The organism is Bradyrhizobium sp. USDA 4472, assembly GCF_054058595.1.
On the sequence record NZ_JBSSAM010000001.1, the window covers coordinates 1,075,485 to 1,306,170 of the forward strand.

Consider the following 230,686-nt stretch of genomic DNA (forward strand, 5'->3'; position numbering starts at 1 on the left):
GTCACAAGAATTGGTAACGAAAGTTTGTCATGCGCGCAATGCGTTGGCCGGCTCCCGGGGCTTCCTCCCAGGTCAATGGCTAGATCGGCATTGTGATCGCGCTTCATCCGGGCGATGCGTTCATCTGACGGCTTTTGCTCCGCTTGATCTCGCATATCTGTACGAACTGCGGTCATCCATATATGCGTATGAGCCTCAAATACTCGTTTTTCGATGGATGGCGATGGGCGCGCCTTCGTCCTCGGCCGCCGCCGCCCATCGCGCGAGTGTCGATGTGTCCCGTCCGCTGACAAACGCGGGATCGTCGCGGCGCAGGAGTTCGAGCGTTGCAAGCTGATCGATGGCATCGCCGCCAGCGTCCATCTGGCGCACACGCGCGGCGACCGCCTCTAATTCGGCCGCGAGAGCTGACGCGCTGTTAGTCATCGCGCCGTTTCGGTCGAAGCTCTTTCAACGCTTCGTTGATCGCGCGCGCAATCAGAACGCGCACCTCGACCTGTGCGCATTTCGATCTCGCCAAGCGGCCCGACACGGAAACCAGGGGCTCGTGTCCGGCCGCAATTCGGACCTTGCGCGCATATTCGAGCTTGGTCGCATCGGAGTAGCTGATGTTCAGATCGCCCGCATCGATCAGGGCTGCCGCGTCACGCGACCATCAGGCATCCGCATCAACGCAGCCTGCAATTTCTTGCCGATGCTCATGCGCTCACCATGTTGGCCCGCATGGCCTACGCACGCTGGCGAGCGAGCCGCGCAACGGCTGTGCTGCATAAGATGTCGATTGGGTCGGCGACTGCAACGACGTTGCAGGCCTCATTCGCATCCTCGGTGGCCGGTCGAAAAGCGTCCGATAGGCGATGAGCGGTAGTCATCTCGCCAGCTCGGCGACGCCTGATTGCACGATAGAAGATGGAGCCCACGCCGATGCCAGTCGGCGGGCGTTTTTTCAGAGCTTCCCATTTGGTTTGGTGTCGTCGGCATCATAGTCGGGATATTTCTGCGACCACCTGCCGAACATCGCGAACCCAGCAGCAGAGCCGCTGGTCGCGGCATAGAGGGACGCTGGCGTCGTTCGGGATCACCATCAACGCCGCCTAGACCTAATCGAGGTCCAGATCGGCGCTGGCACACGCCACGGCCTGCTCGCTGTATGCTGCGAATGGATCGTTCGCTTCTGTATGCGCCTGCTCACCAGACGGCGCGCTCGATGACGAATTCCTTGTCCGTATTTCTGCGACGCCTTGTCGTGGTGGCGGTTTCGATCAGCCGAGCCGGCGCATTTGCGATGGGCTTATCTTCAGCTAGCGATACTCACCAACGCCGGCTTGACGCTGGGCGGCGCGGTCACCATGCCGCCGTCGCGCTTGATATCCACATCCGGCGCGAGCTTGCCGCTACGGCTCCAGACCTTGAAGTCGGCGCCGGGGCGGGCGAAGTAACGATGGATCGAACCGCTGGGGCTGACCGCTATCAATGTCTCGGGCCACGGTCCATGCTGGGCTTCGAGCGCAGCCATCGAGGCGAGACCATCAACGCCGTGACCTTGGACGGCGTCGGCTTCAACGACGAAGATGCCGGACACTGTGCCAGTGACGACAGCGACATCGGCCTCGGGCCATCTGCGGAAATCGCGGCCGATTTCCTCGGGGTCGGATGTCTTGCTCCATTGCCTACCGTTGCTGTGCTCAGCCGATTTGTAAGACTGTTTCGTCCCAGGTGGTGCGGGAAAAACCTCGAAGCCCATCGCGCATATTTGAGAGCAGCGGTCGCGCACGCGCTCATTGGTAGTCGCCTAACGTGCTGGGCGAGCCATTCGGCGAGATATTGGCGACGAGCGTTGCGATCAGTCGCGACTTCGCCTAGAGAAGACTTAGCAATCATTGCTTTCTAAAGGGCCTGTGGTTGTTTACGCGCAACATTTCGCCCCGCATTAGTGCCAGCCGCTGCGGGGGTTTTGTCTGGGCTGATGCAGTGAGTTAGAGGCACAGTCGATCCTGGCCGCTGCATTTCGAATGCTTAAGCTGCCGCCGGCCGCGCCTCACGGCCAACAGCACCCCGCCCGACTGCGAGAGCCCGCACCTGGGCGCCGATGTGCTGCGCGGCGCGGTCGCGCCTCATCATCACTTCCTGCGTCACGATGCCACCCTCCAACGTCGCATAGGGCTGCATCATCTCGGCGAACTCGATGCTGTCTGGCGCCGGCAGAAAGAGATCGATCCTATTCCGCGCGGCCTTGATGCGGACGGTGCGGATCAAATGCGAGACGTTCACGATATTGATCTCGTCCGCAACGTAACCCTGGTTTGCTCGCGACCGCGCAGCAGTTGCTGCGATCGCTTCCGGTGTCGCTTCGCGGGCGCCCCATGCGAGGTGAGCACGCGTGTCATCAGTCTCGCGAATGAGGTGAACGATCGCGAACAGCGCGTCGGTCGAGAGCTCCCCTTCGGCCGCGCCTACCACCGTGAGCAGAGTGTCGCTGAACACGCGCTCGCCAGCGTGGTGCTGAGCGTCATAGCGAGGGCATCGACCGGCAGATACCAAGAGGACGCAAATGCGTCACGGCGGCCGAAGGCAAGTGCGATCCGGCCGGGACGCGCATCGATTTGAGGGCCTCCTCGCCGATGTCGGTGACGAGCTGAATTTGGGCTAGCGTCAGGCGCTACATTGAGTTGTGTCCTACGTGCCAAAACGGTGTCGCGACCCGCCGCTAACAGCGGCGAGTTCGTGGTGGCCGGATTAGGTGGTGGGGGGGGGCCCAGCGGGCGATGCCGATGCCGCACGGCTACGTGACTGCCAAACAAAAAGCCGCCCGCTAAGGGCGGCTTTTTGCGGACACAATGTCCCCTGCGTTAGGCGCGATTAAAGATCCTGGAAATCCATCAAGTCAATCCTGTTATCCACAGATTTCTGCAAGCCGATGTCACTTGGCCACCCAAAAGTGGTCTAGTCGCCCCTCGCCAGGGGCAGCCACGCGGCAGATTGCACGCCCTACCCGGCCTCCTCCCTGTTCGGTCGCATTCGCGAATCACCTAAAGTCGGTTTCGTGGGTGCCGGAGGCGTAGCAGGTGAACGCGCAGCATAGAAAGATCTCGGGAGCATACTACACTCCCGAGGCAGTCGTCGCGACTTTGCTCAATTGGGCCGTTCGCGACCAGTCGGATCGGCTTCTTGACCCCTCTTGTGGTGACGGCCGATTTATTGCGGGTCACCGCAACTCAGTGGGCATCGAGCAGGACCCTGCTGCCATTGGCACCGCGATCTCGCGCGCGCCGTGGGCGCTGGTGCACGAGGGTGACCTATTCGCCTGGGCTGCTAACACCAGTGAGCGATTTGAGTGCGCGGCCGGTAATCCGCCTTTCATTCGGTACCAGACGTTTAAAGGCGCCGCTCGCGAACGAGCGCTTGAACTCTGCAAGCGTCTAGGCGCCAACTTCTCGGGGCTCACCTCCTCCTGGGCGCCCTTCTTAGTCGCAACGGCGAGCCTTCTCAAAGAGAATGGGAAAATGGCTTTCGTCGTCCCCGCCGAGATCGGACATGCTCCATACGCCGCGCCCTTGCTGGAATATCTAATCGGCAACTTCCGTCACGTTCACGTGGTCGCGGTAAAGGGCAAGCTCTTTCCGGATTTGTCGGAGGATTGTTGGCTGCTCTATGCAGACGGCTTCGGTGGGAGCACAGCCTCAATTCTGTTCTCGGCAGTCGAGCAGTTCAGGCCAAACAGCAGACCGCCTCGAAATGCGATCCGTGTATCTGTTTCCGAATGGCGCACCAAGTGGAACCGGCGGTTGCGGCCGTTCCTTGCCCACGCTGACGCAAGATCACTTTATGAGGAAATTGCGTTTGATCCTCGCTCGCGCCGTATGGGTGATGTCGCTTCGGTTGGTATTGGCTATGTGAGCGGTGCAAACGATTTCTTTCACCTGAGACCATCAGAGGCTGAGCGGCATCAAATTCCATCTGACCTCCTACATCCGTCGGTGCGGAACGGCCGCGCTTTGCCTGAAGGCACTTTGACGCGAGCCGTTGTGCGAAAGTGGGAGCAGCAAGATGAGCCGATGCTGCTGCTCCGGCTTTCAAAGGACCAGAAGCTCCCGACATCGGTTCGGCGCTACTTGGACACAGATGCGGGCCACGAAGCGCGGGAAGCATACAAATGCCGTGTCCGCGACCCGTGGTTCGCGGTACCGGATGTCCAGATCCCAGATTTCTTTCTCAGCTACATGTCGGGTCGTGCGGCCAGCCTCGTTCGCAATGCCGCCGGCTGCACCTGCACCAATTCTCTGCACGCCGTCCGGGTTCGAGACAAAGCGGCCATGGCCACCATTGTCGAAACTTGGAATACGCCGTTTACCCAGTTGAGTTGCGAATTCGAAGGTCACCCTCTCGGCGGAGGAATGCTAAAGTTGGAGCCGCGTGAAGCAGCCCAGATTGTGGTGTCAGCTCCCAATCAGGCAAAGTTATTATCCTCCGCAGTAATTGCCGAAGCGGTTGAGAGGATGCAGCGCTGGAGGCACTATGACGCCGTCCAGTGAGATGACTGATGCTGATGTTCGAGTGTGTCAGTGGAAGAACGAAGCCGAGGCGCTGACCCACTTCGCGACGTATTCTGGACCAACACAAAGCCAACAGCACATAAAGCCGCTGCATTGGTACGTGGCATGCCGCCTTGTACTTGAAGGAGGCTTCCGTCCAGAGGAAATAACCCCACGTCCTCCGTTCGTTGTACGTAAAAAACGTGACGAATTCCTTTTGGAGTACGATGCGAGCGCAGCTCAAGGCGGCGAAGCGACAATCCTGGGCGGCTTGAAAACCAAAAATGTCGATGTGGTCGTTGAAAAGAGTGGGATCGGGCCAGTGCTGGCCGTCTCCTGCAAGGGCATGACCGGCGCCTTTCGCAATCTCACGAACCGCATGGAGGAAACCATTGGTGAATGCACCAACCTCCACATCACTTACCCAGCCCTTGTCTTTGGCTATCTTTTCGTAATCCGCGCGAACAGATTGGAAGAGGAAGCAATTGCGAAGACCCTTCTGGAAGGTCTTCCGGCCGCGCGTCAACTTGCTGCGAATGACATCGCAATTCGGGTAGGTGGAGAACCAGTTGAGGGCATAATCCGCTTTCACGCCGCTCTGCGCGAACTGACCGGCCGTCGCGGCATTCGTGACGATGTAAGCCGATACGAAGCTGTTTCACTCGCGATGATTGACATGCTGCATGGAAACGTCGGCGGTCTTCTGCCGGAGTTTCCGCCAACAGGCAGCTCCCTCCGGATTGAAGAGTTCTTTAAGACCTTGTATCTGCGGTATGACGAGCGCTTTGTTTACAGCGCGCCAGCCCTTAAGGACATAACAAGCCGATTGGAGTGGTCCGCTTCGTCGCCCGCGCTGCAATCCCGTGGTGAGGCCGAGATCGGCTTTGAGACCCGTGTTGCAGGTGATACATGAAAGCTCTCATGATCTGCCAATGCGAGTGCAGGACTCAGCGGCAGTAACGTCACTGAGCAGCACAATGCAAACTGAATACTCGGTGCCATACAGGATGGCTATCATGGTCCGCTTCGGAACTAGCTAAGTATTTTGTTTAGGGTCTACTCGGAGAGCGTGGAGCCCAGAGTAGCATCGGAATGATGGCAGCGACCCAGGGAATGATCTTCCCCCGAAAAAGTGGACGGGATTAAGCAGCTTTAGCTCCATCTGGATCGGAGGGATATATCCGATGGCGGAATGGAGCCTGGTTCGATTGTAGAAACCCTCGATGAAGGCGAGGATATCATGCTGGGCCTCTGTGCGGGTCTGGTACTGGCGATGATGGACGCGCTCGGTCCTGAGAGTGTGGAAGAAGCTCTCCATCGGGGCATTGTCGGCATGCGCTACGATGATGAGCTTGATGTCGATTGGTCCGACTGTTCCTGAGGATGCGGGCATGGCTCTGTCTGTCACCTCGCCAGGCGATATTCTGTCAGCCTGTTGTCTCCCGGCTTAGCGACCTCACCCGCTTCGACCAGCTTAGCTAACAGCCGCGCGGCGACCGTGAGGTCTTTAATCACGCCTGCACCCGACGCTTGCGATCTACATTCAGCGTGTCGAGCACCATCGTTTTTTTAACAAACTGATCTCCCCGGCCTTCTCGCCCGTATCAGACGCAATGGCTTCAGCACGCTCCGTGAATACCGCGCAACGTCGCCTGTCAAACGCCTTCCGGAACTGCCCCCTTTGCGTCACGAAGAACTGCCCCCACCATCGGATTATGATCTCGGTTGAAGGTTGTTTCCGCCGGTGACGGGCCGGAGGGAGGCGGAGCCGACCGGAGGGCCGTCACCGGCGGTCGGCGTCTTGATGAGGCCGCTTTTGCGCTTGGCGCGAAGTCGGTAGCTGTCGCCGCGGATCGTCAGCACGTGGCTGTGATGCAGGAGCCGGTCAAGGATCGCGGTGGCGACCACGGGATCGGCGAACACCGTACCCCATTCGGCAACGCTGCGGTTCGACGTGATCAGCATCGCGCCAGTTTCGTATCGCCGGCTGACCAGTTGGAAGAACAGATGGGCCGCGTCAGGTTCAAGAGGCAAGTAGCCGAGTTCGTCGACGATGAGCAGCTTTGGCTTCGACAGCGCGAGAAGTTTCTCGTCCAGGCGTCGCTCGCCGTGCGCCTTGGCAAGGCCAGCGACCAGCGTCGTCGCCGTGGTGAACTGCACCGTGTATCCGGCCAGGATCGCCTCTCGCCCGAGCGCGATCGACAAGTGCGTCTTACCTACGCCTGGCGGCCCGAGCAGCAGCACGTTTTCTCCGTTGGCTATCCAACGTGATGCGGCAAGATCACGGATCTGCTTTGGATCGATTGACGGCTGCGCCTCGAAGTCGAAGCCAGCAAGCTCCTTCACCGCCGGGAAGTGTGCGAGCTTCAGCGCCATCTCTATGCGGCGATGGTCCTTGCGTGCGATCTCGCGCTCGCACAGCAGGATCAGCGTCTCACGCGCCGACAGGTTCGCGCGCGCCGCCTCGTCGAGCAGGGTGTCGAGCTGATCGCGGATACCGGAGAGCTGCAGTCGCGCCAGCATGGCATCGAGCGGATCGGCCGTTGCTTCCATTATCTTCTTTGCCCGTGCCATCAGAAGCTTCCTCCGACCACGGCTTCGTATTCGGCAAGAGGGCGCAACAACGAGGGGGGTGAGGACGGCGCCAGCACCGCCGCCGCGATCTCAGCCCGGCGGACCGCGCCATTGCGACCAGCAACACCATCGAGATGAGCGGTGTCGATGATCCGCAGCCGGCGTCCATCCGATTGCTTGTGGATCGCAACTTGGTGCAATCCATGGCGGATCCGCACTTCCCCGGCCGCGATCGTTACCGCCACGGGCTCGCCAATCAGGCGCCACGGCACTGAGTAGCTGTTCGTGTCGATCTCGACGGCGCAATCGTGCCCGACGACGCGGGTCAGTTCACGCAACGATCCGAACGACGGTTGCCCGCTAAGCGGCTTCAACCGATGTGCCTCGTCACGCGCAAAGCGAGCAATCGGCGCCTCCCCGGTCGTGCCGTGGATACGCACGTTCGCCACCTCACGCTCCCATCCGGCCAGATGCGCCTCGAATGCCTCCCAGCTCGCGAAGGAATGCCCCGCGATCGCGTTCTTCTTCACGTAACCGACGCCATTCTCCGTCTTGCCCTTCGTCCGCGCCCGATACGGCGCGCAGGCGCGAGGACGGAAGCCCCAATGCTTCGCGAACGCGATGAGCTTGTCGTTAAATTGGACCGACCGGCTCACGGCGTCGTGGCGCACGACAAGCGCCCGGGGATTATCCATCAGCACTTCCTCCGGCACACCGCTGAAGGTCGTGAATGTGCTCTCGAGCCGGCGAACCAATGCTCTTGCCTCTCGGCCCGGAACGCACGCACATGCAGCCGCCGCGAATGCCCAAGCGTTGCCACGAACACGAATGCCTTGACTCTCGCCCCTCCGATCTCGACCAGACGCTCGCCGAAGTCGATCTGCAGCTGCCGGCCTGGCGGCGTCTCGAACCGCGTCGTCGCCAACGCCTCCGCCTTCAGCGCCTGACGATAGGGCTGCACGGCGCGTTGCAGCGTCCGCCGGCTGACTGCCACGCCTTGCTCGGCCAACAAGTCCTGGCGCACCACGTCGGCATTGCCGCGATGCCGAATGAGCCTCTCGCGCAGCCAACCCTCAAGGCCGTCGAGACGCTTCGGCCGCTCAGGCGACTTGAACGGCTTCACCCCGCCCGCCGCCACGTAGTCCTTCACCGTGTGATGACTGCAGCCCAGCTGCCGCGCAATCCGCTTCAGACCCCACCCGCACGCCCTCAGGCGCAACATCTCCGCCACGTCATCCGGCGTCTTCATCACCTGCCCCCGTGGATCAATCCACGACGAGCTTTCCGCGATTCGTTCCTCTTTCATTCACTCTCTCCTCGGCTATCCAAGGAGGGGGCAATTCCTCATGACGCCGAGGGGCGCATTGCCTCACTAAAAATGTTACCGGACAACTTTCCTGTCGTGTCTGGGGCGGAGCTGCCGAATCAGTTCGGTGGCGGGTATGGCAGGGAAGATCAGCATGCGCGCAAAGCGCGAGATCACATCAGCGCTGGTGGAGCGTTATCGGGCGAGCGGACGGCTCGAGAAGGCACGGATCCTGGACGAGCTGTGTGCCCTTACGGGATGGCATCGTAAGCACGCGATCCGAGCACTGTCGGTGGACGGGGCATCGGGATCGGCCGTGCCGCGGCGACGGGGCCGCAGTTACGGAGCTTCCATTCGCGTTGCACTGATTGTGCTCTGGGACGCCTCTGACCGGCTCTGCAGTAAGCGGCTCGTCGCGATGATCCCGTTTTTGCTTCCGGCACTTGAACGGCACGGCAGATTGAAGCTTTCTGCCGATGAGAGGTCGAAGGTTTTGAAGGTGAGCGCGGCGACGATCGATCGCCTGCTGAGCGACGTAAAGATCGCAGCAGCCGGAGGGCGCCGACGGCGGGCGGGCTTTTCTAGTGCCGTACGGCGGCAAGTCCCGGTGCGTACATTCAATGACTGGGGATCACCTCCGCCGGGGTACTGCGAAGCGGATCTGGTTGCGCACGGCGGCATGTCCGTATCTGGCGCGTTCATTCAGACGCTAACAATGGTGGATATCGCAACGGGGTGGACCGAATGCTTTCCGCTCGTCGTGCGTGAAGCAGCTCTTGTGATCGAAGCTCTCGAGCGGGCGCAGAACCTATTTCCCTGGCCCATTCGGGGGCTAGATTTTGATAACGACAGCGCCTTCATGAACGACACGGTCGTGTCGTGGTGCCGTTCTCACGATGTCGAAGTCACTCGTTCCAGGGCCTACAAGAAGAACGATCAGGCATTCGTTGAACAAAAGAACGGAGCTATCGTTCGCCGCCTGGTGGGCTACGGGCGGTTTGAAGGCATTGATGCCGCTCGCTCATTAGCTCGCCTGTTTGCTGCGGCACGGCTGCACATCAATTTCTTCCAGCCCTCGTTTAAGCTGAAGGAGAAGCACCGCGAAGGTGCCAAGATGATCAAGCGCTATCTTCCTCCCGCTACGCCGTACGAAAGAGCATTGGTCCACCCGAGGCTCAATGAGGCATTCAAAGGTCGGCTGCGGGAGATTTACCGGACGCTTGATCCGGTGGCATTGCTGGCACAAATGCGGGACGCTCAGAATGAGCTGGGTAAGCGCGTCGATCAACGGGCTGGAAAGCCAGCGATGACTGTCGCGCAGGGGCATAGCGACTTAGCGGCCTTTGCCCGAGAGCTCGGCGACGGTTGGAAACAGGGTGAGCAGCGGGGCATTCATCGTCGTCGCTATGTGCGGCGCAAGCCTGTGCCACGTCGGCCATCGATGCTCGACCCCTACATTCCCATCATCGAGGAATGGCTCGCCGCGGCTCCGCACTTGTCCGCGGTCGATCTTCTCTCCCGGCTGGAAGCGCATGCGCCCGGTCGGTTCAGCGGCCATCAGCGGCGCACGGTGCAGCGATTGGTCAAGAATTGGCGATCAAAGGCCGCTCGACAGCTCATCAGCAGCACAGAGATCACACTATCGGGCCAAGCTTCGTGCCTTAGTATTTAAATCCTGACAGGTTCTTTCGCCGAAGCACCGCAAGCCGCTCGCTCGCTACGGCGCTCTGTAGGGCGCGCTTCGCGAGCAGCTTGCTCCGACTCGCGGCAGCCGATCCAGAAAAACACCAGGGTGCGCTTCGGTAACATTGTCATCTGAGGCAATATGAGGGGGCAGTTTTCCATGGCGCGCGACATCGCCGGGAGCTTGTCGGCCGGAACATCGGTCGACGGCGGCACTTCGGCCTCTTCCGTATCATCTACAGCCAGGTCTACGGCGGGCAAATCGTCAGCCAGAACGCTCTCGTCCCCATCCTCATCACCCCCGACCGCGTGAGACTGAAGCCTGTACCTGAAGTTGACCTTGGCGGGGTTGCCAATTCGATATTTCGAACCCGCCTTAATCGTACCGAGCCCTCGGCTGTCTTTTGCAATCCTCCGAGTTCAGGGGCAGCAGCACTGAGAGAGCAGCCGATGAACCCACCCGTTTCGTAATGCCGAAGGAGGAGATCGCGTTACGGCAGCATTTGCTTGTTAGGGACAAATTCAAATTCGAACGACGCTGCATGCGCTTTTTTCAACCGGCCGGGCTCGAAGGGTGGGCCACACCGAAATCGAATGATTTTGGCGTGGACGGTTTTGCCGTCCACTCGACGGACTGGGTATCGTGCAGTGCAAGCGAAACTCGACGGAAAACAAAGTGGATCGGATCGTCCAACAGTTCAACGGGCGTCGCTGAAGAACAAAGCGCGCACCGTCGCCTCACGACATCCGCTTTCAAGGAGAACGCCATACAGTCAGCCGCTCTGACAGACCGGATCGTGCAATTGCGATGGATGATCTGGTGGGCTGGCACGTGGAACAACCGTCATTCGATTTCGGGCTGCCTGAGGAAGAAACTTCAGCTTAGTCAGGACTGCCTCGGACTGAGATGGACGGGCGACAGACATATGCGGCGAGCCGGCACAGCGAGGACAAATTGGAGCAGCATCCTTACAACTGTCTTGAGGCAATACCGGATAACGCCTTGACGATTATCGTTAGTACAGCACCGCCACCCGTGTTTTTCCCGACCCGATATGAGCCTGCTCGCGAATGATACCTGCTTCTACCATGGATCGAAGAGTAACAGCATGTCGCGACTTCTCAGCGGTATTGCTGGTACTTGGTTGCTGGAGGACTCCGACGACGCGCAAAGGCTAACGAACTGGCATCATTTCCTTACGGTCACCGACTTCTGGATGTAGAACTTATTGCAACAATACAGACGAACAACGGGAACAGAAACGAGCGCAAGGGACGCCGACATAGAGGAATTCGACCTCACAGACTTTCGGGTCTATTTGAGGCTAAGCTGCGCATAAACAAAATCGCCTTCGTCCAGTTCCTGTATTTGTCCCAGAGCTCATTGAAAGTGCTATCGAGCTCGACAACGTACTGACTCAGCGAGGTCCTCTTTGAATCCAGAAATTTTGAACTTCGGTGCGGCATCGATTTTCCACCCAGGACGCTCATGTGCCCAAGCGGGTAAGATGCGAACCTCATGATCCGCTCGTATTCCTACTAAGGCATCTTATACCGTCGTAGTCCTCGGCGAAAACGCCTCCACGACAGCTACCGTTCGGCCGTCAATCCAATCCGGTTGTCGATCAGAGCCAGTATACACCCGTTCCAACAGAGCGAATGGTTTTCGGCTTTGATGAGTAGGCTGGTGAATAGAGGGGATTGGTCGGCTGCCCGCCGCCGCTGTGACTTCCGTTGATCCGTGAACGAGCAGTTTGCGAATGCCCCTCGCGAACAGTGCGCTTTCTGTTTCGCTGCGCAAGACGGAATCTTTTTCGAGCTTTTTAACAAGATTGAGAAGACGCCGCTCGCATTCGTCGTTGCGACGGATTACTGCACATTACCTTTGGGAGTATTTCCCCGGTCCCGTTCAAGACGTCCGTGTGCAGAATCCGACAGCAAATTGCGATTAGCTGAGCTGAATTCGCAAAGAGATGATGGTCCGAACCAAGCTCGCGAGGCCTGGCATATCGATTGCTAGGACGTGCCTGCTACACCAGGCGACTGACCAGACGCAAAGGCCGAGCCAGACCCAACTTGCCGTCCAAGTCAAGTCTCTAGCATAGAAGCGGCGCTGTTTAACTGCCGCTCCGCCAACGGAGCAAGGTTATGCTGATCGACACATCCGAAATCTTCGCCTCCATTCGCATCAACAAGCAGGGAGCGCAGGAACCGCAGACCGCGGCGCGATGCGAATGGCCTGGTTGCCAGAACAAGGCTACCCACCCCGCGCCTAAGGGCCGCGGCAATGCGCGCGACTATTGGCACTTCTGCATCGGGCATGTTCGCAAATACAATCAGTCCTATAATTTTTTCTCGGGGATGGACGCCGAAGCGGTCGAGCGCTACCGGAAGGATGCGCTGACTGGCCATCGTCCGACCTGGAAGATAGGCGAGAACATCAGCGCTCGCAGAACGACTGGCAGCACTGCCGCTTTCGAGGACGACTGGCATGCCCTCTGCACGCTCGCCGAGCTGAACGGACGTGCCGGGGCCCGCCCGCGCGCGAAGCCCAAGCCCGAGGCGCGCAAGATTTTGAATGCCGAGGGCAAAGCGTTGCAGGTGATGGGCCTTAATGCCAATGCGACGCTCGGCGATATCAAGGCGAAGTACAAGGTGCTGGTTAAGCAGCACCATCCCGATGTCAATGGCGGCGATCACTCCAGGGAAACTCGCCTGGTCGAGATAATCAAGGCCTACCAGTACCTGAAGACCGTGGTGCGCGAGAGTTAGCTCGAACATCTCTCTTTGCTTCACGGCGCTTCGGAAGTGAAGGCCGGAACCACCAGAGCGTTGCTCTGGCTAGGCTGGTAGTTTGACTTTCTTGGCCGACGCGCTTTCCGCCATACATGGTGACCATCAACATGATGGACGGTTCGTGTCGTTCCGGCAGCGATTGGGAAGATTGAGTCGCGACCACCGGCGGCGGTCCATCTTTGAAGCTTCAAGAGGACTTGCGCAGGATCGATCCCTCCGTTCTTCTAGGGGGAACACGAAAGTACAAACCTTTCCCCGATACCCGTTGGCTGTATGGAAAGGGTTAGCGCGCTGCGGCGACCCGTCCGGACCTATTCGCACCGTGCTGACGGGTCAACGATCAATCATGAGAGCCCATGCATCGCAGCGTCGAGGACCGGCTTCTGACGTAGTCCCCCGGACTGCGCCACTCACCTATCTCCTGCAGATCGCTGCGAGACAGGCAAGGCAGGTGAACTTGAGCGCTTCAACGTGCATGGCGTCGATCAAGCACTCGGCTATCGCAGGCTGCTAGAGGGGCTTCCCCTTTCGTGAGTAGGTGTCTGAACGGCTCCGATTTCCTAAAAACTGTCTTCCGACACGGCGCCTAGCGATGCCGGTGAGGCGTGAGCCCGCGGCAGCGCCTATCTGCCCTCCCCGCCCCGCTGTTTATCCAAGGAGCATCGTCATTTCCTCACCGTCAGTGCTGCTTTGTGTTCCCTCCACGTCGTTCCGTTGGCAGCCAATCTGTGGCACCTCCGAAGAACACTCCCAGCGACCATCTCGCGGCTTCGCTATCGGTCAGTTGATGGGAGTGAGGTTCGCGGCCTGAGGGGTTAGCCCCGACCCCGAAAGATCTATATTCGGCATAATAGCTCGTGCTCAAAGAGTTGGTCTTGCCGGGAGCCCATTCCCGCCAGCCTTCCGCAACGACCTGCGCATCTATCTTGGTCGACAGGAGAACCACTGTAGCGTAGGCCCGCCAAGGGCGACCAAGCGCGATATTGCGCGCGCCAGGATCGGCACTTAGGCTGCAATGATCAAAAACATAGCCGCTGTCCTCATCGGGAGCTGCCTTGCTCTGGGCCGTAAAGACGACCGCTTGATTGGCGATGCCGCGCAACTCACATTGCCGGAACCAAGCCTTGGCGTTGCCAAACACGAAATCAACATGCCCTTCGATGTAGCAGTTCGAGAAGTATTGGCGTGACATTCTGCCGTTTGGACCCTTGCCAGCAAACAGCGTGTCCTGGGCGCCGAGCAGGCGGACGCGCGTAACGACGTCCTTGTCTCCGGTAAGGGATAGTGCAACCGCTTGCGAAGGTGGATTGGCCGGATTGAGGGCGTAGTCGTTCTGGATGGACAGATTGTCGAGCCGGAAGTCATCGCCAGTGGCACTCAACGTCGCCGAGAGGAGGGTTCCTCCTACATTGATGGCACCGTCCCCATACACAATGACGGTATCCCCCGGATTGCTACCAGTCCCTGAGAGATGAACGCCGGATTTGGAGATTTTGACCTTCTCACGATAGATGCCCGGCCTGATCAGGACATCTCCGCCTTCCGCCGGCAAAGCATCGATGGCTTGCTGTACGGAATGATAATCTGCATTTTCGGCATGCGACACCAACAGTGGCTGAGCGTACGCCGGAGGGATGCACAAACATCCCGCCAGAACTACAGCGCGGCGAACGAAAATTCCCATGTGATCTTACACTTCGTTCAATCAGCGGCACCTTGGGCGCAGTTGGTAGAGCGTGTCTCAGCGGGACAGCCGCCGCGCCAAGCCCCACACATTTTCGCGCGAAATCAGCCCCGCCAACGTCAGCTTCGCATTCCGAGGTTGGCAAGCCGCCGGACGATCGTAACGAAGTCAGGACAACGGGCTCACTTGCGTCAACACCGGCCGCTTTGGACCATGCGTAACTCACCACCCGAGATCGCCGGCGGATGTCGTGCTTACCGTTTGCCATCGCGGAATGCCCCGGAACAAACCTCCGACCCGCGCAGCAGTGGTCCTGCGGCTCGCCCCGGCAGCGGCGGCGATACGTCGGAATGATCTGCGGTGACTTTCGCGTGCTCGATTTGCCAAGTCGCGGTCCTGGAAAATCGGACATCTTCGAGTGTCACGTCAAATGCGTGCGCCTCGTCTAGGCCGCGCATCAGCAACACACCAGAGTCACCATGCACATGACGGAGAACGATTTGCCGATAGACCGGAATCTTAGTGCCTTGAGCGCGCGGATCATATTTTGCGTCGAAAGACAAGGGCCACCGGTTGCCCCGCAGGCACACGTACTCATACGTCACACCTTCGACCAGACCGCCTCGACTAACATCGCTCTTGATGCGCAGACCCGACGTCGTGCCATCCAACGTCAGATTACGCACCAATATGTCTCTGGCACCGGAATTCACCTCACTGCCAATCGACATGCCGTGCCCCGAGCCGAAATAATTATCGATTATCGAGATATGGCTGCTTGAACCACTGTCGCCGGCCTTGATTGCGACGTTGTCGTCTCCCGTGCGGATCAAGCTGTGGGTGATGGTCACATCCTGACTCGCGCCAACGTCGATGCCGTCGGTGTTGCGGGCATCCGCGGGCGTATCGATCGTGAGGCCCCAAAATGTGGCACCTTCGCCCCGGTTCATCGCGATATGAAAATTGGGAGCGTTGCGCAAGGTGACACCAGAGAACGTGATGTTCTGCGCATGATCGATCTGGATCAAGCGCGGGGCGTTCTGGTTGCCGCCTTCGGCTTGGGCGCGCCGGGCAAGCTGCCACCATGTTTCCGCGCTGCCAGCAATCAATGCGCCGCCCTGACCATCGATGATGCCCTCTCCGTAGATGCCGCCGCCTCGCGTCTTAGAAAAGCTGATGAATGGCCGGCAGCCATCGCCCTTCTCCGCAATGCGCCCACATTGTCCGAAACCCTTGTCGTAAGCAGCAGGCTCTGCGATGGCGATCAGCCTCGCACCACGTCCGACCCATAAGGTCACGCCCGACTTCATCTCGAGTGGGCCCGAGCGGAATTCGCCACGCGCTAAATACACGGCGGCTCCGGAGGGGCATTGATCGATAGCATCTTGCAACATGGCCGTATCTTGCTTGCCAGACGGCACGGGGCGGTCGCACACCGTAAGAGGTGCAACAGGTTCACTGATAATCCGCCGGTCTTGCGCTTTCGCGGCTGGGAAGCCAAGTAACGAGGTGAGTACGGACAATAGGGCCAAATTGCAAAAACGCTTCGTCATCAATCTCCTCGTGTTTTGTCACGCGCATCTCTGCCCGTTGCTGTCAATTGCCGAGCGCTAGCTTGATCGAGCCGCGCCGCGCGCTACTGGCCCGTGCAAGATGACGTTTATAAGACGCAGCATTGGCCGGGCGGCGAATGCCAAACGGTATCACTCTGCATTGACGCAATAACGTGGTTTTGTGAGATGCCTCGTGCTCTCAACCGCTTCGTTAAACAGTCAGCAGAACCTGGATGCCGGGGACAAGCCCGGGCATGACGCTTCAACTCAAACCGCATCGGCCCGCAGCAGCGTATCCACCGTGATCGTGCCCCTCGCCCGCGAGACGCAGGTGCAGATCTTCGCGTTGCTTTGCTTCTGGTGATCGCTGAAAAAGACGTCGCGATGGTCGATCTCGCCGTCGAAGGCGACGACGTCGATGCGCATAGGCCGCATTCGCCGCGCTTGCAGTCGGATATCACCTCAAAGCCGCTGGCGTTGAGAACGTCGAGCATCGAACGCTCGCGCGGAATCTCGAGCTCTACATCGGTGTCCTTCAGGCGCACGCGAAAGGCCTCGGTCGGCAGCGAGCCGCTGGAGCCGAAGGTCTCGTAGCGCAGATCTGACAGCGGATGGCCGGCGCCGATCCAGGCGTGGCGGGCGGCATCGAGCATGCGCATCGGGCCGCAGAACAGCGCAAGCGTGCCCTTCGGCAGCGAGGCGAACAGCGCCTCGAGATCGAGCCGCTTGCCTTCGTCGCTGGCATGGACGACCAGCCGATCACCCAGCAGGCTTGCGAGGTCATCGAGATAGGCGCCATCCGCACGCCCGCGCACGGCATAGTGCAGCGCGACCTTCGATCCACGGCGCGCCAGCGCCTGCGCAGCGCCGAGGATCGGGGTGATGCCGATGCCGCCGGCGATCAGGCAATAGTTTTCGCGCTCCCAGTCGACCGCGACGAGCGACGCCGGCCGCGTGATGTCGAGCCGCGCGCCCGGCGCTAGCTGCCACATGTAGCGCGAGCCGCCACGGGAATCCTCGGCGCGGCGCACCGCGATCCTGTAGCCTTGCGGGCTCGCTTCACCGACCAGTGAATAGGACCGCGTCTCCGGCTGGCCGTGGATGGTGACGCTGACACTGATGTGGCTGCCGACCGGATAGGCGGCGCCATCAAACTGGTCGGGCCTGATCAGGAATTCGCGGATGCCGGGCGACAGATCGCGCGTCGAGACCAGCGTTGCGGGAATCCAGGTTTCGATGAAGCGCATGGTGCCCTCAATCGGTTGTGGTCTTGATCAGCGCGAGCGCCGGCAAGAGGTCGAGATGGGTGCGATTGCGCAGTGCGAGGCGGAGATTGCGCACCGCAAGCCGGGCGTGCTCGCGCATGATCGCTTCGGCCCGCGCACCCTCACGGTTCTCAGAGCGATCCGGACAACATCTGGTCGCGCAGCGCGAGCTGCGCCTTCACGGTCTGCGAGACGGAGCGGTCGACCTCGGCCATGCCCTACTCCGCGGCCTGCAGATGCTGCGGTCCGTTTTCCTTCGCCACCATCTTGTCGATCAGCTTGCGCATCCACATCGCGCCGGCATCGATGTTGAGATTGTAGAAGATGCGATCCGGGTTCTCGTCCATGGCGCGCTGCTGCGCCTCGAGGATCAGCTCGTCCTCGCGGAAGATGCTGGAGACGCCTTCGCGGAGCTCGGTGGTGAGGCGCTGTTCGCCGAGCCGGTAATTGCGGACGAAGGCCCAGAAATAATGGCAGGTCTTCTCTGTCTCGGGCGTGATGGTGTTCAGCACGAAGCCGTTGACGCCCTGCGAGCGGTCGCCCTCGGGCGCGCCGGTACCTGCCGGCGCGACGCCGACGTCGATGGCGATGGTACAGGGCGCCTCGAAACGGATGATCTGCCAGCGGTCGACCAGACCAGGCTTGCCGAGCTGCTTGGCCCAGAACGGCGGCGCCTCGATGCCGCGCATCCAGCGCGTCACGGTGACCGTCTTCTCGCCATGGGTGACGTCGAACGGCGCTTCGGCCACGGCGTCGTTTCCAATCGAGGAGCCGTGCACGAAGGTCTCGTGGGTGAGGTCCATGAGATTGTCGAGCACGAGACGGTAGTCGCAGTTCACGCGGATGGTCTTGCCGTCGCCGGCCCAGGCTGGATCGTGATTCCAGTGCATGTCGGGCACCAGCGCGGGATCAGCCAGCGCAGGATCGCCCATCCAGAGCCAGATGTAGCGGTGACGCTCGACCACGGGATAGGCGCGGACGCAGGCCGACGGGTTGATGGTCTCCTGCGATGGCATGAAGGTGCAGCGCCCCTGCGCATTGTATTTCAGGCCGTGATAGCCGCAGACGACGGTGTCGCCTTCGAGCCGGCCCTTCGACAACGGCACCAGGCGATGCCAGCAGGCATCCTCCAGCGCAGTCACCGAGCCATCGGCCTTCCGATACATCACGACATGCTTGCCACAGATCGTCCGGGGCAACAGCGCCGGCTTCACCTCGGCATCCCACGCGGCGGCGTACCAGGCGTTCATGGGGAAGGGTTTCGTCATGGGCGATCTCCCAAGGCTTAGGGACACCTTATGTTCAGCCAGGTTCGGCTGCTGATCGACTAAGAAGCGCCCTGTACCAATGGCGGAGCCGCTGCATTTGGATACGTCGAAATTGTGCGAGTCCACGGCAACCTCTCGTCCGGGGGGCAGTTGATTATTCGGTATTCGGTCCAGCTTTCGAGAAGCTGACGAGGTTACAGCCGGGGCCTACCGTAAGGCATCAGGCAGAGCATTGCCCGGGGCGAATGTAGCGTAAGTGACTGCCGTTTTCCGGCTTCTTCCGAACCACATTTTGCGGGACATAGTCAGCCAGTTCGCGTTATCGTCGATGCGAATTTCCGGATCTGGCCCTTTATCCGCAGTCACAAGTACCAGAGCCGTCGCAGGCCTAGCGCCGAGGCTATTGTGGAGTGTCACGATGTTGACGCGCGCCCAGAAAGGTCTGCCAGGCAGTTTTGACGCGTAGATGACGTACTAAACAACCGAGCTGGCCCTGAGCCAAACCTAAAGAGTTGTTGACATTCATTCAGGACATCTGCGCCAACAGCCGCCAGACGGGAAGCTAGGCTCAAAACTGCAGTGTGGGCTCCCTGATGTGATGTTACTCCGCACCCATCCGCAGGCCAACGCACCACAATCGCCAAAACGCCCATAATGTTGGGAGGCCGCCATTGCGAGCGCCCGGATCGAAAGCGATGCGTCTCAGTTTGTCGGTGGCGAAACCTGCTGCCGTAAACGTGTGTCCCGCTTTTAACGGTCCCATAATCGACTGGAAAACGCCACGGGACCCTCCTCGTCGATGGGATTATCGACGGTTCGCGATTCGGGCGATCGCGCTCTACGTGTTGGATCGGTTGCCGCAGGGTCCCGGCGGCGTTCATCAAGCGACGATGGGATTGCTCGACGCTCAAGCCTCCGTTCCAACTCCTCCAATCCTGCCTTACATTCGGCGACAACCGATTGGGCACGAAGCAGCTCGACCTTGAGCTCGTCCATTTGCCTGGTTATTTTCTCAGGATCCCAGTCGTCCTGCATCAGCTCATCACCATCTGCAAACACCGATGCTAGCCCGGTGGCCTAGCTGCAAGACCCCGCTCGGCATCTCACCGCTTCCAGCGCCTGAGGCGCAGCTTAAAAGTGACACAAACGATTGTTCCAAAGCATAACGTCATATTATCTGGACCGACATTCGCCGCGACTCTGTTAGAGGCCCGGAATTTTGGCCGCCAAAGCAACGCGCGATCTCAAGATGATTGAGTTCGCGCTGAGTTGCATCAAGAGACCGGCGCCTGATGAAGTCGTAACAGTTCATTTCAAGACTCGGGTCGCGTGCTGGATGAGCATCATGAACACAAGTGGTGTCGTCACCGATTCAAGCAACCGGCATGCCATGCATTCGAGCATTTTCATACGGTACAAAGCTCAGCATTCCCGCACCATCTCGTCACCGGCGCCCCATTTGTTGCGCCTGAAACAACTAATGTCTTGAGCAAGACAGTGACGGTGCCAACCGCGACAACCTAACAGCACTCCCTACGACGGCCCCCAATCAAAAGGACGAACACTTTGCCGATTTAGGCCAGCATCATCTCACCATTTTGCGCAGCGCGTCACGGTACGAGATCTAGTGAACGCGGCTGCGACGACAAGATCGCATCGGAGTGGATAGCTGAAGCGCGTGTAATCTGAGCAGCTTGTTAAATGAGCTGGATAGCAGATAACGCACGGCATCGCAGCCTTCGTGGACCGGTGAGAAAGGGTAGTTGGCCATCAAGGTACCGACGAACCGGACGCATTTGCACAGACCGCAACTCCGATCGCACTCACGTCGCTTGGACAGATCGCCATGAGGGACACGCCTGGACGACGAGGCGCTGGGTTCATGTGTCCTGGGGGTCGCGGATCATAGTCTTATCGCTGCCGCGCGAGCGTGTTTTGCTTGCGCTCTGCCACGGGCACACGCGTCCGTCTGGCGTAAAAAACTGTCCTGAACATTTTTGCGTGCCGCTCTCGTCAGCTTAACCGGTGAATGCGCGCTCCATCCGAGCGTGATCTCCTCATTGAGGAACACGAAAACACCCCGCCTTGTCGTAACGATCATAGGCCAGCGTTTTGCTTCCAGCCAATCGATTCCGGCGTCAGCCGAACCGCGCATTTCCTCGTCAACAATATGGTTGACCGCCTGTTGCACTTGCCTCGCCGATGGAGCCGCGCCTGCCCGGCTATCTGTCCCGCCGATTGGTCAGCTTCCAGAAAGCTGGGCCTGCCAACCTGATCGTGAAGATATCTCGGCCGATCCGCGCAGCGTCAAGCGGAAACATCGTCAAACGGAGATACGAAATGGTTCGAATCCATGACGCGCTCGACACCGGAACTTCAGGCGCTTCGCAGCAAGATGAAGCTGGAGGCGAGACTGCCTTCGACATGCACCTGGACAGCGTGCCGCTGGAGCAAGGGAAACACGTAGAAGCTGGACCTTCCACTGCCGTTGCCTCAAGCGACCCGAAGGACGGCCTCGCCCCGGTAGACCAGCGGCGCGATATGAAGCTCGTCGTCATCTCGAACCGGGTTGCCCCCTTCGACCCCAATAAGCCTCAGACCGGCGGGCTTGCGGCCGGCCTGGAACCGGTCGTTGAACGTTCCGGTGCACTCTGGGTGGGCTCCTCGGATACCCGCGGAGATGGGACCGACCAGCCCTTGCCGCTGGTGAAGACCGGTGCAGGCGACGTGGCGAGGCTAAACCTGCCAGAGGCAGACTATCCCGGCTATTATCGAGGTTTTTCCAATTCGACACTGTGGCCTGCAATGCATTCCCTGTCCGAACGGATGTCGGGCTCCGAAGGCGATTATGACAGCTATCGAAACGTTAACGCCTTCATAGCGCGAGCCGCCTTTGACGTCCGGGATCGAGACGTATTCTGGGTACATGACTATCATTTGCTTCCGCTCGCGGCTGAGCTGCATAGGCTCGGCATTGATCGGCCGACCGGCTTTTTCCTGCACACGCCTTGGCCGGCGCCCGACTTGATCGAGCACGTACCTCACCATCGCGAGCTTATGAAGTCGATGCTCGAGTACGATCTGCTCGGCTTTCAGACAAACCGGGATCTCAACAATTTCCTCGCCTGCCTTCGGGTCTATTTCGGGCTGGAGAGCAAGGGTGGCACCGTGACAACGGACCGTGGCCAGACCCGGTTGCAAAAATTCCCGATCGGCATCGATCCCAACCAGTTCGCAAAGTATCTTGCGGCAGAGCTTTCGGCCTCAGAGGAAGAAAAACTCTCGTCATTATTGCAGAAATTCGAGGCCGCAAAGTTTGCGATCGGCGTCGACCGGCTCGACTACACGAAGGGTATCGATAAGAGGGTCGAAGCGTTCAACCACCTTTTAGCCGCGGAGCCTGGCAGCATCTCGTTGCTGCAGATCGCGCCGTCCTCTCGTGCGGACGTTGGCGAATATCAGAAGTACAAGGAGGACGTGGAGAATGCGATCAGCCAAGTCAATGCTGAGCATGGCACGGACGAGTGGAAGGCGATCCACTACACGAGCGACTCGTTCAGCCAGGCTGCACTCGCCCGTCTTTACCGCGCCGCAAATATAGGTCTCGTCACGCCGCTGCGCGACGGCATGAATCTCGTGGCGAAAGAATATGTCGCGGCCCAAGACCCAAATGATCCCGGTGTTCTGGTCTTATCGAAGTTTGCCGGGGCGGCTGAAGATTTGAACGAAGACGAGGCGCTGCTGATCGATCCAAATAATCCCGAAGAGATTGCAGACGCTATTTCGAAAGCGACCAACATGCCGCTGGAGGAGCGTGTCAGGCGCTGGCGGTCGATGATGGATAAGATTGAATCCTATACCATCCACGACTGGTCGGCGGACTACCTCCGGGAGCTGGACAAAAGCCGCATCACTGTTCCGGCTGATCAGTTCCACCATCTCGGTCTCGGCTGGACCAACGAGGCCCAAATGCCGCTCTATCAAACTTATGCAGCGGCGCTGGCCGTCTATAATGAGGTCGAGCCCACGGCTACCGCCTTGAAGGAGGCCGCCTATGCAGACGTGAAATCGGCCTTTGAGGCTTTAGCGGTCCCGCTGACGCACACACAGGACAGCCTCTGGGATTTGCCGGCGCAGACAGCTCCACGCGACGGTGCTCGTGAGAAACGGCTCGACCTCATGAGGATTGACCGGGCAAACCGCATGACATGGCGGGTGACCGGTCCTTAGCAACAAAAGAGCAATCTGCGGCTTTCTCGTTGAGGCATGCGGGCGTGTCGCGTCCGCATGGTGAACGGATGTGCGGGGCCATATAAATGGGTCAAAGGACACATAAGTCTGTCGGGCTCTTCAGCCCCAAATCTTACAAAATCGCGCCTCAACAGAAGAGGTTCGACATGAAAATCGAAGATCTGCACCCGTCCGCTGGCCTGCCGAGCACAACAAGCGTCCAGCGATCCTCGCGCTCGCGCACTTTGCGCGAGCCGACATGGCGCTGGGTCACGCCGGAGCCGGGCACGAGTTCAAAGACGTTCACAAAGAGCTGGTGAGAGGATTCAGCCGGAACAAAGCTGCTCCCAGATCCGCTCTTCTTCATGTCTGTATGAAGCCCGAGTGCGTTTCCGCCTTGAAGGTGACCAGTTCATGGCTAAGGGCGCGAATGTCGTGGTGGTGTCCCATCAGATGGCGCAGGCGCTGGTCGGTGCTCCGTCGGAGCTAAAAGTTTGGACCTCTCCTGCCCGATGCCCTGGCTCTACATGGCGCTCCGGGACAGCCCCTTCGGATGAACATCGAGCCTGCGATCGTCGAGGGCTGCTCGGTCTCTTTCATCGTGCAGAGCGCCGGTGAGGGCCTGAAAAGAAGTCGCCCGGACCCCGGGGCGCGGCCGCCGCAAAAACGGCTGCTATCCGGCTGCAAGAGGAGAGAGTGGATCGAGAGCCTCCTGCTCCAGGTGATGCACGTCAGGTCCGGAACACAGCCACTCAGCGAGACCACGGATCTTACTGTCTGATGACGCGATGGACGCCAGGCTCGGATCGACAGTGGTCGAGTGGCCGCATTGCTCGGCCAATTCCCTCGTCATTAGATGCGGCAGTGGTCCCCGGGGGAGACTTTCCTCCAGATACCTAAAAATGCGCACGCCTCCGGCGTCCACGTCCCCCCAATGAAGAAACGGCACATCGGCCGGAAGGGCATTCAGGACGTTGGTCAGAAGTTCGATGACCCCTGCCGCGGGAAAGCCGCCGATGTAAACGACTAGACCGCCATCCTCGATCTCACGAACCTGACGATTGAAGCTTGCGTAGTTCTCGATCGTCAGCACCGCCGTCGGTCTTTCCAGGATCGACAATTGCGGAAGCATTTCCGGATGAATGGATACGAAAGGCTTTGCCCGGCCATCGATCAGGCGGCCACAAGCCCCTTCCACGGCAAGAGGTCCTTTCAGGTAGACAGGGTGACCGAAGCGCTCCAGCCCGATCTTCGCCCAAACCACATCCGGCGCTGCGCCCGGCTGCCCGATCCGGACGGCGAGAACGCCGGCAATCCGCGAAGCGTGCCGATCGAAGGCCTTTGTGTCTTTCGTCGCCTTTTGGGAGAAGGTTCGCGCGTCCAGTCCTCTGGCCTCCTGCCGCGAGATGGACGCCAACAGCGTGAAGAACTCCTTGGCGGCGTCGGGCTGGCTGGCCGTGAGGCGGTACGCTGCCTCGCTGCGGGCCCACTTAGCTGTCATCTCTTCCAACAAGCCGACGACCCACGGCTCGCCGTTCGCGGCGATCGGGAGCAACTCGTCCCTGAGGCGCTGCGCTGTAGCCGGCGCTGTCGGACGACCGAGATGCCTGGCGAGCAGCTCAGGGTCGCGGACGCGGACTCGCTCGATCAGGTGACTCCGGTCTCTTCTGCCCCATTGCACCTCGACAGCGCCGAACCTTGTCGCTGATGCCATTTGGTCGTGGAAACGGATGACTTGCTGTGCCGTCGGCAGCCTGTCGTATTCCAGAGCCGCGGAAGCCGGGCGAGACCGATCGGGGTTCCGTTCGCTTCTCTCGAGCAGGCGTTCGAGGAATTCGATGCCGACGTCGGCTGTCCTAACGTTGGTCATTCCGCAGCCTGGTCTTGCGGGGCAGCCTGAGTCTGCTCGGTCGCGATCAGCTCCGACTTGAACACGTCGAAGCCCTTCCGGTAGGGATCGATCGCAACGATAGCGTCGCGCATTTTCTCCGTCAGGAATTCGGTGTCGATCACCACCAGGTTGCCGAGTCGGTTCACGTTCACGACCGTGTCGACCACCTCCATAAACACATGGCGCTTTTCGTCCGGGGTGGCTAGCATGACCTGGAGCCCGAGATCCCGCATGAACTGAGAGCACTGACCGATGGCCTTCGTGTCCAGCCGGTTAAAGGCCTCGTCGAAAATCGCGAGCGACAGCCCGCTTTCTCCGGTGCGACGGTTCTGGTACGTGGCGGCTAGAGAAGCGCCGATGGCGATGTAGAACGGCAGTTGCCCCTCGCCGCCGGACCCCGTGCCGGCGCGGCTGGTCAACGAGGAGCGGATCTTGCCCTCGGCATCCTGGATGTAGAGCTCGAAGTTAAAATACTTGCGCGGGTCCTCGATGTCCTCCGTCCGTTCCTCCGGATTGGCCAATATTTCCTCAATCTGGCGCACCGCCCGGATCAGGGGAGAGGCTGCGTCGCCGCTTCGATCCCCGAAAAGAGGCAGGTTGAACTCCGGCTTCCTAGATTCTTCGACGAGCTCGATCATCTCGACGTGGGTCGGGGCCTCAAGCGCCTTGAAGGAGTAGTAGTCCCGTCCGTGAAACTGACGGTCCTTGAGGTGCCGATTGAGCTCACTCAAAGTCGACTTGATGCCGGTGAAGGCGTCGTCGAGGCGATGTAGGAGATCATCGCGGAATGCCGAGGTCATCTCGATCGCGGCGTTGCGGCACTGCTCCTCATATTGAACCAGTTCATGGGCGTCGAGGCGCTTCTTTTCAGCCGCGGCCCATTGCTCGACGGCCGCCGGTGTCGCCTCCTCAGCGGTGAAGGACGGCACGACATGGAATTCTTGACCATGCTTGTTCACCGCATTGGTCATTTCGCGCATGAGGCTGGAGCGCCGTGTCGTAGAACGTGTCTCCCTGTCCGCGATCATCCCCACGATATGGTTCGCAATGGTCTCCGTCGCCAGCGCGGCAACTTCCTGTCGATAGCCACGCATAGTTGTCGATTGCGGAAAGTCCTGCCGCAACTGACGCGCGCGGTCGCGTCGAGCTACACGGGCGGAGTCGCGGTTCTTTTGCATGTAGTCATCGTAGGCACCTTCGGCCTTATCGCGAGCACTCTTTGCATAATCAAAGGCCTTCTGTGTCTCTGACTTTCTACGGCCCGCCGTCTCGACTCCCGTCGCGAGGCGCTTCAGGTCGGCGACGAGCTTGGGATCGCGATTACGCTTCGCGTCCTCGATGTTCTTCTCGATCTCCGCGATCTTGCGGTCGAAAGCGGCCAGGTCTGCGCCGCAGTCGAAGCATGTCAGGCCAGCTTCGAGCATCTTCTGGAAGCGGGCGAACATGTCCTCGAAAAGCCGTGCCTCTTCTTCTAGGCGGCCAACCTCGCGCGCCCGCTCGGCAAGCTGCAGCGCGAGCTCCTGCCGCTCGGCTTGAAGCTGTTGACGCATCTGGGCCTGCGTAGACCGTCCGAGCTTAAGGTGCTCGGGTTTAGGAAGTCGCCGGACCGTCCTACCGCCCTGCATCATGCGGTCCGGCGTGATGGCGTTCTCGGCGGCGGCCATCTTGTCCATGGTCTCCACCATCATGAGCCGGCCAAGGCGATAGTTCAGGAAGGCCCGCGCATGCCGGGTTTTCCGTGCTGATGATCTGTGCCAGCGACCCTTTTTCTGACGGTCTGGTGCTTTCGGTCTTGGTCGTGTTGATGACCTCGGCGTGCTGGAATGAAAATTCTCCGCCCTCCCGGTAGATCTCGAGGGCCCGGACGGCTCGACTGGGTTCGACGATGAGCGCCTCCCGCGACCGTCCCAAGACGGCTTCGGCGGGCCATCCGCCACTTGTCTTCGCGGATTTCCACTACATCGCACAAAGGTTCGGCTTCGATCCCGTGCGAACGAAGCTGGTCAATCAGATCCCGGGTGCCTCGCTCGATCGGGCTCAGTCCCTGGTCCATGCGCTTTAGATTACTGTCGATCTGATCGATACGATCCTGCAGATCTCTTGTCGCCACGCGGGCGTTGAAATGGACGTCCGAGAACGTCTTGCGGACCGCCGCCAGACGCTCCTGGTCGACTGCGGCAAGGGCCGCATCAAGATGTGAGGTGCTGTCCTTCCAATCGTCCGGGAGCGTCTTGTCCCACTCGGAAAGGGGTGCCCTACTCCGGGCGATGACAACTGCGCTCAGCAGCGCATGCAGCAGGTCGTCGCGACGAACCAACAGATTGAGCTCGACGGCCTTCTTGATCGAAGCGATGAGGCTCTCGAGATCCTTCAGTGGTGCCATGGCGTTGGCGCGCTTGCTCAGAGCCGCGGTCTTGTCTGACTCGTACATCTGGGCAAGCTGCTCGGCGTCGCTGGTCCTAATCGAAAGCTCAATGCTCTTGTGCTCGGCTTCGAGCGTGCCGTGCCGGGCCGCGGCGGTGGTCGCTTCGACTTCCGCGTTGCGCGCGGCGGTCCGCAGCTGCGCGAGTGCCTCTTCCTGCCGCCTGGCCTCGCGGCGGAATTTCTCCCATTCCAGGCGGGCAATCTGCCAGCTGGTGGTTGCGATGACCCGTTCGTTTTCGATAGCCCGACTGACGATGCGGAGAACTACAGCGAGGCTCGCGCTTTGGGCCTTCAACTCCTCGATACGGTGGGTCAGCGAGCGCCAATGCTCGATCCCCCGGCGCAGTCTGTCGACCTCGATTGGCTGGACATCGAGAACGTAATTCCGGACGAACTCCGTCGGATTGTCCACCGGCTTCAGCAGCAGGGCGTTCCTGAACGCCCTCTGGAAACGCCGCGGGTCGAGCGGGAAGCCCGCCGGTGACAAGGCCCTGAGCGATTCCGCCACGAAGTCGGTTGCGCTCGAAAATGCATCGTCGACGTCGATTTTCCGGGCACGCATCGCGGTGCGCACGGCGTGCCACTGTAGCGTCTCGACCTCGTCGTCGTCGAGCGCGGCGAGGACGTCATCCTTGGTCACGGCCCCCTTTATGATGAAACGCGCTTCGCAGGTTTCGTCGCTCCTCGATGCCGATGCCGCGAAGGCTACGCCCAAGCTCACGGCCGGTCCGCCGGTCACGTCCTGAAAGACAAGGATGACGTAAGTGTAGGCATGCTGTCGCGTCGGCTCCGACCTCTCGCCCTTTTCGTCGAGCGAGACAACGCCGAGACAGTAGTCGCGCAGCGTCCGCTTGCTCCTGACGTTGCTCTGGGCACTCGGATTGAATCGGATGCTGGCCATACTCGCGCCGGACAGAACGGTCTGCACGGCGTCGATGATCGCCGATTTTCCCGCGCCGTTCGGTCCGATGATGGCGGTCATGCCGCGCATATCGACCTGCTGAGCGCGGAACAGGTACCAGTCGACCAGAATGATGCGACGGAGTTCGATCACGCCTGCCCCTCGCTCGTGACGTCGGGCTTTTCCGCCGCCGCGGTGGAACGCGACACGAACTCCTCCAGCGAGCCAAGTGTGTCCCTGGAGACAACGATCGGCAATGCAGGCCGCAGGAACAAGGTGAAGTTCCTGTCGTCCCGATCCTCGATCCTGACGAGTCCCCTCTGCCGGAAGCCGGCGAGGATTTCCTTCACCCGCCCGAAGTTGGGCCGCTCCCGATGGGTCCGATCTTCGTAGATCTGCAGGATGTGCTCGCTCTCGACCTCCACCTCGCCGAATTCCTTCGCTTCGTACCGGGTGAACGCTTCCTCATAGTGGAGTCGCAGCACCAGCAGCAGCAGGCTCTCGTCGAGCTTCATGCTCTGGCGCGGAGGCAGTTCGTTCGCGACCAGGCCGAGGTATCCGTCGTTCGGCCTGCCGACGACCCGATATCCGAGCGCGTCAAACAGGTTCTCGAAATAGCTCGCGTAGTGGCGCAGCACTTCGTACGAGGTCTTTATGCCCCAATCGTTCTCATAGATGAACTGCGCACGCCAAAGCACCTGGGCGGCCTGACGCAACTCTTTCTGGAGATGGTCGCCGTCATGGCCTTCGGAGTCCGCGTCGTCGATGATTTTGGAAAGATCACGCAGCATCGGCCGAGGTCCTCGTTCTCGCGATGCGGAAGGCGGTCACGTCGATCCAGTCGTTGGAGGTGCGCCCCTCTTCCAGCGTGACCGTAAATTCGCCTAGTCGCACGGAGCGACCGACGGCAGCCAGGTTCGGGAACGCCCGGTAGGCGAACAGATCGGCAATGCTTTCGATCTCGACCTCCGCAGACGAGACGACGTCGCGATCTTGCATCTTCCGACGAGCGAACTCGAGCAGCCTCTGATCGGTCACCCGCACCATCCGATCAAACTCGGTTGTGGCTTGTACATAGGCGCGAAGATAGGGGTCCTGCTTCGGAACCTTGAACCGCGTCCGCTCGGGCGGAGCTTTAGGTGGCGGGGGGGTGTACAACGCGAGCGACGTGACCGGCAGACCGACATCCGGCGACCTCAGCCGGATCTCGACCTCGTCGTTGCCTATCTTCGAGAGCTGCTCGATTAACCGGACGATGCGCTCCGCGGATCCCTCTCCGATGACATCCATGTAGTGTACGGCGGTGCGGATGCGGCGTTCGAGCCGATCCCGGAAGTCCTCGATCTTATCCATGAACGGCCCGACATCCTCGAACACGCTCTTGATCTTCTCGAGCTCCGCGATGACGCGTGCCTCGGCCGTGGCAATAGTGGCGCCTGCGGCCATAACACCTTGCTCGATGTAGGCGCGTGCGATCTTGCCGAGGCGCTCGGCGTCCGCGAGCATGTCGCCCGCGAGAGATGCGATCATGCGACGATGACGGTAGGGGTTGTTGGACGTCTTGAGCTGCTTGTAGTCGGCGATCAGCAGCCCGTCGACGAAATCCTGGAAGAACGTGCGAAGGATGGCGGCCGCGTTCGGATTGCCGAGAATGCGGTCCTCAATCTCACGCATGCCGGCGAGGATGCGGCGCATGCTGCGCGCGAAACGCAGAGCCGTGTCGTGTGCGTTGGCCAGGCCTTGGGCCATCGTCTCCGGCTCACGAAATGCGGCCTCCAGGTTGTTCTTGACGTCGACCACGGCGCCGGCAACGCGTATGCGACTGTTGCCGAAATCGGTAATCGCCCCCAGGACCATGAAGGCGTCCGGATTCATGTCGACGTAGGTCCGCCACTTTTCGGTGTCTTCGGTGAGCCAACCGGAATCGCGTAAACGGTAGTAGGCGAGATAGTGGGCCTGGCTCGTCGTCTGGTCTTCGTCCGGATCCCCCTCGGAAAGATCACCCATTGTGTCGATGCTGAACTCCGAAAGTCCGATCTCGATCTGCTTGACGACCTCTTCTCGCAGCGGGGTCTCGAGGATGCGGGCAGAGTACACGCGCTCGTAGAGCCGCATGAGGAGACGAGCGTAGACGTGCTTTTTCGGGCCCGAGAGAGGGCGGAAGAGGGTCTCTGGGAGATAGCCAAACAGCTTCATAGCGGGTCCTCAGCCTACCGATTGAACCGTCATATTGACTCAACCGCAAGAAAAAACTGAGAAGTTTCAGGGCGTTCTAACGTCGCCCCCCCCGCTCAGCGTTATGTATCGAGCGTCGTGGTGAGCTAGGTGTGGTCTCTCAAGAGGTTGTCCATCTGGTCTGAACCGAGGAAGCTGAGGTTGCGAAGCTTCAGTGTTCCAAGGAGAGACCAGATGAACGTCCACAAGAATGCGCCTTTGACGCCCAAAGGTCGAGAGGCGATGGTGCGAAGCGTAGTCGAGGGTGGGCTGAGCCAGGCTGACGCGGCCTTCCAGTTCAACACGACGCCCAAGACCGTTGCCAAATGGGTCCAGCGGTTCCGTGAGGACGGTGTGGAGGGGTTGCGTGACCGCCCCTCAAGGCCGCACTCATCGCCGAGCCAAACTCCTGCGGCCACATGCACGGCTATCGAGGCCTTGCGCCGGCAGCGCCACACCGGCCAGCAAATCGCAATCGAGGTCAAGGTGTCGCCAGCCACGGTCAGCCGAGTGCTTCGTCGTTTGGGCTTGAACCGGATCCGCGATCTTGAACCGGCCGAGCCGGAGCGCCGTTATGAGCGTGAGTCTCCAGGCGAGATCATTCACATCGACATCAAAAAGCTCGGGCGTTTCGAGCGGGTTGGTCATCGCATCACCGGCGATTCAAGTGGTCCAAACAGGAGCCGAGGCGTCGGCTGGGAGTTCGTCCACGTCTGCATTGACGACCATTCCCGCGTCGCTTTCTCGGAGATCAAACCGGACGAGACGGTGGACAGCGCGGTGTCTTTTCTCAAGGCGGCTGTGGCTTATTATGGAGGCCTTGGGGTCACCGTCACGCGCGTCATGACCGACAATGGCGGTTGCTACCGATCTCACGCCTTCGGCGAGGCGTGCCGCGACCTGGGCATCAAGCACATCCGCACCAAACCCTACACGCCGAGAACGAATGGCAAGGCAGAGCGCTTCATCCAAACCGCACTACGGGAATGGGCTTATGCCAAAGCCTATCCAACCTCCAATCGCCGCGCCCAAGAGCTGCCGATCTGGCTGCATCGATACAACTGGCACCGGCCTCATGGTGGTATAAAGTCACAAACCCCGATCAGCCGCCTCGGTCTGACTGAGGTCAACCTCTTGAGGCTCCACAGCTAGGCCGGGGCGCCCTCACGCCGAGGGGGCTGCCGTCGGCAGAAAGGTCGCTGCGAGACGCCGATGACGCTATTGCTTCCCCGCTTTCCTTGCGTCACTTGAGGTACTCCCGAGCGGCATCCTCCATAACCGACCAGGCGGCCCGCTTCTCTTCGAGGGCCGCCGCATGCCGGCGGCGATCTGGGGATCGATCATTATTAGGACCGTGACACGCTTTCCGATCGGCGTGCGCATGCCCGCTTCGATGCCTTTTTCTTCCCCACCCTGGCCTTTCCGCGCCGTGCGAAGCAGTTGGTTAACCATACGGGATGCTGACGGTGTCTGGCTGAAAAAGTCCAAGGCCGGCGCACCCGCTTTAGGGGGCAGCGTCGCAGGGCTAGCTGACCAAACGCAACCAGAGTGGGTTGATGGGCTCCATCCGATACACTCTTTTATGTCCCAAAACCTCTTTCAACACGCGTTTTAGGCCCAAATGACAATCTTGTACGTGCGAAGCGGACCGAAGTCATAGGGCCGTCGCCCACGGCCAGAATGGCCGCACATCGTTATGTTGCTGCGTCTGACCGACGCTGATGCGATGGGCGCTAGCGCAGTTGGCGTGCTTCTGTCCGCACTGGAAAAGAGCTTACCACAATAGGCCCCGAAAGTCCCGTTGAAGAACAGGTCGCAGTGGGGGCGCTAGTCGCGAGCCGGCCCGGGTGGTCCGCAGCAACGAGCCGCTCGAAAGAAATCTCACCTTTGATTTTAGTCCGGCTGTTACGGATTTGGTCTATGAGGGATGGCGGGCTCGCGCCATAAATCGGTTCACCGGCTCAACGAGTATCTGAACTTCGAGGCCCCCTATTGATCGCTTCGATGATAGCCTTGGTGAACAGGTTGTCGCGAGCACGGTCGTGACAAAAAGGCGACCGAGTGTCTCATCCTTCATCGAAAAGGCGGACGGCGCCGCCCTGACGAGCGCCTTACCAAACACCGGGCGAAGCTAAAGCATCCGCCGAATCGACGTAGATTGTCGAGCCGACCTGCACGCGACGCAGCTCCTGCCGGTATCCACCGGCTCCCGCTTTATGAAGCGTCTCGATGGCTGGAGGATCGTATGCACCGAAAATAAGGGCCTCCGCGAGCACGCGACCTGTCATCATGGACGGCCGCGAAATGCCAAGCAGGCTGAGCACGGTCGGCGCATAGTCGCAGATACCGGAAGGCACGTGCGATTCCACGCCGCTTCTGATCAATGGGCCCGCTAGGATGCCGAGCGACGACATTTCCCTGGCGTGCAGCCCGCCGTGCACACCGAGCCCAACCGGCGAATCCGGGCCCCAGCAGCGGCCGGGAAGGCCAAAGGAATCGAGAGCATCATCCCCCCGAAAACAAAACGAAATGTCAGCCGACCGGGGATGATCGGCGAAGACCAGATGACGGGCGAGGCTACCTGGGGCGATCCCATCGTCCCCGCTCTTAGCGGCCGTAAAAACCGGACCGCACCAAGGCCGTTCCATCACTGCCGCAACCGCGCGGCGGATGGCTCGGTCGGATGGCTCCGACAGGTATATGGCGCCAACCTGACCTGACATGACGACCGCCTCGATCCCCGGTCCTGGTACTTGGGCACAACGCATCCCAGTCGCGTTCAACGTCTCCAAGAGATCAGCCTGCGCGTGCACTGTTACATGGCCATGATCGGATGCTACGATAAGATGCACGCCTTTCGGCGCCCCTTCAGATTCCCACCATTCAAGCACGCGGCCAAACTGGCGGTCGAGAAAGCCGATCACCTCCAGAGTCCGCGTCGCGCCGATTCCACAATAATGCGACGAGGTGTGAGGCTCGCCGAAGGAGAGAATTGTGACATCGGGCTGAATTTGGGGCCAGACCTCATCAAGCAATGCCGACGTTAGAAAGGCTTGAGCGGCAAGATCCGGGGTACCGTGAGGCGTCGGCGCCGGTGTCGGCCCAAGCCGCGCCTCCACCCTTTCGAGCATTGCCGCTGGCGTGGCGTGGCGAGCGAAATGACCCGAGAGCGTTACTTGGCTCAGCGGTCGCGCCTTGTGGTTTAGGATGCGAGTTGCTCCAGCTGGATTCGAGGCGAGAACCGCAAACGTCTTGCCGTTCGCCGCGAGAATTTCGCCTAGCGACGGCGCGCCGACCAAATGCCCGCCGCTCGAGGCATCGAGGTCCTCAATCAGGCGGTCGTCGCCCGTATCGATCAAGCGCGGCGCTGCTGCCACGCGATCAAGAAACCTGTTACCGATAATGCCATGACGATCCGGGGTCGCGCCTGTGATCAGGCTCGTCAGTGAAACCCGGGTCTCGCTGGGATAGACGGTGCGCTGCCGCGCTAGCATGGTACCGCGGAGCCTTAGTCTATCCAAGTTCGGCGTCCGCGATGGACTAATAAGATCGGGTCGGAGCCCGCCAAACAGCACCATGACCACGCGGTTTGGACCTGATCGATCTAACATAATGGCACGCTCACTCAGTTATGTGTTTCTAGGATCCCCTACGGCTGCTCTCTTGAAGCGCCGCGACGGAGGTCGATGAGAGATCGGCATGGGCTGGGTTAGAACATGCCATCGATACTCTTTGCGCTGTCCATGTGAACCCTCTCGTGATCCCGTCACGCCTTTCGCTTAGGGCGCGAGATTGCGGCGGGATCATCACATACAACAGCCGCATTCCGACCCAGTACCTGGCCGGTAATCCTGAAGACCGATCCTTTGCCTTTAACGCCCCTTGCAGAGTATTTCCGTCTCGATGACGCCTTCTCTCGCTAACTCAGCAACATCGCTATCGGAGAGCTTAGAGAAGCTCGCTCACGATCTCGTTGTTGTGTCGCCCCAACGTAGGCGCCGCCGCACGAATCGTAGGGTTTGTCCCCTTCGCAAATCGGCATTGATGGCTGTAGATGCGCGCCTATGAAGGGGCGCTCGACTTTTTGCAGAAATCCACGCGACGTTAGGCGGGGATCCTGGAGCAGATCGATTGGATGCCGAGTTACGCCGGACGCAACCCTTACCGTCTGCAATTCGAACATCGTCTGATCTGCGTCACGGGTACGCGTCCAGGCCTCGATAGCGTTCTCGATGTCGTCCTCAATGCTACGGCGTGCTTCCGCAGAATTAAGCGATGCGTCCATCGCCCAGTCCAGTCGACCAATAAGAATTGCAAGTCTCTGCCACATGTCGTTGTCGGTGGCGGCTACTATGAGCCAGTTATCCTCGCCCGCGGACCGAAAGCAGCCATGAGGCACGAACTGCGGATGTCGGTTGCGGTACCTTTTCGGCGGCTTACGGTCGATCGAGTGGATAGTGAGCCATGGCGCAGCAAATGACCGCATGCATTCGGTCTGCGAAAGGTCAATATGCTGGCCTTGTCCGGAATCACGAGCATAAATCAACGCAATCAGAACCGCGGCGTAGCCGTTCAAGCCCCGGATAGCATCTCCCAAAGCAACATGGCGCATCACGGGCGGCATATCGCACTCTCCGACGAGACCCGGCAGGCCTGACCCTTGTTCGAGAGTCGAGCCGTAAGCCCGACAATCGCGTTGATTGCTATTCACGCCAAAAGCGGACATCGACAGCTTAACCAGTCGAGCGTTGAGCGCTAGCAGCACATCCAGGCCTAGTCCGAGCTTCGGCAGGACATCCACTGAATAATTATCGACGACAATATCCGTTTCCGCCAAAAGCCGCTTAACAAGAGCAAGACCTCGTGGCCGCGTGAGGTCGAGTGTCATGCAGCGCTTGTTCCGGTTCACGATGCAGAAGCATGGCGCCCGCTCGTACATTTTGTCTTCGATGAAAGCTGGGCGTCTGTCTACGCCACGCCACCAATCCCGATATTGGATCGCCTCGATTTTGATGACGTCCGCACCAAGATCCGCCAGGATGCGCGTGCACAAGGGTCCTGACCAGCCCATCGATAAGTCAATCACGCGGACCCCATCCAACGGCGGCCGTCCGGCATCAGCGCAGGCCCCTGAAGGTAGAGGCAGATGCCTTTGGACGTTGGCAGTAGGTTGCTGCTCGCCGGGAAGCGGAAACCCTGCCACCTCGCCGTGGCGGAGTTTGCGTGAAGCGTTGCATCGAGCCGGCGGTTAGTCCTTCCTCGTTGCCAAGGAGAACAGGCAAGATCGCGCCGCGCTCTTTCCTCTCAGTGTCTTGGATAAGATCAGACATTTCGGGGACTGGCACGACAGGACTCTTACGTTTACGCCCCTCGGAGAACCACTGCTCCGCTGTACGCGCGTTCAATCTCGGTACAAACTCTTGTTCAACCTGTTCGACGTTCTGCAGACGATCGCTGCCGAGGAGGCGATCCGGATTATCTCCAAGTTCGGAAAGGTCGAGCATATCGCAAAACGCTGTCCACTGAGCGGGTGTGAAGGTCGTAACGCCTAGCCATCCTTCTTTTGTTTCGTAGATACCCGCTGGAAAGATCGGCCAGAATCGATTGATGCCAATACGGCGTACGACTTCGCCGCGCGCCGATGCCTCAAAGATGTGGCTTTCGCTGACAGCGAGGCTCGATTCGAAGATACTGAGTGACCACCTGCGGCCCTGCTCGTCCCGCATTCGAGCAATCACCGAAGAAGCTGCCGCAATAAATCCCCAAGGGCCGGCAAGAATACCGGTCTGGCAATCGGGAGCGTGCGAAGGCGGTCCCTCTACCGGCCCAACCAGCTTGATGAGGCCAGCAAGCGCACGGACAGTCGAATCCGTCGCCGCGAAGTCTGCACAGGGCCCTTCACGCCCGAACCAGCTCGCCTCAATGTGCATCAGGACGCAGTGGCGGTCACGGACCGCAGCGACATCAATGGGCGGGCAATTCGCGGAATCAACATCCCGACCATCGATCAAGACATCGCCATCCTCGATGAGTGCAGTTAGTCGGGCAATCGCACCAGCCCCGGCAGGATCGATAACAGTGCTTGATTTGTTGAAATTGAGAAATGCGAACCACGCCCTGTGGCCCTTGGGAGCGGGTGGTGCAGTACAGCGCATTCGATCTCCCCCCGGCGGCTCAATTTTCTGAACGTCTGCACCGAAGCCTGCGAACAATCGAGCGCAATAGCTGCTGGCGTCCGAGCTGCCGATGTCGACGACCCTCAGATGTGATAATACCCTCCGGGATTGTTTCCTTTTGCTATCCATATCGGTGCGCCAAATATCACGTGCCGAATTCGCATCTCGACGAGCGAGCGAGCCGCTGCCTAGCAGGCCGTGGGTACTCCATCGGCCACGGTATAGCGATCAAGGGTCCGTTCTGTAGCCGGTACTCGGAATCGAGCCTGAGCAAGGCGGAAATCCCGTGGACCTGAGCGACAATGACTAGGACACGCAACATCTGGCTCGAAGAGGCAAAATGCCATTAAGTGGCCGGCGCTTGCCTGTCCACGGCGGGGTGAACTGGCGATTTTGAGCACGATGTAGGAACAGCTAGATGAAGACAAGGTCGTATGCGCTCTTTCGCTCTCGTAGAGGAACTGAGCTCAGCGCAGCAACAATCGTACCAATCGCGTCCGGCGAGAAATTCATAACGCGAGACAAGGACCAGATAGACTTTGCGTCTCGTTCGACGCATTAAGCGCATTGAAGCACCGACCAGAAAATGTGCGGAATGAGACAAAGCGTCCGCTTGCCCGCTCGGCTACCTGCCGAACAAGATTCAACTAGGCGAATGCGGCTAGACTCTGCGATGGAGGCAACGCGTCGCTCTGTTCTGCCTAGTCAACTACCAACGCTCGCAATTGATCCAGTGGAAAGACGTGTGTTACTGCAGATCGCGGCGAGCGCTTGCGTGCCGTCAGCTGTCGGATGCAACAGGAGCTCTCTACCTCATGGAAGCGTATAATGACTAGGACGCGCATTCGCCCAGCACGCCGCCTCAGACGTGACTGAAGATATCTCCGGGACTCGGGCTGCCGATCGGCCCGCTCCACCTCCCCGCCTCTTCAGCCTCTTTCAGTGCTGCCCCACTTCCTCAAGGCGTGAGGTTTGCCGGCCTGACGCGCGACATCGTCTGCCCTGAATGCAATTTATTCTGAGAGGGACATTCGACCATGCAACCTCCTGTACTATCATCTAGCGCCCTGTCATCTTTTCGAGGCCGGCCCGATGGCCCTGTTTTCGCCCCCGACATTGCGCAGATAATCAAGTGGCGCGACAGCTCCTACGCGGCGAATCTCTATATTGCGGCTGTGTCGTGGCTTTATCTTTTCACTTATCTCGATGGTCACGCGGTGAGAGGATGAGCTTCGGGTCCATTTCTCCCTTCGGGAGCGTCCGACGCGGACCATGCTTCGCCTCTTTCAATCATGGGGTCTCATCACAAGCGAAGCCGGCCGGGTACACGCAACCCCGGCGTCCGTTCGCTATCTAAGCGACAAATCCCCGGATAGCGTCGCATCGTATATTGCAACGATGAAGTACAAGCCTTCTGTTCGGGAGCTTTACGAAATGTTGCGAGATGGAGGCGCCGACACCTGGCACGTTGAGCGCGGGGTGACAAAGAGCTGAGACGCCCTGATGCAGACCGACGATTTCGCCAATCTGAATACACGCGGGATGGAGGAGCGAGGGCGGATTTTTGCTCCACACCTCGCAACTCTTCTTGATTGCACGGATGACACTTCCGTCCTCGATGTGGGCGGCGGATCGGGCGTGTATTCTTCTTATTTGCTGATGCGCTGTCCCCCACTCACAGCAACGGCTTTGGGACGGCCGCCCGTTGATCAGCTTGGGCGGACATGTTTCACGGATCGGACTCTTTACCCAGATCGCGCTCAAGTCAAAGCTCGAGATATGTTCGTTTACCCGCTGCCAAGGGACGCGCCCCTTCATCTTTATTCGCACGTTCTTCACAATTGGGATCAGACAAGGTCCGCCTTCTCTTGAACAAGTCTCACGAGGCTCCTCGTGCCAGCAGGCGCGTGGCGATTTTCAGCTGCCACCCCGACGACCGTGGAGGCTATCCGTCTCCGGCTGCTGAAGCAGAATATTCGGTGCTGCTCAGGACAGGATATGAGGGCTGCTGTTACAGCTTCGAAGACATGCGCACGATGCTTGAGGACACGGGCTTCCAGCATTTTGAGTACCACAAATCCATCTGCAACCGCAGCTTGGTTGTCGCCCGAAAGGCCGCCTGAGATTCAAGTGGGCTTTAAAGCGGCATTGATCCTGCCGCTGCTCTTCCTTAATTGCTGAGTGCGATATGCCGATTGAGACGACCGTTCTATTATCCAAGCTCCGGACGGCTGGGTACAGTCTCTTCTCCGGCGTCCCCTGCTCAAACTTTGCGGACCTGTTTGAGGAAGCGGCTCGTGAGCCTGGACTCTTGGCAATTCCTGCAGCCAATGAAGGCAGTGCGATTGCCTTGGCGGCCGGCGCGGTGCTGACAGGTCGACGAGCAGTCGTGGCGCTTCAGAACTCCGGTTTCGGAAATATCATTAATCCGCTGACGTCATTATTGATGGTCAGCGAAATACCGGTCCTGCTCCTATTATCCGTCCGCGGTCACCCCGATGAGCCCGTGGATGAGCCACAACACACGATTATGGGGGCCAAAACAACAGCCCTCCTAGACTTGCTCTCTATCGAGTGGTGCGACTTCGATGGGACTGATGTAGGCGTGGATCGCGCCCTCGCGCGTAGCGGCGCATTATTTCGCAAAGGCGCGCCGTTTGCGCTGCTATTTCGAAGTGGCCAGCTATCCAGCTGCAGCACAGCAAAACGTTCGCCTGACACGATCGACTGTAGCCTCAGTGTCGGGCAAGTCGTCGAGTCGATTTGCAAGCAGATCGACTCAGATACCCTCATTGTTTCTACGTCCGGATTTATCTCTCGTGAGCTGTTCCGGGTCCGGGATCGTGCGCTGAATTTATATGTCCAGGGCTCGATGGGACATTGTGGCGCGATAGCGGCAGGACTCGCGCTTACTTCGCCTGCCAGAACGGTCCTGGCACTGGATGGAGATGGCAGCGTACTGATGCACATGGGGGCTCTGTCCACCATTGGCTATGCAAGCCCACACAATCTGATCCACGTGGTGCTGGACAACGAAGGCTATGTTTCAACTGGCGGCCAGCTCTCGACTTCACGAACATCTTCACTCGAGGCCGTCGCCTCCGCTTGCGGGTATCGCACCTCCACCCTTTGTAAGGGATCAGATAATCTCATAGGTGTCACGCAGCAATGCCTAAGGACGACCGGCCCTCACTTCATAGTTTGTAAGGTCAATCGGCAGCATCCGTCGCGGCTCCCGCGCGTTACCTCCCGATATTCGCCTCTTCAGAACAAAACCACATTCCAGCGAGCGCTTCACAACCGGGGCAGCGAGCCAGCACCAGCATGGTAAAAGAAAGTGTTGATGCACCGGAAGCCTCCATGTTCGAATCTGGCCATCCCGCGCCTGGCTTACACGGCAACCCCTTCAAAAGCGACCTGCCCTCAAACAATCGCTCCGGCGACGCCGCTCGCCGCCAGGGCATTTATTCCCCACAAAGACGCGTCACATTCCGATAATCTCAGAGTCACATCCTGGTTAAGCTATCGCACGCCTGAATTCGATGAAGACTATCAGCCGATGATCATAGCAGGTTCGCCTTCCCATTCGGACCTGACGATCGAAGCCAGGAATCCTTTCACGGGAATGCTTGTAGGCAAAGTGCCACAGGCACGACCGGAACATGTACGGAAAGCGTTTCAGGTGGGCGGCGCGAACTCGTCCTAAGCTGACCCGACGCGAACGGACGGATATTCTCCTTGGAACCGAAAGCGCGGTCAGACGAGATCAGGATCAGTTTGCTCGGCTAATTACGTCGGAGACCGGTCTCTGCCTGAAAGACGACCTGCATGAGACCAAACGCGCCTGCGACGTCTGGTCATTTGCCGCCCATGCCATGATCCAGAGCGAACGCGAGATCTATCCATGTGACATCACAACTCCTCACGAACGACGCATCTTTGCCATGCGCCGCAGGCCTCTTGTCGGCGTGATCTCCGCAATCAACCCATTCAATCATCGTCTCAATCTTGTCAGCCCATAAACTTGCTCCCGCCATAGCGACAAACAATCGCGTCGTCCTAAAGCCATCCGAGCGAGCTCCACTGACCGCCCTGGCACTTGGCAGGATACTGTTTGAGCAGGGACTGCCAGAGGAAATGCTTTCAATCCTCACGGGAACCCCAAGTCGTTGGAAGGTGCTATGTTCACCGACCCAGATGCGGAGCTGGTGACATTTACGGTCCGTTTGCGCGGAGCGATACATCGCCACGTCGCCGAGCGGGCCGGAAGCTCATACTTGAGCTCGGAGGGAACGACCCAATCATCGTTCTTGAGGATGCTGATCCCGAACGCGCAGCGTATTTAGCAGTCCAAGGTGCAATCAAGAATTAGGGTCAACGATGCACAGCCGTCAAGCGGGCGCTGGTGACCGGAACTATCGCTATGGATTTTGCAGATCGCGCGCTCCATTACATGCGGCAGCTTATGACCGGCGACCCCAGCGATCTATTTGTGGACGTCGGGACCGTGATCAGCCAAGAGGCCGCTCGACTTATCGCTCGACGTCTCGCCGGCGCGATTGATGATGGTGCGGTCCGGCTACTGGGCAGTCGGCCTCACGGCGCATTTCATCCACCTACGCTCCTGAATCATGTTCGGGAAACCTCCGAACTTGTTGTTGAAGAGACATTCGGGCCCGTGCTGCCAATCATCCGTTGCCCAAACGATATCGATCAAATTATATCAATTGCGAACGCGACCAAGTTTGGACTTTCCGCGGGTGTTTGCTCTAACCGGGGCATGTCACGAGATTGATCAATGGTCTCGACGTAGGAAGCGTGAACGTATGGGAAGTCTCCGGTTATCGGACGGAAATGACGCCCTTCGGCGGGATCAAGCAATCTGGGCTCGGCTATAAGGAGGGTGTTCCCGAGGCGATGCGCGGCTTCACGCAGCTGAAGACGTACTCGCTCCCTTGGCCGGTCTTGCCTTCCAATGGGCTAAGGCATTCTCAAATTTGATTCGTGGGAAAGGCAACACCCTGTTTGCCCATTGGCACTCGCGGGCGAGCTGAGGACCCTCACAGAGCGGTGACTTCTGGTTCCTCATAGCCATTTAGAGCACGATTAAGCGGAAGTCAGGCCAGGTAAAGCACCGGTGGACCCAGTGCTAAAAAGACATTCAGAATCAGACGCGCCGGCAGTGCTCGTAGAAGCGAAAATCGCGTTTTGCTGGAACGACGCAAGCATTCGCAGCGGCTTTCAATTACTCTAGAGTCCTACGGCATAGCTGCCGTCCTCCAACCCGCTTGCACAGAAGTCCAACCTCGCCTCTGCTTTTGCGCGACATCAAAGCGCGTCGATCAGCTCCTGACTAGATGAAGGAACCTCGGCTAAGTTCAGTATTGGTTCTTGCTCCATGGCGCTTGCGCAGAGAATAGAGTACCGGCATTCGCAATCATTGGTCATGTCGCCGCAGTTGATGCAGGCCATCAAACTGCTGCAATTGTCCAACCTCGATCTCACGGCCTTCGTGGAGGAGGAGCTCGAGCGCAACCCTCTGCTCGAGCGCACCAGTGGCGAGGGAGCTGGCGTCGAATCCCCAAGTGGGGTGGGTGAGGTCAGCGCCGAACAGACGGCCGAGGCGGGCCCACGCGACGCTCAGGATGCCGCGCCGACCACTTATACCGAATGGGGCGGCGGCTCCTACGGTGACGAAGACTACAATCTTGAAGCTTTTGTTGCTGCCGAGACAACATTGTTGGGCTCTCTCGCCGAGCAGCTCTCGGTCGCCCTCACTTCGCCCACGCAGCGGATGATTGGGCAGTATTTGATTGACCTCGTGGACGAGGCCGGCTACCTGCCGTCCGATCTCGGCCGGGCAGCCGAGCGGCTTGGCGCAACGCAAGAGGACGTCGAGGGCGTTCTTGCCGTGCTGCAGAAATTCGATCCGCCCGGCGTCTGTGCGCGGTCTCTCAGCGAGTGCCTGGCGATCCAGCTCCGCGAGCTCGACCGCTACGATCCCGCGATGCAGGCCCTCGTCGAGCATCTCGATCTCCTCGCCGAGCGCAACATGGAGAGCCTGCGCACACTTTGTGGCGTCGATGACGAAGACATTGCCGACATGATCGGCGAGATCAGGCGCCTCAATCCCAAGCCGGGTCTGAAGTTCGGCTCGGCGCGGCTTCAGACCATAATGCCTGATGTCTATGTCCGACCGGGACCTGATGACGGGTGGCATGTGGAGCTCAACAGCGACACTTTGCCCCGTGTCCTGGTGAACCAGACATATTATTCCGAGCTGTCGAAGAAAATCGGCAAGGAAGGCGACAAGTCGTATTTCACCGAGGCGCTGCAGAACGCCACCTGGCTGGTGCGCGCGCTCGACCAGCGCGCCCGCACCATCCTGAAAGTCGCGACCGAGATCGTGCGCCAGCAGGACGGCTTCTTCACCCATGGTGTGGCGCACTTAAGGCCGCTAAATCTGAAGGACATCGCGGAGGCCATCCAGATGCATGAATCCACGGTGTCGCGCGTCACCGCGAACAAATACATCGCGACAACTCGCGGCACATTCGCGTTAAAATATTTCTTCACGGCATCGATCGCCTCGGCCGACGGCGGCGAGGCGCATTCGGCCGAGGCCGTGCGTCACCACATCAAGCAGCTAATCGATTCGGAAGAACCGTCTGCGCCCCTGTCAGATGATACCATCATGGAACGCTTGCGCGCGTCTGGAATTGATATTGCCCGCCGCACGGTCGCGAAGTACCGGGAGGCCATGCGAATTCCCTCCTCAGTGCAACGCCGCCGCGAAAAGCAGTGGGTAACAATCAGTAACCGAGCATCGGACGGAGCTCGCAGTCCGTGAAGAACTCACAAGCCGTTATCCGGGAAGCCCGAAAGCGACGTTTTGTCGTAACTGGATCTAACGAAAAGAAGCCTTGGACTTCGTCGGGCGTTATTACTCACCTCGGACTGCTTGGCGAGGAGCGAGAAGCGACGACTGAGAACAACACGTTGCCGCTCGACTCGATCACATCACCGACTCAAGTCGTTGGTGGCGCAGGGCCGAGGGGTAGAGGATTCCCTGGAGTCGTGAATTAACAAGGGTTACATCATGATCTCGGCCGGCCGTCCTATCGACGCGCGGCTTCGGATTCGATCTGAGTGACGTTGCTCGAGGTAACACCGCCGATCGGGATCAGACACGGCTTCTTCGCCTCAGGAACTTTGCGCCGCAGCTCGATAACAAGCAAAGCAGAACGCATTGCTTTGTGCTCTTACGCGTCCCGCCCCCCCGCCAGAAGATTGGCAAAGCTGCCGGTGTAGGTCTGAACACCTCGTTAGTATGATCGTAGCCCGTGACGGAAAGGCCGAATGCAGCAACTGGAGCGCCGCTTTTTTGCGGCCAGCGGCGAAGCCCATCAGCTTCTCGCAAGTTTGCCATTGTAGCGATGCCGTCCTTGTTTACGGAGCATGGTGATGCGGAACAATCGTTCCTACTTAGCAAGGCGGCTTTGATGAATGTCCAGGCCCCCGTGAGATGATCGTGACTCGCTAGAAGTCTCAAGAGCCCCTTGATCAGCAATTCGCGAATGCTTGCGAAACTCACGCGACGTCTCGTCTCAGGTGGTGCTTACCAACACACAGACTGACGCAGACTCTTCAGCACGCAATTCAGCCCGAGAAAACGCGCCGGACCCACAGCCAGAGCACCGCGCGGAGCTATACTGACGCGTTCATCTTACTCAGATCTCGTGGTGAAAAGATCCCCGCACCGGCGCCAGGATGGCCTGCTGGGCGGCGGAGAGAGACCCTTTTTGTCGCACGACAAGCTGATGGCTCCTGGGTGACCAGCGCTTCACCTCCATCACAATTTCATGCTCCGCGGGTAAGCCGAATCTATCTTGCGTAAAAGGGGGCACGTCAGCGAGACATCCCCCCAGACAAATACCCTCATCAGCTCGAGACAAGCCGTACTCTCATTTTGGACGCATCGGCTGGGTCAATTCAGCCAACGCGGAGATCTTCGGCCGACATCTTGCCCGTACGCCCCGTCTTGAGCTCATAACTTACGCGGGCTCCCTCTTCGAGGGTGGTGAAACCAGCTTTTTCAACGGCACTGAGGTGCACGAACACATCGGGACTTCCATCCTCGGGTCTGATGAACCCATAACCCTTGCTCGGATTGAACCACTTCACAATACCCATTGCCACGGCGGCACCTCCTTACTGAACGCTGGTGATCTAGCGAAGAGTCTTCCGATCATCAAGAGTGATGACAACTAAGGCCGCGAGCTCGATGCGAAGGGCTTGCGCTTTTTTTGTCGAATTGCCTAGCTATGCTCAATACGCGAACGTTAGAAACGTATCTGGCGCGAATTCCAGGCCGCAGGATCCTGATGACGCTTTAGCCTCCGCTTCGGTTGCTTCGGCTAACGGTTCACAGGAGGATTGTGCGTGCAGCACACGCCGCTCTAATCACCCAAAAGACCAGCTGGTGATTGGTGCCCCGAAGATCGTTCACCAAACCGGCAAAGCTCCGTGAGCATCACCCGATTGGTGAGGCTTGTACACCCCTAGAGTTCGAGCAACGTCTACCAGAAGCACGTTTTGGAAATGCGTCTTCCGACTTCCACTGCCACCCCAAAGTCCCGCCGACGCCGTCCAAGCCGTCTGGCTAGCCACCGGACTTCAACCTGTGACAGGCATATGGCCAAGGGGCTCGCACAGGGAGATAGACGATTCGGGTCGGGCTCACCGTCTCGATCTTTCAAGAGCATGACGGGCCGGCGGCACTACGTCGGCTCGCTCGTCCGCGTTGCGCTTCACCATTAAAGGCTAGGACATGGAGGCACGCCATGTTTATGGTATCAGCGCCTCTTCGATCCCCAGTTTAGTTCGCGGGGCGCAATTTGCCTCGCTTTTCGCCCCATCAATCTACGGGCTCATTAGCCCCACCGCGAACCGTGGTCTAAAAGACCCAGACGCCGCGCTTTGACGACACACTGGGTCCGGGTGCTCGTCTCGAGCTTTCGCATCGCATTCTTGATATGAAAGTTAACGGTGTTATCGCTGACGTTCAGGATGACCCCGATCGCCCAGGATGACTTCCCTTTCTCGACCCACCGCAAACATTGTTTTTCGCGTTCCGATAGTACAACCAGTTTCTCTTGGACATCGGCCATGACTTTTTCCTGGGCTTAAGAGAACAGGAATGCATCAGCAAATGCCGTACCATTCATCCGCGCAGGCAAACTATCGCCGAATCAGAGCAAGTTCTTCGGAGATAGCGGCTCCGCTCTCGCGCGGCGGCGGTCTCAAGCCGGCCATATCGAGAAGCTCTCACCATATGTCATAAACGCTACAAACTGCATTGCGACAATCGCACCGATCGATATCAAACTCTGTGAACCGGATATCACCCGTCACTAAGGCGTTGCGCCAGAGAGCGGGATCAACGCCCATGAACTCATAACGACGACTTTACGTATCACGTCAATTCTTTGCATCATGAAAGCTCTTTACGTCAAAATAAACTACCAAAGCTAGTCATTGATCGCTGTCAATCCAAAAGGATATGATCAACGACTTTGCGCCGATCGAAGCTCGGCTTCCAGGATTTGTGCATGCAATGTCAACCACAAGCCATCCAGCCAACCGCAGATGATGAATACACGCGGCGACCGGCTGTCGAAGGGCGTCGGGCAGAGATCTGTTCCACTGGTAAGCTCTCGTTTCTGATGGAGGCGCATGATGGCCTTTCGGCTAAAATCGCCAAGCGCTTGGGCTTCAAGGGGCTCTGGGCGTCTGGTTTGTCGATCGCCAGCTCGTTGGGCTTTCGCGATGCCAACGAAGCTTCATGAAGCCAGCTCGTCGAGAGCGTCGAACGCATCGTGGATACGACCGAGATACCGGTGCTCGTGGACGGGGATGGAGCTTCGGCAATTTCAATAATGCGCGCCTTCTCGCACGCAAACTGCGTCAGGCTGGCGCGGCGGGGCTCTCGCTTGAGGACAGCTGCTTGCCGAAGCTCAACTCCCTCATTGGAGAGCGGCATCCACTCGCCGATGTCGATGAGTTCTCTGGTCGTCTGCGGGCTGTAAAGGATGCAGTCGGCGAAACTCTTATTCTCGTCGCCAGGATTGAAGCGCTGATCGCCGAGCACGGACTGAACGAAGCCATCGTACGTTCCCACGCTTATGCCGACGCGGGAGCGGATGCTATCCTGATTCACTCGCGAAAGAGTGTCGCGGACGAGGTGCTTTCGTTCGCCAACAAGTGGGAGAACCGGCTTCCTGTCGTGATCGTTCCGACGACATACTACCGAACGCCAGTCTCCGCCTATCGCGATGCGCGCATCTCCACGGTCGTTTAGGCCAATCACTCCATGCGGGCTGCGGCAGCTGCAATGCGACGCGTCTGCGATAGTATCGCAGCTGAGGAGAGCGTTGCCAGAATTGAACCTCACATTGCACCGCTCAGCGAGATTTTCGAACTCCTGAGGTATGACGAACTCGCAAAGGCCGAAAGGCGATATTTGCAGTCCGAAAAACCCACGAGGGCAGGTTGGCCATGGGTCTTCTTCCTCAAAATGTTCCCGTGCGCCCGGCCCCTGTTAAGACCGTACCAGGAGCGCCTATTCGCTCTGGTGGGCGCGTGACGCACTCCTTTCCGGAGACCTTCTTGAGGGCGGCGCCTTGTTAGAGGAGTCTCCGTGAAGCGCCCGATACGGCTGCTGTCGCTCCCCTTCCATGAGCTGACGCATGGATCAGCGGTCCTGCTGTCGGATCTTGTCTCCATTTTCACAATTTGGTTTGAACCAACCAGGGGAAATCTCATTGCTAATGGCCCTGCCGACGATGAACCTGTTACGGCTGTCCGCTTCTATTCGGCGAACGAAAGCCATTCCGGCGCTACGTGGTATGATCAGGGCCGGAGCTACCCAGGCCGGCACTGACATGCTTCTCTCCTAACTCGCGAAACACAGGGCCCACAGCTTGCTGCCGCAAGGTGCGGTAATCTCAGGCTGCACCAAAACTATCTGCGGAACATCTTCGTACCGCCGAGCGCATCTTCGCGAAAGCCCAGACACGTGATCCAACAGGCCGGGGCTGAGGTTCATGATGGTCACGGAAGTTTGCCGCACCACGTGTTTTATCACTTTCGCGGCTGCGTTTTTTATCGGCGCGTAAAAACGCTTAAGCCTCGCATATAGCGCGACCATCTGGATGGAAGAGCGCATTGCCTCGCCCTAATTGTTACCGGATGCTGAGCCGTTGCCTCACGTAAATTGCTCCCTTGGATCGGGAGCGAGCGGGGGCGAAGATGGGGTGGCTAAGCATGGCAACGCGGAAGGAACTGACGGCGGCAGCAGGCGCGCGCTATCGGCGTTCGGATCGCGCGAAGAAGACGCGGATATTGGACGAGTTCGTCGACATCACCGGATTCCATCGCAAGCATGCGATGCGACTACTTCGAGGTCAGGAAGACGCGCGCCCAAGCCGAAGGGCGCGACGTCGAATGTATAATGAGGTAGAACACAACGCGCTCGTGCTCCTTTGGGAGGCGTCAGACCGGATCTGCGGGAAGCGGCTGAAGGCGTTAATGCCTGCGTTGATTGAGGCGATGGAACGGCATGGCCACCTCGACCTTGCCCCCGAGATCCGCGACAAACTTTTGGCAATGAGCGCTGCGACGATCGACCGCGCATTGGTGCGGGTCCGAGAAGGATTAGGTCGCAAGCGTCGGCGGCACGCGACGCACTCGTTGCGTCGCAGTGTTCCAATAAGGACGTCGGCAGATTGGAATGATCCGGCGCCCGGATTCGTCGAGGCCGACCTTGTCGCGCATAGCGGTCCATCTGCGCGCGGCAGCTTCATCCAGGCCCTCGTGCTCACCGACATTGCTACCGGCTGGACGGAGTGCGCTCCTCTGATCGTGCGCGAACGGACGCTGTTGAGCACGGTGCTGACGGAATTGCGCAAACAATCGCCTTTTGCGCTGCTCGGCTTCGATACTGACAATGATACGGTGTTTATAAACGAGACGCTGAAAGCCTACTCGAGGCGGCCAACATCGTCTTCACGCGTTGCCGGCCCTACCGAAAAAATGACCAGGCGTTCGTCGAGCAGAAGAACGGCGCCGTCGTGCGCAGGATAGTCGGCTATCGTCGGTTCGAGGGCCTGGAAGCGGCCAAGCTGCTGGCTGAACTCTATCGATCGGCGCGGCTGTTCGTGAACTTCTTCCAACCCTCGTTCAAATTGATAGCCAAGCAGCGCGAAGGTGCCCGTGTACCGAAGACATACAGCGCGCCGGCTACACCACACCAGCGCCTGGCGGCGGACGCCCGCACGCCTGACGCTGTCCGCCATCACCTCCAAGAAATCTATGCCGCTCTCGATCCAGTCGCGTTGTTGCGCGACATCCGCGACGTGCAGGAGCGCCTCGCGGCCCTCGCTGATACCCAACCAATCGGCCATCCTGCTGTGGCATCGCAACCGATCGATCGCTTCCTGGCAAGCTTGCGCACGGCCTGGAAGGACGGAGCCATGCGACCGACGGATCGGCCACTCGTGAAGGCGAAAAGAGGCCGACGTCGTCCCGCCCCGCTCATCCGAGCAACGCCAGATTTGCGAAAATGGTTTGAAGCTGAGCCTTGGCGGACTGGTAGCGAACTGCTCTCGCGCTTGCAGATGGAATATCCTGGAGCCTATCCGAACAAGCTTCTTCGAACCCTTCAACGTCGGCTGCAATCCTGGCGCAGCGAGCAAGCGAATGCGCTGCTGTTCGCTCGTAGCGAGAAAATGCCGCCGGGGTACGAGGTCACAACACCCCAATGACGTGCGAGGTACCAGCGGAGGAGGCCGGGCGCTCCGAAACCCCGGCCATCTCCGCACCCGGCCTCCTCCTCAACTCAAGCCAGGAGCAAATTAAATGAGGCAACCGATCGCACCCGGAAGCATCAGTACATGAGGCAATACGACTTCCTACCCAGATTGCCGCGCCGCACTCGCAAGCTTGACGGGGCCGTAACCAACGCCGGTTGTTGTATCAGCGGAACGTGACCGGTTCGTCCCGGCACGGAGTGTGAAACACACATCTCAGGCCCAGTTTTTAGGCCGGCGGCTGCTTTGGCCACGGAATGCCGATATCTACACTTTGAAGGAGGTAGATGACTTCGATTTGCTCGCTTGCGCTCTTACGGTCGAGCTCTCCTGCAAGCGACTGCTCCGCTGAACAAAGGTCTCGCAGTCGACTCTGAACCTGATTGGTGCGCCACCTCGCCAAATTCACGATCGGCATCCAATTACGGTAGCGGACACCACGGAATCAACCGCCCGCTGTCTCGAACCACGAACCATTTGATGGCGCGGCAAAAAGATCCTTAGAGCACTGGTAAACTTCACTTTTTAGCTCGTCGCCTGTTACCCACACTAGCGAATTATCCTCAGCAATATCCTCTTCAGCAAGCCGCAAGATCGACCCGCCGGATTCATGATGAGGGTAGTGCGGAAGTCCTTTATCCACTCGCCAGCGAGCCACAAGCGCGCATAAGAAATCGGGGGCCCAAATAGCATACGATAACCGGTGTGTAACTCGGGCTATCATCCTCGCGACACCCTGCTCCCTGAAATCCCCGCGCACCCAAAGATCTCCATTATAGGCTATTCTTCCAGTCATTTCCTCTGCGGTAGGGGCCATGCAAGCACAATAGTCATTAATATGGGCCTGGACGATCGGGTCACTGTAAAATGCTTTCAGCGACCGAAGATGCTCCGCAAAGTTACTGTGAGAAAGGTCATACAGCCGTGTAGCATTTGTAAGTACGACCTCGCTGTTCTTGTCGAGGCCAACCACCCAATATCCCTCGCCGGGGCGAATAGTCGATCGATCAGGCCGAAAGTTTGGAAATGTTCGCCCTTTCGTCGGAATTGCTTGGGTAACTGAGACATATTCATGAAAATCGAACCCCATGAACAGGTTGATATCTTTCTGGGCGGCCATGGTGTCGTATATTGGAATGGACCGTGAGACATGCACCGGAATGCGTGCGCACACTGCTGCCGCAGGTTCGTCGACCGTCATGAGTTACCTCGCACGTTATAACAATCAAACAAGCTACGCTCTGGAAACTGAATGCCGTACTACCTTTTCCTGTGGGCGCTCTACAGGCTAAGTGGTGGGATGCCGCTCGTACGCATGTGCGCGCGAGATGAAACGAGACTGATGTCATTCACATTGACCTGATCGAAATCAAAACTCGCAACTCTTGTTTGGCAAACCACAAGCCGAACGCGAACTTATTTCACTTCAGCTTGCAGTTCTCGAGGAACGCAGGAGTCGTTCACCAAACGTTTCCCGAGCCGCCGCACGCAGCACAATTATTTTAATCGTCCTGCGCCTCTACAACGGCTCACGACGTTTCGATACTTTGACTTCCCATTGAGTTTGCCTCCAGTAGCGGCTGGGGTCTCATGTATTTTTCGGCCAAACTGCTCTTCACTCGAAAGAGTTCTGCCCTTATGCCACATGTGCGCAACCTTTCGCCTGCTTGCAGACCCCTTTTCAGCACCACCACTCTACTTCCGGTGGTGCCCATCTCACCGCAAAGGCATTGGCTTCGTGATCTGGTCGTCCATTGCTTACCCCTACTGGCCGGACAAAATGCCGACACGCAGTTTAGTGCCAGGTCAAGTCACATCATCTTTGTCTCTACCCCGCCGGGATTTACATCTCGAAGTCCCTCTTTGATCCAGGGCCTCTGCCAAGGCCTCTTCGAATATTTCAAGGCCGCTATTGAGAGTCTCGGTGTCAATCGTGAGTGCCGGCAAGAATTGTATGACCTGACCAGCCGAGGCGCATCGTTCAATAAATAGACCTCTCGCGAAGGCCTTGCGTCTGGTCGCTTCTGCAATTTCCGATGACTGGCAATCAAATCCCAACGCCAGCCCCCTCCCCCGAACAGAAAAGCTGGTCCCGTGGTGGCACGCAATGGCGTTGAGCCGGCTTCGCGCAAGCTCTCCCAAGCGCTGAACCTCCTCCGAGAGGAGGCAATCGCGCCAATAGATGTCGATGGCAGCGGCCGCAGCCGCAAACGCAATGTCAGTCTTTTCCGTACCGGCGTGCTGCACAGGCCAAGTATGGTCGACCTCATCTTTAATCAGCAGCATTGACAACGGCAAACCACAGCCGCTCAGAGACCTCGACATCACAATGATGTCCGGCGATAAGCCTGCGAACTCGAAACTAAAAAATTGGCCTGTCCGGCCACAGCCCATTTCCGTTTCGTCTAGTATCAAAACGGCGTCAGTCTCTTTCGCAATTGCCTGGACCGCCCTTAACCACTCTTTGCCAGCTACGTTCATGCCTATATTTCGCTGTACAGCTTCAACCAGAATGGCAGCTGGACTATTAATGCCGCTGTACTGGTCACGCAACAACGTTCGCAAATGGTCGGTTGTGCCAACGACGGGCCCTACATAGCCGTCGAACGGGACAAGACCTAGTCCGCGTGGAGATACGTCAAAGCCAGTACGTCGAAGCCCGCAACCGGGCAGAGCGATGGATCCAGGACTCACGCCGCTCTCTCCACTGGTGAACAAGACGATATTCTGACGTCCCGTGACTTGGCGCGCGAGCTCCAGAGCTGCGTCGATAGCGATGGCGTCACTTGGTCCAGTGAATTTGAAATGATATGGCAGCAAACGCCGTTCGCGAAGCACGGCAGATCCGAACGTATCTACAAACTTAAGTTCAGCAGAAGTCGCCATGTCAAACCCGCTGACCACCGCATCTGACGTTAGATACTCGAGAACGGCCTGCCTGATCTGATGATTGTTGTGGCCGTAGTTTAGCGACCCGGCTCCTGAGTAAAAGTCGATGATCCTCCGGCCATCCGCCGTCAAAGCAATGGAACCGCGTGCTCGACTTAAACTGACCGCAGATGTCTTCATATCAAGATGGCGGTTCAATTTAGCGCCCTCATGTGTGCGTTTTGTCAGGCTCCTACCCAGCCTTCGTGCACTGCGATCCTCCACACGATCAGCCCGGGAACCTGCTCGGCACGACAACATGTGTTCCCGAATTAGTACCGGAGCCCTCTTTATCGTAGCCCCGCTGCGACCGTTCTTGGACGACTGGGTACATTGTTGCCGCGGAGCAGATGAGGCCGCAGTCTAGGAGCCGCCGCCCTTGGCTTGGTCGTCTTCTGCACCTTTCCGCCCAAGGAAGTTCATCACGTCGCCCCGCGGCGGCCTAGTTCTTCAATCGATCATCCTCCGGCAAATCATCTAACCAGCAAGCGGACTCGACGTATTGCCTGGAAAAGATCCTTCCGATTTTTTCCGGAATCTTGTTTTGATGATATCGCATATAGATGCGTCCATCATCGCCCAGACCAAGAATCTCGATCTTCCCGGTGTAATGCGACATGATATATTTGAAGGTCTTTTCGATGCCCGCCAAACGTTGATTGACGCCGTTGGCAATCTCTATTCCGCGACGAAGCGGCACCTGAAAATGGGACGCACCCTTTACCGGCCTTGCTTGAAAGAGATAGTAAGGGCGGACGCCCATTTTGTGGAACTTAGAGAAAGTCGCTGCCAGAAGCTCCGAGTTGTCATTTACGTCTGCAAGCAATACAGATTGATTGAGGAACTGAACTCCTTGTGCACGCAAGGACCGGATATTTCGCTCAGCATCTACCGAGATCTCACCAATGTGATCGAAGTGCGTGACAAGCACTGCGGTCTTGCCCGCATCACGTATTCGTTGGAAGAGAGCAGGTAGAGCGGGATCCTCGAAGCGCTTTGGTTCAAAGGCGAACAGTTTGGTGCCGATTCGAATAGAAGCTAGATGCGGAATCGAGAGGAGATGAGCAAGAATCTCGTCGAGCTTCGCCGTACTAAGAACAAAGGGGTCGCCTCCCGACAGCAGCACGTTTGTCATCTCAGGATGGCAGCTAATGTACTGACCAACTTCCGCGACATCCGGGACGATCTCATCTGATTCTCGGCCGACTAGTCGCTTGCGGAAGCAAAAACGACAATATGAGGCACAACGGTTAGTCACCAGCAGCAAGCCGGTCTGTGCGTACTTGTGCTGAAGTCCACACACCACGGTATTGTCGTGCTCACCACTCGTGTCCAAAACGCCCGGACTGTCGAGCTCCTTAACCGAGGGCTCAACAATCCGTCTTAGCTGCTCGTAGTAACCGCTGTTCGCCATCTGCTCGCGGTAGAATTTGGTGACATGATGCTGACGCGTAATGCTACGCGCTTGCAGCTCTGTCTCCTCAATCTTGCGATCGCCTTCTATAAATCTCATGACCACGGTGCCGGGGGATTCTTCTGATTGGCCCGATGGCAACCGAGGTGAGAAAACTCCAGTGGCCGTCAATTCGACTGGCGCACTGCCCGCGTCAGCTATTTGAGTCAACGGAGATGGTTTCATCTTAACTCCTTCGGAACGGGGGCGATCGTTCCGCAGTGACGCGATTCGTCAACTTCCAGCAATCCGCGTGCCAACAAGATCTGGCGCTCCATCAGCGCAACACATCAGAGCCGAACCGATCTCCCGGCTGTCGAGTAAACAATGGTCGTCCCGTTTGTCGGGCTTCAAACAGGATGTCCTCGATTGGACAAAAGCTCCAATGCCAAGAAGGCTCATCTGCTTCAACCATTCGCCGCTTGACAAGTTTGGACGGTCCGACCGAACCAGACACAACCGCCGCAATGTTTCGGAGACCACAAGAATGAGGTCTTCCTGCTACGACGGACTCAGACTGTAGGTGTACTCGTCCCATGAGACCGGCGACCGAGAACGGATAGCTTGCTCCGATAGAACTAGACGCAGCTTAGACGTGCACTTCTCCGCGGCGACCAAGTCAGAAAAGTGATCTGAGATTCCTGAACTCAGGCCAAAGGAGGATTCGAAACGGGCATTCGGTCTACACGCATTGGAATGAGAGCACTACTTCCAACGCGTCTGAAGCAATATGAAAAGATCCGCGCTGGCTCACGAACTCCGCTCTTTGAAGATCTGCGTAGTTTAGCTTTCTCGCCACTACTGTATGGCTGCAGATACGAACATGTCCGGCCAACACTGGCGTCGCCTATCGAACGTCGAGCAGCTCCCATGGCCGCTGAACGCGATTTTGACGCGCGAACTCCCTCTCTTGGTAGGTGCGCGCATCTGTACGCCTCGCTAAATGTGCGGCTGCTAATCCAGTAACAGAGTCAGGCATGCGAAGACGCGACGCATGCCGTCATCAAATGGCCCGACGCTGTCACGACCACAAACTACGGAGCATGATGAATTGAGGTCTCTAGTAATGAGCCGGCAGTGATGCAGATGAAGCTCCAGGTTGGTTCCCATGACACTCTTCGTAAACAGCCATCCCGGGATGAACGCCGTTTTCATCGGGTTCTATGGCATCTTCAACGCAAGTCCCTTGCTCTTCAGCCGCGCGGCCGCGGTAGAGGAATGATATGATGGAGATGCTGACGAGAACTCCAGATGAGGGCAAGATTGCTAGCTCCCACTCACCCGCGAAGCTATGCGGGGTGGCCACCTGCCACCCTCACTTCGGCGAGCTGCTCCAGGGAGCTTTCGCTGTTGAGAAAGGGGCGGACCGCCGCACGGTGCGCGCGCTCGTTTCAGTTCACATGCCCCACGCCGATGGGTCGGAAGCCCGTGCGACGTTGGAGCCGAGCCGCATCGGAAAGTTTGTGCCGCATGCCGGCCGCACCGGCATCCAAGTCACACCAAGTCATTTCTACAAATGTGAGCTCGCCGCTCGACTTGCCCTCGATGCCTTTGGATTGAGGAATATGGCAGCCACTCTTGAAGTCAGGACTTTTGTTCCAGAAGGCGCCGGCATGGGCTCGTCGACGAGCGGTGTAGTGGCCTCCATCCGTGCGATCGCTAAGTGCGTCGCAGCCTATCGTGGATCACGCGTGCTTCTGGCGCCCCATCTTCAGGCGGAACTTGCGGTGGCGGCTGAGCATGCGTGCGATTCGCTGATGTTTGACTCCACAAGCAGCACCATTCTTTTCGCTCAACGAATGGGCAAAGGTGTCCAGCTATTCAATGGGCCTCTCCCACAAATGTACGTTTTGGGGTTCGACACCGGCGCGGCCAAGGGAGGCATTGGAACGGACTGCCTGCCGCGAGCGCGCTACTCACGTGATCAGATCGCCGCCTTCGGCTGCGCATTGGCCGTTCTGGAGCGTGCAATAGCTGAGCAGAGCGTCGCACTCGCCGGCCGGGTCGCGACTTTCTCCGCGATACAGAGCGAGACCGCCCTGCAGAACCCGCTCAAGAAGCCGAAGTTCGACGAACTCCTCCGCATCAAGGACGACACGGGATCGGCCGGTATTGTTGTTGCCCATAGCGGCACGGTCGCCGGCCTGATCTTCGACCCGCACTTAGCCGACCTTCGCAACCGACTGGATGAGGCTAAATCCGCGGTCAGTTGCCTTGGCTTCGATATCCTCCGCGGTTTCTCGACTCCTTATTGAGGATCGACGATGGCGCAGACGCTTTCCGACACCATCGACGCCCATGCGCCTCTGAAAATAGTTTCTCTGCGGCCTGAAAACCTGGCAGCGATCGATTTCAGGGTCATGAAGGTATTTCCTGCCTTCAACATCATTGAATCAGGCCTTCGCGATGGCTCAATCGGCCCTAACACCACGATTGTCGAAACCTCGAGCGGAACAATGGCTCTCGGTCTCGCCATCGTTTGCATGCAGTTCTCGCTCAAGTTACACATCTTCGGCGACCGCGCCATCGAGCCCCCCCTTAAACGCACGATCGAGGAGTTAGGCGCTGAAGTTCACCTCGTCGAGGCGACAGCGTCCGACGCGAACGTCCAGCAGCTCCGAAAAAAGGCGCTCCTCGACTTTATGGATCAAACCGGAGCCACCTGGTCTCGACAGTACGACAACGTCGGCAACTATCTTTCGTATGCGCGCCCAGCCAAGCAAGCCATAAGGCACTTTGGGAAGATCGACATTCTAGTCGCAACGGTAGGCTCAGGGGGGTCATCCTGTGGCCTTGCCCACTATTGTCGAGCATTCTTTCCCGAAATGAAACTCATCGGAATCGACACCTTCGGTAGCGTCTTGTTCGGGCAGCCGCCGGGCCAGCGTGATTTGCGGGGGCTCGGCAACAGTATTCTACCAGGCAACTTGTTCCACGAAGCCTTTGATGAAATCCATTGGCTCGGCGCTAACGAAGCATATCAAGCTGCGCACCGACTCCACCGCGAGACAACGCTAAGGCGTGGGCCGACGAGCGGGGCGGCCTATCTAGTGGCTAAGTGGTACGCCGAGCGCTTCACCAAAAGCAAGGTTCTCGCCGTCTTCCCCGACGACAGCAATCGCTACGAGCACAACGTTTACGATCCCGCGTGGATGTACGCCAACGGCTATCAGACCGCACTCGCCGCGACCGAGCCTGTCCTTGTCCATCATCCGCTTCATGCCGATAGCGGGTGGTGCCGTTTCAATTGGGATCGTCGCTCGTTGACCGAGGTAATGGGTGATCACCCTTGCTACAATTGAAGTATACACATATGACCAACTCAGCTGCGATCTTCATCGAGTCCAACACCACTGGCTCGGGCGGCGACTTTATTCGGCGGGCACAAGAGCTTGGGCTTGTTCCGATCTTTGTTACAGCGTCACCCGAACGGTATTCCTTTCTGAGTCGCATGTCGGGCCTCGAGCTACGCACTTGCGACACGTCCTCAGAGGCCGATGTTAGAGCTGTAATCGAAAGCGTGGCAACGAACATGCCGATTGCGCTGCTCACGTCTTCCAGCGATTTCTACCTTTATGCAGCAGCGCTGGAAGCCAGGCGGCTAGGGCTTAGTGGTCCGGATCCGAACGCAATCGCGCTTTGTCAAGATAAGGATCGCCAGGCCGCCGCCCTGCGGATGGCAGGTATCGGCGTGCCCGATAGCGCGACAGTGCGAGCGGAGTGCGATATCGGCAACGCGATCAAAACAATCGGGTTACCTGCGGTAGCCAAGCCGATCAGCGGGAGCGGCAGTATCGGGGTCACCCTCGTCGACACCGAAACAGTTGCAAGTGATGCTTTGCGCAACCTACTGCAAACGACGAATGACGTGCGTGGCCGACCTATCGAGCCTGGTGCTCTTCTTATGTCGTATGTCGCCGGCGAGGAGTATTCAGTCGAGGTTCTCGATAGCAAGATCATCGGCGTAACGCGGAAACACCTTGGACCTTTGCCGCATTTCGTTGAAATCGGACATGATATACCAGCGCCGATCTCATCCAGCTTGCGCATGAAAATCGAAAATGAGGCGCTGCACGCCATCCAAGTTCTCGGGCACGTGAAAGGACCAGCTCATGTCGAACTCCGGCTCGGCGAGGATCGTGTCACGATAATTGAGGTCAATCCACGTCTTGCTGGCGGTTCGATCCCCACCCTTTTTCGTTACACAACGGGTTTTGACCCGGTCCTCGCGGTCCTCCGTAGCCTGCTCGGATTGTCCTCGCCCGCCTTGGCCGGAGACGCACACGGCTCGATACGATTCATTGTTCCGGAGCGTGACGGCTTCTTCGACCTACCTCCGAATTGCGAGCAGCTCGTCGACCGCTTCGGAGTGACGGAGTTCGTACTGTACCAAACTCTGCCAATCCAGTTCAGGCGTCAAAACGATTTCCGCGACCGGGTCGGTCACGTCATTGCAGTTGGCGACGACCCTGCTGCTGTTGCACGGCGCGCCGAAGCCGCCGCCGCTTTCATCGTTGGCGCATGAGGAGATATTCTTGCAGAGCACAGGCCGGATCAAATCGACTCTTCATCCTGAAGCCAGCGCCATCGTTTTCGACAGTGATCTACAGCGCGCGGCGAAGGACGAGCTACCCTTCTACGCCGATATCGATCGCGCCCAGGCCATCATGCTTGAGCGAGTAGGATTGATTGACCGCGTTCTCGCCGTAAACGTGCTGAGCGAGCTTGACAAACTCCAAGATGAATCCTTTCAGAGCATTGCAAGTCGCGCCGCCCCCCGTGGCTCCTATCTCGCTTATGAGGATCATCTCCGTTCAGTAATTGGCAACGAAGCCAGCAATCTACATCTTGGCCGGAGCCGAAACGATATCAACGCGACCCTGTTGAAACTAAAGCTGAGAACGCCGTATCAGGCACTGTCAGACGAACTACTAAGGCTATTGCGACTGCTGTCCAGTCTGGCTCGCAAACACCTTGAGACCGTCTTCCCGCTGCACACCCACCGTCAACCAGCATTGCCATCCAGTTTGGCGCACCATCTGACTGCCTTCGCCAGCGCGCTCGCGCGCGATCTAGATGCGCTTCTGGCCGTGCATCCAATTCTCAACCTTTCATGCCTCGGGGCGGGCGCCGGCGGCGGCACAACCTTGCCCATCCTCCCGGAGTTGACGGCCAGGCTGCTTGGCTTCTCGAGCCCGCCGCTTAACTCGATTGACAGCGTGGCCTCTCGGGACCTGGTTCTTCGTGTCCTGGCTGCTTGTGCGATTCTAGGATCATCTCTAGGCCGCATCGCCGAGACGTTGCTGCTGTGGGTCGGCAATCATGGATTGGCCACTCTACCTGACGAACTAGTCGGATCTAGCTCCGCGATGCCTCATAAGCGCAACCCTTTCCTTCTCGAGCAAGCCCAAGGAAAAGCAGGCGCGATCCTTGGAAGTTTCGTGGCCGCAATCACCGCGATGCATAGCACGCCGTTCACGAACTGTGTGGCGGTCGGAACGGAAGCTACGCGCAATGTCTGGCCTGGGCTCGACCATTCCATTGGGGCGGCGCGCCTCATCCGCCTGTGTCTCTCGGGCTTGATTATCGCGGAAGACACAGCATCCGCAATGCTCCAAGCGTCGTTCGTGAATGCCATGGAGACGGCGACGCGCCTCACGCTCGGTGGCGATCTGGATTTCCGCTCCGCTCACAATCAGATCGGCCAGGTAGTTACCAAACTTATTGAACGAGGCTCACCAAATCTGTTTGGGATTATACAAGATGGTGGGGTGCTCAATCCCGAACTCTGGCCAGCTCCGGCTGCCATCATGCGAGAGGCTCGGAACGGCGGAGGGCCCGCTCCGGAGGCGGTTAAAGAGGCGCTTGATGCGCTCGATATGGCCGTCGACCAACGATCCGCAGTTTTGCGCGATCTCGATGCTGGTTGGAGCCGTGCTCGAGGAGAACTCCGCTCCGCCATAGCTAATCTCGGACGGACCAACACGCCGACCGGATGATGGAGAAGGAAGTCGATCGATACACCAACCATGGAGAGCTTCTTCTCGTCGCTCAAGGCCGAACGAACGGAGAGCAAAAGTTACAAGAGCAGAGACGAGGCGGTGCATTGTGCCTTACGTTGCCGCAATGGTTCATGCTGCACCAGATGATGCCGTGATCGGCCATCAAACGCTGGAACTGCTCGCTCGTGTACTGGGCGGATTCAAACGGTCGTCGAAACATTCGGAGGTTGGCAGTTGCGATGAACGTTGCAAGGCACCGATCGGCGCGGTCAGAACGAGCCCCATTGCCATCGTCAGCACGGCCGTCTGTTGCAGGACGCAATGAACAGAATAAATTTTGACGGGCGATTGCCGCGGGGCTTAGCAGGGAAGATGCTGCGTTCGGAGCTGCGGGCAAAATGACAACTACGGATTCGCGCTCTCGGCGGCGCAACTGGGCGAGTCGCAGAGGCGGCCAGCTACTAACTCGAGCTCTCGGCTCATCGGGCATCAGCCCGCCCCTGGCCCGATGGTCGCACCATACGCCACGATGTAGAAAACCGCAGCGGAACGTAGGGACCGAGAAATCTCATACTGGTTACCAACCCGATCGAGCGCCTCAACGGCGAGATCAAACGGCGCACCGAGGTGGTCGGCATCTTCCCCAATGAAGACGCCATCGTCCGCCTCATCGGAGCGATCCTGCTTGAGCAGAACGATGAATGGGCCGCCCAGCGTGCCCGTTACATGACGCTGGAAACCATCGCACCAATGAGCGATGATCCAACCGTCAGCCTTCCGGCTATCGCCAGCTGGTCTGCCCGGCCCTGGCCGGCGAACGCGGTGACCCGGCGCAAGCTACACCACGCCACCGGTCATGATCCCCGCCGCCAGACTGTCAACAGAAGTGCGTCTGTGACGAGCTGTGTCGTCATGGAGGCGCTCATCGGTCAGCCACTACGGCGTGAGAACAAATCAAACACCGCTGCGACATATAGCCAGCCCTCGGCGGTCCAGAGATTGATAAAGTCGGCTATCCACTTCTAGTTTGGCCGCTCGGCAGCGAACTGCCGGTCCAACAGGTTCGCGGCTTGGGGATCTCCTTGTCGGCGAGGACAGCACCTTCTCGCCGGAGATCTTCTTGCGGGGTGCTAGCCAGGAAGTGAAGTTTTTAGTGCTTGGGCATGCCCTTAGATCCGTACGCACTCGCCGATGAGCTTCAATGAGAGTGAGCGACCGGCCCAAGGATCTCAGTCAAATCGAGGCCGAGCACGCATTACAGTGCGGTCCTCACCTGGGCGGGTTGACCCGCGTGGTCTTACGCACGGCTTGGCTAACTTTCCCACAGATCTTGCCCCTTGCTGTTCAATGCACTGATCAGGACTTCGAGCTTGCGATCACAGTCGAGCATCTTTGCCAGATAAAAGTCGTAGATCTCCAGTGACGCGTCAACGCGAAGACGTGTTCGTGATGTCATTGCGTACGATTGCTGCGCGGATCGTCTCGATCGATGGATGGAATCGCACGTCCGATAGGCTGCCAAGACGTCGGGATTGCGTTCGCCTGCAACGACGGCTCGGATAATCCGCATGCCGGTCGCGCCGGTGATATCCGACACAACATGATGGAGCTGCCGGTTCATCTCCATCAGGGCCTTCTGCATACACGAGCCGCTCGCGCTAGCCTAGATAGGCTCTCAAGGCCGCGATCTCGACATCAGGTCGGAAGCCGTAACAGGCCATAGAAATGAAGCTGACGTAGCCATGCGGCGTTGCTGACATCCGTTTTGCGCCGAGGTACATTCTTGGCGTACCGCGCGTTGACCAGAATGACCTCAGACCCGCGCTGCTCCAGGATCTCGTAGATAGACCGCGGTGGATTCTATCCGACAATGGTCACGCCGCATGCCTTGAACCAGTCCGCAATTTCATGCAGGTCTTGCCTGAATGTGCCGAATGCACGCACTGGCGTGTCGGTGCAGGCCAAGTTCACGGCGGCCAAGTGCATCAGTATCTTTGATCCGATATCGATAGCGACCGCGTATGGACGCTCCACAGCGACACTCATAGCATTGACACTACTCGAATAAGTCTAATTCGGGAACGTGGCAGCTTTCAAGTCTCGCTTCAAAGCGCGCCGCTGCCCATTTCCCGCGGATTATCGCCGATAGAGTACTTTAGTCCCTTAAGCCGCCAACGCGTCGTAAACAAGTAAGTAGCACGTTGCGGAGAGAAGTTGCCCTTACAGCCATCGCTTTTCGTTAGCGTCGTAAGCTCCCTTAAAAGGATCGGTCTCCGCGATCAAATGGCGTTTGAGAACCTTGTTGCTGGAGGTGGTCCTAGGCAGCGTTGATACGAACCCAATGTACCGCGGCACCTTGAACACGGCAAGATGGGTACGAGCATGCTTGAGAATGCGGTCGACAAGCAGATCGTTGGGCGCAATACCCTTCTGTAGCTCGACGTAAATCTTCACCTCCTCACCACGTTTCACATCGCGAACTGGCACTGCTGCAACGTCGGCAATCTCAGGAATCTCCCGGATGACAGCCTCCACCTCTCGCGCAGCGATATTCTCACTCGAACGACGGATCATATCTTTCGTGCGGCCCACCAGCCAATGGAACCCGAGTTCGTCGCAGCGCATCAGATCGCCCGTCTTGAACCATTCGCCTTCAAATGAAGCAGCATTTGCGTCCGGCTTTTCCCAGTATCCGTCAAAAAGTCCGCGCCCGCTCACCCACAGCTCACCGACCTCCCCTAACGGCGTTGGGCTACCATCCTCACTAATCAGTTTCAGTGACCGGAACGGCGCAGAAATACCGATAGACCCCGATTCGGCCAGTTCGTCAAAGTCATTCGCCATTCGCGTACCGAAGCCGATTTCAGTCATTCCATAGGCTTCCTGTGTGCGCACTCCGAACCGCTTCCGAAACTGTCGTACCGTGGCAGGTCCCCAGCCCCAATTCAGTATCTGCTTTAGGCACGTCACCCCTTCTTCGTTGATGGCCTCGGCGTGACGTGCAATCAACTCAGGAAATTGGCACCACTCGATGCGGTGGTGCTTGAGCCACCCGATGAAGCGAGACGAGCTGATCTGCGGAGCCAGGTAGTGAGTGCCACCATGTCGATAGGACTGTAGAAGATGCCATGGTCCATCCACATAAAAGAATGGCTGGGCAGAGAGAAATCGGTCATACGACTGCTCGTCCCAATTTGCGGCTTGGTATGAGAACACCCCCCAGTAATCGTGGGTCAACATACAGCCCTTCGGAAACCCCGTGGTCCCGGAGGTATACTGAATGTTTAACAGGTCATCGGGCCGGATATCCGCCTGCAACAAGCTTTTTGGCGCACCTTTGAGCAATTTTTCGAGGGTAGTTGGGCCTCCACTGATAGGCTGCCCTACTACGATTGCTTGTTCGATCGCGAGATCTTTCGGCCACGCCTTCATCGCCGCGCAGTTTGACCATGCAGATTCATCGACCACGACAAACTTCGCCCGTGCATCGCTCAGAACATATTCAATCTCTCTTGGCGTATAGCGCATGTTGATCGGGACCATCACCGCCCCGAGCTTCGCAATTGCGAACCAGAGGATCGGGAACTCGATGCGATTGGGCAGCATCACTCCGATGCGCTCGCCCTTGCGTACACCAAATGCACGCAACGAATGTGCATATTGGTTAGATATTTCGTCCATCTCACCGTAGGTCGCGCGTTGGTTGAGGTGAAAAACGTCAAGAGCGATGATTGAGCCATGTGTTCTTGCCCTCCTTGAAATTAGCTGACCAATAGTGGTCGTCTCGTATGCAGCTTCCAGCTTCTCGATCCTGCGCATCACATCCGTGACGCGCTTTTGCAGCTCGGGTGGGCTTACTCTTGGGGAAGTCATGTGCCTGTACTTCATAGGGAGGTATACGAACCAGATCATCCGTTTGGCAGCTTGCTGGAAATTTTGATCAGACTTCTATAGTCGCTGCCTTCGCGCGGATATCCGAGGCTGGTCACCGCTTCAGCATACGCCTGAGCCAGATGACTACTGGTTACCGGCACCTTAAGTTCAGCCAGCAAATCCACACTCCTCACCTCTTCGCTGCCGCGAGAACGCTCGATTGCGCCTCTCTTTACACTGCAAATGCTGGATCCGATCCAAGAACAAAGGGTAACACTGCTCGTCGCGTCTTTTATGAACCAACTTCGATAAGCCACTTACCTTGTCGACCAGGATGGCGACACTACCAGTTCCGGTGGCAACTAGTATTGGCTATTAAGATAGGTAGGCTCTCAAGTTCTGAAAGTGATGTGGAGATGCATGCTCGTGCGCTTTGTGTTCGCCTCGACTCCATCCGCCGTGGCGCGCCTCTAAACGTGTGAGGGTGATAGTAGGAGATCGCATCTTCACTAACAGGTTTGCTCCAAACATCTCTCCGGTTCTCCGCAGGAGTCCTCACGCAGGGTGACCCTGTGCTGTCGGAGCAGCTAAGCATTCCCCTACATGACCCGAGACTCTCCTCAGATCGACTTGCTTGTGCCGAACAAAGAGCCCGCCTAGTACCGAGGATTCGGCATCGGTCACAGCCAAGATGCCCCACGATGTCCCACCGTTGCTCGAGGCCTGCGGCTTGGTCGATTGTTTCCACGAAACCAACAAAGGCTGCCTACCTTGATCCGTGGATTGCCAGCGCGGTCAACAGTCCTCTAACTTCGTTTGCCTAGGCATCATCGCAGATCGCGGTGCCATTCAAGCCGTGATCATCAAACATGGTCCAACGGTAGATAGAAGGCAAATCACAAAGCTCAAGCTAGAGCAGATTCCGATCAAGTTGAACTGTATCCTGCGGCCGTGAAGTAGTTGGCGCATTCGGTAGGGGTAAATGCTCTCTGTAGGCATCGGCGATTGCGGCTTCGAGGGTATCGACGGTCCTGGCTGCGGCTTTGCGCAGGCTCGATTTGAATTTGGCAAAGGCGTTCTCTATCGGATTGAAATCGGGCGAATAGGGCGGCAGCAGCAGAAGGCTGGCACCGCGGATCTCGATTGCAGCCCGGACGGCAGCACCTTTATGTGCCGGCAGGTTGTCCATCACGACGACGTCGTCGGGATTGAGGGTAGGTGCCAACACCTGTTCGACATAGGCGAGGAAAGCGACGGCGTTCATTGGTCCGTCGAGCGTCATAGGCGCAGTCAGGGCGGTGCAGCGTAAGGCGGCGGTAAAGGTCGTGGTCAGCCAATGACCATGCGGGACCGCGGCGCGGCAACGTTGGCCGCGTTTTGAGCGGCCGTAAAGCCGGGCCATTTTGGTCGAGGGTAAGCCTCCGACGAGAGACGCCTTGCGGCGGGCTGGCCTGATGGTTGAGAACTGTACGTATGGACAGCCATACGATCAGTACGCTGAATCGACTTGAAGTGGTCGATACAGGCCGGCGGCGGCGTTGGTCTGAGGAGGAGAAGGCGCGGATTGTTTTGGAGAGCCTATCCGAGCCTCGCCTGGTAGCGGCGACAGCGCGGCGATACGGCTTGTCGCGTTCTCTATTGGTGACTTGGCGAAGAGCCTTCGCGAAGAACCGGACCAAATCCGAGGCTGGCTTTGTCAGGGCAGTTGTGGCCGAGGGTGGGCCCGTGGCGTCGGTGGCGGCCTCGTCGGAGAGCGCGACAGCACATTCAACAGAGCGTCGGATTGAGATCGAGCTGGCTGGCGGACGGCGCGTCATTGTCGATACGGGTGTCGACGTTGAGGCGCTTCGCCGGATCATCGAGGCTCTGGATCCGCGATGATTCCGGTTCCTACAGGAGTTCGGGTGTGGTTGGCGACGGGCCACACCGACATGCGCAAAGGCTTCGCCTCATTGTCGTTGCAGGTGCAAGAGGTGTTGCGCCGCGATCCCCTCAGCGGTCATTTGTTCTGCTTCCGCGGGCGCCGAGGCGATTTGTTGAAGGTGATCTGGCATGACGGCCAGGGAGCATGCCTGTTTACGAAGAAACTCGAGAGAGGTCGTTTTGTCTGGCCGTCGCTGGCCGATGGCATGGTGTCGATATCGCAGGCGCAGATGAGCTATCTATTGTCCGGCATCGACTGGCGCAATCCCCAAGAGTCCTGGCGTCCGACGAGCGTGGGCTGAGAGTTTGTTTGAGTTTGGCAGCGAATGTGATTCCATCTGGTTATGGACTCCAGCGCCGACGAGCTGCCGCCTAATCTTGCCGCCGCGCATGCAATGATCCTGGCTGAGCGCGCAGCCAGGCTTGCGGCGGAGGCCAAGCTTGCTGAAGCGGCCAATGCCCAGGCGAAGCAATCGAGTACCGAAGCTCTGATCGCCCACCTCAAGCTCGAGATCGAGAAGCTGCGGCGGACGCTTTATGGCACGCGCTCGGAACGGGCGGCACGATTGCTCGATCAGCTGGAGCTTGAGCTTGAGGAGCTCGAGGCGGCCGCAACTGAGGATGAACTTGCCGCCGAGAAGGCGGCGGGGAAGACGCAGACGGTGCGTTCGTTTGAGCCCAAGCGGCCTCTGCGCCAGCCCTTTCCCGATGACATCGAGCGAGAACGCGTGGTCCTGCCGGCCCCGACGCAATGTCCCTGCTGCGGATCGGCCCGGCTATCGAAGCTCGGCGAAAGAGTGACCTCGACGCTGGAGGAGATCCCACGCCGGTTCAAGGTGATCGATACGGTGCGGGAGAAGTTTAGTTGCCGGGACTGCGAGGCGATCACGCAGCCGCCGGCGCCGTTCCATGCCACGCCGCGGGGCTATATCGGACTCCAGCTCCTGGCGACGATCCTGTTCGACAAATTTGGTCTGCATCAGCCGCTGAACCGACAGAGCCAGCGCTTCAAATGCGAGGGGATCGACCTGTCGGTCTCGACGCTGGCGGACCAGGTGGGCGCCGGAGCCTTTGCGGTCAGGCCGATCTTTGAACTGATCGAAGCCTATGTGCTCTCCGCCGACAGGCTCCATGGTGATGACACCAAGATCCCAATCCTGGCGAAAGGGAAAGCAGATACCGGCCGGATTTGGACCTATGTCCGCGACGATCGGCCATTTGGCGGGCGAGATCCGCCGGCGGCGTTGTTTTACGCCTCACGCGATCGGCGCGGCGAGCATCCCGCGCGGCACCTTCGAAACTTCGCTGGGATCCTGCAGGCCGACGCCTACAGCGGGTTCAACGCTCTGTTCGATCCCGGACGCAAGGCGTCGCCGGCCACGCCCGCCTTCTGCTGGGCACACGGTCGGAGGGCGTTCTTCGAACTGGCCGATATCGCCCAGAACGCGCGCCGCGGACGATCGGCGACGGCGATCTCGCCCGTTGCGCTGGAAGCGGTTCGTCGGATTGACCAGCTGTTCGAGATCGAGCGCGACATCTATAGGCTGAGCGCTGAGGAGCGGCTGCAGATCCGCCGGGAAAGAAGCGTGCCACTGTTGACCGACCTTGAGTCTTGGCTGCGGGCGGAATCTGCCCGGCTCTCGCGTTCGTCCAACGTGATTAAGCCGATCAACTATCTGCTCAATCGTTGGGAAGGCTTTGCCCGCCTTGTCCACGACGGAAGGATCTGCATGACCACCGATGGTGTTGAGAAGCCCTATCGTCAGTTCAAGGCCACTTTTTTGGCTTCTCCTTCCAGGCCGCCACCATCCGCTCGTACGCCTGCTCGACGCGTGCGACATAGCCAGCTTCCCGCTCACGCAGTTCCTTGATCCAGTAGTCCCGACCCGGGCCAGCCTTGCCATAGGCACGAGGCGCTCCAGCCTTGAGTGCCACCTTCCGGAGTTTCATCGCTGTGAACGCCGGTCGTGCGTAAGCATAATCTTTCCCGGTCCTCAGGACGTGCCAGATCATCACTGCGAGCTTACGTGCCGTGGCGACGGCCGCGACTCCAGCCCCATGCTTCTTTTGCATGCGATTGAAGAAGGCCCGCAGCGGCCCGGGCGCCGTCTTGGCCGACCAGGCCGCTTCAACCAGCATCTTGCGGGCGTCACGATTGCCCTGTTTCGAGATACGACCATGCCTTGGCGGATGCTCTCCCGATTGCCGAACTCGAGGGGTCAAACCGAAGTAGCTGCTGAGCTTATCCGGTGATTGGAAGCGTGCGATGTCGCCGATGGAGGCCAGTACACTCGATGCGACGACCGAACTCACGCCGGGGATCGTCATCAGCTTGAGAGCCCGTGGATCGTCCAAAGCCTGTTGGGCCACGACTTTGTCGATTTCCGATAGTTGCTTCGTCACGCGTTCGAGTTCCGTGATAAGACGCTGGAGCATCGCACGCTTCTCCGATGGAAGAGGCAGACTGTCCAGCCAATGCTGTCCGTGCTTGCCGAAGAGATAGCCTTTGTAGGGCGGGATGAGGTTGGCATGCAGGATAGCCTTCATTCGTCCTTTAATCCGGATGATCTGCGCCAAGACGCCAGCGCGCTCGGCCATCTGCGCCGGCGGCTGTAGGTGTCCTCGTCAGCCACCCAGACCTCCGGCAAGAAGCCAGCAGCATGCAACTTTGCCAGGGTCCCAGCATCGACCTTGTCCGTTTTGACTCGCGCATAGGCGATCGCCCGAACGAGCCTCGGATTGGCGACCGCGACGCGCTTAACGTGCGGGCGCAGAATACGTTCGACCGCCGCGCTGTTGCCCGTTACCTCGATGACCACCTCATCCTCGAGGCTGAGTGTCTTGGCAAAGGCGACAAGCCGATCGTGGACGAGATCAACGCGGAGCTGTCGGATTATTGTTCCGTCCTCCAGGATCGCCACTTCGGCGAAGGATCGGTGGATGTCCATGCCGACGATTTGCATGCTTGCTTCTCCTTTGTCTCAGGAGCCAGTGGCTTGCACGACATCTACGGATCCGCGCTCGCAGCGCAGCCGGGCAAGTCGTAGGGGCGGCCAAGTAACAAAGCGAGCTCACAGCTCATGGTCATGGCGGCCTGCCACCGTTTCGTGCTCCAGCGCCCCTATCCCGGCTTGGACAGACTAATCCGGACGACCGGTCCTCTCCACCGGGTTTGAGCGTTGAAAACATCATGCCCTTTAACAATGCTGCGGAGCGAGCGTTGCGCGGTTTTGCTCTGGGAAGAAAGGCATGGTTGTTCGCCGGTTCTGATCGTGGCGCGGAGCGAGCTGCCGTGATGGCCACGCTTATCATGACGGCGCGTCTCAACAACATCGACCCGAAAGCCTGGCTTGCCGACGTCTTCGCGCGCATCGCCGATATCCCGCAGAACCGCCTGCATGAGTTGTTGCCCTGGAACTGGACGCCTCCCGCTCTGACACCCTCCACCGAGGCGGCGTAGCCATGCACGTCAACAAGGTTTATGCCGTCTTCACCATCAGTCGCGTCGCCAAGGACCTTGGAGAAGACGAGGAGTGGCTCTGGGACGTGGCCAACGGAATGGACACAGAGGATGGCGTCATCTGGGTTTACGGCATAGGTGACGACCAGGTAATGGCGTTCACCGACTTCGGCATCGAGAACCTGACCGAGCTCATCATGATGCACAAGGAAGACCCTGAACTCCTCAAGCGCTTGAATCGGTGAGCTTCTGTCCGCGGCCTAGCTCGGATGGATACGGTCGAGGCGCCGGTCTCGTCGATGAAGACCAGCTTGTCAGGATCGAGCTGCGGCGCGAGTTCGCGCCAGGCCTGGCGCGCCGCCGCAACATCGGGCCTATCCTGTTCTTTTGAAGGTTATGCCGTGACGGTCAAGGAAGCGCCAAATCGAACTCGGCGCAAACGAGGCTCCAAACTCCGATTTGAGCATCTCGGAATCTCAACCAGAGTCATATCGGGCTTGGCTTCGATCGCACTCATGATCGCATTATGGTACTCTTCGATGCGCTGCGAGCGCTGGTCGCCGCCCTGTCGTTTGGCTTTTGTCGCCCCGTTCTCGCGCCATTCTCGGACAAACCGCACCGCACTCGCAACCGAGATGCCGAACCGGTCTGCCGCCGCGCGGCGCGACATCCCGCCCTCAACCGCCCGAACTGTCCGGATCCGCAAATCCTCCGACAAAGGTTTGGCCATGTGTGCCGGCCTCCTTGTCCAGCACACAGGGTGAATCAGAATTTGACCCCCATGGGAATCCCTCCCGATTCAAGTCGGTCAGATTTTGCTCTACTAAAGCGTCAGATGTATGGACGTGCAGAAATCGATCTGCTCGAGGCGAGTGTAATGGGCGCCGCTTCAACAACTTCACCAAAAATGAGCGAGAGTCCCAAATTGTTCCCATATTGCCTCACCCGGAATGTTACCGCTCACCTTTCGCCGATGACTCTGGACTAAAAAGACCCCCGGCGGGCATGCCGGAGGCCTTCTTGGAGGTAAAACTAGATAGTTAGAGCTGTTCCCTCTTCTCCTTCCGCTAGTTGGATAGAAAGCTCACCAGTTACGATGAACGCGCAACATCATCTGAAGGCTTTGCTGGTCCTTCAGTTCGTACACCCCGCTCGGCTTGGCCACCCCCGACTGCAACGGCAAGGTTACCGTGCTTCCGCTCGCGTACTTCTGATCGAGCATCGCGTAAACAACCTCGGTCGAAAAGGTCAGGTTTTTGACGGGCGTCCACCGCGTGGCCACACCAACCACGGCATAGTTGAAGTCCGGGTTACAGCCAGCCACGCCACTCGACAGTGCAAGAGTCGCGACGAACGCGCCACAGATGTAGCCCTTCGCCGTGTTGTTGTACCGTACAGCACCCCACCCGCCGAAAATTGACGAGTTCCAATACGGATTCCAGTTGTGGGTATAGCCGCCGTTAAAGCCGTAGCTCGTGGTCAGCTGCTGGCTCGCGCCTGTAACGAAGACCGAGTCCGAGAGGCCAGCAATGCCGACGCTCTGGTAAGCACCAGTTAGCCCCGTACCGCTGTACATCGCGAAGGTATACGGACCATACGGTTGGAAATTGTAACCGGTTGCGCCGTTTGTATACACTCCTTGGATGTTGATCGTGTCACCCGCACCGGTCGGGATATTCTTTATCGACAATGCAAGCTGGCCAGCCCAGCCCCACTTGTCGCTTGGATGGCCCGTTGTCTCATCGGCACCGTAATAGCCAGTGTGATTATCATGAGCGGCCACTGACGCTTGGAAAAGACCCCATGCCTGGTCCACGCGCAGCATGGCGACGAGATCGGGAGACCGCGAACCACCGATGTCGCCGGCACCATAGGAACCAGCCGCAAGGCCGGTGGCCGTCGCTCCGCTCACGTTCCAGATATTTGTAGTATTTCGAACGACCTGATCCTCAGCCGAGAAGCTGGCTGTGATGCCTTGGCCAAAGTCCGCCGTATAGGCAAACTGATTGACAGCCTCCCACCCGCCGCCGCCAGGCAAGCCGTCGAAGCCGTTTGCAGGATAGTTCGTCCAAGGTGAAGAAAATTGCGACTGCGCTCGACCAAAGGTGAAGCCTGCGAATTGGATGAACGCGTAGTACACAGAGAGCGAACCACCGGAGATCGAACCGCTACCACTTCCTGCCGGGTTGCTTCCGTTATAGGCCGTTGAGCCATTGTTAGCTGTTGTGCCAGCACCGCTATAGCCACCGGCCGTCCAGGTGAATGCGAGCTCAGCGTACGTACGAAGGAGACCATACTCCGTCGCGGTACGAGTATCGATGCCGAGGTCAGCTCGGGATTGACTTGTGTAGTAGTTGCTCAGACGATTGTGCGCCCCAGCGACGCCGCTGGTCGCGGCTCCCCAGATGCCGTTTGAGCCCAGGACCGTTGTGGCACGTACGTAGCCACCGAGCTTGATACAAGTGTCACTGCCTGGAATGTAGTAGAACCCAGCACCATACAGAGAACAGATCTTCACGTATTCGATCGCCTTGGCCTTGATGGGAAGGTCGGCAGCCTGCGCTCCGCCTAGAGCGATCAGACCTGCCGCCGAACCTAGAAAGAGGCTCTTCGCCATCTTCATAAAAAACCTCCAGTTGTTTAACTCCAGACGAGCTAGTCTCGCTTAGGAGATTAGCCGCCTCCGCCCCCAATCATTCTCGACCTACAGGGCGTTCCTCGAACATCACTGGTGACTACTTGAACCAGCGACGTCGCGGCGCGGACCATTCCGCCGCTCGCGTTATTAAGTTGACAGATTGCGTTAGCAAACGGCGTGGAAATTTTGTACGAAACGAACGAACGCATGCGCACTCCAGGACAGCGTGTCCTAAGCGCTGCACAAGCGTACGATTAGTACCGTTACGACAAGTAAGCGTACGCTTCGTGTATCTTCGACTATCGAGCGAAACAAATTGCGCATCGTGCTTAGGCGCGGTGTCCAATGGTCGCGTCTATTGACGCGCATGCGGATGCGAAGGTTGCAAGATCGCCAAGAGCGACTCTTGCCCTAGGAGCGTATCGCTCCGGCGAGGCGAGGACCGCCTTGCGCCGTTTGATGGAGAGTGAAGACATCGGCGTATGAGTGACATGCCAATGCCGAAGGTCTCCTGTCTTGAAGTCGTCTCGACGGGCGCGCGCCGTTGGACATCGGAAGACAGCGGGTCTTGCCCAGAGTTATAGCGGGCCACCTCTAGTGTCGGTGACACACGACGTAACGGACTATCGACGAGCCAATTGTTCACTTGGCGCCGGTTGGCGCGCGCAGGCAAGTGCCGCGCAAGTACTTGTTCCGGTTGAGATCACGCCTGCGGCCTGCGGCGGCTCCCATCTCGAGTAGCGCGCCAGAATCGGTATCTTCACCGCCTGCACAACGTGCGGGGGCCGGCATTATCGACATCGAGCTTGGCGGCGCCGCGGCGCCTGTCGCATGCGTGTTTGACCGGAACGTGGACACGGAGGCGCTTCGCCGGGTTCTTGAGCTTCTGAGACGGCGACGATCCCTATTGCGAGCGGCGTCAGCGTCTAGATCGCGACCGGCTGCGCATTCCAGGGATGGTGATCAGGTGTTCCATGCGATGGTGATCACGGATTCCAGTGATCGTGATCAGGACGGAGGCGAACACGGCTGACGGATTTATGTGTGCTGGAAATGTCCTCCTCGTCAAGGCTGGCGGGTTGGTTCGAAGATCGTTCCGGCGGTCCATGGGAGGGCCCCGTGCGCGGCGCGGAGTGCCCCCACGAGCGACGTAGCGACGCGCGCGGGAGGGGCCTGTGGGCCGGCGGGGCGATCGTGCGCGAGGTGCTCACGGTTTTTTCTTTTCGCCAGCCTGACGCCGTAGACTGTCGCCTTTGAGCTCGAGGCGGTGCGCATTGTGAATGATGCGGTCCAATATCGCATCGCCAAGGGTGGGATCGGCAATGACGTCATGCCATTGCGACACGGGGACCTGACTTGTGATCACAAGGACCCCTTGTCGTAGCGATCATCGACGATCTCGAGCAGATCGCGGCGCTGGTCGGCGGTGAGCGGTTCGGGTCCCCAGTCGTCAAGGATGAGGAGATTGACGCGTTCCAGAGCGGCGATCAGGCGCGCCAGATGGCCTTCGCCGCGCGCCTGGGCGAGATCGGCGAACAGGCGGGATGTTCGCTTGTAGAGGACGGAGAAGCCGTCGCGGCAGGCCTTGTTGCCGAGCGCGCAGGCAAGCCAGGACTTGCCGGTGCCGGTTGGGCCGACGATGACCAGGTGATTGGCCTCACGGATCCATTGGCTGGTGGCGAGGTTCTGGAAGAGCGAACGGTCGAGGCCGCGAGCGGTGCGATAGTCGACGTTCTCGATGGCGGCAGCTTGACGGAGTTTGGCACTGCTCAAGCGGCGCGTGAGGCGGCGGTTGTCGCGGGCGGTGACCTCGCGATCGACGAGGAGGCCGAGCCAATCGGCGTGCGGCATCTCGGCCGCCTCGGGATTGTTCTGCAGTTCGACGAGGGTATCGGCCATGGCGGCGAGACCGAGGGCGCGCAAGCGATCGACAGTGGGGTGAATGAGCACGATGATCTCTCCTGATCAATTGTAGTAACTGCGGCCGCGGATGTTGGCGTGGAAGAGGATGGATGGGCGCCTCCTCGGTGGGAGGCGCGGTTCTGTCGGTGCCGTTCTTGAGGATGGCGGCGACCGATTTGTACGAACGGGCGTTGAGCAGGAGGGCCCGGGCGCAGGCGGCATCGACGCGTTCCTGGCCCTAGCGCTTGACCACCGATGGTGTTGAGAAGCCCTATCGTCAGTTCAAGGCCACTTTTTTTGGCTTCTCCTTCCAGGCCGCCACCATCCGCTCGTACGCCTGCTCGACGCGTGCGACATAGCCAGCTTCCCGCTCACGCAGTTCCTTGATCCAGTAGTCCCGACCCGGGCCAGCCTTGCCATAGGCACGAGGCGCTCCAGCCTTGAGTGCCACCTTCCGGAGTTTCATCGCTGTGAACGCCGGTCGTGCGTAAGCATAATCTTTCCCGGTCCTCAGGACGTGCCAGATCATCACTGCGAGCTTACGTGCCGTGGCGACGGCCGCGACTCCAGCCCCATGCTTCTTTTGCATGCGATTGAAGAAGGCCCGCAGCGGCCCGGGCGCCGTCTTGGCCGACCAGGCCGCTTCAACCAGCATCTTGCGGGCGTCACGATTGCCCTGTTTCGAGATACGACCATGCCTTGGCGGATGCTCTCCCGATTGCCGAACTCGAGGGGTCAAACCGAAGTAGCTGCTGAGCTTATCCGGTGATTGGAAGCGTGCGATGTCGCCGATGGAGGCCAGTACACTCGATGCGGCGACCGAACTCACGCCGGGGATCGTCATCAGCTTGAGAGCCCGTGGATCGTCCAAAGCCTGTTGGGCCACGACTTTGTCGATTTCCGATAGTTGCTTCGTCACGCGTTCGAGTTCCGTGATAAGACGCTGGAGCATCGCACGCTCCTCCGATGGAAGAGGCAGACTGTCCAGCCAATGCTGTCCGTGCTTGCCGAAGAGATAGCCTTTGTAGGGCGGGATGAGGTTGGCATGCAGGATAGCTTTCATGCGTCCTTTAATCCGGATGATCTGCGCCAAGACGCCAGCGCGCTCGGCCATCTGGCGCCGGCGGCTGTAGGTGTCCTCGTCAGCCACCCAGACCTCCGGCAAGAAGCCAGCAGCATGCAACTTTGCCAGGGTCCCAGCATCGACCTTGTCCGTTTTGACTCGCGCATAGGCGATCGCCCGAACGAGCCTCGGATTGGCGACCGCGACGCGCTTAACGTGCGGGCGCAGAATACGTTCGACCGCCGCGCTGTTGCCCGTTACCTCGATGACCACCTCATCCTCGAGGCTGAGTGTCTTGGCAAAGGCGACAAGCCGATCGTGGACGAGATCAACGCGGAGCTGTCGGATTATTGTTCCGTCCTCCAGGATCGCCACTTCGGCGAAGGATCGGTGGATGTCCATGCCGACGATTTGCATGCTTGCTTCTCCTTTGTCTCAGGAGCCAGTGGCTTGCACGACATCTACGGATCCGCGCTCGCAGCGCAGCCGGGCAAGTCGTAGGGGCGGCCAAGTAACAAAGCGAGCTCACAGCTCATGGTCATGGCGGCCTGCCACCGTTTCGTGCTCCAGCGCCCCTATCCCGGCTTGGACAGACTAATCCGGACGACCGGTCCTCTCCACCGGGTTTGAGCGCTGAAAACATCATGCCCTTTAACAATTGTACGCATCCGGCTAAGGCCCCGGCTAGGACCGTTCTTGGATGGAAGGCTGATGGTGCTTAAGCGGCGTGGGCGACGCTTTGAGGCTGCCAGTTCCAAGGCAGCAGTGTATTGATGTACTTGGCAGGGTGATCTGGTAAGCGCGCCAGCACGTCGGCAAGCCAAGCCTGCGGGTCGATATCATTGAGCTTGGCGGTGGCGATAAGGCTGTAGATGGCAGCCGCACGCCGGCCGCCCTCATCGGAGCCGGCGAAGGTCCAATTCTTTCGTCCCACGGCGACCGCCCGCAGTTCGCGTTCGGCGGCGTTGTTGGACATGCACAGGCGGCCATCATCGAGGAAGCGGGTAAATGCATCCCAGCGGCTGAGACAGTAATTGATCGCCTTGGTCGTGTCGTTGCTCCTGGAGAGCTTGACGCGCTGCTCGCGCATCCACGACTCCAGCTCGACGATCAGAGGGCGGCTACGCTCCTGGCGCACACGCAAACGCTCCTGCGGCGCAAGACCCTTGATCTCGCGTTCAATGGCGAACAGAACATCAATGCGCTTGACCGCCTCGGCCGCGATCGGCGCCTTGGTAAGCCGCGCGAGGTCAAAGAACTTGCGCCTGCCGTGCGCCCAGCACGCGGCCTCGATAATCGGGCCGCCCTTGCGATTGGTCTCGTAGAGCCTGCCAAAGCCGGCGTAGGCGTCAGCCTGCATCAGTCCGGCATAGCCCGCCAGATGCTGCTCCGGATGTGCACCGCCACGATCGGGCGAGTAGAAGAACACGGCCGCCGGCGGATCTGGGCCGGCAAACGGACGGTCGTCGCGAACGTAGGTCCATAGCCGGCCGGTCCGGGTCTTGCCCTTGGCCAGGACCGGCACCGTGGTGTCATCCGCATGGATGCGCTCGGCTGCGAAGACGTGGCTCCGGATCGCATCGACCAGAGGCATCAGGGTTGCCGCGGAGGCACCTACCCAGTCCGCGAGCGTCGATAAGTCAAGGTCGATGCCTTCACGCTTGTAGACGTCGCTCTGACGATGAAGCGGTAGGTGCAGGCCGTACTTGGCGAACAGGACATGGGCCAGCAGCTTTGGCCCTGCACGCCCGCGCGCAATCGGATGCGAAGGAGCCGGCGGCTGGGTGATCGCTTCGCAGGCCCGGCAGACGAGCTTCTCGCGCACGTGCTGGATCACCTTCCACTGTCGCGGAACGAGCTCCAGCGTCTCGGTCACGTCCTCGCCAATCTTGCGCAATCGGCTGTCGCCGCAGCATGGGCAGGTGGTCGGCACGGGATAGACAATGCGCTCCCGCGGCAAATGCTCCGGCAGCGGCCGGCGGGCTGGCTTGCGGCGCTCGAACGATGGCACCGCAATCTTCTCGGCTGCCATCTGCGCCGCGGTCTCAGCTTGAGCCGCGTTCTCCTCCAGGTCGGCGAGTTGTAGCTCGAGCTGGTCCAGCAATGCGCCTCGCTCGGAGGACTGTCCGAACTGCTCGTGCCGCAGCTTCTTGATCGTGAGCTTGAGCTTCTCGATCAGCAATGTTCCCGCCTGGGCTTCGGCTTGCGCGGCCAACCGGGCCGCTCGCTCGGCGCGCAGCATCGCCTGCAGCGTGGTCACATCGTCGGGAAGAGAATCATCGGCACTCATCGACGACCAGAGAATCACAAGACGCGATCTCTGTCCGAACCGCTGATCCTGTCACCGATTCAAATCCCAGCGATCAACCAGCCGCCTGTGGTCGCCAGGTCTGTTGCGGCATCCGCCCAGTCGATGCCCTCCAGCAGGTAGCCAAGCTGGGCTGGGGTGATTGTCACCACGCCATCAGCCGACGACGGCCACAGGAAGCGGCCGCGCTCCAGCCGCTTGGCGTAGAGCGACATGCCCAGTCCATCGTGCCAAAGGATCTTGATTAGCTTGCCGCTCCTGCCACGGAACACATAGAGGTCGCCGCCGTGCGGGTCTCGCTTGAAGGCTTCCTGCACCAGCAAGCCCAGCGAGTTCATGCCGCGGCGCATATCGGTGTGGCCGGTCGCAATCCACACCCGCACGCTCGACGCAATCGGGATCACCGCGGCCGTCCATCTGCCAGTGCCGCCACGGCGGCCTTCAGCGTCGCCGCGTCGACCGCGCCCGTGATCCGCATCCGAGCCCCGGCCGCAAACTCGATCTCGATCGACCCGCCGCTGCTGGCCGGCGCGACTGGACAGGGCGTCGGTCCTGCTTCCGCGACCACCATCGCAGGTACGAAGCCAGGTGGATCGGCGGCATCCTTCGGCTCAGGCCGAAACGAGCGTCGCCATCGCAGCAGCAATGAGCGCGAAACGCCATACCGCCGCGCTGTTGCCGCGACCTGACGCGGCGACTGTAAGCTCTCAAGGACGATCTTGAGCTTCTCATCCTCGGACCAGCGCCGTCGCCGGCCCGTGTCCACCACCTCAAGCCGTTCGACTTGGGCACTGCGCCTATCACTGTCCATAAGGACAGTACTCAACAACACGCCTCATTCGGCAAGGCGGCCTTCACCGGACGGATACTAACAATTGTGCCGAGCGCGCATTGAGAGGCATCGCCTTGGGAAGGCGCAACTGGACCTTCGCCGGCATCACGACCTGTCGCCTCAACGACGTCGATCCCAAGGCCTGGCTTGCCGACGTCCCCGCCCGTATCGCCGATCTTCCCGCTTCGCGTCTGCACGAACTGCTGCCCTGGGGATGGAAGCTCCTGCGCCAGGCCGCCGGTCAGCAGGCCGCCTGACCTTCACGCAACGCCATCATAGAGCCCGCCGCGCCCGCGCGCATGCGTCAATCAGGCGGTCTTCGTCGTATGCGTACGGCAAAGATAAGCGGCATCGATCCGCAGGCGTGGCTTGCGGACGTCCTTGTCCGGATGGCCACCCTTGCGGCTCATCGGCTGGACTAAGTTCTGGAATTGGACGCCAGCGTCAGCGATCTCCGCTCGAGCGGCATGACCGCCCACGTAGATAAAGCCACACACCACCATCACAAGGTCGCGAGAGACCTCGGCGAAGACGAAGATTGGGTGCGAGACGTAGGTTACGAATCGAGGAGGGAGCCGTCTGGGTCTTTGGCGTCGGCGAAGACGGCGTTCAGGCGATCACTGACTTCGGCATCGAACGCCTCATCGAGCTCACCCAAGTCTACAAAGACAATCCGAAGTTGCTCAAACGCTGGTCGACCGAATAATCTGCTCAGCCCGCGGCCGACGCCTGATGCTTACCTTGGCCGATAGGGAGGCCGCTCCGAAAGGGGTACAGTAGAATGCAGTAGCAACGCACTTCTTAACAAAAGTGAGGAGGGGAACGACAAATCGGACGCTGACGTGCTCAATGCCCGAATTAACGCTTTCTTAAAGTAACTATAGCTGCCCCCGCCGGGGGAAGTGGTGCCGCTTTTTCCAATCTCTTCAGCGCGAAGTGCAATGGCTACCCGCCGAAAGATCCGACAATGGGACGCTGCGCGTCGCTAGACGGACTAGTCCAAAGCGGGGGTACAGGACCTCGGAGTGGGTTCCCCGGGTGCGTTTCGGTGCGACCCGCGCCGTTCGATGACGATGCCACTATCAGCGTGCGTGTCTCGTACAACCCTTCGCTGCGGCCGTCATCACGGACCCTGCTTGTCCAATTCTCCGAACCTCACTCCAGATGATGATGCTTACCCGAGCCGTGGTGTGCGTCTACTCTAGTGCCGTCACCCTCGCCCGGCCGCGCCTCGCCTGGTCCGTAGAACAGCCGACACTAAAGTTAGCTGAAGTAAAAGTCGACGCTACCGTGCGCGACATCGATGACTGAATCAACGGTTTCGGTCGCGAAATAAGCGCTTGCAATGAGCTTGTAACAACTGCAAGCCTTCTGCTCAAGGCAGCGTCGATCCCGAACTTGCAATACGCCACGCGTTTTTTGTATCAATCCTTGCTGTTCGAAGCGGATCAGTGTTTCCGTCACGCCGGGCCGGCGTAATCCCAACATCGAAGAGAGATAGTCATGTGTAATTGGCAGCACATCAGAATCGAGCGCGTCGCGCGCCAAGCAAAGCCAGCAAGCAAGGCGCTTCTCCCGATCATGCCGAACACCGCACAATCCGCTCTGAGCGCAATGCAAGTTTAGCACTTGGGCATGCCGTGCGATATGCGCTCGGACTTCGGCGCATTTGGACAGGACGCGTCGCAAATCCTCGACAAGAATTCTGTGGGCACTCCCAGGAACAAGTACAACAGATTGACGCGTGACAAGATGTCCTCCGGCCAATAGCGAAGCGCCCACCGCACCCTGATATCCGATCACCGCTGTTTCCAGCACGCTTTCCGCCGCCACGATCCTAAGCGAGACGAGACCAGACTCTATGAAATAGACGTGTTCAAGCTGCTTCTTAGGTTCTTGCAGCACCATGCGGTCTTTTAGAACGACTGGCTCAAGGTACTTCCCTATTGCCGCGAGCTCTTGGAGAGAAATCCTCGCAAGTATTCCATTTTTTACAAAAGTCCGCGTGCCGGAACGCGCCGCCTCGGGGCGTTGAAGTATTCGTGTTATATGCGATGACTGATTTACCCGTGTCGCTTCGGAGCTATCTCGCCCTCCGACAGCGGAAAGAAGATGATCGTTCATACTGCGATCCATCTATTTAGTGGGTTAAATTTTTGCTGGTCAACCCTTTGCCAAACCACAATTGGAAATCTAGCAGGCGATCGCATGAAATTCGTGCAATCAGTCGCCGAGTGGCGATCAATTTCTGCGATAAGCTTGGCTGAAATGACGTATTTCAGCGCACGATGTCTTTCCGCATATCTGAGTTGTAGGTTTGCTGCCTCCGGCCAACTCGGTGGCCGGCAGCCCGCACGTGTTCGAGCGATACGCGACTTCAAGATCGAAAGCCCAGTCAACTCTGCGCACCAGCTCTGAATTTGCCGTCTATAACTGAGCAGCGCGAAGTCCTCGGGGCACATGCCTGCACGTCAAGTCGGGGAGAGAAACCAGGTGGCTCCATCTGAAAGCGCTGTAAGTGCCTCTCCTCGGTACGTCGCACAAACATAACCGTCATAGGCGTGCATGCTAAGAGCTCTGCCAGAGCGGACGAGCAGGAGTCAGGTCGCGACTTAGCAAAAGCTACAACGACGGAGAAAGCCTTTGGCGGCCGGCAATCGTCGCCCTGCTTCGGAGGACAACGGGCCTTTACTGAATGCAACGCGTGGCCGAGAGACAGCAGCATCGCTCGATGCTGGAAAATAGACAGCAGTTGCACCACTCTCCGGGAGGACACTCCTTGTCAACCGGCGCTTCAAATATCTTCGAGCAATTGGACATGCAGGCGCGAGGGAAGGGCGCCGCCTACGGCGGCCAGCTTGCGTGAAGCTCCGCATGAGATCCTGACGGAACGCTGTCTCTGATTTTAGGCGCTTTCATGTTGAAGCGTACCTTCGCCGGAAATTGGCGATACTTCCTGATCTCGTCACACCGTTTCAACATTGCAAATGGTCTAACCATTTTCGCAAAACGGTACCCCGAAGAAGTGGAATGCACTAGCGTCCTTTCATGGGCAAAGTTCCAAGATGGCTGCCAGCATCAACGAGCAAGAACTCGCCGGTGATGTGGGAGGCGCTCACGAGAAAGAACAGCGCGGCTTCGGCCATCTGCTCGGGCGTGCCAGCTTGGCGCAAGGGCGTGGTTTGCTCCATCACCTCTTTCATCTTTTCGTACTCGGGCTCGCCCAGCCCCTCCAAAAGCCAGCGCGTCTGCATGAAGCCGGGGCATATTGTGTTCACCCTGACCGCCGGACCAAACCAACGCGCCAACGACAACGTGAGCGTGTTTAGTGCTCCCTTGGAGGCGACGTAAGGAAGCGAACTGCCCAAGCCCGTCGCGCCGGCATTCGAAGAAACGTTGACGATCGAAGCGCGTTCGCGACTCTCCTCCCACTGCCTCTTCATCGTCGGCCACACCGCACGACTCATCATGTAGGGACCGGTGACATTGACCCGCAGAATACGGTCGAAGTCCTCGACCGTGACCCCCTCGAGGTCACCCTCCCTTTGGAACTTGGTCGTAGCGGCATTGTTGATCAGGCCGTCGATGCGCCCCCACTTCTTCAAAGTCTCGGCGACTAACTTCCGACAATCGGCATCCTGTCCCATGTCGGCCTGCACCATGATGGCATCGACGCCCCGCGCCTTGACCTTGGCGAAGGTCTCTGCGGCCTCCTTCTTGCTCCTACTGTAGTTGATCGCAACGTTCCAGCCCTGGCTTGCTAGATCGACCGCACACGCTGCACCAAGCCCCGTAGCCGATCCGGTCACGATTGCCACCTTGGCCATGCTCTCCTCCTCTTTCAACGCAGATAGAGTCAGCGGCACGCGCTCCGCAGACTGTGCCGAATGCCACTGCTCGACCTTGTCGCGAAGTCGACGGCCAGAGTCATTGAAGACTGCACGTGCGGGTACCACCTCGGCGCTCCCGCTCACGTTTAATATGATTCGATCGTGAAGATTTCTCTTGGTCGCAAGTCGCCGCTTGGCCAGCGCGGTTAACGAGAAGAGATTGCGGTTGGTGTTGCATGGCGAACTCCTGGCAGAGGTGCTAATCAAAAACAAGTTTCAGATTTGGATCAATCACTAAGGCTGGTAGTTGAGACCCAGGGGCGCTTACTTTCGTATCCCGTAGCCAGCTTGTCAAAGAACTCAGCAGCTTTCGCGAACGAGGCTTTGCCGGATTGGCATTAATCGTGCTTCGGTCCCGTAGTCCAACCGGCATTTATGAGGCTCAGAGACGGCCAGGCACGTTCTGCGAAATGCTCGTCTTATCTGAATTACCTGACAATCCGCCTCTACTCCTTAACGAAGATCGCCTGCCACATAGAACGTCAACTTAACGACGAGGCTTACGGCACGTACAGCGCGGTGTAGTTTGCGGAGGGATTGAAATGAAAAATCCCGATTGTCCAAGTACCCATGATATGCGATCTGCTCGACGATGCCGGGAAAGCCCTCGCAGCGTGATCGTGCCTGATCTTCTTACCGGTGAGGAGCGCGAAGAAGTGCTCGACCTGGTTGAGCCATGACGAACTGGTCGGGGTCAGGTGCACGTGCCAGCGCGGTCTTTTGGCCACGCATCTCACGATCATTGGGTCTTCGTGGCTTAATTGTCATGACGAGATGGGCCTCGCGTTCGCGCGGCAGGGCAGCCTCGAAGTCTCAAGGAACTTGCTGAACTCCGCGGTGGGCGGCGACTTACCGATAACCGGCCGGATCGCCGTCGAGGGCGGCGAACAGCGATGTGGTGCCGTGTCTTTTATAATCGTGGCTCCTTCGGGCGACCTGGCCGAGACGCATCGGCAACATCGGTTGACTGCAGTCCAGCGGTTGTATTTGAGACTTTTCCTCAACACACATCGGTGGCGAGTGCCGGCAACGACACGTAATAACGCCGCGCACTTTGGCCACAAAGTTCGGATCGGTCGAGAGCTTTGGTGTCTGCAGCCGGGGGCGGCGTGAGCCCAAGGCCGGCGAGATACGTTGCACCGTCGATGCTGACAAGCCGCTGGCTTTTGCAATACCGCGAGAACTCTATGAGTGGTGTTTCGGGGCAGCTTGCCATCGTCCTTACGATTGGCTTCGATGCGAGCAACGTCACTGGTGCGCGGTGCCCCCGAGCGCGGCTCATCGTGCAGCCGACCACCCGCTGCTCTACAAAGCGCCGCCGCCATTTACCTACGTCCCCCGCTCCAGCCAGCTTGGCCGCTACTTGTTGCGACCGACTTCCGCACCGGCCAGCACGACTCGGGCTCTACAATGCGTGTGACCTGGGACACAGGCACCAACCCGTCCTCAAAGTAGATCGTCGCCGTTTCGACCGAATGGAGCCGGCGAGCAGCTTGGGATATTACATGGTCGGCGCGAGCTCTGACTTGTGCATTACACCTAGATTCTTCCGGAACATCCCAGGCTTACACAGCGTGATCTTGCGGCGCGGTGCATCGACTTCTCTGCCAAAGAGTGCGCCAACTGTTTCAAAAGCTCAGGCCACGTTTCCATCTAAAACAGCTTGCTTTAGACTTCTAGACAAAAAAACCCATCATATGGCTAGGGATCAAGTAACTACGCGGCGGCGCGTGAACCAACTATGTCGGAGAACGATCCGACAATGATTCTCGTCCCCTGAAAAAGGCTTCAGCTTGGTACGACGACCATGTTCGGAATTGACGGTCGATTTCGAAGCCTGACTTACGAAGCAATTGTTAGACCTCCGTCGACGGGAACGGTTACGCCTGTTACCATGTTGGCACCGAAACCGAGATAGACAATGAGGTCGGCGATATCTTGTGGTTCGGCCATGCGTCTCAGCAGAGGCTTTTCAACTCCCGCACGCAGTGTCTCTGCCGGCCAAGGCATCCAGGGGCTGTTAATGTACCCGGGCGCGACCGCATTGACACGTACCTCAGGGGAAAGTGCCCGGGCGAGATTTTTGGTGAGACTTACTACTCCCGCCTTTGCAGCAGCATAGCCCATGCTGCTGCCCTTCAGATCAAAAGCAGCGACTGTTGCAACGTTCACGATTGCCCCCTTTGACGCTTTCAATGCTGAAGCTGCGGTCTTTGAGCATCGAAATACGCTTAGCAGGTTGACCTCAAGGAGAAGCTTCCAAAGCTCTTCCGTCATGAGGTCTAGACGTGCAGGCGGTATAGATTCCCGTACTCCAGGAGCGCCCGCATTATTAACGAGCAAATCTATCCTCTCTAGCGCAGTCAAAGCGTTCGAGACCATCCGTTCGGCGGATGCCGGATCGCCGACGTCCCCCGGAGCGGCGATCACTTTGCCTACCTCCCGCAGTTCAGCAATGGCTTGTGGGCCCCGGGCATCATCGGGAAGAAAGTTGAGGGCGACGACTGCACCGCTCTCGAGAAGCATTCTCGCAGTAGCAAATCCAACTCCACTTGCCGCGCCTGTCACAAGTGCTGCCTTTCCCCTCAAGTCATAGGAAATCATCGACTCCTCCCTTTTCAAGCAACCGCGAGGCTATCTCGGTTTCGGGTGGAATCGCTGCGAAGGCGCGCCCTGCACAGCAGAAATTCGGCGAAAAGCCGGGGGACGTGAGGATTTCAATCGTCGCTCATATCCACATCGATCCAGGTCGGGGCCCGGCCGCGTTGATATGACGCGAACTGCGCCGGAGCGATTTGGCATGACCCTGCTGGCCCGCGATGAGGTTGTGTTAGAAGGTACCGGCACAGCATGGTCAGTGTCACGAATGCCGGCGCCATTCGTGGCGCGGGTGATCATCGGCAATTTGTTGCGGGTGAAGGCAAACCCCAGGCTCACGTCAAGACCGACGAGATCGATGCCGGCACGCTCGCCAGTCTGCAGAGGGAGGATACCTCCCGCAGATCTGGACACCTGACGCGGAGACCGAACGCAAGCGCAGACTGGTGGCGCGGCGGTACCAAATCGTGCGGCTGCGCCAAAACGCGAGCAACAGCGGAGTCTAGCAGACCAAACAATAATACTGACGAGCTCGCCCGCATGAGGCGCCTGCGGTCACCAAGAAGCTCATTGTTTCAGTGCCTGAACGTGATGGCATTAAGTTCGATAGCCTGGATTTTTGATAGTTAGTGCATTCCTCAGGAGTGAAGGCATAGAGTGCATGGCCGATTGCGGCGCAGATCGCGTCGACGGTTCGCGCAGCAGCTTTGCGGAGCAGATGCTTGAGCTTGGCAGCGACCTGTTCGGTCGGGTTCAGGTCGGGCGAGTAGAAGAGTTTGGCGGAGACGGAGCGGGTGAGCTAGGTGTGGAGCCTCAAGAGGTTGTCCTCAGTCAGACCGAGGCGGCTGATCGGGGTTTGTGACTTTATACCACCATGAGGCCGGTGCCAGTTGTATCGATGCAGCCAGATCGGCAGCTCTTGGGCGCGGCGATTGGAGGTTGGATAGGCTTTGGCATAAGCCCATTCCCGTAGTGTGGTTTGGATGAAGCGCTCTGCCTTGCCATTCGTTCTCGGCGTGTAGGGTTTGGTGCGGATGTGCTTGATGCCCAGGTCGCGGCACGCCTCGCCGAAGGCGTGAGATCGGTAGCAACCGCCATTGTCGGTTATGACGCGCGTGACGGTGACCCCAAGGCCTCCATAATAAGCCACAGCCGCCTTGAGAAAAGACACCGCGCTGTCCACCGTCTCGTCCGGTTTGATCTCCGAGAAAGCGACGCGGGAATGGTCGTCAATGCAGACGTGGACGAACTCCCAGCCGACGCCTCGGCTCCTGTTTGGACCACTTGAATCGCCGGTGATGCGATGACCAACCCGCTCGAAACGCCCGAGCTTTTTGATGTCGATGTGAATGATCTCGCCTGGAGACTCACGCTCATAACGGCGCTCCGGCTCGGCCGGTTCAAGATCGCGGATCCGGTTCAAGCCCAAACGACGAAGCACTCGGCTGACCGTGGCTGGCGACACCTTGACCTCGATTGCGATTTGCTGGCCGGTGTGGCGCTGCCGGCGCAAGGCCTCGATAGCCGTGCATGTGGCCGCAGGAGTTTGGCTCGGCGATGAGTGCGGCCTTGAGGGGCGGTCACGCAACCCCTCCACACCGTCCTCACGGAACCGCTGGACCCATTTGGCAACGGTCTTGGGCGTCGTGTTGAACTGGAAGGCCGCGTCAGCCTGGCTCAGCCCACCCTCGACTACGCTTCGCACCATCGCCTCTCGACCTTTGGGCGTCAAAGGCGCATTCTTGTGGACGTTCATCTGGTCTCTCCTTGGAACACTGAAGCTTCGCAACCTCAGCTTCCTCGGTTCAGACCAGATGGACAACCTCTTGAGAGACCACAGCTAGGGAACTGTTTTACTCCTATGGCTGCCGAGGTTGTCCAAGACGACGACGTCGCCGAGTCGAAGGGCGGGCAGAAGGACTTTCTCAACAGAGGTGCGAAAGCTCACGCCATCGATCGCCCCTCGATGAAACATGTCGCATCGATCCGGCAGGGCAGCTAGGAAAGTCATGGTCTTCCAGCCGCCGTTCGGAACCTTGGCGTGAAGACTGCTCCCGCGCGGCGCCCATCATCGCAAGTCCGCCATATAGGTCCTGGTCGAGGTCTCGTCGAACGCTCAGCTTTGGCGTGATCTTGGTACTTTGTCCACTGCGCTCGCCGCCTCGCGACCTCGGGTCGATCGCGTTCGCCAGCCACCACCGCTGAGGCTGAGCTTCTCGGCATGCACGAAGTCCCACACCGAGTGGTCGCGACGGGCGAGCTCGGCAAAGAGACCACGAATGAAGAAATCGCCGTGCTTGATCCGCTGCGATAGCCAAACGGCGTGGTCTCCCGAAACCGCCTTCGGCTGGGTGACCGCCCCTGCCCAGGGTCAACGCTGCCGGTCTCATCGACACGATGCATCCAGCCGACGGCGGTGCTGATCGCCCCCCAAACTGCTTGGCGACTCGATTGCAGGACATCCGCCCTCGATCGCGGCTACGACACGTTGACGTAGATCCAGAGAATAAGGCTTGCCCATCCATGCTGGCCTCCTATCGAGCCAGGAACGCTCCTGAATTCAATATTGTGCAGCGACGGGTCGCTTACCGCGCACTCAGATTGACGAGTTCCTCTTCTGTACGCTGACAGCGAATGTCGGCGCCTTTCGATAGATGGCGCAGGGGGGGGGCCTCAACGTCGCAGCGACCGGGAATGCGCACCGAGCAGCGCTCGAAGAAGCTGCAGGCCTCTCCCCGCCCGGAACGCGCAACTCCGGCCGCGGCTTCCTTGAGATATTTGTCACCAATGCGCTCCAGCCAACCTTGCCGCAGCTCGGGCACGGACGAAATGAGGAGATCGGAATACGGATGGAGAGGACGCTGGTGCAGCGCTCCGCGGCTACCATACTCCATCATTTGCCCGGCGTAGAGGATCATCACCTCATCGCACACGGCTTTCACCGTCGACAGGTCATGGCTGATGAACAGGTAGGCAACCCCGAGTTCGCGCTGCAGCTCAGCAAGAAGACCGAGGATCGCGGCGCCGACCACCGTGTCGAGCGCAGACGTCACCTCGTCGCACAGGATCAACGAGGGCTCGGCTGCGAGCGCCCTTGCGAGGTTGACGCGCTGCTTCTGACCGCCCGATATCTCACTCGGGTAGCGCTCGGCTATCCCTGCAGGTAGGCGTACCATATCGAGGAGTTGAGCGACTCGCCGCCGTTGCTTGTCGCCAAAAAGGCCATAATAGAACTCCAGCGGCCGGCCGAGGATGCGGCCGATCGGGTGCGCCGGGTTGAGCGCAGTATCCGCCATCTGGAAGACGATCTGGATGCGCCGCAGCTGTTCGCGCGTGCGCTCGGCCGCGCTGCGCGGAAGCGGTATGCCATGCAGCTCCACCTCGCCTCGCGCAGCGGGCAAAAGGCCGGCAATGACACGGGCGAGCGTACTCTTGCCGCAGCCGGACTCGCCGATGACGCCAAGCGTGCTCCCTGCTTTAATCGAGAGGCTAACGTCCCGCAGCACCGGCGCCGCGGGGATGCCGTCGCGGTCGGCTATGCCATAGCCGGCAATGACGCTCCTCACCTTAATGACGGGCGGAGCCGTCGGCAGCGCGGCAGTGGAGGCCGCGGCCCGAACCTGAGGTTCGGCAGCGGCGAGGAGGCTCTTGGTGTAATCGTCATTCGGAGACGAAAGGATGAGCCCAGTCGCATCGACCTCGCGGATAGTGCCCTCGCGCAGCACAATAATGCGATCGGCTATTTGCGCAACTACTGCGAGGTCGTGGGAGACGTAGACTGCGGTCGTACCGCGCTCCTTGATCGTCTTCTTGAAGACGCGCAGCACCTCGATCTGCGTCGTGACATCAAGGGCCGTGGTCGGTTCGTCGAATATGACGAGCTTCGGCTCGGTGACAAGCGCCATCGCTGCCAGCAATCGCTGTAGCTGCCCACCCGAGACCTGGTGCGGATAGCGCTCGCCGACCTGCTCCGGATTGGACAGGACGAGCTCGCGAAACAACGCGAGCGCCTTCGCCTCGGCAGCGGCCACCGGCATCACGCGGTGTATTTGCGAGCTCTCAATGACCTGCTTGAGGAGCGGGCGCGCCGGGTTGAAGGAGGCCGCCGCGCTCTGTGGCACATAGGCGATATCCCGGCCGCGTAGGGACGCTAGCTCGCTTTGGCTCATGGCAAGCACTTCGCGCCCGTTGAAAGTGATGTTCCCGCCGACGATGCGCGACCCCGGGCGGGTATAGCCCATCAGCGAGAGTGCGATGGTCGTCTTGCCGGAGCCGGATTCGCCAATGAAGGCGACGACCTCGCCCGGCTCAACCGCGAAACTGACATCCTCGACGATAGCGAGATTACGCCCATAGTCGTCACGCGCCATCACCCGCAGGTTCTCGACTTTTAAGAGCGGCGCCATCTCAGTTCTCGCCGCTCAAGGACCAGCGGCTCGGCAAATTGTCGATCAGCAGATTAACACCGATCGTCAAGGTCGCGATGGCAACCGCCGGCACGACTACCGCGAGCGCGCCATCGGCCAGTCCGGTGATGTTCTCGCGGACAAGCGAGCCCCAATCGGCATTCGGCGGCTGCACGCCGAGACCGAGAAAGGAAAGACTAGAAAGAATTAGCACCGTGAAGACGAACCTCAGGCCAAAATCAGTCAGTACCGGACCGGCGATGTTCGGCAGGATCTCTTGGCGGATAAGGTAGCCCGTTCCCTCTCCCCGGGCGCGCGCCACCTCGACGAAATCGAGCGTGTTCACGTTGATGGCGAGCGCGCGCCAGATGCGGAAGGCGCCGGGCGTATAGATCATGGCGGCCGTCCCAATTAGCACCGGGATCGACGAGCCGAGTGCGGCGATAATCACGAGGGCAGCCATCTTGCTCGGGATCGAAATCAGCGCATCGAAGAAGCGGCTGAGGGCCGTATCGACGGGCCCGCGCGAAACAGCGGCCAGCATGCCGAGCGTGCCGCCTAAGAGAACGGCGAGAATAGTCGCCGTCGCGGAGACACCGACCGTGTAGGGCGCGCCAACCAGGACGCGGCTCATCACGTCCCGCCCAAGAAAGTCGCTGCCGAGCGGGACCGCCCAGCGCATGTGACCGAACACGTCGTCATCGACTAGCGCGCCGGCATCATGGGGCGCGACATAGGGTCCGATGATAGTCATGATGACCCAGAAGACGACGAAGCCCCCGCCAACGATACCGGCGAGTGGCAATCGGGGGCGGCGTCGAAGCTGGCTTCGTGATTCGACGGCTATGATTGTTTGATCAGCGCTCATCGGTAACGAAGCCTCGGGTTGGATAAGATGCCGGCGATATCGGCGAGCATCACGAGGAAAAGATAGGCGGAGCAAAATATCATTACGCAGGCCTGAACGAGCGGCATGTCCCGAGTCGAGACAGCATCGACGAGAAGGCGCGCGAGACCCGGATAATTAAAGATTATTTCGACGATGATGGTACCGCCGAGAAGATAGGAAAGACTAAGCGCGACTGCATTCGCGATCGGACCGATGGTGTTCGGTAGAGCGTGCATCAGCACGACCCGCATTGGCCGCGCCCCCTTGAGCACCGCCATCTCGATATAGGGCGAGCGCAGTGTGTCGACGACAGCCGCGCGCGTCAGGCGCATCATCTGCGCAATCATCACGCAACTTAGTGTGAACACCGGTAGCGCGAACAGGCGAAAGAACTGGCCGAAGGAGACGATCCCGTCCGCGTAGGACAACGCCGGAAACCAGCGCAGATGCACGGCGAATACGATGACGCTCAGTGTTGCGATCAAGAATTCGGGCACCGCTACGATGGACATTGTGAGCAAATTTGCGACGCGGTCCAAAGCGCTGCCGCGCCAGATTGCCGAGGCAATGCCGAGGGCGAGCGCGATGGGCACGCACACGATCGCCGTCACACCGGCGAGCATCAGCGAGTTCGGAAGACGGCTTGCGATCAATCCAGCCACCGGCAGCTTGTTTGCCAGCGATCGGCCGGGGTCGCCCGAGAGCAGCCCGCCAAGCCAAAGGAAATAGCGCACATAGGCGGGCTGATCGAGGTGCAGAGCGTGGCGTAGGCCTGCCACGGCTTCCGGTGTCGCGTTTTGCCCGAGCACCGCCTCTGCTACGTCGCCCGGCAGGATCTCCGTACCAGCGAATACGGCAACGGAGACGAAACCGAGCGTCAGGATCGCGATCACGATCCTGCTTGCCAAGAGGCCAACCAACGTATTCTTCATATTTGCCGTCGTCCCAGTGCCAAGCTCTGAGTGCTCGGCGCCCGCTCAGAACATGCCGTAACCAAGGTCATTGGTCGAGCCAAATATTGTCGGCGAAATTGTATCCCATCATGCCGCCGGTCGGAATTGGCCGCAGTCCCTTCAGGTTGCTGACATGGGCGTCGAGATAGCTCGCAAACACTGGAATGCAAACACCGGAACCTTCGTGCACGAGACGCTGCATCTCGGAATATTTCTCGCGACGCCTTTCGTTGTCGGTCTCCGCACGAGCCTCGAGCAGAAGCGCGTCGAAACGCTCATTGCGCCAAGCGCTTTCGTTAAATGGCCCTTGCGAATAGAAGTACTGAGTGAATGTAAGATCCACGCTCGCTTTCGGCGGGATGCTACTGAAGAAGATTGGGTGCTTCGCCCAGTGGATCGACCAATACCCATCGGCCGGTACGCGCTGCAATTGGAACTTAATTCCAATCTGCTGGCCGACCTGCTGCAAGACCTGCCCCAGCTCCTCTGAGTTTGGCGCCGCGGGGGATACCACTATTGGGAAGGCTTGGTTGGCGAAGCCGGAGCGCTGCAGATGGAAGCGCGCCTTGTCGAGGTCGAAGGCGCGCTGGGGCAGCCTCGCATCGTAGAAGCGGTTGGTTGGGTCAATCGGCTGGTCGTTGGCGATCACCGCGTACCCCCGGTAGACTGTTCGGCGAATTTGCTCGCGGTTGAACATGCGCTTTAAGGCCAGCACGAAGTCAGGATTTGATCCGGGCTCTTCGGCGAGGCGGAGGACGAGATCATGGTATGCTCCGCCCTTAGTCTCGAAGAGTGCAAGGTTAGAGGCTGAGATTACGCGCGGCACCAGGCGCGGACTAATTGTGCCGACGAACTGCATGTCTCCCGCGAGTAGCGCGTTGACACGCGCCTGGTCGTCCGGAAGGCCGAAAAGCTCGATCTCGTCGAGATAGGGCTTGCCGGGCTTGAAGTACTCCGCGTTTCGCACCGCGAGCGAGCGCACGCCCGGCTGAAATTCCTGGCACTTGTACGGGCCGGTGCCATTCGCCGTTCGGAAATCAGTGGCGCCGTCCTTGACGATCACGCATTGCCAGTTGCCGAAGATGGTCGGCAAGTCGGCGTTGGGACCGCTCAGTCGGATGCGTACCTCATTCGGCCCGGTAGCCACAATCTCCTCCATAGGCGCAACGAGGGTACGCATCGCGGAGCCGACTGCTGGATCCTTGTGGCGTCGCAAGGAATAGACCACGTCGGCGGAGGTCAATGGAGACCCATCATGGAAGCGCACATCGCGACGCAGCTTGATATTCCACACCGTGGCTCGTTCGCTGGGCGCTATTTCCTCGGCGAGGTCGAGTTGCGGGGTCAGAGTCTCATCCAGCGTAGTGAGCCCGTTGTAGAACATGAAAGCGCGCGAAAAGTCAGTTTGAGTCAACGCCTTAGCCGGGTCCAGCGTCTCCGTGGCCGAGCTCCCATTGGTGCCGACCTTAATCCTACCTCCACGCCGCGGGGCTTCCGCATGCGCCGTCTGGGCGAACATCGCGAACGTGCCAGCGGCGGCGACTGACATACCGGCCGAAACGAGGAGGTTCACCACGTCCCGCCGCGACGCTCCGCGCCGAACCGCCTCGCCTAGGCGCAGCACATCGCCGGTGACCATTTCGTCTTTCCTCAGTTCTTGTAGATCGGACATCGATCACTCCTCCTGGCGATTGCAAGGCAGGCTCGTTCAGCTCGCCGAATTCTGGGTTGCGGCCTATTCTGACTCCGCGACCTAGGTCGACAGAAGGCTTTTTGTTTCCAAAATATTATCAGCCCGTAGAGCTGAATTTCATCAATAGGACATGGTGGGGCGACGAAATAATGCGCTAAGTCCGAAGAACCGTTAATTGCGACGCTCCTCCCGCTACAGGATTGTCCAATCCCTCGGCTGGAATAGAGGACCGCGGCGGCCCGATCGCGCTGCTGATATTCTCACTCCGCCAAGTAGGCCATTAGCTCCGGGTACCCGGGCTAGGTTTAGACGCGGAGGCGCGCGTCATCGCCGAGCGGATCGGTGAAGATCGGCAACTCAAGAGAGCACGGGGCAAACCAAAGGCGCGATACGTACCGATCACACCGGCATGCAGTTGAAGCCGCCGCTCTGAGCTTCATGCCAAGCTAGTTAGTTGACCTGCTCCGGAAATCAGCTCGGGTCGTCTGTGATTCGTCACATCGCTTATTCTCCGCCGAGAAAAAGACCACATCGAACGGATAATCGAAGGCCTATCGCTCCTTGCCGCAATTCCTCATGCACACAGGCTCGAGGTTGCTTTCAACCGTAAGAGCGACGAACCCGGCAACCACATCGTCGTAGTCGAATACGGTGAGTTCAAGGGCGAGACAGAACTCGCAGCGAACAAGCGCATGAACTATAGCAGAAAATCAATCAGTCGAGTACGCCCGCTTCGTGAGTTGCGGTTTTCCGCCGACCACGGGTCTGACTGGCGCGCAGCCTCCCTTGGTCGGCAAAAATACGCGATTCAATTGACCTCGTACTCGTTGCTGCTGTGAACTTGACATCTCCAAGCTTACGGGTAGCCCTCGAGGATCGTTATCGTTGGAAAAGACCAAACTGGAAAGTGTCTCGTACTATCTCGCTCATCGGTGACTGGTAGCTCGATGTATGTTCGCGAGCTGCAGTGATTGAGTCTCAAAGCAATGAATTGCCTTTGCGCATCTAAACAGTTTACGTTTTTGGACGGCGCAGCAAGACATGAGCTTTTCTGCAACACTTCTGGGCCAGACATCTAGATCAAGTGCTCTCGGTTCTCTCCGGCAAGCACGCGCTTCACCGTCCCTGAGAATTGCTCGATGATCGCGCGCAAGCCGGCACGCCTTAGCCCCTCTCTGGTGCGATAGTCGACGGCCTTGATCGTCCTTTGGCGCATGAGCCGCAGTGCGAACAAAGCAGCGGGAGCTGCAGCTTTTCTGTGATGGTTGGTATGCATTTGCTCGATCTCCTCTACTGAGACCGGTGAAATCTCGAGATAGCCAGCGCTAACCGCTCCATTGAGCAACTCTTCGCCGACCAGCGTGCGAACAATAGAGACGTTTATTCCCGGCGCTTCAGCGTAAACAGGCTTCCCGTTCTGAAGGATCCAACCATCGGGAACGGAAATGTCCGCGACTTCACCCACTCCATCCGGGCAGATTTTGCAGCGAAACGGGAGTTCGTAGCCGAATTTACCCATGTGCCAAGCGTCTGGATACGGCAAGTCGTAAGCGGTTCCATCGCGGGTCTGCACACGCAGCGGCCCAGGCCATCCTTCCCCACGATATCGAAATACGGCGACTTCCGACTCGTCGAGGCCGTGGTGGCGAATTACGGCCTTCGCGATGTGGACGGAGTGGACACCCCCACAGAAGTTGCTCAACTTGTAGGGGATCAGCCGCTCGATCCGAGGGTCGATCCGCGCGAGAGCACGAACGGCCGAGATGTCGCAGGGTTTGCCAATCACGGCGAACCGCTTACCTTCCTCAAGCAGCCGGTGCACATTGACGAGAGGCGACGATGGGCCATAACGAGACTGAGCACCGCGCAGGACTTCATCCGGCGTCCTGGAGATCGTAGATGTCGTCAGCCACGGCTTTCGACTGTCGGCCCGTACATGCAGAACCGCTTGTACGTCGCCGCTAGTAAGTAGATATCGGCCCAGAGCCGTCAGTGTGCCGCCCGCGGCACCTTTGTGACGGACGATCGGCTCGCTCGACCAGGACCTGTATATCTCGCGAACGGGTCCCCAAATGGGATGAGTGGTGATGCCTTTTGGTGTGCCAGGTCCATAGACTGATACTCCCGGACAGACAGCCATAATCTCCTGCTTTTTATGGGCCGCAAGGTCACCTCGGACAAGCGGCCGCATATTGCCTTCCACGTTGATGCCCATTGATATCGCACCGCCAGCGATACTCGCGCACAGACCACAGCCTGCGCACAGGCCAGCGCCCACCACATCCTCAACATCTCGGGCTGGTGCGACGAAGGTTTTCCTGCCGAGCAAGTGTTTGCGGGTCATTGGGTCCTCTGAAGTGTTGCGAAGGCTGCCTGAGCCCGAGCGGGATTGGTACAATCGCATGCCGCCGGTGAGTTCACACTCAGCCCAGGCTGATGCCTGAACCGGCGCGCTCCGGACGGGGTAACTGCGCGTGTAGCCCAGCCAAATCCAGAACGCGCTCTCGCATGCTTCCCTTTACGGGTGTGGGTTTGCTGCCCCCGCTGTTAACACCGACGTGAATCAGCATCTGCTCGCCTGTGGCCGCCGGTCTCTGATCGGCCTCACGAGTGATCACGTGGAAGACATGAAGGCTCTTGTCATCAGCGCCAAGTACCTGTGTGACCACTTGGATGCGGTCGCCGGCGTGCAGTTTCAAGATGCGAGACAAGTGCGTGTCAAGCGTGTGATAGCTGCCGGTGTTTGAGAGGTACTCGTCGTCGACCCCGATGTAACGGAGCAATTCATCCGTGGCGTTGCCGATGAGCTGCAGGAACCGGCTCTCATTGACGCGGCCGTTGTAATCAAGCCAGTCAGACGGTATTTGCTGCGACGGCATTCGCAACGGACCGGGCCCGTGAATGGGTTGTGGAACGTAGTCGCGCAGCTCGTGTTCCCAGCGCATGAGCGTCTCGCCAGCACCACAGCCCTGAGCACGCAGGGCCTGCATCACGGCCACGAGGCAGTCGTCGCGCTTGTGTTCGAGATCAGAGACGGTCATGTTCCCAGCCTCGGCATCCAACTGCTCGGCCAATTTGTCCAGGAGCGCGTCGGTGAGCTCGGGCACCTCGGTGAGCTTGGACACACGCGATTTCAGCGAGGGTCCCATTGCTTCCATGGCGCGGCGTCCCCCCATCTTAGGGATCGCCAAACGGTACGTCTCGATGGGGCCCAAGATTGGCCGACGCAGTCCGAAAGAGTAGCGGACCGCCTCATCGACCTCTTGCACCGTCGCTACATCGTCGTGCACCAGCCATAGGGCCTCGCGCCAGACTGCCTCCTGCAGACGGTTTGCGATGAACCCGTCAACCTCTTTGCGTACTATAAGGGGGTGCATCCCCACGGACCGGTACATCTCCGTGGCCCGCAGCAGCATCTCGGGTGCGGTGCACTGTCCAGCGCACAGTTCTACCAATGGCAGCAGGTGCACTGGGTGGAATGGATGCGCGACCAGCAGGCGCTCGGGATGATCCATCTCCGCCTGCAGCAACGACGGTCGAAGCGTCGAGGTCGAGGAGCAAATCAGGGTCTCAGGAGCTGCCGCCCGGCTGGCCGCCGCAAGCAATTGTTGTTTGAGTTCTAGATTTTCCGGTGCCGACTCCTGCACGAGCTCAACCCCGTGAACCGCGTCCACTACCGATTCCACTACCGTCAAGGTTCCCTCAGTCGGGAGCGGGACTTCCGTCAGGCGCCCATATGCCCGCCGCGCATTAACCAGCATCTCCTCGACTCGCTTGACCGCACCAATCGACGGGCCATACAGCCGCACATCTACCCCGTTGAGGATAAACCGCGCAGCCCACCCGCCGCCGATGACCCCTCCTCCCAGCAGTCCGACCGCTCGTGGCCGCCTCTTCGATGTGAACTTTGAACTCTCAGCCATGTACTTTGGACTCCTCGGTATGACTCTTCAGCGGGCGCTTCTGGCCCTTCATCCGGCTCATCACCCAATCGCATGCGTGGAGTCCCTTGCGCGAGTTCTGCATCAGTCGCTCGCCTGCCCAATGAGAAATACCTTGTCTTTCAACCGAACGCACACGTTCGCACTCACCGGAGCGCAGCGATAACGTTTGGAATTGCATCTGTCCGGCCGAGACGGCCGGACTGGACAGCGCGCCAGGGATGCCGGTGAACCAAAAGGTCGTCAAATCGTCGGGCACTCCGTCAGCCGACGAGCCCCGCTCGGGTTCGGGATCACACACGTTGATGGGCCAACCCCTGCGGGCCGCCCGCGCCGCCGAGCGCACGAGTTGCTCCCGAGGCACCGGCAGATGAGAGTTATGCTCCGTATTCGGACCAGCTCTTGTTACCGCACAGGTGTTAAAAACTTCGGGAATCATTCTCTTGCTCCTGTGATTACTCTCTTTTGCCGAACCCTCTAAATCCGACATGCTCTTCTTTGCGTTGGCTCAAACCGCAAGCAGAGTTAGCAAATTGATGACGAGCACCGAGCGGATATCATCGGGCGCGCGCCTTGCAACAGGTCGCCGCGAACCCGTGCCGCAGTCCTCATCTAGCAATCTGCGTACCACCCGCGAACTTCGTGCGGCGGCCTATTTGAGACCAGGAAGGACGTCGACCTGCCGGGCTACTCTCTCATCGACGTTGATGGTAGTTGGACTTCCCACATTGCCGTAGTCAACTGGACAAGCTGTCATGACAAACCGCGTTCCTCGGGCTTCATGAAACACCTAATCTCGGTGTCCATCAAACCGGCAACAGCTCTTCGCCTTCATCGAAGGCTTGTTTGCGGCGCGGCAATCAGGATGGAAGAGCGCATTGCCTCGCCCTAATTGTTACCGGATGCTGAGCCGTTGCCTCACGTAAATTGCTCCCTTGGATCGGGAGCGAGCGGGGGCGAAGATGGGGTGGCTAAGCATGGCAACGCGGAAGGAACTGACGGCGGCAGCAGGCGCGCGCTATCGGCGTTCGGATCGCGCGAAGAAGACGCGGATATTGGACGAGTTCGTCGACATCACCGGATTCCATCGCAAGCATGCGATGCGACTACTTCGAGGTCAGGAAGACGCGCGCCCAAGCCGAAGGGCGCGACGTCGAATGTATAATGAGGTAGAACACAACGCGCTCGTGCTCCTTTGGGAGGCGTCAGACCGGATCTGCGGGAAGCGGCTGAAGGCGTTAATGCCTGCGTTGATTGAGGCGATGGAACGGCATGGCCACCTCGACCTTGCCCCCGAGATCCGCGACAAACTTTTGGCAATGAGCGCTGCGACGATCGACCGCGCATTGGTGCGGGTCCGAGAAGGATTAGGTCGCAAGCGTCGGCGGCACGCGACGCACTCGTTGCGTCGCAGTGTTCCAATAAGGACGTCGGCAGATTGGAATGATCCGGCGCCTGGATTCGTCGAGGCCGACCTTGTCGCGCATAGCGGTCCATCTGCGCGCGGCAGCTTCATCCAGACCCTCGTGCTCACCGACATTGCTACCGGCTGGACGGAGTGCGCTCCTCTGATCGTGCGCGAACAGACGCTGTTGAGCACGGTCCTGACGGAATTGCGCAAACAATTGCCTTTTGCGCTGCTCGGCTTCGATACTGACAATGATACGGTGTTCATAAACGAGACGCTGAAAGCCTACTGCGAGGCGGCCAACATCGTCTTCACGCGCTGCCGGCCCTACCGAAAAAATGACCAGGCGTTCGTCGAGCAGAAGAACGGCGCCGTCGTGCGCAGGATAGTCGGCTATCGTCGGTTCGAGGGCCTGGAAGCGGCCAAGCTGCTGGCTGAACTCTATCGATCGGCGCGGCTGTTCGTGAACTTCTTCCAACCCTCGTTCAAATTGATAGCCAAGCAGCGCGAAGGTGCCCGTGTACGCAAGACATACAGCGCGCCGGCTACACCACACCAGCGCCTGGCAGCGGACGCCCGCACGCCTGACGCTGTCCGCCATCATCTCCAAGAAATCTATGCCGCTCTCGATCCAGTCGCGTTGTTGCGCGACATCCGCGACGTGCAGGAGCGCCTCGCGGCCCTCGCTGATACCCAACCAATCGGCCATCCTGCTGTGGCATCGCAACCGATCGATCGCTTCCTGGCAAGCTTGCGCACGGCCTGGAAGGACGGAGCCATGCGACCGACGGATCGGCCACTCGTGAAGACGAAAAGAGGCCGACGTCGTCCCGACCCGCTGATCCGGGCAACGCCAGATTTGCGAAAATGGTTTGACGCTGAGCCTTGGCGGACTGGCAGCGAACTGCTCTCGCGCTTGCAGATGGAATATCCTGGAGCCTATCCGAAGAAGCTTCTTCGAACCCTTCAACGTCGGCTGAAATCCTGGCGCAGCGAGCAAGCGAATGCGCTGCTGTTCGCTCCTAGCGAGAAAACGCCGCCAGGGTACGAGGTCACAACACCCCAATGACGTGCGAGGTACCAGCGGAGGAGGCCGGGCGCTCCGAAACCCCGGCCATCTCCGCACCCGGCCTCCTCCTCAACTCAGGCCAGGAGCAAAATAAATGAGGCAACCGATCGCACCCGGGAGCATCAGTACATGAGGCAATACGGCTTCCCATCCAGATTGTCGCGCTATACTTGTTCAATCGAACCCGGCTTCACTCCGCCATCGGATATACCGCCCCGATCGAGATCGAGCTAAAGACTGCGAACCCTATCCGCTCATTTGGGGGAAGATCAGTCTTCGCGAATCGGTGCTGCGACGCTGGGTGGATAAGCTCCGGCAGGAGCCGGCATCGGCGGCGTGGCGCCCCCCCACGCAGGCGACGCCGATGGCGGCGGACCAGGCTTCGGAGATCGCACGGCTGGGCCAGGAGAACGAACGGGTCCGCATGGAGCGCGACATTTTAAAAAACCGTCTAGCACAGCGGCGCGCCTGTGCGGCTTAGAAACAGCCTTGTATACCCTCCCGGCTGGGAGGGTAGCGGCCGGTTGATTATTGGAGGCTCACCCCCCCCGTTAAAAAGATGGTCCATGGGTGCATGCGGACTTGAGAGTGGTGACGCTGCTTCGACAGCGATCCCGATTAGGAAGATGACGATTGGCATAGCCCAGACGCTCCTACTCACTCATTGATTGGAGGATTGCCATGCCCAAGAGGACGACCGAAGCCCGACCGGAACTGAAGCTGATCGACGTCGGGGCCGCGGCCATCGACATCGGATCAAGGCTGCATAGGGCTGCGGTTAACCCCACCGATTCTAACGACGCAGCTGTGCGCTCTTTTGGCACATTCACCCAAAACCTGCATGATCTGGCAGATTGGTTCAAAGCCTGCGGCGTGACGAGTGTCGCGATGGACTCTACCGGATCAATTGGGATCCCCGTCTACGAGATTCTGGAGCAGCGCGGGTTTGATGTGATTTTTGGTCAATGCGCGCTACGCCAAGAACGTTCCTGGACGCAAGACCGACGTCAGCGACGCTGCGTGGCTGCGCGAGCTTCATTCCTCTGGCCTCTTACGTGGCAGCTTCCGATCCTTCGATGAAGCGGAAGCTCATGTCCGGGTTCCGGCGAAGATCGCGATCGACTTCCTAAGAAACAGCCAGTTTCGCGTCTCAACCTCCGAACTGCACTCTACGGAGTGCCGGCGTCGATCTGACCGGGATCCATGGATTTCTACCACAGCTGGCATTGAACTTTGTAAGCTTGTCGGCGAGTGTGGCACCGATCTGAGGGCCTGGCCGAGTGCTAAGCACTTCACTTCCTGCCTCTGCCTTGCACCCGGCAACAAAATCTCCGCGGCAAGGTTCCCGGAATGGTCTGGAATTCAAAACCTAGCGACTTGGCACCGCGTCGAAGGTTCGCAAAAATGCGGCTGCGGTATTGTTGCTCATAGCCGGTTGGCACCTGGATCCCTGTAGCTCATGCCGTGCCGAAGAGTGTTTAAAAATAGAACTGTGATCGTCCCAGCGGTCGCTGTCACCGCTTTTGACTTACCCCCATGTGACGATAGTCGGCGATAGAATGCGTCGCTACGTCCGACGGTCGTTGCTGCCAACCGCAACAGTGCGGCTGCCCCACTAGGATCTCCGTGTCCGCGACGAAAGCAATCTTCGCTTAGTAGACGTCGTAAAGTTCCAGCGATTGGGTCACGCGAGGACATGTTCGTGTCGATTGTTGCCTACCAGTGCCGCGCGGATCGTCTCGATGGATGAACTCAGCCTTGGCCGATCGAGCAGATGGTGCGTCCGAACTGAAGGTGGGCGTGTTGACTTGCTTAGCCTTGTGCGTAGCTTGGGTCGCTTCCCGGCCAGCTTTTGCGCCCTTACTGTTCAGTGTAGCGATCAGGACTCGAGCTTGCGAGCGCAGTCGAGTTAATCTGCAGCTCCATCATGGGTATCCGCGCCATCATGGCGGCGCCGCGCAGTGTGCGCACTACCGACCGCCGTCATGACCTGCCGACCGCCTGGAAGCATCGCGCGTGGACGCGATGTCAAAGCGAATGGCTTCGGCAGCTTGACAGATGCCGCACTAGCTGCAGATCATCCGGAAGCGTCTCGAAGGCCACTCGCAACTGCCCCCCCGTTTCGAACCGGACACCGGCGTTAGCCGGAGGAGCTAGGTGTGGAGCCTCAAGAGGTTGACCTCAGTCAGACCGAGGCGGCTGATCGGGGTTTGTGACTTTATACCACCATGAGGCCGGTGCCAGTTGTATCGATGCAGCCAGATCGGCAGCTCTTGGGCGCGGCGATTGGAGGTTGGATAGGCTTTGGCATAAGCCCATTCCCGTAGTGCGGTTTGGATGAAGCGCTCTGCCTTGCCATTCGTTCTCGGCGTGTAGGGTTTGGTGCGGATGTGCTTGATGCCCAGGTCGCGGCACGCCTCGCCGAAGGCGTGAGATCGGTAGCAACCGCCATTGTCGGTCATGACGCGCGTGACGGTGACCCCAAGGCCTCCATAATAAGCCACAGCCGCCTTGAGAAAAGACACCGCGCTGTCCACCGTCTCGTCCGGTTTGATCTCCGAGAAAGCGACGCGGGAATGGTCGTCAATGCAGACGTGGACGAACTCCCAGCCGACGCCTCGGCTCCTGTTTGGACCACTTGAATCGCCGGTGATGCGATGACCAACCCGCTCGAAACGCCCGAGCTTTTTGATGTCGATGTGAATGATCTCGCCTGGAGACTCACGCTCATAACGGCGCTCCGGCTCGGCCGGTTCAAGATCGCGGATCCGGTTCAAGCCCAAACGACGAAGCACTCGGCTGACCGTGGCTGGCGACACCTTGACCTCGATTGCGATTTGCTGGCCGGTGTGGCGCTGCCGGCGCAAGGCCTCGATGGCGGTGCACGTGGCCGGCAGGGTTTGGCTCGGCGATGAATGAGGTCGAGACGAGCGGTCGAGCAAGCCAGCCACACCGTTCTCGCGGAAGCGCTTGACCCATTTGGCGACCGTCTTCGGCGTCGTGTTGAAAAGGTCAGCCGCGCCGGCCTGGCTCAACCCACCCTCGACTACGCTTCGCACCATCGCCTCTCGACCTTTGGGCGTCAAAGGCGCATTCTTGTGGACGTTCATCTGGTCTTTCCTTGGAACACTGAAGCTTCGCAACCTCAGCTTCCTCGGTTCAGACCAGATGGACAACCTCTTGAGAGACCACAGCTAGGCCTAGTCCTAGGAGCCTGTCTGAGTATTTCGTTGCCGTATCGATCTGATCGCGATTCAATTTTTGAATGAAGACATTTCGCCCTAGGGATGTTGACCAAGACTGGCTGCTCCCACCCTCGCTAGGCGAGTTTGTGCCGGCCGATCATATCGCTCATTTCGTCCGCGATCTGGTTCGGCACCAACTTGACCTAACCCCCTTTCGAGTTACGACGACGATCGTGGATACGCGCCGTACCACCCGGGTGTGATGGTCGCTCTGCTCCTATATGCCTATACACAGAGCGTTTATTCGTCGCGACGGATCTCCCGGTGCTGTGAGGAGCGTCTGGATTTCATGGCGTTAACCGCTATGAACAGACCGGACTTCCGTACCATTAGTGATTTTCGGAAGCGTCATCTCTCCACTTGCGGATCTGTTTCTGCAAGTTCTCCGACTGTGCCGCGCAGCGGGCTTGGTGAGCCTCGGCCACGTCGCTGTCGATGGCACGAAGTTGAAGGCGAATGCCTCCCGTCACAAAGGCGATGAGCTATGCCCGCATGCGGCAAAGTGAGAGCGAGCTGGCATCCCAGATCGCCAGCTGGTTCGAAACGGCAGAGCGCCATGATGGCGTAGACGACGCCGAACATGGATCATGTCGAGGCGATGAGATGCCTGCGTGGATCAAAACAAAACAAGAGCGTCTTGATCGCATTCGAATGGCGAAGACGGTACTCGAAGAGGAGGCGAGGCGCGACGCAGGGATGGTCGACCCTAACGGGCCTGGACCATCTTCTGGAATGCGGACTTATGGGCGACCCAATCGCTCGCTTGACTGAAAACCACCCGAGAGAGCGCAGCGCAACTTCACCGATCCAGACAGTCGTATATTGCCCACGAGAGATGGATTTATTGCGGGGTACAATGGTCAACTCGAGGTTGATGCGGAAAGACAAATCATTGTCTCGCACCGCTGATAACGAACAGCGGCGAAGTTGATGGACTGATCCCACTGATTGACGCTACGAGGGCAGCATTCGGACGGAAGCCAATCGAGATTTCGGCGGACAATGGGTTTGCGAGCGAAGCTAAGGCTCTGGCTGAGCGAGGTATCAGCGCCTATTTGGCCTGCCGACGAGGTCGGCGCCGGGATGTGCCGAAAACAACATGGAGGCGGCTCAAGAAGCAGTCGCGGATGATGGCAATGGCAGCCAAGCTTAAACGCGGTGGCTATCGGAGTCGATATCGGCTGAGAAAGCAAGTGGTCGAGCCAGTGTTTGGACAAATCAAACAGGCGAGAGGTTTTCGTCAATTCTTGCTGCGAGGGCTCGACAAAGTGCGGTGTGAGTGGGCGTTGGTTTGCACTGCCCACAATCTTCTTAAACTGGCTGGCGCCCGCTAATCTCAAACGGGCGCGATGCAAAAAATACGACCTCTCTCCTCCGCGTACGCTAAGGCATTACTCAGACGGGCTCCTATAGGCATCCTATGTCCGACACGTTTTCGAAGGTGGAAGTCATCACCGGCGTTGCCCGGCGGCGGCGGTTTACGGCGGAGCAGAAGCTTTTGGTCGTCAACGAGACGCTGCAACCGGGCATGTCGATCAGCTATGTTGATCGTCGCCATGGGCTCTCTCCGAGCCTGGTCTTCCGATGGAGACGGCTGATGAGTGAAGGGGGCGAGGAAGCGGTGCGGACCGACGAGAATGTGGTCGCCGCGTCCGAGGTCCGGCGGCTGGAGGAACGGGTTCGAGACCTCGAACGCCTGCTGGGCCGCAAGACCATGAGATCGAGATCCTCAAGGAGGCTCTTGATCTTGCACCGGTAAAAAAACCGACCTTGCTGTCGCGATCGCAGGCACGGGAGGATACCCGTGAAACGGATCACAAAGACCCTCGGGGTGGCCCGTTCCAACCTGATTGAGCGAGCGGGTGGCAAGCGCCCGAAGCGTGGTCCCCAGACGCGCGCCGGGGATGCGGAGCTCACGTCTGATATCCGTCGCCTGGTGGATAGCCGCCCAAGCTATGGATACCGGCGGATCGCCGCGCTCCTCAAGCGCGAGCGGCGATCCGCCGGTAACGATCCTGTCAACGCCAAGCGCGGCTACCGACTGATGAAGAAGAGCGGCTTGTTGCTGGCCCGGCATACAGGGCGCCGCACCCGCGGGCCCATGACGGAACGATCATGACAAGCCGCTCCAACGAGCGTTGGTGTTCGGAGGCCTGGAGTTCACCCGCTGGAATGGGGAGATCGTGCGGGTTGCCTTTGCCCTGGACAGCCACGACCGCGAGGTCATGAGCTGGGTGGCCACAACGGCTGGGATCTCCGGCGAGATCATCCAGGACATGATGGTCCACTGTGTCGAACAGCGGTTCGCCGACATCCGGGCTCCGCGCAAGGTGCAATGGCTGACCGACATGGATCCATCTTCGCCGCCTATCCTACCCTTGAGATTGCCGCCGCCCTGAACCTCGAGCCCTGCTGCGTGTTCCAGCCGATCGTGATCACCGTTTCCAGCCGATCGTGATCGCTATTTCCAGCGATCATGATGGGGGACAACCAGGAGGCGTCCACCGCTGACAGTCTGTAACCGGGGTAGCTCGGTCTTTTGCCCAACCGCAGAGGATCGAGATGCCTACAGAGAGACTGTCCATGCGCCACGTTCGCGAAGTTCTACGCCTGCACTACAGCGTCGGCATGTCGCAGCGCGCCGTTGCCCGCAGCCTCGGTCTGGCCCAGGGCACGGTCAGCAAGTACCTCAATCGAACCCGCCGCGCCGGCCTGACCTGGCCGTTGCCGCCCGAGCTGGATGACGACGTCCAGCTCGAGAACCGCTTGTATCCGCCACCCTCCGATCGGCCCAGCGACGAGCGACCGCAGTCGGATTGGACGCTCGTGCATCGCGAGTTGCGGCGTCCGAACGTCACGCTGATGCTGTTGTGGGAGGAGTATTGCGACGCAAACTCCGACAGCTTCAGCTATTCGTGGTTCTGCGAACGCTACAAGGAATGGGCCGGCCGCCTCAAGCCGACCCTGCGCCAGGTTCATGTCGCCGGCGAGAAGCTGCGTCGACTATTCCGGCCACACCATGGAGGTAGTTGACGGGCTCAGCGGTGAGGTGCGCAGCGCGCAGATCTTCGTCGCTGTGCTCGGCGCCTCGAACTACACCTACGCTGAGGCCAGCCTCAGCCAGAGCCTGCCGGACTGGATCGGCTCCCATAGGGCTTTTTGCTTTTTCGGCGGTGTGGCCCGGCAGACGGTGAGCGACAATCTGAAGGCCGGCATCACCCGGGCCTGCTTTCACGAGCCGATGGTCAACCGGACCTATGCCGATCTCGCCCGCCATTACCGTACCGCCATCATGCCGGCACGGCCGTATCGGCCGCGCGACAAAGCCAAGGTCGAAGTCGGGGTCCAAATCGTCGGGCGATGGATTCTGGCGCGCCTGCGCAACCGCCGTTTCTTCTCGCTCGCCGCCCTCAACGAGGCGATCCACGCGCTGCTCGTCGATCTCAACAATCGACCGTTGCGGAGCTGGGGGCGAAGTCGGCGCGAACTGTTCGAGGAGCTCGATCGTCCGGCGCTCACGCCCTTGCCAGATGAACCGTACGAGTATGCCGAGTGGAAGCGCTGCCGGGTCAAGCTCGATTATCACGTCGAGATCGCCAAGCATTACTACAGCGTCCCTCACAACCTCGTGCATCAGGAGGTTGAGGCTCGCGTCACCCAAAAGACCGTCGAGATCTTCCTCCGCGGCAAGCGGGTGGCCTCGCATCTGCGCAGCACCTTGCCGCATCGCCCGACCACGGTTCCCGAGCATATGCCGAGCTCGCATCGCCGCTATCGCGACTGGACCCATGAGCGCATTCGTTCCGAAGCCGCCAAGGTCGGCCCCGACGCCGACACGCTGATCGACGTCATCCTGCGGTCGCGGCCGCATCCGGAACAGGGCTTCCGTTCGGCCATCGGCATTCTTAAAGGGCATGATGTTTTCAGCGCTCAAACCCGGTGGAGAGGACCGGTCGTCCGGATTAGTCTGTCCAAGCCGGGATAGGGGCGCTGGAGCACGAAACGGTGGCAGGCCGCCATGACCATGAGCTGTGAGCTCGCTTTGTTACTTGGCCGCCCCTACGACTTGCCCGGCTGCGCTGCGAGCGCGGATCCGTAGATGTCGTGCAAGCCACTGGCTCCTGAGACAAAGGAGAAGCAAGCATGCAAATCGTCGGCATGGACATCCACCGATCCTTCGCCGAAGTGGCGATCCTGGAGGACGGAACAATAATCCGACAGCTCCGCGTTGATCTCGTCCACGATCGGCTTGTCGCCTTTGCCAAGACACTCAGCCTCGAGGATGAGGTGGTCATCGAGGTAACGGGCAACAGCGCGGCGGTCGAACGTATTCTGCGCCCGCACGTTAAGCGCGTCGCGGTCGCCAATCCGAGGCTCGTTCGGGCGATCGCCTATGCGCGAGTCAAAACGGACAAGGTCGATGCTGGGACCCTGGCAAAGTTGCATGCTGCTGGCTTCTTGCCGGAGGTCTGGGTGGCTGACGAGGACACCTACAGCCGCCGGCGCCAGATGGCCGAGCGCGCTGGCGTCTTGGCGCAGATCATCCGGATTAAAGGACGAATGAAGGCTATCCTGCATGCCAACCTCATCCCGCCCTACAAAGGCTATCTCTTCGGCAAGCACGGACAGCATTGGCTGGACAGTCTGCCTCTTCCATCGGAGAAGCGTGCGATGCTCCAGCGTCTTATCACGGAACTCGAACGCGTGACGAAGCAACTATCGGAAATCGACAAAGTCGTGGCCCAACAGGCTTTGGACGATCCACGGGCTCTCAAGCTGATGACGATCCCCGGCGTGAGTTCGGTCGCCGCATCGAGTGTACTGGCCTCCATCGGCGACATCGCACGCTTCCAATCACCGGATAAGCTCAGCAGCTACTTCGGTTTGACCCCTCGAGTTCGGCAATCGGGAGAGCATCCGCCAAGGCATGGTCGTATCTCGAAACAGGGCAATCGTGACGCCCGCAAGATGCTGGTTGAAGCGGCCTGGTCGGCCAAGACGGCGCCCGGGCCGCTGCGGGCCTTCTTCAATCGCATGCAAAAGAAGCATGGGGCTGGAGTCGCGGCCGTCGCCACGGCACGTAAGCTCGCAGTGATGATCTGGCACGTCCTGAGGACCGGGAAAGATTATGCTTACGCACGACCGGCGTTCACAGCGATGAAACTCCGGAAGGTGGCACTCAAGGCTGGAGCGCCTCGTGCCTATGGCAAGGCTGGCCCGGGTCGGGACTACTGGATCAAGGAACTGCGTGAGCGGGAAGCTGGCTATGTCGCACGCGTCGAGCAGGCGTACGAGCGGATGGTGGCGGCCTGGAAGGAGAAGCCAAAAAAAGTGGCCTTGAACTGACGATAGGGCTTCTCAACACCATCGGTGGTCAAGCGCTACGGCCAGGAACGCGTCGACGCCGCCTGCGCCCGTGCCCTTCTGCTCAACGCCCGTTCCTACAAATCGGTCGCCGCCATCCTCAAGAACGGCACCGACAGAACCGCTCCTCCCACCGAGGGGCGCCCATCCTCTTCCACGCCAACATCCGTGGCCGCAGCTACTACAACTGATCAGGAGATCATCGTGCTCATTCACCCCACTGTCGATCGCTTGCGCGCCCTCGGTCTCGCCGCCATGGCCGATACCCTCGTCGAACTGCAGAACAATCCCGAGGCGGCCGAGATGCCGCACGCCGAGTGGCTCGGCCTCCTCGTGGATCGCGAGGTCACCGCCCGCGACAACCGCCGCCTCACGCGCCGCTTGAGCAGTGCCAAACTCCGTCAAGCTGCCGCCATCGAGAACGTCGACTATCGCACCGCTCGCGGCCTCGACCGTTCGCTCTTCCAGAACCTCGCCACCAGCCAATGGATCCGTGAGGCCAACCACCTGGTCATTGTCGGCCCAACCGGCACCGGCAAGTCCTGGCTTGCCTGTGCGCTCGGCAACAAAGCCTGCCGCGACGGCTTCTCCGTCCTCTACAAGCGGGCATCCCGCCTGTTCGCCGATCTCGCTCAGGCGCGCGGCGAAGGCCGTCTGGCGCGCCTGATCGCCGCGCTTGAGCGTGTCAATCTCCTCATCCTCGACGACTGGGGACCTGAACCGCTCACCGCCGACCAGCGTCGTGATCTGCTTGAGATCGTCGACGATCGCTACGACAAGGGATCCTTATTGATCACAAGTCAGGTCCCCGTGTCGCAATGGCATGACGTCATTGCCGATCCCACTCTCGGTGACGCGATATTGGATCGCATCATTCACAATGCGCACCGCCTCGAGCGCAAAGGCGACAGTCTACGGCGTCAGGCTGGCGAAAAGAAAAAACCGTGAGCACCTCGCGCACGATCGCCCCGCCGGCCCACAGGCCCCTCCCGCGCGCGTCGCTACGTCGCTCGTGGGGGCACTCCGCGCCGCGCACGGGGCCCTCCCATGGACCGCCGGAACGATCTTCGAACCAACCCGCCAGCCTTGACGAGGAGGACATTTCCAGCACACATAAATCCGTCAGCCGTGTTCGCCTCCGTCCTGATCACGATCACTGGAATCCGTGATCACCATCGCATGGAACACCTGATCACCATCCCTGGAATGCGCAGCCTGCTTCACGCCGCTCGAAAGCCCCGAGAGCAACGGCATGGCCGAGGCGTTCGTCAAGAGCTTCGAGCGTGACTATGTTCGTGTGAACCCGATCCCTGACGCGAGCACCGCCCTGCAGCGGATCGACCAATGGATGGAGGATTACAACTCAGAACACCCGCACTCCCGGCTGGGCTACTGCTCACCGCGGGAGTACATTGCATCACTCAAACCAGCCGAGTGTCCGATCTGACGGGGGCAACTCCACTTGGTGACGTCCTCGACGATGTTGAGGATGCGGAAGCGTCGCCATTGGCGAACTGGTCGTGGACGAAGTCCAGCGGGCATTTGGCTTGGCTTCGATCACGACCGGCCCACGGCCTTGCGGCGAGCCCGCCGCTTGCGGACGGTGAGCCCTTCCTCGCGATAAAGCCCAGTAGATCCCGCCCTCGCGCCGCAGCAGGACGAACAGGCGGCGATAGCCGAAACGCCTCTCGTTGGCGAGATCGCGCAATCGGCCACGCAGAACTGCCTCTGGCGGGCGGCCGGAGCAATAGCGAATCATTTTCTGACGGCCACCACAATCGAGCAGGCCCGCCGTTCCGACAGGCTCATGACGGACTGCAGATGCGCGACCGCTGCGCGCTTGCCGGCGGGCCCTGCTATTTTTGAAAGGAGCACGCGAAGTGCGACTGCATCGAGCACCTGCTCGGCCAAAAGCTTCTTCAGCTTCCCCGTTCTCCTCCTCCGGGGCGCTCAACCGCTTCGTTTTGGAGACGTCATGCTGCCGAATTTGGCCATTCCAGTTGTGGATTGTCGCCTCGGAGATCCCGTGCTTGCGAGCCAGATCGGTCGTCTTCGCCCCGGCCTCATGCTCCTTCAGCACCCTGATAATCTCCTCTTCCGTGGACCGTGCTCGCTTCATCTGTCCGTCCTTCTTCGGGCCGGACTCTAACTCCTTTGGAAGGAATACTCAGTGGCAGGTCACCCCCAGCGTATCACGACGATTGCGGGTCGGGATGCACCAGCGGATCGAGGTCTAGCTTGCCTTCTGCCCCAGCTCCATAGTTTAGCATCTACCCGCTGTAACATGCATGATGGCTTCAATTGTAGGATGGTCTACGCCCGATTGACAATTGCGCCTGGACGGTATGCGGCGAACTCCCCCAAGACGCGAAATGGCTGCTAACTACGGCTGGGAGTGGAGCCACCCTGCGGGTTACGGGATCGAAGCATAAGTTCATTGTCTCGACCGTGCAAACAAGATTGCCGGTGCTTTCGAGGCGATGAAACAGATGGAACCGCTTGCTGTCGTAAGCGATGAGGCATGTAAAGATTTCGACGGGCGCGCCCAACCGCAGTTCGCGAATATAACAAACATGCGTTTCTGTCAGGACGAACTGAACACCCAGTGCCAGGCCGCTGTTGTCCTTTGCCCGGCGCCAGATTTCACCACTGGCGAGATCGGCTATGCGTTGGTAGGTCAGAAAATTGACGTGCTCGAGCTGGTCCAACCAGTCTTTCTTGACAATCCCGTCCCACGCCTTAATCCATGCCATGCTTCGCTCCTGCAAGGCTAGCCCGCACACGCTCCAAGGCGGAGCGGATGCTCACCACGCCAGCATTGCGCAAGGCCATGAGCCCCGCCTGCCCTTTCGCACCGATCCCGTTGGAGACCTCTTCGGCATATGCCTGCAGCAGCGCCTCGCCTGGCTTGAAGTCCGAAGGCGCAGTATAGCTGTCTAAGTCACGACCGATGCTCTCCACGAGCTTCTTCCATTGAGACGGATCGCTCTTCCCGAGATACAAAGAAGAAGAGACGCCCATTGCTGCCCAGCGGATAGCTGGACCTGCCGCAATGGCCTTATCTATCCCTTCAAGATCGGCCACCCCTTGCGACATCATGAAGAGAATTTCTTTGAGAACGGCATATTGGACACGATTGCCGATGTAACCCTCAATCTCCCGGTCTAGCTCGACCACTTCGCTGCCGGTCGATTCGTAAAATGCAGTCGCGCTATCCGCTGCCTGTCTAGCTGCATCGCCTCCGGCAATCTCAACAAGTGGAATCAGAAAAGGCGGATTGAACGGGTGGCCGACAAGAATGCGCTCCGGATGCCGCGCGCGCTTTCTCAACTGTGAGGCAAGAAAGCCGGAAGAACTTGACGCGATGACAACATCAGACGGCACAAGCGCATCAATTTCTGAAAGCAAGTGTATTTTCGCGTCGATGTTTTCGGGAGCGCTTTCCTGCACAAAATCGGTACCTTTCAATGCCTCTTCGAAATTAGCAGTAAAGGAAACCCGAGAAGTCGAGGCGCCGGGGGACATGCCCAACTCCGTGAGCGCAGGCATAGCCGTCGCAAGACTTTCTTTGAGATAGTTCTCTCGGTCCGCGGCTTGGTCGTACACCACGACATCAAGCCCTGCCCGCATGAAGTGCGCCGCCCAACCAGCTCCGATCACGCCGCCGCCAATACAAGTGACCCTGGTGATCTTGCGCGCGCGCGACACTTTAGATTCCGACATTCAATTTACTCCAGTTTGAAACCGCGGCAAGCTGGCGAGGAGTCGCTAGCCCAGCTGCTTTAGTGCTGAGGCGGACCTTCGTTGGCAGCACTGGACAGAGCCATGAAGCTTGCGCAGTCAGGGAATCATAATCGAGTTTGACGCCTATTTCCTTTAATCCGGGCGGATAACCGGCTGAAATTCTTCATGCGCTTGAAAGAATATGAAGGGATTCATATCAAAACATCTCGATCCTGGGTGAAGTGACTCAAAAAGCGGCGGCGCGATCCATCCGGCTCGGTCTTGCCGCGGAACCATTTCACTGCAACCGTTGCAAGCAACGGGGCGCCGCAACGGCCGGAGCCATTCATTCTTTTGAATGAAGTCGCAACTGCAGGCCAAGGCCCACTGGGGTTCGACGCTGGCTGCGACGCTGGCAAACCCAAGGATCACTAGCGTACGATTGGAGCTAAATCACTGGCCCAGGTACTCGCGCTTCAAGTGCTTTTGGTCCAACCGTTAAGATACAACCGTCGTGGTTGAGACTTGAGATCACGCGGAGCGGCTTGTGCGAATTTGAACTGATGCGTCACGGTGCGTAGAAACCGAGGTTGATCTGTGAAATTTCCCGAGAGATTCGACTTCAGCAAGTGCGGGGACTAAACATCGCCTAAGTATACTTATCAGGCGGACGAAGATGGATGCGGGCTGGTATGCGCACGACTCGCCGTCCACGAGAACCTCTCGTTCTCTCTGTGGCGGTTTTGCCTCGCACCTGTACGCGCAGTTGGCATTGAGCGGGCCGCTTGATGGCGGCCAAGGTCTGGAGCAAGCGCTAGCCGCAGCTCTCATCGACACCGCCGTCACTCCACAAGCTCTCCAACTAGTAACCGCCTGCGTCACATTATCCAGCAGCCATCCAGCTTTACCCATCAGGGCTGGTAGTGTCTTGAGCCTCTTTCGCCCTGTACTATGAAATTACTACTCGTCGGATAGCCTATGATGGAGCCAACAAGGAAGGACAACGCATCCTCTTAGGGCCGCGCCCGTTGTCATCAATCGAACGCGGAAACTGCGCCTCAGCATGTGCATACCTGTATTGACGGTGCGCCCAATCGATGATCGTAAATTTCGCGCGCATGCTGGACGGGCAGGCGTTGGTCTGAGATGCCGGCCACGCTGGCTTCCGCCACAGGCGCTGGCGATCGTCTGTCCGCGGGGTATCTATTGATGGCACTGAGCAGAGGCGCTGGCGTTAAAGTCAGCTCTCCAGAGCTCGCAAGCACCAGATTCTAGTGAGGGGAAAGCTCAAGATGATTTCCGAGATGTTAATGACCTGCAGGGGCAAAGGAGAAGGATATGGTGTGGAGTCTAGTCCGCATGTTCCGCTGAGCCCAGGACACCGCAAGACCAGGGCATGCCAAGTAGGTCGGATCCGCAGGATCATAGCGGACCCAACAGAGCGATTCCTGTTTGTCGAAGCTGGCCGGGAGAAAACACGATCTGCCAGCCAGCCTCGCCGATACCCGTAAAGTGGGGCCGTGCGCTCGAGGCCGATTGTCCATTTGCGCGGACTACGCGTTGTGGACGTTCCGAGCATCACTACGAAGTATCTAGCATACCAAAAGCCGCTCGCGGACAAGTAATAAAGTGATAGCAATGCGAAGTTCAACCCTTCCTCTCTTCGGTGTCAAGGTCGTCGATTTCGGCCAGTACATTGCCGGCCCAGCAGTTGCGATGATCCTTGCGGACTTTGGCGCCACTGTCGTGCATATCGACCCGCCAACAGGTCCCCTCTGGCATAGCCCGGCTAATGCGACCCTTAATCGAAACAAACTGATCGTCCAGATCGACCTGAAGAGTAAGCAAGGCGTATCCCAGGCGCAGACCCTCATCCGAGAGGCTGATATCGTGGTCGAGAACTTCCGCCCGGGGGTACTAAGGCGTCTTGGCATTGACTTCGCGGCCCTGCGGAGCGTCCGGCCCGACCTGATCACCGTGTCAGTTCCGGGATTTGCTTCGAACGACCAACTTCGTCGCGAGTGGCGCGCTTTTGAAGGGGTAATCGCGGCATCCTCAGGAGTGTTCACCAATATGGGTGTCAACCGCGTGCTGATGGGTGTCAATCCGTCTTTCTCGCCGCTGCCTCTGGCTTCAGCCTACGGTACGATGCTCGCGGCATCTGCCACGGTTCTAGCACTTCAAGCGCGGGAGCGCAGCGGGACTGGCGACCACATCGAGGTACCTCTTGCCTGCGCCCTCCTGGAGGGCCTCGCCTACAATTCCATCCACATCAAAGACCTTCCGCTCCGCTATAAGAAACGACGCGAGCGCGAGATCGACCGCCGGCGCGATGCAGGCATGCCGATGGATCTTTCTTACGAGTCTTCACAGGAGTTGCTCGATCCATTTTGCCGCAACTACAAATGCAAGGACGGGCGCATGTTCTATGTCGTTTGCCTAGGCCACAAGCATCATGCGAAGCGCTGCTTGCAAGTTCTCGGACTATACAACGAGCTCGTTGCCGAGGGTCTGGCAGAGGAGGTCGATTCCTATCTTCCGATCCGGGAATGGAGATCCGATCACTCGGTCAGCGTGTCTCCATTACCGAAGATCTGGGCCGACAAGATCGCCGGCCGTATGAAAACCATCTTCCTGACCCGAACCGCAAAGGAATGGGAGCGCATCTTCGGGAAAGCGCAATTACCCGGTGCGCCTCAGCGCTGGCTGCAGGAGTGGATCAGCGACGATCACGCTGAATGCGCCGGCCTCATGATCGAGGTCGACGATCCCGTATATGGGCGGATGATCCAGCCCGGGCCGATAGCGTGGTTGGAGGAAAGCGGGGAAGTGATGCTAACCCCGAAATCCAGGAAGTGGTGCGACTTCGATCAGGCACTCGCCGCGGTCTCGGCGACCCCATCTCGCACGCCGATGGCCCCGCTTGCGGAGACCCACGCAGCATGGCTCGACGGCGTACGGATCCTCGATTTAGCCAACGTGATCGCTGGTCCGCACTCCACGTACTACCTCGGCCGTTTCGGAGCGGAGGTTATCAAGGTCGACCCTGCGCGCCCTCTTTACGATTGCTCGAACACGGTCATCGTTGGCATGACTCATATGCGGGGCAAACGTTCGGTTCTGGTAGATCTCCGGTCATCAGGTGGCCGGGAGGTTTTCGACAGGCTGATAAAGTCTGTTCATGTCATCGTCTGGAATGCGACTGACCAACAGGTCAAGCGCATGGGGCTCGATATGGAGGGCCTGCAAGCGCTCAATCCGGCCGCAGTCTTCTGTCAGCTCGATTGCTTCGGCGGCGTCCGTCGCGGCCCCCGCAGCGACTACCGGGGTTATGACAACCTCGTCCAGGCGACAACGGGCATTATGCTGAGGTTCGGTGGTTCCGCAGACAAGCCTGAGGACCACGCGCACGACGGCACGATTGACGTGATGTCCGGGTTTGGGGCAGGTCTTGGCATTGCTGCCGCACTGTACCAAAAACTTAGGACCGGCCACGCAGGGCGAGCCCGGACTTCGCTCTCCGCAGTCTCCGGCCTCGCGCAGCTGCCATTCTGTTACGACTATGAACGGCGTGGACCCTTCGACGAACCTGCCGGTCCTGACGTAAGGGGCTATGATGCATTGACCCGCCTCTATGCGACGGCCTCCGGCCGCAGCCTTCTGCTCAGCGCCTTAGAGGGCGACGTGCCGCGCTTTGCGTCGATCGAAGGGCTAGAACGACTACCTGATGTACCGAAAGATGGTCGCGCCTCCTATCTCACAGACGCGATCGGCAAGACTTCCGCTGAAGAATGGTTGTCACGATTCAAGGCAGCCGACATCGGCGCTGCAATTTGCGAGGACATAGAGGCAATTCGATCTGCAAATTCCAAGCCGGCGGATCGTGCTTCGACTAGCGGACAGGGCAGTTACTCCTTCTCAATATTTGGTGACCATCCCAGCGGCCACGCGGTAACGCAGGTTGATCCGTATGCAATACGCTTGGCCGTTGGAAAGATACATCCACTGCCGCCCGCAGAAAAATACGGCGCCTCGACACGGCAAGTTCTGCGGTCACTGCAATATGCTGAAGCGGAGATAGACGGGTTGCTGGCCAGGGGAGCCATAAGCGAAAGCTGGAGTCGCGAATATTTGCCCAGCTGAGGAGGAGAGCCAGGACTAAAGCGCTTAGCGCTCGTTGTGCATCCAATACGAATGGGATTAAATGAGTGCGCAGGATGGCCTGACACCGCGCCCACCGCAAGGTAGAGCTCGCGAGTCTAGAGCGTCACATGTTTGAGCTGGGAAAATTCGTACCGTGAGATCGATTTGCAGTGTCCGAGTCTAGCGCAGGGCAATGGAGGCGAATAGCTCGGTGGGACAATGGCACGGCCAGCCGAGTTTGATCGGCAATGCAGCAGAGGATCTTGTTGCTTGGATCACACACAGGCCGAACGGAAGGAACGCGATTTCCCTGTAGATCTGTGGCGAGTCCACGATGCGCTCACGAGGAACGGCCGAGTCATGTCGGGGGCGCGAACCTCCGCAATTTACCTATGGGACACACATTTCCGACTGTTTCCATGCCAAGTTCGTGGAAATCCGGCGCCTTCGGGCGTCTATAGTCGATCCGTCACACGTTTGCGATCTGGACGTCTCAATGGCATTGAAAACAAAAGCTGTGTTGGAATCCTGGACTTTGATCGTGAGCCCGGTTGGGTCCGCGCGCGCCGCCTCTCGGCTTGCTGATGAGTCGGTCGGGACACTTACGGGTTTGCCGTCGTGATCAAGGTGCCAAAATCTACGGTGGACCGCACGATGAGCGGCGATCCAGCGCTCGTCCGACCCTACATTGCCGCTCCGCGTAGGCTAGTCGCGCAAGGCGCCGTGGCGATTGTTCGAGCTGCGGTTTTGCCATCGGCTATCAGGTTGAAGTTGCTGCTGCCGCGGACGTCCCTGTTATGATGTCGACGACAGCGGAGCACTTGCAGCTCAATGTCGGGGTCGTAAGCCCCAAAGAGAGCCACTTCGCCCGGAGTTTCTCGAAAAGCTGCGGATCGCGCGGCAAAGCCAATGCGAAAGTCCGGCGCGGAATGTGGGTCGCACCGCGAATCTCCAGACCGGAGCACCGGCTCCTTGAGAGGTCCAAATACTTACTGCTCAATTCCGTCTCGCGATAGTCCCGACATATCAATAGAGGAGTCCTTGATGTCCCGAAAAGTCGTTCTCACGTGCGCAATCACCGGCGGGAATGCGGCAGTCGTTGCAAAGCATCCGAACATCCCCAAGACGCCTTCGCAAATCGCTACAGCGGCCATTGATGCGGCGAAAGCAGGGGCTGCCGTCGTTCACATCCACGTTCGTGAGGAGGACGGGACGCCTTCGAATCGCTTGGAGCTTTATGAACAAGTCGTAAAGAAGCTGCGCGACTCGTCCACCGACGTCATCATCAATCTGACATGCGGAATGGATGGTACGATTGTGCTCGATTCCCTCGACCCGCCAACGCTTGGCAAGGCCACTGCGCTCAAGTGCCCGAGGGATCGTGTCCTCCAAGCGACTACGCTCAAGCCGGAGATCGCCACACTTGATTGTGGTTTGTTGGCGTTCGGCGAATCGATCTATGTGGCGCGAATGTCCGACTTGCGAGAAATGACGAAGCTCATGCAGGATGCCGGCGTCAAGCCCGAGCTCGAATGCTTCGACCTCGGCCACATCGAAAATGCCAAGAAGCTCATCGAAGAAGGTACCCTCAAGGGCCCGCCGCTGTTCCAATTCTGCCTTAGCACCGGTACTGGCGCTCCTGCTGAGCCGATCGTGATCCAGGCCATGAAAGAAATCCTGCCTCCCGGTGCGATTTGGGCTGGATTTGGCTGTGGTCCGGACGAAATGCCGACGGTTGCGGCAATTGTGAGACTAGGAGGACATATTCGCGTCGGGCTGGAGGACAATATCTATCTGCGGCGCGGCGTGCTGGCATCCAACGCCGAACTCGTCGACAACGCGGTTGGGATTATTGAGAGGATGGGCGCCAGCATCGCCACACCGGCCGAAGCGCGACAAATGCTCGGCTTGATGAAGCGCGGCTAAGAACCGCTTTTTGTCGGAAACAGCCGGGCGTCTTGACGGTGGGCTCACGTCCTCTGCAATCAAGCGATAGCTTGGTCTCAACGCGCTGACAATGGAGAAGAGAACGAATGGCTGAACTTGTAACCACGCGCAGTGAAGGGGCGATCCTCGCCTCACGCTCGATTGCACGAAGGCTAATGCCATTGACGCGGAAGACCTCCCCGCTAATGGGAGTGTGGAGTTGCCCCCGTCAGACCGGACACTCGGCTCGATTGAGTGATGCAATGTACTCCCGCGTTAAGCGGTAGCCCACCCGGGAGTGCGGGTGTTCTGAGTTGTAATCCTCCATCCATTGGTCGATCCGCTGCAGGGCGGTGCTCGCGTCAGGGATCGGGTTCACACGAACATAGTCACGCTCGAAGCTCTTGACGAACGCCTCGGCCATGCCGTTGCTCTCGGGGCTTTCGACCGGCGTGAAGCAGGGCTCCAGGTTCAGGGCGGCGGCAATCTCAAGGGTGCGATAGGCGGCGAAGATGGATCCATTGTCGGTCAGCCATTGCACCTCGCGCGGAGCGCGGATGTCGGCGAACCGCTGTTCGACACAGTGGACCATCATGTCCCGGATCATCTCGCCGGAGATCCCAGCCGTTGTGGCCACCCAGCTGATGACCTCGCGGTCGTGGGTGTCCAGGGCAAAGGCAACCCGCACGATCTCGCCATTCCAGCAGGTGAATTCCAGCGCGTCCGAACACCAACGCTCGTTGGAGCGGCTTGTCATGATCGTTCCGTCATGGGCCCGCGGGTGCGGCGCCCTGTATGCCGGGCCAGCAACAAGCCGCTCTTCTTCATCAGTCGGTAGACGCGCTTGGCGTTGACAGGGTCGTGGCCGGCGGATCGCCGCTCGCGCTTGAGGAGCGCGGCGATCCGCCGGTATCCATAGCTTGGGCGGCTATCCACCAGGCGACGGATATCAGACGTGAGCTCCGCATCCCCAGCGCGGGTCTGGGGACCGCGCTTCGGGCGCTTGCCACCCGCTCGCTCAATCAGGTTGGAACGGGCCACCCCGAGGGTCTCTGCGATCCGTTTCACGGGGTATCCTCCGGTGCCTGCGATCGCGACAGCAAGGTCGGTTTTTTTACCCGTGCAAGATCAAGAGCCTCCTTGAGGATCTCGATCTCCATGGTCTTGCGGCCCAGCAGGCGTTCGAGGTCTCGAACCCGTTCCTCCAGCCGCCGGACCTCGGACGCGGCGACCACATTCTCGTCGGCCCGCACCGCTTCCTCGCCCCCTTCACTCATCAGCCGTCTCCATCGGAAGACCAGGCTCGGGGAGAGCCCATGGCGACGAGCAACATAGCTGATCGACATGCCCGGTTGCAGCGTCTCGTTGACGACCAAGAGCTTCTGCTCCGTCGTAAATCGCCGCCGCCGGGCAACGCCGGTCATGACTTCCACCTTGTGTCAGACATAGGCGTATGCCTAGGACTAGGTGTGGTCTTTCAGGAGGTTGTCCATCTGGTCTGAACCGAGGAAGCTGAGGTTGCGAAGCTTCAGTGTTCCAAGGAAAGACCAGATGAACGTCCACAAGAATGCGCCTTTGACGCCCAAAGGTCGAGAGGCGATGGTGCGAAGCGTAGTCGAGGGTGGGTTGAGCCAGGCCGGCGCGGCTGACCTTTTCAACACGACGCCGAAGACGGTCGCCAAATGGGTCAAGCGCTTCCGCGAGAACGGTGTGGCTGGCTTGCTCGACCGCTCGTCTCGACCTCATTCATCGCCGAGCCAAACCCTGCCGGCCACGTGCACCGCCATCGAGGCCTTGCGCCGGCAGCGCCACACCGGCCCAAATCGCAATCGAGGTCAAGGTGTCGCCAGCCACGGTCAGCCGAGTGCTTCGTCGTTTGGGCTTGAACCGGATCCGCGATCTTGAACCGGCCGAGCCGGAGCGCCGTTATGAGCGTGAGTCTCCAGGCGAGATCATTCACATCGACATCAAAAAGTTCGGGCGTTTCGAGCGGGTTGGTCATCGCATCACCGGCGATTCAAGTGGTCCAAACAGGAGCCGAGGCGTCGGCTGGGAGTTCGTCCACGTCTGCATTGACGACCATTCCCGCGTCGCTTTCTCGGAGATCAAACCGGACGAGACGGTGGACAGCGCGGTGTCTTTTCTCAAGGCGGCTGTGGCCTATTATAGAGGCCTTGGGGTCACCGTCACGCGCGTCATGACCGACAATGGCGGTTGCTACCGATCTCACGCCTTCGGCGAGGCGTGCGGCGACCTGGGCATCAAGCACATCCGCACCAAACCCTACACGCCGAGAACAAATGGCAAGGCAGAGCGCTTCATCCAAACCGCACTACGCGAATGGGCTTATGCCAAAGCCTATCCAACCTCCGATCGCCGCGCTCAAGAGTTGCCGATCTGGCTGCATCAATACAACTGGCATCGGGCCCATGGTGGTTTAGACTCACAAACACCGATCAGCCGCCTCGGGCTGACCGAGGACAACCTCTTGAGGCTCCACAACTAGGCCTAGCTCCTCCGGCTAACGCCGGTGTCCGGTCGAAACGGGGGGCAGTTCAGCAGGAATGCCTGGGCGCATTCCGGACACGTCGATCTCGGGGCGGCTCGTGCCCGCGAAGTCACGGCAATCGTCGACCGACGCCGCAAGCCAGGAATGATCGTGTCTGACGATGGCACCGAGTTCGCCTGCCATCACTGATGGGGTTGGGCCACCCCTCACAGCTTCGCTGTGGCAAGGTGGGCGGCGTGCATCATTCGAAACGGAGGTTCCCAAGCCAGGAGCTGATACAATTGGGTTGGATCTTACGAAACACGTGCTTACTGACAGCGGCATACGCCGCCCACTGATCGAATCACTCTAGGCAAACTGCGCTATCTCCCCTTCCAAACCGGATTGCGCTTTTCGGCGAAAGCCCGTGGTCCCTCCAGCCTATCCTCCGAACAATGGAGGGCTTCTACACTCGCGAGTTGGCGACGCGAAATCCTATTTATGGCGTCTTGGAACGTGAGGACCTCCGCTACGCGTACCGTCTCCTTGATCGCGGCAAATACGAGCGGCGGCCCGCTGGCGAGTAGTCGTGCAATCTCCCAGACGCGTTCCTCGAGCGTTTCCTTGGGCAGCACCTCATTGACGATACCCCAGCGATGCGCCTCTGCGGCATCCATCCAGCGACCCGTAAGCAGTAATTCCATGGCGATATGGTAAGGAATGCGTTTTGGTAACTTGATACTTGCCGCGTCGGCCAGCACGCCTGCGCGAATTTCCGGCAGCGCGAATGAAGAATGATCGGCGGCGTAAATCAGGTCACAGGAGAGTGCCAGTTCGAAGCCACCACCTACTGCCATGCCATTGACGCAGGCAATCACCGGTTTGTTGAGGCCGCGTAGTTCCTGCAATCCACCGAATCCGCCGACGCCGTAGTCGTTGTTGCCGAGTTCGTCCGCAGCTGCTGCCGATTTAAGATCCCAGCCTGCGCTGAAGAATTTATCACCGGCCGTCTTGACAATTGCGACGCGCAACTCGGGATCGTCTCGAAACGCCTTGAATGTATCACCCATCAGCTGGGAGGTTTTGTTATCTATGGCATTGGCCTTCGGCCGATCCAGCGTGACCTCTACGATTGCGCCTTCGCGGCGGGTGGTGATGACGCCAACCATTTCTGATTTTCTCCAGTTTTCCCAAGCATCAGAGTTTTACTTCTTCGAAGCACCAGCAGCGCGTCTGCAATCCAGGCGCCTTTGCCTTCTGTACAGACAATCAGCGGGTTAATGTCTACCTCTTCGATCTCGCGGGAATTTTTCTGAACAAAGGTTGCGAGGCCTGAAATGGCCTCGATAGCTGCCGCGACATCCGCCTTGGGCCGCCCGCGGTAGCCTTCCAGCAACGGGTAGAGTTTCAGTCCGCGCAGCGCTGCTATTATATCCTTGTGCGTTGTCGGCAGCATCAGGGTTACCGTGTCGCGCAACAACTCAACCAGTACGCCGCCGGTGCCGAGCCTCATTACTGTGCCAAACATGGGGTCGCGGACGAAGCCGACGATTAGTTCGGCGACGCCGTCGCGTACCATACGTTCGACGTAGAGCCCTGACCCGAGCGCGAGCAGATCATGCGCTGCGGCACTAACCGACTCGGCGTCGCACAGATTCAGCCGCACCGCACCAACTTCCGATTTGTGCGCGACGCCTAGCGCCTTCAGTGCTACAGGAACTCCGAGCGCCCTGGATACGGTCACTGCCTCTTCCGCATTGCCGGCGCGCTCGCCCTTTGGCACGGGCAGCCCAGCTTTGAGCAGCATTTCCTTGGCTTCGGCCTCCTCAATTACTAGACGATCGCCGGCAAGCCTACCTGCAGCCGCGGTGTCGATTGGCTCGGCCCGCGGCCCCGACCACGCCGTGCCAATAAAAGCTCCCGCCTCTGCAGCTTGCATCGCTTCTGAAATCCCTTGTAAAGGCGCTATGCCACGCTCTATGATTCCGGGAATGTACTCTTCAGGCATGTTCTCGGGTAGCGACGAGACAATCGCGCCCCGCGCCTTGTTGGCCTTCAGCGCCGCTTCGAATGCGCGTATACTCGGCCAATAAGTGGTGTTCGAGCAGCGGTCGGGACGCGGGAAGTCAAGCACCATCATGTTGAGATCAAGGCCACCCGCAACCATTGCCGTGAAGGTGTCGGTCAGCGCCGGCTCGTTGTTCCAGATGAAGGTGTGGTAGTCGAGCGGGTTGGCCACCGCAACCAGCGGCCCAAGCGTCGATTTAACACTGGCGCGGTGCTCGTCGGTGAGGCGAGGAAAATGTACGAGACGCCCTTCCGCACTGTCCGCCAAGACCGAAGCTTCGCCACCCGAGCAACTGACCGAGGAGAGGCGTGGGCCAGGCAACGGTCCGGTTACGTGCAAAAGCTTCAGCGCCTCGACGAAGGCGGGAATCGATTCGACGCGGGCGACACCAAGCCGCTTCAGGAATGCGTCGGAAGCGGCGTCCGAGCCAGCAAGCGAAGCGGTATGCGATAAGGTTGCGTGACGCGCTTGCTCGGAACGGCCGACTTTCATAGCGATGATCGGCTTCTTCAACTCTCGCGCACGCGCGGCAAGCCTTTCGAAACCGGCTACGGAATCGAACGCTTCAATGTGGAGCCCGAGTGTGCTGACGCGATCGTCCTCAATCAAACCAAGGGCGATCTCGGAGAGACCGATCTGCGCCTGATTGCCGGCGGTCATCAGAAAAGCGATTGGTAAGCCACGCTTCTGCATCGTCATGCTGATGGCGATGCTTGAAGACTGCGTGATAATAGCGACGCCACGGCTTCCTTCGGCCAGTCTAACGCCGCCATGCTGGTCAGGCCACAAGAGTGCCCCATCGGCATAGTTGATCAGACCATAGCAGTTCGGACCAAGCATCGGCATGCCTTTGGCAGCCTTAACCAGCTCACTCTGCAGCCGTTCGCCGTCGTGGTCGTAGGCTCCGACTTCGAGAAAGCCGGAAGCATAGCAAACGGCGCCCCCCGCGCCGCGCAAGGCGAGGCATGAGATCACGCCTATAGTGAGATGCCGGTTCACGCCGACGAAAGCGGCGTCAGGCGCACCGGGCAGATCGGCCACAGAATGGTAGGCCCTTCGGCCGGCAATCTCATCTTTGGTTGGGTGCACCGGCCAGATCTCGCCCGCAAACCCTATCTTAATGGATTGCGTAACAACAGATGCGGCCTGTCGACCTCCGAAGACAGCGATAGATTTCGGACGTAGGAGGCGCTCTAACTTATGCATCGATCAGGTCCTAAAAACCAAGATCGCGCTGGGGACTCCAACGGCGATCCATCGCCCACTCCTGCGGGGAATTGCGTCAAACAGCAACTCCCCAGATAGGGGAGGTCACAGGGATCCTGCGGTCAAATTGATCACCGGATTCATACCCAAGCTGCTCACACCCGCACGGTTGCCCAGTGAAGCCTCAACTGGAACACGAGTGCCGGCTTGACAAGTTTACTCACGCCAGCGCCTCAATTTTGCCCTTCAATTCATCGCTTCACTGAGGAGTCCTCCGAGAGCCGCAAGTCGCCTTAGATGAAAGTCTGTATCGCCAAACGAGGCACCTAGCATGGTGACATGTTTGAAGTAGTGACCGACGCTGTACTCCATCGTCATTCCGATGCCACCGTGGAGTTGGATCGACTGGTGCCCGATCGCCTTCGCCGCGCGACTAATCTGGGCCTTTGCCGCCGAAACTGCGCGCTCGCGCTCGGTCGTCTTGGCTTCGCCTATCATCATTGCGGCATACATGGCCATCGACCGGGATTGCTCTAGTTCGACGAGCATGTCGACTGCCCGATGCTGCAAGACCTGAAAGTCGCCAATTTTCCTGCCAAATTGCTCGCGCGTCTTGAGATATTCGAGAGTAATGGCGTTCATTTTGGCAAAGCAGCCGACGGCTTCTGCGCAAATTGCTGCAATCGCCTCGTCAGCCACTCGCGAAATAACTGGGAACGCTCCTGCCGGGTCACCAATGACATTGGCGGCTTCGACGTGCACGTTCTCGAGCGTGATCTCGGCCGCACGCAGGCCGTCTTGGGTCGGATAGCCGCGGCATGTAAGACCTGACGCATGGGCATCGACCAGGAACAAGCCGATCCCATCCTTGTCCCGCGTCTCTCCGGCTGTTCGTGCCGATATGATATACTCGTCGACCGAGTCGCCGTGGAGAACAAGGCCCTTCGCGCCATTCAGGATCCATCCATCGCCATTGTTCTTAGCCTGCGTCTTAATGTCGAAAAGGTCAAAGCGCGACTGCGGCTCAGCATAGGCGAAAGCCAATTTCATCCGGCCCTCCGCGATCGCGGGGATAATCTTTGTCTTCTGCGCCTCGCTCGCCCCGTGCCTGAGGATACCGCCGGCAAGGACGATGGTCGCGAAATAGGGTTCGAGGATCAGCGCCTCGCCGAAGGCCTCCAAGATGATCATGGTATCGATCGCACTGCCGCCGAAGCCGCCATATTCTGGAGCAAAGGGCAACGCGAGAAGACCGAGTTCGGCATAGCGTGACCACATCGCTTCACTATATCCCCGCTCCTCCGCCTGATACCTGCGGCGGTCGTCGAAGCTGTAGCTGTCGAACAGCAGCCGCTCGACGCTTTCTTTGAGAAGCCGCTGCTCCTCGGAAAGATCAAAGTCCAACGTAATATTCTCCTGAACCTGGGTCGCGCCAGCGGCCATTGAACCTCAGAGGCCGAGGATCGCCTTTGCAATAATGTTCTTCTGGATCTCGTTGGAGCCCGAATAGATCGAGGCGGCTCGGCTTCCGAAATATGTAGGCGCGGCCCTCGTGACCCAATCAATGCCGATTGATGGCTCACTGCCGCTCTCGAATTCCTCTTCCGAGAAATAGGGAAGCGCGTAAGGGCCGGCTACATCCATTAGCAGTTCGGCTGTCATCTGCTCAATTTCCGAGCCTCTGAGCTTAAGGATGGAGCTTGCAGGGTCGTGCGAGCTCTTCTGCTGCTTTGATGCATTAGTGACGACGCGAAGCTGCGTCAGTTCGAAGGCCTTCAGTTGGACCTCGACTGCGGCGACCCTCTCGCGGAACGCGGCTTGGTCGACTAGTCGCTCATCGCCGAGGCAACACTGCGCGGCAAGTCTCTTGGCGTGCCGGATACGCTCCTCGGAAATGGCTACTCCGGCGTCTGCGAAGCGTTCATTGCCGAGTAGAAATTTGGCATAGTCCCACCCCTTGTTCTCCTCGCCGACGAGATTCTCGGCCGGAACACGGACGTTATCGAAGAAGACCTCGTTTACTTCGTGACCGCCGTCGATTAACTGTATCGGACGCACACTGACGCCTGGCGTCTTCATGTCGATCAAAAGAAAAGAGATCCCCTGCTGTCTTTTCACATCCGGATTCGTCCTGACCAAGCAAAAGATCCAATCAGCGTATTGCGCCCAGGTGGTCCAGATCTTCTGGCCATTGACGACATAGTGCCCGCCATCACGTACCGCTCTGGTCCTGAGTGAAGCGAGATCGGACCCCGCGCCCGGCTCAGAGAAACCTTGGCACCACCAGTCCTCTGCATTAGCGATACGCGGCAGGTAGTGTTTCTTCTGCGCCTCGTTCCCGAAGGTATAGATGACCGGGCCCACCAGAGACTCGCCGTATCCGAACTTGAACCGCGCGGGAAGCGCCCTCACCTCTTCCGCAAAAATGTACTGTTGCAGCGGAGTCCACCCCGCTCCGCCATGCTCCTTAGGCCAAGTCGGGACGCCCCCGCGATTGAGGATACGCGCTCCCGCAGCTTTCTCCTCTTTCGAGAGCTGACGGCCTTCGGACAATTTTCGCGGTATCTCCGGCAACATGTTTTCACGCAAGACGTGCCGCACTTCTTCGCGAAAGCGCCGTTCTACTTCTGTGAATTCAAGATCCATTGCTCTTCCCGTATCTAAATTCTAATTCAGACTGCCACAGTGGTGATTGCGGAGCACTTCGAAATCTTGAGGAAGCCGAGCCTCGATTGGAGAAGATGCATCGAGATCACCTTCAGCACTACGCCCATCGTGACTTTCATCAGAACGCTCGCCGCGCGGGCCTCAACCGCCGACCGGGCCGGACTGCATCATGTGCGACCCTCGCTCGACCGCGAGGACAGCGCCTATGACTGCGCAGGCAATCGACACATTTGAACAATTTCACCGCAACGCCACGCCGACGATACGATTGAATAAATAGTATCCGTCCGTCATGCAGAAATTAAAGAATATGGCGACTGATAAGCAGAAATCCTGCGCCTCCTAGTTGTCCGTTGAAGTATTACTTCTTCCCATCTGACGGCGATCGAAGAAGCCGCCAAAGCCTCTCATCTTCGTTCCAGCTCTATTGCATGTTGGTTTCACAACTCGGCTGTCGTTCAGCTCAAGGTGGCCGATGAGCGCACGAGCGCGCAAGGCAACGCGGTGCCGAATCCGGAGCGCGGACCAGCTCTGCGCAAGGAAAATACAAGCATGTCCTCGCAATCATTCTGAGTCGGAGAGGATAGCTGGCTCTATGCGACGTGTTTCGCGCGGCCTAACTCATGCGGTCCACGAGGTCACTTCCTGATCGAATACGGAGCATATCGAAGACGACGCTCGAAGCAGTGCAGCGTCACTGTATCATCGAAAGATCCGACGTCAGAGTGCCTGCGGTCAGCTCAAATGCACCCGACACTGACGTGCGAAATTGCCTGGTATCAAAAGATTTGGAGCCGCGACTTTACTTCTATGCTCAGGACCCAAGAGCCGAAACCGGAAGAGCTCGGCGCCCTAGCCACGTTCTTATTGTACGAAAGCTCCACGTATTCCGTCCAGACGCATAATTTAGGCCAGACGAGGCACCACATCGAGGGAATACGGCTCGCAAGGCTGCTAGCATTCAACGTGACTAGGTCCATCGTTCCGATCCTCAGCCTGATGGAGCACCATGGCCGAGATCTTCGTTTCCCCGAAGCAAGAATTCGTTCGTCGTCCCACCCCCTGCTATTGCCAATGAGTCCGATGACAGAGCTCTCACCCGTGATTTCAGCAATCGATCAGCATCACATCGACCATCGGCGCTACCCCCATGGAGTCGCTTTTATGGATGGGCAATACTTGCCGATGTCCGAGGCCAAGATCTCGGTGCTCGATTGGGGTCTGCTGCATTCGGACGCAACCTACGACACAGTACACGTCTGGAACGGACGGTTTTTCCGATTGGATCTGCACCTTGACCGATTTCTGGCAGGGGTTGAACGTCTTCGCATGAAGCTGCCTTTCGGTCGCGAAAAAATTGCATCTATCCTCGTGCATTGTGTAGCCTTGTCCGGCCATAAATCGGCTTACGTTGAGATGATCTGCACGCGGGGTTCATCTCCGACATTCAGCCGTGATCCTCGCCAAGCAGAGAACCGTTTCATCGCGTTTGCTGTGCCTTATGGCTCCGTTGCCAACAAGCAGCAATTGGAAAGAGGCTTGCACGTCGCGATCAGCGAGACCGTCCGCATCCCGCCAAGTTCAGTCGATCCCACGATCAAGAACTACCATTGGCTTGATCTCGTGCAGGGTCTTTTCGACGCCTACGACAAGGGCGCCGAAACGGCGCTGATCTTAGATGCGAACGGGCATATTGCGGAAGGACCAGGCTTCAATGTGTTCCTGGTAAACGATGGATCGTTGAGGACACCCGCTTTTGGCGTACTGCCCGGTATCACGCGTCGAACGGTCCTCGATCTTTGCACGGAAATTGGGCTCCGCGCCACCGCTTGCGAAATCAGCCGTGACGCTATCAAAGAGGCTGATGAGGTGTTCATTACCTCCACAGCCGGCGGTATCATGCCCGTGACCCGCATCGACGACACTAAGATTTCCAAGGGGCAGGTCGGATCTATCACCCGCCGGCTTATGGATCTCTATTGGCAAAAGCACGCGGATCCCGCATGGTCGACTGCTATCATTTATCCTTGATCGGAAATGAACCATGCGCTCGCTCTTTGGTCAGCGACTACGCGACAATCTCGATGAGCTATCATCGCGAAACCTCCTGAAAGTCGAGCGAGAGATCGCCTCGCCTCAGTCGACGCATATACACCTGCGCGCACTTGGCGAGCGCCAGCTCCTGAACATGTGCGCGAACAACTATCTTGGTCTAGCCAGTCACCCAGCACTGGTGTGCGCCGCGCATGCGGGTCTCGAACGGCATGGCTTTGGAATGTCGTCCGTGCGGTTCATTTGTGGAACGCACTCGGTTCATCGAGCGCTTGAATGCAGGATTTCCAGCTATCTTCGCACTGAAGACACGATCCTATTCGGTTCGTGCTTCGATGCGAACACCGGTCTGTTTGAGGCCATACTCGACACTGACGATGCGGTAATCAGCGATAGCCTGAATCATGCAAGCATCATAGATGGAATTCGGCTCTGCAAAGCGAAGCGACTTCGCTATGCCAACAATGATATGAATGAACTAGAGCACGCTCTACGCGAGGCAAGTCACTGCCGAACAGTGCTCGTTGTGACCGATGGCGTATTTTCCATGGATGGCGCTGCCGCGAATCTTCCAGGCATCTGCGAGCTAGCAAAACGCTACGGCGCCCTGGTCATGGTCGACGACTCTCATGCTGTGGGGTTTATCGGCCCAGAAGGGCGTGGAACGCCAGCGCTGTACGGGCTCGAAGATCAGATTGACATTCTTACCGGCACGCTCGGCAAAGCGCTTGGCGGAGCATCTGGAGGGTACGTCTCGGGCCGTAGCGAGATCATTTCTTGGTTGCGACAGCGTGCGCGCCCATACCTCTTTTCAAACTCACTGATGCCTGCAATCTGCGAGGGTTCATTGGCCGCAATCGACTTGGCAGAAAGCGCAGACGATCTCAGGCAAAATCTCTCTGCTCGCACTGGTCAGCTACGACAAGGGTTGATCGGTCTGGGATTTCAAGTTTTGGGCAACGAGCACCCAATTGTGCCCGTGATGACCGGGGACGCGGCAGTGGCGGTCCAGATTGCTGAGTTCTTGCGTACGCATGGCATTCTCGTCGTTCCGTTCTCGTATCCTGTTGTCCCGGAAGGCGCTGCGCGGATCCGCATGCAGGTAAGTGCCGCCCACAGTGCGGGCGACATCGAAAGAGTAATTGCAGTATTCCGATCGGCAAGGTCGGACCTTAATAAGCCAACTATCACACACGAGCTCTAAGCTCTCCAACATCAGGCAACCCCAAGAAATCAATTCACGTCGGGGGACGCAAACCGCCTCTCCGGCATGGCCCAAATACATCGAAGCAGGGCCGTAAAGTCAGCTACGGGTAAAATCGAGCGAGCCACGTGATTGCACTCTGTAATTAAAGCGCAGTTGGTTCACTAATCTAAGCTAGCCGCATTTTATCTGCTGTAGTTTTGCCGCTCGCCGAGCCTTTGGTTGACGAGATCAATCGAGACAGACCGGGTGATTCAGATAGACAGCAATGTCTCGACCAAATTCACCCAATAGCCTATGCCATAAGGTAACGCTTCATCGTTGAAATCATATGCCGGGTTGTGCACACCGGCAGTCGGCCCGTTTCCGATGAATATCATTGCGCCCGGCCGGGCCTCCAGCATGTAGGCAAAGTCCTCGGCCCCCATACCTGGTTTGATATTCTCGTGCACAGAAGCGGCTCCGACCAGGCTGCGTGCCGCCCTGATCGCCAGATTAGTCTCTTCGGTGTGGTTGAAGGTCACCGGGACTGATCGACGGTATTTAAACTCGATATCCGCTCCGAATCCGCGCGCGATACCCTGGGCTGCCGCCATGATCTGGCGTTCGGCAAAGTCTCGCAGCTCCGGAACATGAGTTCTAACAGTGCCGGCCATTTCGACTTCATCGGCAATGACGTTGTAGGCGTTGGCGGCGTTCAACTTAGTCACTGAAATGACAAGCGAGTTGATCGGATTCGTGGTGCGCGACACCAGAGTTTGCGCGCCGACGATGATCTGTGCAGCAATTACGACTGGATCGATGGTCTCATGCGGCTTGGCCGCATGGCCGCCCCGCCCCTTCACGACAATGTCGAAATCGTCTTGTGAGGCCATGATCGGTCCATCGCAAATGCTGAACTTGCCGATCTCGGTGCCCGGCGCGTTGTGCATCCCAAAGACTTTCGAGATGCTGAAACGGTCCATGATTCCTTCCCGGACCATTTTCAGGCCGCCGGAGGGAAGCTCCACTTCTTCTGCCGGCTGAAAAATCAAGGCGACGCAGCCTTTGAAATTGCGTGTCTTGGCGAGATATTTCGCAGCGCCCAGCAACATGGCCGTATGACCATCATGCCCGCAAGCGTGCATTTTACCGGGCACTTTCGAGGACCACGGCTTGTTTGAGGCCTCGAGGATGGGCAGCGCATCCATGTCGGCCCTCAGCCCGATGGTGGGACCATCTCCACCCTTCCCTTGAATCAATGCAACGATGCCGGTTTCAGCTATTCCCGTTTCGATGTGATTGATACCGAACGAGGCGAGCTTCTCGGCGACAAACCGCGCCGTATTGTGTACCTGAAAGTCGAGCTCGGGATTTTCGTGGAGATATCGGCGCCAAGCGGTTACCTCATCCTGCAAATCACGAAACTGATCAACACTATGCATGCCAGACCTTAAAATCCGAATCCATTAAAGGATACAGCACCGCCTGAGCGTGCGGCGGGCTCTCGGTGCGCACGCGTGAAGCGGCCCCACGCACTTTTTGCTGCTGTCGCTCGCATTCTGACCTTTTCGCAATGGAGTAAGCCATAAGCAAAATGTAGAGACGTCATGGCAGGAGCGCCGCAACTATTTGGCGCAGACCGTGTCGGCTTCTGCACTCTACTCGTGAACTCCAATTTGCCACAGTCTCTTAGGCCGGCTCGCTGATATCGCACACTTTCGTGCGGCCATTGAGACGCACGCTTAAAACGCCAATGAGACATCATGGCCGCTTCAGGCTTACGGCGAGAGCTCGGCATGCCCTTCCTTTCTGCTACGTTCCGTCTTCTTATTTGTTATATGGCCACCACTGGCATTTTTCGCGAAGCACGAGAAGTGAGCAACTGCGAGCCAGTTTCGGTCACGACGACCACCTCTTCATGCAGCATCAGCTTAGGTGATCCGTCGAAATATGAGGGATATGAGGTGCTCGGTTCAATGTTAATGATCATGCCTGGCTTTAGTATTGTCTTGTCATCCGGTTGGACAGACGGTAGCTCTGGCATCCATAAGCCCATGGAGTGTCCCATTCGGCCGATGTTGGTAGCTTTACCGCGATTGTTTGAGCCATTTAGTACGGCCGACATTGCGCCCCAGACATCACAGATCGGAATGCCAGGTCTAGCGGCGGCAATTCCCGCTTCAGTGGCATCCCAAACGACCTGATAAGCATCCTGGGTGTGCGGATCAGGTGCACCGAAAGCAAAGTGTCGATCGAAATCGCTCCAATAAAAGTCGAACAGGCAGCCGGCATCAATAAACAGCACGTCTCCGTCCGACAGAATTTTGTCGGTCGGAACACCGTAAGGACGCGTATATCCCCCGCGCCCAGAAACACCCACTATTTTGCTTGTCTTCTCGACACCGCGACTGAAACATTCGAATTCGAACTGGCGACAGGCCTCGCGTTCCGTCATACCCAGACGCAGTTTAGATGCTAAATTTTCGAATGCTTCCGAAACAAGCCTACATACAGTTCGAATTCTGCCAATCTCTAGCGGAGACTTGATCATTCGCAGTGGCGTGAAAATCGGATCCGATGCGTCGACGAACCTTCGAGGCTTGATCGCATCCGCAACACGCAAGAAATCACCTGCGGGGAAGCCAAGCCTACTCTCCGCACCAAGCTCTACGCCGATTCTGGCGTCCTCTGGCAGTAACTCGCGCAACGCTTCGGCAAGTGCGGACACACCCTCATTTTTCGGATTTGGACTCGGCCAGCTTCGGCAGTTTTTTACCCACGTCGTGTCTCTATAAAACTGGTCCATTCCCTCCGGAACGACGGCAACGGGGTCACCCGACGAACGAATGAGAAGAAATCGTGGCCGGGTCGTCTGGTACGGGGTCGTGCTAGGCTCGCCAGTGAAATATCGCAAATTGTGTTCGGACGTCGCCAAAAGCGCGTCAATGGCATGCTCTTTCATCAGACGCCGCGCGCGCTCGACGCGGTCCTCGTATTCGATCCGGGGAAACGGATCATACTGAATGGTCCTTATCGAACCAATCCCCATACCGTTCATCGCTCTTCTCCAGAGAAACACGTCAATCGCAGGACGACCGACAATTTAGATGCCGATCCGACAGCAGATGGCCACCTTCGCGCGCTCATTCGACAATATCCTTCGGGAAAGCCGCGCGTAATTTTTTATGCGAAAGCATGGGAACACCGAGCTCTTCCGCGAGCAGGCGAGCAACACCTTTGTAAGGCGCTTTCAGCTTATCGTGGTACACGATGCTTTGGATCCCGCCGACAATCGAGTGCACGCAAGCTCGCAGGTCGATCAAACGACTTTCCTGGTCATAGCCATCCGACACGAGCCAATGGTTTGGTAGCACGTGACTAGCCGCGATCGGGAGGCGATCGCGCGACTGCAATACCGCGTTCGTGAAGCTTGGCTCGAAGTGAACACCTCCGATGCAGAGCACGGAGTGCACCGGTTCCTCAATACGATCGAAAATTCCCAGTAGCGATCGCGCCAGCACTCGAGCTGCAATAGGATTTCCCCAATCTTCGGGTGAGCTTCCGATCTCGACATCGACAGCCGAAGGTCGCAGGTCAGCGAGACGGGTACCAGCATCACCAGCCTTGACGCCGGACCAATGAGTCGCTTCCAGGTAAGTGCGATAAGAGTCAAGACCGGAAGTGAGCCGCTCGGCTTCGATCGCTAGAAGAAGCCCCCGGGTAATCCGGGGATCGACCGCGCTGAAGGTCCCGGTGCCCAGATCGCCCGTCGTTTGAACCGAGAAGATCGCGTTTGGCGCATTAGCGCCCTCGTGCCAGTTCACGATGCCAATAACGTTGGCATCACCGAAGCGATCATTAAACATTGGCGCGTAGCGCGCATAGTCGTTACTTACGACCTCGTTCGTGGCCACGATCGAAATCCTGGCGTCATGCAAGCCAGCAACTTCGAGCACCGAGTGCCCATCGAGTTCGAAACTCGTTGTAACAGGAGCGCATGCGGTTTTGAGAGCGTCGAGAACGTGCCCAGCGACCGGGTCCTTTTCTTGATTGACGCAGAAGACAAAGACGGCGTGCCTCATCGAGGTCCTCCGCCGAGTTCAAAGCAGATCGAGAGCGTGAGAGGTCTATCTTCAACTTGGCGCGGTCGTCTTTTCGGACTTCTCGGAAACCACCATGCTCTTTGAACCAAAATCCGAGCTTGCACGGCGAGAGCGGGCGCGCGGGAGGCGATCAACTGGGACAGAGCCACAACGGCGCTGCTCGCGCTCTGAGTCCCCTTGTCCGCTGGCCTGCCTGGTGAAGCAGCGACCTGGACTCGCGCGGATTGATAGTGGCGGCAGCGGATCGCCGGACCAGCAGCGAACTTAACCTGCCCGCGCGACGAACACGGGCGAATCTTGCCGTCATGGGCCAGAGACGTCGACGCAAGCGGTTTGAAGAGCCGCTCATCGAGCAGGGCAACCGCGTCAGGCGTGCAAGCCTCCATTTTGGCTCGACTTCGAAAGAGATGCATGCCAGCGACAGCTTTCTAGGTTCATACACCCACCGCATACTTATTAGAGCGTCGCCGCGCCAACATTGTGCGTTCTTTAGATGATCTCGCAGAATTTCTGCGCTAGCCGGGGATAGCTCGCCGGAAACCACTGGGCATCGAGCAATGCAATGATCAAAAGCGAGATCAGCATAGTACTCGGCAAGAAACCACCTGCTAATCTGGGTGGGGGAGCTAGGGCAAAACATCAAGCCGTCGCTTACGCCGCCGATTTTTTGGTCCGACGACTCATCGCGGCTTGACAGGTCGTGAGTACGTCTGAGAGTGTTATCATGTCTGATGATGGTGTGCGGGAGAGCGCGATAAGCCTGCAAAGGCCTATCACCGCCGACGGAGCAACCCCCCAAGGAAACTCTCAGGCCCAGGACCGCACACCGAGGACGATCTGGAGAGAGGTGCCAGTCAGCACCCACCGAAGGGGACCGCGATCCACGTGGATTGCGGATAAAGCTCTCAGGTGCACGGACAGATTTGGGGACGGAGGGAGGGCGAAAGCCATTTCACCGTTCGTTCAACCCTGTCCTGGAGCACACGATGAGCACGGTCGTCATTATTGGATCCGGTATCACCGGAGTTACAACTGCCTATGCCCTGGCCCGCCGCGGCTATTCGGTTACAGTCTTGGATCGCCAGCGCTATCCGGCGATGGACACTTCGTTTGCGAACGGGGGCCAATTATCGGCAAGCAATGCCGAGGTCTGGAATAACGTCGCAACGATCGTAAGAGGCTTGAGGTGGATGCTGCGCAAAGACGCACCATTGTTGCTGAACCCAAGGCCCAGTTTTCACAAATATACTTGGCTGGCAGAGTTCGTAAGCCAGATTCGAAACTATCGCCAAAATACGATCGAAACGACGAAGCTAGCGATAGCCGCTCGCGAGCATCTTTTTGAGCTAGCCGATCGGGAGAGCATCGATTTCGACTTGGAGCGGCGAGGAATTTTGCACGTTTATTCGAGCAAGCTCGAGTTCGATGCGGCCTCTCGCGTGAATCAGTTGCTGCTCAAGGGCGGATTGGATCGCCGTCCCGTGACGCCCTCTGAAATGCTTGCAATAGAGCCAGCTCTGCGCGATCAGTATTATGGCGGCTTCTTTACCCCGTCTGACTCAACCGGCGACATTCACAAGTTTACGCGCGGCCTCGCTGCGGCTTGCGAGCGAGGGGGCGTACGCTTCGTCTTTGATGCGGAGATCTGCGGCATGCGGTCCGACCGAGACGGTGTGGTCGTACACTGGAAACCAGGTTCGTCGAAGGAAGAACTCAATGCCGAACGCGTAGTGGTTTGCGCAGGGGTCGGCAGCCGCCGCATTGCTTCAATGCTGGGGGACAACATCAACATTTATCCCGTGAAGGGGTACTCGATCACGGTAGAGCTGGGAGACGAGACGAGCCAAAAGGCCGCGCCTCGTGTCAGCCTGCTGGACGAGGCCACCAAGATCGTGACCAGCCGGTTAGGAGAAGATCGCTTCCGGGTCGCGGGGACCGCCGAGTTTAATGGCGAAAACCGCGATATCCGCTGGGATCGAATTAAGCCCCTGATAGGATGGGTAGAGCGATCGTTTCCGGATGTGTCCACCGCGCAGGTGGTGCCATGGGCGGGCTTGCGTCCTATGACACCTAGCATGATGCCGAGGGTTGGCCGAGGCAAACGCCCGAATGTTTTCTACAATACTGGCCATGGCCATCTCGGCTGGACATTATCCGCTGTTACAGCTGAAATGATCGCTGATGTCATTATGACAGACCGCAGCAACACTCGGCTGAGCGCATCGCTGCCCTGATCCTGTTCAGTGGATCCTAGTCCATACTCCCGCCGATATCGGGGCGGGAGCACGTCGGTTGTGACAGAGCCGAAGCGAATTTGCAGTCGCCTTCGAAAGGTGATGCGCCCCTCAGTGCCGGGCAACTCGGTTCCCGCAATTTATTGTCTAGGTAAGCCCTGTGACCACTTGGCACGTTGCTTCCGAAAGCCTTCCTATGACGCAGTTGTTGCGACCGCTCCCGAATTGACGCCGACCAGATGGGGCCGCATGAAAGACGTCGTTTCTTAGCAGGGCGCACGCAGTACACACCGCGAAGTGCCGTGGCATTTAAGGACGGGACGCAGCTTTGTGCGGAGCGAATTCAGGGTACCAAAGCCGTTCCGCGCAGCTCACCCGAGCGTAAAACCAACCCGATCCAACGACACCTCCTCCCGAGACGCCGAGATGCATCGATGCATCCCCAAGCTCAAGTCCTCGTCGAAGCCCCAACTGCTGCGGAGCGACACCAACTGCTGTGCGCTCAGCTGACGCTCTTCTTAGAGAAGTTTGCATTACGGGACGAAGGCCCTTTCGAAGGGCATTTTGCAAGCCCTGCAGCATATTTCTTGTAATTGCCGTTAGATCGACGATACTGATGTCACAAAGAGTGTTTTTCGACGACATTTGACGGATCTGAGATTTTTTTCTGCGGAAACACACGATCTCTTGCAGAATTTCCTCTTTAGCCTGGAGCCTGTTATGAGGTACGACCGAATCGACGCTCACATCCTGGAGATCGTGCAAAAAAATAACCGTCTCACATCCGAGACGATTGGCGAACTGGCCGGGCTTTCCGCTACCGCCTGTCAACGCAGGCTAAAGAGGCTTCGGTCGGACGGCATTATCGAGGCGGACGTTTCGATCGTTTCGGCCAAGGCGGTCGGAAGACCTATTCAGATGCTCGTGCTGGTGACATTGGAGCGGGAACGCTCGGACATAATCGACAGGTTCAAAAAGGCGATCAAATCATCCGCTGAAGTCGTCAATGGGTTTTACGTCACAGGCGATGCTGACTTTGTCCTATACATAACCGCACGCACCATGGACGATTATGAGCAGTTCACGCGGCGATTTTTCCGTGAGAACCCCGATATCAAGGGCTTCAAGACCATGGTGGTCATGGACCGGGTAAAAGCCGGATTTGCTATTCCAATTGAGGCACCGTCTGAGGATTGAGTGTCTCACCAATGGACCCCGCCTACCTGCTCCATCACCAAGCCGTGCAAGGCGTCGCGGTACCCATTATGAAACGAGCGCAGGTCTTCGCGCATTGGCGCGCATAACTTTGAACTGAGTGGCGTCACCTCCAGGCTACCAACACCAACCGCTCATTGTGGGCGCTTCGTGGCGCGAGCGAGCTGGATGACTCAGTCCGATGAACTTGCAAACGCTCACCAACGAGAGATGTCGGCTTGGCCAGTACGCATCGCTAGCGCCCTTTTTCGTCGCGCAGTGCGAGTAAAACGCTGCAAGTTTCCTTCGATTTTGTGCTCTAAGCGGCTACGCGCGATTTAAATATTCAGAGCGCTTCAGAGTATGGCCTCACCTATATGCGTTCACGTCGCTTCTGGCCATTGGACAGATCTGAGAAGATCGGCTTTCAGTTGGGCAAGGCCGCCGCGGCTCGCTCGGCGGCACCTGTCACGAGGAAATCAACTTTTTGAATCAATACAAGCGGCGAAAGGATAAGGCCTCTGGGTCAGTTGAGTGGCATCTGGCCTTTGCTGGTGGCATCTTGCAGGGAGTGACTACGGAATGAGCCGTGTCGAGAAAGCGCGCACTTGCAGGGCAAGAGCAAAGTTTACTCGTCAGGTCGGGATCGTGCGAGGCGGAACCCTTGGCGCGAACCTGACTATTTTGAGGTCTCTCTTGCATCTAAGCAGCGCAAGTCGAATGACGGCGGACTTCCCGTTTGCCATCAGCCCCTCTTTGTCCTCATTCGTCGCACCATCCGGGGTAGGGCAGCAAGCTAGATGACTCCTCTCAAGCCTCGACCAATTAGCACTGAAGGTATCACAGCGCCCTTCCGCCACCTCACCTTTCGGCGTATCTGGCTTGCGAGCCTCCTTACGAACCTGGGCGCGCTGATCCGGAGCGTCGGCGCAGCGTGGGCGATGACGCAGATGACAACGTCGGCGGACAAAGTTGCGCTTGTGCAGACAGCATTTTTGCTACCGGTCATGCTGATTTCGATGCCCGCAGGCGCAATTGCGGATATGTATGACCGGCGGATCGTGATGCTTTTCGCGCTCAGCATGTCGCTAGCTGGTGCGACCGCGCTGACGGCACTTACCTGGCTAGGGATGGTCACGCCAGACTCGTTGCTAATCCTGTGTTTTGTAATCGGCAGCGGCGTGGCTCTGATGGATCCTGCCTGGCAATCCTCAGTTAGCGAGCAAGTGCCGGCGGAAGCACTCCCAGCTGCGGTCGCGCTGAACAGCATTAGCTATAACATCGCGCGCAGCGTGGGACCGGCGATCGGCGGGATAGTGGTAGCGGCAGCCGGCGCAGTCGCTTCGTTTGCCCTAAATGCATTGCTATATCTACCCTTACTTCTTGCGCTGTTCTTGTGGAAGCGAATTTCCGAACCGTCATATCTTCCGCCAGAAAAACTAAACCGCGCCATCGTTTCGGGGCTCCGCTACATCGCTAACTCGCCCCCGATCAAAATCGTGCTGATTCGTTCCATGATCACCGGCGTGATCGGAGGCGCCATCATCGCGCTAATGCCGCTGGTCGCCCGTGATCTCCTTGGAGGTGGTGCACGGATCTATGGGATAGCTCTCAGCGCGTTCGGACTTGGCGCGGTAATTGGAGCGCTATATGTACCTGAAGTACGAAAGCGCTTGAGCGGTGAAGCCGCAATTCGCGCCTGCGCACTGTCCATGAGTGGGGCGCTTCTCGCCGTGGCGTTGAGCCACGAGCTGGTTCTCACATCGGCCGCTCTTGTCCTTGCCGGTGCCGTGTGGATGATCTCCTGGGCCCTCTTCAACATTGGCGTGCAGCTGTCGGCCCCGCGCTGGGTCGCAGGACGCTCGCTTGCAGCCTACCAAGCAGCAAGCTCAGGAGGCATTGCTGTCGGTAGCTGGGGCTGGGGTCATTTGACCGATGCCGCAGGTGTCGACACAGCGCTTTTGATATCAGCAGTGCTGATGTTAATTTCTCCACTATTGGGGCTTTGGCTCCGTATGCCTCGCATAAACCCGCGAAGCGAGGATGCTGAAGCGCTTGCGCATCCTGAGGTTCGGCTAACGCTCACCCATCGCAGCGGACCGGTTGTGATTGAAATCGAATACCGCGTGGCACAAGAGAATGCGCGGGCCTTTCATAACGTCATGCAAGATGTGCAGCTGTTCCGAAAGCGGAATGGCGCGTATGGCTGGTCGATCGCTCGCGATATCGCTGATCCTGAACTGTGGACAGAACGCTACCATTGCCCCACGTGGCTTGATTATCTGCGTCAACGCAATCGCTCGACGCATTCAGAACGCGCGCTAGATCGACAAGCTGCGTCCTTTCACGTGGGACCGGAGCCCGTGCGTATCCGGCGCATGCTAGAGCGTCCGTTTGGCTCCGTCCGGTGGAAGGACGATGTACCCGATCATACCGCCAACGAGGCCTTGCTCGGTGACTATAACCGGAATCGAACGTAGTAACTGTCAGGAATAGCCCAGCTTGATGTCGCGGATAGAGCGTCGCGCAGGCTCTCCGACAGCGGAAGCCGGAGCGATCCACTCTTGCATAAGTGGCCGCAGAATGCATGGATGTTATTCTCGCAAATGAGGTTTGTGATAAAGCGTCAGCAGAGACGCAAGAGAGTCGAACCATGTTGCTTCTCAACCGGCACACCGATTACCGCGCGCCACTGGAAGCTTCCGATGCCGAGATGCTCAGTGTCGAAGGAGCGCGCGGAGTAGAGCGCTTCCTTGCGCATCGAGACGATTACAAGGCAACGCCGCTCGTCTCGCTGCCGGGCCTTGCTCGTGAGATCGGGGTTGCCTCGATCCACCTGAAGGACGAAGGCCATCGGCTCGGGCTTGGTAGCTTCAAAGGTTTGGGGGGTTCCTATGCCGTGATCCGCCTTGTGCTGGAGGAAGCAGGTCGGAGGCTCGGCCGAGTCCTTGACGCGTCCGAGCTCCGATTGCCCGAAGTAATTGCAGTAGCGCGGGGGATGACGGTATCGTGCGCCACCGATGGCAATCACGGCAGATCAGTCGCGCATGGTGCCCAGCTGGTTGGTGCGAAGTGCGTCATATTCGTTCACTCGGGCGTCAGCGACGAGCGGATCGCGGCTATCGCTCGCTTTGGCGCGCGAACGATCGGCGTCAGCGGCAACTATGATGACTCCGTCGCCGAAGCCTCCCGAGTTGCCGCAGATAAGGGGTGGATCACAGTATCTGACACGTCCTGGCCGGGTTACGAGCGGATCCCCGGCATAGTGATGCAGGGATACACCGCTCTCGTGAGCGAAGCGCTGCGTCAGTTATCCGAGCCTCCGACCCACGTGTTCGTTCAAGCCGGCGTGGGTGGGGTCGCTGCTGCAATTGCAGGACATTTCCGGGTTCTGGCTGCTGACAACAGGCCATTCTTTACCGTTGTCGAACCTTCGCGAGCGGCGTGCCTGTTTGAAAGCGCTCGAGCTGGCCATCCCGTCAAGGTGGAGCATGGGGCGCCAACAGTGATGGCGATGCTTGAATGCTACGATCCGTCCCTCGTCGCATGGCGCATCCTTTCGCGCGCAGCCGATGCCTTTATGACGGTCGACGACGAGGACGCCATCAGCGTCATGAAGCTCTTGGCAAACCCTGTGGATGGCGATCCCGCTGTCGTTGCTGGGGAAAGCGGCGGCGCAGGTCTGGCAGGACTGCTGAAAGTTGCCTCCAACCAGACATCGCGGTCCATGACCGGACTTGGACAGAATGCTCGGGTCTTCCTGATCAACACCGAGGGCGCGACTGATCCTCGTCTGTATGAAGAACTTGTTGGTGTAACGCCGGCGCAAGTGACTGGGAAAAATATTGTACCAACTTGGGACGAGAAAACGTCGGTGTCGTGAGCCTCCGGGGCGCTTTCAGGCCCGGACCGGTTTCTCGCGATAAAGGCGGCCTGCTCTTACGTCTCGAATTGCAGCCCGCAGCCTGCTCCTTTTGACCTGTTCAAGGTCTTCCGAAGATGTCGGCCGGGAGAAGACTATCCTACCCGTCCACGATGCAGCGCATTCATTCCCGCAAGAGGGGCGTGTTTTCGGGCCACCAAGCCCGGCCTTTTGGGAACGGGCGCTCGGCGCTCTGATTGTGCAGGTAGGCGACGCCGTACCTGGACAGTGATAGGCGCAGTGCCCAAGTCGAACCCCTATACCGAGCAATGTTTCGACGATCCGGCTCACTCGACGTGAACTCTATGCTCAATCGTCCCGCGGAATTAGCCACCCTCGGTCCCGCCTACGAGGGCGACAACTTCGGCAACCAGCTCGGAACGGATGACGGCTGGCTGCCCGCGAGGAATGCATCAATTGCCCGGAGATGCCCAATCAAGTCAAGGAGCCCTCTCGATTCCTGGCTGAATGGCCGGTCCACCTCGCCTGAGCTCGGCGAACTGGCGCAAGATGACGAACAGAGCGATCATTCCGGCGCCCAGCTCAGCGATGGCTTGGCTGGCCAAAACCCCACTGAAGCCTGATATGACAGGAAATAGAAGTACCGCTGGTATGAAGAGATACCCCTGCCTGGCGAAAGAGACCACCGCGCTAAGGCGTGCTCTCCCCAGCGACTGAAGCATCGTCATCACGAAACTCTCAATACCGTAAAATCCAAAAAACAGGTGAAAGACGATGCAGCTCAAGACGGCAATTTCTGTGACATCATCGCTATTGCTGAACAACCTGACCAACGGCCGGGCGAAAACGATAACGGCTGCGGAATACGCAAAGGAAAGCGCAACGGTGATAGACAGCATAAACTTCGCAACCTTCATTACACGAGCAAAGTCGCGCGCGCCCCAACCGAACCCCAGGACAGCTTGAGAGCCGATACAGAATCCGGTGATAGGCAGCGCGCCGATTGTCAAGATTCTTACAGCTATTCCCACCGCCGCGACGAAATCGTCACCGAACCGCGCAGCAGCTCCGTACAAGAACATACCAGCAAGAGCGGCTAAGATACTTGTCGTCGTCGCCGGCGCCCCAATGAGCGCGAGCTGCCTGATGCGATCTACTCGTAACGAGACCTGAGATATCCTGACGAGCACCGTGCCGAGCCTCTTGGTAAAATACACGATGTAGAAGCTTATAGCGGCGATCTGTGATATCAGCGTCGCTAACGCTGCGCCTCGCACACCCAAGCCTAGCAAGAAAATGAAAATAGGATCAAGCAAGGCGTTCAATATGAAAGCCGTCAGCATCGTCCACATACTGAATCGCGTGTTGCCTTCAGCTCTTGCGATGAAGCCGCTGACGATGTTTAGGAGCATCAAAGTAGAGCCCGGCAAGAGGATCGCGGCGTAGTCGAGCGCGATGGGCAGGATGGTTGGACTTGCCCCAAGCGCGACGAAGATGCCTCGTAGGGTTACAAGCAGGACGATGGTCATGATCACACCGATGGGAGCGGCGAGGGCGAGCGCCGTACTCGCACCTCGACCAGCCTCCAACGCATTACCAGCACCAAGATGACGAGATATGAAGGAGGCGGTACCCACACCGATCCCCTCTCCCACGGCCGCGAGCACGACAATGAGCGGCATCGTCATGCTGACAGCTGCAATCGCCTGCGCGCCGAGTGAGCCAACAAAGATCGCGTTAAGGAGCTGCTGCAATGCGTTGATCGACAAGCCGATAACAGATGGAATAGCGAGCCGCAGGAGAAGGCTCGTGAGATTATGATCCGATAGATCGATGTGCCGGCTTTTCTTCCGCATCGCATCGCGATTGCTTTTGACGACGAGCTCCGGACTACGCTTATCCATGATTCACGCCGTCTTCAGCTCTACGAATTCATCGATCGTCTGCATCAACTCCTGTTGCAAGACCGTGCAAAGACGCCGGGTCGCATCATAATCGACCATGCTCGGATCATACGTGGTGTCGATCTGTAGACGGCCCGATTGAAATCCGACCTCGAACCAGAAGAGGTGGATCGCCGCTGCTTGATGCATGTGTTCGCCGATGCAGAGTGGAGAAGGGTCTGTGTCCAGAAAGCGGCGCGCGAAATGACGCTGCAGACCGGCGCGATAATTCACCCCAATTCTGGGAAGTGGCAGGCGATCGAGCCGACACCGCAAGGCTGGATCTCGGTTTAGGAATTTCAGGGCCCGAAAGCCTATTCCTCCACGCGGCAGCGCATTGCGCTGCCGGTATATGAGACGAGCGCGGTCGGAACGCGTCTCTCTTCCGGTGACCTTCAATGGAAGCGGAACGAGCTCGCTGATAAGGCCAATGACCTGAGATGGATCAAAATCGTCAAACAGCCGACCTCGTGTCGAGCTCAGGCTATCAATCCAGAGCGAATAGTTGCCGAACAGGGCTCCACACGCACCGGACAGGGCAGCAAGAAACACATCAAAGTCCTGACAATGCGCTGATCTTGCTCCAATACTAAGGAGACCCGCTGTCGCTTCCGCGTCGATCTCAAGATGGTACTTGGCTCGATCTACCCGCGAACGGCCGTTCACATCCTCCCGACGACCTGCGAGATTCGCATCGTGAAGCTCTCTCGACCTTGCTTCGTCAATACTCGTGCCGCGCGATGACGCATCGCTGACACGCAGATTGAATTGATCGTAGTCAATACCCTCCCAGTACTTGAGCTCGTTTGGTGCTTCGCTGTCCGCGTAATTCTCGAGGCGCTTCAACCAGGAAGAGAGCCTTTGTACGGTCTCAGGGCCATTCATATCATGGCCTGCAGCAAGAGTGTTGTATGCGCCCTCCAACGCTTCCAGGAATAGCCGATAGCCCATCCCATCCGCTACGAAATGATGCATCAGCACCAGCAGATAGTAATCGCCGCTTTCCGAAGTACGGAACGCCGCGACGTGAACAAGAGGCGTGTGACCGTCAAACCTGAACATGTGTTGACGTTTTGCCGAGACGATCTCGATCGTCCTGCGCTGGTCTGGGCCGGTCATTTGGACCAGATTGATCTCCTCCACGATGCGCTCAGTCGGACAAGTCCCAATCCCCAGCCGTAGTCCATCTTGGGTTCGAGCAACGCGCAGCCTGAGGCTTTCGTGCTTCTCGATGACATGGGCGAGAGCGCGGTCCAGGATCTTGACGTTCAGGATGCCGCCCCGCAAAAAGAACAGATCGCCGATGTTAAAATGCTCGTCAAAACCGAGAAGAGAATTCCAAAACGATATGATGGGGGGCACAGGCAGCAAACTGTCCGCGGAAGCTATGTTGTGGGGGGCTGCCCCCGCTTCCCCGGCCGCCAACTCCCTGATGGTCGGCGTTCGATAGAGTTGGTTGACGGTGAGATTCAGCCCGGCTTTGCACGCCAGCGTGACGCAACGCACGCTCAGAAGAGAATCGCCGCCGAGATCAAAGAAACTGCTGTCGATTCCCACCCCCCTGACCCCTAGTAGATCCTCCCAGATCCGAGCAAGAACTCGCTCGTTCCTGGTGCGGGGCTCAGCAGATGGACGGGTTTCGATCTCGCGGTACGGAACGGAGGATAGGCGAGTACGGTCTATCTTTCCGCTCGTCGTCATGGGAACACTGTCAACCAACCTGAAGGCCGCGGGAACCATCGCAGATGGCAGCTTGTTGCGCAGATGGGCGAGAATCTCTCCAGAGCTGAGATTCTTGCGAGCGGGCACCACGCTCGCCGTCAAGCGGCGATCGTCATCGGTGCCTTCTGCGAAGACCGCGGCCTTTGCGATTGCGGGATGAGACTCAAGGGCAACTTCGACCTCCTCCGGCTCGATGCGGAAGCCCCTCACCTTGATCTGGTTGTCCGATCGGCCACATATCTCAAGAAGGCCGCTGGTTGAGATGCGTGCGATGTCCCCACTTCGATAAAGCACGTTGTATTGTTCGCCATCATACGGATTCGGCACGAAACAGCGGCCAGTCCGATCTTGATCCCGCCAATACCCAGCGCTCAGACAGCGGCCTGCGATGCACAGTTCGCCGGGAGCTCCGACAGGCACTCTCTTCAATCGTGAATCGAGCACGTAGAGTTTGACGTTGTCGATTGGCCGCCCCACTGGGACAAGCGCCGAGCTGTCATCCGCATCCGATGTTTCGTGCACGGCTGCATTGGACGCACATTCCGTCGCACCATAGAAGTTCCACAACGGCACGCCCGGAAAAGCCTCACGCCAGCGAGCGGGCAGCGAGGAAGGCATTGGTTCGGCACTGCTTGTGACCAGTCGCAAGGCGGTCCTTTGCGGTTGCCGCTCCTGGGACCTGATGAGACCGGACAGAAGTGGCGGAGAGGCAAAAAAGCGTGTCACGCGATGTTTTGCCAAACTGCACAACAACAGATCCGGATCTAGCACCTGCCCTTGGGTGAGGATCAGCGTAGGCACTCCTCTCAGAAGCCCACCAAAATACTCCCAAGCGGAGGCAACAAGGCAGGCGGACTTCTGGACAACCATGACGTCAGTGTCATCGAACGGAAAGCACCGCCACATCCAGTTCAGCCGGTTGAGAATGGCCGCTTCCGGTATAAGAACCCCCTTCGCCCGACCTGTGGAGGAGGACGTGTATATGAGGCTCGCAATTTGGTGATCTGTCGGTTTGTCGCGGGGGACGGAATCATCCCTCCGCAATTTGCACGTTTCTAAGGCCAACAGAGAAATCGAAGGTATCTCAAAGCCAGGCTCCGTGATATTCGCGTGAATCAAGAGCTTTGCCTGACTATCTCGCAGCATATGTTGGATCCGGTCACGCGGATAATCCGGCGCAATCGGCACTACAACAGCATCCAAGCCTCGCGCCGCAAGCATGACAGCGGCAACGTCCGACGACCGGTCAACAAGCACGGCAACCAGATCGCCGGCCCCCACTTTCATCTCCTGCAGGAGCGAGCGGATTGCCGCTACGCGCGCGCGCAGCTGGTCAAACGTGACCTCCCCGAACTCGCCAAAATATGCTACTTTGCCGTGGTTAGAGACGCTGATCTGCTCGAAGGCTTCGGCAAGCGGACATTCGGATTCATATCGCTGGATCGACCCATCCAGCGAACCCAGTATAGAGAGGTCTGAGGCGCTAAGGCAGCTCAGTTCCTCAATGGGCGCAAGCGCTTCATCAACGCAGGCGGCAATCAGACACCGCAGATTGTTGGCCATGCGGGCAGCGAGATCACTCGAGATGATGTCTTCCGCATACGCCAACTGGAGCGCAATTTCATCGCCGTGATCTTGCGCGTACAGCGTTAAATCGAATTTGACATAGCCGGTGTCATATTCGCGGAATGTCAGAGCCATCTCATCCCGACCAACCGGTTCAGCGGCTTCGGAATACATGTTGAACATGACCTGGAAGATCGGTGATCGACCCGGTTCGCGACATAACCTTGTATCCCTGACCATCCATCCGAATGGATAGGCCGCATTTGCGATGGCATCGCTGACCAGACCCTGGATGCGCCTGGCATGAGCAGCAAAGGATTGACTGGCATCGATCGCCGCACGGATCGGCAGCATATTCAGGAAAAAGCCGATGATGTCGGCGCTGCCTGGTTGATCTCGTGCAGCGTGTGGCATGCCGACGACAATATCGTCCTGACCGCTATACATTCGTAGCAGCAGCTGGAAGCACGCCAGTAGTGTTGTCGAGGTGGTGCAGCTATTTTGGCACGCGAATTCTCTTACCCGACTGGAAAGATCGCTGCCAAGCAGCACTGGATGCGAGGCGCCGCGGAATGAAACTGTTTGGGGGTGCGCCCTTCCAAGCGAAAGCACCGGCGGATCATCACCAATCTGACGACGCCAATAGTGACGTTGGTTCTCCAGGGCCCCTGGAGAAATGTGCTGTTTTTCCCACGCGGCGTAGCCCGAGAGTGACGCACGGTTCCCTGGCCAAGGCGCCGCGGCATCTAAATATCTCTGCTGAAGATCTCTGAGCAGAACAGAAATCGACCAGGCATCGAGGATGATTTCGTGAGCGGTGATCAATATGAGATGATTGCCAGCACCAAACCGGACCATGCGCGCACGAAACAAGCGGCCTTGTGCGAGATCGAAATTGTCTTTCAGCTCCGTTCGCCGAAGCTGCGCGACGAGCTCCTCAGCTTCGGAGGAGGTGAGATGAGATGCATCGATCAATTCAAGATTGGTGCATGGCGGACCATCAAAGCATTGAACCGGACCGTCTTCGTCGATAAAGCGCGCCGAAAGTGCCTGGTGGGAATGAATGACCTCGGTCCAGGCGCGATTGAACCGAGCTAAATCGATATTGCCCTTAATCCGCAGCCCGCCTTGAATGATGTAGTTCCGGGCAGATGGATCGAGCTGCGCCAGAAACCAAAGATGCTCCTGGAGTCGCGTCAGAGGTGATCGGTCAAGCTTTCGGTATGTCAAGGCTGTGCATGGGTGGGGCTCGACGCGAGCCTCGATCGAAGCGGCAAGAGATCGAATCGTCCCATTCAGGACCAGCCTGAAATCCACTCTCACCCCGAGCAAGGTCTGCAACTGTCCCAAGATGAGCATTGCCCGGAGCGAGTCTCCGCCGAGGCTCATGAATTGGTCATTCACACCTATGTTCTCGATACGCAAAATGCCGGACCAGATTTGACGTAGCCGGACTTCCAGATCTGATTGCGGCTCCTCAAAGGGCGTTGACAATACCGGCCGAACACTCCCCGGGTCAGGCAATGCTGAAAAGTCGACCTTTCCGTTCCTGGTCAGTGGAATACCACTGGCGTGGATGATTCTTTCCGGAAGCATGTAACCGGGGAGTGCCTCGGCAAGAAACTTCCGAAGGTCGCTTTCCTCCAGCTCAGCTGGAGCCGTCACATACGCAACCAGCCGCCGCGAGTCGGCTTGCGCCTCCGCCCCAGCTATATCTCGCGCCGTAAGCTTTACACCTGCGCAAGAAGAGGCGACTGCGACCGCGCCATGCACCAAGGGATGAGCGGACAAACGAGCTTCGATTTCTCCCAGCTCGATTCTGTGCCCGCGAATTTTGACCTGACGATCCCGTCGACCGAGACATTGCAAAAGGCCGTCGGAACGGAGGCGCCCAAGATCACCTGTCCGATATAGACGCCGGAAGGACAGGTGGTTTGAGAATGGATTTGGCTCAAACGCATCCTTGGTGCGGACCTGGTCATTGACGTAGCCGGCAGCAACACCGACGCCGCTGACACAGATTTCGCCCACTTCTCCTACATTGCAGAGCCGCGGTCCGTCCGCGACATAAACCTCACAGTTTTGAATTGGCCTGCCGATCGGCACATAAGTATCAGCCAGCGCAGGCGGCACGGAAACCAGATGATGGGTCACGCCGTCGGCGCACTCGGTCGGCCCGTAATGATTGAGAATGGGAACGTGGGGATACAAGGCAAGCCACGCACGCGCCAATCCGGGCGTTAGAGGTTCTCCGACCGTAGAAATAATCCGCAAGCCGTCCATGCCTCGCTCTGCCTCGGTAAGCGATTGCAGATATTCAACATACACTGCCAGCATCGACGGCACGAATTGGACGACCGTAGCGGCGCATCGTTGAATTGCTCGGAGGAGCGATGGCGGCGATCTCAGTGTCGCATCATCGATGATTGATGTAGAGGCTCCGACGCAAAGCCCAGAAAGGAGCTGCCAAAGCGAGATGTCAAAGCAGTGCGATGCCGTTTGCGCGACGCAATCCGACCGAGTGAGATTTAGAGCATCGATCTTTGCCGCCAAATGATTGTTTAGTCCGGCGCGTTCGATCATTGCGCCCTTAGGCTGTCCGGTCGAACCAGACGTAAACAGAATATAGGCAAGCCCATCCACGTTCGGCGATGGCATAACGGACGGGGTCTGCAACCGGCCCAGTGCCGCCTCTATAGCTACGAATTGCGGAGCTGTCTTGCTGCTCCCCTGGAATAGGCTGAGCGAGTCCGGACGGTCTCGGCCCATCAACCAAGCGCAGCGGCTCTGCTCGATCATGAATGATGTACGGGACGCCGGCTGCGATGGATCAAGCGGTAGGTACGTTGAACCAGCCTTCAAAATTGCGATGACCGCCGTCGCCCAGTCGAGGTCTCGCTCCCCCCAATAGCCGACAACCGCGCCGCGAGCACCCTGCTCTCCCAAGGCCATTGCAAGAGCATCTGATCTTGATCGTAGCGCCTCATATGTGAGTTCGTCTGCGCCGTACCTCAGCGCAACTCTCTCCGGATCCGAACCGGCAAACCGATTGATCGCCGTGATCGCGTCAACCGGTTGACATTCGATGGACTGCTTCTTGGCTGATTGATTTTCTGTAGGCACGCGCCCCGCCATTCGTCGCCTTCTTCGGTGCTCAAATTCGAGCGCCGGAGCTCGTCATCAAGGTGTGCATGCGCAGCCACCCTGATTCCGCACGTCACAAGGTTTTGTCCGTATGAGCTTCTCGGTGTTCGCTTCTGGCTCGGTGATCGGCAGAGGAACGGCAGGACGCTAGGACGGCGCGTGCACTTTGGCACCTACCTGATCTTGGACTAGACCTGCCATCGTCTGCATGGCACCCGCAATCAACGCGCCCACAGGCTCGTTATGGCTTGTGATTAGCGTAATTGTCCGATTTCTCAGCCCCTGAGCCGGCACCACCAACCGATCGAGGGCGGGCTGGCCACCCGGCGACACAGCTTGTACGAACGAAAGACTTTTTTCCGTAACCACCGCCAGACCGATAGTGTTCAAGCCGGTGGTCGCCGCAACAGGGCCCTGTCGGCGCCTCAACATTACAACGAGTCATCGAAGCTCGCAGCAGCAGTCCCAAAGACAGCCTTGAGGTCATCCAAGTGCTGGCACCGGCAGCAATGCGCCCGATCGCCTCGTCACCTTCATGCGAATCGCTCAGCTTATTTGGCCGTTAGCTGCATTCGAAGCCGAATTAGAAAAGAGACGGCTCAGTTTGATGACCGTAACAAATCGTTGCCATCGCTTTGGTTAGCGCACCTGGGCGACTCTGGACCACCGGGGAAGCCGCTCAAAGGCTGGTTGTGAGCATCTTTAAGATCGTTGGCGAGGCAAAGAACGCCGATGAAAGGGCCCGCAAAAGGCTTATTCCCGCGGAACAGCTTAAGTCAATCGCTCCGCCTCGACCATGAGTGCCGGAGAAAAGGCCCACAGCTCACCGCCATGCATCGAACGAGATGGATCATGACATACCGTTCTGATCGGCACGCCCCTGTCAAAGATGGAACACCCGATGCAGGCGACCTTTCTCCTGATGGCCCAATGCAACGGTCGCGCCGTCATACCGGTCGAATCCGTTTGCTCGGATTTCTTCACGCACCTAGCTCCGACGAAATTCATCGAGAAGGTTCGCGCCGGAGAGATCCGTCTGCCACTGGTGCGCCTGGAGAGCACGCATTCGGCCAGCACCGAGGACAGGCGCAGTGAGGCTTAGGCGGCAGCCGCTTTGGACTGTCGGGTCGCCTTCCAATTCCACGGGAGCAGGTCGGCGACTCTGTTAGCGGGATGATCGGGAAGCCTGGCCAGCACGTCAGTGAGCCAGGCTTTGCGGATCAACGTCCTTCATCTTGCAGGTCTCGATCAGGGTATAGACGGCGGCGGCACGATTGCCGCCTGCATCTGAACCGGCGAAGGTCCAATTTCATCTTCCGACAGCCACACCGCGTAACGCCCGTTCGGCAGCGCTGTTCAAGAGGCAGATGCGGCCGTCGTCCAGGAAGCGAATAAACGAAGCCCAGCGGTTGAGCAGGTAGTTAATAGCCTTTGCAGTATCGTTGCCGAGGAGAGCAGCGTTCTCTGCTGGCGCATCCAGATTTCGAGATCGGCGACGATCGGCCTCGACTTATCACGACGTACCGCAAGCCGTTATTCCGGCGTTTTGCCGTTGATAGTGCGGTCGATCTCAAACAAGATATCGATGCGTCGCACGGCTTCGCTGGCAATCGGCGCCTCTCCAGATTTCTCCAGGTCGAAGAACTTTCTGCGGCCGTGGCTCCAACAGGCAGCTTCAAGGAGCGGAGCCGGCTTCCTTTGTGCCTTGTAGAGCTGGTTATACCCATCGAGGGTCTATGGGTTCACTTGGCAGATGGATGCGGAGGGACTTCGGGAACGGCTCGAACTGGAAGGTCGGTGTCATCCCTGCCTCCCAGCCACTACTTTAGCGCCGCGTTGATCAGATTGGCGAGCCTCTGCCCAGCTAGTGCGACTTGGGCTTCCGCGACGGACTTCGCTTTCGAGAGGTATGCCGCGTCAAGATCATAAGGCCCCTTGTCCGGACCAACCGCCGTCCCGTAGGCGTATTGCTGCGCCAGCGCGGCCGATTCCTTGAACCAAATTTCCGGGTCGTCAATCTTTGCCAGGGTCGGGTCTGCGGCAGGGAGAAGAGAAGCCGCGCCGATAGCTGCGGCGGCGGTGCCGCGATCACCTAGGATACCGTCCCAGACGAAATGAAGCTTCGAAGCTTGCACGCCTCCGACGTTGACCAGCTCGAGATTGCCGCCTTGATCCCCCTTGAGCTGATGTGTGAACCGCGAGACGGCATGCAGCGGCTGGTGGGCATCCCCAACAAGGTGCAGCAACCACACGAGATCGTAGCGCTTCAGATCGTCCGTGCTGTTGTGGTCCGAAAGGGCCGCTTTGAGCAGGTGGATCTGGGTGAGCGCATTAACCGCCGGTGCAGGATCGGTCTGTTCGCCGTCAGGCGAGAACGGGATATCGTAGTAATGCCAGTAGTCATGAACGATGTGATCGGATGTACCAACGTTCTGTGCGGCGGTGCCGTCCGTGACCTTGTCGTAGTCATAGCAGCCTGGTGCGTGCGACACTTTGCAGGACAGGATTCCCTTTATGTCGTCGGCCCAAGTGGCGGCATGCACGAAAGCCGCCTGAGCTTTGTCGCTGTCCGGCAGGCCCTCAAGGCCCTTGATCCACAGCGGATAGGCCGGATGCTGCTTGACGAGGGTATCGACCTTTGGCCGCAACGTGTCATCGAGCCGTCCGTAAGCGATTGCGGCAACTTCCATGTGACCCATATCCCACCACGCGTGGGCGGGACTGACTAACCCCCATGAGGACGAAGGATAAGACGGCGAGAACGCGCATGGCTCGGCTCCTCTTCCGCACAGCAACGGCTGGCAATGAACTATCTCAAAAATCAATCTGTGATATGTCGCCAAAGGAAAGCTGCTTTGACGGTCGCAAATTGATTTCCTAAGGCACTTCTTTGGTAAGCGCAATCTAAAGTTAAGAAAATAGTGAGCTGCAATTCAGCAGATTGCTCCAGCAGGTCCGCGGGATGCAATGCGGCACTTCTGATCAAACGACTGTCGTCTAGAGGTCTGCTGTCCCCTGAAGCAAACGCAAATTGGGGCAGCGGTGTCGGCTGTCTGCGGTAGAACGGTCTTGTGCGATTGCGGCGGCGACCAATTTAGATTCGGAAGGGATAGGCACCTCGAGGCGGAGCATTGCAGCGTACAAGACAGCCTCCTGTATGCGAACAACGAGATGAATCGGAAAGCAGATCAGCGAAGTAAACGTCGTTGCGACATTGCTGAGAGGGCAGCGCCCGTTAGCACGCGATGAACCAGACATCGTTCACTGGTTCGGGCACTGTCGGCGCGGTCGTGCTGAATATTACGCCCATTGAGGACTGCTGCGGGGCGACTTTGCCGATATCTTAGCCTGCCGCGAGTACCTGCTTGAGATCGCCGATCAAATCGGCCGTCGCCTCCAAACCCGATATTCAGCCGCACCAATCGGGCTCCATAGGACCGCGCATTCGACCCGGCTGCGGGATAGGTCATGACCAAACTGGTCGTCCCGCCCCAACTGTGGCCGATACGAAAGAGTCGGAGTGCGTCGACGAACCGCGCGACACGTGCGGCATCCCACGTTTCTGCGAGCACAATCGAGAAGACGCTCGCCGAGCCGGTAAATTGACGCATCCAGATCTCGTGTCCGGGGCAGTCCGGAAGTGACGGATGCAGAACGCGCGCGACCTCGGACTGTTCCTTCAGCCAGGTGGCGACCGCGAGGGTAGAGCGCTGGAGGGCGTCGAGCCGCACGGCCAGCGTTTCCAGGCCGCGCAACGCCAGAGCACAATGGTCGAGGGAAACTGCAAGCCCGAGCAATCGGTGCACTGGACCTCTTCGTTCGTAGGCAGCATCGTCTCGAACCGAGACCGTGCCTAGCAGCAGGTCGCTATGGCCGCCGACATACTTGGTCAGCGCTTGGATTGACACATCGACGCCGGCCGCAAATGCGTCGAATAGAACTCCCGCTGCGTAAGTGTTGTCGAGCGCTACCGGTACGCCGCGAGCATGAGCCGCTGCAACGATGGCCGGCACGTCTTGGACTTCCATTGCGATGCAGCCTGGGCTCTCGCACCAGATAAGACGAGTCTCCGCGCGGATCAGACGAGCCAAACCGGCGCCGATCATTGGCGGGTAGGCCTCGACGGAGATGCCTAAGCCCTTTAGAAGCCAGGCTCCCAATTCCTTGTTCGGCCCATAGGCGCTATCGGGCATGAGGACATGCGATCCAGCGGTGCAGAACCCGAGATAGGCGAGGACGATGGCTGCCTGTCCGCCCGGAACGACAAAACTGTGTCGCGCTCCTTCGAGATCCGCAATCCGCGCGCCGAGTTCGAGCACAAGGAAGCCAGAAGACCTCGGCGCTTTACCGTCAATTCACGATGCGGTCGCCTCGACTGGCGACACCTCTTCGCCCGGCGGTGGTGACATAGGTCGTCCAACCTGACCTTGCATGCTTGGATAGCCCATCCGGGTGCGGATGCCCATAGACGTTGCGATATCCACACGAAATCACCAGTTGGCCCTGCCCGCTATTTGGCTTTGGCACCAACGGCGCGCCTGCATTAAAGCGCGCGCCATGATGAGTTGCGACTAAGTGATCTACCTGCTTGGCATTGGCATGCTTGAGGTGCGAATAGTCTGCGTCGCCGGTCAGCAAAGCTGATCGTCCGCTCGTGAGGGTCGCAAGGATGGTCAATCCGCTGTCGTTGAGATCGGAGGGGCGGCCGCCGCTTCTTACCAATTCGCCAAAAGGAAAACGGATCCTTGCGTTGGCAGGGCGTACGACCAGATTACCCCTCTGGTCCAGTATATGTGCCAGGCGCGCGGCACCAGGTCCCAGCCGCTGGTCCGGGACAATCCAGCGGCAGCCGAGCAGATGCGGGAGAAGGAGCGCGCCATGGAGATGATCCCAATCCCAATGCGAGAGCACGATCGGAAGCTTCTCGGCTCGATCGACAACGAATCTGGATGGAAAAGTGTGGCGATTGAAAGAGATCGGAAATCCGACATCGAAGTGCAGAATTGCATTACCGCCATCGTCGCACAGAGAAATGAAATTTGCCTGGCCAACATCCCTGACCCGGATGGATGTCGCTTGTGGCAGGTCTTTGAGGATGGCTGAGACTTCGGCGGGCGTCGCCGGGGGCGGAAGTGCCGCACAGGCCGTAGCGAGCGGCTCCGGCAATACCAGCCGCGGGGCCGCTGCGGCACCTAGGGGTTGGGGCCTTAAGGGGTGCGGTGGCGCCTCGCCGGGAGTGTTGAGCAGCCGCGCGAACATCAGAACTCCCCGGGCATGCATCGAATAACCATTACCCTCGAGTTGAGCATGCCATGCCGGCAGACCATGGCCCTTGGGCCTGAGCTCGAGATGAAACCAATCGCCTGGCTCTGGCGTTGCGCCCGCAAAGCGATCAAACCGAGCCGGCGTCGTCACCACACGCAGGAGTGCAAACGGCTTGGTCTGTCCAGCACGAAAGCCGTTCAGGAGCTCTGGTCCGCTCGCGTCGACATAATCGGCATCGATGCAATCAAATTCGAAGGATACGCGGCGATGCGGGCGCGTGCTCAATGAATCCACCCGCGACACGCGGGCGTATAGTCTCCTATTGGGAAACTCCGGAGGATCTGGCGGGATATCGAAAAAGAAGAAATCGAAGATGGCCTCCTAATATCAAGCGCACGCCCCAGACGACCCTGGTCATATTTTCATAGCGGGCAGACGGTCAGCTCTCCGTTCCAGGCTCGTCCGAGAAGGCCTCGAGATAGAGGCCCTCGATCTTCGTGACTTCGTCTGGCATCAGCTGGGAGAATTCATTTTCACGAGCGCGCTTTGAAAGCCGCCCTTCATTCTGCTGCAAGAATCCAAGGAGGTTGTTGAGGGTCCGCTCCGGCATATCGACCATGTTTTCGACGCCCGCCCGGAACGTATCGAAACTCCGTAAGAACCGGGTTTCCCTCGGAAGATCCTGTTCGATGGTCCTCTGCACGCATTCGTACAGGAACTCCGCATGCGGCGTTGCATCGAAGAAGCGGTAAAAGTCAGCGGTATCGTTCAGGACCTTGACGTTGCCTTGCGGAGTCGGCTCCCATTCTATGCACGTAAGCAATCTACTCGAATAGCTTTCCAACACGTCCTTGTATTCGCCGATCTTGTCGAGAATGGCTGCCGAAACCGGAAAATGGATGCCGGCAGGATTGAAGCCGCGCCGTCCCAGAACATGGTGCATCAGGTATCGGTGAATGCGGCCATTGCCATCCTCGAATGGGTGAACGTAGACAAATCCGAAAGCCAGCACGGCGGCGGCGATGACAGGATCAAGCTCATTTTCCGCCGCCTGATCGAAGGCGATCAATCCGCGCACGAGGGGGGCAATATCTTCGTGGCGTGCGCTGATATGATCCGGAATGGGTCTTTGCGTCTCGCGGTCATGCTCGCCGACAAAGCCACCTTCGTTGCGGAAGCCGAGCTTTACGAAGCGCTCATCACCGATGACGATCCGCTGCAGGCGCAGAAACTCCGCCTCGTCGAGCGGCGCCCGTCCTGCTTCGCCGATGACCTTGCCCCACCGCTGGATGCGATCCTGTGGCGGTCTTTCTCCTTCGATGACGTAACTCGACTTCGAGTCCTTGAGGAGAAGGAAGGCGGCGGTTCGCGCGAGCAGATCCTTCGGGACCTGGCTCACCACGACGCGGGCGCGCTCCTTGAGGTCCTGTGCAACAAATTCCGTCAGCACTTGGGTCTTGAAAACGAGCGGGCAGAAGTCCGATGTGCCTGGCAGATTATTACGGACGCGATGCCGTACCGAATTCTGCCCAGAACTCGCATACTGGAGTTCGGTATCGACGGCGTCGACATAGGAGACCTTGTCTGCTGTGGGCAGATTAAGCTCACGCCCCAACAACCATTCATAGAGAAACCAGATGCGGCGCGTGTAGAGTCCGGTCGGCTTCTGCTTCACAAGGTCTGCAATCTCGTCCTCCTTCACGGTGAGGAAGAGTCGCTTCAGGATGGCAAGGTCTAGTCCTTCGTTCTTGAGTGCGAAGGTGAGATGTCCCTCGAGGCTGACGTCCGGCGCATGACGTGGCGTGTAGATGCGCCATCCACTTTGCTCGAGGATGCGGTGCTTTGTGCCGGTGGCGGAAAGCAAGCGTGGTATCGGGACGGACAGCCGGTAGGCGTCAATTAGTGCTGCGTAGCCGGCGGGGGTCGCGGACTCTGGCAGCCTTCGATCATGAAAAACGCTCACAGGGCCTGAAAATTGTAGCGGCATTGGCTCAATCCATGAAAAACGTTCTCGGCCGTGAATTTCGTTTGCCATCTCGCCTTCCGGCCGAAATTAGATCTCACACCATGAAAAAGCTTCCCGCAAGCTAAATTTTACGAAAAATATTCACGTCACCCGAATTGCGGCATCGGACTTGGGCGAGTGAAGACCCTCAACAAATCGAAGAGCCGCCGCGCTCGACCGCGCAATACGCTAATTGCATCGTTGTCACAATTAAAAGTAGAATTTCTGACAAAAGTGCAGGATTCTTAACGGGATGCGACATAATTGGAAGAGAATCGCAGATTGCCAACGTTCTCCATTTGTTCTAGGGTGATTTATGGCCTCCCTTACTGAGCAGGAGTTCGAAAGCCTGCGCATTGACCAGAGCGTATTTCATATCGTCGGCCCCGGAGAGGAACACTTGCAGCTGCTCACGGCTTTCGATGCCGGCCAACACGCGCCCTTTTTCCTGGGCCGTGCCGGATCGGTCAACAGTGGAAATCGATACGAATTCATGGCGGACTCACCGGTGCGGGCGCAACTCGCACGGATCGGCCGGGATAAAGCAACTTTCCAGGAGGAAAGCGAGAAGCTCGCAACGGCGTTCAATGAAGCTCACGACAGCACGGCTGTCGGCGCCTTCCTGATCTTCTCGCTATCCTGCTCGAGCGGCCGGCTGTTTGCCCTTTTGAAATTCGAGGACGAGAAGGTTCTTACCTACGACTACGATATCAGCCGCGGACGTTCGGGAAAGCCCCGGCCGACCTTCGGCGAAATCGAGCGGACCTTTGTTCAAAATCGCAACGCTTTGCAGAAAGCCGCGCTCATCAAGCTGCGCAAAGACGGCGACGAAATCTGCGTTGTCGATCGTCAGAATCCGCAGCGGCCTGCGGCTTATTTTGAGCGATTCTTGCTGGTGCGGCGCCAGCGAACGGAGGAGGAACTGACCAAGGCAATCGTCGATGTCACGCGCAACATTGCCTACAAGCACAAAGACATCCTTCCGCAGGGCACCATGAAAAATCTGGCGCAACGCCTATTCGATGCCAGCCAGTCAGGTGGTTCAGTCGACGGCGAAAGCGCTCAAAATTGGCTGAAAAGCATTTTCGGACCGCTGCCCGACGACAGCCCGGTCGTGACCGACTTCAAGGCAAGGCTGAAACGTGAAGGAATGGCAGGAGAATCGTTCGTCCTCCAAAAGAACGCGATTCAGGCGCCCAGAAACCGCCGCGTCGAGACGGCAAGCGGGGTCAAACTTACCTTCCCCGTCGGTTTGACGCCGTCCGTAATTTCGGTGAATCCCGACAGGGGCGAGATCATCATCAAGGACAAGATCACACTCGATGACTTCGAGCTCAACACATCTGCTCGAACGCGTTCGTGAGCTAGTCGCGAACGGCACCTCGGCGGACGAACGTGTTGACGCCCTTGTGTTGCGAGGGCGGCTGCCGTCCGCCGGTGCGCAGGTGGCCTGGCTCGCCTTCGCCGACGAAGTCCCATCGCCGTTCTCATCATTGCAAGTTTATAATCCGGCCTTGGGTGGCGATCTCGTCACGGCGGATGTCTTCGATGCGACACGCGAGGTCGTGATCACGCTTGGAAAGCCAGCCGCCCCAGCTTGCGCCTTCTTTATTTTCCAATCGAGTATTCCACATTATTTGACGCAACGGTCTGTCCTGCCCCGTCTCGCGATCGTCGATTTCAATTCCACACAGGCATTTCGCGCGCGAGGACTGGAAGTCGCTTCATGGGATTTGGCGCAGCCGGTTCCGCCTCCGGAATCCCTGCTTGGTCGCATCGACCCCACTCGCTATGTACGCGACTTTGTTCCGGATCGTGAGGTCGTCACCGATCTCAATCCCTGGATGCTGGTGGCCGCACCGGCAGCTTCATCGCCAGGGTATCAATCATGGGAAACGGTGGCTGCGCGCAGATTGTTAGGCGGGGACGGATGTCGAGGCACGCCACCTGCTCTTTTCCGGCGAGTTGGCTCGGGCGAGCCGTCCTCAGCAGGATCTTGTCACGACATTGGACCAAGCGCTCGAGGCGGCTAAGGCAGCCTATGAAGCTCACGTCCAATCGTCGAGCCGCGAGACTCTGAAGGCGCTGGCCGATCTCCGCAAAACGGTTGTTGATGAAACACAAAAGGTCGCACAACGAGCGCAGGATCTTGCGGCGACACTCTGGCGCGACTTGGCCGTCTCGGCGGCGCCTTTCATATTGAAGATCGTGGGTGACGCGGCCAAGACGCCTGGTCCTCTCATCTCTTCCCTGTTCTATTTTGCTGCCGCAATATTCGTCGGTTTGTCATTCGCGTTACAGTGGCGGATCAATGGGGCGTTTTTCGAATGCCAGGCTTCTTCCCGGCGGAGCTGGATGCAGAGCCTTTATAGCTACATCTCGGTTCGCGAGCGGGAAGAAATCGCGGAAACGCCGATCGAACAAGCGATGAAAAACTATCGTGAGACCCGCGGCGTCCTGCTTGTTGTGTATGCGGTGTTGGTCATCGCTCTCGTTGTCGCCGGCGTGCACACCTTATACGATGCAACGCCCCCACCTTCGAGCCCCGCCGCAGGCGTCGCGCCAAGCCCAGTACCAGTTGCGCCACTTCCGGCAAAGCGGCCGTAATTTCGAGAAACTTCTGTAATTTGAGGGGTACGATCTACGCCGCGAAAGAAATCGTCTCTCTTGAACGACCTGGTCAGCGATTCCATAATCTCGTCGCCATCTTGGAGCGCATGTTCGCGCACCAGGACGGAGTTACCGTCGCTTCCTCTTTAAGGTTGACAAGGACACCGGTCGGCTTCGTGACATGACGTGGTGATTATCCGTCGTGCCCATCACGGGCCGAATCTGACCACCATTGAGAGCAGGGAGCAAGGGCGAAAGGTAGGAGTTCCTCAGAGCGAGGCCTTCGCCAAAAAGTGCGAAAAGACTGGAATTCACCACGGAATCGTAGTTGCCGCCAACGGTTTTACGAGCACGGCCCGCACCAAGGCCAAGGCACTGAACCTGACGTGCATGGAGTTGGCTGAGGCGGAATCCTTTGATTGGATTCGCACTTGTCACAATCGTTGGCTTGTTCCACAACTTCACCGCGATCGAGGGTCGCGTTCGCGTGATGGAAGCGAGCAAAAGGTCGCGAATCCATCCACGGTCTAAGAGGTGCGAGCTTGGTGGAGCTGCCCGATGCCTTTCTCGCACCCGAGGTATCGCTGGCCGGGCTACATTTTGCATCGGAGCATGAGGACGGTCGCGGCTCTCTGACTATCTCAACCTGCGGCATATTTCTGCACGTTGTTCGTCGTAAAGAAGCGTTTTGGCGTGAACGTCGCCTCTGGCGAAGTCCTGCCGACAAGTCCAGGCGGAGTAGAGATTCCGCGCTGGTCGATAAAGTCGGCCAGAAGATCTGACGCAGTCGAAACTCACTTCAACTTCGGCGGTCCAACGCCGCTGCCGTAGAGAGATAAGATTGTGGAATACCTAAAGCTGTTAGTTGAGGTCGTGAAAGCCGCGGCCTGGCCAATCTCAGCCGTCTGGATCGCCTACTATTTCCGCGATGCGATCGTCGCCCAGCACAACGTCGATCATTCGCATGATCACCACGACGCTCCGTGTACTCACGGCTTGTCCAAGACAGAAACCGACGCGCTCCTGGCATAGAATCCTGCTGCCAGTGGGCTTTAGCTCGCGGCTTCAAGGTGCGCCTGGACTGCGGCACGCCGGCACTCAGCGATGCGGTTCGCTGCTGCGATCGCGGCTAATGCAAAGTGTGGACATAATACTTGGCCGGGCTTGCTGCTCGCATCGCAATCAGACCGGCCGATCAGTCGATCTTGGGCAAGTATTAGGCAACCGCCCAAGCTCGTCACTTATGTCATTTATAGATCGATTCGACTGCTCACCGCTGATTTTGTTGTATCTTGAGATTATCCAACAGCTTCGATCCTTCACTAAAGGACCTCGACCAGGATCGCTCCGCCAAGTCTAGATAGCTTTTCAGCAAATCGGAGGCACTTTTGACCTCGGCAACGCCTTTTAGAAAATTGGCGTGATCGTGCAAAGAGGAAGCAGTCAATCTCAATCCGTCCTGCAAAATCGCCGTGAAGAAACTTGTCGTTGCTTCGATCGACTTCTGCCATTCTGGAAAGACGAATGAAGCGCGCGTGGCGGCCGTCGACTCTCTAGTGTGCTCGGTCGCGCCACCTGGCCCAGCGGCCGATGCTTGGGCCGCTTGCGGCACTTGTTGTGTACGGCGTTTCTCGTCTTCGGCTATGCTCGCTGCCATTGGATCTCTCATTTCTGACCATAGGTTGTAATTGGTTCGGCGGCTCAATTCCCTCCGATCCTCAGAGGGTAACACGATCTCCAATATGGGATAGTTACCTCTCTTGGTAGGTTAGGTCCACGGACTGACTTCAGACGACACACAATGTGAGCATGCTAGCGGCGGAGTTTTAGCCCGGCAGGCTCCGTTAGGTACCTGCCTGCCACTGAGTTTTCATCCAGCAGCGGCTAGAGCCTCTTTTTTGCTGTAGCGAGACCGAACTTTGGACAACCCAGAACTAGAGTTTTGCGCCTCTGTCACATTGGCGGGCTGGTTGCGCCGACGTGGTTGTGCAGCAAAATCGGCGGTCGATTGCCGATCGCGCCGTAGGCGCCGTTCTTCGTTATAGTATCTGGCCAAGTCTCCACTTTTCCTGGGCGTCCGCAAGGGACAGGAACCAGTGGGCGTTGAGACATTCGACCCGGAAGCGGCCGTTGAAGGCCTCGATGAACGCGTTGTCGGTTGGCTTGCCGGGCCTGGAGAAGTCCAGCGTGACACCGCGTTGGTAGGCCCATAGGTCAAGTTCACGAACTCGCTGCCTTGATCGACTCGGATCGTCGCCGGGAATCCCACTTCCTTGCAGGCCCTTTCCAGGATCGCCACGACGTGGCTGCCGCGGAAGCTGAACTGTGGCTGCAGCACCGGTGAGAAGCGGGAGAAGATATCGACGATCGTGAGCACGCGCAGCTTATGCCCCGTCGCCAGCTGATCGTGGACAAAATCCATCGCCCAGGTCTCGTTGACCCGCGTCGCTGGCCGGCTGTCGTCGCGCAGCTTGGCCTTGACCTGGCGCTTGGGCGTTTTGTTGCGCAATTGCGGGCCCAATTCACGATAGATGCGTCGGGTCTTGTTCTGGCCGTGACGCCAGCCTTCGCGGCGGAGCAAGACGTGAACACGGCGATAGCCGTAGCGGATACGAACATGGCAGATCTCCCTGATCTTCTGTTCGAGGGCAGCCTGCGTTTGCGCTCTGGCACTATCAAGCCTCGGTGTTCGACCCGAAGCTCGCGCTGCAAACCTCACCCCTGTTCCAGCGGAGGATTGCATGAACGCGGACGCCTCCTTCACCCGCAGCATAACGCCGCCAGGTTTCGCGACCGCCATCTTTCGTGCCAACGCCGGGAGGTCTGATGGCGCGCATCAGGACGATCAAGCCCGAGTTTCCGCAATCAGAGACCATCGGCAAACTGTCCCGGGACGCGCGCCTGCTTTTCATCCAGCTATGGACCCTCGCCGACGACGAAGGGAGGGCTCGCGCGGCCTCGCGAATGCTCGCGAGCCTTCTCTACCCATACGACGACGATGCGCCGAGCCCGATCGATGGCTGGCTCGCCGAGCTTGAGCGTCATGGTTGCATCACCCGTTATGAGGTTGAGGGCTCGACCTATCTGCAGGTCGATAACTGGCTGAAACATCAGAAAACTGATCGCCCGACGCCGTCGCGTTTGCCGGTTGTCAGCGAAGGCACGCGATTACTCCCGAGCCCTCGCGAGGCTTCATCGACGGACCTTGGACCTAGGACCGTGGACCATGGACCTAGGACCGTGGACCATGCCGCGCCTGTCGGCGCGCGCTCGGGTTCGAGCGAACTGGATTTGGGCGGTGAGCTCGGCCCGCCTCGGCCACCGCCGTCTGACGCGGAAACGGAACTGTTCCGACGCGGCAAGGAAGTCCTCGGCAGTGCTGCCGGAGGTCTCGTCTCGCGATTGCTCAATGCCAAGGGCGGCAAAGTCCCATTGGCGCGTGCTGCGATCGAGCAGGCGTCCACCAAGCATGATCCGCGCGAGTACATCGGAGCGATCATCCGGGCCCCACCCGAGCATGAGCCGCCGAGGGTGGTGCAGCCATGACCCGGCATCTGCCCCTCGACGAAGTGCTGCGGATGTTCGCCCGGATCGGATTCAATCCGCGCTCGCACAGCGGGACGCACGAAATCCGGTGCCCGGCTTGCTCACATCTGCGGCGCAAGAAGACCCACAAGTGCCTGTCCATCCGCTGCGATGCGGACGGCTTTTTCTTCCGCTGTTTCCACTGCGACGAATTCCATGGGAGCTATCGGTATGCCGACACATGGCGGGCGAACCATGATCGCGGCTGCGATGTCATCGCGGAAGGTCTCCGCGCCGAGCTTGTCAAGGTTTTTTAGGATGCACGAGAAGGTCGCGTAATGGACTTTGAAATCCCGCGTGGTGCGGAGCGCGAGTATCTGATCGCTTTCGGCGTGGCGGCGATCTATATCGCCACGATCCCGCGCGGCGAAGGGGCGCATCAAGCTGATGTATTCGCTGCGGCCCTCGGTGCCGATCCGGTAAGACGTGCCGTTCTACAAGGACTTTGCCGAGGTGATGCGGCAGGAGATGTCGCTCAACCTCGCGCTTGCGGTCATCCGCGCCATGTCCACGCGGCGCCGCTAACAGGGAGAGAGCCATGGCGACCAAACCGAGCGACGACGACAAGCACAAGGACAAGACGCAGGCGGACCATGCCGCACGCGAGCAGTCGCCGGCGGATCAATCCGAACAGCAGCAGCCCCAGCCGGAAGATCCCCCGCAGGGCGTGCCGCCCTATAAGGACTGACCCATGCTGATCCAGCGCGTGGCGCGAGACAGGTCGATCAACCGGCTCGATCCCGCATACCTCGCGCAATGGCGCGCCTACTATCGGAACATCGTCGAGCGTTATGTCGCGGGCACGCTGTCGTGGACGGATGCCCACAATGCGCTGATGTCCCTCGGCTTCCGCGACCATGCCCTCAAGGTCGAACTGCTCGAACTCGACAAGGCTCGCGCCCGGCGCCCTTGATCGTGATCGACGCACCCCACTTCTTTGCAGCCGTGGTCTTCGATCGGACCCGGCTAGTGGTACGGACGGCGCCCATCCTCCGCTACATGATCGGCTGGGATCGACAGCGCGTGCTTGCCTGTGTCGACCGCAAGGGTTGGCGGGCGACATGGCACGACTAAAACTACTCGCTACGCCTTCCGGACGGCTTCCGAAGTTCCCGGAGCGGCACGGTGGGTGTAACGCACTCGCCCTCGGGCGGCGGACGATCTTCGTCCTCCGCAACGTAGGCATCGGGATCGCCAAGGATCGGCACCGGCTCGCCAGTCCACCCGCACTTCTCGCATGTCGGCCGTTCCCACTCGACATCGGGCACGCTTGAGTGAAACCCGCGTTGAGGAGATAGCCGGTTCGAGCCGCACGCGGGACATGCGTCGGGCACGCCACGGAGATGGCGGATCACGAGAGACGCCGCCAGGCCAAGAGCATGTTCCACCGTGGTCGTCGCGGCCTCTTCGTCGTGCCAAGTGGAAGCCTTGGCGTGGGTGAGCCAGTTGGAAAAGCGCCACGACTCGTCCAGCAGCGTCTTGAAAAGGTGGCGCCGGTGCTCGTGCTTCTGACCACCGAGGCAAGTCGAACAGATGTGGTCCGCCCACGCCTTGAAGTCCGCCTGCTTAGGTTTGCTGCCTTCATCGCCCTCCCAAGGCACGATCACTTGCGCAGCGCTCGTGAACGCAAGCAATGCCTCGCGGCAGCGTACGCCGACGGCTTGGAAGTCGCTGACCTCTTGTGCGTTCGCGAGGGCGTCGGACGCCTCGGTCAAGTGGCGAAAGCAAGCCGCAAGCGGCTCGACCGGGAGTTCTGACAGCTTTGGCTGTTGGCTGCGGGGCATGCGCAAGCAGAGCCGGACATGAAACGTCACGGCCAAGTCCATGTTCGGGAACTGCTCTTGGGAGTACAGGTTGGTCGGATTGGTGATGACCCACCACCGATCGACGTTGGTGTGAACATCCCAAGCCACATGCTGATGGCTCAGCACGTTCTCGGCATAGACCTTTTGCAAGAACTCGATATAGCGCGACAATCTGGATGGGAAGCCGTATTGCCTCATGTACTGATGCTCCCGGGTGCGATCGGTTGCCTCATTTATTTTGCTCCTGGCCTGAGTTGAGGAGGAGGCCGGGTGCGGAGATGGCCGGGGTTTCGGAGCGCCCGGCCTCCTCCGCTGGTACCTCGCACGTCATTGGGGTGTTGTGACCTCGTACCCTGGCGGCGTTTTCTCGCTAGGAGCGAACAGCAGCGCATTCGCTTGCTCGCTGCGCCAGGATTTCAGCCGACGTTGAAGGGTTCGAAGAAGCTTCTTCGGATAGGCTCCAGGATATTCCATCTGCAAGCGCGAGAGCAGTTCGCTGCCAGTCCGCCAAGGCTCAGCGTCAAACCATTTTCGCAAATCTGGCGTTGCCCGGATCAGCGGGTCGGGACGACGTCGGCCTCTTTTCGTCTTCACGAGTGGCCGATCCGTCGGTCGCATGGCTCCGTCCTTCCAGGCCGTGCGCAAGCTTGCCAGGAAGCGATCGATCGGTTGCGATGCCACAGCAGGATGGCCGATTGGTTGGGTATCAGCGAGGGCCGCGAGGCGCTCCTGCACGTCGCGGATGTCGCGCAACAACGCGACTGGATCGAGAGCGGCATAGATTTCTTGGAGATGATGGCGGACAGCGTCAGGCGTGCGGGCGTCCGCTGCCAGGCGCTGGTGTGGTGTAGCCGGCGCGCTGTATGTCTTGCGTACACGGGCACCTTCGCGCTGCTTGGCTATCAATTTGAACGAGGGTTGGAAGAAGTTCACGAACAGCCGCGCCGATCGATAGAGTTCAGCCAGCAGCTTGGCCGCTTCCAGGCCCTCGAACCGACGATAGCCGACTATCCTGCGCACGACGGCGCCGTTCTTCTGCTCGACGAACGCCTGGTCATTTTTTCGGTAGGGCCGGCAGCGCGTGAAGACGATGTTGGCCGCCTCGCAGTAGGCTTTCAGCGTCTCGTTTATGAACACCGTATCATTGTCAGTATCGAAGCCGAGCAGCGCAAAAGGCAATTGTTTGCGCAATTCCGTCAGGACCGTGCTCAACAGCGTCTGTTCGCGCACGATCAGAGGAGCGCACTCCGTCCAGCCGGTAGCAATGTCGGTGAGCACGAGGGTCTGGATGAAGCTGCCGCGCGCAGATGGACCGCTATGCGCGACAAGGTCGGCCTCGACGAATCCAGGCGCCGGATCATTCCAATCTGCCGACGTCCTTATTGGAACACTGCGACGCAACGAGTGCGTCGCGTGCCGCCGACGCTTGCGACCTAATCCTTCTCGGACCCGCACCAATGCGCGGTCGATCGTCGCAGCGCTCATTGCCAAAAGTTTGTCGCGGATCTCGGGGGCAAGGTCGAGGTGGCCATGCCGTTCCATCGCCTCAATCAACGCAGGCATTAACGCCTTCAGCCGCTTCCCGCAGATCCGGTCTGACGCCTCCCAAAGGAGCACGAGCGCGTTGTGTTCTACCTCATTATACATTCGACGTCGCGCCCTTCGGCTTGGGCGCGCGTCTTCCTGACCTCGAAGTAGTCGCATCGCATGCTTGCGATGGAATCCGGTGATGTCGACGAACTCGTCCAATATCCGCGTCTTCTTCGCGCGATCCGAACGCCGATAGCGCGCGCCTGCTGCCGCCGTCAGTTCCTTCCGCGTTGCCATGCTTAGCCACCCCATCTTCGCCCCCGCTCGCTCCCGATCCAAGGGAGCAATTTACGTGAGGCAACGGCTCAGCATCCGGTAACAATTAGGGCGAGGCAATGCGCTCTTCCATCCTGATTGCCGCGCCGCAACTCGACGATCAGGTCGGGCGCCTGCCAGTTCATATAGTCGATGATGGCCTGTTTCTCGTCAGGCGTAGACTGCAACATGGTGGACCAACAATCCGGGGTTGACCGGCCCTTGCTTTAACACGAGTCGGGGCGCGCCTATCCGTTTTGCACCGGGTCCTACCGTTCGCCCGGAGCGGCGCGGGATCGCGGGACCGCGCACCTTGCGCATATCAGGGGCTTTCCGTTTTGGGCTTTGATTGAGCCCCGGACGGGCGGGAAGCGGCCAATAAACCGGGAATCGGCTCTCAGACGCACCTCGGGCAAGCCGAGCAATATCCTGCCGCGGCTCTACGGCCTAGTCAGCTTCTCGAAAGCTCGCGCGACTAGGGTTTGCTCAGGGGATCTTGGACGTGAGGCTAGCGTGGACCGGCAGAACTTTGACCCATCCAACGCAACAGCTTGGTCGCAGGTGCAGCACGACGTCTCGGAAGAGACGCAGGTGGGCCAGGCTAGGCAAGAGGGCTTTGAGCAGCACTTGCCCGAGGCGCGGCCACCCGATCCGGCTCCTGTCTCCAGCCGTGGCCGTCGCCGGAACCAACTTCCCCATCTCTCTACGGAAGATCGGGACATTATCGACAAGGCGATTGCCCAATATGCAAGTTCGCGGAAAGAGGCACCGGTCTATCAATATGCTGCAAGACTCCGCCGATTGATAAATGATATCCGCGCTCGTGGCCTATCGACCGATCTAACGGATCACCAGTCGCTGGCCAAGCACGCCAAAGCTCACATTCCAGACAATTTTATTATAACGGGGTTGAACATCCGCTATGTTGCTGGTGGTGCGCGACGCGCGGCCCCCTCAGCGGAAGACGCCCCTTTCATAGAGCAGCTGACCAATCCCGGCAAACTCAAAGACGACTCCTTTTCTTCTTATCGGGATGCTCTTCGCCGATTTTCTAAGGCGCTTAAGGGCGTGGGCCAGAGCATATCTAAGTTGGATCACGACTCGCGAGTCAAATTCGCTCATGAGTTGCTTCCGAAGAACAAAAATCTCATCTCCGCGTTGCGGAAGTTTCGTGACCAGCTTGATGCGAAACAAGTATCAGGTCCGAGCGGTTCTCGGGGAACCGGGGGGGATGGTGTTCCGTCGCCCAGGTCAGGTGGGGTTCCGGCCGAAGTCTGGGACCTGTTCGATGATGCGGTCGAGGAGCCGCCGACGAATCCAGTGGAGCTTCAGCGGCTGGAACAGGGCTTCCGCGAAGAGCTTCACGGACGGCGAGACGATCAAGGCGTCCGCTCAGGTCTGGCTTTCGATGCAGAGCAGTTTCCTCCGGCGAAACTTCGGCGAGTGCTCAATCACCTGGATGATCAATCCATGCCTTCGCAAGCCTCGGTAGATCCAACGGAGCTTCTGCGACTGCAAGAGCAGCTTCACAACGAAATTCAGCGGCAGCCGGATGAACAACCCAGCCGGTCATTCTCCGTCGATCAAGAGTTCAATCTAGAGCAGTTCTCTCCAGGGGCGCTTCGGCGACTGCTGGACGCTGAGCTCGAGCAGCCGCAAGTCCCCGTCAATCCAACGCACCTCAATGCAGGCGCTGGCGTGCTGATGCAGGTTCCCCTCCACGAATTGGAGAGGCTGCCTACAATGCAGCACAGCGGGCACGAACAACCTGCTGCACTGAGCAGGAGCAGCGTCCTGTCGAGCGACGACAACCGACCGACCAACTTCGTGATCAACACTGACCGTTACACGGTGCTGTTCGTACCCCCCGGCATGACGAGGCAGAGCACCCCACTCCATCCGCCTAGCGCCGCCATTGGTTTCGGATCTCGATCGGAAAGCGCTCCGCAGCCCAACGCTCCGTCGGGCAATCAAGCCTCGCCAGCACTGCCTTCCCGCAGGATGGAGCAAGCCGCGCCGGCGTCCGATAGGGCTGAGGCGGTATCCAGAGCGCTCGGCGAGACTTTTGATGTGTCTTTGTCTGTCCCCGAGGATTTCTCCCACGGCACCCAGCCCGCGCCGGGTATGATGCGCTTCAGGCTGGGCCACTGGGGTCTGTTGCCGGATGTAGCACAGCGGGTAAAGACCTACGACATTCGCGGTGAACGCTACACGGCTGTATTGGGACCGGGAGGGCCCAATGATGTTCAGCTCATTCACCTGCGTTCTCCCGCTATCGGCGATACATTTGATGTTTCGTTCGCGGTCCCCAAGGATTTTTCTCATCGCACCCAGCCGGCCCCCGACATGATGCTGTCGACGCTGGGCAAGTGGGACTTCTTACCTGTCGCGGAACATCCAATGATGAACTACGAGATTGGCGGCGAACGCTACACGGCCGTTTTGGGACCGAAAGGACCCGACGACGTTCAACTCATCCATCATTCTCGAATTGCTGATAAGTCTGCGCCAGCGGCTCCGTCCGACGTCTACGACGTCCTTGATTTGCCGACCACACCGGAGGAGCTGACTGATTACGCGAACTATCTGTCGGCGTTCCCGCGCATACTCTCCGGTCCCGAGCTCGGGGCATCGGGTCCGGCGGCCTCATCCCACGACCGTAGCGGGCGGGCTCTCGGCGCCACGGAATGGCTGGGCGACGAGCATATCCAGAGGGACTACGAGCTCCTGACGCAGGAGTTGCAAATGAATTATCCAAATCTTGCAGCCCGAACGCGGTTCGTCGATCCTCTCATAGCCTTTCAGTTGAGTTGGGGCGCCGAGAGCGACGCGCTCAGCGCATTGCAGCGCATCGTCGATGATCCGAATGGCAATGATGGAGCCGACTTCCTATTCCTGCCAGTGAACGATGGCAGTGTGACCGATCCTAACGGCACCCATTGGTCGCTGCTACTCGTAGATCGCCGCACGCGAGGAGAGCCGGTCGCCTATCATTACGATTCCGTTCAGGGACACAATGACGAGCCTGCAGAGCGGCTCGCAGAACGGCTGGGCCTGACTCTGCAGCGAGCCGGCATGGCCCCGCAGCAGAACAGCTATGATTGCGGTGTGTTCGTGGTGGACGGCACACGGGAGCTGGTTCGACGATTGGCGCAAGGAGAGCGGCCACAAGGCGAGCCGCTGCACCTCAACAACCTCGTCGCCAATCGGCAGGCACTCCGGGACCGGCTTAGGGGTTGATCGCGAGTGCGCCCGTCCGGTAGTCGTGTCGACCTCTAGGGTTTTCGGCGGCGTTTCAGGATCGGCCCCTGTCGCCGCGAGCAAGCGCACGAAATCAGCTGAATGCAGGAGGACCAGTAGGGGGCGACGCCGTTAAGAACGCAGTGAGAAGGTCACAACTGCCGCTAAGCGGTTAGAAAAGCGAATCGTGCTGTGCATCAAGACCAGGCGGGTGGCTTCCTGAAGAGACCATTCTGCCAGAATTGATTCGGCGCGAATCGTGACGAATTATTGCGATCACCAGCAGGTGCTGCCTGCTACAGAAGACGGCAAATCATGGATATCTTAGTCGGCAGGCGGGCCATGGAAATATGGCCCATCGATCGTTTGCGGCCCTATGAGCGGAATTCGCGGCGCCACTCGGCCGAGCAAATCGAGCAGATCGCGGCATCGATCCGCCAGTGGGGCTGGACGATGCCGATCCTCGCGGCGGATGACGGCATGGTTCTGGCCGGTCACGGCCGACTGGCGGCGGGCACACTGCTCGCCATCGCCGAGGTGCCAGTCATCGTGGCGCGCGGGTGGAGCGATCAGCAGAAGCGCGCCTATGTCATCGCGGACAATCGGCTGACCGATGCGTCCGATTGGGATGATGAGATGCTGCGACTCGAATTGAACGACCTTCTCGAAGGCGGCTTTGAGCTATCGCTGACCGGCATCACCGAAAGCGAGTTGTCCCGGCTCTCGGTCGGCGTCGGCGAGCTGGAAGCGATGCCGGAATTGCCCGATGGCGACCGCTCCCCATATCGCGACATGACGTTCATTCTGTACGGCGATCAGTGGGAGACGGTCGATCGCGCAATCAAGCTCGCGATCCTGCCGCGCAAGCCGGGCGACGCGAACCCGAACCGGTCGCCGCAGGGCAATGCGCTCGCGCGCATCTGCGAGGAATACCTGGCGCGCCATGTCACCGACGGCTAAGGACATCCGCGTCGCGCCGATCGCCAAGCGCGACGCCGACGCGCTGATCATCCGGCTCCACTACAGCCACAAGACGGTCAACAACGCGTCCCTCGCGCTCGGCGTCTTCCTCAACGGGCGCCTTGAAGGCGCGATGACATTCGGCCCGTCGACGGACAAGAGCAACATTCAAGGGCTGGTCCGCGAGACGCCGTGGAACGGTTTTCTCGAGTTAAACCGGCTCGCCTTCTCGGAGGCGCTGCCGCGCAATAGCGAAAGCCGAGCGCTGGCAATCGCGATGCGGATGATCAGGAAGAACTATCCGCACATCGGCTGGGTGATCTCGTTCGCCGATGGGTGCCAGTGCGGCGACGGCACGATCTATCGCGCGTCGGGCTTCGTCCTGACCGGGATCAAGGTGAACAAGAGCCTTCTGCGACTGCCCGACGGTCCGGTCACGCACAAGATGACGCAAGTGACCGGCAAGAACCGCGCGGCCCACTTCGCCAGGACTGGCGGATCATGGTCCGGTCAGGGCACGCCGCTCGACGGCTACCAGATGCGGTACATCTATCAATTGATGCTGCAAGCGGCGGTTTGCGATGGTGTCGCGCTTGATGCGGTTTCGTTCTGCGAGCATCGCCTCAGCCCTGCCGAAGTAGACATCGGCTGGCGTGAGGTTGTCGATACTCTCATGATAGCGGACGTGATTATAGTGTTCGACGAAGGCTCCCACTTGACGCTCGAGATCACCGGGTAGGTAATAATTGTCGAGCAGGATGCGGTTCTTCAGCGTCTGATGCCAGCGCTCGATCTTTCCCTTGGTCTGAGGATGGTACGGCGCGCCGCGCACGTGCTGCATGCCCTTCTGGTCGAGCCACTCGGCCAGATCATCCGCCACGTAACTCGAACCATTGTCGCTGAGAAGCCTTGGCCGGTGCGCGACGGCGATGTGGTCAAGGCCAGATGCGGCGAGTGCCCGGTCGAGGGTGGCTGTGACATTGGAGGCGCACATGGTGGGACCAAGTCGCCAGGCGACGATGTAGCGCGAGAAGTCGTCAAGCACGGTCGAGAGATAGTACCACCCCGTCCGGTGATCTTGAGCTAGGTGAAGTCGGTCTGCCAGAGCTGGTTGACGGCCGTCGTCTTGTCCTTGAACTCGTTCGCGGCCTTGATCACCATAGGCCGGGCTGGTGATGAGGTCATGCGCCTTCAGCAGCCGATAGACCGACGCCTCGGAGACAAAGTACTTTCGTTCGTCGGTGAACCGCACGGCCAGCTCGCGTGGCGACAGCTCAGGTAACTCCAGCGCCAGGTCGATGATCTGGCCCCGCACATCGTCCGGGATGCGGTTCCAGACCCGGTCTGGTCGAGACCGATGATCGGCCAGCGCCTCAACGCCTCCCTCGCGGTAGCGATCATACCAGCGATAGAATGTGGCGCGCGGGATCCCGAGCTTGTCCAGTGTGCGCTTGGCCGGAAGGTGCCATTGCTCGACCAAATGGATGATCTCGGCCTTCTCTGAGGCGGGATACCTCATGCCTCGTCCTCCCATCTCCGTTTATACTTTTTTTGAGCAGACGGTTCTGCAGGGTCAGATCGGCGACGGCCTCCTTCAAGGCGGCGGCGTCCCGGCGGAGGTCTTTCACCTCGCCGGAGGTCGCAGCTCGTGCCGTGTCGCCGGCCAGGCGGCGCTTGCCGGCCTCGAGAAACTCCTTCGACCAGCCGTAATACATCGAGGCGGCAATGCCTTCTCGGCGACAAACTCGGAGATGTTCTCCTCGCCGCGCAATCCTCCCAGCACGAGGCGGATCTTCTCTTCCGCCGAATACTGCCGGCGGGTCTGGCGCCGAATGTCCTTTAGCACTTGGTCTGCCGACGCTTTGCCCGGTCCGGCTTTCTGTCTCATCTTCGCTCCTGGTGGCTACGATGAACCAGAAATCCTCCCTCCGCAAAATCCCAATGCTTGTCTCACAAGCCCTGACGGCGAACAATCGACACGCGCACTCGCGATCAACCCCTAAGCCGGTCCCGGAGTGCCTGCCGATTGGCGACGAGGTTGTTGAGGTGCAGCGGCTCGCCTTGTGGCCGCTCTCCTTGCGCCAATCGTCGAACCAGCTCCCGTGTGCCGTCCACCACGAACACACCGCAATCATAGCTGTTCTGCTGCGGGGCCATGCCGGCTCGCTGCAGAGTCAGGCCCAGCCGTTCTGCGAGCCGCTCTGCAGGCTCGTCATTGTGTCCCTGAACGGAATCGTAATGATAGGCGACCGGCTCTCCTCGCGTGCGGCGATCTACGAGTAGCAGCGACCAATGGGTGCCGTTAGGATCGGTCACACTGCCATCGTTCACTGGCAGGAATAGGAAGTCGGCTCCATCATTGCCATTCGGATCATCGACGATGCGCTGCAATGCGCTGAGCGCGTCGCTCTCGGCGCCCCAACTCAACTGAAAGGCTATGAGAGGATCGACGAACCGCGTTCGGGCTGCAAGATTTGGATAATTCATTTGCAACTCCTGCGTCAGGAGCTCGTAGTCCCTCTGGATATGCTCGTCGCCCAGCCATTCCGTGGCGCCGAGAGCCCGCCCGCTACGGTCGTGGGATGAGGCCGCCGGACCCGATGCCCCGAGCTCGGGACCGGAGAGTATGCGCGGGAACGCCGACAGATAGTTCGCGTAATCAGTCAGCTCCTCCGGTGTGGTCGGCAAATCAAGGACGTCGTAGACGTCGGACGGAGCCGCTGGCGCAGACTTATCAGCAATTCGAGAATGATGGATGAGTTGAACGTCGTCGGGTCCTTTCGGTCCCAAAACGGCCGTGTAGCGTTCGCCGCCAATCTCGTAGTTCATCATTGGATGTTCCGCGACAGGTAAGAAGTCCCACTTGCCCAGCGTCGACAGCATCATGTCGGGGGCCGGCTGGGTGCGATGAGAAAAATCCTTGGGGACCGCGAACGAAACATCAAATGTATCGCCGATAGCGGGAGAACGCAGGTGAATGAGCTGAACATCATTGGGCCCTCCCGGTCCCAATACAGCCGTGTAGCGTTCACCGCGAATGTCGTAGGTCTTTACCCGCTGTGCTACATCCGGCAACAGACCCCAGTGGCCCAGCCTGAAGCGCATCATACCCGGCGCGGGCTGGGTGCCGTGGGAGAAATCCTCGGGGACAGACAAAGACACATCAAAAGTCTCGCCGAGCGCTCTGGATACCGCCTCAGCCCTATCGGACGCCGGCGCGGCTTGCTCCATCCTGCGGGAAGGCAGTGCTGGCGAGGCTTGATTGCCCGACGGAGCGTTGGGCTGCGGAGCGCTTTCCGATCGAGATCCGAAACCAATGGCGGCGCTAGGCGGATGGAGTGGGGTGCTCTGCCTCGTCATGCCGGGGGGTACGAACAGCACCGTGTAACGGTCAGTGTTGATCACGAAGTTGGTCGGTCGGTTGTCGTCGCTCGACAGGACGCTGCTCCTGCTCAGTGCAGCAGGTTGTTCGTGCCCGCTGTGCTGCATTGTAGGCAGCCTCTCCAATTCGTGGAGGGGAACCTGCATCAGCACGCCAGCGCCTGCATTGAGGTGCGTTGGATTGACGGGGACTTGCGGCTGCTCGAGCTCAGCGTCCAGCAGTCGCCGAAGCGCCCCTGGAGAGAACTGCTCTAGATTGAACTCTTGATCGACGGAGAATGACCGGCTGGGTTGTTCATCCGGCTGCCGCTGAATTTCGTTGTGAAGCTGCTCTTGCAGTCGCAGAAGCTCCGTTGGATCTACCGAGGCTTGCGAAGGCATGGATTGATCATCCAGGTGATTGAGCACTCGCCGAAGTTTCGCCGGAGGAAACTGCTCTGCATCGAAAGCCAGACCTGAGCGGACGCCTTGATCGTCTCGCCGTCCGTGAAGCTCTTCGCGGAAGCCCTGTTCCAGCCGCTGAAGCTCCACTGGATTCGTCGGCGGCTCCTCGACCGCATCATCGAACAGGTCCCAGACTTCGGCCGGAACCCCACCTGACCTGGGCGACGGGGGAGCCATGATCGACGACTCGTCGGGTCGATCATCCAACAGCCGCCGGAGCTCCTCTGGAACGAGAGCCAGCATTGGTGAGGAGGCGGCCTGCCGAGAGCCGTCCGTCCCGGAAGCGTCCTCTCCGGCGCCGCTTCGGCCAGCTGAATCGCCGGCAGCAAAATACTTAGAAAGCGAAACCAACGCGGGATGGAATCTCATGTCACCCGGGAATGCCGCTTTAGCTCGATCAAGCAAGGTCTCGTGATCGAGTCCAGCAAGCGTTTCACCCCTAGACGCAAGACTTATTGCCAATTGGCGAAGAGCCGTAGCGTGATTTTTCGCGGTGCCCGGTTTCACTCCCCGGTTCCTGATGGCCTCCTGCATCGCCGCCTTGACCAGATGATTCGTGCCGCTGCGATGCTCATGAAGATCCTTCAACGCCTGACGCATTTTCGCGTCACTCGGGAATGACTGTTCAGCGTGAGCGGCCAACGACGAGTGATTGAGCTCGTTAATCGTCTTGCCCTGCTGCCCCAGATCATTCCCCAATCTACCAAGAGCCTGGGTGTAACATGCAGCGGTGATCGGTCCCAACCTCCCGCTCGCAACGGGATCCTGGAACACCGCGTGGATGAGGTTGCGCTCTACGTCAGACAGAAAGGGATAATCGAAAGGCGATAGGCTCCCGCGGGCGCGAATTCCCACGTTGGCCTCGCCCGCCCCACGCAAATGCTGCTCAAAGACCTCTTGCAGGCCCTCCCCCGCCTGCGGCTCACCCGAGACGGCGTGCTGCACCTGCGACCAAGCTGTTACATTGGATGGGTCAAAATTGTGCGGGGCCGAGCTAACCTCACGTCCGAGATCACTTCAACAGACCAGTACGCGGGCAGCCTTTCGAGAAGCTGACGAGGCAGAGTTCGTAACGGTCCGTTGCTCCATCTTGTTCGATGCGCCCGGCAGAATCCGCCATCGCAGCAATGCTACGCCATGTTTATATCGTACGCGCGTCTTCCGCTGGAGGAACGAACACTGGTGCTACACAACACGGACAAAAGACACTCAGTATTCTTATGGGGTTTGGAAACAAGCCTTGGCGACTGCTGGCGCAAATTGCGCTCATTAAGGCAGCATTCGCCCGATGAGCCACAGCTCGACGGCGGCTTTGTGCGTCCATTTCCGCGCCAATTTTCCTCGCCTTTTTTGGCCGATCTCTAGCTGGTTCGCAGCGCAATCAAAGGCCGAAAGGGAAAGCGCGAGATATGCGCAAGGTGCGCGGTCCCGCGATCCCGCGCCGCCTCGGCTTGAAGTGGACCCCCGGATTGTGGACCGGCGGCTTAGGTGGTGCGGATGCCGTTCCGCTTTGATAAACGGAGCGGACCATGAAGAAGATGAGACGGAAAATCGATGCGGCGCTGAAGGCAAAGATCGCCTTGGAGGCGCTACGAGAACAATCAACGGTGACGGATCTGGCGGCGCTACCAGGTGCATGTGAACCAGATTTATGCGTGGAAGAAGCAGCTTCAGGATCAAGCGGTTCGGACGTTCGACGCGGGCGCCGGTCGGGATGGCGAGGCGACCCACGAACTGGAGGTCGAGAAGCTCCACGCCAAGATCGGACAATTGATGGTCGAGCGAGATTTCTTAGCCAGGAGGTCCGGAAGATGAGCGCGCCGGATCGCCGAGGATTGCTTCAGCGCGATCATGAGAGTCTATCGATCCGCCGGCAATGCCAACTGCTGAGCGTTGCGCGATCGAGCGTATATCGGCCGCCGCGGCCGGCCAATGACAACGACCTTGAGCTGATGCGACGGATCGACCAGCTGTTCATGGCCTGGCCGTTCCTGGGCTCGCGGCGGATGACGGCGATGCTCAATGGCGAAGGCTGTCGCATCAATCGCAAGCACGTGCAGCGGTTGATGCGCAAGATGGGCATCGCGGCGCTGGGACCAAAGCCCAGAACCACAAAGCCGGTGCCGGGACACAAAATCTTCCCGTATCTCTTGCGCCTTATGGTGATCGACCGGCCAAATCAAGTGTGGGCGGCCGATATCACCTATGTGCCGATCGGCCAGGGCTTTCTATATCTGGTGGCGATCATCGATTGGGCGAGCCATGCGGTGCTGGCTTGGCGCCTGTCGAACACGATGGACACATCGTTCTGTGTGTCTGCGCTCGAAGAGGCCTTGGCGCGCTTCGGCCGGCCTGAGATATTCAATACCGACCAGGGCAGCCAGTTCACCAGCGCCCCCTTCATCGGCACGCTGGCCGCAACCGGCGTCAGGATCTCGATGGACGGTCGCGGCCGCTGGATGGACAACGTGTTCATCGAGCGGCTGTGGCGCTCGCTCAAATAGGAGGACATCTATCTCAAGGGTTATTCGGATGGCCACGAGGCCAAAGCCGGAATCGCCCGATGGATCGAGTTTTACAATTTCCAGCGCCCCCATCAGGCGCTGGAAAACCGCGCGCCGATGGCGGGCAGGTGTCACCGGCGCATTCGGCGAAGAGGCTGTGGATATGACCTTCTCGCAAGCGAGAAGCTTGGACAACGCTGCGCGTTGCCCACATCCCCACAGCCACGACAGCAGCAAGCAACAGTGGCGTAAAGTATCGGGAAGAACGAACGGTAGCAAGCTGCACTTAAGAAACCAGACCCGGTGGTCCTCAGCATAGGTCCACTTCCACTACCATCTTTTTGGCTGCCTTGATCCTGAGTCGCTCAGTATCCCAGGCGCGTACTGCAGCTCCATAGAGCACAACATCCATCCCCGGGGCGCTGCTCAGGAGCAACTTCAGCCCCGGGTCAAGCTTGGCTGCAACCCCGTCAAGGTCAAAGCCCTTCACTCTGGCTCGCGCCCGCTCTTGCTCTGAGCGTAGGCAGCGGACGATATCCGAAAGTGGAGCGCACACTCCCTACCATTTCTTGGAGGAGCGCAAGGTTGCTTTCAATTGTAATTTAGTGACACGGCCTCGCCTAATCGCAGCTGCATCGCTGACTAACTGGCCGCAAAGAGGACGTGCCTGGCCATAAGTGGCCACGGCAATAAGATCGCTGAATGCGATGCCTTGGGCACATCAGGCTTGCGTTTTGTTGGTCGGCAGCACGACCTTCGGGAGTGAAATTTGGAAGAGTTGATTGTGATCGCCAAGGGAGATGAGTTCTCACTGACTATGCAGCGGCAGGCCGAACTGTACGGAGGATGTTAAATGGTCTGGAAGGAAGAACCTTTCGCGGACCAGAAATGCGGAAGTTTTGTGGAGTTGCCGAATGGCCCCACAAGCAGGCCTTTCGAGGTCCGCTCTGGCAGGAGGTTCAAACGTTGACGTAACAATCCGCTTTTGGAATTCTATCACCGAATTGATGCCGCAGCTTGCTTTCGAGACGCCTTGTTCGATTGCAGTTCCCTCATGTGCGCGCGGCAAGCTCAACCTGACGGTGTCGGGACTGGAAACGTCGCAGAGGTTGCCGTCGTCTTCGCCGATGCATAACCCAACTGGAGGCGGAACTGGTCTACAGCCGAATACTTGCAGCGCAGAATTTGTTCGTTCTTGCAAGATCCCGGTCTGCCCAGCGGTGAATGCTTGTTGACGCCCCAAAACTCGCCGAACGACCGCCCCGGAAGGACTGCCTGGAGTAGCTGGTGAAGACACGTCGGGTGCGACTGGAGGAAAACCGTGACGTCTCAGTGGGAATACCAGCTTAGATTTGGTATGAGCGATTCGGCTGTGGCGGAGGCGATACGACTAAGACTCCAAGAGCCGAAGTTGGGGCCATTGTTCGATACTCTCATATCCCATCGCGCCGCCCCAAAATGTCTGTTCGATACCTTTACCGCATACTTGGCCACCGCCGAAAGATACGGCATCGAGCGGTATCCGCTCTACGAATGGACAAAGGCGATGATCGAGATTCCGACGAAGCAAGAGGAGTATTTGAAGAACTTCGCAGCCTACGTTGACGATTGCGAGGTTTTTGCCGAGGCAACTGCCGATGCATTGGAGACAGCCCTGCAGTCACTGGTCGGCTGCGGACTGATTGCGCGGATGATCAAGCACAATACCAATCCCGCCAACAATCCGCAGCCGCCAGAGTGGAGAGCTATGACGGAACCTGGTGATGAGTCGACGTTCGCGCGCAGACACCGAAGCAATTTGCGCAATGCGTTGGCTGGTCAACCCGACAACGTCAGCAACACGGCTCTCGCCAAATCGACCTCCTCGTGACCGTGCGAAAAGGAAGGGTCAACAATGCCGCCTGCCGCTCTTTCTTCACTCTCCACAACTGGAGATTTGCCTGCCACCAGTTGGCAGTTGGCACGTGTTTTGAACAGGAGACCTTACGCAGAACAGCTCAATGGGAGACAAGGTGATGCCTCATAAAAATCGTTGCCAATCTCGACGTCGACGCGCGACGTTTGCTAACCTGCTTGGCCGTGCCGGGAGCCCGGTTCAATCGCAGCCATCGCACGATGTTCGTATCGGTTGCGTGCCGTGACTTCTTCGTACTTGCAATCTCAAAGCGTCCTGGTTTCTTTCGAGCGGCCTGCCGAACGTTGTCGAGGCCAAGAAAGTTGACGCTCCCTTTAGGAAGGGCAGGATCCAGATGACGCTCCCAGGCCCGGAAGCACTGGTGCTCGCCACGAAGATCCAGATCCAAGGGTCAGCCACCGAGGCGCGTTCGTCCGAAGCGACCGTCGAAGGCGGCCTTCTGAGGCAGGAGGAGAGCCCGAACAGAAACCAAATGCGCCCGACGAAACCTCCATGCTGCATTTCATTCCGCTCCCGTTCCGAGGTATCGGCCCCGTGTCCCCCTTACAACTCTGCCCCCCAAGAACGACATCATGACAACGGAGATGGAAGTCACCTCTGCGAACGCAAGCATTCGGGCAAGCACCGTCTGGACAATTGTGCTCGGCTTTGCCGCCGATCCGTTGATGCGTTGGAGTTGGCCTGACCCAGGGCAATATCTTAGGAGAATGCCTCAATTCGTTAACGCCTGTGGCGGACGAGCATTCGAGCATGGCACAGCATACGTCATCGGAGAGAGTTGCGCCGCGGCCCTGTGGCTGCCTTCCGACGTGCAGCAAGATGAAGATGCGCTGGACGCAATCATGGCGCTGTCCCTGCGCCCGGAGGTCACCGAAGATATGGCACACCTCCGGCAGGGAATGGCCGAACATCATCCGCCGGAGCCACATTGGTATCTGCCTCTCATTGCCGTCGATCCGAACTGGGCCGGACAAGGGCTTGGCACATTGCTGATGAAATACGCTCTTCAACGATGTGATGAGCAGGGCATCGCTGCCTACCTCGAAAGTTCGAACCCGGAAAACATTCCCTTTTACCAACGTCACGGCTTCAAGGTTATTGGAGAGATACAGCACGGTTCTTCGCCCCCACTCACGCCAATGTTGCGAACGGCTTATTGACCAAGATCGGAGACGCTTCGCATGCTCCAGATGCCGGGGCTTCGCTGCGGAGATGGCGAACTGGTCTGGCCAGAGTGCGCCACCAATAAAGGCCGATGCCCGCTTTGAGTACTTCCCAACAACGTGGCGCGTGCGGCTGCTGCCTCTAAGGCGCACAGCCCAGTGAGCTGCACTAGGTGTTTAGTCACGGCATTTGCTGGAGCGGTTGAGTTTGAATCGTTCGGGCTGGGAAGTCCAGCATTTGCAAATGTATTCGTCGGGTGTGAGGCCCTTCAGGGTCTTCAGCCGCCGAGCATAGTTGTAGGCGTTGATGAAGTTGGCAAGGTGAGCTTCGAGCTGATCGTGTCGACCGTAGTAATAGCGTTGGACGGTCGCGCCCTTGATCATGCGGTTCATGCGTTCGACCTGACCATTGGTCCAGGGATACTTGATCTTAGTCAGCCGATGTTCGATCCCGCTCTCCCGGCAGCGCATGTCGAACATATGCGTCGCGTATCTTGCTGTCGGGCCGTCCGCATCCCGCGGTGGGAAGGTGAACTGGATCCCATTGTCGGTGAGAACCGTGTGGATCTTGTAGGGGACGGCCGCAATAAGAGCTTCGAAGAAGGCCGCGGCCGAAGTCCTTCCCGTGTTCCTAGCCAGTTGCACGAACGCGAACTTACTGGTGCGATCGATTGCGACGTTGAGGTAGAGCTTGCTCTTCGGCGGTCTGAAGCTCGGCGATGTCGATGTGGAAGTAGCCGATCGGATAAGCCTTGAACTTCTTCTTCGAGGGCTTGCTACCGCCGACTTCCGGCAATCGGCTGATGCCGTGACGCTGGAGCCAGCGATGCAGGGAAGACCGCGTCAGATGCGGGATGGTCGGCTGCAGCGCATAAAGGCAATCGTCGAGTGGCAACAGCGTATGCTGCCGGAAAGCAACGATGATCGCCTCCTCCTCGATGGAAAGGACAGTCGACTTGGCTTCCTTGGGCCTAGTCGAACGATTGGTGACAGTCTCGCGCTGCTTCCATTCACGACAGTCTTCTGGTTGATCCCGTAGCGCTTGGGGAGACCTCTCAGGCTCTCTTGACTATTTTGTATGGCTCGACGGACTGCCTCCGTCGTGGTGGCGCAGCCGTGTAAAATATGTCCCATAGCGCTTCCTTCGAATCGTGCGACAAGGATGCACCATCAAAGTGTGGGACTAAACATGCCCATCAGCTTCGACTGGATGCGAGCTAGCGCGTCACTGAGCCTCGCCGCTTCAATGAAGCGTGTCTCCGAATATGGCGGGTGCGCGGATGGATCGTGCAAGAGGGCCTCCGCTGTATTCGAGAGCCGGCGAAGGGGCGTCCTCAGCCACTGCGCCGCACAAAAGAGCAGTGCTAGTGTGGCAATGGCACAAGCACCGAAACTGCTCCAGAATGGATTAGATTACGGGTGGACGCAAGCGACTCGTCGGCACTCTGCCGAACCAGAAGAGACCAACCGAAGCTTGGAAGGTTCGCGAAGCCGACCGTCGGAACGATCACGGTGAAGTAGTCCCTGCCGTCAGGCCAACGTTCGCGCAGAGACGCAGTCGTGACGCGACTAGCCGCAAGCGCGGAGCCGATGTTGAGCGGCTTGTTGATAAGATCGGGCGGACCAAACATGACGGTTCGATCCCCCGAAAGCAGCAGCACGTCAATGCCGGTTACTTGTAACGAGTCCATGCCTTCTGCGACCCATTTCCAGTCAAGGTGGGCACCGATGACCCCGGCAACGGAGCCGGCGTGGCGCAACGGCGCTGCCAGGTCGATACCGATAGGGCTCACGAGATGCAGGCAACTGGGTGGCCAGTAGTTGAGCGGCATGCACATCGATAGCCGCCGGCGAGACAAGGCCCCGTCTGAACCAAGGTCGCTGTGCGACACTTACTCCTTCGAGCATGCCGTCTTTCGCCGCGAGTTCGAGGCCCGCGACGCCGAGCCAAGTGTAGCGTCGATCAAGGCGGCTCAAGAAGTCGATGTGTACTCGCGCATTCTTAAGATCTGTTAGGTCAATGACCTAAGCGGACCGCGCTACATCCATTAGAGCCGGCGGGCCAACAGCGCGGAACTCATTTCGCCGCGAATTCTTAACGCGTCGCACTGCAGCTTTTCTACCCCTTGCTGTAGCAAGGCCGTGTAGATCGTGGCGGTCACCACCGCCGGCACCAATATGAGCAAGGCGCCTCCACTACCGCGGCTTACGGCCTCATGGAACTAGCGGCACTACGCTCTGGACAGAATCTGCTCATACAGGCACTCCGGCCATCAAGATCGGTAGGATGCTCGGAGCCCACATCATAGCCGCAGCCATCCACGAGCATTCGCCCGCGCCAAAGGGGCCGCGGAGCTGATCGACTACACTGCGCAAGATTGGAGGAAGACCCATTCCCTGATGAGCCAGAGCTTCCCTTCACAAAAAAGCCTGACCAGTCTCAAACTATCTGACGACGAAAGGCGACGGGACGAGCAATAGAACGATTGGGCTGAGACGGGGATCATAATCGCCTCGTGCGGCGAAAAGGTTCAGCGAGCACTGCCTGATCATGCTTGGAACTTTGCTGCAGGGGCGCTCATGACAGAAGACGCGGAGTTTCATATCGACAAGCTGGCATATGCGGTTGCATTGCTAGATGGTGCCAAACGCATTCATTCCTCTGCACCCGGCGAAGATATTTCCCGAATAGGAATTCCCTTCTACCTTCTCATCGGCTTCAGCATCGAGAATGGCTTAAAAGCATTGCTGCAATTTCAGGGGCAGCATCAACCTGCGCTGCAGCGGTCCCACGACCTAGCGGATTTGTTAGCAAAAGCCGATGGACTTCGTGAGCGCCTTTGCCCCGGCGCTGCAAAGGACGCGGAACACCTCAGCCGCTATCACAAAGAGTATTGGTTTCGATACCCTGAGCGCGCCACAACTGCCGACGTCTATAAGGCCGAAAGCGCCTGCATGATGGTCGGCCACCTTTTAGTGGAGGTCGCTCATCTAATTGGCTACAGAGGATAGCTGGTCACTTTCCTACTCGCGCCGGCGGCTCGGACGCCCGCATGTTGCGCCAGCACCGGCAAGCAGCGCGGGCGCGACGCTGGCGAAAGTCTCACAGGGGTCCCACCCGAACCGGTTGGTGCTCACGCGCGCCCCCTAGAAGATCGCGTATGCGTGCAGCGATCTTCCGTGCCTCCTTCGGCCCGAGATTGGGCTTCACGCAATCGAGTATGTCTACCATTGCCTCAGCCTCCCTGGCATTAAACGTCGCGACTTGGCGATCTGCTTGGCTCAGAGACTGATCGGCCGCACGGGCCTGACTGGCTGCAAGCACCGCAAGCGCTTGCGACCGCAGTGGGGTGATGTGCTGCTCGAATGAGTGCATCCGTTGGCCCCGTGGTGTCCCTGCCACGCACCCCTAACATCGGTGGCCAGCCCTCCCCCTTGGAACGGCAAGGCCGGCCACCTTGCTCCTGAGAGGGTCACGTTCTCCCTGGCGCCACCAGATAATAGCGCGGACAAGTAACCGGGGCGCCTATCAGAATTGGTGGGGACGAGAATGTAAGGTGGTGCGAGCATGCTCAGCGCCGTCGAGGTACATTCGGACGTGAAACCACAGCACGTTCATGGAAGGGTCGCAGATGGTGAAATGGTTCTACAAAACTCACGCTGGGGTGGCTCAGATCGTTCCCACTGGGGAGGATTTTACGGTCACGCTCGGTGATGAGACATTGGGGCGGTATGCTTCGCCAGCCTCCGCGGCCGAAGACTTGGCGAACGAGACATGCTCTTGGCCTTCGGCCGGAGACCCATCAAACCTGGGCATACCGGACAAAATCAGCCAGTGGCAGCGGGTGCGTTGACTTACGCTCCCGAGGGTCCTCGCCCCTGGTGATCACCGCCTGCTTGGATCATCCGCAGTCGAAGTTAGCGGCAACGTGACTCGGCGCCCGAGCCGTTGGAGGCAGAGCGCTGTCCCTGCAACGCACCGCCAACTTCGACACAGCCAGCCTCACAGCAGCGGAAGAAGCCGACGGTACGATACATTCATCAGGAAAAGCCCTGGCACAACTACCAGAACCGGTCGGCCCCACGTCGTCAGGCAATCTCTAAGCTGGTCCGACAGCCTGCAGAGACGGGAGACCCCGCATGGCAAAACGCGTGCGCATTCGTTGCATAAACACGTCTGACAGGCGAAACGCACATGAGAGAATCAAATTTGTCGGCGGGCTGAATTCAGACGGAACGCGATGGAGGCTATCCGTCGCGAAGACTATTGGAGATATCGAAAGCCGCGAGTGGGAGTTCTACGTCGAAGAATCAGGCATCACTGTCGAGGTCATCGTCGCGACCGACGGCCGACACAAGTACATCAAGACAACAGTGGATGGAATTCAACCGGACAATCTCCTCTCGCTCCCTGAGTGTCCGTGAGGGATCGCAGGCAGTGCGGGCGAGACTCGGCGCCTGTTGGCTTGGGGCATGACAGGACGCTGTCCCTGCCCCGCCCGCACTACCATAGAAGCTAGCGGCACGTGACTCGGCGCTGACCGTTCTGGTGCCATCGCGCTGTCCCTGCCACGTCCCGCTAACTCCGGGGCTCCGTATCCGCGCTGGCTGACCAAAAGCTGACGAGACTGCGCGGCCATCCATAAAACGAAAAGCGGCCCGTGTGAGCCGCTTGCCGTCGAGAACAATACAGACGAGCCTATGATGGCTGCGAGCGTCAAGCACACGACTGCTCGGGCAATAGCTTCGTGTTGACAATTACTGAGGACATCTATCTCAAGGGTTATTCGGTTGGCCACGAGGCGCTCACTAGAAAAGTCATCGGTGAGAGGACAGCTAGGCTGGCCTGATCGCCTTATGTTCGACCGGCCGGAGGCGCGGTCGATGGTCGGGACGCCGCCGGATAAGCTCGGGGCGCTTTTGAAGGCAGCCAAGGGATTTCAATGATCCTTCGGGTGCTATGAATCCACAGAACGAGGAGTCCTTTAGTCGCCTGTCGCATTCGAGCGGGTTCGGGTCGTGGAGCCCTCCACATCATAGCCGCTGAAAACAGCCGCCCACCATCAAAGGCGGCTGTGATCGTCTTGCGCCCGACCGCTGGAAACAGGAAGGGCAGAATCGTATCGTCGCCCATGGCCGGTGTGGTTGCCTCGATGATGTCAGCGCAGAATTGGTCTCAGCAACCGAATCTCACGTCCCATCAGCGGGTCAAACCACACTCGCCTCGCCAGCCACCCACAGGCCCTTCATCAATAAAGATGGGCTAGATACGGCCGAAAGCCGCCCACACCCCGTTTTCGCCGTCCCAGCTGCCGCGGCTTGCCGCCTTGGAGTACTCCGTGGCGCGCTGCTCGAAGAAATAGGCGTGCTCGACACCATTGAGAATCTCGACAAGCCACGGCAATGGATGCGCCTTGAGCTGGGTGAATCCGCCCTCCTTGGCCTCGAAGAAGCCGAAGACCGGGGCAATCCGCAGCTGGGTCAGTCGCCAGTCGGCGACATAGCGGACGTAGGCGTGGATCTGCTCAGCTCGCATGCCCTCGATCTTGCCGAGGCCGAAGGCGAGGTCGACGAAGTTCTCCTCCAGCTTCACCATGGTCTTGGCGACGTCGACGATGTCGTCACGGACAGTGCGCGTCACCGCGCCACGATGACAACCGCTCGCCGCTTACAGTTGCGGGGGCAGCCTCGGAATAGCCGTCGCCGGCGCACCGGGTTCCCTCTTAGCTTCCATCCTACGAGATGCGGGAATGGAACTGCAAGGCCAAAACAGAGCACGTGTGCTGCTATGCTGGGAGCGTTTGATTGCTCCCCACATCCAACGCTGTTGGGCCGGGGAACGGACGTCTTGCTTTCTTCGCACGTGATGCGGGCAATGTGCAAACTTGCTTGCGAATTTGTCCCCCCTTGAGAATGGCGGAGTTCTTCTCGGCTGGGCGCGTGGTGGCCGCGCGGCGGACTAATTCTAGCGTTAGCCCATCGCGGCGATAGCCGATAGCTCCCCACTTCGACGTCCTGATGTAGCTGCCGACATAGTTGCGGCTGGGGCCGCTCATCGCGGGTCAAGTATCCGGTCTAGCGGGGTTAACTCCTCGGCCGCACGGCCATCTCACAGGTTGTCCTACAAGTCTGGCTGAATCCTAGTGGCTCCGAAATCTCGTTGGCAGAGGATCCGGGAGCTTCGTCTATGCCAACGTATAGCTTTCGAAGGAGCGCCTCGCCTGCCATTCCTTTCTTGAGGCCGACGCGATAACTGGGACAGACAAGGCGCCGGAGGCCCAAGCTTTTTCTACGATTTTAGGTCGTGTTCTGGAATGCGAAATTTTAGGATGGCGAAATTCATGTGAACAGATTAGAGTGTGACGAAGTGTGGGCTAAGAGGTTGGATTGAAATTGACTCTCGGCTCTCCTCGCTGGACCAAACGAGAAGACGAACTGCTGCGCAAGCTTGTTGATGCCGGCACGCCTGTGAAATCCATTTGCGATACGCTCAATAGATCCGGGCTAGAGCTTCGCAGGCGCGGCTACTACATTGGCCTACCAAGGAAGTGGTTCAAGCGAACAGCCAACATCTGACGCTGTGAGGCGGCGCTCAGCAATAGGCAGTTCTTCCTGAACCCGGCTCTCAGTATGGCGGCAGTCCGAGGGACGACCGAGCACACCCGCAGCGCCGCGACCTTCGCCCGGTTGCCGGGCGGGCCAGCAAACGGCAATTCGGGAACAGCCCGAAGCGGTCGTCCGCGGCAATGTGCCCGCCCTGTCAGGGCAGACTGCCGCAATGCCGGCGCATCTAATCAAATGATCCGCGAGAAGCTCGACGCGGTCGGCATAGCCCGATTGACAGCTGATTTGCGCCGACCCCGTCAATTGGACCGCAGCGTCATCCTATTCGACACCCAGCTTTGAGACGATCGACGAAACCGGGAATTCCGAACCCGATCTCGTTAGATGCAGCATGTCGCTCGCAACAAGGGATTTGCCGACGCGCGTCAGGCATTCGCCCTTGTCGCAGAAAACCTCGCGCGTGGAAACACTCGACCCCCAGCGCGCCAGCGATGTTGCGCAACGTGAGGTCGCCTTATTAGGACCGCCGGCGGCGGCTCGGTGGACGTGCTGATCTCTGCATTTGGGAACCAAAAGATTGGCTCGCAGCTTGGCGAAACCGAACTTGACCACGCTTTCCGGCGATGCCGCCCGCTTCCTTGCCGGCGGCGAGTTTCCCGTCCCGATCCCGACCCAAACGACGAACGGCTTTCCAGCCCTCACAATCGACTTCAAGAAGTTCGGTGTCGAGTTGTGCTTCGTCGCCACCGTGCTCTCGCGCAGCGTGATCAACCTTCGGATCGAGCCGTCGGTCAGTGAACTTGATTTCGCCAATGCAGTGACGATCCAGGGGACGACCGTTCCACCCCTACCCGCCGCGATGCACGCACGACGGTCGAACGGCGCGACGGCCAGAGTTTCGCCATCGCCGGCCTGCTGCAGACTCGCAATCGCCAGGACGTTTCGCAACTTCCCTGGATCGGCTCGGTGCCCGTGATCGGGACCTTGTTCAGCAGCAAATCGTACCAGCAGGAGGAAACCGATCTGGTCATCATCGTCACGCCGCGCCTGGTTGCGCCGGCGGCACCCGGCCAGCAATAGGCATCGCCGCTCGACTCCCGACTTCCGGCAAACGACGTCGATTTCTTCCTCAATTGGTCAGATGGAAGTCCGCAAGCGCTACAACGATTACGTCAATTCCGGTGGTGAAGTGAAGGGTCCGTACGGGCACATCATCGCTCCCGAGGTCAGGGCGCCCCTTCCGGCGCCGGCCGCTACTGTTGCCGACCAGCCGGTCGTGAAAACCCTCAACTAAAGCAAGCGAGAGATGACCATCAGGTATCTGGCTCTGCTCGCGCCGCTCCTGCTCGGCGGATGTTATGGCCTCGCCGGTCATGACGAGGTGGATCGCTACTTCCAGCGTTCGAACACCATCACGATGACCGCGGGCGATGCCAAGCAGGTCAATGCCGTCATGCACACGATCCATCCCTGGCCGCGATACGTCGGCGACCGCAGGATCGCTTACGACGCTCGTGCGTTGGTGCCGCGGTCACACGCTATGGCAAAACGCAACAGCCGGTGGATCAGCTTCCCGACATTAGCGATGCGACCAGGCAAATGGGTGTGCGGACAACGCCGACGCAGAACCTTAACATCGAGGGATTGGGGGCAGGTTCGTCAACCGGCGTGTCGATGCCGGTCGGCGGAACACCAGCTGGCAGGTAAAGGACGATGGGGCGTTGGGTTGAGTAATTTAGCGACGATATTTCCATAAGGCCGCTGAGCCGGGGGACAACGCTTATGCGGCGCATCATCTTAGTTCTAACTTGTTGCTGGTTGGGAATAGTCCTTGGCGGGTGTAAACAGACACTGAGGGACGCCGCAGTCGTGGTTCTCATAGAGCCGCCGGGCGGGGACCCTGTGCAGGAACCGACCGCCGATCTGGCCGATCAGGCTTATGCGCAGGCGATCCGGCTTGGCGGCGAGACCGTTCGGATCCTGAACAATCGGGGCTATTCATACATGCTGCGCGGCAATCTCGCCGGCGCACGACGAAAGTTCGAAAAGGCCTATTCGCTCGACCCCGGCAACCCGGTCATCGCCAATAACCTCGAACTGCTCGACGGCAGCCGCAGGTTCATCGAACGGCCGCCGAACAACCAATCCTGACGCGCGCCTTAACGAGCGATTCAGCGCAATCTACTTTCCATCAGCTTCTCGCCTCGACGAGCAGTTCGTGCCCGCTCTGCGCGCTCTCGTGCACGCCGACCTAGAAGCCGATGAGTTCCTTCTTGCCTTCCGCCGTCTCGCCGATCAGCACCAGCATGCATGTGCTGTGGTCTTCCATGCGAGCCTGCAGGAAGACGCCGTCCGCCCACACGTATACGTACCGGCGCGCCGACAAATCGCGCTTCTGCCAATGCTGTAGTCGTTCTGCCACCCCGTCGTCAGTCTGGAAACGACCGCCGGAGAAATAATTCGGCGCATCCTTGCCCAAGAGCGTCGCCAGCGCCTCCTGGAAGTCGCCCGTCGAGATGCCTCGCAGGTACAGCACCGGCAAAAGTGCATCCAAGCTCTTCGTGCGCCGTGCCCACAACGGCAAGATCGCCGAGGTGAAGCGAATCCGCTCGCCATCGCGGGCCACCGCGCGATCCCGAATGTTTACCCGGGCGACTTCGACGGCGCCGATCCCCGTCTGGATCGTCCGCACGGGACCATGGCCGTCCCGCACGAGGCGGTCGCGGCCGTCGGGAAGCTTCAAGTGCTTCATCCCGGCGCTAAACGCCTCGGCTTCCATCTCGACAGCCTGCGCAAGAAGGGCGGAGATCGCAAGTCCCACCGGATCGATGCCCACCAGGCGCGCAAGCTCGATCGTGACCGCCTCGTCTTCATCGATGAGACCTGGGCATCGACCAACATGGCGCGAACACATGGCCGCTGCCAACGCGGCGAACGTCTGCAAGCCGCCGTTCCGCGCGGCCATTGGAAAACAACAACCTACGTGGCTGCTCTAACCACGCGCGGTATCATCGCGCCCTGAGGCGATCGGGCGAACGGCAGAAACGACGGCCGGCTCGTGCGTAAAAGCACGTTACTCAAGAGCAACTGGCGTTGGAGGCCGAGCTGGATCTTACGTACGTCGCTGCAGGTCCCGACCGCGCTAGGTTCGTCTGCCCGATGTGACGATATCCTTGTGTGACGATATCCTTGGACGCCTCAGCCATCGAGATGAGCTTTAGGCGCGCTCTTTTTCGGCCAACGTCCGAAGCGTTCGCATGTCAACCCGTCCGTCCGTAGGCGTATCAATGTAATCAATTTGGATGTCGGACATCTCAAGAAACTCTGCCTTGGACAGAGCTTCTCTCGCGCTCGGCCTTTGAACGGAGAAATACTTTCGGCCGTACTCCGTTCGATGACATGTGATTGTGTAGGTCATGAGCCGCCTCCGTTGAAGGACGGTGCTCCTGTTCCGGTCAATGAGTATGCTATCTCAATGTAGCAGCTTCGTGTCGCCTAGCGCAGCTCTGACCGTCGGCTCGTCTGCGTAAACACTGTAGCCCAGTATGCGACATCCCAACGGTCGGGCACCTACCAGTAATGATGGGGATCCTGCGCAACGACGCTCACTCGGCCTGAACTCTGGCGTCTACGCTTGATTTGGTTGTGAGATCCACGCGCGCTCTTGATACGTGTCGCTTGTCCAGCTGTCAGGCAGAAAAAGACGCGACCATCACTGGCACTTCGCCGCGCGCAAACGTAAAGACACCAGCGTTTGGCAATTTGCGGTTTTATCGAGAGCCGACGCGGATTGAGCCGCAACACCAACCGATCGCTCACCCTTCTTCGGCAGTGAGGTGTCATCGATAACCACCATAGCATCCCTGCCGCCGACAAGTCGGTCCGCCTGGTTGAGCAGCTCCTGCACATCGTCCGGGATGCGGTTCCAGACACGGTCTGGTCGAGACTGATGCCGCCAGCGCTTCAACGCCTCCCACCCCGTAGCGATCATACCAGCGATAGAATGTGGCGCGCGGGATCCCGAGCTTGTGCAGTGTGCGCTTGGCCGGAAGGTGCGATTGCTCGACCAAATGGATGATCTCGGCCTTCTCGGAGGCGGGATACTGAAGTGGACCCTATGTTGAGGACCACCGGGTCTGGTTTCTTAAGTGCAGCTTGCTACCGTTCGTTCTTCCCGATACTTTACGCCACTGTTGCTTGCTGCTGTCGTGGCTGTGGGGATGTGGGCAACGCGCAGCGTTGTCCAAGCTTCTCGCTTGCGAGAAGGTCATATCCACAGCCTCTTCGCCGAATGCGCCGGTGACACCTGCCCGCCATCGGCGCGCGGTTTTCCAGCGCCTGATGGGGGCGCTGGAAATTGTAAAACTCGATCCATCGGGCGATTCCGGCTTTGGCCTCGTGGCCATCCGAATAACCCTTGAGATAGATGTCCTCCTATTTGAGCGAGCGCCACAGCCGCTCGATGAACACGTTGTCCATCCAGCGGCCGCGACCGTCCATCGAGATCCTGACGCCGGTTGCGGCCAGCGTGCCGATGAAGGGGGCGCTGGTGAACTGGCTGCCCTGGTCGGTATTGAATATCTCAGGCCGGCCGAAGCGCGCCAAGGCCTCTTCGAGCGCAGACACACAGAACGATGTGTCCATCGTGTTCGACAGGCGCCAAGCCAGCACCGCATGGCTCGCCCAATCGATGATCGCCACCAGATATAGAAAGCCCTGGCCGATCGGCACATAGGTGATATCGGCCGCCCACACTTGATTTGGCCGGTCGATCACCATAAGGCGCAAGAGATACGGGAAGATTTTGTGTCCCGGCACCGGCTTTGTGGTTCTGGGCTTTGGTCCCAGCGCCGCGATGCCCATCTTGCGCATCAACCGCTGCACGTGCTTGCGATTGATGCGACAGCCTTCGCCATTGAGCATCGCCGTCATCCGCCGCGAGCCCAGGAACGGCCAGGCCATGAACAGCTGGTCGATCCGTCGCATCAGCTCAAGGTCGTTGTCATTGGCCGGCCGCGGCGGCCGATATACGCTCGATCGCGCAACGCTCAGCAGTTGGCATTGCCGGCGGATCGATAGACTCTCATGATCGCGCTGAAGCAATCCTCGGCGATCCGGCGCGCTCATCTTCCGGACCTCCTGGCTAAGAAATCTCGCTCGACCATCAATTGTCCGATCTTGGCGTGGAGCTTCTCGACCTCCAGTTCGTGGGTCGCCTCGCCATCCCGACCGGCGCCCGCGTCGAACGCCCGAACCGCTTGATCCTGAAGCTGCTTCTTCCACGCATAAATCTGGTTCACATGCACCTGGTAGCGCCGCCAGATCCGTCACCGTTGATTGTTCTCGTAGCGCCTCCAAGGCGATCTTTGCCTTCAGCGCCGCATCGATTTTCCGTCTCATCTTCTTCATGGTCCGCTCCGTTTATCAAAGCGGAACGGCATCCGCACCACCTAAGCCGCCGGTCCACAATCCGGGGGTCCACAATCCGGGGGTCCACTTCACCACAAACCTCATCGACCAGCTTGCGCTTCCGACCAGGCTTCATGGCTTTCGGCGGATCACGTCCTGCAGCATCTCCTTGTCGAGCGACGGATCGACGACCAGCTTCTTCAGCTTGGCGTTCTCGTCCTCGAGCTGCTTCAGCCGGCGCATCTCGGTCGGCAGCAGCCCGTCATACTTCTTCTTCCAATTGAAGTAGGTTGCCTGGCTGATCCCGGCCTTGCGGCAAATCTCCGCCACCGCGCCCCCGTCGCTGCCCTGCTTGAGAATGAACGCCTTCTGGGCGTCCGAAAACTTCGAGGCCTTCATCGTCGTCGCTCCTGCCAGTCGAGGGATTTATGCAGCGCCAACTCTAGCCAGAAATGGTCCAGTTTGCCGGCCTCAGATCATGCGACGACGCCGAAGTTTGGGCCAGTTGTTGACCGGGACCATCGTTTCTGGACGACTCGTAAATGCTGCTACGGCCCCGTGAGGTTCAACAGTCGAGAGCGGCCTCAATCGTCCTGGGCGAACGCGGAGGCGACGAAGGCGGAGACCACGCGCCGGCAGCTCTTAACTTGCATCGGGCACGGCTCCGAGAAGCCAGGGAAGTAGGAGCCCTTTCGCAGCTTGAGATGCGTAGTTCGACTGCGCCAGCGCGGCCCCCCAGATCCCGTCGCGGTAGCCATTGCGCTGGGCCAGTCGCTCGAGGGTCTTCTCGCCATAGCCGAGACTAGTTTTGGCTTTCAAGCCCCATCAGGCGCTTGGCCGCAAAGCCGATCGTCTCGCGCAACAGATCGGCATCAGGGGTTTTCTCCACGAGCGTGCGCAGGTTCGTCATGGCATCGGTCATCGGTGGTTCCTCGGTTGCGTGGGCGTGTCGCGCCCTGATCCTACCGGAGAAGTGCCGGTAACTTCGGCAAAGCTTTGCTCTACCGAGCTACACCACCATCAGAGACACGACCGAAGCTTTGGCGCCCCCTACCGGATTTGAGAGGTGATCTGCCTGCCAGCTCGAAATATCGAGATAACCACAACTTGGGACCAAACTACGCAATATTTTTCTGTGTCCAGCAGGAGGACTCTAGGATGAAGTGCAACAAGCAATTGTCGCTCGCGGGCATCATTGCATTCGGGGCGATTGCTTTTGGGAGCGGAAGCTTGGCTGCTGACTTGCCTGCGGCAGCTGTTATCAAAGCGCCAACTCCCGTTGCTCCTCTCTTCAGCTGGACTGGAGGTTACATCGGAGGCAGTCTAGGCTCGGGTTGGGGGAACAGCCAGACCGACCTCGGTGTGGGCAATACATTCATTGGCGCTCCCGTCAACCAGTCTGTAAACCAGCTCATCGGAGGCACTGTCGATTTGAATGTGCCAATGCCGCAGGTACAGATGAACGGCTTCCTCGGCGGTGTACAAGCCGGTTACAACTTGCAGTCTGGCGTGATCGTGTACGGCCTGGAAGGCGATTTTTTATGGAGTGGTATCAAGGGGCGCACTGGCTGCTTTGTCCTCTTGAACTGCACGCACGAGGCCAAATGGATTGCGGATATCACCGGACGGATTGGCGTCACGGTGGGCGACCGCGGCTTGGTCTACATCAAGGGCGGGGCGGCTTGGGCCGATTCCAGCATTGGCATCAACCAGTCCTTCGCCGTTACGTCGAATTTGGGGACGGGCTTTGCTGCTAACGGTGCCGTCGATGGACGAGCGAGCAAGAACATCTTTGGCGGCACATTGGGTGCGGGCATCGAGTATGCCTTCCTGCCCGGCTGGTCAGCGAAAGTTGAGTATGACTACTTCGATTTCGGCAGGCAAGACGTGGCGCTTCCGGTCTCGGCAGCAGGCCGTGTGCAGACGGGAGATGGTGCGCCTGGTGCCATCGCTGTTGGGGTCAGGACGCCTATCTCCTTCAAGCAGCAGATTCATACGATCCGGGTTGGCGTGAACTACCACTTCTGACTCGGCAGGAGCTTTGATCTGGCGACGCTCTGCCTCTCCTACGGCAACTCACGCTCGATGCAGCGAGCTCGTCTCCATGCGCTCCCCGTCCAATGCGGCCGAAACCGCTTGGATATCTGCAGGAGATGGATGATGAGAGGCATTGATGGGCCGGGCAGGACCGCCTTCTCGGGGATTCACACCCACGAAGCTGGTGGCGCGGACGGACCCGGCCAATCATCATATTTTTCGTGGAGCAGACGCGCGCTGAGCCTCAAGAGGACAGCGCCCCTCCATTAGCAACAACCTGCGCATCATCGGTGAGCTTGGTCGACCTGATTGAGCTCGGCCGTCGCCACGGTCGAAATACATCGCGCGTCTCCATGGGCCGGGTTGACAGGACGCTCGCGAGGTACTGCTCGACTTCGCGGACCGGGGTGCGCAAGCTCTCGCTCGCCGTATCAGCGTTGGAAGCTGAGCGGCTCTCGGTATCGGAATAGATGTGGCGCGAGAATGCCGGCGACGAGCACAACATACATGAGGCACCTAGCGAAATCGTTGAGCTCGCCACCGAAGATCAGCATGCCGCCGGCAACGGCCACGGAAAACGCCGGCCAAGGCACCCGTGATGGTTGGCGGATCTGCCGAAGCTCAAGACAGTTTTGTCGCCGCCGTTGATGCAAGAGCTGAATCGAACATCAGCGGCGCGAGCAGCAGGCCGCCGGCACCTACGAGACGCTCGCCTACTTTACGTTGCCGGACATCCATAGGTGGAAGACTCAAACGAAAAATCCGCTCAAGCGCATCGATTCGGCGTCGAACCCGTATTGTCGGCATCTTCTCCGACAGTCAATCCTGCCCCAACTTGGCGGCGGCCCGGCTGCGGCACATTGCCGGAACGGCGTGGCCGACCAAATGCTACATGAACATGCGACCGCTCTATAACCCACAACTCTCTGAAACCGGAGCCGTCGTCTGATCAAAGTGCGAATTTCTGGACAGCACCCCAGGATCGGCCCCACCGTCGCATGCTCCCGCAGAGCCTCCAGCGCTATCTTCGCCTTGTGCGCCACCTTGATCTTCCGCGTCCCTTGCGATGGAACGCTCAAGCCGAGCTAGCCAACCGATCCGCTTTTTGGAGTCTATTTCACCAAGACGTGCGTCGCCGAATGCTTCGATTCTTCGACAGTCGCCTACGAGGCGGCCCCCTCAGCGTATCTGGCTTTGCCACCATAAAATTTATCGGACTCATTCTTGCATACAGTTCTGTAGAAGTCGTCCGCGTCTTCCGTCGCGTATCCAGCCCCGGCAAAGCACACTCTCGTGTTTTCCTGTAGTATGCCTTATCCTGCTCGCACTATCAAAAAGAACCGCGTTTAGACAACCAACAGTGCCACAACATCATCCTTTGACAATCATCATTCTCGCGTGATTGATGCAAACGGCAATGTTGAACGATGTGAACGAGTCGCTTATGCCGCAGCGGGATCTCTCCTAGGCGACCGTGACGGCGGCAAGTCCCAAAATCACGTTGCGGTTGATGCCGAAATGGAGGCGATAGAGCCACCAGATTGCGCAGCACCGGTCGAAATCGGAGAGTGCCCGAGCCCGCCTTGTTGCTGCTGCGACCCGCGCTATTGGCTTCATGACACGTCTCGTCTGGAAACCTGAACGTCTCGGGATCAGTGCTTCAAATTTAGTGAGTTTTTGGTCGGTGGCGGTCCGCTGTCGCGCGCATGCATCGGCGAAAGATTGGGAGCTGAGGTTCAGGTTTGCCATGGCATTGCGTCTCGAAGCTTGATGGAAAGACGCATATGTGCATCCGACCTTTCCGTAACCTTACGATACAAGTGTTGCTTCCCCAAACACTCAGATCTGGTAGTGACAATTGACAGCGCTCTATGCGATAGTAACCGCGGCGGCACGCATTAGTTGGCAGACCCGATGCTGGCGCATCGAACCGATCGGAGCCGATGGCGTTGGCTGCACCTCGGAAAACGGCCTAAGCTCAGGCGGCGCGGGCTAAGCGCCATGTGATATCGCCTCAACTCATCGATGGCCATTGATCCTGAGCTCTATTCGCGGCTGATGAACCCGCCCCTGGCGACTGGTTATTCGGAGACGGTGATCGACTGCGACTTCCTGCCGCTGTGGTGATGCGGCTAACGAATGTGTTTCGTCATTTGAAAAACTTGCCGGCCAACCACTTAACCGATTAGACACGCGATATAGCCGGGCTATACGGCAAAGCTGCCGGCCCACAACACTGGTCGGTAACGGTCGGCACTACGTTGCGCAGCCCGATGCGGCCTTCGCGAGTATTGAGGCCAAGCGAATACGAATTGGCGCGCACCACCCCCTCTCTGAGGACAGTCCTTCAACTGAACAGACTACCAAAGCATATCATGCTGTGCGCACACGCATGCTCAAAGACCAATTTTCTGGTCGCGATGACTGGGTTCGTTGAAGTCTGTGCTCGGCCCGAGCCTATACCGTAGAGAAATACTTTGCGCGAGGCTCGGGAGCGATCGGTTTCATTTTTGGCTGCACGGGCTGATGGGGCGGTCAGCGGCCGGCAGTGAGCATGGTCCGCGTGCGTCACAACAGTTGCTGTTTGTTTGTGAATTGCCGCACAGGTTCTGTCAGCTTTTGGAAAGCTAGGGTGGATACAGAGCCGTTGGGGTTCGCGAGGCGTGGTAGAGACAGCGCCATAACCAGAAGGGGACAGCGCCGAGTCACGCTCCTGCTAACCTCAATCTGCAGCGCAGGCGCGGCAGGGACAGCGCCGATCTAGTCCCAAACCGACCGGCGCCGAGTCGCGCCCGCGCTGCTTTCCGGTGTCGGAGAAACGACCCTGGTAGCCGTACTGTCATGCTTTTTCAGCACGGACACCCGGCCTGCTTGTGCCAAGGGAGATTGGCGACGTTAGATTTTGCGGCGCGTGTGGTCTTTCAAGCGATCGCTTCCATGCCTCCCGTCTTACTCCGCCAACATTCTTGGGCTCTCATGAATGGCAGCGTGTAAGCCTTTTTTCATGCAGCGGGGCGGTTTGGTATCTGGGCATCTGCAATTTCTCCGCGGAGGTAGCGGACCAGCGTAGAAAGTAGCAGACCAACCAACCCATTGAGGTAGGTGATTGGCAGTCGTACTAAGCCTACAACCTGGCGGCACCCTAGGTGGCTAAGTGCCAGCGTTGATGCCGAATGGGGCAAGGCTGGCGCCAGGGTTAGCGGCGGCGTGGCAGGGACAGCGCTTTTCCAGGGATTGAGCGCCGAGTCACGTCGCCGTTAACTATTGACGTCGCTGGCGCAGGTTGGGACAGCGTCTTTGAAGGTTTGCCCACGAGGACAGGTAGGTGCCCGGCGGCACCGCTCGGCAATACCACTTGGTAGCACCGCAAGGGCTTGCCCCTCACGGGAGCAAACGTGCCCGGCGACAAACAGGCTTGCGACATCGGCCAGGAATAGCGCTTTCAGGGTTTCACTGCCCAATCGCCGAACCACCCGCTAGTTTCGTATCATACCGGATACCAGGAGCAGCATCGGATTCTTTCCATGGCGCCAGTCTCGCCTGCGCTGCTCTCCGTGTTCTGCAACAACTCTTTCCTGACACCCTCGTCGCTGTTGGCACCGCTCGGCAACATCGAAGTCTCCCAGCTGAGTGACCTAAAGGTAAGCCGGCCCCCGGTGCTCGAATGGTCAAGACAACGCCCAAGCCGAAGCCTCTCAGCAAGTCTCGCGCGCGCGCTGAATCCCAATTCGCTCGGGCTCATGGGTGGGTAGCGATACGCGTGGCCATCTGTTTGACTAAACATTGGCGGATCCAATTCGCGGCGCTTGCCGCTTGCCCTCGCAGAATCGCGTGCGCGTTCCAAGTCGACGCTGCGAGACTTTGCTCTCTGGACTCCACTCTTCTGCAGCCAATGGCTGCTGCCAAAATAGGTTACGATTTGCCGTACCGCGTTTGATTTGAACTGGTCCTTGTACTTGATAACCTGACCGGCGCGACTTGAGCCTCAGCCAAGAGAGTTCGCCGTCGTGCCTCTTCAGCGATCGGGAGAGCCTAAAATTCCGTATCAGGCTGAACGTAGAGTGCGGAACGTCCACAAAGATGTTGTACCGCTAGACGAAATTCGCGGAGTCCAGAGAGTGAACGCGATTAGGGTCCCTGCACACGCAGTCTGCGCTGATCCAGGGATTAAGACCACTACAAAGACGGCTGGACGGCTATCGCTGCGTTCGCGATCGTCTGCGCCAGCTCATTTCATCGGAGCTGCAGCTCCATTTCGATGAATGGAGGAGCATCGCCTCGCTCAGTCAGCTTCTTTGTTTGCCTCGAGGCCGTTCGTGCGAGTTGGGCAGCGGAATCGAACCGTTGCCGAGCCGCCAGCTCGAGTGAGATTCGGTCGGCGCCCAAAAGGCCTGTGCCGCCGTGAATTGAATCGACATACCCTTTTTGCAGGCCGCGCCAGTAGCGTTCGGGAAAACGATACGGGTGGCACCCAGGCCTTCCAGTCCGCTGATCTTTTTATGTAGGTTATAGCCAGTGGTTTGATGACCGTCGAAATGGCTGCCTTCGCGCATGAGAGCTCGTGCGCTTGTGGCTTACAATCTGCGCCGGATCCGCGTCCAGCGCGGTATTCCGCAGGAGCAACTGGCTTACGATGCAGGAGTTGATCGCTCCTACATGAGCGGACTTGAACGCCAAGAAGCGAACCCGACAGTCGATCTTCTTGATCGCCTTGCCGAGACGCTCGGCGTACCTGTCTCCGAACTGTTTCTTCGGCCATCCAAGGGCGCCCCGCCACCTGCAACCTTACCTAAAGGCCGCAAGCCGAAGCCCAAACGCGGCAAAAAGATTTAAGTCCCCCGACAAACACGATCTGCGACACTGATGTCGTGCGCTCCCGGCGCAGGTGTTGCGCTCACACGAGGATTTTATGCGTGGCGGACACTGATATGCAGCGATCCGGCTATGGGCATCGAATATTGTGATGGACTTTGATTCTGGCGCCGGAGCAGACAATGGCGGCTCAAGACGATGAAGTTCCTTTAAATGCCATCCGCGCGTTTGTGACCGTTGCCCGCGAAGGCAGCGTCACGCGCGCGGCCACCACTTTGGGAACAACGCAAAGTTCGGTCAGCCGTTATTTGGCTGTACTGCGGGATTATCTGGGGGCTGACCTCATCGAGCGGCGTGGACGGCGCAGCGATCTGACCGAGTTCGGAAGGCTATTCGCGAACGCAGTGTCTGAACCGCTCGAAACCGTCAGTTTCACGGCGAAGAGAATGCGACGCCGTGCAGGCGCAGGAACGAATCGGATCGTGGTCCGCACGTCATTATCGACCTTTGCTTTCTCTCTCCTTATTCCAAATCTGCAGGCTTTCTCTTCTGAAGCGGGTGGCGTTATCGTGGACATCATCAGCTCGCTGGCGCACCCGACATCTTCGGATGATTTCGATATTTTGATTACACGGGATCTTTCGCTCATCGAACCCGCCGACAGTTGGGAGATTTACAAAGAGGAGCTCGTGTGCGTCGGCCCACCAAATCTGGTCGGAGGCAGAGAGCTCTCGGTTGTTCGCACGACCCCGATACTGAACATCACATCCCGCCCCGACATCCTGCCGACATGGCTGAGAGCCATGAATCTGTCTTCGAGCGATATACGAGTAGGCGCCCGGTATGATCACAACTATCTTGCTCTGGCTGCTGTCATGACGGGAAAATGCCTTCTTGTCGCGCCGGAAATCATCGTCGGAGATCTGGTCAAAGGGGGCGCTTTGCAAATCATCCCTGGCACCCGCACTCCAAGCGGCATGCGATATCGCGCCTATGCCGTAGATCGCAGCGCGCACCCCGAGATCGCACGTTCTTTTTGCCGATGGCTGGCTCGTCTTTGCAAGAAGGTAGCACCTGCGCAGGCTGCCTGAGGTCTAGCGGTCCCTCCGCGGCAGGAGGAGACCCATGTTCATGTCGAGCGCGGCATAATCGAGTTGCGCGACTGTTGAAGGATTTGCCGAATTCGCGGCCGCCAGTAGCTAAAGCCTACGGAGATAGCGCCCCCTCTGTTGCAGCAATCAAGACGGCATAGCGAGGTATCGGAGCGCAAAGACTTTATCCTATCCACCATCGGACCCGGCAGCAGAAGAGTTGGCTGGCAGCACGGAAGTTAGCCATTGATCGTGCCGCAACCCACTACTTGTCATCACTGCCCCTGCGCTTGTCGAGCAATGCTCGCCAGCGCAGGCGCATGAGGCGCTGCCCCAGCTTAACAAGTCGAATGGTTCGGCTGCGCAAATCGTCTGTTTTCCAGGCGCGCTCGGCAATACGATGACTTCCAAACAGCCCTTGCGCGATTTGGCGATAGCTATTTCCTTCCTGCCATCCATCCACTGCGCGCAACGCCAGGATCACCCGACGCCGCTTCAAAGCAGGTAAGGCAAGTGGCGAATCTCCGAGCGCTCGACGCTCAAGGGCAAGCCAAAATTGACGGGCAGCCCCTAGGCGAAGCTCGAAACCGGCATCGAGCGGCAGATCAACGAGCAGAGCATTTCCGCTCGCCGGAAGCTTCCCGAGCCAAAGGCGATGCTGCGTGCCTCCGAGCGGCACGATCGCATGCCATCCATCCGGCGCACGGCGAAGCGCGCCGCCCGGCAGATTGTCGAAATCGAGCGGATAACTTTCGGGCGCAATGCGGTTGGCCGCCCGCACAGCCAGTACGGTCGGCAGCACCTCAGGTGCCCAAAAGATTGCTTGCTTGTCGAAAGTCTTTTGCGGATCAGCCGGAAAACGAGAGCCCCCACTTGCGTCGGAACTCGCCCGCCGCCGCGCTTGAATGTTCGCGGCGAGATAACCGCTTATAATCCTCTTGGTAGTCTTGATCCCGGCGTAGCCACTCCCAAGCCAGGTCGGCAGCATCTGCCGTCTTCAAGCCGCTGTACGCTTCCTCAGATTTCCAATCAGTATTCGCCATCACACCTTTCCCGCACAATCTTCAGATGCGGGGAAATGCACCCGATGATTGTGGCGGTTTCCGGCTGCTTGCTTGCCGTGTGCGCGTCTTCGATGCAACTAATCGATGGAACAATCAACTTTTGCGATTGCGATGATTGCGATGACCTTCGGCATTCGCGCCGATCATTGTTTTGGCCAACCCCGATGTAACAGATCACGATAGCCCTTGCCCGCTAGCCACTTGGCCCGCGTCAGATGACTTTCGAATGTGCGTCGGGCTCGATCCGGTTCAACGGTCGGGTCAAGCCCAAGCACGATGCGCGCAATTTCACGCCAATCTGCCTTCGCAGCGTCGGCATCAAGAAGTCGCATGTAGGCAACAGCGTGCTCCCTGTCATAGGGCGTGAGCTCGTCCACGCTGGGCGCCAATTCTGCGATCTTCGGCCCTGCTGGCACTGCTTAAAACTCCTACCCAGCTGAAAAATCGGCCGAAATCAGAGCAACGATAACGAATTCTTGGTCGCTTTGATACCTACCCAATGGTCGCACGCTAATCTCCTTTTCGCGCCAAAGGCGGCAATCGCATATCGGCTCACATTGGCCCGTCCGCTCCGTGCTGCGCCTTCTCTTTTTCATCGCAGGTCAGACCGGAAGCGATCGCACATGCGCGCCGCAACGAGGTGTCCTTGCTGTTCCTGGCGGAAGAGCATGATGGTTCGTGGGGACCAGGCCGACGGCACTCGTGAAAGGCAACCACCAGAACCAGCCAACTGGAGAATATTCGTTTCCATTTGAGCTCTGGCTTGAATATTCGTCCTATCTAGTTGCGGTGCGCCGAAAACAACGCTGACCGCGGTCCGTTATCTGTTGTTGGTCGCAAGTTATTGCCCTCGCCAGAATCGCTTGCCGTGGTCAACGAGAAGACGGCACTGGGTCAGCACCTCACCATTGCCTGATTTCTCGAAGCAATTAGAGAGGACAACCACAGCTGGCTACGAGCTTATCGTAATAGTCGGGCTATAACCAGTGGTTTCATAATCGTCGGAATGGCTGCCTCTGCGCATGAACGCTCGTGCGCTTGTGGCCTGGAATGTGCGCCGGATCCGCGTAGAACGCGGCATTCCGCAAGACCAATTGGCCTATGATGCCGGAATCGACCGCTCATACATGGGGCGCATTGAGCAGAAGAAAGAGAACCCGACTATTGATCTCTTGGAACGCATCGCCTCGACTTTGGGTATTCACTTGTCCGAATTATTCACGCAGCCGGCTAAAGGTGCAACGCCCCCCAAGCCAATGTCGAGAGGGCGCAAGCCAGGACGGCTTGGCCGAAACAAGATGTAATATTGAGCGAGCCAGTTTTCTGCTAACGCTTGTGCGGAATCGAGCCGGTGCCCCCCACGTGCTTCATCGATCTGCGGCCGACCCTTCCAATCTCCTGCTCCAGCCGATGTACTCCCAACAAGGTTTCGCTTAGTGCTCCGTCGGAGCGGCCTGTTATAAGGCGGAGCATCTTCGAAAGAAGGGTTTGCGCCGCTCGCGTATCCTACCGCCGCCGTCGGTAGAAACCGAAGTTCTCGGGGAGTCCGTTTAGAGCTTTGGTCGGTTTGTCGTCTATAAGGTCGGGGATCCCAATGGCCCAACCGAAAGACTTCCGCAACGGCATCGAGGGACCTCCTAACGTAGTGCGCAAGAGCATGGGAGCAGATCGGTCCTCCAGAGCTGTCGACGGCTAGAGGATGGGAGCTCTCGGCCGGCCGAAGATCGGGGAGTAGCGATGCTCTTGCGGGGGCGCAATTTAGGGCTCCTGGAAGGCTCGATTGCGGCCTGTCCATGGACACGGCCGGCACGATCGCCAGCGGGATAGTTTCTGTCGGGGGCGCGGGCGCGATGTGAATCACGGCGATCTGACGCCTCGCCAGTTTGAGACGTGAATTGGGTGTGAGCGACGTCGGTCCTTACTATCCCGAGACGATGAAACCGAGTGACCCGCGTAGCGAGAGCCAACGGATGCGGATCATCAAAAAATGCAGCGTCATCGGTTTGACCGGGGAGCAGAGAGCATGCCTGAAGGTGGATGCTGTTGCGCCTGGAAGAAGCCTACCAGGTGGCAGCTGCGCCGGTTAGCCGTTGCTCGCATAGGACGGGCGGCTCCGCGACAGTGCAGGGCCGCAACTGTACCTGGGTTTCCAGCCGTCTGACGTGATCCGGAAGATGTGGACAGTGTCAGGCTGCCTTTGCCGCCCTTGATTTCGGCCTCTTCACGTGCGGTACGCGGGCGTCGATCGCAAACTGGTCCATCATCCAGTGAGGGGGACTTGATTTGCTCACGGGATACGGCTCAGTCGCCCGATTGTCCCAGATTACGACGTCGCCTGATTTCCAGTTCCAGCACAGGGTATTCCGGGGCGCGATGAGATAGGATTGCAGCCGTTCAAACAGTCTTTGGCTGGGATAGCGCTGCAGGCCGACGAAGTTCTTTACGGAACGACCGAGCGAGAGCATGCGATCGCTGGTCTCGGGATGAACACGAACAATTGGATGTGTAGTTTCGTATATCGTTCCGGTCGATACGCCGCACCAAGGCCGCTTATTGGGTTCGGTGTTCTTCTCTGGCGCAGAGAGATCAGATACGCCGAAGCTCACAGCCCAGAGATTATCTGCAAGCATCCGCAGGGAATCGGGAAGATCAAGATAAGCGGCCGCCCTGTTCGACCAAGCAATGTCGCCGCCAAAAGGCGAACCTGCTGCGAGCCGCAGCACCGAGATGGCTGTGCGGGTGCGCTCATCGTTCATCTGATTGAGATGATTCCAGGCCCGATCAGGCAGCTCCTGCCGAATCGCTAAACCGCCCATTGTGTCTTCCATTGTCAAATCCGGTGTCAGCGAGCCGAGCCGCAGCACGAAACGCTGTTGTTGGGCATCGTCGAGATGTCCCTGATCACGGAAGAAAATGACTTTATGCTCTAATAGCAGCTGGCGGAACGCTACGATGACATCGTCAGGCAAATCGTCTGACAGCTTGACGTTCTTGATTTCGGCACCAAGCCGGTCCGAGTGTTTGACGATGTTTGCTTGCAGAATGATGTTATCAACAGCCATAGTTCCACTCATGACGTGCCTCTCTCTGGATGTCTAAACACGCTCCGTGGTGGTCGTGCCAGGCGACAAACCGGCAAGACAGTCTTCATGACACGCATCTCCGATTTGTCTCAGCGCGCTCACTACTGCTCAATCAAGCGGCCGCATTCTGATACACACCACCAGTTTTTTAGAATCCAACTCCCTCTGCGTGTCGACAAGGCGAGTGCCTCTCTCAAAGATCGCTCCACATGAGGCCACCACATCGATTTGCAGCCTGATCGAACAGTGGAGATCATAGACGCAATCCATGTCCAGTCCATGAAACGAAACCAGCTTTCTTTTTGAGCTCGCGCAACGTTCGCCTCGCCTCAGAACTGATGCTTGGAAAATCCTCGAACAACGACCGCGCCGTCCTCATTCAACCACACCGCACATGTGCAGACGAAGATGGGAACTGGTTCGCGGCATGCACTCGCGAAGCGGACCAAACCACCGCCTATCCATGTCTACCTGAAGATGTATGATAGATACTCAACTACTTAAATGAATGCCAATCATTTTTTTTGCGACTTGGAGTTGTTCAATGCGCGAGCTGTTTCATCAGCTGATCACTCGCTTCCGCGCCCACTAGCGGCACAAGCGTAAAGCAAGAAGACTGCAACTTGTGAGGCGGCTTAAACAACGGACTTAATCCCCCAATTTTCGAAAGCTTGCACTCGGCACCAATTCAGGCTCTTGCGGCGATGGCCTGCGTTTGGTCTGCCAGGAGACGTAATGCTCCTTACGGACTGCATGCTGTTTGGCTTCGTGGCACAGAGCGCCGGCCAGACAACCATGCGTCTCTGCGCTTTCAGACTGCAAGCCGCAAATTCCGGATGGTTATTTTGCCCTGCCATGAGTGCACGACACCGACGACACTTCGGAGTTCAGATCCTAAACGAAGCTTTCTTTCCCTGTGGGTCTAACTGCCGCAGCGGATTAAAGGGAAAGCCGGCGCGAGGCGTACGATGGGGAAAAGGCTTTTCCTTTAATCGACTGCCTACCGCCAATTTCCGTATACTTGCCCGAGATCGCCTTTGGCTTGTGGCCACGATCCCGATTGACTCAACGTTGCCGGTCTCGTCGACCCGGTTCATCCAGCTCATCGCGTGCTGATGGCCAGTTCAAAGCGCTGCGGCAGCCCAATTTCGGGGCATCCAGTCCTCAACTGCCGCTACAACACGCTTCCGAATATCCAAATAACATGCCTTGCCCATCAATGCCGGCCTCCTATCCAGCCGGCATGCTGAATCAGAAACGCGCTGGTTGAATTCCCAAAACCGATTCAGACTAGCTCGATACCGCCGTAGGTCATCACCGGCCCAGATTCAAGGCCGTTGCGCCAACAGAGGTTTTTCATCGGCGGACCGCCCAGTTTCGTATGGACGCATGATCTCAGTACGCGAGAGCTACACGACGTGACGTATCCTCAATACTCGTATGAAAATACGTGGAACCTCCTCAATTGCGGGCGATAGACTAGATCTGATGCTTACATGCCTTTGTCGCAAATGCGTGCGAGCATCAGGCAACCTGCGTGTGTTATGCAGTCGGCGGACAGCACGGGCCAGTTGCCTGGAGCATAGTCGCCGCGGCGGCGCTGTTGATCGTTTGCGTGTTCTTCGCGCGGCGCTATGTGTAAGCTTTCGCGCCTCACTCCTGCTTCATCGCGGTCGGTCTCAAAGCGCTTCTAGCAAACTTCTTCAGTGGCATCGGTTTGCCGAACAGATAGCCCTGGACGAGGTCGAACCCGAGCTCGCTCACGGCCGCCAGGTCAGCCCCGCTCTCGATTCCTTCAGCTACGGCGCGCGCGCCGTAGTCCTGTGCGAGCTCAACGATGTGACGGCACACCGTGCGTTTTAGCCGGTCATTGCCGCAGCCGGCGACGAATTGCCGGTCGGCTTTCAGCTTGATGAAGGGAATTCTGTCCAGCCCCATCAGCTCCGGCCAATTGGCGCCGAGATTGTCGATCGACAGGCCGATATTGTGGAAGCTCATTTCGCGAGCGATCTCGGCCAAAAAATCGAGGTTGTGGATCGCCTCATCGCTGGCGATCTCAATCGTAAGCCCAGCAAAGGCCGGATGCATCGGCATGCGGCGGCAGAGATCGCTGACGGCATGGGGCTTTTTCAGATACGGCGCCGGCAGGTTGATCGATAGATCGACCGCGCTCTGCCGTTCCAAAAGGTAATGCCAGTCCTGCAGGGCGCGCTCGATCACGAACTCGGACAAGCCGCTGAAATATGGATCGTGACTCTCCGGAATGAAAAAGGCTGGCCGGACCACGCCCCAGGTTGGGTGTCGCATGCGCACCTTCGCCTCGGCACCGCGGCGAACCAGCGAGCGCGCGTCAATTTTCGACTGGTACCAGAGCTCGAGCCAGCCCCCATGCAGCGCCTCGCCGACATGCACCGCCGGGCTCGGGGCCGGCTCCTCGGGCAGCAGCATTGCCACGCGCTCGCGGAGTGTGTCGGCCGCAAAGGGCGTCGTAAGCGGCGGCAGCATCCCAAGCCCATATTCATCGCCGACCTGCTGCACCGCCTTCAAGATAATCGACTCTCGCACGCCGACAGCGAGAACCTTGCCCTCGAAGGCCTCGCGTACGAGGACCTCCAGAAATTGGCCTGGCTCGACGCGATCGGCGGCAATGCCAAGCAGGACCAGGTCGGGCAGATCGATAGCGAGTATAGATTGCAACTCGCCCGCACTGCTGCATTCGCTGGTGATGAAGCCGAGATCCTCGAGCACCTCGCTCATGAAAGCGCGCAGATGGGGCTTGCTATCCACCACGCATACGCGCGGCGTCATTTTGCGCCGTCCGAAAGTCTTCATCCCCGGTCCGGCAATCTCACCGCTCACATTGTCCATCGCAAACCACTCCCCGTTTGACCGCGGTGTGTCAGCGGTACGGCTGGCTAAAATATGGAGAGCTTCAGCACAATGGTTGAATAGTTCAGGTAAGCTTAAAGCGCCCATTATTCGTAAAATTGTCTGGAATGCGTTCGGTAACTTTTACCCTTGCCGCCTTCCGCTAGAAAATTCGGAATAGCAACCACAAATGTGGGAACTCATTGCCAAGCATCGCAAGTCGGAATTCGACTGGCGATAGTGAGGTTTGCTGCGTAATCCATCGTTGCTTGAGAACCGAACTAGATTGGCGATCAGCCCGACGCAAATACCCGGCTTATTCACTCGCTCCAGAGCCAAGTGCACCAGCTAGCGAGCATACCAGAGGCCAGATTGCTCAATGGTGTGCGAGGGTCATCCCCGACGCGCTGTGGTTTCCGCTGAATGCCGCGCTGGTCTGTCGCTCTGTGCTGGTCCGGGCTAACCACCGACAACGACATATCATTCCGCTCTGCTGAGCCTTCGTTAGGTTCAAGACGAATGTCGGCTTGTTGACGATACGCACGGTCAGAAAAGGCCAAAAGAAGCAATTTCAGTTTGGCACGCCGATTGCTCTGTTGCAGCATCGTCACCGATTACTTGCAGGTGACACATAGTGACAACATTTGGCGGAGGCTCGACGATGTCGCAGGTTGAGGTAGAACGGTTTGTCAACAATCTCGCCAAGGAAGGTAGTCTGCTTGAAAGCCTTAAACAGAGTGCTACAGGTCTTGCACCGATTGTAGCGGCCGGAAGGAGCCGCGGCTACGATTTCACGCTTGACGAGGTTAGAAGCTGCATCCGATCGCCACGCCGACTCGAATCGATGCACCGCGGCGCGCTAGTCGGCAGCAAGCAAGATTCGAGCGGTGCTGGCTTGAGTGAGATTGTGCATACCACTGCGTTGACCCGTTCCAACTCGCAGGTACGCACAGCCACCATTCAAACCGCGGACGGGGGCCGAAACTTAGTCGCTATGGTTCTTCTTATTGTAGTTGTTGTCGCGGTCACGGTCTGACAATTTCAACTCTGGTCGAATAGGCTTCCTCAAGGAAGCAATCAGGTCCGAAGAGAACTGAAAGCACGCCCCGACAGGAGTGAAATCATTGTTTTCGGGCCCCACTTCAGGCTCACCCGTAACGGCATGACGAACGCAGCCACCGAACACTTCCGACAGATCTTTGACCGCCGCACCCCCGAGCAACTGCGCACGCTGTCACATGTCAAGCGCTTCATGGAGAGGCTGGCCGGTGACTTGGATTTCCGCAAGGCGCTTTCGGAGAACGTTGATTTTCCTCGAGTGGTAACTGATCGCTACGGCATCGAAGTTGACCCAATGAAGATGCTGCCGCTCTGGCACCGCGGCTACCTGAAACACCGCTTCAACCCGGAGTCCAAGCCGTGGCCCCTCGCGATGATGTGGGACGAGTTTCTCTGCGAGATGTTGCGGCACCGCGATCTCCTGCGCGAACAGGGCGGAATGTCGACGATTAACCCTCGCTTTCATGCATGGCGCGAGCGCCAAATCCGGCGCTGCAGCGATGAATTGGGCGGAACGGCAGGGTCGATCACGTACCCCATCATCGCTTTCGAGCTGAGCTATGGCTGCACCGTCGGTTGCTGGTTCTGCGGCCTCTCGGCCGATCGCTTCAAGGGCTACTACGAATATAGCGAAGAGCATGCAGCGCTTTGGCGCGGCGTGGTCGGTATCACGAGCGAGATGTTTGGTTCGGCGGCCTGTACTGGTTTCTGCTACTGGGCCACAGAGCCTATGGACAACCCACACTACGACCGCTTTCTATTCGACTACTATCAGATCACAGGCGCGATGCCGCAAACAACGACGGCGGCACCGCTCAAGGATCGCGCACTCACCACGCGCGTGCTCGAAGTGTTCAAGCGCCATCGCACCGTGACTAATCGTTTCTCCGTGCTAAGCACAAGACATCTAGACCAGATTCACATGGCGTTTTCGCCTGAGGAGCTGATCGGTGTCGAACTTGTCCTGCAGGGTAAGGAGGCGATGACGGCAAAGGCTTTTGCCGGGCGCGCGCGTGATCGCGGCGAGAAATTTAGGAGGGCCAAAAAAGATGATGCAATCGCCTTGCTGGAGAAAGATCACACGACGATCGCCTGTGTTTCCGGCTTTCTCGTAAATATGCTGCAGGGACGTATACAATTGGTGACGCCTGTGCCGGGTAGCAAACGCTGGCCCCTCGGCTACCGCATTTTGAGTGAACGCTTTTTCAGGACGCCTGACGAGTTCCGGGAGGGGCTGCAGAGCATGATTGACCAGCATATGCTCGAGAGTCCGGCTCCCGAACTGCCAATCCGCTTCCGGAGGGACCTGCAATTCAAGGCCAGCAACCGATCCTTTTGTCTCCGCTCACCTCATATGGAACACCGGATACTCGACGACGCCGCTGGGGCTTCCGTTGGACATCTAATCGCGTACGGCAACTGCACAGCCTCGGAGCTGGTAAGGCAGGTCACGACCGACGGAACAAGCGTGTTCGCAGTAGCTGACCTGCTCGATCAGTTATACGCGGCCGGGGTGATTGAGGAGGACTTAGACGACAGCTTCGCTTGGCAGACCAGCTGACCTGTCACCCGGCTTGCATCCGAGCGCTTAGAGTCTCGGATTTTTTTGCCAGCCCCGCGACTGACGCGCAGGTAAGTTGTGTCTGACCAAATCGCTCGTCTCTGCCGACACGACCCGCAACCGCGCGTCGAAGTCATTCAGATCACTGCGCTCCGGCCGTCGCGGCGCAGCTAGACGAGCGCTGATTCACTCGCACTAGTTTCAACTCATGCCTTCAAAATATGATGTAAAATTAATATCGCCGGCATATTGCGTGAAACTCGGCTGGATCGCCTTCGCCGGCTTTCTCTGGCTGTTGGCGTATCTTGCCTGATCCCAAGCTGTTTGCGGGCCCAATTGGCGGGGTCGCGTACCCGAAAATACGGTTGAGCCCGCAGCCCAGCGGGCTTTTGGCCCTACTTGCGCGCACCTTCTGCTACAAGTACTCTAATGAAATCCGTCGTTTGAGAGGTTTTCGGCTGTGAACGGATGGCGGGCCCCGGCCGTACACAGGAGCCTCTCCAAGCAAGCACTGCGCCGATAACCTGCACCCAGATCTAACAGTAAGTTTACACGAGCGTCCGAAGCTGACACGCTCGACACCGATCCTGCCTGGAAGCCCCATGAACGATATTGCCCCAGATTTGGACTGGACGCCCTTCAACGAAGCGAATTCGATCGAGACCGTGGCAGCGTCGGTGAATTTCCGCGAGCCGCTGACCGAAGTCGCTTGGAAGAGAGCCGTCAGAGAGGCTGATGCCGTTTGCAGGGCCGCCGGCCTGACCGAAAAGCAAGTCCTTAACTCGGTCCAATTTATGGTGGGTCCTAATCAGGCTCCCCAGGCGCCTCCGGGCGCCCCAGCCGTCGAGGCGATGATCTTCCTACGCACAGCTGCCGTTTCGATGCCGGGAGCAGGGATGCAGAAGCGCCCTCTCGAAAGCTTGCAGGTGGGGCGGACCGGCCTGGTCTATCAGGCGATGCAGTATACGAGCTGGGCCGCGTTTGCCGAGCGGCTCGAGCAGTTGATCAAGCCGCCGCTGCGGAGCGCTCTGTATTCGATCAGCGTCGATAATCTGCGGCTTGAATACAAGGATAACTTTCGCTTCGCGGGGACGGGGAAACCAACAGCTCGCAAGATGCTCAATGCGGATTCCAAGCTTATTGTGCCGCATGCTTTTGACAATGAGAGGTTGTGGCATTCTCATACCGGCTTTTTCGAGGCCGCGCAAGGATGCAGGGAGCGTCTGGTGCAGGTCAATATTGACGCGAGCATGATGCATCTAGCACATCAGGTTACACCCGACACTTCCGTTCGAGTAATCTCGATCGGCACGGCTGTACAGAGCAACCTGCTCGAAGGTTCTTCTGAAGCGCTTGAAAATGAAGGCGAAACAGCTATATCTCAGTTGTCGACGTTCAGATCTATGCACGATCGTTGTATTGAGATTTTTAGGGAAATCGTAAGCGCCGATATAGCCATGCGCGTAGGACTTGATTCATGACCGGCATTTCGACGGCGGCCCCATTTTCAATCGATATTGACTCCCCCAGCAGCTCGCCTGCTTTTGCGAGGCGCAAACGTCTTGCTCCCTACGCTGTCGCGGGCTCGATGATTTTCTTGCTCGGGACGGCGCCGGTGGTGAGCGAGGCATCGCAAGCCCCTTCGGCTGTTCGCGGCCCGATTGCGACGCGGAATTCGGAAGTGCTCGATGAGCGGCTAAGGTATCAGACGCCGACAGGGTTCGATCGTGGTATCGCGCGGCTTCGTGACTTCCGTGGCTATAATGAGGATTGGGACGGCAACGGCGCAGCGGCGCCCAGCCAGACTGCTATTGATCGCGCGATTTCCTATGTGGCCGAGCTGGAACCTTGGCATCCCGCTCCCCTGACGACCCTAGGGCGAGACGGCAGTGCTATTCTCGAATTCGAAGAAGATGGCATGTTCAACTCGATCACATTCCTTCCCGATGATAATGTCGAACTCTACTCGAAGGCAGATGGCGAGCCATCGCAGTTCGTCAGTGGGCCGCCCAATTCGGCTGACGTAAACGCGTTTCTGACCACCGTGATGAATCTGCCCACCATCGTCTGATGCGTTGCGCGGAGTGTCGAAAATGGCTGGGCGGCACAGGGCGTAGGCTCGCCAGGGATTTGGAAGAGCACTGTCCGGCCTGCGAATGCGAACAGCATAGTGTAGGCGATGGTTCGCCGGGCATCGTCCAGAATGGCGAGACGCTCTATCGAATGTTCGTCGATCCTGTGGACGTCGATTCAGATGGAAGGCTCGCGCGGGCGGCCTTTTCCAAGGCTTATGAAGATGGGCTCAGCATTGTACGTGAACGCGCGAATGATGCGGAGGTCGAAGCTTTGGCGATTGATATTCTCTCAACAAAGCCAGGAAAGCCGACCAAAAAAGTCCTAGCGATTTTCAGATTTGTGTGCGTGTCGGTGCGGCAGGAGATGATTGTTTACAACAACGCGCGTGTTCGCGCGTTCTGCGTTTACGATCAGACAGTACCCGCATTTTTGAGCAGGGTCTCGCGCCTGTTCCGACCCACGGCATCGTTTTGGCGCGACGAATGTACGTGCCACCCGTCACGGCTCGCCAATTCGAGCACGACTGCAACGTGACCCTTCATCGGCTCATTGCGGCCGAAAGGATCGAGGTCGTGGACTTCCGAGACGGTCTGATTCACCGACTCAATGAACGATCCGCAGCCGGCGAATTCGTCAGAGCGGCTTGATCTGTCCCCTCTCAAAACAAAGCCGAAAGTTCCATCCAGAGACTTCGCAGGACCGCCGCAACCTGACGAACCCCCCTCAAAACAGCCTCCCGCACCCGCTAGCACTCTCTCATAAACCTGATCACAGTGTTCATTTGCCGTAAGACTATGCCCGCACAAGCAGAGTTCTGTGCGTCAAGTTCAGCAAAATTGATCATGGGGTCCGGCCAAGCCATCCCCTCGGAGCCGCCGTCGCTCGCTCGCCCAAGCGCAGCGCTGGCAAGCGGCGGCGGCGGAGAGGGGTGGCGTCCATCCCTTTGGTGGGCCTGAGCATCGTCAGGCCGCCTGACGCAGCGTCTCCTTCTTGTGCTCCTTCAACAGGTCCATGTTCAGATACCGATTGGTCCTCGAGCCAGCCCTCGTGGCACTCGACCGTCAGCGCCCGCACCAGCCTTAGGCAGCTCTCGGCGTTGGGGAAGATTCGCACCACATAGGTGCGCCGCCGGATCTCCTCGTTGAGGCGCTCCAGCATTTTGGTCGACTTCATGTGCTTGCGGTGCCCCAGCGGCAGACGGAAGTAGGTCAAGGTCTCCTCGATGTTGTCCTCGACCCAGCCGGTGAGCTTGAGGTATTTGCGGCCCCATTTGGCAGGCCAGGCGGCCAGATCGCGCCGTACCTCGCCAAGATCGTGTCGGTCGTACATCCAGCGCAGCTCGAGCAGGCAATCGTCGTCGACCTTGCGTGCACATAGTCGAGCGCGTTGCGCAGGAAGTGCACATAACAGCGCTGCCAGAACACGCCGGCCAGCACTTCGGCGATCGCCTTCTTCAAGGCGGGATGATCGTCGGAGGCGACGAAATCGACGCCATGCAGGCCGCGGCCTTCAGGCCTTGCAAAAACTCGCTCCAGCTCGACCGGCTCTCCCGGTTGGCGAGCTCGACCGCGAGCACCTGGCGCCGGCCGTCCCAGTCGACCCCGATCGCGATCAGCACCGCCTGGCTGGCGATGACGCCGTCCTCGCGCACCCGCTCATAGCGGGCATCCAGGATCAGATAGGGAAACGGTTCCTTGAGCTTGCGCTCGCAGAACGCTTTCAGCGCCCATCCAGCCGCTTGTTGATCGCGCTGATCGCCGAGGCCGAGAAGGCATGGCCCACTAGTTCCTCCGTGACCTGCTTGACCTTCCGTGTCGAGACGACTTGCACGTACATCTCGGCCAGGGCCGCAACCAGCGCCTTTTCCCAACGCTGATAGCGCTCGAACAGCTCGGTCGAGAACCGCCCCTGCCGGTCCTGCGGCACCTTCAGCTCGATCATGCCAACCCGGGTGATCAGCGAGCGCGGACAATAGCCGGAGCGATAGCCAAGCCGTCCCTCGCTGCGCTCGCCTTTCTCCGCACCCAGCGTCTCCCTCATTTCGGCTTCGAGAATGTCCTGCACCGCACTTTGGATCAGCGGCTTCAAGAACTCCTTGTCCGACCTCAACAACTCTTTGACTGCGGAGACATCCGTCCTAATCTTCGTCACGGTCATGGCGGGTCCAAGCTCCTCTACGAGCGCTGATCTTCTCAATCACCGGACTTACCATGGGCGCTTCAGCCTCTCAGCTTTTGCAGAACCTTCCACACACTACCACAAGCAGTAGCGCTCGGGCACAGAAGCCTTTGCGAAAGGTTTGGCTTCGAACCATCCTCGAAGCCGCGGTGTTGACAATCCAGATTGTCTTCAACGCGTCCATCAGCGCTTCAATGGCGGGCAGACGCGCTTGGCGCCAGCTTTGGTCGATCTGGATTTTTAAACGTTCTGCGCGCTCACAGAGCTGGCGAGGGGTGCTTGATTGCGTTGAATTACGGCAATTCCCACCGCATGCCCCCAAGGTATTTGATCCCACCCGGCCGCACTCAGGACTTCCTCGATGTTCCACGCACAATCGGCTTGCTCCCCACCCCCTTCACCAAACCCCACATCGAACGGCGTTCAAACGACTTGAGAGCATTAGCGATGAGCTTCTTTGCTTCGACAGCGAACAGAGACCGTCGAGACATCCTGAACTTCACGAGCTCCGTTTCAGCGGATGCCGCGCGATCCAACGCCTCTGCGAGCTTTCTGTTCGATTCCGCCTTTATCTCTGCCGATGCGAGTCGCGCGTATGCAGATGCACTCAATGACCAAACCAATCCCGATTATTCCGCAGTTATGGCATACAGCTTCCTAAGCTCGTTCGATCGAGGCCAATTCCTGCTTAACAAAAATTTCAAGGACAGTTCCGGCAGAGATCGCAGGAGTGGCTCGGCCGGACCACGCTTCGGCCCGCTACTCGGCCGTCTCTGGGTAACCTCCAAATGCACCCGCGACCAGAGAATGCAGCACTGCAATTGGTGACTTCATGGCCTTCATCAATGCGGAAACGATTTCGACGAGTTTCGTTCTTGCCATTCCTCCATGCCGCGATGATCCGTCAACCGCTCGCCCTAGCCAAACAACTTCTGCACGATTCTTCAAGCCCGCACAACGGCGGTCTGGGGGCGGGCCTGTGAACTATGATAGATTGCCCAAACCAGACTTGGCAGCGGGGGAGACCGTGGAGATGGATGCAGGCAGTAAAGAGGATTCAAACGCTGAACGCAGCAGCCCTGTTGCGGTCGGAGACGATCTGCGTGACCACGTCATCGCCCTGCTTGAGGCGCGAGGAGTTAAGGTCGAACGAGAAATCCGGATCGGCGTAAAGCGCGTCGATGTCCTAGCGGTTTTCGAGGACGAACTTGAACGAAGGCGTATTGCGATCGAATGTAAAAACATCGATCGTAACCTAGGCCAACAGGACGTTGCCCTCGTCTACACCGAGTATGAAACTCTCCTTCCCAAGGACGTTGACGCCGTATGGCTGATTGCACGAAAAGATTTCACCCCGGACGCAAAGAATCTTGCAAAGGCGAAGATTGGCTTCCGTCTTTTTACGATCGATGAATTTGAAGAGCGCCAATTCGGCTTCAGCCGTTACGTCAGACAACTGATCGAAATATTTCGAGAACAAGACCTTGAAGCCTATTACGTAGAACAACGCGTGGCAGGCGATCAACCTCTTATCGAGAAGGTCCGCTCATGGATCGACAGTGACGACGGTAGGCCGCTCGCGATACTTGGTGGATACGGAATGGGAAAAACCTCATTCTGCAAGTATCTCATTCACCAACTCGGGACGGAGTATCTCAACGACGTCTCGAAGCGTGTGCCGATCTATGTGCGGCTCTCCGAGATTGCTAAAGAGCAGGAGTTAGAGGGCCTGCTTGGAAAGATGCTGGCCGCACGCTACCGTCTATCGAACTACTTCTTCGAAGACATCATGAACCTCAATCGTCGTGGCAAGTTCGTTTTCATCTTCGACGGCTTTGACGAAATGAAGCATGCGCTCTCCTGGGATTTGTTTAAATTCAACTTCGGTCAGATTAACCGCACCGTAGTAGAGAATTCCCGCGTCATCGTTGCTGGTCGGCCCAACGCGTTTCTTTCCGACCAAGAGCACAGTTGGGCACTGCGCGGCACTCGGATATCTGGCGAGCAAACGATTCGTATCCCTGGGAGCCCAGAATATATCGAGCTAGCTATCCAGCCATTTTCGAAGTCTGAAGCTCAATTGTTCCTGCGACGATATCTCACCAAGCACTTGAAGCGATCCGGCGAAAGCGTCGAGGGCGCGAATGCCGAATGGGTCGAATCTCGCGTTCGCGAATTTGAAGCCCTAACTCACCGAGACGACTTCAAGCGACCGGTGCACCTACGCATCTTCGCAGATATCGCCACCAATCGAAGCGTGGTTCTAAAGGACTTCAGCGTCTACGAGCTTTATGAAATCGCGACTCAACTCACCCTAGATCGCGAAATGGAGAAGCAAGAAAGGCTCCCCATAGACGGCGGCAAGCGGTCAAAATTCCTTCAAGATGTAGCGTGGTGGCTATGGGAAAAGGAAGGTGGCCGAGCCCTCAATTTCAACCCACGCGAGGTGCCAACCACGATAATCAGGCGTGTCGTCCCTGTGGAATATGAAACTTCTGATGAGGGCGTCTTAAGAGAGCTCTTTTCAGGCGCATTCATCGAACGAAAATTTGGAGACAATTTTTACTTTGCTCATCGGTCATTCTTAGAGTTCTTCGTGGCGAAGAGATTTGAAAACGCCGCACAAGCTGGCCTTACACTGGGCACGATAGACGCAACGATTAACAACGAAATTGTTGATTTCCTCAAGTCGGGAAAGCATTTCGCGAGGTTCGTTGAATTTGCTCTCGATCAGATGCGTCGGTACGCCGGCGAGTTGAAGTTGATGCTGTTGAATGTGGCGCACGATTTCATGATTTCGACGGGATATGACAAACGGCAATTGATGAATCAGCAGCACATTGATCTCCTCTTCAAATCACTGCCGTTGTACGATGCTGAGAACCAACGCGGTGCTCTCGCAACGCTAGATTCGCTGATCACGACCGATTTGCCGATGCGCGCCTCTGAAGGAGGAATGCATGAGCGGGGGATCAATGCGCTCTATTTTATAATCGACACCATTATGTTCAACCTTAACGCTCCGCAGTTTCGCGACGCCACGCTAGCAACTGTTCAGCACCTGATGTCGAGAGTCAGCTTTCCACACTTGCGAAGCGTCAAAAAGGGCGCGGGCCGGCTGAGAATCGCTGTTACAAGAGCAAATTTCTTTGAGTTTCTAATCGTAAATTGTTGTCGGGCAACAGCCGAAAATGGACCTGATGGATTGCCCCAACTCTTCGTTGATTTTGGGCGTATGCTGAACGAAATTTACGAGACTCATCGACCGAAGATAATGGTGGCCAATCGTACCTTCCCCATTGAAGGACGATTCACGCTCGAAATTGCAGCTAACACGTTCGATGTCACGGCGGCCGATTGGGCGCTCCTGGTCGAAGCCCTTCGCGAGCCCTAGTTGGCCAGAGGGTGCAACCGAAGAGGCAACGAAAACGCGATGAGCCCGACATTTAGCGACCCTGCGCTCACAGCGTTCCGGAAAATACTCCTTGACGATGTCCAGTTTAAAGAGCTGGCAAACTTCTTTGTTGAGTCAATGAAGTCGAAGGAATTGGCGGAGCCAGGTTGCGAGCAATTCAACGTCTCTCGACTGCAAGCGCTCCACATAAGACACAAACCGGTGTCGTTGAGATAAGCCCCCTCATTCGGCGCCGTGAGACGAAGGTCATAGGTCTCGCTTAATGTTGCTTCACGGCAACATTTCGCACTTTTCAAAGTTCGTTCCATCCGCGCGTGTTGCTCGCAGAGGGAGAATAGTATCTCATCGCAACCGGCAAGGTTGGGAATGTATTTTAAAGTTAGTTTGTCTTATTATTAGGAGCGTCCAGCAAATGTGGATCCGGCTGATTGCGGCTATTGTCGCGGCGGCGCTGCTGATTGGCTGCGCCATTCACCCCGTGCCCGAGGACGTAACCGGGCTCAGTACAGCCGACATCGTAAAGCAAATCCGATGCGAAACACGCGATGCTGCAAGGGATGTTATAATCAAATATCTCACGGATCTGGCTGTCCATGGCAATAGTGCGATCGCCGCCGATCTTGTCGCGCAATTTAATGAGAACCGCGACTCGATGGCTAGCTTCGACGCGCGTCGTTCATTTCCTGACGCCGCCCATGCTCAGATTCGCAATGTTTTCGAGGTCATCTACTCCGCCGGCGTCGGGTACACTTTCGATCTTACGATGACCGAAGATAACAATCTCGGCGCAACCGCCAACTTCGTCGGGCCATGGCTAAATAAATTTACGCTCGGCCTCACTGGGGACGGTAACCGGACGCGGCAAAACGAGCGAACATTTACGATAACCGACACGGTCGGTTTTCTGCTCCGGGAATTGAACACGCCAAAACCCAACGGAGATCAGTATTGCGACGGACACGTTGCCTTCAGCCCGAATTATATCTATCCGATCGCCGGCCGCGTAGGAATCTATAACACCGTATACACCTTCTTTGAACTGAGTTTCTTTGATGGTCTGGCAGCAAACAAAGCCGATCCAGGCGGTAGTGGCGCTCCGGTCATGGCTGACAAGCTTACTTTCACGACTATGATCGACCTCATCGCGATGCCGAAAGTGGTATTTGCTCCGGTCGGGAACGCGTTCCAGGTCGCGGATGCTTCGGCAACAGGGACCTTGAGGCGTACGGACGCTCACCAAGTCACCGTAGGCCTTGCCCTTGCTCCCAAAGGCAAGGGGTTGGCGGCTCTTTCGGCGCTCAAGGGTTTTGTCTTTTCCGGCGCGGCGCTTGGGGGAACGCGCGTCGCGATCGGCTCAAAGGCTAGAGGCGATCTTCTCGTGTTAAATCGCGTCACCGCCACGACCACGAGCTATGCCGAGCAGCTAGCCGTCTTGGCGATCGACCAACTGAAGAGCCGTGAATTGCAACTGATAACACGCGTCTCTCCATAAGCAAGACCGCCTCCAAGGACAGGCAAGGAGGTGGTTTGAATCTTCCGGCGAGAGGAAAGCCTGCCTTGAGGCCGGCGGGAACGCGGCGATCTTGCTAGAGTTGAAACCCGCCAGGAAATGGATCAGCAATGCAATTGAGGTGCCCGTCACAAATACCTGCCTCTCCCCTGCGTGTGATGCATCCCTGACCGGCAAACGAGCATCCGGGGCTTCGTTGCATCACAACGCGTTGGGCGGCAGCCACGTGGCCGCCTCGTACCGGTCGATATGAACCGCGCTGCTTTCCTGTGCGCCGAAATTGAACAACCATGTTGTCATCGATCGTAGGCATCAATCTCATAATCTCTCTCCTCTTTCCAGATACAGCTGCATCGGGCTGACAATCATCGGGAATTCGTGGGTCACATCGACGCGTACGAAGTACTCCTTTTCGGACGCAGTAGCGTTCCTGAACGTATAAATAGCTCTCATAATGCGGCCAATATCGGCGCCGAGCCGCGACGGTATCACGCGCATGCCCGATAGCTCGTATCCATCAATTTGGCTCGCCGGTGGCGTGTAGCGCGCCGCCAGGAAGTTATAGGCGCGATCTTGGTCTGATAGACCATGATTGTCGGCCACTTGCGAGAAAGAGGGCAATCCGTCTACGCTAAGCTGATTACGCTTCACTTGAAAAATCTGGTCCACCTGAACCGCGATTCCGTCCGGCGTCTGCGCCCCCGCGACACCGATTACAACGTCCAGGTCCTCGGCGTTGATCGAGGGGGCCTCAACCGGCGGCGCTTCCTTCGCGGCTTTCTTGCCTCCGCGGCGTTCGGGTTTGGTGTATTTAGGCCGCTCTAAGGCGTCGATCAGGTCGTCGAAGTAGCTCGGGTCGCTCGGATTGAGCACGAAGACAGGAAAATCCTCGATCGTCAGGCGCCAACGCAATTGCCGCGCGATATACCTGGTTAGCTTTGGGTCCTTCGACAAAACCGCATGCTGCCATTGTCGATCCTCGGTCGGTCTTTTGGTGAGGTCTCGATCGGGCGAGAACACCACGCCCAGATGGAGAGCCAGCGCTTGCATCTCCCGCTCGATGGCCGCGTTTGGATAGTCTGCCTCGATCGTGCCAATCGCGTAGACAAAGCCGCTGCGTCCAGGCTGGCCTCCATGACAGGTACAAGCTCCGCCTGGAGCCCCGCAGCCGCATCCCGCTGGTGTCACCGTCTGCGGTTTTACGATCAAGCCAGCCACCTGAGATAGAGCCGGTTGTTCACTTCCATAGGCCATTGTCGTCGCTCCCTGCAGGCTCGCATAATTTCTCACCTCGACAGCTCCGGTGGCGGCAAGTGCAGTCGGAACTATCCGATCGAGCGTCGCCGACACGATTTCGCGGGTCAACATGGGCGGCTTCGATCCGTTGCGCGGACTAAGGCCTGCCAGGACGGATCGTAGCGTGGCGCTATCAATATGCGGTCGCGCCGACCACACTTGCGCCAGAATGCCTGTTGCAACCGCGGTAGCGACGCTCGTCCCCGACATCACGGTAATGCCCCCGCCGCGAACATAGCCCGGCATTCGTCCAAGCGCGGCAACCCCGCGATTGGATATCTCGGGACCGAAATTGGATTCCGGCAGTAAGCTCTGCGACGCATCCAGAGCAACGATCGGTATGACGGCTGGGTGGGTCAAAAGCTGTCCAATGGCGAGACCGCCCTGGTTTCCGGCTGCCGCTAGCAAGAGAACCCCATTTGCTTCGGCAAAATCTAAGGCGGCCGCAAGCCGCCGGTTGATGCCGGACTCTGTACCGACGATCGCGAGGCTGAGATTGATAAGCCGAGCCCCTTTGTTAACAGCTACTGCAATCGCAGTCGCAAGTTCGTCAACGCTGGCGGATGGCGAATTCGCATCGACGAACAATGGATAATGCAGGAGCCGGCAGTTAGGGCACAAGCCGGGTATCAAGGTGTCTGGACGGGCGCCCAGTAGCCCCACGATGAATGTGCCGTGATCACACGCACTATTCGGACTACTGTCGCAGCTTCCGTCGGCGAGGCTGACAGGACTGTTCGCAAGTGCACCTGCCAATGCGGTCGCGTCGTATGGAGCATCAATAACAGCTATGGTGAGAGTTCGGTTTTCTTTACTGATCCCAGAGTTCATACCGATCTTTCAGGAGTCTTCGGGCGCCTCGGGAACACTCCAATCTTTCATTGCCCCGAATGCGGCCCAGTCCAGTAGCATCGGTCGCTCGCGCATTCTTGCAAGGGCGACTCTGCGCAATATCAGGTCGGCACGAGATCACAATTCCCTCAAGAGTAGTTTCGTTGTCGTCGTCGTGCAATACGATTTTGACGCGATCTGAACAAAAGGGGATGCCTCAGGTCAACCTTTACGTCTGACCTTGCCCCCAAGTTTTATCCAGTCCTGAGTTCGCCCCGGCTGTTGGATTTACCCGAATGGGCGGTGGTAGCGACGGGAGCTGATGCGGAGCCATCGGCGAAGCGCAGCGCCAGATCCCGTCGCGGATTGCAGGTGAAGGCGAACTCCGATGGTGTTTTCCATCCGAGTTGCGAGTGGGGTCGCGTATCGTTGTAGTCGACGCTCCAATGTCCGAGTTCGACCCGGGCCTGGGCCAGCGAAGTGAACAGCGTCTCACTTCATAGCCCCACAGCCTAGAGCAGCACCGGCGCCGGTTTTTTGCGTTTCTGCCCAGAGTCACGCTGAACAAGAGCGCGAGGCCCCTTTTTCAAGCCGCAAGACGTCGCTCTCGGAAGGACCATTCGATCCCAGCTTAGTCGCGGGCCATCTCGCGTCCTGTGCTGGCAAAGCGCGCATTCCTCCAACTGGCAACGGCGCGTTTCGTACTGAGCGCTTGCGATCACGCTTTGCCATCCGCCTCAACGGGAGTCACACGTCAGCCATCGAGTGCGCTGCGATTAGCAACTCGCGGCCATTCGGAGGAAAATCCTGCGATTGCTGCATAGAAGACATCGACAAACCTGGAACACTCCTGTAGGGAAGTGCGCAATATTACAAGCGCTACCTAAGAGCGTGACCGTAATTCAATCTTTTTCAGGCCCCCTAATGCTTGGGATGCTTTCAATGTGAGCTGGCGCGAATGCCTGCTACGCGAGCCTGATGTACTAGCTTGCCAGCAACCTCCATAAAGTGTGAGGAGATCACGCGATGATTGTGCGGGAGCAGCTGTTTACTTTGTTGCGCAACCTTCGATGGATAATTGTCCTATCGGTAGCTATCTCGGCATTGCTCTACCTGCCAGACCAGATTCAGGAGCTCTACCGGATAGCCGCCGACGACTTTGGTTGGGTGACCTTCAAAGAGTTCGCTGCCTTGGGCGTGATTGCCCTGGCTATTTGGGCAGGCGCGTTTCAGCTCACAACTGCATCCCTGCCACAAGTCCCCAAGCCTTCGGGGCGCCTGGCTTTCTATCTAAAGCTTGCTCCCGTGTTGCTTGGAGCACTGCCAATCATCGCCGCCACAGCAGGTCAATTCGCCTCGCGGCCGGCGCGAAAGCTTGGCGAGGTCGAGGAAGTCGGAAGTATCTTCCGCATTCAGGATCAGGCGCTCGCGTTTGAGCGAAACATGCTGTTCATCCTCGCACTTGCCTTGCTGATCATGCTCGTCTGTTTCGTGGCATTGACTTGGCGAATAGGATCAAGAGATCGCTCGATCAATCTCGCGAGCCGTGCCAACAACGCTTACTTCATCCGTTACAGGTTTCTCGCGCTCTCGATCGGCGGCATCGTGCTGTTGACGGCAGCATTCCTCATACTTCCGGATAGGCTCGCACAATTTCTCGGTTCGTTCGGCGTGATCGCCCTTTTTGCGGTTTGTGTCATCGGTCTGACGGTCCATTTCGCTCTCTTAACAATCAGATTTACGTTTCCGTTCATTCCGATTGTCTTTGGCAGCTTGTTTCTATTTGCCTCTTTGTTGGGAGGTGACGACCACGAACTGCGCACTGTCTCTGAAGCAAACGGCCAGCCGGAGAAGGCGCGCATGTCCGCAGCCGCCGCGTTCCGCGAGTGGCTTTTACAAAAGCCCCGGGTGGAGGAAGCCAAGAGGCTCGGCGAATACCCTGTCTTCATTGTGGCGGCTCAAGGCGGAGGGATCTATGCCGCCAATAATGCGGCGCGGTTTCTTGCACGGATGCAGGATCTCTGTCCGGCATTTCGCCAACATCTGTTTGCGATAAGCGGTGTATCCGGGGGTAGCGTCGGTTCGGCAATCTTCGCCGCTGCGCTCCACGCCGAAAACTTGTCCCTTGATACGAATGCCGTCGACGCCAAGACATGCCCAAAAATCGCTGATTTCCTGGCGGGTGTTGGGCGGGTGCAAGATCTTGATGCTCCTGGTCCGGTCGAGCAGCGCGTTGCAAGCGTCTTGGCAACCGATTTTCTGTCGCCGTTGGTTGCCGGCTTTCTGTTTACTGACTTCACTCAGATGTTTTCACCGTTCGCGATCCCTGCTTTCGATCGCGCGCGCTTTCTCGAATACACTTTGGAGAACGCTGGTGACAGAATCTTTGGCAGCAACAAGGGCGGCGGCAATCAATCCAATCTGCTAAGGGCTGATTTTCAGTCCCATTGGGCGCCCGGTAACAACATGCCGGCGCTGTTGTTCAACACGACTGATGCGGGCAGCGGCAAACGGGCTGTCATCTCTCCCTTTGATTTCGATACGCTGCACCCCAAAGACACGGACCTGTGTGTTCTTGCAGCACTTGAACGGGCGGGCACTGGGACGGACCAAACGGTCAAGAGCCACTCGCTGCGTATTCCGCTCAGCACAGCCGCTTTCACAAGCGCACGTTTCCCGTGGGTGACGCCGGCGGCGACCATCTCAGTCAAAAATGACTGCATAACCTCTCATCCGCAGGCGCGCCTGGTGGACGGCGGATACGTGGAGAACTCTGGTATTGAGACCGCGCTCGACCTGATCGAGAAGCTTAACGCTATCAAGGGTACCTCCGATGCGCCGAAATTCAGGATTTACCTGCTGTCCCTCGTCAGTGGCCAGTTCGGTGACCATGGTTCATTCATGTTCGGTGAGCTCATGGAGCCGGTACGCGCGCTCCTGAGCACGCGAACTTCCCGAACCTATGTCGCCCTCAATCACGCAACCAGCATCGACCGTCGGCCTGACGCCGAAGTGACGCCAAGTGTTCAGCGCTTTCCAACGTTCGGCCGGACGGACATCACAGGCTTGTTTTATAGCCTTCCACTCGGCTGGACGTTGTCCCAGAAAACCGAGGATATCATCTCATTGAGCAGTGGCCGCTTTTGGGACTGCGTGCCGAAGGACGACTTCGATCAGTCCCGCGAACGGCAGAGCAATGCAGATTGCCTGCAGGTGAAGTTGTTCCATCTTCTGAATGGATCGGTCGCGACCGCATTCGAAACGCTGAAGGATGCCAAGCTTGCGAAGGCTGCCTACGCCGACGAGCTAGCGAAGGAATATCAACCAACCCCAAAGATCAAGCCGCAGCCATTACTTGCGTGTTATGAGAGCAATTGGTTGCAACAGCGCGGTTATGATGAATATCGGCAAAAAGTCGCCGACTACGAGCATCAGCTGAGCAAATCGAGCAAAGATCATTCGCCGGCCCCTCCACCCGTTCCCTCCATATCGCAAGAGCTATATGGCCTACTATCAGTCCGAGCAGGTCAAAGCCTTGTTGCAGGAATGGGATCGCGTCGACGAAACGGATCCGCGTATCCTCGCCTATATTTTGGGATCCGTCTCTTACGACAGCGCCGATTTTACTCGCAGCAGCGAGAACTTTTCTTATAGCGCGGTTTCTCAACTCCCGCAGAAATGGCGCGATCGCATTGACGTCAATAACGCAAGACTTCTGGCCGCAAACAAGCCCCTGGTCGACGTGAATGCTTTGCTCAATCGTCCCAAGGAACTTGCCGATTTCGTGCTCGGTTACGAGGGCAACGACTTCGGCAACCAGCCCGGGACGGATGACGGCTGGCTGTTTCGACCGCGGGGAATGTATCAGTTGATCGGACGTGAGCAGTATCAGGAAGCCCAGAACCAAATCCAGCAATTGGGCGAGCTACAAGGACTTGATCTGCTAACGCTGCCCGACGCGCTATGGGATGCAAAGATCTCGGCTAAGGTTACGTTCGCTCACTTCCGGTTCCACCGATATAAGGACGACCGGTTATCCCCGCCGAACAACCGCCAAACGCTCTTCGAATTGCTCAAGGATCGTGCGAACGACTGGACAACCGTGCGCGCGCTGCAAACGGATATGGCGCATCCAGCCGACCACGCGCGGGTTAATGCACGCAGTGAGATGTTCCTCGCCTGTATCGAGGAGGCCTTGCATCCGACGAAACTGAAGACTTTGCAAAGCCAATTCTACGGTGAGGAATGAAGGGTTTGATCCGGTCGCGCACCTGCCTTGGCAAGGCGCGTAGCGCGGGATTGCTCGACAGCTGATGTTTAAACTTTTGGTCTTACGGGGGATTTCCAATGATCGCGAGGGGTCAAATCAATAGATCTCTGTTTCCGCGGCGGCTTGCAAGCTTGTTAGCGGCAGGGGTGATGTTCGCCGCAGTTTTGGAGGTAGGACCGGCTCCGGCGCAAGCGGCCTCAAAGCCGCTCGCGCCCAATGACGTGTCGATTCTCTTTCCTCCGCCGAAGTCATCGGCCGACCTCCCCAATCTGATCGCCGTGTCCGATCTTGCGGGACCTTCGGGATCGCCGCAGCGGCTGTTTTCCGACGCCGATTTCGCGCGCTTTATCGCCAACGCCGAAAATCCGGAGCATCCGGGCGTTCCGGATTCGGGTGCACGGCACATTCAGTTTCCCGACGCCGTCAAAAAGATCGAGGCCTGGTTTGTGGCTGGCATCCGGATCGATCCGGGCGCGCCGGGATTGTCGCCGGAGATCATAGCGCAGTTTGGCCGACAACCACAAATCCGGCTCATTATTCAGCCGGTGACCAATGGGCCGGAGGGCTTCAAGGTCCATGACACTGCAGGCCACCTTATCTTCAGCTTCACCCTCGACCCGGACCCAGCTCTGGACGGCTGTGGGCCGTTCCCTCGCTTCAAACCGGACGACGAAGCGTTCAAGGCGATCGTTCGTGACGTCGCGACCTTGCGCGATCAGCTTGCGGCCGGACAGTTTAGCAATTTCAGAGTCTCGACTGCAGGTGATCTGAATGTGCATCCGGGTCTTGTGGGGGCATCGGCAAAGGCGTTTCGCGATGCACTCAAGGCACTGATTGAGAAGCATCTCTCACCCCAGCGCCTCAACACCATGGCGGTGATGGGCATCGTACCGCCTGAACCTTGGATTTTCGTGTCGATGTTGAGGGTCCCGCGAGCAGGCCTCATCCCAGTCCCCGGCCCAACGCTTGATGGCATGCACGTGGCACAGATGTTTAGCGCTATCGGCGGAAAGCACGTGGTCCCGCAACCGGGTACGAACAATCAGAATCCGATCACCTGTCGACACGCGGCATTGCAAAATCCGCCCCTGCCACAAGCTGATCGTAAGGGTGTTTCGACCTCCGCGTTCATCGATGGTAACGTGCCCAACAGCGGCATCATCGAGATCGTCAATACCATTGCTGATACGAAAAAGAGCCACTTCTTCAATACCGATTGCGTGAGCTGTCACACCGAGACGGCACAGCCACTCGCCAGGAGAATTCCAAATTTCGCAATCCCTGGCGTGAACCGGGCGGTCTGGCCGAAAGAAGATTGGAATCTGCGCAACTTCGGTTGGTTCCCATCCTTTTTGCACGGCGGCCCGGCAGCGGCGACCATAACCAGGCGCGCGGCAGCTGAGACGGCCGACGTCGTCGCCTTCATCAATAGCCAATTGCTCAACAAGTAACAGGGGCCGTCGCCGTTTCCGGTAGCCTGCCGGCCGGCTAGACGCACGAAAGATGGATGGAGTCCTGCTATGGGGAGACCTTCTTTTGGCTCTCGTCTTTTTTCCTGGCAGATGCGCTGGCCTCATATCACCGGCCTGTTTTTAGCAATCGTCGTTGTCGTGATCGTGGCCGCCGGCGTAGTGTATTTCGCCCCGCAGAAGGTTCGCGACGCAGCGCTAAAGATCAAAAACGATGCTAATCTGGTCGCTCAATTGTTACCTGCGACCCTGCCTGAGCCATCAAAAATCGAAAGCGCTTATTGGCTCCCGCAAAATTGGAGCTCCCGCCAGCGTTATTGGTTTCACCACACATCGCAGGGCACAGCGACAATCCCTGTCCCTTATCAGTGGTTTTTGGCCCTGGAACGCCCGGAGCTATCCTTCTCTTACATGAGCTTAACGGACGAGAACTACCTGCGCCGCCTCGGCTTCATTCCGAGCCCCAGCTCAACGGACTTCGCCGCTAATGCCCCCGCATACGGTTATCACGATGATGCGCCGAATGGGAATACAGCCGCGCCCGGTTGGACTCCAAGCGCGCCCGAGAACCCAAATGCTCTCCCCGTCGGCTTTGCCATCCTCAAGGGCGGTGTCGATCCGACGACCGGCGCCCCGTATGAAGATCAGATAGGTCTGACCTGTGCCGCCTGTCATACGGGTCATCTCGAATACAAGAACGTCAGCATACGGTTCGACGGCGGGCCGGCGATGGTCAATCTGGGCGAGGTAGAAAGAGCCATTGGGCTGTCGATTGGCTACACGCTGATCTTGCCATGGCGATTCGAGCGTTTCGCCAGCAAGCTGGAGCAGATCAAAGGGCAGAGCGTCGATCGGAAGCAGCTGCGAAGCGATCTTGAGCGAGCACTTCAGAAGATTAAGTTCCAAAAGGCAGAGACCGACCGCCTTTTGACGGGACTGGGAGTGTCCGATCTCGATGAAGGGTTCGGTCGACTTGATGCGCTGAACCGGATCGGGAACCAGGTTTTCTATAGCAATCTACTCGATCCCGTAACCGGCGAGCTCTCCGAGCCACTGCTCAAGGGCAACTTTGCGCGCCATGATGCGCCCGTGAGCTTTCCGCCGATCTGGGACACGCCTTATTTCCTTTGGGCTCAGTATGACGCTTCTGTTCTCAACGAGCTCGTTCGCAATGCAGGTGAAGCGCTGGGTGTCAGCGCGAAAATCAATATGACCGCGGCCGCGCCCGGAAGGCCGCTTTTTGCCTCATCCATACATCTATCCGACATCGCGAGGTTCGAAGATCTTCTGCGCGGCACGGATCCGTTTTCGTCCGAAGATGCAGGCGGCAGAAACTTCACCGGGCTCGTAGCACCGCGATGGAAGGACGCGCAGGAGAAATTTCGCGGTGACCCGGCCTGGGCGATCGATGAAAAGCTCGTTGAACAAGGTCGCGATCTTTATCGTGCTCACTGCTTTGAATGCCACCGAGGCCCGGTAAAAGATGCTGCCTTCGACAAAAAATGGCCGGAAGACTCGTTCTGGCGCACAGAGAACCCGGATCGCTCGGCCAAAGACGAGAAGAATTGGGTAGAGATCGGCGGTCGGCATTATTTTAATGTCGTCCAGATGCCGGTCTCTGCGATCGGCACCGACCGCCAACAATCTAACGTCCTCACGACGCGACGCGTTCACCTACCCGAGCAACTCGGATTGAATCCTGCAGACGACCTCAACAAAGCCGGAGGTTGCGGCCTACTGGCCGATAAAGGCGCAGATCCTCTGTTTGTACTCGCCCTGATGGACGTGGTGGGCAAAACGATCGACCAATGGGTCATTGCGAACGGAACTTCTGAAGAAATCAAGCGGCAAATGTGGGGGCCGAGAAAGAACTGCCAAAACCAGCGAGTCTATGTCGAGGCGCGTGCAAGCCGCAACGGCAAGAACGAAATAGTTCTCGCCCTTGAGCCTCAGTACCGGGCGCGCCCGTTGGACGGTGTTTGGGCAACAGCTCCTTATCTGCACAATGGGTCCGTTCCGACACTGAGAGACATGTTGGTGCCGCAAGACAAACGGCCGAAGTCGTTTTGCGTCGGCAGCCGTGCGTTCGACCCGGTCAAGGTCGGACTTGTTACGAAAGCAAAGGCGATCGAGAGCTGTGCGGCCGGCCTTACAAACTTTGATGTGTCGCTCCTTGGCAACAGCAACCGCGGACATTCGTTCGAGGGCAAGGAGACCGACTTAACGAAGCTGCCCCCTGGCGTCATCGGACCAGAATTGACCGGAGCCGAGCGCCGAGCGCTTGTTGAGTATCTCAAGACTTTATGAGCGATGCGTAGTCCTTCGACCTGTGTGTCGGCGCCGCGACCTTCGACATTCCGCCCGGGTCGCCCGCGCGCCGTTAGTGCGCGTGCCATTTGCCAGCCTCATTCATTCTGCGCAGATGGTAATGGCTTCGCGCCCGGGGCCGCGATTTTCAGCTGACTTTAAGGGCCTCTTCATTTGGCAATTTGGCCGGGCGGCGAGAAAACGTCGCCCTCGGTGGCGGCGACACGAAAGAGCCGCGTCCAGAGGACGGCTAGAGCCATAGCGGATCATCTTCCGATCCGCCCCAATGAACAAGCAGTTCCGCCGTTCCCACAGGCCCGTCAGCTCCTGCAGATGCGCGACCTTAGCGCGGTTGGGACGGGCCTCCTGCTCCCTTGTCGCGGCTCATGATCAAACTTACGCGGCAGCCGATGTGTACCCCCTCCTCGGTAGCATATCGTCGAGTGCCTGATCGACATCATTGCAGATGACCGTTTTGCCGCCATTGCGCGCGATGGACGATTGCGCGATGCGCCGCACGAACTCCTTGATAGAGGCGGCGCTGAGGCCCTCGCTCTGTCGCACGGCTTCATTGACAACGGCTCAGTGAGTGGCAGGTGTTTGCCATAGAGCCGCACCAGCTTGTCGCGGCCACCGGCATCAGGTAACGGCACCTCGATGACCTGGTCAATCCGGCCAGGTCGCGCCGCGAGCGCGTCCTCAAGCTCTTCCAGTCGGTAGGTGGTAAGTAAGAACAGGATGTCGGCGTCCTCCTTCAGCCCATCCATCTCATTGAGCAGATTGTTGAGCATCAATTCTTCGCGCGCGTCTCGCATCTCAATGCGGTCGCGCGCGATAAGATCGACGTCCTCGATCACCACTAATGCCGGCTGCAACAGCCGGGCGAGATTCATATTCACACCGAGCGCACCGACCTCCCCGGCTGCCGTTATTAAGGTGGTCTGATCAGCCAGGTTAGTTGCGAGGTATCGGATCGTGTGGGTCTTGCCGGTGCCGGGCGGGCCATAAAGCAAGATGCCCTTGCGTGTCGATTGGCCGAGCCGGCGCAGCGCATCTCGCATTCCGACAAAGCTCAATACATTTCTATCGAGCAGTTTAAGCACCTTTTCGGGCAGGATCACGTCCGCACCGTCTACCCGGGGCCAACGATGCACCGTAAGGCCGCGCGAACGGCCGCTGTAGTACGGATCGCTCTCGAGGGACAGGATCTTACCACGGTACGATCCGGCGGATTGTACCGCTCTCTCCCGTTCAACGAAACAGTCATGGGCGAAAGACTCGCCGGCCCCGCCGGCGGGCACCGCGATGTCAATGTGCATCATCTCCTCTGGGTCTGTCCGCATTGTTGCACTGGCTGGCGGTAGTAGAACAGCACGACAGCGTAACGAAACTCGTTCGTCTCGGATAGCCAAAGCCCATTGTGCAAGCATTTGACTGGCGTACCCTCGCCGATGTCGATATGGTAATATTGTGGCGACGCCAGCAAGACGCGATAGTCTCCGGCACGCCGGAGGTGCGCGAATGACAGCTTCTCCATAGCCCATTGCTGGTGCAGGCCAAAGAAGCGGACCGGCGAAGCGAATAGCTTGTCGATTGCGATCTGGATGTCCGCGCGCATGTGGCCGGCAAATTGCCGCACCATAGTCACGAGCCTGATCGGCGGGATATCGGCGAAATGCCAGGCAACCGTGTCACGGGCCCATTCGAACTGGATTTCGGACGGATCTCGCGCCTCTGTTTCACCAGCAGGCTCGGAGGTGATTTGCAGCGTATGTCCTTCAGCTCGGATTCGTTCCTGCGCCGCATCGAAGAGCGCCTTTGCAACTGACGGTGGGAAGGGGCCTCACGCGACCTTGTCCTGCCGTTCGATCAACATGGAAAGGGCGTAGGCATCGCGCTGATGTCTGCCGAACACCTTTCGGAATAGATCCACCACGAAACCCGCGGTGTCTTGCCGCCATCTTGAAAAACCGGCAGTACTTGATGATCCATTTGAAGTTCCTAGTATGAGTGAAACGGTTTGTCATTGGCCTTACTTCGCCTGATGCGCTCCATTCGTCGCACGGTTGTTAAGGGAACTTGCGCTTTGCCTTCCAGGCGCCATTTGGCCGCATGGACTGCCGGAGAACTCATTGGCGGCTCACGGTGCGCCCATCAAGGCCGGCGTCGATTGGGCCGAATGGCGCAATCGACGCAGATAGCCGAGTAAGGACACGCAGGCCCCAGCTGACCAGACGCACAATTGCGCGTCATGCTTGGGCTTTGTCAGTATCCTCACAGTTGTGCTCTCTCCTACAGTCCATACGCGCCCGTGTTGGTGTAAAAGGCGAATGATGTCACTGCTTGTCATCCAGCCTCTCTCGTTTCCGGATATTCAGCAGGTTGCATGCCGGCTGCGAGAACGACTTTCAAATGTGCCTTGCACAGAACTCGGCATGAGCCTCTCTTCTTCAAGCTCGCGAGTCGCCAGATTAGCGAGCTGAAATCCACGCCGTCGCGGTTCTGCCGAGCACTAGCTCGTACTCCGGCCGGACTTTTTGCAACCGATATTTCTCCTCGATAAGCTAGCGATGGACCCTCCGCGCTAGGATTCGATCGAACTAAGCTAACAA

At 58.5% G+C, this 230,686-nt stretch carries 148 protein-coding genes, 37 pseudogenes and 3 riboswitches; of the genes and pseudogenes, 86 read left to right on the plus strand and 99 right to left on the minus strand.

The features are described from left to right. Positions 1-195: 195 nt before the first annotated feature. The 3 genes from ACVWZ4_RS04925 to ACVWZ4_RS04935 form a co-directional block, all read right to left on the minus strand. A complete protein-coding gene (locus tag ACVWZ4_RS04925; protein WP_456701702.1) occupies positions 196-363 on the minus strand; it encodes a hypothetical protein in 168 nt (55 codons plus the stop codon). A 934-nt stretch (positions 364-1,297) separates the two neighbouring features. Next, complete coding sequence (locus tag ACVWZ4_RS04930) at positions 1,298-1,744, minus strand: bifunctional DNA primase/polymerase (protein WP_456701701.1); 447 nt, start codon at positions 1,742-1,744, stop codon at positions 1,298-1,300. Between the two features lie 272 nt (positions 1,745-2,016). Continuing rightward, positions 2,017-2,484: a hypothetical protein gene (locus tag ACVWZ4_RS04935; protein ID WP_456701700.1), complete on the minus strand. Its 468-nt coding sequence runs from the start codon at positions 2,482-2,484 to the stop codon at positions 2,017-2,019. Between the two features lie 581 nt (positions 2,485-3,065). Here ACVWZ4_RS04935 and ACVWZ4_RS04940 point away from each other — a divergent pair. Both ACVWZ4_RS04940 and ACVWZ4_RS04945 read left to right on the plus strand, forming a co-directional pair. Next, positions 3,066-4,532: an Eco57I restriction-modification methylase domain-containing protein gene (locus ACVWZ4_RS04940; protein ID WP_456701699.1), complete on the plus strand. Its 1,467-nt coding sequence runs from the start codon at positions 3,066-3,068 to the stop codon at positions 4,530-4,532. Continuing rightward, positions 4,516-5,445, plus strand: coding sequence for a hypothetical protein (locus tag ACVWZ4_RS04945; RefSeq protein ID WP_456701698.1), 930 nt, complete (start codon positions 4,516-4,518; stop codon positions 5,443-5,445). Before ACVWZ4_RS04940 ends, ACVWZ4_RS04945 begins: the two co-directional genes overlap by 17 nt. Before the next feature lie 243 nt (positions 5,446-5,688). Here ACVWZ4_RS04945 and ACVWZ4_RS04950 read toward each other — a convergent pair. The 3 genes and pseudogenes from ACVWZ4_RS04950 to istA (ACVWZ4_RS04960) all read right to left on the minus strand — a co-directional run. Then, positions 5,689-5,862 (minus strand): annotated as a pseudogene (locus ACVWZ4_RS04950) (IS3 family transposase); the annotation flags it as partial. Between the two features lie 383 nt (positions 5,863-6,245). Beyond that, positions 6,246-7,106 carry an IS21-like element helper ATPase IstB gene (gene istB, locus ACVWZ4_RS04955; RefSeq protein WP_456701697.1) on the minus strand — a complete coding sequence of 287 codons (861 nt, stop codon included), beginning with the start codon at positions 7,104-7,106 and terminating at the stop codon, positions 6,246-6,248. Further along, a pseudogene (gene istA / locus ACVWZ4_RS04960) lies at positions 7,106-8,412 on the minus strand (IS21 family transposase). The gene istB (ACVWZ4_RS04955) and the pseudogene istA (ACVWZ4_RS04960) overlap by 1 nt, the downstream one beginning before the upstream one ends. Before the next feature lie 136 nt (positions 8,413-8,548). Between istA (ACVWZ4_RS04960) and ACVWZ4_RS04965 the strand changes: the two are divergent. Both ACVWZ4_RS04965 and ACVWZ4_RS04970 read left to right on the plus strand, forming a co-directional pair. Continuing rightward, positions 8,549-10,084 (plus strand): DDE-type integrase/transposase/recombinase, encoded by a 1,536-nt coding sequence (locus tag ACVWZ4_RS04965; protein ID WP_456701696.1) that lies wholly within the window; start codon positions 8,549-8,551, stop codon positions 10,082-10,084. A gap of 2,159 nt (positions 10,085-12,243) precedes the next feature. After that, on the plus strand, positions 12,244-12,867 hold the full coding sequence (locus tag ACVWZ4_RS04970) for a J domain-containing protein (protein WP_456701695.1): 624 nt from the start codon (positions 12,244-12,246) through the stop codon (positions 12,865-12,867). Positions 12,868-13,570: 703 nt separating this feature from the next. On the opposite strand, the gene ACVWZ4_RS04975 is transcribed toward ACVWZ4_RS04970, so the two are convergent. From ACVWZ4_RS04975 to ACVWZ4_RS05000, 6 genes and pseudogenes are all read right to left on the minus strand, one after another. Beyond that, the gene (locus tag ACVWZ4_RS04975; protein ID WP_456701694.1) at positions 13,571-14,575 is read right to left on the minus strand and encodes a pectinesterase family protein; all 1,005 of its coding nucleotides are present in this window, start codon (positions 14,573-14,575) and stop codon (positions 13,571-13,573) included. A 254-nt stretch (positions 14,576-14,829) separates the two neighbouring features. After that, positions 14,830-16,128, minus strand: coding sequence for a glycoside hydrolase family 28 protein (locus ACVWZ4_RS04980; protein WP_456701693.1), 1,299 nt, complete (start codon positions 16,126-16,128; stop codon positions 14,830-14,832). A 267-nt stretch (positions 16,129-16,395) separates the two neighbouring features. Beyond that, a pseudogene (locus ACVWZ4_RS04985) lies at positions 16,396-17,375 on the minus strand (PDR/VanB family oxidoreductase). 7 nt (positions 17,376-17,382) lie between these two features. Beyond that, positions 17,383-17,535 (minus strand): annotated as a pseudogene (locus tag ACVWZ4_RS04990) (GntR family transcriptional regulator); the annotation flags it as partial. A gap of 76 nt (positions 17,536-17,611) precedes the next feature. Next, positions 17,612-18,661 (minus strand): aromatic ring-hydroxylating dioxygenase subunit alpha, encoded by a 1,050-nt coding sequence (locus ACVWZ4_RS04995; protein ID WP_456701692.1) that lies wholly within the window; start codon positions 18,659-18,661, stop codon positions 17,612-17,614. A gap of 1,903 nt (positions 18,662-20,564) precedes the next feature. Next, positions 20,565-20,852 carry a hypothetical protein gene (locus ACVWZ4_RS05000; protein ID WP_456701691.1) on the minus strand — a complete coding sequence of 96 codons (288 nt, stop codon included), beginning with the start codon at positions 20,850-20,852 and terminating at the stop codon, positions 20,565-20,567. A gap of 11 nt (positions 20,853-20,863) precedes the next feature. On the opposite strand from ACVWZ4_RS05000, the gene ACVWZ4_RS05005 reads away from it, so the two are divergent. Further along, on the plus strand, positions 20,864-22,891 hold the full coding sequence (locus tag ACVWZ4_RS05005) for an alpha,alpha-trehalose-phosphate synthase (UDP-forming) (RefSeq protein WP_456701690.1): 2,028 nt from the start codon (positions 20,864-20,866) through the stop codon (positions 22,889-22,891). Between the two features lie 148 nt (positions 22,892-23,039). On the opposite strand, the gene ACVWZ4_RS05010 is transcribed toward ACVWZ4_RS05005, so the two are convergent. From ACVWZ4_RS05010 to ACVWZ4_RS05035, 6 genes are all read right to left on the minus strand, one after another. Beyond that, complete coding sequence (locus tag ACVWZ4_RS05010; RefSeq protein ID WP_456701689.1) at positions 23,040-23,258, minus strand: hypothetical protein; 219 nt, start codon at positions 23,256-23,258, stop codon at positions 23,040-23,042. 306 nt (positions 23,259-23,564) lie between these two features. Then, on the minus strand, positions 23,565-24,761 hold the full coding sequence (locus ACVWZ4_RS05015; protein ID WP_456701688.1) for a Wadjet anti-phage system protein JetD domain-containing protein: 1,197 nt from the start codon (positions 24,759-24,761) through the stop codon (positions 23,565-23,567). After that, a complete protein-coding gene (locus ACVWZ4_RS05020; RefSeq protein WP_456701687.1) occupies positions 24,758-26,455 on the minus strand; it encodes an SbcC/MukB-like Walker B domain-containing protein in 1,698 nt (565 codons plus the stop codon). The genes ACVWZ4_RS05015 and ACVWZ4_RS05020 overlap by 4 nt, the downstream gene beginning before the upstream one ends. Positions 26,456-26,490: 35 nt before the next feature. Next, complete coding sequence (locus ACVWZ4_RS05025; protein ID WP_456790046.1) at positions 26,491-28,260, minus strand: ATP-binding protein; 1,770 nt, start codon at positions 28,258-28,260, stop codon at positions 26,491-26,493. Then, positions 28,257-28,898: a DUF4194 domain-containing protein gene (locus ACVWZ4_RS05030; RefSeq protein ID WP_456701685.1), complete on the minus strand. Its 642-nt coding sequence runs from the start codon at positions 28,896-28,898 to the stop codon at positions 28,257-28,259. Before ACVWZ4_RS05030 ends, ACVWZ4_RS05025 begins: the two co-directional genes overlap by 4 nt. After that, the gene (locus ACVWZ4_RS05035) at positions 28,888-30,303 is read right to left on the minus strand and encodes a Wadjet anti-phage system protein JetA family protein (RefSeq protein ID WP_456701684.1); all 1,416 of its coding nucleotides are present in this window, start codon (positions 30,301-30,303) and stop codon (positions 28,888-28,890) included. Before ACVWZ4_RS05035 ends, ACVWZ4_RS05030 begins: the two co-directional genes overlap by 11 nt. A gap of 213 nt (positions 30,304-30,516) precedes the next feature. On the opposite strand from ACVWZ4_RS05035, the gene ACVWZ4_RS05040 reads away from it, so the two are divergent. Continuing rightward, complete coding sequence (locus tag ACVWZ4_RS05040; protein WP_456701683.1) at positions 30,517-31,473, plus strand: IS481 family transposase; 957 nt, start codon at positions 30,517-30,519, stop codon at positions 31,471-31,473. Positions 31,474-32,432: 959 nt separating this feature from the next. Here ACVWZ4_RS05040 and ACVWZ4_RS05045 read toward each other — a convergent pair. The 3 genes from ACVWZ4_RS05045 to ACVWZ4_RS05055 all read right to left on the minus strand — a co-directional run bounded on the left by ACVWZ4_RS05045 (position 32,433) and on the right by ACVWZ4_RS05055 (position 36,626). Continuing rightward, a complete protein-coding gene (locus tag ACVWZ4_RS05045; RefSeq protein WP_456790047.1) occupies positions 32,433-33,932 on the minus strand; it encodes an alkaline phosphatase family protein in 1,500 nt (499 codons plus the stop codon). A gap of 308 nt (positions 33,933-34,240) precedes the next feature. Next, positions 34,241-35,407 (minus strand): CaiB/BaiF CoA transferase family protein, encoded by a 1,167-nt coding sequence (locus ACVWZ4_RS05050; protein ID WP_456790048.1) that lies wholly within the window; start codon positions 35,405-35,407, stop codon positions 34,241-34,243. A gap of 31 nt (positions 35,408-35,438) precedes the next feature. Next, the gene (locus ACVWZ4_RS05055) at positions 35,439-36,626 is read right to left on the minus strand and encodes a CoA transferase (protein WP_456790049.1); all 1,188 of its coding nucleotides are present in this window, start codon (positions 36,624-36,626) and stop codon (positions 35,439-35,441) included. Between the two features lie 1,413 nt (positions 36,627-38,039). Between ACVWZ4_RS05055 and ACVWZ4_RS05060 the strand changes: the two genes are divergently transcribed. The 8 genes and pseudogenes from ACVWZ4_RS05060 (at position 38,040) to rpoN (ending at position 43,347) form a co-directional block, all read left to right on the plus strand. Further along, positions 38,040-38,369 (plus strand): methyltransferase, encoded by a 330-nt coding sequence (locus ACVWZ4_RS05060; protein ID WP_456790498.1) that lies wholly within the window; start codon positions 38,040-38,042, stop codon positions 38,367-38,369. 35 nt (positions 38,370-38,404) lie between these two features. Then, positions 38,405-38,620: a hypothetical protein gene (locus ACVWZ4_RS05065; protein WP_456701680.1), complete on the plus strand. Its 216-nt coding sequence runs from the start codon at positions 38,405-38,407 to the stop codon at positions 38,618-38,620. A 65-nt stretch (positions 38,621-38,685) separates the two neighbouring features. Beyond that, positions 38,686-39,828 carry a phosphonopyruvate decarboxylase gene (gene aepY / locus ACVWZ4_RS05070; protein WP_456701679.1) on the plus strand — a complete coding sequence of 381 codons (1,143 nt, stop codon included), beginning with the start codon at positions 38,686-38,688 and terminating at the stop codon, positions 39,826-39,828. A gap of 331 nt (positions 39,829-40,159) precedes the next feature. Then, a complete protein-coding gene (locus ACVWZ4_RS05075) occupies positions 40,160-40,519 on the plus strand; it encodes an aldehyde dehydrogenase family protein (protein WP_456790050.1) in 360 nt (119 codons plus the stop codon). After that, a complete protein-coding gene (locus tag ACVWZ4_RS05080; RefSeq protein WP_456790051.1) occupies positions 40,506-40,709 on the plus strand; it encodes an aldehyde dehydrogenase family protein in 204 nt (67 codons plus the stop codon). The genes ACVWZ4_RS05075 and ACVWZ4_RS05080 overlap by 14 nt, the downstream gene beginning before the upstream one ends. Further along, positions 40,612-41,292, plus strand: a pseudogene (locus ACVWZ4_RS05085) (aldehyde dehydrogenase family protein). The gene ACVWZ4_RS05080 and the pseudogene ACVWZ4_RS05085 overlap by 98 nt, the downstream one beginning before the upstream one ends. Positions 41,293-41,315: 23 nt before the next feature. Beyond that, complete coding sequence (locus ACVWZ4_RS05090) at positions 41,316-41,498, plus strand: aldehyde dehydrogenase family protein (protein ID WP_456705173.1); 183 nt, start codon at positions 41,316-41,318, stop codon at positions 41,496-41,498. A 397-nt stretch (positions 41,499-41,895) separates the two neighbouring features. Beyond that, a complete protein-coding gene (rpoN, locus tag ACVWZ4_RS05095; protein WP_456701677.1) occupies positions 41,896-43,347 on the plus strand; it encodes an RNA polymerase factor sigma-54 in 1,452 nt (483 codons plus the stop codon). Positions 43,348-44,489: 1,142 nt separating this feature from the next. Here rpoN and ACVWZ4_RS05100 read toward each other — a convergent pair. Further along, positions 44,490-44,696: a cold-shock protein gene (locus ACVWZ4_RS05100; protein ID WP_456701676.1), complete on the minus strand. Its 207-nt coding sequence runs from the start codon at positions 44,694-44,696 to the stop codon at positions 44,490-44,492. A 734-nt stretch (positions 44,697-45,430) separates the two neighbouring features. Beyond that, a complete protein-coding gene (locus ACVWZ4_RS05105) occupies positions 45,431-45,667 on the minus strand; it encodes a helix-turn-helix domain-containing protein (RefSeq protein WP_456763512.1) in 237 nt (78 codons plus the stop codon). A 555-nt stretch (positions 45,668-46,222) separates the two neighbouring features. Between ACVWZ4_RS05105 and ACVWZ4_RS05110 the strand changes: the two are divergent. Together ACVWZ4_RS05110 and ACVWZ4_RS05115 are read left to right on the plus strand one after the other, a co-directional pair. Continuing rightward, a pseudogene (locus ACVWZ4_RS05110) lies at positions 46,223-47,022 on the plus strand (isocitrate lyase/phosphoenolpyruvate mutase family protein); the annotation flags it as partial. Between the two features lie 785 nt (positions 47,023-47,807). Continuing rightward, a pseudogene (locus ACVWZ4_RS05115) lies at positions 47,808-49,321 on the plus strand (ISNCY family transposase). 490 nt (positions 49,322-49,811) lie between these two features. Here the strand turns inward: ACVWZ4_RS05115 and ACVWZ4_RS05120 are convergent. The 3 genes from ACVWZ4_RS05120 to ACVWZ4_RS05130 all read right to left on the minus strand — a co-directional run bounded on the left by ACVWZ4_RS05120 (position 49,812) and on the right by ACVWZ4_RS05130 (position 53,933). Further along, complete coding sequence (locus ACVWZ4_RS05120) at positions 49,812-50,567, minus strand: hypothetical protein (RefSeq protein WP_456701674.1); 756 nt, start codon at positions 50,565-50,567, stop codon at positions 49,812-49,814. Positions 50,568-51,172: 605 nt separating this feature from the next. Next, positions 51,173-52,453, minus strand: a complete 1,281-nt coding sequence (locus ACVWZ4_RS05125; RefSeq protein WP_456701673.1) for an aminotransferase class III-fold pyridoxal phosphate-dependent enzyme — start codon at positions 52,451-52,453, stop codon at positions 51,173-51,175. 283 nt (positions 52,454-52,736) lie between these two features. Further along, positions 52,737-53,933 carry a KamA family radical SAM protein gene (locus ACVWZ4_RS05130; protein WP_456701672.1) on the minus strand — a complete coding sequence of 399 codons (1,197 nt, stop codon included), beginning with the start codon at positions 53,931-53,933 and terminating at the stop codon, positions 52,737-52,739. Between the two features lie 1,037 nt (positions 53,934-54,970). Here ACVWZ4_RS05130 and ACVWZ4_RS05135 point away from each other — a divergent pair. The 5 genes and pseudogenes from ACVWZ4_RS05135 to ACVWZ4_RS05155 all read left to right on the plus strand — a co-directional run. Next, positions 54,971-56,002, plus strand: a complete 1,032-nt coding sequence (locus ACVWZ4_RS05135; protein ID WP_456701671.1) for a GHMP family kinase ATP-binding protein — start codon at positions 54,971-54,973, stop codon at positions 56,000-56,002. 9 nt (positions 56,003-56,011) lie between these two features. Further along, a complete protein-coding gene (locus ACVWZ4_RS05140; protein ID WP_456701670.1) occupies positions 56,012-57,049 on the plus strand; it encodes a pyridoxal-phosphate dependent enzyme in 1,038 nt (345 codons plus the stop codon). Then, on the plus strand, positions 57,037-58,272 hold the full coding sequence (locus ACVWZ4_RS05145) for an ATP-grasp domain-containing protein (RefSeq protein WP_456701669.1): 1,236 nt from the start codon (positions 57,037-57,039) through the stop codon (positions 58,270-58,272). Before ACVWZ4_RS05140 ends, ACVWZ4_RS05145 begins: the two co-directional genes overlap by 13 nt. Then, positions 58,205-59,746 (plus strand): lyase family protein, encoded by a 1,542-nt coding sequence (locus ACVWZ4_RS05150; protein ID WP_456701668.1) that lies wholly within the window; start codon positions 58,205-58,207, stop codon positions 59,744-59,746. The genes ACVWZ4_RS05145 and ACVWZ4_RS05150 overlap by 68 nt, the downstream gene beginning before the upstream one ends. Positions 59,747-60,328: 582 nt before the next feature. Further along, a pseudogene (locus tag ACVWZ4_RS05155) lies at positions 60,329-60,541 on the plus strand (transposase); the annotation flags it as partial. Between the two features lie 68 nt (positions 60,542-60,609). On the opposite strand, the pseudogene ACVWZ4_RS05160 reads toward ACVWZ4_RS05155, so the two are convergent. From ACVWZ4_RS05160 to ACVWZ4_RS05180, 5 genes and pseudogenes are all read right to left on the minus strand, one after another. Next, positions 60,610-60,870: pseudogene (locus tag ACVWZ4_RS05160) on the minus strand (IS3 family transposase); the annotation flags it as partial. After that, positions 60,815-61,795: pseudogene (locus tag ACVWZ4_RS05165) on the minus strand (IS110 family transposase); the annotation flags it as partial. The pseudogenes ACVWZ4_RS05160 and ACVWZ4_RS05165, both read right to left, overlap by 56 nt. A 174-nt stretch (positions 61,796-61,969) precedes the next feature. Beyond that, a complete protein-coding gene (locus tag ACVWZ4_RS05170; RefSeq protein WP_456701667.1) occupies positions 61,970-63,622 on the minus strand; it encodes a class I adenylate-forming enzyme family protein in 1,653 nt (550 codons plus the stop codon). Positions 63,623-63,657: 35 nt separating this feature from the next. Continuing rightward, complete coding sequence (locus ACVWZ4_RS05175) at positions 63,658-63,801, minus strand: hypothetical protein (RefSeq protein WP_456701666.1); 144 nt, start codon at positions 63,799-63,801, stop codon at positions 63,658-63,660. Positions 63,802-64,548: 747 nt separating this feature from the next. Further along, positions 64,549-65,033 (minus strand): annotated as a pseudogene (locus ACVWZ4_RS05180) (IS630 family transposase); the annotation flags it as partial. Between the two features lie 62 nt (positions 65,034-65,095). On the opposite strand from ACVWZ4_RS05180, the gene tnpA (ACVWZ4_RS05185) reads away from it, so the two are divergent. From tnpA (ACVWZ4_RS05185) to tnpC (ACVWZ4_RS05195), 3 genes and pseudogenes are all read left to right on the plus strand, one after another. Next, positions 65,096-65,503 (plus strand): IS66-like element accessory protein TnpA, encoded by a 408-nt coding sequence (tnpA, locus tag ACVWZ4_RS05185; protein ID WP_456701665.1) that lies wholly within the window; start codon positions 65,096-65,098, stop codon positions 65,501-65,503. A gap of 23 nt (positions 65,504-65,526) precedes the next feature. Then, a complete protein-coding gene (gene tnpB, locus ACVWZ4_RS05190) occupies positions 65,527-65,847 on the plus strand; it encodes an IS66 family insertion sequence element accessory protein TnpB (RefSeq protein ID WP_456701664.1) in 321 nt (106 codons plus the stop codon). Between the two features lie 42 nt (positions 65,848-65,889). Beyond that, a pseudogene (tnpC, locus tag ACVWZ4_RS05195) lies at positions 65,890-67,308 on the plus strand (IS66 family transposase); the annotation flags it as partial. A 4-nt stretch (positions 67,309-67,312) separates the two neighbouring features. On the opposite strand, the pseudogene ACVWZ4_RS05200 reads toward tnpC (ACVWZ4_RS05195), so the two are convergent. Then, positions 67,313-68,493, minus strand: a pseudogene (locus ACVWZ4_RS05200) (IS110 family RNA-guided transposase). 251 nt (positions 68,494-68,744) lie between these two features. Here ACVWZ4_RS05200 and ACVWZ4_RS05205 point away from each other — a divergent pair. Then, positions 68,745-69,005: pseudogene (locus ACVWZ4_RS05205) on the plus strand (transposase domain-containing protein); the annotation flags it as partial. Between the two features lie 2 nt (positions 69,006-69,007). Next, positions 69,008-69,250: a hypothetical protein gene (locus ACVWZ4_RS05210; RefSeq protein ID WP_456701663.1), complete on the plus strand. Its 243-nt coding sequence runs from the start codon at positions 69,008-69,010 to the stop codon at positions 69,248-69,250. A gap of 149 nt (positions 69,251-69,399) precedes the next feature. Here ACVWZ4_RS05210 and ACVWZ4_RS05215 read toward each other — a convergent pair whose 3' ends face one another. From ACVWZ4_RS05215 to tnpA (ACVWZ4_RS05245), 7 genes and pseudogenes are all read right to left on the minus strand, one after another. Beyond that, a complete protein-coding gene (locus ACVWZ4_RS05215; protein WP_456701662.1) occupies positions 69,400-69,735 on the minus strand; it encodes a helix-turn-helix domain-containing protein in 336 nt (111 codons plus the stop codon). Positions 69,736-70,089: 354 nt separating this feature from the next. Further along, on the minus strand, positions 70,090-71,628 hold the full coding sequence (locus ACVWZ4_RS05220; protein ID WP_456701661.1) for a porin: 1,539 nt from the start codon (positions 71,626-71,628) through the stop codon (positions 70,090-70,092). Between the two features lie 1,222 nt (positions 71,629-72,850). Then, a pseudogene (gene istB, locus ACVWZ4_RS05225) lies at positions 72,851-73,593 on the minus strand (IS21-like element helper ATPase IstB). A gap of 229 nt (positions 73,594-73,822) precedes the next feature. Beyond that, the gene (locus ACVWZ4_RS05230; protein WP_456705172.1) at positions 73,823-75,010 is read right to left on the minus strand and encodes an IS110 family RNA-guided transposase; all 1,188 of its coding nucleotides are present in this window, start codon (positions 75,008-75,010) and stop codon (positions 73,823-73,825) included. A gap of 316 nt (positions 75,011-75,326) precedes the next feature. Further along, entirely contained in the window at positions 75,327-76,898 is a 1,572-nt protein-coding gene (tnpC, locus tag ACVWZ4_RS05235) for an IS66 family transposase (RefSeq protein ID WP_456790052.1), read from the minus strand. 59 nt (positions 76,899-76,957) lie between these two features. After that, entirely contained in the window at positions 76,958-77,320 is a 363-nt protein-coding gene (gene tnpB, locus ACVWZ4_RS05240) for an IS66 family insertion sequence element accessory protein TnpB (RefSeq protein WP_456790053.1), read from the minus strand. Then, positions 77,317-77,727, minus strand: coding sequence for an IS66-like element accessory protein TnpA (tnpA, locus tag ACVWZ4_RS05245; protein WP_456701658.1), 411 nt, complete (start codon positions 77,725-77,727; stop codon positions 77,317-77,319). The genes tnpB (ACVWZ4_RS05240) and tnpA (ACVWZ4_RS05245) overlap by 4 nt, the downstream gene beginning before the upstream one ends. Positions 77,728-77,783: 56 nt before the next feature. Between tnpA (ACVWZ4_RS05245) and ACVWZ4_RS05250 the strand changes: the two are divergent. The 3 genes and pseudogenes from ACVWZ4_RS05250 to ACVWZ4_RS05260 all read left to right on the plus strand — a co-directional run. After that, positions 77,784-78,005 (plus strand): annotated as a pseudogene (locus ACVWZ4_RS05250) (transposase domain-containing protein); the annotation flags it as partial. A gap of 75 nt (positions 78,006-78,080) precedes the next feature. After that, positions 78,081-78,219: pseudogene (locus tag ACVWZ4_RS05255) on the plus strand (transposase domain-containing protein); the annotation flags it as partial. Positions 78,220-78,286: 67 nt separating this feature from the next. After that, the gene (locus tag ACVWZ4_RS05260; RefSeq protein WP_456701657.1) at positions 78,287-78,454 is read left to right on the plus strand and encodes a hypothetical protein; all 168 of its coding nucleotides are present in this window, start codon (positions 78,287-78,289) and stop codon (positions 78,452-78,454) included. A 557-nt stretch (positions 78,455-79,011) separates the two neighbouring features. Here the strand turns inward: ACVWZ4_RS05260 and ACVWZ4_RS05265 are convergent. From ACVWZ4_RS05265 to ACVWZ4_RS05320, 12 genes and pseudogenes are all read right to left on the minus strand, one after another. Then, on the minus strand, positions 79,012-79,872 hold the full coding sequence (locus ACVWZ4_RS05265; protein WP_456701656.1) for a Crp/Fnr family transcriptional regulator: 861 nt from the start codon (positions 79,870-79,872) through the stop codon (positions 79,012-79,014). A 911-nt stretch (positions 79,873-80,783) separates the two neighbouring features. After that, the gene (locus ACVWZ4_RS05270) at positions 80,784-81,575 is read right to left on the minus strand and encodes an SDR family NAD(P)-dependent oxidoreductase (protein WP_456701655.1); all 792 of its coding nucleotides are present in this window, start codon (positions 81,573-81,575) and stop codon (positions 80,784-80,786) included. 1,905 nt (positions 81,576-83,480) lie between these two features. Then, entirely contained in the window at positions 83,481-84,242 is a 762-nt protein-coding gene (locus tag ACVWZ4_RS05275; protein ID WP_456701654.1) for an SDR family NAD(P)-dependent oxidoreductase, read from the minus strand. Positions 84,243-84,858: 616 nt separating this feature from the next. Next, positions 84,859-85,029 (minus strand): annotated as a pseudogene (locus ACVWZ4_RS05280) (IS630 family transposase); the annotation flags it as partial. Between the two features lie 6 nt (positions 85,030-85,035). Then, the gene (locus ACVWZ4_RS05285; protein ID WP_456790054.1) at positions 85,036-85,992 is read right to left on the minus strand and encodes an IS481 family transposase; all 957 of its coding nucleotides are present in this window, start codon (positions 85,990-85,992) and stop codon (positions 85,036-85,038) included. A gap of 829 nt (positions 85,993-86,821) precedes the next feature. After that, positions 86,822-88,642: an ABC transporter ATP-binding protein gene (locus ACVWZ4_RS05290; RefSeq protein WP_456701652.1), complete on the minus strand. Its 1,821-nt coding sequence runs from the start codon at positions 88,640-88,642 to the stop codon at positions 86,822-86,824. Between the two features lies 1 nt (position 88,643). Next, positions 88,644-89,396, minus strand: coding sequence for an ABC transporter permease (locus ACVWZ4_RS05295; protein WP_456701651.1), 753 nt, complete (start codon positions 89,394-89,396; stop codon positions 88,644-88,646). Positions 89,397-89,506: 110 nt separating this feature from the next. Continuing rightward, entirely contained in the window at positions 89,507-90,463 is a 957-nt protein-coding gene (locus ACVWZ4_RS05300) for an ABC transporter permease (RefSeq protein ID WP_456701650.1), read from the minus strand. Positions 90,464-90,530: 67 nt separating this feature from the next. Further along, positions 90,531-92,156, minus strand: coding sequence for an ABC transporter substrate-binding protein (locus ACVWZ4_RS05305; protein ID WP_456790055.1), 1,626 nt, complete (start codon positions 92,154-92,156; stop codon positions 90,531-90,533). Between the two features lie 1,096 nt (positions 92,157-93,252). Further along, positions 93,253-94,521: a Coenzyme F420 hydrogenase/dehydrogenase, beta subunit C-terminal domain gene (locus tag ACVWZ4_RS05310; protein WP_456701648.1), complete on the minus strand. Its 1,269-nt coding sequence runs from the start codon at positions 94,519-94,521 to the stop codon at positions 93,253-93,255. A 79-nt stretch (positions 94,522-94,600) separates the two neighbouring features. Continuing rightward, complete coding sequence (locus tag ACVWZ4_RS05315) at positions 94,601-96,100, minus strand: 3-hydroxyacyl-CoA dehydrogenase NAD-binding domain-containing protein (RefSeq protein WP_456701647.1); 1,500 nt, start codon at positions 96,098-96,100, stop codon at positions 94,601-94,603. Beyond that, positions 96,093-96,557 carry a hypothetical protein gene (locus ACVWZ4_RS05320; protein ID WP_456701646.1) on the minus strand — a complete coding sequence of 155 codons (465 nt, stop codon included), beginning with the start codon at positions 96,555-96,557 and terminating at the stop codon, positions 96,093-96,095. The genes ACVWZ4_RS05315 and ACVWZ4_RS05320 overlap by 8 nt, the downstream gene beginning before the upstream one ends. Positions 96,558-97,080: 523 nt before the next feature. On the opposite strand from ACVWZ4_RS05320, the gene ACVWZ4_RS05325 reads away from it, so the two are divergent. Together ACVWZ4_RS05325 and ACVWZ4_RS05330 are read left to right on the plus strand one after the other, a co-directional pair. Continuing rightward, complete coding sequence (locus ACVWZ4_RS05325; protein ID WP_456701585.1) at positions 97,081-98,595, plus strand: ISNCY family transposase; 1,515 nt, start codon at positions 97,081-97,083, stop codon at positions 98,593-98,595. A 681-nt stretch (positions 98,596-99,276) separates the two neighbouring features. Then, a complete protein-coding gene (locus tag ACVWZ4_RS05330) occupies positions 99,277-99,675 on the plus strand; it encodes a hypothetical protein (protein ID WP_456705363.1) in 399 nt (132 codons plus the stop codon). A 1,073-nt stretch (positions 99,676-100,748) separates the two neighbouring features. Here the strand turns inward: ACVWZ4_RS05330 and ACVWZ4_RS05335 are convergent. Then, positions 100,749-101,705: an IS481 family transposase gene (locus ACVWZ4_RS05335; RefSeq protein WP_456701645.1), complete on the minus strand. Its 957-nt coding sequence runs from the start codon at positions 101,703-101,705 to the stop codon at positions 100,749-100,751. Between the two features lie 155 nt (positions 101,706-101,860). Here ACVWZ4_RS05335 and ACVWZ4_RS05340 point away from each other — a divergent pair. The 8 genes and pseudogenes from ACVWZ4_RS05340 (at position 101,861) to istB (ACVWZ4_RS05375) (ending at position 108,152) form a co-directional block, all read left to right on the plus strand. Further along, positions 101,861-103,174: pseudogene (locus tag ACVWZ4_RS05340) on the plus strand (transposase). Positions 103,175-103,260: 86 nt separating this feature from the next. After that, positions 103,261-103,599: a transposase gene (locus ACVWZ4_RS05345; protein WP_456701644.1), complete on the plus strand. Its 339-nt coding sequence runs from the start codon at positions 103,261-103,263 to the stop codon at positions 103,597-103,599. A 45-nt stretch (positions 103,600-103,644) separates the two neighbouring features. Continuing rightward, the gene (locus tag ACVWZ4_RS05350) at positions 103,645-103,959 is read left to right on the plus strand and encodes an IS3 family transposase (RefSeq protein WP_456701643.1); all 315 of its coding nucleotides are present in this window, start codon (positions 103,645-103,647) and stop codon (positions 103,957-103,959) included. 22 nt (positions 103,960-103,981) lie between these two features. After that, on the plus strand, positions 103,982-104,239 hold the full coding sequence (locus ACVWZ4_RS05355) for a hypothetical protein (protein ID WP_456701642.1): 258 nt from the start codon (positions 103,982-103,984) through the stop codon (positions 104,237-104,239). 184 nt (positions 104,240-104,423) lie between these two features. After that, positions 104,424-104,873 carry a sigma factor-like helix-turn-helix DNA-binding protein gene (locus ACVWZ4_RS05360; RefSeq protein WP_456701641.1) on the plus strand — a complete coding sequence of 150 codons (450 nt, stop codon included), beginning with the start codon at positions 104,424-104,426 and terminating at the stop codon, positions 104,871-104,873. A gap of 16 nt (positions 104,874-104,889) precedes the next feature. Beyond that, on the plus strand, positions 104,890-105,825 hold the full coding sequence (gene istA / locus ACVWZ4_RS05365) for an IS21 family transposase (protein ID WP_456790056.1): 936 nt from the start codon (positions 104,890-104,892) through the stop codon (positions 105,823-105,825). A 173-nt stretch (positions 105,826-105,998) separates the two neighbouring features. Next, positions 105,999-107,186, plus strand: a complete 1,188-nt coding sequence (locus tag ACVWZ4_RS05370) for an IS110 family RNA-guided transposase (RefSeq protein WP_456705171.1) — start codon at positions 105,999-106,001, stop codon at positions 107,184-107,186. 222 nt (positions 107,187-107,408) lie between these two features. Beyond that, positions 107,409-108,152, plus strand: a complete 744-nt coding sequence (gene istB / locus ACVWZ4_RS05375; protein ID WP_456705170.1) for an IS21-like element helper ATPase IstB — start codon at positions 107,409-107,411, stop codon at positions 108,150-108,152. A 174-nt stretch (positions 108,153-108,326) separates the two neighbouring features. On the opposite strand, the gene ACVWZ4_RS05380 is transcribed toward istB (ACVWZ4_RS05375), so the two are convergent. Next, positions 108,327-108,458, minus strand: coding sequence for a hypothetical protein (locus ACVWZ4_RS05380; protein WP_456763509.1), 132 nt, complete (start codon positions 108,456-108,458; stop codon positions 108,327-108,329). Here ACVWZ4_RS05380 and ACVWZ4_RS05385 point away from each other — a divergent pair. Beyond that, positions 108,421-108,651 (plus strand): annotated as a pseudogene (locus tag ACVWZ4_RS05385) (integrase core domain-containing protein); the annotation flags it as partial. The gene ACVWZ4_RS05380 and the pseudogene ACVWZ4_RS05385 overlap by 38 nt on opposite strands. Before the next feature lie 14 nt (positions 108,652-108,665). On the opposite strand, the pseudogene ACVWZ4_RS05390 reads toward ACVWZ4_RS05385, so the two are convergent. From ACVWZ4_RS05390 to ACVWZ4_RS05400, 3 genes and pseudogenes are all read right to left on the minus strand, one after another. Next, a pseudogene (locus tag ACVWZ4_RS05390) lies at positions 108,666-109,323 on the minus strand (transposase); the annotation flags it as partial. 178 nt (positions 109,324-109,501) lie between these two features. Then, positions 109,502-109,957 (minus strand): thioesterase family protein, encoded by a 456-nt coding sequence (locus ACVWZ4_RS05395; protein WP_456701639.1) that lies wholly within the window; start codon positions 109,955-109,957, stop codon positions 109,502-109,504. Next, positions 109,944-110,927 (minus strand): 3-hydroxyacyl-CoA dehydrogenase NAD-binding domain-containing protein, encoded by a 984-nt coding sequence (locus ACVWZ4_RS05400; protein WP_456701638.1) that lies wholly within the window; start codon positions 110,925-110,927, stop codon positions 109,944-109,946. Before ACVWZ4_RS05400 ends, ACVWZ4_RS05395 begins: the two co-directional genes overlap by 14 nt. 1,638 nt (positions 110,928-112,565) lie before the next feature. On the opposite strand from ACVWZ4_RS05400, the gene ACVWZ4_RS05405 reads away from it, so the two are divergent. Both ACVWZ4_RS05405 and ACVWZ4_RS05410 read left to right on the plus strand, forming a co-directional pair. Next, a complete protein-coding gene (locus ACVWZ4_RS05405; protein ID WP_456763508.1) occupies positions 112,566-115,070 on the plus strand; it encodes a CoA transferase in 2,505 nt (834 codons plus the stop codon). Positions 115,071-116,114: 1,044 nt separating this feature from the next. Then, positions 116,115-116,996: a 3-keto-5-aminohexanoate cleavage protein gene (locus ACVWZ4_RS05410; RefSeq protein WP_456701636.1), complete on the plus strand. Its 882-nt coding sequence runs from the start codon at positions 116,115-116,117 to the stop codon at positions 116,994-116,996. Between the two features lie 229 nt (positions 116,997-117,225). Here the strand turns inward: ACVWZ4_RS05410 and ACVWZ4_RS05415 are convergent. Then, a pseudogene (locus tag ACVWZ4_RS05415) lies at positions 117,226-118,420 on the minus strand (IS3 family transposase). 127 nt (positions 118,421-118,547) lie between these two features. Here ACVWZ4_RS05415 and ACVWZ4_RS05420 point away from each other — a divergent pair. Beyond that, positions 118,548-119,502 (plus strand): annotated as a pseudogene (locus ACVWZ4_RS05420) (IS481 family transposase). A 365-nt stretch (positions 119,503-119,867) separates the two neighbouring features. Here the strand turns inward: ACVWZ4_RS05420 and ACVWZ4_RS05425 are convergent. The 4 genes from ACVWZ4_RS05425 to ACVWZ4_RS05440 form a co-directional block, all read right to left on the minus strand. Then, a complete protein-coding gene (locus tag ACVWZ4_RS05425) occupies positions 119,868-120,653 on the minus strand; it encodes a carnitinyl-CoA dehydratase (RefSeq protein ID WP_456701635.1) in 786 nt (261 codons plus the stop codon). After that, on the minus strand, positions 120,611-122,758 hold the full coding sequence (locus ACVWZ4_RS05430) for an acetate--CoA ligase family protein (protein WP_456701634.1): 2,148 nt from the start codon (positions 122,756-122,758) through the stop codon (positions 120,611-120,613). The genes ACVWZ4_RS05425 and ACVWZ4_RS05430 overlap by 43 nt, the downstream gene beginning before the upstream one ends. Before the next feature lie 246 nt (positions 122,759-123,004). Beyond that, complete coding sequence (locus tag ACVWZ4_RS05435; protein WP_456701633.1) at positions 123,005-124,162, minus strand: acyl-CoA dehydrogenase family protein; 1,158 nt, start codon at positions 124,160-124,162, stop codon at positions 123,005-123,007. Between the two features lie 45 nt (positions 124,163-124,207). Further along, a complete protein-coding gene (locus ACVWZ4_RS05440) occupies positions 124,208-125,404 on the minus strand; it encodes an acyl-CoA dehydrogenase family protein (protein ID WP_456701632.1) in 1,197 nt (398 codons plus the stop codon). Positions 125,405-126,499: 1,095 nt separating this feature from the next. Here ACVWZ4_RS05440 and ACVWZ4_RS05445 point away from each other — a divergent pair. Both ACVWZ4_RS05445 and ACVWZ4_RS05450 read left to right on the plus strand, forming a co-directional pair. Further along, the gene (locus tag ACVWZ4_RS05445) at positions 126,500-127,456 is read left to right on the plus strand and encodes an aminotransferase class IV (protein ID WP_456701631.1); all 957 of its coding nucleotides are present in this window, start codon (positions 126,500-126,502) and stop codon (positions 127,454-127,456) included. 13 nt (positions 127,457-127,469) lie between these two features. Next, positions 127,470-128,681 carry a glycine C-acetyltransferase gene (locus ACVWZ4_RS05450; RefSeq protein ID WP_456701630.1) on the plus strand — a complete coding sequence of 404 codons (1,212 nt, stop codon included), beginning with the start codon at positions 127,470-127,472 and terminating at the stop codon, positions 128,679-128,681. 254 nt (positions 128,682-128,935) lie between these two features. Here the strand turns inward: ACVWZ4_RS05450 and ACVWZ4_RS05455 are convergent, their stop codons facing one another. From ACVWZ4_RS05455 to ACVWZ4_RS05465, 3 genes are all read right to left on the minus strand, one after another. Further along, positions 128,936-130,105, minus strand: a complete 1,170-nt coding sequence (locus ACVWZ4_RS05455) for a M20 aminoacylase family protein (protein ID WP_456701629.1) — start codon at positions 130,103-130,105, stop codon at positions 128,936-128,938. A gap of 392 nt (positions 130,106-130,497) precedes the next feature. Beyond that, positions 130,498-131,721, minus strand: coding sequence for a M24 family metallopeptidase (locus tag ACVWZ4_RS05460; RefSeq protein WP_456701628.1), 1,224 nt, complete (start codon positions 131,719-131,721; stop codon positions 130,498-130,500). Between the two features lie 85 nt (positions 131,722-131,806). Next, positions 131,807-132,745 carry a D-aminoacyl-tRNA deacylase gene (locus ACVWZ4_RS05465; RefSeq protein WP_456701627.1) on the minus strand — a complete coding sequence of 313 codons (939 nt, stop codon included), beginning with the start codon at positions 132,743-132,745 and terminating at the stop codon, positions 131,807-131,809. Between the two features lie 753 nt (positions 132,746-133,498). Then, positions 133,499-133,598: riboswitch (glycine riboswitch) on the plus strand. Between the two features lie 3 nt (positions 133,599-133,601). Further along, positions 133,602-133,689: riboswitch (glycine riboswitch) on the plus strand. A gap of 63 nt (positions 133,690-133,752) precedes the next feature. Between ACVWZ4_RS05465 and ACVWZ4_RS05470 the strand changes: the two genes are divergently transcribed. From ACVWZ4_RS05470 to ACVWZ4_RS05485, 4 genes are all read left to right on the plus strand, one after another. Beyond that, a complete protein-coding gene (locus ACVWZ4_RS05470; RefSeq protein WP_456701626.1) occupies positions 133,753-135,000 on the plus strand; it encodes a D-amino acid dehydrogenase in 1,248 nt (415 codons plus the stop codon). A gap of 720 nt (positions 135,001-135,720) precedes the next feature. Continuing rightward, entirely contained in the window at positions 135,721-136,197 is a 477-nt protein-coding gene (locus ACVWZ4_RS05475; RefSeq protein WP_283046457.1) for an Lrp/AsnC family transcriptional regulator, read from the plus strand. Between the two features lie 797 nt (positions 136,198-136,994). Continuing rightward, positions 136,995-138,674, plus strand: a complete 1,680-nt coding sequence (locus ACVWZ4_RS05480; protein WP_456701605.1) for an MFS transporter — start codon at positions 136,995-136,997, stop codon at positions 138,672-138,674. Positions 138,675-138,847: 173 nt separating this feature from the next. After that, entirely contained in the window at positions 138,848-140,077 is a 1,230-nt protein-coding gene (locus ACVWZ4_RS05485; RefSeq protein WP_456701604.1) for a diaminopropionate ammonia-lyase, read from the plus strand. A gap of 479 nt (positions 140,078-140,556) precedes the next feature. Here ACVWZ4_RS05485 and ACVWZ4_RS05490 read toward each other — a convergent pair whose 3' ends face one another. Both ACVWZ4_RS05490 and ACVWZ4_RS05495 read right to left on the minus strand, forming a co-directional pair. Beyond that, entirely contained in the window at positions 140,557-141,981 is a 1,425-nt protein-coding gene (locus ACVWZ4_RS05490; protein ID WP_456701603.1) for an MATE family efflux transporter, read from the minus strand. A gap of 3 nt (positions 141,982-141,984) precedes the next feature. Continuing rightward, the gene (locus tag ACVWZ4_RS05495; RefSeq protein WP_456763504.1) at positions 141,985-148,443 is read right to left on the minus strand and encodes an amino acid adenylation domain-containing protein; all 6,459 of its coding nucleotides are present in this window, start codon (positions 148,441-148,443) and stop codon (positions 141,985-141,987) included. A 910-nt stretch (positions 148,444-149,353) separates the two neighbouring features. Here ACVWZ4_RS05495 and ACVWZ4_RS05500 point away from each other — a divergent pair. Further along, positions 149,354-149,554 (plus strand): pyocin activator PrtN family protein, encoded by a 201-nt coding sequence (locus tag ACVWZ4_RS05500; RefSeq protein WP_456701600.1) that lies wholly within the window; start codon positions 149,354-149,356, stop codon positions 149,552-149,554. Here ACVWZ4_RS05500 and tnpC (ACVWZ4_RS05505) read toward each other — a convergent pair. From tnpC (ACVWZ4_RS05505) to ACVWZ4_RS05525, 5 genes and pseudogenes are all read right to left on the minus strand, one after another. Further along, positions 149,551-150,177 (minus strand): annotated as a pseudogene (gene tnpC / locus ACVWZ4_RS05505) (IS66 family transposase); the annotation flags it as partial. The gene ACVWZ4_RS05500 and the pseudogene tnpC (ACVWZ4_RS05505) overlap by 4 nt on opposite strands. Before the next feature lie 95 nt (positions 150,178-150,272). After that, positions 150,273-151,151: a S1/P1 nuclease gene (locus ACVWZ4_RS05510; protein ID WP_456701599.1), complete on the minus strand. Its 879-nt coding sequence runs from the start codon at positions 151,149-151,151 to the stop codon at positions 150,273-150,275. Between the two features lie 489 nt (positions 151,152-151,640). Then, positions 151,641-152,771, minus strand: coding sequence for a PLP-dependent transferase (locus ACVWZ4_RS05515; RefSeq protein ID WP_456701598.1), 1,131 nt, complete (start codon positions 152,769-152,771; stop codon positions 151,641-151,643). Between the two features lie 31 nt (positions 152,772-152,802). Beyond that, positions 152,803-154,002, minus strand: coding sequence for a metallo-hydrolase/oxidoreductase (locus ACVWZ4_RS05520; protein ID WP_456701597.1), 1,200 nt, complete (start codon positions 154,000-154,002; stop codon positions 152,803-152,805). A gap of 154 nt (positions 154,003-154,156) precedes the next feature. Next, positions 154,157-155,704: a Fic family protein gene (locus ACVWZ4_RS05525; protein WP_456705166.1), complete on the minus strand. Its 1,548-nt coding sequence runs from the start codon at positions 155,702-155,704 to the stop codon at positions 154,157-154,159. Positions 155,705-156,038: 334 nt separating this feature from the next. Here ACVWZ4_RS05525 and ACVWZ4_RS05530 point away from each other — a divergent pair, with 334 nt between their 5' ends. The 5 genes from ACVWZ4_RS05530 to ACVWZ4_RS05550 all read left to right on the plus strand — a co-directional run bounded on the left by ACVWZ4_RS05530 (position 156,039) and on the right by ACVWZ4_RS05550 (position 159,114). Then, positions 156,039-157,085, plus strand: a complete 1,047-nt coding sequence (locus ACVWZ4_RS05530) for a nucleoid-associated protein (RefSeq protein WP_456701596.1) — start codon at positions 156,039-156,041, stop codon at positions 157,083-157,085. Beyond that, on the plus strand, positions 157,045-157,755 hold the full coding sequence (locus ACVWZ4_RS05535) for a hypothetical protein (protein ID WP_456701595.1): 711 nt from the start codon (positions 157,045-157,047) through the stop codon (positions 157,753-157,755). Before ACVWZ4_RS05530 ends, ACVWZ4_RS05535 begins: the two co-directional genes overlap by 41 nt. Continuing rightward, a complete protein-coding gene (locus ACVWZ4_RS05540) occupies positions 157,730-158,329 on the plus strand; it encodes a hypothetical protein (protein ID WP_456701594.1) in 600 nt (199 codons plus the stop codon). Before ACVWZ4_RS05535 ends, ACVWZ4_RS05540 begins: the two co-directional genes overlap by 26 nt. A gap of 192 nt (positions 158,330-158,521) precedes the next feature. Beyond that, on the plus strand, positions 158,522-158,863 hold the full coding sequence (locus tag ACVWZ4_RS05545) for a restriction endonuclease (protein ID WP_456790499.1): 342 nt from the start codon (positions 158,522-158,524) through the stop codon (positions 158,861-158,863). An 11-nt stretch (positions 158,864-158,874) separates the two neighbouring features. Further along, positions 158,875-159,114, plus strand: a complete 240-nt coding sequence (locus ACVWZ4_RS05550) for a hypothetical protein (RefSeq protein ID WP_456701592.1) — start codon at positions 158,875-158,877, stop codon at positions 159,112-159,114. 488 nt (positions 159,115-159,602) lie between these two features. Here the strand turns inward: ACVWZ4_RS05550 and ACVWZ4_RS05555 are convergent, their stop codons facing one another. Next, positions 159,603-159,989 carry a hypothetical protein gene (locus tag ACVWZ4_RS05555; RefSeq protein WP_456701591.1) on the minus strand — a complete coding sequence of 129 codons (387 nt, stop codon included), beginning with the start codon at positions 159,987-159,989 and terminating at the stop codon, positions 159,603-159,605. A gap of 296 nt (positions 159,990-160,285) precedes the next feature. Beyond that, a pseudogene (locus tag ACVWZ4_RS05560) lies at positions 160,286-161,003 on the minus strand (IS3 family transposase); the annotation flags it as partial. A gap of 155 nt (positions 161,004-161,158) precedes the next feature. Here ACVWZ4_RS05560 and ACVWZ4_RS05565 point away from each other — a divergent pair. The 4 genes from ACVWZ4_RS05565 (at position 161,159) to ACVWZ4_RS05580 (ending at position 162,830) form a co-directional block, all read left to right on the plus strand. Continuing rightward, the gene (locus tag ACVWZ4_RS05565; protein WP_456701590.1) at positions 161,159-161,878 is read left to right on the plus strand and encodes a hypothetical protein; all 720 of its coding nucleotides are present in this window, start codon (positions 161,159-161,161) and stop codon (positions 161,876-161,878) included. Then, complete coding sequence (locus ACVWZ4_RS05570) at positions 161,875-162,174, plus strand: hypothetical protein (protein WP_456701589.1); 300 nt, start codon at positions 161,875-161,877, stop codon at positions 162,172-162,174. Before ACVWZ4_RS05565 ends, ACVWZ4_RS05570 begins: the two co-directional genes overlap by 4 nt. Positions 162,175-162,455: 281 nt before the next feature. After that, a complete protein-coding gene (locus tag ACVWZ4_RS05575; protein ID WP_456701588.1) occupies positions 162,456-162,605 on the plus strand; it encodes a hypothetical protein in 150 nt (49 codons plus the stop codon). Positions 162,606-162,608: 3 nt separating this feature from the next. Then, a complete protein-coding gene (locus ACVWZ4_RS05580) occupies positions 162,609-162,830 on the plus strand; it encodes a hypothetical protein (protein WP_456701587.1) in 222 nt (73 codons plus the stop codon). Positions 162,831-162,993: 163 nt separating this feature from the next. On the opposite strand, the gene ACVWZ4_RS05585 is transcribed toward ACVWZ4_RS05580, so the two are convergent. From ACVWZ4_RS05585 to ACVWZ4_RS05595, 3 genes are all read right to left on the minus strand, one after another. Further along, entirely contained in the window at positions 162,994-163,920 is a 927-nt protein-coding gene (locus tag ACVWZ4_RS05585) for a hypothetical protein (protein WP_456701586.1), read from the minus strand. Positions 163,921-164,049: 129 nt separating this feature from the next. Beyond that, a complete protein-coding gene (locus tag ACVWZ4_RS05590) occupies positions 164,050-165,564 on the minus strand; it encodes an ISNCY family transposase (protein ID WP_456701585.1) in 1,515 nt (504 codons plus the stop codon). Between the two features lie 53 nt (positions 165,565-165,617). After that, positions 165,618-165,758: a hypothetical protein gene (locus tag ACVWZ4_RS05595; protein ID WP_456701584.1), complete on the minus strand. Its 141-nt coding sequence runs from the start codon at positions 165,756-165,758 to the stop codon at positions 165,618-165,620. Between the two features lie 322 nt (positions 165,759-166,080). Here ACVWZ4_RS05595 and ACVWZ4_RS05600 point away from each other — a divergent pair, with 322 nt between their 5' ends. From ACVWZ4_RS05600 to ACVWZ4_RS05610, 3 genes are all read left to right on the plus strand, one after another. Next, positions 166,081-168,807, plus strand: a complete 2,727-nt coding sequence (locus ACVWZ4_RS05600) for a Ulp1 family isopeptidase (RefSeq protein WP_456701583.1) — start codon at positions 166,081-166,083, stop codon at positions 168,805-168,807. Between the two features lie 453 nt (positions 168,808-169,260). Beyond that, a complete protein-coding gene (locus ACVWZ4_RS05605; RefSeq protein WP_456701582.1) occupies positions 169,261-169,767 on the plus strand; it encodes a hypothetical protein in 507 nt (168 codons plus the stop codon). Next, complete coding sequence (locus ACVWZ4_RS05610) at positions 169,751-170,506, plus strand: Mom family adenine methylcarbamoylation protein (RefSeq protein WP_456770587.1); 756 nt, start codon at positions 169,751-169,753, stop codon at positions 170,504-170,506. Before ACVWZ4_RS05605 ends, ACVWZ4_RS05610 begins: the two co-directional genes overlap by 17 nt. On the opposite strand, the pseudogene ACVWZ4_RS05615 reads toward ACVWZ4_RS05610, so the two are convergent. The 3 genes and pseudogenes from ACVWZ4_RS05615 to ACVWZ4_RS05625 all read right to left on the minus strand — a co-directional run. Next, positions 170,429-170,965: pseudogene (locus ACVWZ4_RS05615) on the minus strand (transposase); the annotation flags it as partial. The gene ACVWZ4_RS05610 and the pseudogene ACVWZ4_RS05615 sit on opposite strands and share 78 nt — an antisense overlap. Before the next feature lie 6 nt (positions 170,966-170,971). After that, a pseudogene (locus tag ACVWZ4_RS05620) lies at positions 170,972-171,301 on the minus strand (helix-turn-helix domain-containing protein); the annotation flags it as partial. 458 nt (positions 171,302-171,759) lie between these two features. Beyond that, a complete protein-coding gene (locus ACVWZ4_RS05625; protein ID WP_456790057.1) occupies positions 171,760-174,336 on the minus strand; it encodes a Ulp1 family isopeptidase in 2,577 nt (858 codons plus the stop codon). A gap of 785 nt (positions 174,337-175,121) precedes the next feature. On the opposite strand from ACVWZ4_RS05625, the pseudogene ACVWZ4_RS05630 reads away from it, so the two are divergent. The 3 genes and pseudogenes from ACVWZ4_RS05630 to ACVWZ4_RS05640 form a co-directional block, all read left to right on the plus strand. Beyond that, positions 175,122-176,213: pseudogene (locus ACVWZ4_RS05630) on the plus strand (IS3 family transposase); the annotation flags it as partial. A gap of 1,303 nt (positions 176,214-177,516) precedes the next feature. Then, positions 177,517-177,966, plus strand: coding sequence for a hypothetical protein (locus tag ACVWZ4_RS05635; RefSeq protein ID WP_456701579.1), 450 nt, complete (start codon positions 177,517-177,519; stop codon positions 177,964-177,966). A 617-nt stretch (positions 177,967-178,583) separates the two neighbouring features. After that, complete coding sequence (locus ACVWZ4_RS05640) at positions 178,584-179,171, plus strand: GNAT family N-acetyltransferase (RefSeq protein WP_456701578.1); 588 nt, start codon at positions 178,584-178,586, stop codon at positions 179,169-179,171. A 180-nt stretch (positions 179,172-179,351) separates the two neighbouring features. Here the strand turns inward: ACVWZ4_RS05640 and ACVWZ4_RS05645 are convergent. Continuing rightward, a pseudogene (locus ACVWZ4_RS05645) lies at positions 179,352-180,308 on the minus strand (IS481 family transposase). A gap of 230 nt (positions 180,309-180,538) precedes the next feature. Continuing rightward, positions 180,539-181,006 carry a hypothetical protein gene (locus ACVWZ4_RS05650; RefSeq protein WP_456763502.1) on the minus strand — a complete coding sequence of 156 codons (468 nt, stop codon included), beginning with the start codon at positions 181,004-181,006 and terminating at the stop codon, positions 180,539-180,541. 748 nt (positions 181,007-181,754) lie between these two features. Here ACVWZ4_RS05650 and ACVWZ4_RS05655 point away from each other — a divergent pair. Then, a complete protein-coding gene (locus ACVWZ4_RS05655) occupies positions 181,755-182,186 on the plus strand; it encodes a hypothetical protein (protein ID WP_456701576.1) in 432 nt (143 codons plus the stop codon). A gap of 1,128 nt (positions 182,187-183,314) precedes the next feature. Further along, entirely contained in the window at positions 183,315-183,599 is a 285-nt protein-coding gene (locus ACVWZ4_RS05660) for a DUF3892 domain-containing protein (RefSeq protein ID WP_456701575.1), read from the plus strand. Between the two features lie 838 nt (positions 183,600-184,437). Here ACVWZ4_RS05660 and ACVWZ4_RS05665 read toward each other — a convergent pair. Beyond that, a complete protein-coding gene (locus ACVWZ4_RS05665; protein ID WP_456701574.1) occupies positions 184,438-184,770 on the minus strand; it encodes a hypothetical protein in 333 nt (110 codons plus the stop codon). After that, positions 184,749-184,944, minus strand: a riboswitch (cobalamin riboswitch). It overlaps the preceding gene by 22 nt. A 617-nt stretch (positions 184,945-185,561) precedes the next feature. Here ACVWZ4_RS05665 and ACVWZ4_RS05670 point away from each other — a divergent pair. The 3 genes and pseudogenes from ACVWZ4_RS05670 to ACVWZ4_RS05680 all read left to right on the plus strand — a co-directional run bounded on the left by ACVWZ4_RS05670 (position 185,562) and on the right by ACVWZ4_RS05680 (position 187,889). Continuing rightward, positions 185,562-185,750, plus strand: a complete 189-nt coding sequence (locus tag ACVWZ4_RS05670) for a hypothetical protein (protein WP_456701573.1) — start codon at positions 185,562-185,564, stop codon at positions 185,748-185,750. 501 nt (positions 185,751-186,251) lie between these two features. After that, a pseudogene (locus tag ACVWZ4_RS05675) lies at positions 186,252-187,032 on the plus strand (type II and III secretion system protein family protein); the annotation flags it as partial. A 488-nt stretch (positions 187,033-187,520) separates the two neighbouring features. Then, positions 187,521-187,889, plus strand: a complete 369-nt coding sequence (locus tag ACVWZ4_RS05680; protein ID WP_456701572.1) for a tetratricopeptide repeat protein — start codon at positions 187,521-187,523, stop codon at positions 187,887-187,889. A gap of 100 nt (positions 187,890-187,989) precedes the next feature. On the opposite strand, the gene ACVWZ4_RS05685 is transcribed toward ACVWZ4_RS05680, so the two are convergent. Further along, positions 187,990-188,652: a transposase gene (locus ACVWZ4_RS05685; protein ID WP_456705165.1), complete on the minus strand. Its 663-nt coding sequence runs from the start codon at positions 188,650-188,652 to the stop codon at positions 187,990-187,992. Here ACVWZ4_RS05685 and ACVWZ4_RS05690 point away from each other — a divergent pair. Further along, positions 188,587-188,757: pseudogene (locus tag ACVWZ4_RS05690) on the plus strand (IS630 family transposase); the annotation flags it as partial. The gene ACVWZ4_RS05685 and the pseudogene ACVWZ4_RS05690 overlap by 66 nt on opposite strands. A 654-nt stretch (positions 188,758-189,411) precedes the next feature. Here ACVWZ4_RS05690 and ACVWZ4_RS05695 read toward each other — a convergent pair. The 4 pseudogenes from ACVWZ4_RS05695 to ACVWZ4_RS05710 form a co-directional block, all read right to left on the minus strand. Beyond that, positions 189,412-189,817 (minus strand): annotated as a pseudogene (locus ACVWZ4_RS05695) (transposase); the annotation flags it as partial. Between the two features lie 238 nt (positions 189,818-190,055). Further along, positions 190,056-191,147 (minus strand): annotated as a pseudogene (locus tag ACVWZ4_RS05700) (IS3 family transposase); the annotation flags it as partial. Between the two features lie 94 nt (positions 191,148-191,241). After that, positions 191,242-191,546: pseudogene (locus ACVWZ4_RS05705) on the minus strand (transposase); the annotation flags it as partial. Positions 191,547-191,770: 224 nt separating this feature from the next. Further along, a pseudogene (locus ACVWZ4_RS05710) lies at positions 191,771-192,069 on the minus strand (transposase); the annotation flags it as partial. Between the two features lie 236 nt (positions 192,070-192,305). Between ACVWZ4_RS05710 and ACVWZ4_RS05715 the strand changes: the two are divergent. Next, a complete protein-coding gene (locus ACVWZ4_RS05715; RefSeq protein WP_456701571.1) occupies positions 192,306-193,175 on the plus strand; it encodes an outer membrane protein in 870 nt (289 codons plus the stop codon). A 1,473-nt stretch (positions 193,176-194,648) separates the two neighbouring features. Here ACVWZ4_RS05715 and ACVWZ4_RS05720 read toward each other — a convergent pair. Both ACVWZ4_RS05720 and ACVWZ4_RS05725 read right to left on the minus strand, forming a co-directional pair. After that, positions 194,649-194,933: a hypothetical protein gene (locus tag ACVWZ4_RS05720; RefSeq protein WP_456701570.1), complete on the minus strand. Its 285-nt coding sequence runs from the start codon at positions 194,931-194,933 to the stop codon at positions 194,649-194,651. A gap of 2,537 nt (positions 194,934-197,470) precedes the next feature. After that, positions 197,471-197,737, minus strand: coding sequence for a hypothetical protein (locus tag ACVWZ4_RS05725; protein WP_456701569.1), 267 nt, complete (start codon positions 197,735-197,737; stop codon positions 197,471-197,473). On the opposite strand from ACVWZ4_RS05725, the gene ACVWZ4_RS05730 reads away from it, so the two are divergent. Continuing rightward, on the plus strand, positions 197,736-198,017 hold the full coding sequence (locus ACVWZ4_RS05730; RefSeq protein ID WP_456701568.1) for a helix-turn-helix domain-containing protein: 282 nt from the start codon (positions 197,736-197,738) through the stop codon (positions 198,015-198,017). The genes ACVWZ4_RS05725 and ACVWZ4_RS05730 overlap by 2 nt on opposite strands. A gap of 161 nt (positions 198,018-198,178) precedes the next feature. Continuing rightward, positions 198,179-199,087: a LysR family transcriptional regulator gene (locus ACVWZ4_RS05735; RefSeq protein WP_456701567.1), complete on the plus strand. Its 909-nt coding sequence runs from the start codon at positions 198,179-198,181 to the stop codon at positions 199,085-199,087. A gap of 265 nt (positions 199,088-199,352) precedes the next feature. Here ACVWZ4_RS05735 and ACVWZ4_RS05740 read toward each other — a convergent pair whose 3' ends face one another. The 3 genes from ACVWZ4_RS05740 to ACVWZ4_RS05750 all read right to left on the minus strand — a co-directional run bounded on the left by ACVWZ4_RS05740 (position 199,353) and on the right by ACVWZ4_RS05750 (position 200,528). Further along, a complete protein-coding gene (locus ACVWZ4_RS05740; protein ID WP_456739946.1) occupies positions 199,353-199,889 on the minus strand; it encodes a DUF2285 domain-containing protein in 537 nt (178 codons plus the stop codon). A gap of 46 nt (positions 199,890-199,935) precedes the next feature. Further along, the gene (locus ACVWZ4_RS05745) at positions 199,936-200,130 is read right to left on the minus strand and encodes a transcriptional regulator domain-containing protein (protein WP_456701566.1); all 195 of its coding nucleotides are present in this window, start codon (positions 200,128-200,130) and stop codon (positions 199,936-199,938) included. A gap of 164 nt (positions 200,131-200,294) precedes the next feature. Then, a complete protein-coding gene (locus ACVWZ4_RS05750; RefSeq protein WP_456701565.1) occupies positions 200,295-200,528 on the minus strand; it encodes a DNA -binding domain-containing protein in 234 nt (77 codons plus the stop codon). Between the two features lie 645 nt (positions 200,529-201,173). Between ACVWZ4_RS05750 and ACVWZ4_RS05755 the strand changes: the two genes are divergently transcribed. After that, positions 201,174-201,455, plus strand: a complete 282-nt coding sequence (locus ACVWZ4_RS05755; RefSeq protein ID WP_456701564.1) for a helix-turn-helix domain-containing protein — start codon at positions 201,174-201,176, stop codon at positions 201,453-201,455. A gap of 882 nt (positions 201,456-202,337) precedes the next feature. Here ACVWZ4_RS05755 and ACVWZ4_RS05760 read toward each other — a convergent pair. Then, on the minus strand, positions 202,338-203,213 hold the full coding sequence (locus ACVWZ4_RS05760) for a TauD/TfdA dioxygenase family protein (protein ID WP_456701563.1): 876 nt from the start codon (positions 203,211-203,213) through the stop codon (positions 202,338-202,340). A gap of 1,674 nt (positions 203,214-204,887) precedes the next feature. After that, complete coding sequence (locus tag ACVWZ4_RS05765) at positions 204,888-206,102, minus strand: EAL domain-containing protein (protein WP_456705163.1); 1,215 nt, start codon at positions 206,100-206,102, stop codon at positions 204,888-204,890. A 661-nt stretch (positions 206,103-206,763) separates the two neighbouring features. On the opposite strand from ACVWZ4_RS05765, the gene ACVWZ4_RS05770 reads away from it, so the two are divergent. The 5 genes from ACVWZ4_RS05770 (at position 206,764) to ACVWZ4_RS05790 (ending at position 211,332) form a co-directional block, all read left to right on the plus strand. After that, positions 206,764-207,138 (plus strand): Nif11-like leader peptide family natural product precursor, encoded by a 375-nt coding sequence (locus ACVWZ4_RS05770; RefSeq protein ID WP_456701562.1) that lies wholly within the window; start codon positions 206,764-206,766, stop codon positions 207,136-207,138. A 126-nt stretch (positions 207,139-207,264) separates the two neighbouring features. Beyond that, positions 207,265-208,722, plus strand: coding sequence for a radical SAM family RiPP maturation amino acid epimerase (locus ACVWZ4_RS05775; protein ID WP_456701561.1), 1,458 nt, complete (start codon positions 207,265-207,267; stop codon positions 208,720-208,722). Between the two features lie 602 nt (positions 208,723-209,324). Further along, positions 209,325-210,203, plus strand: coding sequence for a hypothetical protein (locus ACVWZ4_RS05780; RefSeq protein ID WP_456701560.1), 879 nt, complete (start codon positions 209,325-209,327; stop codon positions 210,201-210,203). Next, complete coding sequence (locus ACVWZ4_RS05785) at positions 210,200-210,793, plus strand: hypothetical protein (protein WP_456701559.1); 594 nt, start codon at positions 210,200-210,202, stop codon at positions 210,791-210,793. The genes ACVWZ4_RS05780 and ACVWZ4_RS05785 overlap by 4 nt, the downstream gene beginning before the upstream one ends. A 152-nt stretch (positions 210,794-210,945) precedes the next feature. Beyond that, positions 210,946-211,332, plus strand: coding sequence for a hypothetical protein (locus tag ACVWZ4_RS05790; RefSeq protein WP_456790058.1), 387 nt, complete (start codon positions 210,946-210,948; stop codon positions 211,330-211,332). 428 nt (positions 211,333-211,760) lie between these two features. Here the strand turns inward: ACVWZ4_RS05790 and ACVWZ4_RS05795 are convergent. Continuing rightward, a pseudogene (locus ACVWZ4_RS05795) lies at positions 211,761-212,955 on the minus strand (IS256 family transposase). A 300-nt stretch (positions 212,956-213,255) separates the two neighbouring features. Between ACVWZ4_RS05795 and ACVWZ4_RS05800 the strand changes: the two are divergent. The 3 genes from ACVWZ4_RS05800 to ACVWZ4_RS05810 all read left to right on the plus strand — a co-directional run bounded on the left by ACVWZ4_RS05800 (position 213,256) and on the right by ACVWZ4_RS05810 (position 217,883). Further along, positions 213,256-213,804, plus strand: a complete 549-nt coding sequence (locus tag ACVWZ4_RS05800; RefSeq protein ID WP_456701557.1) for a hypothetical protein — start codon at positions 213,256-213,258, stop codon at positions 213,802-213,804. A 4-nt stretch (positions 213,805-213,808) separates the two neighbouring features. Further along, the gene (locus ACVWZ4_RS05805; protein ID WP_456701556.1) at positions 213,809-216,370 is read left to right on the plus strand and encodes an NACHT domain-containing protein; all 2,562 of its coding nucleotides are present in this window, start codon (positions 213,809-213,811) and stop codon (positions 216,368-216,370) included. A 433-nt stretch (positions 216,371-216,803) separates the two neighbouring features. Continuing rightward, complete coding sequence (locus tag ACVWZ4_RS05810) at positions 216,804-217,883, plus strand: hypothetical protein (RefSeq protein ID WP_456701555.1); 1,080 nt, start codon at positions 216,804-216,806, stop codon at positions 217,881-217,883. 336 nt (positions 217,884-218,219) lie between these two features. On the opposite strand, the gene ACVWZ4_RS05815 is transcribed toward ACVWZ4_RS05810, so the two are convergent. Both ACVWZ4_RS05815 and ACVWZ4_RS05820 read right to left on the minus strand, forming a co-directional pair. Beyond that, positions 218,220-220,028, minus strand: coding sequence for a S8 family serine peptidase (locus tag ACVWZ4_RS05815; protein WP_456701554.1), 1,809 nt, complete (start codon positions 220,026-220,028; stop codon positions 218,220-218,222). 254 nt (positions 220,029-220,282) lie between these two features. Beyond that, positions 220,283-220,525, minus strand: a pseudogene (locus tag ACVWZ4_RS05820) (integrase core domain-containing protein); the annotation flags it as partial. Positions 220,526-221,054: 529 nt separating this feature from the next. Between ACVWZ4_RS05820 and ACVWZ4_RS05825 the strand changes: the two are divergent. From ACVWZ4_RS05825 to ACVWZ4_RS05835, 3 genes are all read left to right on the plus strand, one after another. Next, positions 221,055-223,682: a hypothetical protein gene (locus ACVWZ4_RS05825; RefSeq protein ID WP_456790059.1), complete on the plus strand. Its 2,628-nt coding sequence runs from the start codon at positions 221,055-221,057 to the stop codon at positions 223,680-223,682. Positions 223,683-224,447: 765 nt separating this feature from the next. Beyond that, the gene (locus tag ACVWZ4_RS05830; protein ID WP_456701552.1) at positions 224,448-225,749 is read left to right on the plus strand and encodes a hypothetical protein; all 1,302 of its coding nucleotides are present in this window, start codon (positions 224,448-224,450) and stop codon (positions 225,747-225,749) included. Between the two features lie 69 nt (positions 225,750-225,818). After that, positions 225,819-228,074 carry a di-heme-cytochrome C peroxidase gene (locus ACVWZ4_RS05835; RefSeq protein WP_456701551.1) on the plus strand — a complete coding sequence of 752 codons (2,256 nt, stop codon included), beginning with the start codon at positions 225,819-225,821 and terminating at the stop codon, positions 228,072-228,074. Positions 228,075-228,394: 320 nt separating this feature from the next. Here the strand turns inward: ACVWZ4_RS05835 and ACVWZ4_RS05840 are convergent, their stop codons facing one another. Further along, positions 228,395-229,396: an AAA family ATPase gene (locus ACVWZ4_RS05840; protein ID WP_456790060.1), complete on the minus strand. Its 1,002-nt coding sequence runs from the start codon at positions 229,394-229,396 to the stop codon at positions 228,395-228,397. Next, entirely contained in the window at positions 229,393-229,716 is a 324-nt protein-coding gene (locus ACVWZ4_RS05845) for a hypothetical protein (RefSeq protein WP_456701549.1), read from the minus strand. The genes ACVWZ4_RS05840 and ACVWZ4_RS05845 overlap by 4 nt, the downstream gene beginning before the upstream one ends. Positions 229,717-230,686 lie beyond the last annotated feature (970 nt).

What these genes read in the sequence shown, in the direction of transcription:
- ACVWZ4_RS05475 (WP_283046457.1), top strand. Translation starts at nt 135,721, where the DNA reads ATGAGGTACGACCGAATCGACGCTCACATCCTGGAGATCGTGCAAAAA.
- ACVWZ4_RS05010 (WP_456701689.1), bottom strand. Translation starts at nt 23,258, where the DNA reads ATGAAGAAGAGCGGATCTGGGAGCAGCTTTGTTCCGGCTGAATCCTCT.
- ACVWZ4_RS05660 (WP_456701575.1), top strand. Translation starts at nt 183,315, where the DNA reads ATGGCAAAACGCGTGCGCATTCGTTGCATAAACACGTCTGACAGGCGA.
- ACVWZ4_RS04965 (WP_456701696.1), top strand. Translation starts at nt 8,549, where the DNA reads ATGGCAGGGAAGATCAGCATGCGCGCAAAGCGCGAGATCACATCAGCG.
- ACVWZ4_RS05300 (WP_456701650.1), bottom strand. Translation starts at nt 90,463, where the DNA reads ATGAAGAATACGTTGGTTGGCCTCTTGGCAAGCAGGATCGTGATCGCG.
- ACVWZ4_RS05770 (WP_456701562.1), top strand. Translation starts at nt 206,764, where the DNA reads ATGTCGCAGGTTGAGGTAGAACGGTTTGTCAACAATCTCGCCAAGGAA.
- ACVWZ4_RS05485 (WP_456701604.1), top strand. Translation starts at nt 138,848, where the DNA reads ATGTTGCTTCTCAACCGGCACACCGATTACCGCGCGCCACTGGAAGCT.
- ACVWZ4_RS04980 (WP_456701693.1), bottom strand. Translation starts at nt 16,128, where the DNA reads ATGACGAAGCGTTTTTGCAATTTGGCCCTATTGTCCGTACTCACCTCG.
- ACVWZ4_RS05725 (WP_456701569.1), bottom strand. Translation starts at nt 197,737, where the DNA reads ATGCGCGAAGGCAGCCATTTCGACGGTCATCAAACCACTGGCTATAAC.
- ACVWZ4_RS05040 (WP_456701683.1), top strand. Translation starts at nt 30,517, where the DNA reads ATGAACGTCCACAAGAATGCGCCTTTGACGCCCAAAGGTCGAGAGGCG.
- ACVWZ4_RS05815 (WP_456701554.1), bottom strand. Translation starts at nt 220,028, where the DNA reads ATGAACTCTGGGATCAGTAAAGAAAACCGAACTCTCACCATAGCTGTT.
- ACVWZ4_RS05270 (WP_456701655.1), bottom strand. Translation starts at nt 81,575, where the DNA reads ATGGCCAAGGTGGCAATCGTGACCGGATCGGCTACGGGGCTTGGTGCA.
- ACVWZ4_RS05510 (WP_456701599.1), bottom strand. Translation starts at nt 151,151, where the DNA reads ATGGGTCACATGGAAGTTGCCGCAATCGCTTACGGACGGCTCGATGAC.
- ACVWZ4_RS05680 (WP_456701572.1), top strand. Translation starts at nt 187,521, where the DNA reads ATGCGGCGCATCATCTTAGTTCTAACTTGTTGCTGGTTGGGAATAGTC.
- ACVWZ4_RS05775 (WP_456701561.1), top strand. Translation starts at nt 207,265, where the DNA reads ATGACGAACGCAGCCACCGAACACTTCCGACAGATCTTTGACCGCCGC.
- ACVWZ4_RS05530 (WP_456701596.1), top strand. Translation starts at nt 156,039, where the DNA reads ATGGCCTCCCTTACTGAGCAGGAGTTCGAAAGCCTGCGCATTGACCAG.
- ACVWZ4_RS05405 (WP_456763508.1), top strand. Translation starts at nt 112,566, where the DNA reads ATGCGAAGTTCAACCCTTCCTCTCTTCGGTGTCAAGGTCGTCGATTTC.
- ACVWZ4_RS05285 (WP_456790054.1), bottom strand. Translation starts at nt 85,992, where the DNA reads ATGAACGTCCACAAGAATGCGCCTTTGACGCCCAAAGGTCGAGAGGCG.
- ACVWZ4_RS05665 (WP_456701574.1), bottom strand. Translation starts at nt 184,770, where the DNA reads ATGGTGAAGCTGGAGGAGAACTTCGTCGACCTCGCCTTCGGCCTCGGC.
- ACVWZ4_RS05395 (WP_456701639.1), bottom strand. Translation starts at nt 109,957, where the DNA reads ATGGCATGGATTAAGGCGTGGGACGGGATTGTCAAGAAAGACTGGTTG.
- ACVWZ4_RS05290 (WP_456701652.1), bottom strand. Translation starts at nt 88,642, where the DNA reads ATGGCGCCGCTCTTAAAAGTCGAGAACCTGCGGGTGATGGCGCGTGAC.
- ACVWZ4_RS05210 (WP_456701663.1), top strand. Translation starts at nt 69,008, where the DNA reads ATGCACGTCAACAAGGTTTATGCCGTCTTCACCATCAGTCGCGTCGCC.
- ACVWZ4_RS05555 (WP_456701591.1), bottom strand. Translation starts at nt 159,989, where the DNA reads ATGGCAGCGAGCATAGCCGAAGACGAGAAACGCCGTACACAACAAGTG.
- ACVWZ4_RS05360 (WP_456701641.1), top strand. Translation starts at nt 104,424, where the DNA reads ATGCGCCACGTTCGCGAAGTTCTACGCCTGCACTACAGCGTCGGCATG.
- ACVWZ4_RS05790 (WP_456790058.1), top strand. Translation starts at nt 210,946, where the DNA reads ATGTTCGTCGATCCTGTGGACGTCGATTCAGATGGAAGGCTCGCGCGG.
- ACVWZ4_RS05590 (WP_456701585.1), bottom strand. Translation starts at nt 165,564, where the DNA reads ATGGGGTGGCTAAGCATGGCAACGCGGAAGGAACTGACGGCGGCAGCA.
- ACVWZ4_RS05030 (WP_456701685.1), bottom strand. Translation starts at nt 28,898, where the DNA reads ATGCTGCGTGATCTTTCCAAAATCATCGACGACGCGGACTCCGAAGGC.
- ACVWZ4_RS04945 (WP_456701698.1), top strand. Translation starts at nt 4,516, where the DNA reads ATGACGCCGTCCAGTGAGATGACTGATGCTGATGTTCGAGTGTGTCAG.
- rpoN (WP_456701677.1), top strand. Translation starts at nt 41,896, where the DNA reads ATGGCGCTTGCGCAGAGAATAGAGTACCGGCATTCGCAATCATTGGTC.
- ACVWZ4_RS05715 (WP_456701571.1), top strand. Translation starts at nt 192,306, where the DNA reads ATGAAGTGCAACAAGCAATTGTCGCTCGCGGGCATCATTGCATTCGGG.
- tnpA (WP_456701658.1), bottom strand. Translation starts at nt 77,727, where the DNA reads ATGGACAGTGATAGGCGCAGTGCCCAAGTCGAACGGCTTGAGGTGGTG.
- ACVWZ4_RS05570 (WP_456701589.1), top strand. Translation starts at nt 161,875, where the DNA reads ATGACCCGGCATCTGCCCCTCGACGAAGTGCTGCGGATGTTCGCCCGG.
- ACVWZ4_RS05105 (WP_456763512.1), bottom strand. Translation starts at nt 45,667, where the DNA reads ATGGCCGATGTCCAAGAGAAACTGGTTGTACTATCGGAACGCGAAAAA.
- ACVWZ4_RS05840 (WP_456790060.1), bottom strand. Translation starts at nt 229,396, where the DNA reads ATGATGCACATTGACATCGCGGTGCCCGCCGGCGGGGCCGGCGAGTCT.
- ACVWZ4_RS04925 (WP_456701702.1), bottom strand. Translation starts at nt 363, where the DNA reads ATGGACGCTGGCGGCGATGCCATCGATCAGCTTGCAACGCTCGAACTC.
- ACVWZ4_RS05780 (WP_456701560.1), top strand. Translation starts at nt 209,325, where the DNA reads ATGAACGATATTGCCCCAGATTTGGACTGGACGCCCTTCAACGAAGCG.
- istB (WP_456701697.1), bottom strand. Translation starts at nt 7,106, where the DNA reads ATGGCACGGGCAAAGAAGATAATGGAAGCAACGGCCGATCCGCTCGAT.
- ACVWZ4_RS05825 (WP_456790059.1), top strand. Translation starts at nt 221,055, where the DNA reads ATGATTGTGCGGGAGCAGCTGTTTACTTTGTTGCGCAACCTTCGATGG.
- ACVWZ4_RS05215 (WP_456701662.1), bottom strand. Translation starts at nt 69,735, where the DNA reads ATGGCCAAACCTTTGTCGGAGGATTTGCGGATCCGGACAGTTCGGGCG.
- ACVWZ4_RS05460 (WP_456701628.1), bottom strand. Translation starts at nt 131,721, where the DNA reads ATGAACGGTATGGGGATTGGTTCGATAAGGACCATTCAGTATGATCCG.
- ACVWZ4_RS05425 (WP_456701635.1), bottom strand. Translation starts at nt 120,653, where the DNA reads ATGGTTGGCGTCATCACCACCCGCCGCGAAGGCGCAATCGTAGAGGTC.
- tnpA (WP_456701665.1), top strand. Translation starts at nt 65,096, where the DNA reads ATGGACAGCCATACGATCAGTACGCTGAATCGACTTGAAGTGGTCGAT.
- ACVWZ4_RS05745 (WP_456701566.1), bottom strand. Translation starts at nt 200,130, where the DNA reads ATGGCGAATACTGATTGGAAATCTGAGGAAGCGTACAGCGGCTTGAAG.
- ACVWZ4_RS05535 (WP_456701595.1), top strand. Translation starts at nt 157,045, where the DNA reads ATGACTTCGAGCTCAACACATCTGCTCGAACGCGTTCGTGAGCTAGTC.
- ACVWZ4_RS05320 (WP_456701646.1), bottom strand. Translation starts at nt 96,557, where the DNA reads ATGATTCCCGAAGTTTTTAACACCTGTGCGGTAACAAGAGCTGGTCCG.
- ACVWZ4_RS04970 (WP_456701695.1), top strand. Translation starts at nt 12,244, where the DNA reads ATGCTGATCGACACATCCGAAATCTTCGCCTCCATTCGCATCAACAAG.
- ACVWZ4_RS05380 (WP_456763509.1), bottom strand. Translation starts at nt 108,458, where the DNA reads ATGCCGTTGCTCTCGGGGCTTTCGAGCGGCGTGAAGCAGGCTGCGCAT.
- ACVWZ4_RS05430 (WP_456701634.1), bottom strand. Translation starts at nt 122,758, where the DNA reads ATGCATAAGTTAGAGCGCCTCCTACGTCCGAAATCTATCGCTGTCTTC.
- ACVWZ4_RS05655 (WP_456701576.1), top strand. Translation starts at nt 181,755, where the DNA reads ATGACAGAAGACGCGGAGTTTCATATCGACAAGCTGGCATATGCGGTT.
- ACVWZ4_RS05845 (WP_456701549.1), bottom strand. Translation starts at nt 229,716, where the DNA reads ATGGTGCGGCAATTTGCCGGCCACATGCGCGCGGACATCCAGATCGCA.
- ACVWZ4_RS05440 (WP_456701632.1), bottom strand. Translation starts at nt 125,404, where the DNA reads ATGGATCTTGAATTCACAGAAGTAGAACGGCGCTTTCGCGAAGAAGTG.
- ACVWZ4_RS05595 (WP_456701584.1), bottom strand. Translation starts at nt 165,758, where the DNA reads ATGTTGCAGTCTACGCCTGACGAGAAACAGGCCATCATCGACTATATG.
- ACVWZ4_RS05565 (WP_456701590.1), top strand. Translation starts at nt 161,159, where the DNA reads ATGGCGCGCATCAGGACGATCAAGCCCGAGTTTCCGCAATCAGAGACC.
- ACVWZ4_RS05410 (WP_456701636.1), top strand. Translation starts at nt 116,115, where the DNA reads ATGTCCCGAAAAGTCGTTCTCACGTGCGCAATCACCGGCGGGAATGCG.
- ACVWZ4_RS05835 (WP_456701551.1), top strand. Translation starts at nt 225,819, where the DNA reads ATGGGGAGACCTTCTTTTGGCTCTCGTCTTTTTTCCTGGCAGATGCGC.
- tnpC (WP_456790052.1), bottom strand. Translation starts at nt 76,898, where the DNA reads ATGAGTGCCGATGATTCTCTTCCCGACGATGTGACCACGCTGCAGGCG.
- ACVWZ4_RS05490 (WP_456701603.1), bottom strand. Translation starts at nt 141,981, where the DNA reads ATGGATAAGCGTAGTCCGGAGCTCGTCGTCAAAAGCAATCGCGATGCG.
- ACVWZ4_RS05315 (WP_456701647.1), bottom strand. Translation starts at nt 96,100, where the DNA reads ATGGCTGAGAGTTCAAAGTTCACATCGAAGAGGCGGCCACGAGCGGTC.
- ACVWZ4_RS05760 (WP_456701563.1), bottom strand. Translation starts at nt 203,213, where the DNA reads ATGGCTGTTGATAACATCATTCTGCAAGCAAACATCGTCAAACACTCG.
- ACVWZ4_RS05325 (WP_456701585.1), top strand. Translation starts at nt 97,081, where the DNA reads ATGGGGTGGCTAAGCATGGCAACGCGGAAGGAACTGACGGCGGCAGCA.
- ACVWZ4_RS05135 (WP_456701671.1), top strand. Translation starts at nt 54,971, where the DNA reads ATGATGGAGATGCTGACGAGAACTCCAGATGAGGGCAAGATTGCTAGC.
- ACVWZ4_RS05060 (WP_456790498.1), top strand. Translation starts at nt 38,040, where the DNA reads ATGGAGGAGCGAGGGCGGATTTTTGCTCCACACCTCGCAACTCTTCTT.
- ACVWZ4_RS05265 (WP_456701656.1), bottom strand. Translation starts at nt 79,872, where the DNA reads ATGAACGATCATCTTCTTTCCGCTGTCGGAGGGCGAGATAGCTCCGAA.
- ACVWZ4_RS05480 (WP_456701605.1), top strand. Translation starts at nt 136,995, where the DNA reads ATGACTCCTCTCAAGCCTCGACCAATTAGCACTGAAGGTATCACAGCG.
- ACVWZ4_RS05730 (WP_456701568.1), top strand. Translation starts at nt 197,736, where the DNA reads ATGAGAGCTCGTGCGCTTGTGGCTTACAATCTGCGCCGGATCCGCGTC.
- ACVWZ4_RS05075 (WP_456790050.1), top strand. Translation starts at nt 40,160, where the DNA reads ATGTACGGAAAGCGTTTCAGGTGGGCGGCGCGAACTCGTCCTAAGCTG.
- ACVWZ4_RS05220 (WP_456701661.1), bottom strand. Translation starts at nt 71,628, where the DNA reads ATGAAGATGGCGAAGAGCCTCTTTCTAGGTTCGGCGGCAGGTCTGATC.
- ACVWZ4_RS05130 (WP_456701672.1), bottom strand. Translation starts at nt 53,933, where the DNA reads ATGAAACCATCTCCGTTGACTCAAATAGCTGACGCGGGCAGTGCGCCA.
- ACVWZ4_RS05640 (WP_456701578.1), top strand. Translation starts at nt 178,584, where the DNA reads ATGACAACGGAGATGGAAGTCACCTCTGCGAACGCAAGCATTCGGGCA.
- ACVWZ4_RS05650 (WP_456763502.1), bottom strand. Translation starts at nt 181,006, where the DNA reads ATGCCGCTCAACTACTGGCCACCCAGTTGCCTGCATCTCGTGAGCCCT.
- ACVWZ4_RS05585 (WP_456701586.1), bottom strand. Translation starts at nt 163,920, where the DNA reads ATGAGGCAATACGGCTTCCCATCCAGATTGTCGCGCTATATCGAGTTC.
- ACVWZ4_RS05045 (WP_456790047.1), bottom strand. Translation starts at nt 33,932, where the DNA reads ATGTTAGATCGATCAGGTCCAAACCGCGTGGTCATGGTGCTGTTTGGC.
- ACVWZ4_RS05735 (WP_456701567.1), top strand. Translation starts at nt 198,179, where the DNA reads ATGGCGGCTCAAGACGATGAAGTTCCTTTAAATGCCATCCGCGCGTTT.
- ACVWZ4_RS05580 (WP_456701587.1), top strand. Translation starts at nt 162,609, where the DNA reads ATGCTGATCCAGCGCGTGGCGCGAGACAGGTCGATCAACCGGCTCGAT.
- ACVWZ4_RS05765 (WP_456705163.1), bottom strand. Translation starts at nt 206,102, where the DNA reads ATGGACAATGTGAGCGGTGAGATTGCCGGACCGGGGATGAAGACTTTC.
- ACVWZ4_RS05575 (WP_456701588.1), top strand. Translation starts at nt 162,456, where the DNA reads ATGGCGACCAAACCGAGCGACGACGACAAGCACAAGGACAAGACGCAG.
- ACVWZ4_RS05830 (WP_456701552.1), top strand. Translation starts at nt 224,448, where the DNA reads ATGTTCGCCGCAGTTTTGGAGGTAGGACCGGCTCCGGCGCAAGCGGCC.
- ACVWZ4_RS05720 (WP_456701570.1), bottom strand. Translation starts at nt 194,933, where the DNA reads ATGGCAAACCTGAACCTCAGCTCCCAATCTTTCGCCGATGCATGCGCG.
- ACVWZ4_RS05310 (WP_456701648.1), bottom strand. Translation starts at nt 94,521, where the DNA reads ATGACCCGCAAACACTTGCTCGGCAGGAAAACCTTCGTCGCACCAGCC.
- ACVWZ4_RS05525 (WP_456705166.1), bottom strand. Translation starts at nt 155,704, where the DNA reads ATGCCGCTACAATTTTCAGGCCCTGTGAGCGTTTTTCATGATCGAAGG.
- ACVWZ4_RS05450 (WP_456701630.1), top strand. Translation starts at nt 127,470, where the DNA reads ATGCGCTCGCTCTTTGGTCAGCGACTACGCGACAATCTCGATGAGCTA.
- ACVWZ4_RS05755 (WP_456701564.1), top strand. Translation starts at nt 201,174, where the DNA reads ATGAACGCTCGTGCGCTTGTGGCCTGGAATGTGCGCCGGATCCGCGTA.
- ACVWZ4_RS05015 (WP_456701688.1), bottom strand. Translation starts at nt 24,761, where the DNA reads ATGACCAACGTTAGGACAGCCGACGTCGGCATCGAATTCCTCGAACGC.
- ACVWZ4_RS05685 (WP_456705165.1), bottom strand. Translation starts at nt 188,652, where the DNA reads ATGTGTTCGCGCCATGTTGGTCGATGCCCAGGTCTCATCGATGAAGAC.
- ACVWZ4_RS05500 (WP_456701600.1), top strand. Translation starts at nt 149,354, where the DNA reads ATGCAGGCGACCTTTCTCCTGATGGCCCAATGCAACGGTCGCGCCGTC.
- ACVWZ4_RS05610 (WP_456770587.1), top strand. Translation starts at nt 169,751, where the DNA reads ATGTCACCGACGGCTAAGGACATCCGCGTCGCGCCGATCGCCAAGCGC.
- ACVWZ4_RS04975 (WP_456701694.1), bottom strand. Translation starts at nt 14,575, where the DNA reads ATGGGAATTTTCGTTCGCCGCGCTGTAGTTCTGGCGGGATGTTTGTGC.
- ACVWZ4_RS05230 (WP_456705172.1), bottom strand. Translation starts at nt 75,010, where the DNA reads ATGGACATCCACCGATCCTTCGCCGAAGTGGCGATCCTGGAGGACGGA.
- ACVWZ4_RS05465 (WP_456701627.1), bottom strand. Translation starts at nt 132,745, where the DNA reads ATGAGGCACGCCGTCTTTGTCTTCTGCGTCAATCAAGAAAAGGACCCG.
- ACVWZ4_RS05120 (WP_456701674.1), bottom strand. Translation starts at nt 50,567, where the DNA reads ATGACGGTCGACGAACCTGCGGCAGCAGTGTGCGCACGCATTCCGGTG.
- ACVWZ4_RS05005 (WP_456701690.1), top strand. Translation starts at nt 20,864, where the DNA reads ATGGAGCCGCGCCTGCCCGGCTATCTGTCCCGCCGATTGGTCAGCTTC.
- ACVWZ4_RS05810 (WP_456701555.1), top strand. Translation starts at nt 216,804, where the DNA reads ATGTGGATCCGGCTGATTGCGGCTATTGTCGCGGCGGCGCTGCTGATT.
- ACVWZ4_RS05330 (WP_456705363.1), top strand. Translation starts at nt 99,277, where the DNA reads ATGCCCAAGAGGACGACCGAAGCCCGACCGGAACTGAAGCTGATCGAC.
- ACVWZ4_RS05785 (WP_456701559.1), top strand. Translation starts at nt 210,200, where the DNA reads ATGACCGGCATTTCGACGGCGGCCCCATTTTCAATCGATATTGACTCC.
- ACVWZ4_RS05805 (WP_456701556.1), top strand. Translation starts at nt 213,809, where the DNA reads ATGGCCTTCATCAATGCGGAAACGATTTCGACGAGTTTCGTTCTTGCC.
- ACVWZ4_RS05170 (WP_456701667.1), bottom strand. Translation starts at nt 63,622, where the DNA reads ATGACTTCCCCAAGAGTAAGCCCACCCGAGCTGCAAAAGCGCGTCACG.
- ACVWZ4_RS05445 (WP_456701631.1), top strand. Translation starts at nt 126,500, where the DNA reads ATGAGTCCGATGACAGAGCTCTCACCCGTGATTTCAGCAATCGATCAG.
- ACVWZ4_RS05345 (WP_456701644.1), top strand. Translation starts at nt 103,261, where the DNA reads ATGTCCGACACGTTTTCGAAGGTGGAAGTCATCACCGGCGTTGCCCGG.
- ACVWZ4_RS05495 (WP_456763504.1), bottom strand. Translation starts at nt 148,443, where the DNA reads ATGGCGGGGCGCGTGCCTACAGAAAATCAATCAGCCAAGAAGCAGTCC.
- ACVWZ4_RS05470 (WP_456701626.1), top strand. Translation starts at nt 133,753, where the DNA reads ATGAGCACGGTCGTCATTATTGGATCCGGTATCACCGGAGTTACAACT.
- ACVWZ4_RS04995 (WP_456701692.1), bottom strand. Translation starts at nt 18,661, where the DNA reads ATGACGAAACCCTTCCCCATGAACGCCTGGTACGCCGCCGCGTGGGAT.
- ACVWZ4_RS05035 (WP_456701684.1), bottom strand. Translation starts at nt 30,303, where the DNA reads ATGAAGCTGTTTGGCTATCTCCCAGAGACCCTCTTCCGCCCTCTCTCG.
- ACVWZ4_RS05055 (WP_456790049.1), bottom strand. Translation starts at nt 36,626, where the DNA reads ATGGATAGCAAAAGGAAACAATCCCGGAGGGTATTATCACATCTGAGG.
- ACVWZ4_RS05305 (WP_456790055.1), bottom strand. Translation starts at nt 92,156, where the DNA reads ATGTCCGATCTACAAGAACTGAGGAAAGACGAAATGGTCACCGGCGAT.
- ACVWZ4_RS05335 (WP_456701645.1), bottom strand. Translation starts at nt 101,705, where the DNA reads ATGAACGTCCACAAGAATGCGCCTTTGACGCCCAAAGGTCGAGAGGCG.
- ACVWZ4_RS05455 (WP_456701629.1), bottom strand. Translation starts at nt 130,105, where the DNA reads ATGCATAGTGTTGATCAGTTTCGTGATTTGCAGGATGAGGTAACCGCT.
- ACVWZ4_RS05400 (WP_456701638.1), bottom strand. Translation starts at nt 110,927, where the DNA reads ATGTCGGAATCTAAAGTGTCGCGCGCGCGCAAGATCACCAGGGTCACT.
- ACVWZ4_RS05605 (WP_456701582.1), top strand. Translation starts at nt 169,261, where the DNA reads ATGCCGATCCTCGCGGCGGATGACGGCATGGTTCTGGCCGGTCACGGC.
- ACVWZ4_RS04930 (WP_456701701.1), bottom strand. Translation starts at nt 1,744, where the DNA reads ATGGGCTTCGAGGTTTTTCCCGCACCACCTGGGACGAAACAGTCTTAC.
- aepY (WP_456701679.1), top strand. Translation starts at nt 38,686, where the DNA reads ATGCCGATTGAGACGACCGTTCTATTATCCAAGCTCCGGACGGCTGGG.
- ACVWZ4_RS05140 (WP_456701670.1), top strand. Translation starts at nt 56,012, where the DNA reads ATGGCGCAGACGCTTTCCGACACCATCGACGCCCATGCGCCTCTGAAA.
- ACVWZ4_RS05295 (WP_456701651.1), bottom strand. Translation starts at nt 89,396, where the DNA reads ATGACTATCATCGGACCCTATGTCGCGCCCCATGATGCCGGCGCGCTA.
- ACVWZ4_RS05020 (WP_456701687.1), bottom strand. Translation starts at nt 26,455, where the DNA reads ATGGACAAGATGGCCGCCGCCGAGAACGCCATCACGCCGGACCGCATG.
- ACVWZ4_RS05370 (WP_456705171.1), top strand. Translation starts at nt 105,999, where the DNA reads ATGGACATCCACCGATCCTTCGCCGAAGTGGCGATCCTGGAGGACGGA.
- ACVWZ4_RS05275 (WP_456701654.1), bottom strand. Translation starts at nt 84,242, where the DNA reads ATGATTTCCTATGACTTGAGGGGAAAGGCAGCACTTGTGACAGGCGCG.